Origin of the sequence: Shewanella glacialimarina (assembly GCF_020511155.1) — a bacterium.
Classification (GTDB): Bacteria; Pseudomonadota; Gammaproteobacteria; order Enterobacterales; family Shewanellaceae; genus Shewanella; species Shewanella glacialimarina.
The window spans coordinates 3,229,600-3,460,285 of record NZ_CP041216.1; the positions used below are offsets into that span (position 1 = coordinate 3,229,600).

Here is a 230,686-nt window from a genome sequence, read left to right on the forward strand (position 1 = left end):
TTTTGCTGGCTCTTATCTTTGCTGTTTTAGTTTATATTAATATTGAAGACCGCTACTTATCGGTGAATACTCAACAACTAGAAAAGTGGGCTCAACTTGAAACGGTTAATGAAAGTCAGAACGCTTTTGTATTAGCGCAGCAGATAGTAGGTACACAGCAAGCCCCTTCAATCCTTCCTTTGTCAGATGTGCAGCACTTATTGCTGCAACAATATCAACAAACCTGCCATAAAGAATTAATTGAAAATTGTCATAATTTTATAGCGGGTAACTTAGTAGATATTAAGTTTATGCTGACAAGTTATGTTGATTTAATTAATCAATATCAACAGATTATTACGTTGCCTTTGTGGCATGAAAGTCTAGATAACTCAGCAGATAGACCACAAATTAATTTCACTAACTTATCTAATATTCAGATGCTTGCTGAGCTAAATGCTTTATTGAGTTCACGCACTGGCAGCCCTAGTTTTATTAATGACTTTATTGATGCTGATTATCGATTTTGGAACAATATTTTTCATTCATCAAGCGACCTTGCAACCTTCTCTTTAGCGGGCAGTAAAATGCAAAAAAACCTAGCCTGGGGAGTGAAAATACTTGCAGCAGAAGCACCTCTTAATGGCACTTACCCTGCAGCGTGGAAACTTAGCAGTAAACTGTCAGAGGAAAGTATTCAAAGAGTATTTGCAGCAGAATATTTATTTGTAAAAGCTGTGATGATTGAAATGCTGAGTAATCCCTACCCTTTATCTGATATTAACTATTATCAACAATGGCTTATTAGCCTTTTTTTCAATTTAAATGAAAGCCTTAACATGAATGCCGAAAGGGTCATGAATCAATACCAACAAGTCATCAAAAACCAATTAAATGAAGCTATGGTGAGAGATTCAATGGCTGAATTAAAAGCAAAGGATGAGCAGAACGAGCAGAGTTTTGCGTATTGTGACTTTGACTCAACGATAGAAAAAATTTGGGCGATGAAATATAACCCAATAGGTAAAGTGATCAGCTGTTTAAACACGGATATGGTTAAATACTTTGGGCAATCGGAGAAAATCGCACCATTACAAAAACAATCAATACAACTTAGAAAAGAGAGCAAAAAACGTTAAAGTTGTATTATCCGAAAAAATAAGCACATGCCTGCAAACACATAAATGCAAAAACACCTGCTAAAACATCATCAATCATAATGCCAAAGCCACCATGTACTTTGGCATCTAACCACCTGATTGGCCAGGGTTTGAGGATGTCAAAGAACCGGAAAAAACCAAAACCGACTAATAACCATATCCATCCTGCTGGAGCTGCAATTAACGTGATAAGTAAACCTGCCACTTCATCCCACACAATAGCTCCATGATCATGCACTTGCATATCACTTGCTGCCTTATCGCAAATATAAAAACCCACCAGCACGATTAATAGCGTCAACGCTAAATATACTGGCAGACTTAAGTGACTCATTAATAGATATAAAGGTATGGCTGCAATAGTGCCGAAGGTGCCAGGGGCTTTAGCCGCTAAGCCGCTGCCAAAACCCAGTGCAAGGAAGTGAATAGGATTAGATAGACGTAAACGTTTCACCGCCGGGTCTTGAGAGAATAACTTCATTAAAAATGCTCGAAACCTTTAAACTCTGGCATGAAGGGCTGGCCGTCTAAAGTGAATTTGACTTTATCACCAGAACAAATCTGACCAACGTTAACAAACTTCACCCCCGAATGAATTAAGGCGGTATCTATTGCGCCACGCTGTGACTCGGGTACGGTGAATAATAGCTCATAATCTTCCCCCCCAGTTAGAGCATAGGCTAGAGCTTGTTCAGCTGTCACGCTGTTTTTTAGTGAGCTAGACAATGGAATTGCATTAGCATTAATAGTCGCACCTACATTAGATGCTTTAAGAATATGGGACAGATCTGAGACTAAACCGTCAGATAAATCAATCGCACTAGATGCAAGACCACGTAACGCTTGTCCTGCTAGCACCCTTGGGGTGGGATAATAATGTCGGTTCAGTAAATATTCTTTATACTCTGGCTTAACCGCTTGCACTCCCCGCAGCATATCGAGTCCAAGGGCTGAATCCCCTAAAGTTCCGGTCACATATATCCAGTCACCGACTTTTGCACCGCTGCGCTTTAACGATTTACCTTTAGGAATTTGCCCATTAATGGTCAGGTTTATACAGCGGGGTCCTCGAGTGGTATCGCCCCCCACTAAAGCGACACTATAGTAGTCTGCGATTTCAAATAATCCATTACTAAAATCAGCAAGCCATTGGGTGTCAACCTCAGGTAAAGATAGCGCTAATGTCATCCAGGCAGGTTCAGCTCCCATGGCAGCTAAATCAGACAAATTCACTGCCAGTGATTTATAGCCAAGAGCATGTGCTGGCATATCAGCAAAAAAATGCACGCCTTCAACTAAGGTATCGCATGAAATAGCAATCACCTTACCTTCGGCGGGCTGTACCAAAGCACAATCATCGCCAATGCCTAAGATGACATCACGACGCTTTTGTCCACGGTTTTTAAAAAATTGTTCAATAAGTTGGAATTCTTTCACGCTAGCACTGGTCGGAAAAACCCGCCCACCTTATTTTTAAGCATGTTAATACAAAAAAAACGGTATCCGAAGATACCGTTTCTAGGATTACTTATTTCTAACGATTTTATCTAACAAACCGTTGACGAACTTGTGACTATCATCAGCTCCAAAAGCTTTAGCAAGTTCGATACCTTCATTGATGGCAACCTTAAAAGGGACATCTTTTTTGAAGGTCAGCTCAAATGTTGCTAAACGTACTATGGCTTTTTCAACCGGTGATACTTCACTAAAATCACGGTCTAAGTGTGGTTTTAGTAATTCATCTATCTGAGCGACTTTAGCTGTAACGCCCGCTAAAAGCTCACGAAAATAAGCAACATCAACACCGTCTAAACTTTGTTCGGTTAAAAACTCATGTTCAACATCAGCAACATTGTTGTCTGTTAGCTGCCATGAATAAATAGCTTGAACGGCTAAACGGCGTGCCTTGCGGCGCTCTGAAGGCTTCATTAAATTTCCTACTATACCAACTGTTTTTCTAACTCTTGAAGCACGTTAACCATTTCAAGCAAGCTTAATGCAGCTTCGCCGCCTTTATTGCCCGCTTTTGTACCTGAGCGCTCAATAGCTTGCTCAATGGTATCAGTTGTTAACACACCAAAAGAAACGGGGATGTCGTACTCTAATGCTACTTGAGCAAGTCCCTTATTACATTCACCGGCAACCATATCAAAATGAGGTGTTCCACCGCGGATCACAGCACCAAGTGAGATAATGCCATCAAACTTTCCACTTGCAGCAACTCGACGAGCAGCTAGTGGTAATTCCACGGCGCCAGGTACGCGCACAACAGTAATGTTTTCATCTGGAACCTGGCCAAAACGTTTTAAAGTATCTAGTGCGCCACTAAGCAGACTTTCAACAACAAAGCTATTGAAACGCGATACTACGATCGCCACTTTTGCATTTTTCGCTTCGATATTACCTTGAACTATGTTCATTTTTATCTTACCTAATTTAGCTAAAGCACCCAGCCTGGGCGAAAGAGGCGGTATGATAACACAGCCGACCACTCTGAGCGCAATGCAATTATTGAAAATTTTAAATTGAATTTATTAACAATTTATTCCGAAATATATTCAGTTACTTCCAAGCCGAAACCCGACAAAGAATGATACTGCTTAGGCGAACTCAACAAGCGCATACTGGTGACACCAAGGCTTGATAAAATTTGTGACCCGACTCCAACGCGACGTGATGTACCTTGCCACGGAGCTGGAGCCATTGCTTGACCATTATCCTCAGCTTCAAATGACTTCACTTTAGCAAGCATGCTACTGGTGTGTTCTTGATTTCCAAGTAACACTAATACACCACCTTGCTCGGCGATTCGCGCCATCGCTTTTTCAAGCGGCCAGCTGCGTTTTTGATCGCGTTCTGAATGCAATAAATCATTGAAAGTATTTTGTAAATGGACACGTACGAGTGTGTTATCACCCACATTGCCTTTGATCAAAGCATAATGGAGTTGGTTATCGATAGTGTCTCTAAATGTCACCATGTCGAACTCGCCAAAACGAGTGGGTAATTTACATTTTGCTTCACGTACAACGGTGGTTTCTTTGTTATTACGATACTCAATTAAATCGGCAATTGTGCCAATTTTAATACCGTGCTTCTCACTAAATACTTCTAAATCAGGACAGCGAGCCATAGTGCCGTCTTCATTCAAAATTTCAACAATAACACCTGACGGCTCAAACCCGGCAAGACGCGCTAAGTCACAACCCGCTTCAGTATGACCTGCGCGGATCAATACGCCACCATCCTGTGCCATCAAAGGAAATATATGCCCTGGTTGAACTAAATCTGATGCTTTGGCGTTTTTGGCCACAGCAGCTTTTACAGTTACAGCTCTGTCGTGGGCAGATATCCCTGTGGTAACACCTTCAGCCGCCTCAATAGATACGGTAAAATTAGTTGAGAATTGAGCGTTATTGTTGGTCACCATTAAAGGCAAATTTAACTGCTGACAGCGTGCTTTTGTCATTGTTTGACAAATTAGGCCACGGCCGAAAGTGGCCATAAAATTGATGGCTTCAGGCGTGACACAATCGGCTGCCATGATAAGGTCGCCTTCATTTTCACGGTCTTCGTCATCCATTAAGATAACCATTTTACCGAGACGAATGTCTTCGATGATTTCTTCTATACTGTGTAAAGCCATGTAGGGACCTTTATTTGTTATTTAGGGTGATTATTTATGCTCAGCTCAATATATTCAAAGCAAAAACATGAGTCAAAATACTGTTCTATAAAGCGTAGAATAGGTTCTTATAAAGCTCAAAGCACTTTCTGATAAAATTCAACGGACTATTTCATATAGCCAGCATTGGCTAACATAGACAGAGTGACACCTGATTTAGGTTGCTGTTCATCCTGCGGCTGCATTAATCGTTCAAGATATCGGGCAATTAAGTCCACTTCAATATTTACGTTAGCGCCTGCTTTTAATTCGGTTAAGGTCGTTTCGCTTGCCGTGTGCGGCACAATAGTAAGTCTAAATTGATGACCTTTAACCTCATTTACGGTCAAGCTCACACCATCTATGGTAATTGAACCTTTGTGGGCAATATATTTAGCTAAATCAGCAGGAGCTGACAACCAAAACTCAATCGCTTGTCCGCGATACTGACGCCCATCAACTTTAGCGATACCGTCAACATGGCCGCTGACCATATGACCACCTAAACGTGTTGTTGCTGTCACTGCCTTTTCTAAGTTAACTTTCTGGCCAACCTGGTAATGTGCAAATCCTGTTAAAGTAACCGTTTCAGCAGAAACATCGGCAACATAACCATCAGCTAAACATTGCACTACGGTCAAACAGACGCCGTTTGTGGCAATGCTGTCGCCTAATTTTACATCGGATAAATCGAGTTTACCGCTAGCCACAGTTAACCGAATATCGTTACCTTTGCGCTCAATCTTGCGCAAGGTGCCTAGGGCTTCAATAATGCCTGTAAACATAGAGAGTCACTTTTCCTATTTCTGCCCAACAGAATTGAACATTAATGATGAGATATTTTAGCTTAAACCAAATACAAATCGTGTGTCTTGGCCGACATTTCGTTGATCTTTTAATACTATTTTGGGTATTTGATCCATTGATTGATAATCAGTTAAGGTCAGCATGTTGCGCCCTTCACTGCCCAACAGTTTTGGTGCTTGGTACAAAACAAGCTCATCGACCAGATTATGTTCAACAAAACTGCCTGAAAGTGTTGCCCCTGCTTCAATCATCACTGAGTTACAACTTTCACCCAAATATTTCAATAAGGTATCAAGACACACACGCCCTGCACTATTTGCTTTTACCTGCAGCAAACTAACATGGTTAGGAAAAAGTGCTTGTACAGCATTAGAGTAGCCACAGGTTGAAACTAATAGAATCGGTGTTTCAATACTGAATAGCATAAAATCTGCGGTTAATCGGGCTTGGGAATCTAACACGACTCTTAATGGCTGCTGTAGAGATGTGGGTGAAAGAGAACTTTTCAAGCTGCCAAGTTCTTCATAACGCACATTTAAGCTAGGATCATCTGCAATAATAGTTTCAACGCCCGTGATTAACGCGCAATGGCGGGCACGCATTCGTTGCACATCTTGTCTTGCTGCGGGACCGGTAATCCATTTAGAAACACCATTAGACAAGGCAGTTTTGCCATCTAAACTAGCGGCAACTTTCACCGTAACCCATGGCAAACCGGTTTTCATCCGCTTCATAAACCCTAGGTTTAACGTCAAAGCTTCAGCGGCTAATAAACCAACCTCAACTTGAATACCTGCATCTTGCAACATGGCAATACCGTTATCGGCTACTTGAGGGTTAGCGTCTTTCACTGCAATAACGACTCTAGCAACCTGGGCATTAATTAACCCTAAGGCGCAGGGCGGAGTACGTCCATAATGACTACAAGGCTCTAAAGTCACATAGGCTGTAGCGCCAACGGTAGAATATCCTTGTTTAGCGGCATCAGCCAATGCATTGACCTCTGCATGTCCTTGACCCGCAACTTGATGATAACCTTCACCAATAATAATTGAGTCTTGGACAAGTACGCAGCCAACAGATGGATTGGGGCGCGTAGTATAAAGACCTTTTCGCGCCAGCTGGATCGCACGACCCATCATTTGGGTATCAAATACACTAAAGCTAGTCATAAAAAGTTACTCAAGTCCTAGGGGAAGTTTATTTTTGCAATTTAGCAATCGCTTCGCCAAATTGTGACACATCTTCAAAAGCACGATAAACAGAGGCAAATCGAATATAAGCGACTTTATCTAGGCTCATTAATTGATCCATCATTAAATTACCTATCATCTCAGAATCAATTTCACGCTCACCTGTCGCGCGTAATGTGGACTTAATTTTAGTAATTGCTTGTTCGATTTCATCCATAGATACTGGACGTTTTTCAACCGCGCGCAACATACCACCACGAAGTTTTTCTTCATCAAAAGGTTGGCGGCTGCCATCACGTTTTATCACCCTAGGCATGACTAGCTCTGCACCTTCAAAGGTTGTAAAACGTTCATGGCATTCAGTGCATTCACGGCGACGGCGAACTTGGTGGCCATCTGCCACTAAACGTGAATCGATAACTTTAGTATCAGTCGCGCTACAAAAAGGACAATGCATTGAACCTCCGAAAATAAAATGGCCACTAAAATTAGTGGCCATTAAAGTTTATCCTATTTACTCATCAAGGTTAAGCTAACCTTTAGGGATAGCATTAGTGATGAAAGGATATTCCGTGCAGCAGGAATTATCCGTAAACAGGGAACTTAGCGCATAAGGCCAACACTTGACCTTTTACGCTATCAATCACAGTTTGGTTTTGTGCGTCATCTAAAATGTCACAAATCCAACCCGTTAATTGCTTCGCTTCAGCTTCTTTAAAGCCACGGCGAGTAATAGCTGGGGTACCAATACGAACACCTGAAGTTACAAATGGTGAACGTGGATCATCAGGTACTGAGTTTTTATTAACCGTGATATTGGCACTACCTAACGCTGCATCAGCTTCTTTACCGGTTAAGTCGCGACCGATTAAATCAACAAGCATTAAGTGGTTTTCAGTACCGCCAGAAACAATTTTGTATCCGCGCGCTAAAAATACTTCAACCATTGCTTTAGCATTTTTAACAACTTGTTGTTGGTAAACTTTAAACTCAGGCTCTAGTGCTTCTTTAAACGCAACCGCTTTACCAGCAATAACATGCATTAATGGGCCGCCTTGGCCACCAGGAAACACTGCAGAGTTTAATTTTTTGTATAAGTCTTCATCATTAGCTGCAGAAATAATGATACCGCCACGTGGGCCAGCTAATGTTTTATGCGTTGTAGAAGTAACAACATGTGCATGAGGTACTGGAGTTGGATAAACACCTGCAGCAATAAGGCCCGCAACGTGCGCCATATCCACAAAAAAGTATGCGCCAATTTTATCCGCTATTTCACGCATTCTGGCCCAGTCAACAATACCAGAATAAGCAGAGAAACCACCAATCATCATCTTAGGTTTATGTTCTACCGCTAAACGTTCCATTTCGTCATAATCAATTTTGCCCGACTCATCGATACCATAAGGAATGATGTTATATAATTTACCAGAAAAGTTAACTGGTGAACCGTGGGTTAAATGACCGCCGTGAGCTAAATTCATACCAAGTACAGTGTCGCCTGGCTTTAACAATGCCATAAATACTGCACTGTTTGCTTGTGAACCTGAATGCGGTTGTACGTTGGCGTAAGTTGCGCCAAATAACTCTTTAGCACGTTCAATGGCTAAGGTTTCAACAACATCAACATACTCACAACCACCGTAGTAACGCTTACCTGGATAGCCTTCAGCATACTTATTGGTTAACTGTGAACCTTGAGCTTCCATAACACGTGGACTGGTATAGTTTTCAGATGCTATTAACTCGATGTGCTCTTCTTGGCGACAAGTTTCATCTTCAATGGCTTTAAATAGTTCTGGATCGTAATCCGCTATATTCATCGCTTTCTTAAGCATGGTAACTCCAACGGTAGGTTTTATATTAGTAGGGTTGCGCGGTATTCTACTCTGCAAATGCAAACAATCCCAGCCTTTACAGCATGAATTTAGTTACTAAATAACAATAGAAAATCTCATGCAAAATTAAAAATAACCTTAATTTACAATCGGTAACTATTTTTACCTTGGTATTTTAAACATTTTTTTTAAGCTACATAATGCGTAAAACAGTCATCAAAAACACTGTTCTATTTTTACGACTTTAAATGCTTATATTTGGCAGTTAAATATAACTGCTAACTCAGATAGATATTTAAACTAAATTCTAGCAAATACTAGTTAGCGCGTTACAAGATATAAAAATCGACTGATAACAATCAAAATCAGATTTAAGTTCGATTAAGATTCCATTAGAATCATTCTATTCTGTGTTAATCAATGTTGGAACCTCATGGCTCAATTTGTATATAGCATGCTAAGAGTGGGCAAAATTGTCCCACCTAAAAAGCAGATTTTAAAAGACATCTCTTTAAGTTTTTTCCCTGGCGCAAAAATCGGCGTATTAGGTTTAAACGGTTCAGGTAAATCAACACTGCTGCGCATTATGGCTGGTCTTGATACTGAGATTGAGGGCGAAGCTCGCCCTATGCCTGGCCTTAAAATTGGTTACTTGCCACAGGAACCGAAATTAAACTTAAACCAAACCGTACGTGAAGCGGTTGAAGAAGCGGTAAGCGAAGCTAAAAACGCGCTGACTCGTTTAGATGAAGTTTATGCTTTATATGCTGAGCCTGATGCAGACTTTGATGCATTAGCAAAAGAGCAAGGCGAATTAGAAGCTATTATTCAAGCCCAGGACGCACATAATCTTGACAATGTATTAGAGCGCGCTGCCAATGCATTACGTCTGCCTGATTGGGATGAGAAAATTGAAGTATTATCGGGTGGTGAGCGTCGTCGAGTTGCTATTTGTCGTTTGTTACTTGAAAAACCTGAAATGCTGCTACTTGACGAACCAACCAACCATTTAGATGCTGAATCGGTTGCTTGGCTTGAACACTTTTTACAAGAATATACCGGCACCGTAGTGGCGATTACCCATGACCGTTACTTCCTGGATAATGCTGCTGGTTGGATTTTAGAGCTTGACCGCGGTGAAGGTATTCCATGGGAAGGTAACTATTCTTCTTGGTTGGAACAGAAAAATGATCGTCTTAAGCTAGAGTCAGCCACAGAAAGTGCGCGTCAAAAGACTATCGCCAAAGAGTTAGAATGGGTACGTCAAGGCGCTAAAGGCCGTCAATCCAAAGGCAAAGCACGTATGGCGCGCTTTGAAGAGTTAAACACTAACGATTACCAAAAACGTAATGAAACCAATGAACTATTCATTCCACCTGGACCACGCTTAGGCGATAAAGTCATTGAGATTACCAACTTAACTAAATCCTATGGCGATCGGGTATTAATTGATGATTTAACCTTCACTGTGCCTAAAGGCGCAATTGTCGGTATTATTGGTGCTAACGGCGCGGGTAAGTCAACATTGTTTAAAATGATATCTGGTACAGAACAACCTGATAGCGGCACTATCTCTGTGGGTGAATCGGTGCAAATAGCCTCAGTAGATCAGTTCCGTGATTCAATGAATGATAAAAATACCGTTTGGCAAGAGATCTCCGGCGGTCAGGATATTATGAAAGTCGGTAATATGGAGATACCAAGCCGAGCTTATGTTGGTCGTTTTAACTTCCGCGGTGGAGACCAGCAAAAAATTATCGGCACTTTATCAGGGGGTGAGCGCAACCGTGTGCACCTATCTAAATTGCTTCAAGCTGGTGGTAACGTATTACTACTCGATGAGCCTACCAATGACTTAGATGTAGAAACCTTGCGCGCATTAGAAGAAGCGTTATTAGAGTTTCCAGGTTGCGCCATGGTCATTTCACATGACCGTTGGTTCTTAGATCGCATAGCAACCCACATTCTAGATTACCGTGATGAAGGTAAAGTGAACTTCTATGAAGGTAACTATACTGAATATTCTACTTGGCTGAAAAGCACTTATGGTGCTGATATTGTTGAGCCGCATCGCTTAAAATACAAGCGCATGACAAAATAAAACAACGCTACTAACAACAGGGGCTTCGGCCCCTGTTTTATTATTGTTTAATAATTGTGAGATGAAACACAACGCATTACGTCAATTTTTTGTCATTTATACTCAATCCTCGCCATAATCTGTTTGTAAACCCCTAACAAGTTAAGTATTATCACTTATTAATGGATTATTTTGTGCGTTGCTGATTTTTGTTAACAATTTCATTTTGCAGCGATTGTATAAGCTAATAGTTATTCAACGGAGATATCAGTGAGATACGGTTCAATTAGCCTTGCGTTATTGTGCTTATTTGCGAGCAACTCTTTTGCTGCATTAGAAGTCATCAACCCAGAAGAAGAAAGACGTCTAACTCAAATTGAAGATCAATTCGATATTGATGCGCTATTAATTTCAGTTAATAACAAATTTACCCAACATAATAAGAAAGCCTTCGACATCGAAGAGTTAGTTGAAAAAATTGAAAGTGAAAAACTATCGTATGATATGTTAATCACTGATTTACCTAAAAAAATTCTTGCTAAAGATAATTTACCTCAAGTCTATAAGCAAATTGAATCTACGGTAAATAAAATCGATCAGCTTGAAACTCGCTCAATTCAAGAGTCTGCAGCTTTAGAAGCTGAAAACACTGAAATTTTGGCAGAATATAACGCGATTAATAGCAAGCGTACTGAACAAAGTAAGCAGTTGTTTAAGTTGAAAACCGATATTACTAACCGCTTGATTGGCGATTTATCAAAATCAAGCAGTAGCCTTCCGGTTAACATTAATGGTTCAACTGAGTGCTCTAAATATCAGTCAATTACTGAGTGTTTAAAAGAATCTAAAAGCTTTATTTTAACTAATACCCGTAATGAGTCACCGTTTTTGAACGATAAAAGCGTGTTATTGTCGTACGAAGTAGTCGATGCCAACATGAATATGAATGGTAACTTAAACTACAAAGTAGCAATGAAGTTTAAACCATCATATAACAACAAAATTGACCAGTTACTCAATGAACGATTAGGGTTGAGTTCAGCCATGATCACTCTGGTCAGTAATGTGCCTGCTGATTGGTTTATTAATGGTGTTAAAATTGGTACTGGTAAAGAATTATTCCATGAAATCCCTTTAGGTAAGCATGGTATTTTGGCGTCGTATCAATCAAAAGATAAATCAAGTGTTGAGAATATTGAAGGCAACGGCGTATTCAATTACACCTTTGACTCGTCAGGCTCGACCCTAAGAAAAAGTAACAACACTGAGTCTCCTGGTGTTGCTGCTGAATCGCCTAAAGGTGAGATCAAGCAAAAATCAAAAGCCAAGTACACTTTAATGGCTGACCAAACAAGCATTAAAGAAACCAAAGAACCAGAAGAAAAAAAATCACTGTCTGAACGAGGTTATGAGTATTTTATGGGTGTCACACCATCCAATAAAAAGCAAAATTTTGAATTTACCAACGAACCGGTAGAAAAGTAATTTACTCGATATTAGCTTAACGCTCAACAAAGCCATGCCACAGTGCATGGTTTTTTTATGGCGCTATTTTATCCACGCATCAAAATGTCACGTTCCTACTAACATGCTTAGAAACATAAAGTACTCATAGCTTTACATTACTTTACGCACTTATTTATTTAAATTACATACAATAGCTTTAACCTTCCAATTTTCCACCCTTATTGTCGGCTAGTATTAGCGTTGAGAGCTCTGTATCTATGAAAAAATTTATCGTTTTTATTATCTTGCTTACTCTACCTATTGCAGGATTTATTATAAGTACAAATAAGCAGCCTCAAAAAAACACTCGACCAGAGCGAGTTATTCCCGTGGTAACGGCAATGGTTGATAATCATCCTTTAGCACAATCGGTTACCTTGGTCGGTAAATTAAAAGCAAAGCAGTCGGTATTTCTTGCCCCACAGGTCAATGGAAAAATAGCCGACATTAAAGTTAAATCAAATCAGTATGTCGAAAAAGGCCAGATATTAATTACATTAGAAAACGCCAAAGCCAAAGCAAATATGACTGAAGCTCAAGCATATTATGTTGATGAACTCAGAGTTCAAGACGAATTTGGACGACTTATTCATGTTAATGCTATCACTCAAACTGAAATTGAAGCCCAAAAAGCCAAGGTTAATGTTGCTTCAGCTAGACTGGCTGCTACAAGTGCTGATTTAAGTTACCACGATTTAACGGCTCCCTTTTCAGGCAATATCGGCCTAATCAATTTCAGCCGCGGAAAAATGGTCAACGCGGCTGAAACCTTATTAACCCTCGATGATTTGAGCCATTTATACCTCGACTTAAATATTCCTGAGCATTATTTATCTTTACTCAGTACTGGTATGACTATCCATGCAACAAGTCGCGCATGGGCTGATAAAAGCTTTGGCGGTAACGTAACGGCTATCGATTCACGTGTTAATGAAGAAACCTTAAATTTGACTGTCAGAGCAGAATTTAGCAATACAGATGGCCAGCTAAAGCCTGGCATGATGATGTCAGCTAAAATAGTTTTTCCTAGTGTATCCTCACCTATTGTGCCTGTTCAAGCACTTGAATACTCAGGGACTAAGCGTTTTGTATACCTCATAGATAAAGATAATATTGCTCAAAAAACTGAAGTTGAACTTGGGGCTAGGATTGATAATAAAGTACTGATTAATAGTGGGTTAAATGTTGGCGACCATATAGTCGTTCAGGGCTTAGTAAATATGCGCGATGGTATCAAAGTGAATGACTTGAGTGGCGCGAAAATGACTTCCGATGACAGGTCGACTCAACTTCAGGAGCTAAAATAATGTGGTTAAGTGATACTGCGGTTAAGCGACCTGTTGTAGCAATTGTACTGAGCATTTTACTGTGTGTATTTGGCTTAGTGTCTTTCTCGAAACTGTCTGTACGAGAAATGCCTGATGTTGAAAATCCTGTAGTAACGGTAATGACCACTTATAGTGGCGCATCAGCCACCATTATGGAAGGCCAAATAACCAAAACCATTGAGGATGAACTGACGGGTATTAGTGGTATTGATGAATTGACCTCGACGACGCGCAATGGCATGTCACGTATATCAATTCAATTTAAACTTGGTTGGAATTTAACAGAAGGCGTCAGTGATGTTCGAGATGCTGTTGCTAAGGCACAAAGAAGGCTTCCTGATGAAGCTAATGACCCAATAGTATCTAAAGATAACGGCACGGGTGAGCCTTCTATCTATGTCAATTTAAGTTCATCTAAAATGGATAGAACACAATTAACAGATTATGCCCAACGGGTACTTGAAGACAGATTTAGTTTAATCACTGGTGTAAGTTCGGTCGATATTTCAGGTGGATTATACAAGGTAATGTATGTTCAACTGCAGCCACAACAGATGGCGGGTAGAAATGTTACCACCAGCGATATTGTCAATGCACTCAAAACTGAGAACGTAGAAACACCCGGCGGTGAAGTACGTAACGATACCACAGTCATGGCGGTCAGAACCAAGCGATTATACTACACAGCTGAGGATTTTGATTACTTAGTCGTGCGCACTGCCACTGACGGTCAACCTATATATTTAAAAGATGTTGCCCAAGTCTTTTTAGGGGCAGAAAATGAAAATTCAACCTTTAAGAGTAATGGGGTTGTTAATCTTAGCCTAGGCATAATACCGCAATCTGATGCAAACCCACTTGATGTTGCCCAACAGGTTTATAAGGAAGTAGCTAACGTACAGCAGTTTTTACCCGAAGACACCCAACTGGTTGTTGACTATGATGCTAACGTCTTTATCGACCGTTCAATTAACGAGGTTTATAACACGCTGTTTATCACTGGGGTGTTAGTGGTATTGGTACTGTATATTTTTATTGGCCAAGTTAGAGCAACCCTTATCCCTGCGGTCACTGTACCAGTATCACTTATTGCGGCATTTATGGCTGCTTATAGTCTAGGTTATTCAATTAACTTATTAACCTTAATGGCGTTAATACTTGCTATCGGTTTAGTCGTCGATGATGCCATTGTGGTGGTGGAAAATATCTTCCACCATATAGATAAAGGTGAACCGCCATTATTAGCTGCCTATAAAGGCACCCAAGAAGTGAGTTTTGCCGTGGTCTCTACCACATTAGTCTTGGTGATGGTTTTCTTACCGATTTCATTTATGGATGGCATGGTTGGGTTATTATTCACTGAATTCTCGGTAATGCTTGCTATGTCGGTTATATTTTCATCTTTGATTGCTTTAACCTTAACGCCGGTACTTGCCAGTAAATTATTAAAAGCCAATGTAAAGCCTAATGCTTTTAATCTGTGGATAGATAAACATTTTAACAACTTAGAACAGTCGTATCGTCAGGGAGTAACCTGGGCAATACAGTGGCGACTTGCTGCACCAATCGTCATTATGGCTTGTCTTGGTGGCAGCTACTTGCTTATGCAACAAGTACCATCACAATTAGCACCGCAAGAAGATCGCGGTGTATTGTACGCCTTTATTAAAGGTGCTGAGGGTACAAGCTATAACCGCATGATAGCTAACATGGACATAGTAGAACAAAGACTGATGCCATTATTAGGTCAAGGCACGTTTAAGTCATTCAGTGTTCAAGCACCGGCCTTTGGTGGTCGTGCAGGTGATCAAACCGGTTTTGTTATTATGCAATTAGAAGACTGGGCGGACAGAGATACCGATGTAAAACAAGCTTTAGCACTTATTTCATCAACCCTTAAAGATATTCCTGATGTGATGGTAAGGCCTATGATGCCAGGCTTTAGAGGTCAATCGAGCGAACCTGTACAGTTTGTATTGGGCGGTTCTGACTATCAAGAGTTATTCAAATGGGCCCAAATACTTCAACAAGAAGCTGATGCTAGCCCTATTCTTGAAGGCGCTGATTTAGATTATGCCGAAACCACACCAGAATTAGTGGTCACAATCGACAAACAAAGAGCGGCAGAACTTGGGATAAGCGTAGCGACAGTGTCTGACACACTAGAGATCATGTTAGGAGGGCGCAGTGAGACCACCTTTATCGACCGCGGTGAAGAATATGATGTTTACCTTAGAGGTAATGAAAATAGCTTTAACAGTGTCGCTGATTTAAGCAAAATTTATCTTCGCTCAAACAAAGGCGAATTAATTACTTTAGACAGCGTGACTGATATTGAAGAAGTCGCTTCACCTCAAAGGTTAAGCCATACTAATAAGCAAAAATCAATTACCCTCAAAGCTAACTTAGGTGAAGGCTACACCTTAGGAGAAGGATTAAGCTTTCTTGAACAGCGCGCGATTGAATTACTCCCTGCAGACATCTCGATTGCTTACACTGGAGAGTCTAAGGACTTTAAAGAAAACCAAAGTGGCGTTTTGATTGTATTTGGCTTAGCGTTATTAATTGCCTACCTAGTCTTAGCAGGACAATTTGAAAGTTTTATCAACCCTTTAGTTGTTATGCTGACTGTTCCTATGGGCATATTAGGTGGATTTATTGGGTTAGTGCTTACCAGCCAAGGTATTAATATTTACAGCCAAATTGGCATGATCATGTTAATTGGCATGGTCACTAAAAATGGTATTTTGATTGTCGAATTTGCTAACCAATTACGTGATCGCGGCCTTGAGTTAAATCAGGCCATTATTGATGCATCGGCTAGACGTTTACGGCCTATTCTAATGACAGCTTTTACAACCTTAATTGGTGCACTACCACTAATACTGTCGACGGGTGCAGGCAGTGAAAGCCGCATTGCGGTTGGTACTGTGATATTTTTTGGCATGGCATTCGCCACTCTAGTAACCCTGTTTGTTATACCCGCTATGTATCGGTTAATTTCAGCATCAACCAAATCACCTAGCTTTGTGGCCAAACAATTAGAAGAGGCGATTGAAAAACAACGTCAGGCTAAGCTTACATAGTGCTTAAGCTTACATAGTGCTTGGCTTAATATGGTAGCATGCACTATTAATGCTTTATTACACTCATGTCCCAAAAGGTTAATTAATGTATAAAATTGCTGTGTTTGTTGATGTTCAAAATGTGTATTACACCTGTAAGCAAGCTTTTGATCGCAGCTTCAATTACCGTGAATTATACAAACAATTAGCGGACAGGGGCGAGATTACCCATGCAATTGCTTATGCGATTGCGCCAAATGATGATGGTCAGGTCAAGTTTCAAGATGCGCTAAAATATATAGGCTTTACGGTTAAGACCAAACCCTACATACAACGCAGCGATGGCTCAGCCAAAGGTGATTGGGATGTAGGAATAACCATTGATATGCTTGAACTGTCAGCTGACGTTAATGAAGTTATTTTACTGTCAGGGGATGGTGATTTTGACCTACTGATTAAAGCGATTAATCGTAAATATGACTGTTTAACCCATGTGATCAGTGTGCCTCGGTTAACGGCAAAGTCACTCACAGATCAATGTCAGCAGCATACCCCAATAGATTTTACACTGCTGCGTTAACCGGCGTATTATTCAAAGGCCTCTATTTAGCGCTATGGCTGACTAAGGTTGGGTTAAGTAAATTATCGTGTACCAGGCTACGATGGTATACCTCATCAAAAATAGCGGTATTTAGCTTAACAATTATGTCCGCTATAGATACACCATCCATTTTAAAAGTATCAAAGTGACATTAGAAAAACCTTATTAACTTAGTTATGCCTTTGATATTGACCTAATGGAAATGCTTACTGAAATATCCCATAACTCTATGCTTAATATATTGACTGATAAATTGTCCAAAATCCTCTACACTGCCATCGTTTCATTTCGACTTACACGCTAATAATGCACCGTTTTATACAAACGATAAAACAGTTAGGAAAATTATGAACAAACCTGCTAATCACAACTCGCTCATTTGGAGTGATACCGCTCACTTTGCCGTACAAATTTATTATGAAGACACTGATTTTTCAGGCGTGGTTTATCATCCTAATTTTTTAAAGTACTTTGAACGTGCACGTGAACACGTTATTGGGGCAAATGTATTACAACAACTTTGGAATGAACAAGGTTTAGGTTTTGCTGTGTATAAAAGCGATATGATTTGTCATGATGGGGTGGAGTTTGCTGATATTATCGATGTTAGAACGCAATTTTGCTTTGAAAGTAAATATCGCACTATATGGAAGCAAGAGATATGGCGCCCTAATGCAAATAAAGCAGCAGTAACCGCTAATATTGAAATGGTTTGTATGAATAAAAACCGACAACTCGCACCGATGACAACTGATTTGATTGCATTGCTTAATAAGACTATGCCTTAATACGATTATGCCTGTTTAATCGGTAATAGTTTTATTACGTTATCAGGGTAACGAATAATATGAATGCTATATCACTGCAGTGAGTGGCAATAAAAGCTGCGTCAATTATTATAAATAAGCCTGAAATTGGGATAGCTTTGGGTAAGCAAAGGCAAACTCAGTGGCATCACAAGGTTTAGAAAAGTAATCTCCTTGAATACGGTCAACACCAAACTCTGTTAATGTTTGTAAAATACTGAGCGTTTCAACGCCTTCAACCGTCACTTCAAAGCCCAGTTCTTTAGCCAGCGCAATGGTCATTTTTACAATACTTTGCGCTTGTTTTTCATTTTGAAAACCGTCCAAAAACGCCTTATCTATTTTCACTTCATTAACCGGTAAATGGCGTAAATAAGCCAGCGAAGAATGACCGGTACCAAAATCATCAATAGCCACTTTCATGCCAATTGCCTGTAAAGCCTCGACCGTACTTATTACGTGCTCAACAGATTCCATTAAGGTACTTTCGGTTATCTCAATCATCAAACATTCAGCAGGAACTAAATGCCGCTGCAGTGTAGTGGTAATATGACTCACCAAGTGTTCATTGTGTAAATCAGCACTGGATAAATTAATCGCCACTTTGACATTAATCCCCTGCTCTCGCCATTTAGCTTGCTGGGATACCACTTGCTCTAATACCCAATCGCTGATCATTCCGATCATGCCGGTTTTCTCAGCTAAAGGAATAAACTCATTGGGTGAAACATCGCCCAATCCTTCATGATGCCAACGAATAAGAGCCTCAACTTCAATACACTTACCCGCTTTAATATCTAACTTTGGCTGATAGACCATAAAAAGTTGATTTTGTCGTAAATTTTTGGGCAAACTATTTATAATCAATAACTCACGGTACTGTTTCTTATCATCATCTTTATCGTAATAAGCGATATTATTACGATGCAATTTAGATTTTTTTAACGCTAAATCTAATCGGCGTAGCATAGTGCTAACATCACCATGATGTTCCGCTACAGCTAGCACTCCTAGCTGTATTGTGACACTAATAGGTTGTTGTTCTATTTCAAATGGCAGTTGCAACTGCTGCTTTATTTCAATTAAATATTCATCGCTTACACAATCGGGGAAAAATAACAAAAATTCGTTACCATTCATCCGAGCAACAAACTGAGCTTTTCCCGGTAAACCTGCAACACGATGAGCAAAGGCCTTCAACAAAGAGTCACCAAAAACAAAGCCAAACAAGTCATTTACAAAACGAAACTGTTTAATATCAATAAGCACAATCATGCCTTGTTTTATCGGCATACGGCTGAGCATTTTGCGCTTAAAACCCACTCGATTTGATAAACCGGTGAGTTTGTCACGTTCAACGTTGAAAGAAATGGATTTCTGTAAATTGATTAATACAGTGATAAGCGGAGTGAAAACTTTAGGAATACGGCCAAAATCAACGGGAGACATCATTTGTAGCTGGCGTTCTAAGGTGTATGTCAGATGGTGCAAATATCGTTTTAGACGCCAACAATAAATGCCACCGACAACCAAAATGATGCCAAGTAAGGTGGCTAAAATGAGCACACTAAATAGATATACTGTCTGAGTCATCAAATTGTTTCATTCACGTTATTCCAGCAAAAATAATAATTATCACCCGTAATCGTTAGTACTAATTATTCATAACTTTCTTTAATTGAATGATATAGATCAGTAAACACATCACTGCCTAAATCCTCTGGCGTTACTGGTAATCCTCGATCAGCGAAAACACTGAGACGCTGCTCTAACTCTTCTCCCGCACGCAACTCGCCGGTATAAAAAGCGGCTGAGCGAATAAAGTCTAAATAGGTGACGCGTTCAGGCAAATAATGTAAATCAGCCCATCGCTCAACCACTTCAGTCACTTCAGGGGCAAAATCCCAACTTTTCAATACCGCTCGACCTATCGGTCCTTGCATTTTACGTACTAAGCCGCGTAGCTGATCGATACTAGCAAATAACTCTGGATGTAACTCTGCTTCAGACAATATAGGTAATGCACCAATATTATGTACCAATCCCGCTAAAGTAAGGGTTTCGCGGTCTAATTTTTTACTTGGATTACGCTTATTATAAATATCTAACATTGCACAAGCCGCTGCTGTCACTTCAATAGATGTTTTCCATACTTCATCCATGACTTCCCAGACCATTTCATTGGTAGAGATAAATAGCTGTTCCATTGCCACAGAAGTCGTAATGGACTTAATTTGAATTAAGCCAATACGGTTTACCGCTGCGGTAATATTTTCGGCTTTGTTTCCTCTTGAATATAATGCGCTATTGGCTACTTTAATGATCCGAGCTGAAATAGCCGCATCTTGACCAATAATATCACCCACTTGTTTCAAACTAGAGTCAGCACGGGCAACCACTTCTTGCACTCTCATGGCCACTTCAGGCAATGTTGGAAGTACTAATGAGTCGTCTTTTAGTTTTTTTAATAAGCTGACTAATAGTTGATGTTCAGTAGACATATTGTCTCCATCAAAAAAGGAAAATCGTTAAGATTAGAATTGTATACCGAATACAGGCTAATGTGCGAGTTAAGCTAATCAAAATCATTACAATGTTATAACTTTAGCAACAAAATCATATTACCACCTCAGCACAAGTTTAATATACACCTATATCACTGTTGGTAAGCTTAAAAGGAGAGTTACTTCACATAATAGAGGGTCATGTTTGCTCCACGGTTATATCTTAAGTACGATCCCGCCCCCGTTATTGGTGCGCTTTAAAAGCTAGATTGAGAGTAATTATGTTTAAACCAGAGCTATTGTCTCCAGCCGGTACCCTTAAAAATATGCGTTATGCTTTTGCTTATGGCGCAGACGCTGTATACGCTGGCCAGCCTCGCTATAGTTTACGGGTTAGAAATAATGAATTCAAAATGGAAAACTTGGCTTCTGGTATTCAAGAAGCACATTCTCTTGGTAAAAAACTCTATGTCGTGAGCAATATTGCGCCCCACAATGCCAAACTTAAAACCTATCTAAAAGATATGGAACCTGTGGTTGCGATGAAGCCTGATGCGCTAATCATGTCTGATCCAGGACTTATCATGATGGTACGAGAAGCTTTTCCTGAACAAGTGGTTCACCTTTCAGTACAAGCTAATGCGATTAACTGGGCATCGGTTAAATTTTGGCAACAACAAGGCATTAAACGAGTCATTTTATCCCGAGAATTGTCACTTGATGAAATAGAAGAAATTCGTCAGCGTTGCCCTGATATTGAGCTTGAAGTGTTTGTTCACGGTGCATTATGTATGGCTTATTCTGGTCGCTGCCTATTATCTGGTTATATTAATAAGCGCGATCCGAATCAAGGTACTTGCACTAATAGTTGCCGCTGGAAGTATGATGCCCATGAAGCCAAGCAAGATGACAATGGTGACATCATAGCACTGCAATCAAGCCCTTCAATTTATAATCCAAGGGATGCACAAATTACAGTACCTACCTTAGGTGCAGGTGCACCTACCGATAAAATGTTCTTACTCGAAGAGCCTGGTCGTCCAGGAGAACTCATGCCTGCCTTTGAAGATGAACACGGCACCTATATTATGAATTCAAAAGACTTGCGTGCGATTCAGCATGTCGACCGATTGACTAAAATGGGCATTAACTCATTAAAAATTGAAGGTCGAACTAAGTCTTTCTATTATGTGGCTCGCACTGCACAGTTATACCGTCAGGCAATTGAAGATGCCGCTGCGGGTAAGGACTTTAACCGAACACTTATGCATAATTTAGAAGGCTTAGCTCATCGAGGCTATACTGAAGGCTTCCTTCGCCGCCATGTGCATGACGAATACCAAAATTATGAACATGGTTATTCTGTTAGTGACACTCAACAATTTGTGGGCGAGTTTACAGGTAAACGTAATGTCGATGGCCTGGCCGAAATTGATGTTAAAAATAAGTTCTCCGTTGGTGATAGTGTAGAAATTATGACACCACAGGGTAATATGAACCTAACCATTAACCATCTTGTTAACCGTAAGGGTGAACAAGTTGAAGCTGGGTTAGGTTCTGGGCACTTTGTATTCCTAAAACTACCACCAGAAGTCAGTACTGATAAAGCAATTTTAATGCGTAACTTGCCACAAGGTCAGGATACTCGTAATCCTCATCAACAAGGTTAAACTATTATAAGGTTAAACTATGGCTCTACTCATCGACGATAGCTGTATTAACTGCGACATGTGTGAACCTGAATGCCCAAATTCAGCTATTACTATGGGCGAAGAAGTCTATGAAATCGATCCTGAACTGTGCACCGAATGCGTAGGTCATTATGATAAACCGACTTGTATTTCTGTGTGTCCTATTGATTGTATCGCCATTGATCCAGACTATAAGGAGTCTCAAGATGAGCTCCTTATTAAATATGCCGAACTTACAGGGCCACAAGCAAATTAATCGCTACAAAAGCCTATTTAAGTCAATAGACTAGACTTCAACTAAACGCCTAAATACTCAATAGCTGAAGGTAGAGATTGGCTTAATTACTGAAACAAACAGAATTATCAGGCATTTTTTCGATCTCTTTTTGGCTACTTTGAATATTGCTATCAGCCGGTTGCAGTCTAAGTGCTTTTTCAATCATTTCCATTGCTCGCGGTTTACAGCCTGACAAAGACAAACTATAGGCATAGTTATTTAAATAGGCAGCCTGCTGCTCAGAGTGTTGTTCAGCCAGTTGCTCAGTATAAATGAGTCCCTGCTTATACCAAAAATCAGCCTTGACGTTATCAATGGCTAAATAATAGTTTCCGAGTAAAAAGTAGCTTAGCCAGTAATCTGGCCATTGTCGGGTGGCATTTTCTAAAGCTTCAATCGCGTAAGTGCTTTTACCAATACTAAATAGATCTTGAGCGGCACTGGCATAAACGAACGGATCAAAATGCAAACTTGAGGTATCAGTTGGGACGGCCGCCAGCAACCAATACTGACCTCGCTTCCAGGTTTGTTCAAATACTTTAAATTCGGCGATTCGGTCTTTATTGGTACCTGAATGCAAGACCACATGCTGCTTATCTAGGTCATAGCCTGTAACCACTGCGTAGTGCCACATGGGATACCATGCTGTGGATAAATTTTGTAATACAATAACTGGAATATTTTCACTCACCAAAGAAAGTAGTTGTGGCAGACTACCAGACTCAGCATAAGCAAGCAGCCCCTGTTGACGTGCTGCTGCAACCATTTCAATTTGCAAACTGCCCTCTAAATCTGGAATAAAAAGTGCTGGCGCAATTTGCTGTGGCGTTTTAGTCACCCCATAAAAATTAATCACTTCCGATAGCGTCGTAGGACCGCAAAAATAATCCTCTTGAGGATAAAAAGGCACGTCGGCTATATGATATTTAATGGGGATATTAGGGGGATTTGCTAACAATTGCGATGTTTGAGGTGTAACAGATGAACAGCCGCTCATAAATAAACAAAAGCCAATCAACAGAATGGCTTTTTTGAATATGCTATATCTCAAAATACAAGTAGCACTGATATTTGAAGAAACGATTTAGTTTATTGGCCGAATGAAGGAAAATACGTCGGTAACACCCACCAAATCGAGTACCACTAATACCACTAATACAGTGACGACCACCCCAACGATACCACCTGCTGCAGGCATATCATTCATTTGGGTATTCAATTGATTTAATTCCTGGTCCGTCATACTGGCGATACGGATTTCTGCATCTTCAATACTAACACCAAGAGCCACCAGCTTATCTTGAACTTCAACGTTGTTAAGCATTTCAATAACTTGTTGTTTATTATAAATACTTTGTTGCTGGACTATAACCTGTTCTGAGGAAATAACACCTGCATAAGTACCAGTAATACAAACTAAATAAGTTAATATTACTGAGGCAACGACTAGAATTTTTCTCATTATATTTCCTTTAGTTGAACGAATTTATATACCTAGTAAAGAGTAAAGTGAATACTAAGTAATAACAAGCTGTATCGAGCTTAGGCACAGAATTGTAGTGGTCAATCTAAAACGCACCAACACTTTAATATCAATATTTTATCTAACATTACAGCCTTACTGTGCAATATTTCACATTCAAGCACACTGATAATCGTCTACGACTTACATACCTTAAGTAAAACCTTGATGTTTCGCGTCAGATAATCAAAGTCCGTTAACCCTTCTTTAGCTGATTTTATACCGTGACTATTGCCTATCTAACACACCCTTAATGTAAGTTCTTATCAGAAATAGCTATTACAGGTTTCAGTAAAATACCTGTTCTTATTCAATAACAGAGAAAAGCTGTGCTTCAAACGAATTCAGATTCTGGGCCTGACTTAAATTAAGCAATTTTCACTATAGCAGCTTTGGCCTGCAACGTTTCTAAACTGAATAATAACTTGCCAATTGCTACGCCTATGGGTTTAGGTAAGGTATCGAGTTCTATAGACAAAAGCAGATTTTTAGCCTCTAAACCCAGCTCAGTATCCCCTTCAATCAATAGTTTACGTTGAAAAAAAAGGCTATCGGGATCTTCTTTACCTGAAGCAATTAACAGCAGTTCAGGCATATTTCCGCTGAAGGTCACATCTGTTTGGTTTAATTCTCTCACGACCACCTTAGGCTGGATTACTTGGCTTATGCTTATCGCAAAATCTAGACCAATATCAAGCACTTTTATACCAAGCCATTTACCTGCAATAAAATCCATCTCACCTTCTGAAAGTTGTTTTTCGAGGGCTAAATTGATCAATTTAGTTATCACCTCACGCTTGAAACGCTTGGGTATAATAGCTAAAGAATGACGCGTCATTACAGGTGCTGAAGTTAGTATTTTTGTAGATAGGGATTGCTGTAGTCCATTTAACATGAAGCTCTCCTACAGGGAATAGGTAATAATTCAAACCAGTTTACCCAGATTTTATGCTTAGAAACCTGTTCCAAATCAAACCTTGTTAACTCAATCGCTTTTACACTCAACGCCCTATCGACAATAACAACAAAACTGCGAGAAAGATCATGGAACTTTTATGTCCTGCGGGTAACCTTGCCGCCTTAAAAGCGGCATTTAATGCTGGCGCAGATGCCGTTTACCTTGGATTAAAAGATGACACCAATGCTCGATCATTTGCTGGACTTAATTTTTCAGCGGAGCAAATAAAACAAGCGAGTCAATTGGCTAAACAACAAAATAGAAAACTTTTCCTGACTCTAAACACCTTTGCAAAACCTGGGCATGAAGGACGTTGGAAACAAGCCATCGATCTCGCCGCGGATTTAAATCTGGATGCGGTAATTTGCGCCGATATTTCATTACTCGAATATGCCCATCACCATTACCCTGGTCTACCCTTGCATTTATCTGTGCAAGCCAGCGCGACCAATGTTGCCGCGCTTTCTTTTTACAAAAAGCAATTCAACATTGAACGTGCAGTTTTACCTCGAGTACTGTCCATGAAGCAAGTTAGAGAGTTAGCTAAGATCAGCCCGGTTGATTTAGAAGTATTTGCCTTTGGCAGCCTTTGTATTATGGCCGAAGGTCGCTGCCAGTTATCCAGCTATGTGACAGGCCAGTCGCCCAATACCGGCGGCTCTTGCTCACCAGCTAATCATGTTCGCTGGCAAGATTCTGGCAACGACAAGTTAACCCGCTTAAATGAGGTACTGATTGACAAAGCCAGTCAAGATGAACAATTAGGGTATCCGGTGGTGTGTAAAGGACGTTACCAAACAGATAACGAGATGACAGCTGAATATATGTTGGAATCGCCCACTAGCTTAAATACCATCGGCCTTATTCCTGAGCTTGCTCAAGCAGGTATTCGCTCACTTAAAATTGAAGGGCGTCAACGTAGCCCAGCTTATGTCACCCAAGTCACTCAAGTGTGGCGCCAGGCAATTGATGCCTACTTTCAATCACCAGAACTCTTTAACGAAAAACTTAAAAATCAACATCAATGGCATTCAGCACTCGATAAAGTGTCAGAAGGCCAAGTCACCACTTTGGGTGCATATGAACGCCAATGGCAATAGGGACTAATGACATGAAACTTTCTCTCGGGCCCCTGACATATTGCTGGAATAAAACCAGCATATTTGAGTATTACCAAGCGATTGCTGACACCAACATAGATACCGTTTATTTAGGCGAGGTCATTTGCAGTCGCCGTCGTGAAATGAAATATAAAGATTACCTTGAATTGGCTCATATGCTGGCAGCTAAAGGAAAAAAAGTGATTTTAACCACCATGACTTTGATTGAATCGCAATCTGAAATCATTGAGCTTAAACGTATTATTGATAATGGTGAGTTTGCTATTGAAGCCAATGACATGGCGGCTGTTAACCTTGCTTCAGAAGCGAATATACCTTTTATCTGCGGCCCATCGTTGAACCTCTATAATCGAGGTAGTCTTGATATTATGCAAAAATTAGGTATGACAAGATTTGTGATGCCTTATGAGCTTTCAAGAGAATGGCTTGAGCAAATACTCACCCAAAGCACTACCCAATTCGAAACAGAAGTATTAGGTTATGGTTACATGCCATTAGCACACTCTGCCCGTTGCTTCACTGCCAAGCATCATCAAAAACCTAAGCTCGATTGCCAGATTGTTTGTCTGCAATACCCCAAAGGGCTGTTGACCCAAACCCAAGAGTCACAACCTCTACTGAGATTAAACGGTATCCAAACTCAATCGGCAGCAAAGGTTAATCTCATTAATCAGATCCCTTCAATGTCTAAAATCGGTGTCGATTATTGGCGATTGTCACCAACTGGACTGGAGGACATAGGATTAATTAATCAAATAGCATCCAGCCAGCACAGTGAATTGACAGCGATAACACCATCACATTCAGCGATAGAGTGTAATGGATACTGGTTTGGTGAAGCGGGAATGCAAATAAATCAAAGTACTTAGGTCTGTGATTGCCAAAGCAAGAAAACTAGCAGCGAAACTCAACCAAAAAGGATATTTAAGTAAACAATCAGGCTAATGCGATACTCAGGCTACCAAAAAATATTCCTCCATTCAAAATCAGTGCAAATTCAGAGTGACCATAATGCCCCAGCTCACTCACACTGCTTTGAAGTAGCAAGAAACCTGCAAATCCATCGCGCGAGATCTCTAAGGTGCTGGCGGTCACCAAGCCTAACAGTAGCCCAAAACATCATAATAAATTAAAACGTATAGCCAACTGGGCAATTTTGTGTTGATTTGTCATAACACCATTTACTATTAAACGCATGCACATGCAGTTTAAATGACATTGAATTATAAAACTGAGTGCTAAACAGCAAAACTATTGTTTAATTATCGCGCTTTTAGATAAAAACTCTATAATTTAGTAGTATTTTTATTGGCATATTGGCGTTACAGATGTGTGAATATGTACCTACAGAGTCAATTTAAGACAACTCTGATACCTAAAACAGAATAAAAGTAAAAAACACCAGACCTCATTAACAAGTGTAACCTTCTGATTACATTTATTTTAAGTACATAAAAGCTTTTTTAAGATACAATATAAATAATCAAAAATAAGTGCTAACTATTCGTTTAATTGAATCATTTTACTTAAACTTGAATAGACGGTAACCTTGCGGCAAAAATAACTATCATAAATACTTTTAGCCATACTCTTATTGGCAGGACTTGGTAATTTATTCACTGCCTCAAGCAGGTAGATTTAAGGTATTAGACGTGAACCAACAGAAACCAATACATAATCTCAAGACAATATTAACTTTTATCATACCGTCTCTGATCGGTTTGTTACTTTTTATTGCCCCTATTAGCACAGACAACGGCTTAACCATACCTATTGCTATCGTTTCTAAAGCGTTACAGTCCGCAATGGGAAATACGATTCAACTGATTGTCACTGGTATTGTAATTTTTATGGCCTTTATTTCTGTTCTGGCCAGATTAATCAAACCTAAGTTTGTCAGACAAAGTCATTTTTTACATGCCTTGCTTAATGTGTCACTGTTTTGGTTACTAATGCGAGTACTAGGTGCCGTATTTATTGGCTTAACGTGCTTTGAAGTTGGCCCTGAAGCTATTATTTCAGGTAATACTGGTAGTCTAGTGTATAACGACTTACTGCCTGTGCTTTTTTCAGTATTTGTGTTTGCAGGTATGCTATTACCCCTACTTCTGAATTTTGGATTGCTTGAATTTTTTGGCACTATGCTAACAAAAGTTATGCGGCCAATATTTAACTTACCCGGACGCAGTGCCGTTGATTGTATCGCCTCTTGGTTAGGTGACGGTAGTGTAGGTATTTTAATGACGTCTAAGCAGTATGAAACACGCTTTTATACGCAACGAGAAGCAGCGGTTATTGGTACCACATTCTCTGCAGTATCAATTACATTTAGCTTAGTGGTAATTTCACAAGTTAAATTAGAGCACTTATTTGTACCATTTTACCTGACTGTCTGTTTAGCTGGCATAGTCGCTGCAATCATAGTACCTAAGTTGCCCCCACTTTCTTGGAAGAAAGATAACTATATCGATGACACTCCCCGCCACCCAGATGATGAGATGATCCCTAAAGGTCATGGGGTATTTTCTTGGGGTTACCATCAAGCATTAGAACGCGCATCGCAAGTCACTAGTGTTAAACAAGTGATATTAGATGGGATTAAAAATGTCGTTGATATGATTTTTGGCATAATACCTGTGGTTATGGCCATTGGCACAATGGCGTTAATACTGGCAGAGTACACTCCTATATTTGATTATTTAGGCATGCCTTTCATTCCATTATTGGAACTATTACAAATCCCCGATGCTGCCCTGGCCTCTAAAACGATTGTGGTCGGTTTTGCTGATATGTTTATTCCTTCAATTTTAGCCAGCTCAATTGAGTCGGACCTGACGCGTTTTGTGATTGCTGCTTTATCGGTGACCCAATTAATTTATATGAGCGAAGTCGGTGCCCTGCTTATTGGCAGTAAGATTCCAGTTAACTTTTTAGAACTGTTCGTTATCTTCATTTTACGTACAGTAGTGACCTTACCTGTTATCGCCTTAATGGGACATATCATTCTGTCTTAAGTGATTACTCAGACTCAACTAATAAAAAAGCCGTCATCAGACGGCCTTTTTATTTTATAATCAGCTAACTTTGAGGTTTATGTTTAGCATTAAGCCTAAACAGCCCGCTTAGCGGCTTCAATTGCTCGACGTTTATCTCTGGCAATAGGTGTTATTTCTGCATCTAATTGTTTTTCCCAGCCGAACATAAAATACAGTTCTGCCATTAAAAAAAATGGACCAATAAGTAACTGATTTAAATCATCCATAAAAGCAGGTTTAGCTTTTTCATATTGATGGCCAATAAATTGAATCACCCAACCAATCACAAATATGGATATGGCTAATACAAAAGGATGAGCGGTATGTACTGCCAGCTCAGAGGTGATTAACACAGGGACGATAAATAATGTTAACCCTACAGCAAGCCTAACATGCAGCTTGTAGTAATAACCAAGCACGACCAACATCACTACCATTGCGGCACTGAATTCGAAGTCACCGTATTGAAACCGTAATGTTCCAAACATCAAAAATGCTGACCAAATGATCATTGGCACCCCAAAAAAATGGGTTTTAATATTTCTCGGGTTCAAATGAACACTTTTATAGGTGGAAAGTTGTTCTACTGCTGATTTCATTTTGAGTCTCTATTTTGAGTTATTATCTTATTAATTTAACGTATGAAATCTAATTTGCAAAGCCATTAAAAAAGGCGCCAATGCGCCTTAATAATATAAAGGGTAAGATAAATCTAAAATGGATACCCAATCAACTCTCTAACACCACAGTTGCCACCGCATAATGTTGTTCATCAGCAATAGTAATAAAGCCATGACGCCCCTTTAATTGCTCAAGTCGTGCTTTTGCTCCCAGGGTAAAAGTGACGATAGGCGCACCATTGGCATCATTAGCAATGTGAATATGTTGAAATGACACCCCACGCCCAATGCCTGTTCCTAATGCTTTAGCGGCGGCTTCTTTTGCCGCAAAACGTTTTGCCAGAAATCGCTCTGGTATTTTTGATGCGGCATAAAGTGCAAATTCTGTATCAGTCAGTATACGCTTAGCTAATTTGTCGCCAAGACGTTCACGTTGATCTCGTATTCGCGCAATTTCAACAATATCCGTGCCTATACCGACAATCGCCATTACTCGCCTCTACGACCTTCAAGCATTAATTGCTTCATATCACGTACCGCTTTATCTAAGCCATCAATGGCCGCACGCGCAATAACAGCATGGCCAATATTTAACTCATATAACTCAGGAATTGCGGCAATAGGTTTAACATTATGATAGTGCAAACCATGACCTGCATTAACGACTAAGCCTTTACCATGCGCATAGGTTGCCATTTCTGCAATGCGTTTTAACTCTTGAGCTTGTTCTGCATCAGTATGTGCGTCTGCGTAACAGCCGGTATGAATTTCAATATAAGGTGCACCAGATGCGACGGCTGCATCTATTTGAGTTTTATCTGCATCAATAAATAATGACACTTTTATACCCTGTGCAGCTAAGCGGGTCACAGCAGAGGTGATTTTGTCTAACTGACCAGCAACATCTAAACCACCTTCAGTGGTTAACTCTTCGCGTTTTTCTGGTACTAAACAGGCATAAGCCGGTTTGATATCACAGGCGATAGCAATCATCTCTTCCGTGACCGCAAATTCAAAGTTCATCCGTGTTTTAAGGGTTTTTGCCAATAAGTAAACATCACGGTCTTGAATATGGCGACGGTCTTCACGTAAATGAATCGTTATACCATCGGCACCGGCATGCTCAGCGACTGCTGCAGCATGAACAGGATCAGGATAATGGGTGCCACGAGCCTGACGTAGGGTGGCGATATGATCGATATTAATACCTAAAAAAATGGCGCTCACGGTAGGTTCCTTATCATGATGATAATAAAATTATTGTCTGGCTATTGTACTGATAATGGTGAGTTAATTCGAGATTATTATCAGCATTGTTGTACTCGCTAGGGCTTAACGAATAATTGACGACTCAACAATGGTTTATTGCCTAATAGTGGCGTGAGTAAAAAACGCATCAAACCTTTGGCACTATTGAGGTGCTCTGCTGATAACTGCTCATTTTGCAGCGCAATTAACATAGCACCCGGCACTACACTTCGGCTGTGATTAAATGTACCGGCACTATGTTGTAGCACTGGAATAAAACCGCAATCAGTCTCTAATCGATAAGCACTAGTTGCTTCAATCGCATTACCGTCAACATCATATTGCAGCGAAGGTAATGCGCCGAGTTCAAGCAATAGTGCTTTTTCAAAAAAACGTAAATGGCTGGAACAAAATGACTCTGCTAAGGATATTAAACTGCGATGATAAGCTATAAATAAAGGTTCTGCTTGATGATCAACCGTTAACAGACGCACCAATAATTCGTTCAAATAAAAACCTGAATACAAGCTAGTACCACTGAGCGGAATAGCAGGTGCAGCGGCTTCAATGTGAGTCACCGTTTTTAAAGAAAGGTTTTTAGCTTCTGATTGGGCACTAAATTGAATAATAAGTGGCTGAAACGGTTGTAGTATTGATTTAATTGAACGTTTACCACTGCCAGTACGGGCAATGGCATCAACACGTCCGACACCGTCAATCAGTAAGTTAACAATCACACTGGACTCGCGATAAGCCCTGTGATGTAGCACATAGCCACGTTTCATCGTGGCCATGTTCGTGTGTTTAGAGTGACAAAAACAAAAGGGTTAATCGTCGCCATAACCTAAACTACGCAGTGCGCGTTCATCGTCAGCCCAGCCAGATTTAACTTTGACCCACACTTCAAGAAACACTTTATTATCAAACAAGGTTTCCATGTCTAAACGGGCTTGGGTGGCAATGGTGCGAATTCGCTCACCTTTATTACCAATCACCATGCGTTTTTGGCCTTCACGCTCAACTAAAATCAGCGCATTAATCTGATAAACACCGTTTTCCATCATCTTAAATTGCTCAATTTCAACGGTACAATCATAGGGCAATTCATCACCTAAAAAGCGCATAAGCTTTTCACGTACAATTTCAGATGCCATAAAACGCTGTGAACGATCCGTCACATAATCTTCAGGAAAATAAAATGGCGCTGTGGGTAATGAAACCTGAGCCAGCTCTAATATACGTTGAACATTGGTGCCTTTGTTGGCTGAGATTGGTAATATGTCATCAAAATCAAACTTCTTGCCTAACTCTTCTAAATAAGGAAATAACGATTCCTTATCTTTGATGTTATCCACTTTATTGATAGCCAAAACAATTCTACGGCCATCATTATGATGCTTAATTTTTTGCAGCACCATTTCATCATCTGCGGTCCATATCATCGCATCGACAACGAACACAACCATGCACACATCCGCTAACGAGCTGGCCGCAGCGCGGTTCATCAAACGGTTAATGGCACGCTTTTCTTCGATATGTAAGCCAGGCGTATCGATAAAGACAATTTGTTTTGGGCCATCACTGTGGATACCCATAATACGATGGCGCGTCGTTTGCGGCTTTTTAGAGGTAATGCTGACCTTTTGGCCGAGTAATTTATTCAGCAGAGTCGACTTGCCCACATTAGGGCGACCAACAATGGCAACCATGCCGCAGTAAGTCACATCATATTGAGCAGTGGCTTGTGGTGCAGCAAGGTTCATCCTTGACAATAATTCATTTAAGCTTGGCTCTGGTGCAGTCTCGGCTTGTTGACTTGGCAAGTCAGTTTTTTTGGTCATTTATTCAGTAGCTCCAACACCTGAGCAGCGGCTAGCTGTTCAGCTTTTCTTCTTGAACTTGCAACGCCAGTAACGACATTAGCTAAGTCCGTAATACGACATTCAACCGTAAAGGTTTGATCGTGGGCTTCACCTTCTACTTTGACAACTTGGTAGTCAGGTAAAGGCTTCTTAAAACCTTGAAGATGTTCTTGTAAAATAGTTTTGGGATCTTTTTGGTTAATACCTGGCTTAATATTGACTAGGCGCTGTTTATACCAGTTTAGTAATAAACTGCGACAAGCATCTATGTTTGCATCAAGATATACCGCACCAATAATAGCTTCGACGGCATCGGCTAAAATGGATTCTCGACGAAAACCGCCACTTTTAAGTTCGCCAGGGCCTAGAAACAAATAATCACCAAGCTTAAACTCTTGCGCGATAATGGTCAAAGTATCGCCTTTTACCAAGGTAGCTCGCATGCGGCTTAAATCGCCCTCTGTCGCTTTAGGGAACTGGTGATATAAGGCATCAGATATAATAATAGATAAAATCGAATCACCTAAGAACTCTAAGCGTTCATTATGTTTATTAGCTGCACTTCTATGGGTTAGCGCCTGAATAAGTAAGTTAATATCGTTAAATTCATAACCTATTGTGCGACACAATCTAGGCAGGTTTTTAATCGGCTCCATTACTTTATTCCGCCTGTGCGCTCAAAACGGACACCGCTGGGTACCCAGGTTGGTAACAATCCACTTGCGTCACGGTCAAATTCAAAACTAATCCAAATTGCCACGGCTTTCCCGACTAGGTTTTCTTCAGGGACAAAACCCCAAAAGCGACTGTCGGTACTATTATCACGGTTATCGCCCATAGCAAAATATTGCCCTTCAGGGACAATAAACTCACCTATTTGAGTGCCTGACTGCTGATAAAAATGTTGTCTGAAATCGGGACGAGAAGGATTAACTAAAATGTCGTGTTCAAGCCCATCCGTCGTTTCTTTGTAACGGATTAATGGAACACCTTCATGGGTAAACTCGCCACGATTAACTTCCATATGTGCTATGCTGACAGGATCAGGGCAAACGTTATCGCTGCTACATTTTGGCTGAATAGTTAATTGTTTATTACTGTAAGTGACTTTGTCACCAGGTAAGCCCACCACACGTTTAATATAGTCAATTTTTGGATTTTCTGGATATTTGAACACAAATACATCACCACGCTCAGGCTCACCAGTTTCAATCAGCTTAGTGCGCCATACAGGGTCACGTAATCCATAGCTGAACTTTTCAACTAAGATAAAATCACCCACCAGCAATGTTGGCATCATAGAGCCCGATGGGATTTGAAAGGGCTCGTAGATAAATGAGCGCAGGATCATCACAAACGCAATGACAGGAAAAATTGAATGCGCAGTTTCAACCACCACAGGTTCACGAATTATTTTATCAATAGCTTCTTCACTAAGCTGTTGCGAGCCAGACTGGGCTAAGGCGAGCTTTTCTTTGCGTTTGGGCGCAAAAAATAGCACATCAACAAGCCAAATCAGACCGCTGATAAGGGTGACTAGCACGAGAATGGTAGAAAAATAAGCTGCCATTACTGATAGAACTCCTAAAATAAGTCTTACACTTTGAACGTTATTATCAACACAAACAGTGTAAGCCATTTTAAACGACTCAATACTGATATGATTTTGCAGATAAACTGAATTTATTATAACGATAACGCCGCTAAATGCGGCGTCATCTTTGAAGCTTTTGGGTTAATTATGATTAATCATTTAACTTCAATACTGCTAAGAATGCCTCCTGTGGCACCTCAACATTACCCACTTGCTTCATTCGTTTTTTACCTTCTTTTTGCTTGTTTAGTAGCTTCTTCTTACGCGATACGTCACCACCGTAACACTTAGCGGTAACATCTTTACGTAAGGCTTTAATTGTTGAACGTGCAACAATCTGACTACCAATAGCAGCTTGAATAGCAATATCGAACATCTGCCTTGGAATAAGCTCTTTCATCTTTTCAACCAATGCTAGGCCACGATGACGAATGTTTGTACGGTGAATGATCATAGCCAATGCATCAACACGGTCACCATTGATTAAGATATCAAGACGGACCATGTCAGCAGGGTCAAAACGAATAAAGTTATATTCAAGTGACGCATAACCACGGCTAGTCGACTTTAAGCGGTCGAAGAAGTCCATAACTACTTCTGCCATTGGCAAATGATATGTCACTGCAACTTGATTACCATGATAAACCATATTGGTTTGCATACCGCGCTTATCAATACATAAGGTAATCACGTTACCTAAGTATTCTTTTGGCACTAAAATATTGGCTTCGACAATCGGTTCACGGATTTCTGTCACATTATTCAGTGCAGGTAGATCCGATGGGTTATCTACATAGATAACTTCACCGCTAGTCATTTCAACTTCATACACAACGGTTGGCGCAGTGGTTATCAAATCAAGATTATATTCACGCTCTAAACGCTCTTGAACGATCTCCATGTGCAACAAGCCAAGGTAACCGATACGGAAACCAAACCCAAGTGCACTGGAGGTTTCTGGTTCGAAAAACAGTGATGCATCGTTTAATGATAACTTATTTAACGCTTCACGAAAATTTTCGTATTCGTCTGTCGAAATAGGGAAAACACCGGCATAAACCTGTGGTTTTACTTTTTTAAATCCAGGTAAAGGTAGCTCAGCGCCATGCTTAGCATGTGTTAGCGTATCCCCTACAGGTGCGCCATGGATCTCTTTAATACCAGAGATAACATAACCTACTTCACCTGCACGTAATTCTGCGGTGTCTTTCTCTTTCGGCGTAAAAATACCCACGCGATCTGCGTTGTAATTTATGCCAGTAGACATCACTTTAAACTTATCACCTTTCTTTAATACGCCATGCTTAATACGTACTAATGAGACAACACCTAAATAAGCATCAAACCAGGAGTCGATAATAAGTGCCTGTAAAGGGCCATCGATGTTGCCTTGCGGTGGTGGAATTTTGGCAATAATCTCTTCAAGTACATCTTGAATACCCACACCGGTTTTTGCTGAGCAGCGCACAGCATCCATGGCATCGATACCAACGATATCTTCGATTTCTGCTGCCACTCTATCTGGCTCAGCTTGTGGTAAATCAATTTTATTCAATACCGGTACAACGTCTAGATTCATCTCTAAGGCGGTGTAACAATTTGCTAATGTTTGCGCTTCAACACCTTGGCCGGCATCGACTACTAATAGCGCGCCTTCACAAGCGGCAAGAGATCGAGAGACTTCGTATGAAAAGTCAACGTGGCCTGGAGTATCAATAAAGTTTAACTGATAAGTATTACCATCTTTGGCTGTATAGTCCAAGGTCACACTTTGGGCTTTAATGGTAATGCCACGCTCACGTTCAATGTCCATTGAATCAAGAACCTGAGCAGCCATTTCGCGGTCACTTAAGCCGCCACAAACCTGGATAAGACGATCAGATAAGGTGGATTTGCCATGGTCGATATGGGCAATAATTGAAAAGTTTCTAATGTGTTTCATTATGAGGCAATGACTACTACTAAAAAAGGTGAAAAATATGGTGTCAAATTGTACCTGATTAGGGTAGCAATACCAATCAGATTCATCATTGATATTTAAATGAGGGTAGAAATAGCGCTAATCGATATGATGCAAGAAGTAGAAATCATTAAACTTGACGGAATAAATCCACTTGTTGACCTAAATTACTGATAATCACAGGTTGAGCATCGGCTTCAATTCGATGGGCAAAATATTTACCTATTCGCCAACTTAATACACTGCCTATTAATGCCATCAACATGGCACTGGTATTAGAATCAAGCGCCAGACCTAGCCCTAATACATGACCCAAAGCGGCAAACATAAATAGCCCCAGCAATGGTAGAAGATACACCAGTGCTGCCGCCTTAATAATTACACTTTCAGGTAAGCCAAGTTTGAGCATATCGCCTTGCTGATAGGATTTATCACTGGCAATAGCAAAACGTTGAGTTTTGACAGAAAAGGCTTTAGCAACTGCAGAGGTGCCGCAATTTTCACTACTACTGCAATGATTACATGCACTTTTTAACTCAACCTCAACCATAACCCAACCAGATTGATATTCAACCACGCGCGCAAGCTCCTCCATTAAGGCACTAGACTCTTGCGGGCCGTTTTGAGGCAATTTCGGTTGAGACTTTGAAACATCTGGCATAATCATTGATATCTATTAATAAGGTTTGAGCGCTTATTTTAGCGCTAAACTTCTGGCAATGCGCTCTAAAGTTGCGCTGGGCACTTTTCCAATCGCAACCACTTCAGCGTTGCCCACCTTTTCAACCACCATAGATAAACCATTGCGGGTGACAAGTTCTTCTGGCATCGGCCCTTCTGTCTTACGTGCAACATAGACTGAGATATTGGCCAAACCATCAGAAAGTGCAATATATTCAACAGGCTCGTGAATACCAATTAGGCGATGGTTATCACTTACAACCATGTTAAATCCTTCAGGTAACCAGGTAAACTGCCAATCCTGGGCATCTTTGCGATCGGCTTGATTAATAACCTCTGGCCATTTATGTTTGCTGGCCTCGACTAGAATGCTTGGAGATTCAATAAATTCGACAAGCTCAATAACCATAGTCTGTTCAAGCAGCTGTTTATCACGATTTAATGTGTCATATCGCAAGGGCAAGTATGTTTCCATATCCACCCAAATCTGTGCATCATAACGATGCTCATCTTTGGCGATAAATCGGATCATTTGCCCAGCTCGGCCCGCTATACGACTTCGGCCTCCCAAAACAAACTGATAACCCTGTTCTAATTTAGTAATATTGCCTGAAAGTGATGCAGGCCAGACCCCCTGTATAAGATTAGCAGTAACACTATAGGGTGGTTGGTCATGCTCTAAAAAGGTCACTTTATTGCCCACTTTAACGGCATTTTTAGGGGGACCATTTAGGTACTCTACATACGAAATATGTTGTTCGCCTACCAGTCCTTGAACAAACACTAGAGGACGGACATGATCAGCTTGAACTTGTATAATAGAGGCTTTGAATTGTTTCTCGCTAAGTGCTTGGCTCATATGAGTGAGCCATTCTTTAGCAGACAACTCTTCACTATGACTAAGGGGAGAAATTATTAACAGTGCTAGCAGGATAATGCGCAAGCTAACTCCTAAAAGGTAAAGCAGCAATAGCCTATTACACCATTGCTGTAGGGAGAATAAAAGTTATTGGTTTACATCAGCAGTGTTAGCTTTTTGTGCTTCAACACTAGGATTTAAACGTTGTTGTAGCATGTGGTCTTGAATATAAGCGTTAACTCTTCGACGCTGCTCAAGCACTTGCTCATTAGTGTAACCTTGTTGATTAACCACTGGGCCTGTTTGCAAACTTACCGGTGACATGGTGCCCACTAAAGGACGAGTATTAAACACAGGTAAAGGCGATTCAGGATCTTGGTCATAGGACTGCACACCAACAATGGCCACAAGCGCCACACTGGCAGCTATTGCATACTGACCAAACTGTTTAAATAGTGAAACCACGTTTGAAGGTTTACTAGCAGTTACCACAGCTGCACCTTGTTCAGACATTTTCGCCTTGGGCGCCATTATCGTTGGCTCTAGTGCGATTGCTGCAGCAATGCTTGCTGTAATATCTAAGTCGATGGCCGCAGGTAGTTCACCGCGCATCGTATCACCAATCATGTGATAACGTTGCCATTCTTGATGAGAGTCTACATCAGATGCAAGTTGAGCTAATGTTTGATCATCAACTTCACCATCTACCGCTGCAGATACCCATTCTTGACTTGATTTAACCATTTGTCACCTATCTTAATAGAGGCTATTACTTTTCCAGTAGAGGCTGGAGCTGTTTATCGATTGCTTCACGGGCGCGAAATATCCGCGATCTTACCGTGCCGACAGGGCAATCCATGATATTGGCAATATCTTCGTAACTCATACCATCAAGTTCACGTAAAGATATGGCTATCTTTAATTCTTCAGGCAATGTCTCGAGGGTATCAAAGATCACTTTACTCATTTGATCTTTCATTAATAACCGCTCTGGCGAAGCAAATTCTTTTAAAGCATCACTGCCTTCATAGTATTCAGCTTCTTCAATATCAACATCACTTCCAGGTGCTTTACGACCTTGTGCTGTGAGATGATTTTTTGCCGTATTGACTGCTATTCGGTACAACCAAGTATAAAAAGCACTATCACCACGAAAATTAGCAAGTGCACGATAAGCTTTAATAAAAGCCTCTTGTGTTACATCCTGCACATCCGCTTGATTTCGAACATATCGTCCGATCAGGCTCATCACTTTGTTCTGGTATTTCATTACCAACAGGTTAAAAGCGTTTTTATCGCCTTGCTGTACACGCTCAACTAATTGTTGATCACTATATTGTCCACTCATCCGAGCCGACTACTCCTAAATCTGTATAACTGATATTCAGTCGCTCGAATCCTGTTCATATAAGTAGACAGAGCATTTTGATAAAAGTTCGATAAAACATAAAAAAAAATTCATTTTGCTGGCTTTATGCCAAATAAATACTAAATAAACGCGTCTAGCATGAACAAAATATCGGCTTAATGTACCCAAGTATGGTGTTTTGATTTACCATTACTGAACCATTTCTTGACCCATGATACCCGATGACACAAGCAGTTGAATACCAATCTGACATTTTGGTTATAGGTAGCGGTGCTGCAGGGCTTACTTTAGCACTCCATTTAGCAGAAAAATCGTCAGTTATTTTACTTTCTAAAGGTCCTTTAGCCGAAGGTTCCACCTTGTATGCACAAGGTGGAATAGCATCGGTTTTTGATGAAGATGACACAATTGAATCTCATGTCAGTGATACGCTAATTGCCGGTGCGGGATTATGTGATGAAGCGGTGGTGAAATTTACCGCTGAAAATGCTAAAGCTTCAATGCAATGGTTAATAGATTGCGGCGTTGCTTTTGATAAAGAAGAAACGTTAGGCAATCAAAAAGATGCACCCTATCATTTAACTCGTGAAGGTGGGCATAGCCATCGCCGTATCTTGCACGCTGCAGATGCCACAGGCAAAGCTGTGCAAACAACATTACAAGAGCGCGCATTAAACCACCCTAACATTAGAGTATTAGAACGCTACAATGCGATCGATTTAATTACTTCTCGCAAGCTCAATCGCCCAGGAAACAGAGTGTTAGGCGCTTATGTGTGGAACCGAGACAGAGAACACGTCGAAACGATTACAGCCAAGTTTGTTGCTCTTGCCACAGGTGGTAGCTCAAAAGTATATCAGTACACTTCTAACCCCGATATTGCCAGTGGCGATGGTATTGCCATGGCATGGCGTGCAGGTTGTCGCATTGCAAATATGGAGTTTAATCAATTCCACCCGACTTGCTTATACCATGCTGAAGCTAAAAACTTTTTACTGTCTGAAGCATTAAGAGGAGAAGGTGCTTACCTTCGTCGCCCTGATGGCAGTCGTTTTATGCCTGAATTTGATGAACGGGCAGAGTTGGCCCCTAGGGACATTGTTGCCCGCGCTATCGATTATGAAATGAAACGTTTGGGCTCAGATTGTGTCTATTTAGATATTAGCCATAAACCGGCCGATTTTATCATTAAACATTTTCCGACTATTTACCAACGCTGCTTAGAATTAGGTATCGATATTACCAAAACAGCGATTCCGGCTGTACCAGCAGCACATTATACCTGCGGTGGCGTAATGACTGATTTACATGGTCAAACAGATTTGAACGGCTTATATGCGGTAGGTGAAGTGGCATACACCGGACTTCATGGTGCTAACCGACTTGCCAGCAACTCATTACTTGAGTGCTTAGTGTTTGCCCGCGCAGCGTCGCAGGATATTGAAAGCCAATTGCAAAAAATTAAAATGCCAGAAAATGTGCCGGTATGGGATGAAAGTAAGGTCAGTAACTCAGATGAAGAAGTCGTTATTGCCCATAACTGGCATGAACTTAGACTTTTCATGTGGGATTATGTCGGCATTGTCAGAACCGATAAACGTTTAGAACGCGCAATGCGTCGTTGCATGATGTTACAGCAAGAAATTCAAGAATATTATTCAAACTTTAGGGTCAGTAATAACTTACTTGAATTACGTAACCTTGTACAAGTAGCGGAACTGATTATTCGCTGCGCAATGGAGCGCAAAGAAAGCCGCGGGCTTCACTATAATCTTGATTACCCTGAGTTGCTTGATAATCCTCAACCGACTATTTTGCAGCCAAATTAATAGATTAAATCGCTGTGGATGACTAAACCTGTATAGCAAGCCATTAAACGGCTTGCTATACAGGGCGACTTTGATTGACAAGGCGACACAAGGTTCTGTATTGAGAGTCATCTAGCATGTCTGCCCAAACACAGCATATTTGACGCGACTCGTCTTCAAACTCTAGATATAGCAAGCAAAATAACGGGCAAATAAACGCCGCTTTACCAAAAGTAAATGATTGACCATTTACTAAGCGCCCACCTAATGCCCCATCAATTATTATCTGACACTGCCATTTTCTTAATACCAATAACTGCCAAGCAAAAACCACAGGCACAAGCAGTATCAATATATAGAAAAAGCTTTTAAATAAAATTGAGTCCATTTGTGGCCAGGCAATGAAGCTTGTCATGACAACAGCAAAAATTATCCAGTAGCATAAGTACTGATTAAACGACGCACTCAACACAAACAAGCTTGTGTGAGTGCTATTTGAGGCTTGTTTACGGTGCTGGACGTCCACGAACTTTAACTACCATGGCTGCAAGCAAAGTATCTGGGCATTGCTCATGTCCCATAAACCAGGCAAATAATTCTGGATCCTCGCACTCTAGCAGACGAATAAAAGTTTGCTTATCTTCATCGGACATATCTTGATATTGTGCCTCAATAAACGGCTGAAGCAATACATCAAGCTCTAACATTCCGCGGCGACAAGCCCAGCGGACTCTGGCAATATTCATTAATTCCAACACAATACTCCTGCGAAAATTTAGGTCAACCTCGTTGAGGTTAGTCCACTAGTCCTAAGCGATTATCAAAATCTTGTACTTGCTGATCTAATCCTGAAAATAAATCGGTAAAATCAGTTTCAAGCAAGCTTTTCACTGCCGGATGTTGGATCATCCTTTCAGCAAACATGACATGATATTCTTCTTTAATGTCGGTGGTTTCGCCTAACAAAACCATTCCTTGCGAAAGTATATCATGACGATAAATAGACGGGGCGACAAAAATACCTCGTTTAAAATATCCAAATGCTTTCATCATAGCTGCATCATCAAACTCGCCTAAAATACTGACATTAAGGTTTTTTTCAGCAAACCAGCGATGCAACTGCTGTCCAAGTGATGTTCGGATCCCAGGAATCAGCAACTTTTCCTGCTCTAAACACGCAGGAAATTCAGCATCAATAGGATGAGCACAAAAAAAGCTTACCCCACATTCACCTAATTTTTTAGATAAAATATCAGTGTACTTCAATGCCCCGCCAGCACAATCTGACAGTATCATATCTAGCTGATGTTCACGTAATCTAGCGATAAGGCTTTCATGGGTAGACTCATAACACGCAAGATGTATCGAACCATCATGTGGAATAACAGTTAATAGCACCCTGCTCACCAGCGCTTTGGACAAAGCATCAGCAATTCCGACTTCAAATAATACAGAGGAGTCTTTTTGATAGTTAAGCAAATCAAGCATTTCATTACTTAAATTAAACATTTTATCGGCATAACGATAAACGACTTCACCGAGTTCTGTTGCCTCTAGGTTGCGCCCAACTCGCTTAAACAGTGCGCCCTTCAACCTTCCCTCTAGTAAACGCATTTGGCCAGTAATCGTTTGAGGCGCTAAACACAATGCTTCAGCAGCTTTAACAACCGAACCTTTTCGTTTAACCATCCAAAAATAGTAAAGATGATTATAATTAAGATGTTGCATAGAGTCAGCCTTTTAAAAAATACATCTTTTGCAATGAAGGTATAAACACCCCTCAACAGTAAAAACAGTTTAACTCACTTAATGTGGCAGCCACTGAGTCAGTTCCTGTGAAACAAAAATCGCCCACATTAGTGAGCGATTTTCTATATAGGAACACAGTAAAAGTGAAGTCGTTATTGACTACGACAATCCATCAGTGAATTAATCACAGTTTCAAGATCATCACTGTTGCTAACATTACCCATAGAAACTTGCTCAGTTAACGCATCAACAATGTCTGAACTATCAGGAATATGGCTGACACAATATTTCGCGTTTGCTTTTTGATAACGTTTGCCGGCACGGTATTTAAGTGCACGTGACTCATAACCCCCGTCAGCATTAACCTTCTTTGCAGGCACATTTTTACGGTACATTAAAGCACCATCAACCACACCTTCAAGATAACTGTTACAGCTTGGACTGTCAGAGTCGGCTAAACAGACATCAAATGAATTAGCAAAAGCTGGAGTGGTAAACACTCCCATAGTGACTGTAAAAGCAATAACGGATAGTAATTTCATTATTTTGCTCCTTTCTTAGGTAACACTTTGTCCAACCAGAAATAGCCGATTAATGCTGCAAGTAAAGATCCGGTTAAAATACCAAGTCTTGCAAAATCACCAAATGCTGCTGGAGAGTTTTCAAAGGCAAGTGAAGCAATAAAGACTGACATAGTAAAACCAACACCACACATTGCAGCAACAGGCGCTATTTGTCCCCAGCCTATCCCTGGTGGCAATTCAGCCCACTTTAGCTTCACGGCTAAATAACTAAACAATAGCACACCAATTGGCTTACCCAATACTAGACCTAAAATAATACCAATCGTTATTGGTTCAGCAAATGAGCCTAACGTCATATTAGCAAGCGATAATCCAGCATTGGCAAAAGCAAATACGGGCAGGATTAGGAATGTGCTCCAAGGATGTAAGCCATGTTCTAAATGCTCAGAGGGTGAAGTACCATCTTTAGCCCTTAATGGAATACAGAATGCAATAATTACCCCGGCAAGCGTCGCATGTACTCCCGATTTTAGGACCGCAACCCATAATATAAAACCAAGCAATCCATAAGGCGCTAATGAGGTGACCCCTTTACGATTAAGCACAATCATTAACACAATTGCGATAGCTGCAATGATCAAGCTCAGCATCGACAAGTCTGTACTGTAAAATAATGCAATAATAACGATAACACCAAGGTCATCAATAATCGCCAAAGCCAATAGAAAAACTTTAAGCGAAACAGGTACTCGGCTACCCAATAGGGCCATAATACCTAAAGCGAAAGCAATGTCAGTTGCTGCTGGAATAGCCCAGCCGACTTGAGTAGCAGGATCTGAATAGTTAAACATCAGATAAAATAATGCGGGGAATAGCATCCCTCCGATTGCACCAAAAGTGGGTAAAGACGCTTTAGCTACAGTCGATAACGCGCCTTCCAGTAATTCACGTTTAACTTCTAAGCCGATTAACAAAAAGAACAATGCCATCAAGCCATCATTAATCCATAATAATAATGGCTTATTAATATCTAGTGAACCGACACGAACCTGAACGCCTGTATTTAAGAAGCCTTCATAAAAACCCGACAGTGGTGAATTTGCTAAAATCATGGCCAAGGCAACGGAGATCATCAGAATAATCCCCCCTGCTGACTCTTGGCTCAAGAAGTTTTTAAGTGCTCTTTCCATATGTAACTCCTAAAAATCGATGCTTTGAGTCTATACTAAATGAATAACATAAATATAATCGAATGTTTCGAGCTAATACCTCGAAAAAACCGAGTTGGTTCAATAATACATCATAATTTTTTATACTAAGCCGCATTAATAGATCTTAAACACTACAATAACCTGTTTATTCTTATTAGCACCACTAGCTTAATGATTTACTTATACAATAAAGTTCAATCACTTTATCTTGCCTAAGTTACTGTGCATATTTCAACCGTTCCAATTAACTGCATTAAGCTATTTATGCTCAAACAACTCATAGGTATAATCAAATCTATAGCACATTAAAAAAATCAGGGACATCATGAGACAATATTTGGATCTTTGCCAACGTATCGTAGACGAAGGCACTTGGGTTAATAATGAAAGAACCAACAAACGCTGTTTAACTGTTATTAATGCCGACCTGAGTTATGATGTTGCCAATAATCAATTCCCGCTTGTTACCACTCGGAAAAGTTTTTGGAAGTCGGCCATAGCTGAAATTATCGGTTATATGCGCGGTTATCAAAATGCCGCTGACTTTCGTGCGTTGGGCACAAAAACCTGGGACGCTAATGCAAACTTAAATGAAGCATGGCTTAACAACCCTAATCGTAAAGGCGAAGATGACTTAGGGTTAATTTATGGTGCGTTAGGCAGAGCATTCCCTAAACCAAATGGCGGCCATGTTGATTTATTGCAAGGTATTGTCGATGATCTTTCAAAAGGTATAGATAATCGAGGCGAAATATTAACTTTCCTACACCCTGGCGCATTTGATCTAGGCTGCTTACGCCCTTGTATGTACGAACATCATTTTTCATTATTGGGTGACACCCTGTATTTAAACAGTACTCAACGTAGCTGTGATGTGCCGCTTGGCTTAAACTTCAATATGGTTCAGGTCTATGTATTATTAGCATTAATGGCGCAAATAACCGGTAAAAAACCCGGTAAGGCTTACCATAAAATTGTTAATGCTCATATTTATGAAGACCAATTAGCCCCTATGCGCGATATCCAACTGAAGCGTGAACCTTTAGCTGTGCCCAAATTGATTATTAACCCAGACATAAAAAGCCTCAAAGACATTGAGACTTGGGTAACCTTAGAGGATTTTAAGGTGGAAGGGTATGAGCATCACGATGCTATTCAATACCCATTTGCGGTGTAACTAAGTCGTAAATCAGTAGACGATATTTGATAAGTGAATAATATCCCCTTTTTACGATTAGCGCTTTCAACTGAGAAAGCATTAATTGTAAATGGGGTCATGTCTATTAAGTGGCGAATCGATTCAGTGTATTTTTATTTTGATGATTTTAATGTCTACTTACTTCAAAAAATAAGTCATTTCTGACATATAGCACTCTCAACTGTCCACATTTAAGTCGACTGGATAGCAGCTATACTTCACCAAATGAGGACTCCCCCCGATAGCACTTTGAAATATAAAGTTGCAATGAGTTAAATCAATTTCAAGTTAAGTTTCATTAACCATGGTTCAGTTTGATATTGATGCACACCCAATGGCTAGGGAAATCCTTTTCCATACCGCATCACGGCTCTGCATAATTTGAATTTTTCTGGGATGCACCGAAAAATAGCTCAAGGCAATTCTTTATCTAAAAATGGACAAGGTAACGTTACGACCAGTGGACATGGCTGATTTTCCAACTGCCATCGGCTAGCTTGACCAGTACTAAGGTTTCCATGGTGATTGAATCAACACTTTTACTTTTATACTCACCTTGTGCATGACTGATTGCTGTAGAAATCGCGATATCACCAGTTATGGCGACTTGATGCTCTTTGAGCGTAATAGTTAATCCTTTTAGGTATGCCATATCAGCATGTAAATGATGGCTGGCATATTCCACCAGTGAACGTTCAACTTTACCACCTTCATAAATTTGGACATTTTCCGTTAATGATTGCCTAACAATGGCTTCATTTCCTGTTTGTAAAGCATTGTGGAACTGTGTAACGACCTTGCCAGCTGCAGAATCTATGCCGATAAACTGAGCCTTTTCGACGACATGAGTTTCATCTCCATGAGCTAAACTTAAGCCACTGTACCCTGCTGACATCAGTAACATCGCGCTCGTTAGTAATATTGTTATCGATCTGTTTTTCATCATTATTCCTCTGTTGTATTGATATCTATTATCCAAGACTGATTGGACCTAGCACACTGGAGAGGACCGCTGTTGTTGCTAATATCAGCAAGCCAACAAGTGCCTCGAATCCTATCGATTTTTGTAGTTTTTGTTTTGCGAGAGATGGGCTCTCAATAGTTAATTTAGGCACCAAAACAAATTTATGCCATGCCGCAATAAGTAAAATGATAGCCACCAAACTTAGTTTGATGGTGACCGCTATACCATAATTGGAACTGAGTAATTCAGTGGGACTATTAAACAACATCCACACCATTCCCATCCCCGAAAGCAATACTAGAATGACAATCACTTTGCCTAAACGACCAAATGTATCCATGACATTTTTTATCACGCGGTTATCATAGACCTTGTCATCACTGTGGTCATCGGTGCTACAGAGTTTCCATAATGGATAAAATGCGCCTATCCAACTACCAACGATCAACACGTGTATCAATACTAAGCCTTGTGCAAGTAATCCCAGTTCGGTGCTGTGGCCAATAAAAGTAAAAGTAACAGCAATTAACAGACAACTGATAGTCGCTAATACCGCGGAAAACTGCCTGATATAACTCTTTTTATGCAACATCATCCAACTGGCTAATAGCATTACGCCAAAACCGATTAAGCGCCAAAGCACCGTTTGCCCTACCTGAGTTGGCCAGAGAAAAGCATGCATCTGCGCATCGAATATTCCCATCAAGCCACTTTCAGCAAAAGCCCCTACTTGAGCAAAATAATTGACACTCACGGTAATCAATCCCAAAGCGGCACCTAGGCCGATATATTTTGCAACGCTAATGCTCAGATTAAGTTGACCCTTAATGAGATATTGCATCAATGTGCCGCCAATCACGGCGGCAACACTAAGATAGATAACCCATTTAGATATCAACGCCGATATTTCAAATACGGTTAATATCATGCTTACTTATCCACTTATTGATGTGCTTTATGTTCTTCTGTTTCATTTTCCATCGGCATAGGTGACGTGCTGCGAGTGTTTAAGCCTGAACCGTGTAGCATAAAACTCATGTTACCTTTCATCTTATGACCATCGTCCCCCATGATCATCCAGTTAACAGTGTAATGAGTTGCGGTTAATACTGGCAGGGTGAATGAAAATGCCGCTTGGCTGCTCGTACTTGCTGGTAATGTTAGCGGTATGCTTTGCAGCTTCTCATCTTGAAGTGTTAATTTGACCAAACGCACCGGAGCAGTAAAGGCCAGTTCAAGTGTTGTTGGGGCTTGACTTAGCATGGCTCCGTTATTGGGCAGAGAACTGACCAGCCCGACATGAGCAAATGCTGAAGCACTAAAGAACAGACTTGTTACGACTAAAACGCGGTTAAATAATTTCATGATATTTCCTTTTTTATTGTTTATAACGATCGAAAAATGGCTTAAATAAATGATTAAATATCGGCTTAGCAAACATCTTAGCGCCAAGCCTTAGAACTAAGTATAAAAAATAAGTGTAAAAACTGAGCGTAAGAACTAGGCCTTAAAACCAAGCGCTAAAACCAATAACAAACTGGGTTTCTTGTGTATCTTCCCCTTCACTTCGGGCGTAATCGGCGGTATTACCCAGCTTCTGACGCCAATCGACACCAATATATGGCGCGAACTCTCGAACAATCTCGTATCTCAATCGCAGCCCAGCACTGACGTCAGATAAGCCTGAGCCTATTCCAAGTTCAGCATCGTCTTTACCAAATAAATTAACTTCTACTTCAGGTGTGAGTATCCACTTTTGAGTGATTAACAGTTCATATTCCGCACTCAAGCGCATAGCCGTACGGCCTTGTTCACCTATGAATAAGGCAGCGTCAATATCAAAGAAATATGGCGCTAATCCTTGAACCCCAATCACAGCCCAATTACGGTTCGGCGTCGGTTTGATATCGGTTTTAATACCGAATTGTACATCCCAGTATGGTGCGATGGGCTTACTGTAAAGAGCCTGAATTTCAAGGTCTTGCTTATCACTATTTGAATATTCACCTTCGGTTTTAAGCCACAGCTTATTCAAATCGTAACCTAACCAGGCTTGTGCACTAAACTGGGTGGGATCTTGCGGATCGACGCCTCTTTCAAATTGATCCAGCATGACTTTTGTTAATAGAGGGTCATCATTACCGCCGGCAAACACAGCTGAACTGGACAATGTGGCGCTCAGACTCAACAGTCCCAAGGCCATTAAATTCGTTTTATTCATTTGTATTCCCCTTATTTCACCACGACTTTTCTGAACATGCCTGGCATGTGAAATAACAAGTGGCAATGATATGCCCATTGCCCTTTTGCATCTGCTGTGACCAAGTAACTAATCTTAGAACCCGGCTGAACTAATACCGTGTGCTTACGGGGAATAAAATCAGCATCGCCTGTCTCTAATTCACTCCACATACCATGCAAATGCATAGGGTGAGTCATCATAGTGTCGTTAACTAAGGTGATCCGCAGTCTTTCTCCGTATTCAAACTCTAGTGGCGCGGCGTCCATAAACTTCACCCCATTCACAGACCACATATAGCGATTCATATTGCCGGTTAAATGCAGCTGAATTTCACGGTTGGGTTGGCGGGTGTCGTAAGTAGGATGTAAGCCTTTAATATCGCCATAAGTTAATACTTTGCGGTTGAATTGTTGTTGATGGTCGCGCAGCCCAATCCCGGGATCGTGTAAACCACTTTTTGGGGCATCGGCACGCATATCCACTTGTGGGCCGAACTCGGTGTCAATGTGTTTAATTTCATTGTTACTGCCAAAGCCTGCAAGCCCTAGTCCTGATACTGTCGCTTTCGCAGCGTCCATGGCCATTTTGCTGTGATCCATGCCTGGCATATCACCTGCGTCCATAGCCATCTTGCTGTGATCCATACCTGCCATATCACCGCCGCCCATAGCCATCTTGCTATGATCCATACCTGACATATCACCTGCGCCCATGTCCATTTTGCTATGATCCATACCATTCATGTCCATGCCACTCATGTCCATACCCATATCACTGTGGCCAAGGACTGGCCTTGGATCCATTGGGGGAATAGGAGCATGTAAACTGGCATCTGAGGTGAGGTTACCAACCGTAAAGCCGGTGCGGTCAATACTTTGAGCGAAGATGCAGTAAGCATTATCTAACTCTGGCTCAATGACTACATCATATGTTTCAGCAACACCGATTCGAAATTCATCCACAGAAACCGGTTGAATGTTCTGACCATCACTGGCAACAACAGTCATTTTGAGGCCCGGTATACGCACATCAAATATGGTCATAGCAGAGCTATTAATGAAGCGTAAGCGCACCTTCTCATCTTGTTTAAACAACCCTTACCAGCCCTTGCCATTCATTAAATAGGTATAAGTTGAGCCGGTCACATCAGATATGTCGCTGTCACTCATGCGCGCGTTATTCCACATCGAACGAGCGTTCCACGTATTGGCTAAGCCATTTTTATCTACGTCAGAGAAAAAATCCATTACCGTACGCTCACGGTAATTATAGTAATCTGCTTGTTTCTTTAATTTGGCATAAATGTTTTCTGGGGCTTCGTCAGACCAATCAGACAGCATGATCACATAGTCACGGTTATATATGACCGGATCGGGAGTCGCTGGATCTATCACAATAGCACCAAATAAACCGGTTTGTTCTTGATAACCTGAATGACTGTGATACCAATATGTACCGCTTTGCTGGACGGTAAATTGATACTCAAATGTTTCACCGGGTTTAATGCCATCAAAGCTAAAGCCAGGCACACCGTCCATTTCGGTGGGTAAAATAATCCCATGCCAGTGAATAGAACTATCATGGTCGAGATTGTTTTTCACTCTTAAGGTGACCGTCTCCCCCTCTTTCCAGCGTAATAACGGCGCGGGCAGTAATTGGTTGACCACAGTGGCGCGAGCAGATTTCCCGGTAAAATTAACCATTTTATAGTCAATTGATAAGTCAAACACTTTGCCTGAAAGCTGGCTCAATGATTGGCTTAGCGCATTGGCAAAGGCATTTTTAGGGAAAGGAATCGACATCAATGCCAACATAGCAGATGCACCAAACACAAACCGGCGTCGGCTGTTGTTGAGTTCATTGTTTGTCGTTTGAATCATGGGTTTTATCATATATTGAGATTTCATTGCACAGATTCCTCAAGCGAATTCACTTGGGCGTAAACCAGGCTACTGCCATCTTTTTTCAGCAGTAATACTTGGTATGGCATAAATTTATCTTGATACTCCATACCAGGGCTGCCCACAGGCATAGCCGGAACGGTTAGGCCGATAGCATCTTTAGGGGGGGAGGCTAAAAAGAGACTAATGAATTTTGCCGGGATATGCCCTTCAAACACATAACCTTGAGATGACACTGCGGTATGACAAGATTGCATCGAAGCAGGAATACCCTTTGACTGTTTAAACTCATAAAGGTTGTTAATATTGTGAGCATCAACACTAAATCCACGCTCACTAATATGAGTAAGCCATTTCTCACAACAGCCACAATTGGCATCTTTATAAACAGTGAGTAATGGTGCAGTAGAGTCAGGTTGTGCTGCATGGGCAGGTAACATCACTCCCACCACTTGCAGAATAAAAATCGTACCTATGACACGAAAAAAACTAATAGAATGGCGATATAAAGCAGACATAACATGCCTCCAAATCAAATTTCGTAACATTAAACAACGCGGTTTAATGTGAGTTTATTAACTAAAAAAGTTAAAAAATTGAAACTAGGTGATTGGCTAGGACAGTTAGCAAAAAACAGGCGTAACTGTGCCTATGTCAGGCGAATATTGGGGGGCGGTATAAAGAAGAGCGATACTGAGGCATAAGTGCTGAGGTAAACATTGTTGCAGCATTAAATAAACTGACTTCAGATTTAAGCGTTGGCATAACCATCGTTAAAGCAACAGATAAGCAGGAACCGACAGGACAATAGCAGGTTTGATCACAACAATCATCACTCATAGCGTCATTGCTCTGTGCTGTCGTCATACTCATTTGCATATTGGTATCATGGCATGCACTGCCGTTATCTTTATCAACAGTTATATTCGAGGTTGTCATAGGCATAAAGCATGGCAAAATCACAGATGCAAAAGTTTGACCGACAAACGTCAGTAAAACAAACATCATGATTAAACGGATTTTATGCATTGAGACTCCAAAATAACTGTTAATAGGATAGTGAAATATACCTTTCTAAACAAGGGTTACTTATTTAAGTGGGTATTCAATATCGCTTATAACTTTACAGCTTTGGCGTAATACGACACTTTTCTGATATTTCACGACTATCCTCTTTTTTTCTTATATGAGTCTTGTTAACTCTCATTGTTTAACTCCTGTAATACTTAATCTGAACTCGGGATAAGAGATGGAAGCAAAACACTTAATATCAAAGCATTAGGGGTAAAATATTTCAAGCTTGCCATTTGTTTTGCTAACAAGACGAATTAACGCGTCAATAGCTAGCCTATTGCAAGTTTATTAAACGCAGTTAGCGAGACAAAGGGCTGTTTGAAAACCTTTTATTATCCCGAGTTCAGGTTACTTACTCAACGATCAACATGCCTTTATACATTTGCATCTGACAATGAAATGGATATTCGCCCTTTTCCAGTGCTGGTAACGCTATCGTCGTGGGTTTATCCAGCGCTAAATCCTGGCTAATCTCTAAGTCGGGTAGTAAGACGGTGGCTGAACATCCGGATTTATCTTGGCGTAAAAAGGTTATTTCTGTAGGTGTATTAGCCGCTATCTTAATTCGTGCTGGCGTATACACCCCGTCTTTAACCAGTATAGATGTGCTAGCGTCAACCTTAGTTTCATTTGATGGTTTATATAACCAAAACCACCAAATAATAAAACCGATTAATGCGATACACAGTAAATTGATTAACATCTTGAGCCTCCTAGTGTTCTTTAGCTTTAAACAAACGTAAGCGGTTAGCGTTACTCACGACTGTCAGTGATGAAAAGGCCATCGCCGCGCCGGCAATCACTGGGTTTAGCAAAATACCAAACACTGGATAAAGCACACCTGCCGCGAGGGGAATACCCGCGACGTTATAAATAAATGCGCCAAACAAGTTTTGTTTAATGTTGCGCAGCGTTGCTTTACTAATGGCTATCGCATCGGCTAAACCATGAAGAGAGCCGCGCATTAAGGTAATATCAGCGCTTTCTATCGCAACATCTGTGCCTGTACCAATAGCAAAGCCGACATCCGCTAAGGCTAACGCTGGAGCGTCATTAATGCCATCACCGGTCATACCAACCACTTCATTTTGTTGCTGAAGTTCAGCGACTTTTTTGGCTTTATCTTCTGGCATAACTTCGGCGAAAAAGTCATCAATACCGACTTTTTTAGCCACAGCGGCTGCGGTCGCGCTATTATCTCCGGTTAACATAATCACTTTGATGCCACTGTCTTTGAGTCTCGCAATCGCTTCGATTGAATCAGACTTTATCGGATCTGATACTGCAATAATGGCCAACAACTGCCCTGCAAGTGCCAAATACATCGGTGTTTTAGCCTCTTCCGCTAATACCTGGGCTTTAGCTTCATGGAGACCAATATCAATGTGTTTGTCTTGCATTAATTTGAGATTACCAAACAATAATGTTTGTCCATCAACCTGCGCCTCTACACCTTTGCCAGAAATGGCAGTAAAGTGGTCAGTATTGATCGCATCAATACCTCTAGCACGCGCACTTTCAACAATGGCTTGGGCTAATGGGTGTTCTGAGTGACTTTCAATCCCAGCAGATAAAGCAAGGACCTGCTCTTCACTGTCGGCATTAACCAAAATAATATCGGTAACTTGCGGTTTACCTTCGGTAATGGTGCCGGTTTTATCTAAAATCATGGCGGTGATTTTAGACGCAGTTTGCAATGCTTCACCGTTACGAATTAGCACACCCGACTCAGCCGCCTTACCCACACCGACCATGACCGACATTGGTGTGGCCAGTCCTAGCGCACAAGGGCAAGCAATAATTAATACTGTTGTTGCAGACACGATGGCAAATACGCTCGATGGTTCAGGACCAAAGTTAAACCACACCATGGCACTGACAATAGCGATGATCATAATGGCTGGCACAAAGTAAGCGGCTATGACATCAGCTAAACGACCGATCGGCGGCTTAGAGTTTTGCGCCCGTTTGACCATACTAATAATGCGCGCCAGTGCGGTATCTTTACCAACACGAGTAGCTTTAAATATGATTGATCCAGACTTATTCAAAGTACCGGTTACAACGTTGTCATCAACAGCTTTTTCAACCGGCATTGGCTCACCGGTCAACATTGACTCATCAATGGTACTTTTACCTTCAATAACAACCCCATCGACTGGGATTTTTTCGCCAGGACGAACTCTTACGTGATCGTTAAGTAATACATGAGCAATATCGATGTCGACATCTTTTCCATCACGGATAACTCGAGCCGTTTTAGCTTGCAGGCCAATAAGACGCTTAATGGCTTCAGAGGTCTTACCGCGCGCTTTCACTTCTAGTGCTAAACCAAGATTAATTAACCCAATAATCATGGCAGTCGCTTCAAAGTAAACATGCCTTGCCATCTCAGGAAACCACTGCGGAAATGCCACAATTAACATCGAATATATCCAAGCCGTTCCTGTTCCTAAGGCGATGAGGGTATCCATATTGGCGTTATGGTTTAAAAAAGATTTCCAAGCACCAATATAAAAATGCCTACCGGAGATCAGCATAATGGCAAGAGTAACTACACCAACCAGTCCCCACACCACTTGCTCTGATAGGCTTGATACCGTCATTTCGCCAATAAAAAGTCCATAAACCATCAACGGAATACCGACTGATAAGGCGATAATGGTATGGCGTAATAGACTTTTATAATGCTGTAAATCAGCCTGCTCTTTTTCGTTCATGGCATCTTCTGCCGACTCAGCTTGGATTTGAGTGGCGTTATAACCGGCACTTTCTACCGCTTTTATAATCAACTCGGCAGCAGCTTTACCCTTAACCAGTACCGTTCTGTCGGCAAAGTTCATCTCGGCCGAATCAACGCCTTGCACGCTGTTAATCGCTTTTTCAATTTTGCCCACACAACTCGCGCAGCCTGCTCCGAGAATATTGAGCTGCATAGTTGAGTGTGTTGTGTTCTCCATTACTTAATCTCCCTTAACATCAATTTGATATTGTCATGTTGAGCAACGCTTGATTTAGAGCTGTCAGTTTGATTTGTACCTTCAATCAAGTTACAAACCATGTTTCCTGTCGGCAAGTTATCTGCCATGGTTGACCATTGCTCAACGGCTTGTGAAAGCCTTGCTCTTAGTTTGACCATTTCATTAAATTGCTGCTGTGTTTCATCCAGCTTTTGTTTCACTAATGCCCGCACAAGATGACAGGCACTTTCACCGTGGTCGGTCTTAAAAAAAATCACTTTAATTTCATCAACTGAAAAATCAAGCTTACGAGCGCTTAAGATAAATTGCATACGCGACTTATCCTCACCGTTATAAATTTTATAACCATTAACGGGCGATTTATTGGGATTAAGCAGTCCAATACGTGTGTAAAAGCGCACTGTGTCGGCGGTGATACTTAATTCATTAGCAAGTTGATTCACTTTCATATTGCCTCCCAAAGCTAGCATTAAACATTACACTAACTTGACTATAAACCTATGTGTTACACACAGGTCAAGCAAGGTTTGAATATTAAAATAATAGGGCGCATTTGAGCGCCCTATTATTAGAAGCTTACTGCTGCATCATTTTAGTATGTTGTTTCATGATGATAGCCATTAACTCTTGGTGATTAACTAACTTAACGGTTTCACCTTTAATAGTCGCGCTTTCTAATGTTATAAACGGTGATTTGATAAAGTTTTTTGCATTTTTAGAAGATAAAATATCTTTGGTATACACTTGAATATCTTCATCTTTAGATAGATTTAAGCTCCAATATAGCGAGTCTGATTTAATAGAATTAGTATCATCAGGCCCAGAGGAGAACACTTCATAAAACTGTAATTCAATTAAATGTTGACCAGAAGAAACCTCTAATTGGCTTTTATTTAATACCGGTTTTCCATCGATAGCAGTAAAAATCAAATAATCTGGTAATGAGATAGTGGCAGCCATTGATGCTGAGCTGGCTAAAGATAGTAATGAGATAGCAATAAATTTTTTCATAATAAACTCCGTTAGCTTTTTGATGCTGATAATGGCAGCATCAAAATCTTTATTAATTAATGTAGATAACTGATTAAAATAAAAAATTAAGCTGTAGGAGGTGGGTTTTGACTTGATAGATCAGAAGGAGTTGAAACCCATAAAGGTAAGTTAACTTTGGTACTAGTGAGTAATATAGCGGTAAGCTCTATTCCAGAAAATAATATAAAGGCATTCGCTATAGCATGACAATGGCTAATACATTGACTCATATCACCTAAACAACAATTGGCGTCATTATCACAATCAGTGTCCATGATTACTGATTGATTAGAGCTAATTTTTTGAAGAGAAGTAGTAGATTGTGAGGCTGACATGACCATTTCAGTAGGCATTGCTATTTCAGAAGATATCGTCAATTGTGAAGACTTAAGCATTTCATTAGACACAGCGAAGCTAGGCATCAATAACTGCCCTACTAGTGATAATATAATCGCTATATTTAACAAAACTCTTAGCATACATCTCATCCACTAAAGCCAACATAACGACACAGTAGCAAAGTTATGCTCAACAAATAGCTACTTACCTCACAGTTAATTAAAAGTATAGAGATCCCTTTAATTAAAACTCTGTGCATTGGCGCTATAAAGTGACATTTGATTAATATATTAATATCTGTTGGCTAATATCATTAACTAAAAATCAATTTCAAACCTACTACCAACAAAAGACCTGCAAAGGCCTTTTTTAGTATTGGCGTAGGTAAGGTGCTCGCAGCTTTGACGCCAAAAGGGGCAAAAATCATTGAGCTAATGATAATACCGAATAATGCCGGTAAATAAATGTAACCTAAGGTACCAGAGGGCAAATCAGGCGCATCAAAACCTGCAATGACATATCCCGTCGTTCCAGCGATAGCAATTAAAAAACCGGTTGCCGAGGAGAAACCTACCGCTTGTTTCATTTGTAAACCGCAAACGGTTAAAAAGGGGACTAATAATACCCCGCCACCAATTCCCATCATACCTGCGACTAATGCGATTAAAATAGACACAATAAACAACACCCATGAAGGAGGTAGCTTACCTTCGCCTTTTGACTTAAAGGGAAATGCCATTTGAATGGCCATCAATACCACAAAAATCGCAAAAGCTTGCTGTAGCTGATCCGATGGGATCATTTCTGACACAAAACCCGCTGACAATGCCCCTAGAACAATACCAGGGAATATTGGTTTAAATAACGCCCAAGGAATGTTACCTCGTTTATGGTGCGCGGTTGCTGAAGATAAAGAGGTTAAAATAATGGTGCTCAATGACGTTGCAATAGCGACATGAGTTAATAGAGAAGAGTTAATGCCTACCCAAGGCAGAATATACAATAATGCGGGCACGATAATCAGCCCACCGCCAATACCTAATAATCCAGCCAAAAAACCTACAATTGCCCCTAATCCAAGACATATTGAAAAAACCAGTAACAAATTTTCCAAGGTATTCCCTTAACATTGATAAATATAAACTAGTGTAAAATATCTTCTAATTGATGTTGTTGAGTAAATTCAAACAGCACTTGTTTCACTTGGGTGGCATTAGAAACAGATAAACAAATTGTCAGTACTTGGTTTAATTGGGAATGCGATACTCGTCGAAGAAGATAATTGATTCGCGCTAAACTCGCCTGGTTCATACTGAGCTTGGTGTATCCCATCGCCACTAATAAAAGCGCACCATAGGGTTCACCTGCAAGCTCACCACAAACACTGACATCTAAATCATGCTGTAGGCACTCATCCAATGCGCGCTTTAGCGCCCTTAAAATACTGGGATGATAGCTATCAAACAGTGAACTTACATTAGGATTATTACGATCTACAGCCAACAAGTATTGAGTTAAATCATTACTACCTACAGAGACAAAATCAACTCGCTTAGCCACATCATCTAACTGATACAGCAAAGCAGGAACCTCAAGCATCACACCAATTTTTGGTCGAGTCAGCATACTATTCAATTCAATATTCAACTCATTATAAGCCTGATCAAGATATTCTATAGTTTGATCTATTTCATCTAGGTTACTGACCATAGGCAATAGAATTTGTAACTGTTTACCTTTACCACCCGCTTGTAACATCGCTCTTAATTGCATTAAAAACAACTCAGGATGATCAAGCGACAGCCTAATTCCTCGCCAGCCTAAAAAGGGATTGTCTTCTTTAATGGGGAAATACGGCAAGGGTTTATCTCCACCAACATCAAGTGTACGCATGACAACAGGGCGATCACCCGCTGCATTTAATACCCTTTGATAGACTTTAATCTGCTCTGCTTCGCTAGGGAATCGTTGATGCAACATAAAGGGAATTTCGGTGCGGTATAAGCCTATGCCATCGGCTCCATCAGCAATATCAGACTCAATCCCACTCAATAGACCCGCATTCAAATATAAATGAATACGTTTGCCATCAAGTGTCTTTGCAGGCAAAGACAGCTCGGCAGAGAAGCGTTTTTGTTTTTCAGCATCGACTCTAATAAGTGCTTGATATTCGGCCACCACTGCGGGTGATGGCGACACCAGTAACTGGCCTCGGTTGGCGTTTAGGACCAATAGCTTATTATCTATATTGGTCTCTAATACCTGCTCAACACCAACCAATGCAGGCACACCTAGAGCTCTTGCAAGGATTGCTGCGTGGGCATTAACACCACCGAGTTTAGTCACAATACCGGCTAACTTATGGCGCGGAAATTCTGCCAACATAGTCGCATCGACTTCTTTAGCAACCAGAATTACCGGTGTTTCAGGTTCAAACTCTAACCTATCGGGCTCAATTAACTGACGCAGCACCTTTTGACCGAGCTCGCGAATATCACTAGCTCGTTCTTTAAGGTAGGGATCATCCATTGCCAAGAATTGATCAATATATCGAATAGATACTCGACTTACTGCAGATTCAGCTCGCCAACCTGCGGCAACTTCTCGAACATATTCCCCCCCCAGACTACTGTCATCGAGCAACAGTTTAAAAGCGGAAAAAATAGAGGCCACATCTTCTGCTTTATCACGTTCAAATCGCTGTGAAATAGCACTTAACATATCTTTGCTGCGACTAATGGCTAATTTAACCCGAGTGGTTTCATGCTCTATGCTTTCACATGCTAAATCAGCTTGTTCTAGGGAAATAACCCCCCCGAGTACCAATCCCTTAGCGATTGCAATGCCACTTGATGCTGTGGTGCCATTAAAGACCACTTGGTCTTGCACATTAGTAATAGCCGCTTTATTTTTTAAACTGCGGATCACCACGGCTAATTGCGCCGCTAATGTCATTAAAAAGGCTTCTTCACCCTCGCTAAACTGGCGAGGATTGGGTTGCTGAACCACAATGACACCTACCACCATTTTTTGATAAATGATCGGCACAGCAAGAAAAGCGCGATACTCTTCTTCTTCAACTTCAGGGAATAATTTAAAACGCGGGTGAATTCTTGCATCAGCTAAATTAACCGCTTCTTCGCGTTCAGCAGCTAATCCGACTAACCCTTCTGTTAATGGCATTCGAACATGGCCAACAGCAGATTGATGCAGTCCTTCTGTAGCAGAAAGCACCAGCTGCTGTTGCTCAAGAAGATAAATAGAACAACACTGAGTGGCCATAGCATGCTTAGTTTGCACAACCAATAGCGATAATGCCGCTGTTAATGTGTTAGCAGCGGCAACGGCCTGTGTAATATCCCTAAGTGTATTTAACACTTTATTTATCCTTTAATGATGGCCCTTAATTTCGGTTGCGGCCTCTTCGCCTATTGTGATGAATCTCTCTGGTTTGCAAAGCTAGCGTGATTATTGCAAATTCCTTCATCACTTTCCGGTATACGTCTCGCTTAAAAGACACCACTTGCCTAACAGGATACCAATAACTCACCCAGCGCCAATCATCAAATTCAGGATGGCCAGAAGAATTTAAGTTAATGGTATTGTCATGACCTTTTAATTGTAGCAAAAACCATTTCTGTTTTTGTCCGATACACACAGGTTTACTATCTTGTCGAATTAGCCGCTTTGGTAAACGATAACGTAACCAAGAGCGAGAAGTTGTCAAAATTTGAACATGTTCAGGTAATAAACCCACTTCTTCATATAATTCGCGATACATGGCTTGTTCGGCTGTTTCGCCTTCATCAAGCCCACCCTGTGGAAATTGCCAAGAATGCTGACCAAATCGTCGCGCCCACATAACTTGACCAGACTGATTACAGATAATGATGCCCACATTTGCGCGAAAGCCGTCGCTATCAATCACATGGACTCCAATTTCACAAAATTTTCATTGATGTGATTGTTTCACAAAGCTTGCTTATCAGCAAACCTCTATTTTCAGCATTCTGTGGGATAATTATATCTTTTAAGCATTCTTATCAACAGTCAACTACACCAAACATACCCGTTATCCACAAAATCTGTGGATATGTCTGTTTGAAACTTCCGTAAACTTAAGTATTTGATTAAAAAACTACTCATTACAAAGTACTATCAAACTTAGAGTTAAACACATAAATACTTTAAAAACAGTCATATAAAAAGCAATACTGAATTTTTAGCATTGAACAAATAAAGATAGAGCGCTTTTTGACCAGTAATAAAGTTATCCCGCAACATCAAGGTTGCACTAAAACTTATTCACAAATGACAACTGAAATTTTGAAATAAAATGCCTTTTATGGCCATAAAAGTCATTGACTCACACTTTTACTTCGGTTAAAGACGACAACTTTAGCATGTTATGCAACAAATCTGTGGATAACTATGTGGGAAAGACTAGGGATAAAAGCGTGTAACTTTTTTAAAGTCATTTTATTCCATAAATTAAAATGCGTTAAATGGCTTTATTTCATCAACTTAAAGAACTCTCTGGCGGATAAATAACATCACCCCAAATAAGCGACTATTATTTAACCAATCCGTTATTATTCCCCAAAAGCCTGCAATAACATCACTATATTCTCCAGACTGACTTCACCAAACTGTTGAAGGGTATTTTTCATTTGCTTAACACAAACGGTTGCACTAGAGGCTAATATTGATAACCTACTGCCATCACTCAACATCATCAGCTTAAATTTCATGCCAAAACCATCACCACAAAGCCTGACAGAACTGATGCAGCGCGCCCATGACATGGCGGGCGTATCTCTAGCCGACATTGCATTCGAAAATGGTATTACCGTGCCTCAAGACTTAAAAAGGGATAAAGGTTGGGTAGGACAATTAATAGAAATGGAACTTGGTGCCATGGCCGGTTCAAAACCTGAACCTGACTTTATCCACTTAGGGGTGGAACTGAAAACCATTCCAATTGATCATAAAGGTAAGCCACTGGAAACCACCTATGTCACTGTTGCACCACTGACTGATATGCATGGTCTCACTTGGGAGCAAAGCGTGGTGTTTCACAAGCTTCAATCTGTCCTTTGGGTTCCTATCGAAGGAGAACGTCATATTCCAGTAGGGCAAAGACGGGTTGGTACTCCGCTACTTTGGTCGCCATCAGCAATAGAAATGGCCTTACTAAAGCAAGATTGGGAAGAAATCATGGAAAAAATTGCTCTGGGAAAAGTAGACAAAATTACTGCTCGCCATGGTGAAGTGTTGCAATTACGACCTAAGGCAGCAAACAGTCAAACATTAACGGAAAGTATTGGCCCAGATGGGGCTATTCAATTATCCAATCCACGAGGATTTTATTTGAAAATCCCCTTCACCCAGCAAATCCTTAAGAATGCATTTCTGTAAAGCGTACCTATTAGTTTGAATAAACCTTATTAAATGGTTATTAAGATAAAAAGAACCTTTTCTGAACTTCTATTGATCTAAATCACAATTACCACTAACACAAATAGGGGTTTTTCGTTAAACTGCCGCTCTATTTAATGCTCATCTCGGATCTGATTTTTACTCTTGAAAGCCAAAAAGCAACTTAAAAAACTCATCTTCGCCATTTTAGCTTGGTGCTTTGCCATGGCTGCCTTCGTGTTCTTCCGATATGCACAAACGCCTGAATTACCGCAATGGGCTATTGGTAATGGTGATCTTGCGACTCTAGCGATCTTTATGGGCTGTGTTTTTGGATGCTTACATTGGATGTCAAATCTGATTGCCGACTTCAGTGCAATTAGTCGTTTACCTTATATTTTCTCGGTTATTTTTAAGGGATTATTTCTATTATTAGGTGCAACCACTATTGCCTATATCACCCAATACTTGAACATGTGGGCTATTGAAAATCATATGGTCACCTTAAGACAAATGCTCACCGCACATGTTCTTTATAGCCCTTCTTTTCAAGCATTAGTGATTTATTTGGTCGTTGTTAGGGTTGGGTTAGCCTTTATAGAACAAATGGCCTTACTGGTTGGTCCTAGGGTGTTATTGAATATTGGTCTTGGTAAATATCACAAACCCCGCTATGAACAACGCCTATTTCTATTTCTTGATATGGCTTCGTCGACCTCACATGCTGAATCATTGGGAGACTATCGATTCTCACGCTTGATCCAGGATAGTTTTAGTTTATTAGCTGATACTGTGATCAAAAATGATGCAGAAATCTACCGATACATGGGAGATGCTGTGCTTATTTACTGGCCACTTGAAGAAGGCATAAAGGAAGATCGTTGTTTAAATATCTACTTTGAATTTTGTAGTGAACTGCAATGGCAAAGAAAGTATTTTGAGGAACAATATGGTTTTGTGCCTAAATTCAAAGCTGCAGCCCATTGCGGTCAAGTCGTCGCTGCGGTTGTCGGCGTACACAAACAAGAGATTAGTTTCTTTAGTGATGTGTTAAACACACTGGCTAGACTGCAAGATCAATGTAACCCATTAGGACAAAGAATGCTGCTGTCAGGAGACGTTGCTCACCGCTTAGAGCAACAGGACAGCCTCTATCAACTTAAAGATTTAGGTTTAGTCCCACTCAAAGGCAAACAACACCCTATTGAAGTCTATGCAGTCAGTACCAAACAAAAATCTATATGACTTTAGCTGTGCACAAAGTTATAGTAAATGGCTGCATAACCTATAACAGCATAGCCAACGGATATTTACATCACCTATGCACATCACCGCATTCATTAACAAATTAAGATTTGTTCATCGCTTGAGGCATTAATTTTTGCTGCATTGCCAAACCTAGGGTTCTAAAGGTACTTATCCGACTGGTTGTTTGACGCCATACTAAACCAATTTCACGATATGGGGCTTCACCAGGTGGGTCAATCACTTTAAGTTCGGTGTCATTTAAGATCCCCGCATCAATTGCCATTTGAGGTAAAAAGGTAGTCCCCAGCTTACTGTCCACCATCTGCACTAGAGTATGAAGGCTAGTCGCAGCGAAAGGATTGATTTTTGCACTATTACCTAACTGACATGCGGTAATAGCATGACCCGTAATACAGTGTTCAGCTTGCAGTAAAAAAATACTTTCATCAGGCATCAATTGATAATCAATTGGCTGCACCACATCATATGAGAGCTCTCGATGCATCACCATTTTAAATGGATCGATACCCACTTTCATACTATGAAATCCACTCGTATCCACTGGTAATGCTAGAATCAATAAATCCAATTCTCCCTTGGCTAGCGCGTCTAATAAACGCTCTGTGGTATCTTCTTTCAATAATAATGACAGCTGTGGATAGTCTTTTTGACAGAGTTTAACAACTCTGCTCAACAGAAATGGCGCAATGGTCGGAATACAGCCTAAGCGTATTTCCCCTGTCATCGGGGCGCCTTGGTTTTTAACCAATTCAACCAGATCATCTACGTCGGTCAGAATATTGCGAGCTCGCTCAACGACTTCTTCACCAATAGCGGTGAACATAAAAGATTTGTGATCACGTTCAATCAATTGATAACCAAGCTGTTCTTCTAAGTTCTGAATACCACTAGAGAGTGTCGACTGACTGACAAAACACATTTTAGCTGCACGATTAAAATTTTGCTCTTGATGTAAGTTAGTCAGGTAATAAAGATTTTTTAAACTCGGAAGACTTTTCATATAATCGATTATATCAAAGGATAGTAATTTGAATAATGAATTAACAACGGCAGAAAAACAAGATGAACATGATAAACTTGGTCACAAAATTTAAAAAAATATAAAAAAAAACCCCTAAAATAAGGGGTATTTATATCAGTAACATTACACAAAAAAACTGGAATACGATTATGCTTTAGCTTGTAAAAATAACTTAAGTTGCTGTAAATCACTTTCAGCATGCTCAACTATTTCAGCTAACCACGTTTTGTGTTCATCTGCCCACTTAGCTTCTTCGCCATGCTGTAGCAGCTGAGCAAACTGTTGAATACGCTTTAAACCAACAGAACCTGCAGCACCTTTAAACTTATGCGCTTCAGAACATAAGGCCTCTTTATCACCGTCATCGTTAGCTTTAATCAAACAACCAAGATACTCAGGCATCAATTGTTCGAACAACACAACACTTTTCAATAATGTACCAGCACCGATTGCACTGATGTATTGCTCAAGCGTGTTCAAATCCAAAATTGCATCTAACGGCGTTACGGACATTTAGGGCACCTCTAATTAATTTAAAATTCTAAGTCTAAGCCTATAAAATTAGCTTTATAATACCCCGTCTTTGCCCCTATGCAAGCTTTGCTAGTTGTAAGCCTCTCAAACCTGTCAGCTACAACACTCTGATAACAATTAAATAAACAACCTTATCCCATGCTTAAAAAAACATCTTAACAATTCGCACCATAATCTAGGTTTTAGATGAAGAAAATAGAACAACACACCAGCAGCTAAACAAACATAATAAAGCCTGACAAAAGCATTCACGCCTTTATTCCTACGTTATACGGTCCATTTTATCTCATTAACTAGCGGCATTAACTCGACCTTCAAATAACATCGCGCTAAGCATCTAATTAAGCTATTTTAGACACAAAACAGCTCGAGGTATTAAAGTAAATCAAACGGTTGTTTTAGACTTGAATCAAAGAAAACCAACTCAACCACTGATAACATCGAGGTTATATTGCCTTTGGGTTAATGTTTTAAACATAAACAGTATATTTTAAATTACTAAAAGTGAATATTTAGTCACAACAGAGTCCAAGAACCATTTCAACTGTGTTTGAAATAAAATTCACTATTTTTATTTCAAAAACAATTCAAGGCGATTGTTACCAAAAAGTTACCAAATATAGAGTGGCATTCTAAAATTCTTTTTATTCATAAGGTTATACAGAAAACAACACAGTTTACGTTAACGTAAACCTGATGCAATATTACAGTTATTTAGTAATAAAATTTCACAACCATGCAATAATTGCGTTTGACCTTTGTACAAACTCAGTTTAATTTGAGAGGTTCGGGTGCATATCTATGGAATTTCTTCACATTTACCCCGAGTCGTATATAGTTAGAGGTTTTAGGGGGTTTTTGTATGAGCTTATATCATCCCAGTTTCGAACGGGACAATTGCGGGTTTGGATTGATTGCACAAATGGATGGCGATGCCAGCCATAGAATCGTGCGCACTGCAATTCATGGACTCGATCGCATGAAACACCGTGGTGGTATTGCAGCCGATGGACGCACAGGTGATGGCTGTGGTCTATTAATGCAAATGCCAACCGAATTTTTTGAAGCAATAGCAGCTGAAAATGACTGGCACTTAAGCCGTAAGTTTGCTGTGGGCATGTTTTTTCTAAGTCAAGATCAGCAAAAAGCTGACGAAGCTAAGTTTATTTTAGAAAAAGAATTGCAACGAGAAACATTAAGTGTTGCCGGCTGGCGTAAAGTGCCTGTTAATCCAGATGTACTGGGCGAAATTGGCCGCAACAGTTTGCCGCAAATTTACCAGGTGCTAATAAATGCACCTGTAGGTTGGCGTGAAAAAGACTTAGAACGCCGCTTGTACATGGCGCGTCGTCGTCTTGAACAACAAATTACCAATGACGATGATTTTTATGTTGCCAGTTTATCGGGTCAAGTCATTGTCTACAAAGGCTTGATGATGCCTGCTGATTTACCGTCATTTTATAGCGATCTTGCCGACATCAGATTAAAAAGCGCGATTTGTTTATTCCACCAGCGCTTTTCAACTAACACCTCACCTAAGTGGCCTTTAGCACAGCCGTTTCGTTATTTAGCCCACAATGGTGAAATTAATACCATTACCGGTAACCGCCAATGGGCCCGTGCACGTGCTTATAAGTTTAATTCACCTTTGCTGCCTGATTTACAACAAGCGGCTCCCTTTGTGAATGAAACCGGTTCTGATTCATCCTCTTTAGATAACATGCTAGAAATGTTGTTATCTGGCGGAATGGATTTATACCGCGCAATGCGTTTGCTTATTCCACCAGCGTGGCAGTCAAATCCAGAAATGGATGATGAATTAAAAGCATTTTATGACTTTAACTCTATGCACATGGAGCCATGGGATGGCCCTGCGGGTATCGTAATGACCAATGGTCGTTATGCGGCTTGTGCAGTTGACCGTAATGGCCTGCGCCCTTCTCGTTACGTCATCACTAAAGACCGTATTCTTACCTTAGCCTCTGAAGTGGGTATTTGGGATTATGCTGCTGATGAAGTGATTGAAAAAGGCCGTGTAGGCCCAGGTGAATTGCTGGTGCTTGATACTTTAAATGGCCGTTTGCATCAGTCATTTGAAATTGATAACGATTTAAAACGTCGCCACCCATACAAAGAATGGATGGCTAAAAACAGTCAAACTCTGATACCTGCTGAAAGCATCGACCCATCAAAACAAGGCTCAAGCCGTTTTGATGCCAAAACCTTATTGCAATATCAAAAGCAATTTGGTTTTACCCGTGAAGAACTTGAACAAGTGATATGGGTATTAGCCAGCAAAGGCGAAGAAGCTATCGGTTCAATGGGTGATGATACTCCCATGGCTGTGTTGTCGAAAAAGTCACGATCATTGTATGATTATTTCCGTCAAAAGTTTGCCCAGGTCACTAACCCACCGATTGATCCATTGCGTGAAAAACACGTTATGTCGCTCGCCACTTGTGTCGGACGTGAACAAAATTTATTCAGCGAAACCACAGGTAATGCTTACCGTGTGATGTTTAACTCGCCCATTTTATTGTTTAGCGATTTTAATCAACTATTGGGATTAGACAGTACTAACTATCGTGCCAATACCGTTGATTTAAACTACGATGCCCATGAAACGCTCAAACAAGCTATTCATCGTATTACCGATGAAGCTGAGCGTTTTGCACGCAGTGGCACCACCTTGTTGATTTTATCTGATCGCGCTGTCGATAAAAACGCCCAGGTGATCCCTGCAGCAATGGCTGTTGGCGCAGTACAGACCCGTTTAGTCGACAAAAGTTTACGTTGTGACACCAACATTATTGTTGAAACGGCGTCAACACGTGATCCGCATCATTTTGCAGTATTAATTGGTTTTGGTGCCACGGCAATTTATCCATACCTAGCCTATGAATCCATTGCGGCGATGGCTAAAAAACACGCCATTGAAGATGTGACATCCTTAATGCTTAACTTCCGTTATGGCATTGAAAAGGGCCTGCGTAAGATAATGTCAAAAATGGGCATCAGTACTGTGGGCTCTTATCGTTGTAGCCAACAATTTGAAGCCGTCGGTTTAGCCAGTGATGTCATCGAATTATGCTTTAAAGGCGTGATCAGTCGTATTGAAGGGGCAAGTTTTAGCCATATTGCTGATGATCAAAAAGTACTTCATACCGCGGCATACCGTGCGCATGTCCCCTTGCCACAAGGTGGTTTACTTAAGTACGTCGAGGGTGGCGAATACCACAGCTTCAACCCTGATGTGGTAAACAGCTTACAGGCATCTTTAAAAAATAAAGATTATCCAGCATACAAACAATTTGCCAGATTAGTAGATGAACGTCCAATTGCGACTCTTCGTGATTTGATTGGCGTGAAAGGCTCACTAGCCGCAATTGAGTTAGACAAAGTAGAAGATGCAAGTCATTTATTTAGCCGCTTTGATAGCGCGGCTATGAGTATCGGTGCGCTAAGCCCTGAAGCTCATGAAGCGCTTGCTGTGGCAATGAACCGTTTAGGCGGTCGCTCTAACTCTGGTGAAGGTGGTGAAGATGCGCGTCGCTTTAACACTGAACGTAACTCTGCCATTAAGCAAGTTGCCTCTGGTCGGTTTGGTGTCACCGCGCATTATCTGGTTAACGCAGATGTATTGCAAATCAAGGTTGCTCAAGGGGCAAAACCGGGTGAAGGCGGTCAATTACCGGGCCATAAAGTCAGTGTTGAAATTGCCGGATTACGCCATGCTCGTCCTGGTGTCACACTTATTTCCCCACCACCACACCATGATATCTACTCAATTGAAGATTTAGCCCAGCTGATTTTTGATTTAAAACAAATTAACCCTACCGCTTTGGTCTCAGTAAAGTTAGTTTCTGAGCCTGGTGTTGGCACAATTGCAACCGGTGTGGCTAAAGCCTATGCCGATATGATCACCATTTCAGGCTATGACGGCGGCACAGGCGCAAGCCCGATAACATCAGTGAAGTATGCCGGTTCTCCATGGGAATTAGGCCTAGCTGAGGTTCAACAGTCGTTAGTTGAAAATGGCCTACGCCATAAAATTCGCTTACAAGTTGATGGCGGCCTAAAAACCGGTACCGATGTCATTAAAGCTGCGCTTTTAGGTGCTGAAAGTTTCGGTTTTGGTACCGTGCCGATGATCGCATTAGGCTGTAAATACCTGCGTATTTGTCATCTTAATAACTGTGCCACAGGCATAGCAACTCAGGACAAGAACTTACGTGATAACCATTATCATGGGTTACCTGAACGTGTGATGACTTACTTTGAATTTGTTGCCGAAGAAGTACGAGAGTGGATGGCCGCATTGGGTGTCAGTCAATTTGAAGACTTAGTGGGTCGTAGCGAATGGTTATATGCCCTTGAAGGCCAGACAGCTAAACAGCAAGGTCTAGATTTATCACCCATTCTGTATAAACCTGTCGTGCCAAGCACTTCATCACTCACGTGGAAAGAAATTAATCCGCCGCTAGATATTGGTCAACTTAACCAGACTCTGCTAACTGATTGTAAAAAGGCCGTTGATGAAGGTGATAACTATGCCTATCAATATGCCATCAATAACACCGACCGCTCTGTGGGTGCCGCACTGTCGGGTTACATTGCCAAGTTACATGGTGTAGCGGGCACTAAAGAGCCAATATCATTGGCATTTAGTGGCAGCGCAGGTCAAAGCTTTGGGGTATGGAATAGCCCAGGGTTAAACTTGAAACTGTGTGGCGATGCCAATGATTACGTTGGTAAAGGTATGTCGGGTGGCAAGATTGTTATTCACCCGCCGATAGGTAGTCCGTTCCAAAGTGAACGAAGTGCCATTATTGGCAACACCTGTTTATATGGTGCAACTGGCGGTAAATTATTTGCCGCAGGCCAAGCGGGCGAGCGATTTGCAGTACGTAACTCTGGCGCCATTGCGGTTATAGAAGGCTTAGGTGATAACGGCTGTGAATATATGACCGGCGGTATTGTTGTCGTATTGGGTAAAACAGGGGTGAACTTCGGCGCTGGTATGACTGGTGGCTTTGCTTATGTATTTGATCAATTCGGCCGCTTCAACCGCCGTGTCAATACTGAGTTAGTCGATACCTTGAAAGTTGAATCAACCATTCATCGCCAGCACTTAAGAGGCTTAATCGAAACTCATGTTGCCGAAACAGGCAGTGAGCATGCCCATTTGATTTTAAGTGATTTTGACAATTGGATAGACTGCTTTGTCATGGTTAAACCTAAAAATGTTGCCGTTGCTGATCTATTAAAAATCGAGCAAAAAAGCCCTGAATTAGCTGTTAAGGCGGGATAATAAAAATGAGTAATGATTTTCAATTTATCGAAGTGGGTCGTATTGACCCTACCAAGCACGCGGCAGAAAAACGTGCGACTCAGTTTATTGAGATTTATCAGCCGTTCACCCAGCCAGAAGTCAGTGCTCAAGCCGATCGCTGCTTAGACTGTGGTAACCCATATTGTGAATGGAAATGCCCGCTGCATAACTACATCCCTAACTGGCTTGAGCTAGCCAAACAAGGTCGCATAATGGAAGCGGCGGATTTGGTGCACGAAACCAACACGCTACCTGAAGTTTGTGGCCGAGTGTGTCCACAGGACCGCTTATGTGAAGGAGCATGTACCTTAAATGATGACTTTGGTGCAGTCACCATAGGCAGCGTAGAAAAATACATTACCGATACCGCGATAGCCCAAGGCTGGCGTCCAGACTTATCCAATGTAACCCCGCGTAAAGAGCGCGTGGCTATTATTGGAGCCGGCCCTGCTGGTCTTGGTTGTGCTGACATTCTTGCCCGTAACGGTGTGCAAGCGGTAGTTTATGACAAATACCCTCAAATTGGTGGTTTACTAACCTATGGTATTCCATCATTTAAGTTAGATAAAACAGTTATGGCCACCCGTCGCTCTGTAATGGAAGGTATGGGTATTCAATTTAAATTGAATACCACTATTGGCAAAGATATCAGTTTTCAAAGCTTATTAGACCAATACGATGCGGTGTTCTTAGGCATGGGAACTTACACGGCAATGCCAGCTAAGTTACCTAATGAAGATGCACAGGGTGTATTGCAAGCTTTGCCTTATCTGATTGGCAACACTCACAAAGTGATGGGCACAAGTGACGACAGCACGCCTTATATTAGCCTAGAAGGCAAAAATGTGGTTGTACTAGGCGGTGGTGACACTGCCATGGATTGTGTTCGAACAGCGATTAGACAAGGCGCCAAAAGCGTCACCTGTGCTTATCGTCGTGATGAGGCCAACATGCCAGGGTCTGCACGTGAAGTTCAAAATGCCCGCGAAGAAGGCGTTAAATTCCTTTTTAATCGCCAACCGGTTGCTGTTACAGCTGATAATGGCGTGGTAGTGGGTATTGAATGCGTTGAAACCCAAATGGGTGACGCGGATGCCTCTGGACGTCGTCGTGCAGAAGTGATTACCGGCAGCGAGCAAGTACTAGAAGCTGATGCGGTTATTGTGGCGTTTGGTTTCCAAGCCAGCCCTGCGGCTTGGTTTGATGATTTTGGTATCGAAACCAATGAATGGGGATTAGTTAAAGCGAAAAAATCTGATGCCAATCCATTCCAAACCACTAACCCAAAAGTGTTCGCTGGTGGCGACATGGTCAGAGGGTCCGACTTAGTGGTTACCGCCATTGCTGAAGGGCGTGATGCTGCATTAGGCATTTTAAACTTTATTGACTAAACAAAAGAGTTTGCTTGTGAATTTGCACACCTTCTGGTGTGCTTTTTTTTGTCTATTGATAACTCACCTCCTTTTTGTGGAAATCATAAAATCGACAAACCCTGTTACAAACTCACCTACCAACCCGCTACTTATTGATAACAACCCTTCTTAAACATAGCGTATGATAAATTCCAATCCTTTGAATCTCATATAACAGTAAAGGAGCCATACCTAATGGCCTTACTAAAATCGACTTCACTTAAATCAACCATAAATAACGCCCTACTTCTCGCTTTAGGTTTATCTGTTTCAAGTGCCGTTTTAGCACAGGATACGCTTATTATTGCCGATGCCTATGTTGATGTAGCCAAAGGTAAAACTGTTAAAGATGTGGCGATTATTGTCACTGACAATCAAATCAGTAAAGTCACTAAACAAGCTGATATCACCAATCAGCAGGATTACACCGTCATTGATTTAAGCGGTAAAACCTTATTGCCAGGGGTAATGGACATGCATGTGCATTTATCTGGTGATGCTGATGATAACTTTCTCGAAGCTCAAAATGATTCCGTGCCTCGCCAAACAGTAAAAGCAGTTAAAAATGCCCAAAAAACCTTGATGGCAGGCTTTACCACTGTGCGAGACTTAGGTGCCTCGGGTTACTCAGTCATTGCTACACGTGACGGCATTAACGCCGGCGATATTATCGGACCGCGCATTTGGGCGGTAGGTCACGCCATTAGCGTGACCGGAGGCCATTGCGACGACAACTTTTCTGCCCCAGAAAAACAGTCAAAAGCACAGGGCGTAGCCGATGGCCCATGGGCCGTACGTGCAAAAGTGCGTGAAAATATCAAGTACGGCGCTAACGCAATAAAAATATGCGCCACTGGCGGCGTATTCTCAAAAGGGACTCAAGTTGGTATTCAACAATTAAGCGATGAAGAAATTAAAGCCGCTGTGGATGAAGCCCATATGCAAGGCATGGTCATTGCGGCACACGCCCATGGAACGAGTGGCATTAAAGCGTCAATCAAAGCGGGAATTGATAGTATTGAGCATTGCAGCTTTATGGATGCTGAAGCGATTAAGATGGCTATTGATGCTGGCACTTACTTGTCCTGCGATATTTACAATACCGAGTATACCTTAGCATTTGGTGAGGCTAATGGTGTACCAGAAGCGAATATCAATAAAGAAAAGCAGGTTTCACAAGCGCAGCGTGATAGTTTCAGAAAAGCCGTCAAAGCCGGCGCTAAAATGGTATTTGGCTCTGATGCAGCGATTTATCCCCATGGTGATAATGGCAAACAGTTTTCTCGTATGGTGACGTTTGGTATGACGCCCATCCAAGCATTGCAAGCCGCGACCATCAATAGTGCCGCGTTATTAAAACAACAGAACTTGGGTCAAATTAAAGCAGGCTTTTTAGCCGATATTATTGCGGTTGATGGTGATCCCCTTGAAAACATAAGCCTGATGGAAAACGTCAGCTTTGTGATGAAAGACGGTATTGTTTATAAAAAATAGTCCGGGCACAGCAGGCTTTATCAACAACCAGAAAAACTGCGGCTAAAGCCGCAGTTTATCTTGTTGTCGTTTTATATTGGATTGAGTTTTTCACAAAGCACACTTCTGCATGGTATATTATTGGCCTAATAAATTTGCATAAAACTGTTTAAGGTCACCCCATGAAAATCGGTATTATCGGCGCTATGGAGCCCGAAGTTGTTCATCTTGTTCAAGCTATTCATTCTCCTGTTCATACCACCATTGCCGGTATTGAGTTTATAAGCGGTAAAATTGCAGATAAAGACGTGGTTGTTACCCGCTCAGGTATTGGCAAAGTAGCCGCAAGTATTGCGACAACGTTACTGATTGAAAAATTTTCAGTCAGTCATGTGGTTAACACCGGCTCTGCGGGCGGATTTGTTGATGACTTAGCCATTGGTGATATTGTTATATCATCTGAAGTGCGTCACCACGATGTTGATGTCACTGCATTTGGTTATGAAATTGGCCAAATGGCTCAACAACCTGCGGCATTCATTCCAAATGCTGAATTAGTCAAAGCGGCACAACAAGCGGTATCATCTCTCGGTGAAGTTAAGGCTATTGAAGGGTTAATTTGTACTGGCGACAGCTTTATTTGCGATCCAGAGCGCACTAAAATCATGCGAGCTAACTTCCCAACAATGGCAGCATGTGAAATGGAAGGCGCAGCTATTGCACAGGTTTGTCACCAATTTAACACCCCGTTTGTGATCATTCGCTCACTGTCTGACAATGCTAATAATGACTCACCTGTCGATTTTGACTCGTACATCATTAAAGCAGGCCATCATTCGGCTATGATGGTCATGGCATTGCTGCAACAATTGTAATGTCACAGCAAGGTTAACCCCTTAACGGTATGAGTTTGCGAAGGATACCATTATGAACAATCTACTTTTGCAAAATGAGCTCATACAAGGCTGCTTAGTGCTTATAGCGGCCATTGCAGCGGCGCAACTTGCGCCACTGCCCAAACAATGGCAACCCTTATTATGGTTTAGGTTATTAGCGAGCCAATTAGCGGCAAAGGTGAATCACCCAAAACGCTCGGCATCGCAGCAAATGACGGCGGGAATATTAGCGACTTTATTGCTGGTCATTCCCATCACAACGATCGCAGCCTTTTTTCTTGAACTTGCCGCCTATGGGTGGTTTTTTGATTTTCTGATATTGTATGTTTGCATCAGCGATTACCAATTTACTCATCAAGCAAAGCGCATTCAAACAGCGCTTGAAAAAAATAACAATGCCTCCGCCAAAGTCATACTAGCGCCATGGGTCAGTCAAAGTACCCAACGGCTATCCAGCATGGGGTTATGTAAAACCACTATTGAAAAAACACTGAGTGCGCCTATTTATGGCAGTATCGCCAGTGTGATATTTTTTGCTTTAGGTGGCTCAACTATGGTTATCGCTGCACATTTACTTAAACAATTAGAGCTGTGCTGGCCACCCTACCAACCTAAGTTTGTTAACTTTTCTAGTTTTGTCGGCCAATTTAATCGGCTATTGTTTTTTATCCCTAGATTATTATGGCAATTTTCATTATCAATACAGTTTGGTCAGCTCGGAGTTAAAAGCATTGCAGTTACCGACAAGGTCACTCAAGGGCTAAATAATGATTTCAGTGTCATACATCTAGGCGCTAATTTGCTGAAAGTTGAGCTTGGCGGACCACAACAATTTATAATACTGCCATCGGCTTCTAAAACACTCAGTTATACAAAAGGGGTTGCTGTTGAAAACGCTTTTGAAAAAGTGAATTTAACCAAAGTCTTAGCAGGTTCTTTACCCCAATATCAGCATATTCACATTACGATAAAAGCGGCTCAAAATGGTAAGTTTTTCTTTTTAGCATTAGCTATTTTATTGCCTTTATTGTGGGCATTACTGCAAAATATGTAAATCTTTAGCCAAAAGCGGTATTATCCGCGGCTGCTTGTTTTATATATCCTCGTTTATAGGAAAGTGACCTTGTTCGATAATTTACATGTTTCATTAACGACTCCGGCCTTATTGTTTCCGGCAATTTCGTTACTTTTGCTGGCATATACCAATCGTTTTTTTGCACTAGCGGCGCTTATCCGTCAGCTAAGCGAACGAGGTAAACCCGTCAATGACGACCAAATCAAAAACCTCAAACAACGTATTAATCTGATCCGTAAAATGCAAGAAGCGGGTGTCAGCAGTTTTGCTTTGTGCGTTTTATGCATGATTTTTTTGTATACCGGATTTAATCAAATCGGCTCAGTTATTTTCGGATTAAGTCTACTCTTGTTACTTTACTCGTTGATTTTATCAGTGATTGAAATTCGTATTTCGGTTGATGCACTTAACATTCACTTAAAAGAGTTAAGTCAATGATCCAGTGGATTTACTTTTTTGACCTCTGCGGTACCGCAGTATTTGCCCTATCAGGGGCATTAGCCGCGGGTAAACATCGTATGGATCCTTTTGGCGTAACGGTATTAGCCTCTGTTACAGCTATTGGCGGCGGCAGTATACGTGACGCATTATTGGGTTCTACACCAGTTTTTTGGATTACCGACCCCAATTACATCATAGTGATTTTAGCCACTGTGGTTGCTTGTTTGATTTTGGTCCGCAAACCCCATAAGTTACCCAACATTACGCTACCTGTTGCTGACGCCCTAGGTTTAGCGCTTTTTACGGTTATTGGTGCTCAAAAAGCCCTATTACTCGGTCACTCTGGCATGATTGCAGTAGTAATGGGATTAATAACTGGCGTTGGCGGAGGCATTATTCGTGATGTATTATGTCGACAAGTTCCTATGGTGTTACGAACTGAAATCTATGCTACAGCCTCTATTATTGGCGGTATCTGTTATACCTTGAGCTTACTGTCAGGAATAGATAGTATGACATCGATGTTTTTAGCCATGGCTAGCACGCTTATTATTAGATTGAGTGCAATCCGCTGGCATCTTTCCTTACCGGCATTCGATTTAAAAACAAAGAGACCTTGATGTGCGTTTAATTAGCCTACTATTTTGCTTGTTATTGAGTGTTCAAACTCATGCGAATATTGGTGATATGCCAGCTGAGCAACAGCTTGCAATTCAATATATTGAAGCCTATACCGACCACGATTTTAGAACGTTAAAACAGTTTTATACCCGTGAGAGCGTATTTTTTGATAAAACCGCTGGGGTAGAATATAAAGGCGAGCGCCAGATTATTGCTTTTCTAACCCGCGCCCATGAAGGTGTGCTTGAATACCGACTTAATATCGAGCATATGTTTAACAATGGTGCCATTGTGGTCATCATCGGCAGCTATAGCTTGCGTGGTCCAGGGGATCAGTATGGCAAACCAGATAAAATTATTGATATAGCGGTTCCGGGGGTTACTACCCTAAAGTTTGATATGAAAACCCAACGCTTAATAGAACATATGGATCTGATGGATTACCAAACAATGGCCGATCAGCTGGAATCTCAATAAACGATTCACCTTAACCTTAAATTCAGACAATAAAAAAGGCTCCAAAGAGCCTTTTTGTTGTCTACACTGTGGTATTTAATACAGTGGCGTTTAATTAAGCACTACTTTAGCAAACTTGCGTTTACCGACCTGAACTACGGCTTCAAAACCTGCGTTAAACACTTGACGACTATCTTCTACTTTCTCACCATCAAATTTCACCGCACCTTGTTTTATCATCCGCATACCATCAGAGGTTGACCCAACTAGACCTGCATCTTTAAGTAAGTTAGCAATCGCTAACCCCTCACCAGCAGCAAGTGTTACTGTTTCAATATCTTCAGGAATCGCGCCTTTTTGGAAGCGATTAATAAACTCTTGGTGGGCAGCTTCTGCTGCTGCTTCATCATGAAAACGTGCAATGATTTCTTTGGCTAAGGTAATTTTAATATCACGCGGATTAGTGCCATTTTCCATATCGAGCTTGAAGCCTGCGATCTCTTCTAGCGGGCGGAAAGACAGTAACTCAAAATAACGCCACATCAAGTCATCTGAAATAGACATAATTTTGCCAAACATTTCGTTTGCAGGCTCACTGACGCCGATATAGTTGTGGGCTGATTTAGACATTTTCTTTACACCGTCTAAACCTTCAAGCAGAGGCATCATAATCACAGTTTGTGGTTTTTGACCTTCTGCTTTTTGTAATTCACGTCCCATAAGTAGGTTAAACTTTTGGTCAGTGCCACCTAGCTCAACATCGGCTTGCAATGCTACTGAATCGTAACCTTGCAATAGTGGGTACATAAATTCGTGGATCGCAATAGACTGTCCTGACGCATAACGTTTTTTAAAGTCATCACGTTCCATCATACGCGCTACCGTTTGCTGTGAAGCTAAACGGATCATTCCAGCAGCGCCTAATGGTTCTAACCAACTAGAATTGAACTCAATACGTGTTTTAGCCGGATCCAAAATCTTATAAACTTGCTCTTTATAGGTTTCAGCATTAGCAAGCACTTGCTCACGTGTTAGCGGCGGACGAGTGCTATTTTTACCACTAGGGTCACCAACCATGCCGGTAAAGTCACCAATTAAGAAAATGACTTCATGACCAAGCTCTTGGAAGGTACGCATTTTATTTAAAATGACAGTATGCCCTAGATGGATATCTGGCGCGGTAGGATCTGCGCCTAACTTAATCCTAAGTGGTCGTCCTTCTTTAAGTTTTTCAATGAGATCAGCCTCAAGTAAAATTTCATCCGTACCACGTTTGATCTCTGCCAACACTTGATCTAATTCAGCCATCTCTACTGCAACTCCTAGAGCGTAATCATTAACAAATAAAAATAAAGAGGACTATGTTACTTGTTAGCCACAGCAAATGAAAGAGTGTACACTTAGCCAATAACAACAAGAGTGAGAAATTGGTAACTGAGTCAATGGCAAAGCTGATTACATTATTTAAGTTGCTGCCTAAAGCACACCAAATAGCCTTAGCTACATTAGCTATATTTACTTCTATGATTTTGGTATTTCCATCAGAGGATGCACAAGCTTCTAAGCAGACATCATCAGATGAATTATCATTGCTAACAACCGACTCAAGTTCATCGGTGCCATTAGCTTTTAGAAGCCCTAGCGCCCCAAAAGTAGCAGATAAAAATACCCTACCATTATCGGCCCCCACAGCAGATGATGAGATTTTTGCTGCACATTTAAATACCTTGTCACCAGACTCAGAAACAGACCAGGTCATTGACAATATAGCTAATGAGTTAGAAACTCAAAAGCAGGCAATTCAACAAGCCAGTGAAGTTGCTGATCCTAATGCTCTGTATGCTGAATATTATGAAGTGGCAAAAGGCGATACATTAGGTGGCTTATTTAACCGTGCAGGCCTGACGGCTAAAGATGTTTACGACATCACCAGTTTACCTATTGCGAAAAAGAATTTACTTAAAATTATTCCAGGCGAAGAAATTGCTATTAGCAAAAATGCCCAGGGTGAATTAGCCGAGCTAAGTTATCGCATGGATAAAATTTCAACTTTGGTAATCTCTAAAGCCAACGATAAATACCAAGAAATCGTTAATAAAAAACAATTAGAAACCCGCCAATCATTTATTACTGCCAGTATTAGAAGTAACTTTTGGAATGCTGCAGCTGATGCTGGGCTATCCGCTAATCACATCATGCAGCTGGCTAATATTTTGGGTTGGGACATAGACTTTGCGTTAGATATTCGTAAAAACGATCACTTTTCGCTAATTTTTGAACAAGAATATGCCGATGGCCAGTTTATTCGTACCGGTAATATTCTTGCGGTAGAGTTTGTTAACCAGGGTGAGCGCTATACCGCTATTCGCTATAAAGATGGCCAATATTACTCGGAAAACGGCAACAGTATGCGTAAACCATTTTTACGCTCACCCGTTGATTTTAAATACGTTAGCTCTAACTTTAATCCAAGACGTCTGCATCCTGTAACAGGTCAAATAAAGGCTCATCGTGGTGTAGATTATGTTGCGGCTATTGGCACCCCGATTAAAGCTGCAGGGCGCGGTAAAGTGGTTGAGGCGGGTTATAATCAATTTAATGGTAACTATGTTTTCATTAAACACAATGATACCTATACCACTAAGTATCTGCATTTAAATGCTCGTAAAGTTAAACGTGGTGATATGGTAAAACAAAGCCAAGTTATTGGTACTCTAGGACGCACAGGCCGCGTGACTGGCGCACATTTACACTATGAGTTTATAGTCAACGGTGTACATAGAAACCCAAGAACAATTAATCTGCCTAAGTCTGAACCCATTGAACGTAGCGAAAGAGGCAAGTTTGCAAATGTTAGCAAGCTATTAATGGCTCAACTAAAATCACACCAAGCGCAAATGGTTGCCAGTAACTAACGTACTCAATAATAAGCATTCAATTGATTAACCAATATAAGCCTTTACGATTTGTCTTATATTGGTTCACCATCACTTTTACCCTAATTAAGGAAGTCTTCCATGTCTGAGCCAGAATATTATATTGGTCTTATGTCCGGCACGAGCATGGATGGTGTTGATGCGGTATTAGTTGATTTTAGTCACGGTTATCCGAAACTGATTAGTGCTCATACTGAAGAAATTCCGGGACATTTACTCAGAGGTCTACAACGTCTTTGCCAACCCTCAACCGATGAAATTAACCGTTTAGGTCGAATAGATCGCAGTATGGGTTTGTTATTCGCAAAAGCCGTTAATCAGCTACTGACCCATGCCAGTGTCAGCCCAAGCCAGGTTATTGCTATCGGTTCCCATGGCCAAACAGTCAGGCACATGCCTAATTTAGAAATGGGCTTTACCCTACAAATTGGTGATCCCAATACTATCGCAGTAGAGACGGGTATTGATGTTATTGCTGACTTTCGCCGCAAAGATATCGCATTAGGCGGTCAAGGCGCACCACTGGTTCCGGCTTTTCATCAACAAATTTTTGCCCAACCTGATACCCGACGAGTCATTTTAAATATTGGCGGTATTGCCAATATCACCTACCTTCCAGGTGATTCTAATAAAGTTATCGGTTTTGACACAGGTCCTGGTAATAATCTGATTGATGCTTTTATCCAGCAAGTCCAAGAACTCCCTTTTGATAAAGATGGCGATTGGGCCGATTCAGGAAACTCAAACCCTGACCTATTAAAACAGCTTTTGTCTCATTCTTATTTTTCGTTAGATTACCCAAAAAGTACTGGACGAGAACTTTTCAACCAAGCTTGGCTTGAACAGCAGTTATCTGAATTTAGTCATTTAGATCAAGAAGACATTCAATCTACATTACTTGATTTAACTTGCCACAGCATAGCAAATGACGTTAACAAGCTCAGCCCAACTGGTGAACTATATGTTTGCGGCGGCGGCGCACTTAACAAAGCACTAATGCGTCGACTCGCCTTATTAGTACCTGGCTATAAGGTGGCTACGACAACAGACATAGGTATTGACCCTAAATGGGTTGAAGGATTTGCCTTTGCCTGGCTTGCGATGCGCCATCACCGTCAATTACCGGCCAATCTACCAGCTGTTACTGGTGCAAGAAGAGAAGCTGTATTAGGCGGACGATACTCGTCAAAATAATTACAGTAGTACTGATTGTATAACTCAATAACCTATACTCAATTCCGGTTATTCGAAATGATATCTAGTTAACGCCATTTTAATAGATCTGGTTTTGGGCAGTTTTAATCTATCTCCTCTATCATTTTTGTATTCAAGATCCAATTCATAAAAGTCCACTTAACTGCGGACTTTTCTTTTTCAAATAATCCTGTCGGTGGTATCATGCGCCAATATTTAGTTTTAAATCGGCGTACTCATAACAGTATTGCTGATTGCAGCCATATGAGAATCGCATGAGTATTAAACAAAAAAGTGTTGCCGAATTACTACAACTAACGCCTGAAGGCCGTTATGACTATATGATTGAGCAGGTTAAAAATCACAAAATGATTTGGTCTTTGCAAGACAGCGATGGTTGCGTCATGCTAACGACTGAAGATGAAGATTGTATTCCTATGTGGCCATCAGAAGAAACGGCTGCACTGTGGGCTGTTGATGACTGGAAAGACTGCGAGCCATTAGCAATTCCCCTTGATGAATTTCAAGAGCGCTGGGTTAGCGGTATGGAAGATGATGATTTATTTATTGCTGTATTTCCTGTGCAAGAAGATTTAGGTGTCGTTGTGCCACCTTTTGAAGTAGATCAGCGCTTAACCTCTAAAGACACCACAAAGCACTAACCTTATGAATAATCCAATGGATGCTAAAGTGATGGTTGATACAGCGGGTGAAATCTCACCAAAGGCAGATACTAAAGAGATCGAGCCTGGCATAGTCAAGCCTAAATTACCCAAGCGCTTAGCAGTATTAATGTTGGTTTACACTGTGGCATCTATCAGCGGTTTAATGGCCGCGGGTTCTGTTTCAGAGTTAAGTGCCATGCTATGCCTGTTAACGTTACTTATGGTTGTTGCGGTATTTGGCCGTCAAAAAGCAGCCCTATATATGTTAAGAGGTTATAGCGTTTTACAATTAGCGTTTTACAGTTTTTTACCTGTGATCATGTATGACCCTGATAATTTAGTAGCCGGGCCAACAACAATGGACTTTGGGTTATTCCAAGCTGTAGTATCTGATTGGGTCATTTTTAGTGCATTGATTATTATAGGTGTAATACAGGTTTGGATTAGCTTTAATGCTAAGGTTAAGGCGTGGTTTAAACCACGACAAAATATGAACATCATGAGTTAGTTCCAATAAGCAAACCCTAATCACAAAAAAAGCCGTCTGATGACGGCTTTTTGTTTTCTTGCTAAGTATCAATCAATAAGTTTGGCTTATACCGAGAAGCTTGCGCCACAACCACAGGTTGTTGTGGCATTTGGATTCTTAACAAAGAAGCGTGAACCTTCTAAACCTGATGTGTAATCCACTTCACCACCCATAAGATACTGTAAGCTCATTGGATCAACCACTAGCTGTACGCCTTGCTTTTCAATAGTGAAGTCACCTTCGTTTACTTTTTCATCAAAAGTAAATCCATACTGAAAACCTGAACAACCACCGCCGGTAACATAAACTCGCAGTTTTAATTCAGGGTTCTGTTCTTCTTCTAACAGCCCTTTTACCTTGCTCGCCGCCGCATCGGTAAATTGTATCGGCATTGCTGCATCAGTTTGTTCAGTCATTATTACCTCTTACTTCAATTTTCTGCTGCGAATTATCTAATACCTGACTGTTTTGTTCAAGTATTACCCGCGCTTCTTTTTTACAGCCTGTGACTTAAGTACCTGTTGAAACGATATCTTCAATATTATACACCTGCTCAACCACACCGCCTTTAATACCTCGGGCGGGTTTAACCTTCACTTTTATCCTAACACGCTGTAGGGTAAAGCTGTCCGGCAAAGTAACATCGACTTCCATTATATGGAAATATTTAAAATCGATATTATATTTTTTATCTGTCAATTTAGTTAAATTCAACTCAGATACTTGATTATTTTGCACACCTATAAAATCAGCATCAATTGACACGGTTAAGTTAGCTTGGCGTTTTTGTTGTTGAGTTAGGATAACTCTAAGCTGCTGTTGCTCTGGTAATATACCGCGGTTAAGCTCTACTCCGTGAATTAATACACCTTCAACCTCTGCGTCAGGAATCATTAAACTACGATAAAACGACAGCTCTTTTTCAAGATTTTTTTGATGAATTAATTGATCGCTAAACATTTGCTGCAAGTTTTTATTGGCTTCTTGTTCTATAGTTAGCGCAAGGTTGCGACTTGCGAGTGCTTTGGCTTGTAGATCAAGTTCGAGTATAAGCTTACGTTTACCACTTTCACTATTAGGTGCGGCTTCTGGTGCAAATGACAGCCAAATTTGATGACATAATGCGCCAGTGATAAATGCAATGAGCACTAATGTAATTAAATAAGTGCCTGAAGCGCGTTTTTGACGCTCAATTACTTTTAACTTATCCAGTAAACGATGATAATTTAGCATTAGGTAACAAGCCCTTAATAAAATACAATGTCCAAGTTAACACAGGGAAGCAAGAGCATCACAGTGCAACTTAAACTCAACAAAGCTGCCATTATTCACGCCAAGAGGGCAACACGCAAATATCTAAACAATGAATTTCGCGATAAATTATCACAGGCGAAGATCAGTGTTCAGTTATGTGCGTTAGCATTACTGTTTGCGATTATTGCATCCAGTGTGATTATTCTATTCCGTTTATTGCTGGTTTGGGCAGATATTTACAACCATACCGATGCAACCAACTTAAATAATATCCTATTAGATTGGCGTTCTTATCTACCTTTAATAGGTGCGCTACTGATTTGGTTATTATCGCTATTGGGATCTAAGCGCTATCGCCGTATGGGCATAGCTTATGTGTTACATAGATTCAAAATGCATTACGGTAAAGTGCCTCTTCAATCTGCTGCGGGACAATTTTTTCAAGCATTAATTGCACTAGTCACTAATTTTTCAGTCGGTCGTGAAGGCCCTGCGATTCATTTAGGTGCTGTGAGTGCTAGTGTAATGGCCGAGAAATTTAAATTACCTGACAACAGTGTCCGTATTATGTGTGCAAGTGGTATTGCAGCAGGAATAGCTGCAACCTTCAATGCCCCATTAGCCGCAGTACTTTTCGTATTTGAAGTGATTGTCAGAGAATATAAAATACATTACTTCTTCCCTATTATGTTGTCAGCCATTTGCGGTGCAGTATCAAGCCAAATTGTATTTGGTAATGTGCACGAATATGACCTCATTAACGTTATTCGTATTCCACTAGACCATTACCCTATTTTATTACTGGGCGGTTTGGGCCTGGGTTGCACCGCCGCGCTGTTCAACCACACTTTATTAAAAGTTACTGCCACGGGCCAACATTGGCCATTAATATATCGGTTACTCATTGCGGGAACGGTTACCACCATCATTGGCATATTATTGCCCCAAGCACTAGGTTCAGGCGATTTAGCCATACACGAAGCCATTAGCGAATCCCCTAACTTATGGTTTTTAATCGCCTTGTTGTTAGGCAAAATGTTGGCGACAATTGCGGCCATTGGATTAGGTGTACCTGGAGGATTAATTGGCCCCTTGTATGGTATAGGGGCTTTAGTTGGCGCTATTTTAGCCTTAATCAGCAGTGCTTTATTTCCATCTATTGCGCCCTATGTAGGTCTTTATACCGTAATAGGCATGACAGCAATGATGGGAGTGTGTTTAAGTGCGCCACTTGCGGCCTTGGTCGCGTTACTTGAATTAACCAATGACGCCTCCATTATTTTACCGGCAATGTTTGTCACAATCCCCGCTTTTTTAGTTGCTTATCAAGGATTCAATACTAGCTCTATTTTTATTAAACAACTTGAAATAATGGGATTAGATTATAAAGTCGCGCCGATGAATCAGGGGCTGCAGAAAAAAGGTGTACGGGTACTGATGAATAGGCGTTTCGTTGTAGTCAATGACGATAACGAATTATTACTTGAAGTATTGAAACGCGCCGAAGGTCGACCTGTGTTAGTCCGCAATGCAGAAGGCCAAATTGAAATGTTGCGCTTAGAAATTCAGTCATTTGAGGACGAAACCACCCTATCCCGCCACCCAATGGTTGGCTTACCTGACTCAGCTACACTTAATGAAGCTTATGAAGCATTAGCGGCTAAACGCACTGGAGAAGTGTATATTTACCGTAACAGCCCTAATAATGTCATTGGCGTGATCAGCTGGGCAAACTTACTCCAAGAAATACGCTCTGGACAAGAATAGGCAAAATATATGAAGATAATAAGCAAAAGAGTATTGGCATTTGTGTGCTTATTGGCCCTATTTATAATAATTTATGTCGCCATAATATCAGCACAAAATACCACATCAAAAAACGATGAGCGCGACTCAGCTAAGCATATAGCAACCGTGGCGACAAAAATTGAAGCTAGCAATAATGATCAAACTTCCTCATTAGACATTCAGGTTGCACCTTTAACTGAGTTTGCTGATAACTTACCCGATCAATTGCAAAATAGTTTTGCTTTAATCTCAGATAATCGCCCTACAAAAAAACCTAAAAAAGTGCTGGTGTATTCTCTAGACAATATCAAAAACTTATTTGATTCAATTAACTATAACTCGAAAAGTTGGCAGCAAGGTAATCGCGAAGTTCCTCGTTTGACCTTTGAAACCGTCACTGAAAAATGGCAGCAAAACGCCCATAACATTCCGGTTGATGAAAAGAAAATGATTTTCTTTCGCTTAATGGCGCCACTCATTTTACTCAGTAATGAAAAAATGTTGCTAGAACGGCGATATATTGAAATTAGCGCTAACGACGACGACACAGTATTGAAGTTAGCTCAAAAATATAAAGTAATTGACTCGACCGTATTAGATAGCAAGACAACTCTAACCGATGAACAAAAAGCGACTCTACTTAATAGAGTTGATATTGTGCCTCCTTCGTTAGTATTAGCACAGGCTGCAGAAGAAAGCGGCTGGGCAACATCACGTTTTACCGTTGAAGGTAACGCTTTTTTTGGTCAATGGGACTTTAGCGGTAATGGTATGATGCCTAAGCAGCAACGCACAGAATTAGGTAATTACGGTATCGCGCGTTTTGATTCGCCACTTGAGTCCGTTATAGGTTATTTAATCAATATCAACACCCATGATGCCTATCAAGAACTGCGTAATTTACGCGCTAAATTTAGGCGAAACAATCAGCCCATTACCGGTCTTGAACTTGCTGGTACATTAGATAAGTATTCTGAACGTGGTCAGGCTTATATTGACGGTCTGCGCAACATGATTAGCTACAACCAATTAGAACAAGTTGATGAGGCTTATTTATCTGACGATGATCCCATTCATTTGATGACAGGTAATCCGTAAGCTAGTTTATCTGTACAAAATAGTCTGCTACAATTTCGTCTCAGCCCCCCTACATAACTTGGGTAGATTAACTGCTTCTAAAAGTCAGTGATTTACCCCCTAAACATTGGAAATCAGGCTGATGACTCAGTTCGAAGGTTCGCATATCCTTTCCGTAAACCAGTTAAATCTGGATTCAATTGCCACTATTTTTGATGTTGCTAACAAAATGACTCCCTATGCTTTGCGTGAAAAACGCACTAAAGTATTAGAAGGTGCGATTTTGGGTAACTTATTTTTTGAACCCAGCACTCGAACCCGTGTCAGCTTTGGCTGTGCATTTAATCTATTAGGTGGACATGTACGTGAAACAACAGGAATGGCGTCTTCCTCGCTATCTAAAGGTGAATCGTTATATGACACCGCTCGCGTGTTATCGACATATTCTGATGTGATCGCCATGCGCCACCCAGATGCCTACTCAGTAAAAGAGTTTGCTGAAGGCAGTCGAGTACCGGTAATTAACGGTGGTGACGGTCCAAATGAGCATCCGACACAGGCATTACTGGATTTATTTACCATTAAAAAAGAACTCAGTCATTCAGGCATGGGCATTGATGGTATGCATATTGCGATGGTCGGCGATTTAAAATACGGCAGAACAGTGCATTCGCTGTCACGTTTACTTTGCATGTATAAAAACATTCAGTTCACATTAATCTCACCAACTGAATTAGCAATGCCTGACTATGTGATCACTGACATTGAAAATGCTGGCCATAAGATCAAAATAACCGAACAACTTGAAGGTAATTTACATCAGGCGGATATTCTTTATTTAACCCGAATTCAAGAAGAGCGCTTCCCTTCACAGGAAGAAGCCAACAAGTATCGGGGTAAATTCCGTTTAAATCACAATATTTACACCCAACATTGCAAGTCAAACACAGTGATCATGCATCCTTTGCCACGGGACTCTCGTGAACAGGCAAATGAACTGGACAATGATTTAAATAGTCACCCAAGTTTGGCGATTTTTCGTCAAGCCGACAATGGTTTATTGATCCGCATGGCACTGTTTGCATTAACTTTAGGTGTTGAAAATCAACTCGAAAAATATGAGTGCCCAGTTAACTGGTATTCACGTAAAGCTGATCGTTAATCAGCAGCAATAAATTAAGGATTAAAGATGACCCGTTCCGAAACACTATTTGAACAGGCTAAAAAAACCATTCCAGGCGGCGTAAACTCGCCAGTTCGCGCATTTAACGGCGTTGGTGGTTCACCATTATTTATCGAAAAAGCCGACGGTGCTTATATCTATGATGCCGATGGTAAAAAATATATCGATTATGTCGGGTCATGGGGACCGATGATTTTAGGCCATAATCATCCTAAAATTCGCCAAGCGGTACTAGATGCTGTTGAAAATGGTTTATCTTTTGGTGCACCGACAGAGCTTGAAGTCAAAATGGCTGAAAAAGTCATTTCAATGGTGCCATCAATAGAACAAGTTCGTATGGTCAGTTCTGGTACTGAAGCCACCATGAGTGCAATCCGTTTAGCACGTGGTTTTACTAACCGTGACAATATTTTAAAATTTGAAGGCTGTTACCACGGTCATGCTGATTGCTTATTAGTGAAGGCGGGGTCTGGCGCATTAACTCTAGGGCAACCAAGCTCTCCTGGTATTCCAGAAGATTTTGCTAAGCACACCTTAACCGCAACCTATAACGACCTTGATTCTGTGCGCGCTATATTTGAGCAGAACCCAGAAAGTATCGCTTGTATCATCCTTGAGCCCGTTGCTGGCAACATGAACTGTATTCCACCGATTGAAGGTTTCTTGCAAGGCTTGCGTGCTATTTGTGATGAATTTGGTGCCTTGCTGATCATTGATGAAGTTATGACAGGTTTTCGAGTCTCTATGAGCGGTGCACAGGGGTACTACGGCGTAACGCCAGACTTAACCACACTTGGTAAAGTAATTGGTGGTGGCATGCCTGTAGGCGCATTTGGTGGCCGTAAAGATATCATGCAGTTCATTGCTCCAACCGGCCCTGTCTATCAAGCTGGTACCTTGTCTGGTAACCCTATTGCAATGTCAGCAGGTTTAGCCCAAATGGATGCATTATGTGAGCCTGGTTTATACCAAGCGCTTGCAGATAAAACTAAACGCGTGGCTGAGGGCTTCAAAGCTGCAGCAGACAAGCATGGTATACCATTAAATATTACTTATGTAGGCGGCATGTTTGGTTTCTTCTTCACTGAAGATAAAACGCCAATGACTTCGTTTGCTCAAGTGACTAAATGCAACATGGAGCACTTCCGTCATTTTTATCATGCTATGTTAGATGAAGGTATTTATTTGGCGCCGAGTGCTTATGAAGCAGGCTTCATGTCAATGGCCCATGGTGATGCTGAAATTGAATATACTCTAGCCGCTGTTGACCGTATTTTTGCGGCAATGAAATAAATCAGTCTCATCGTTTAAGTCTATTTTAGCTTAGACAGACTGCTGATAACAAAAATAGGATAAATAACTAAGTTGTTTATCCTATTTTTTATTTGTATTAACAAATTCCTACTTATCTTCACTGTAATCATTTTTTATCCACTACTTTGGTCGATTATTGACAAAATAACTGTGATCTCAGTTGCGAAACTCCCTGTTGTGTGATTTGATCGCACCGCCCTACCGGAAGCTTAATTTAACCTTAAAACAGGCCTAAATTAAGTTAGCAAAAATTCACGGTAATGATGTTAATTACCTACAACATAGAGTTGGAATTGCAGTCATGCTACATACCTTTCTTATCTCACTTGCAATACTTGCGCTGTTAAGTATTGTGCTTGAAGAAGTTACTCACATTAATAAAGCCAAAACTACCTTATTTTTAGGCTGTATTTCCTGGATAACCTTATTTATTGCCGCTCAGTCTCCTGAACAAACGGCCATTATCTCAGAAGAGTTAAATGAAAACTTATTAGAAATTGCCACATTATGGCTATTTTTAATGTCCACAATGACCTTTGTTGCCTATCTGAATGCCAAAGGTATGATCCAAATGATAGTGCAAAAAATCTTTCCACAGCAGGTTTCTGTGCGAGTGCTGATGGTGCAAGTAGGATTTTTTTCATTAATCCTTTCGACATTTTGTGACAACGTCACCGCAACCTTAGTATCACTAGGCTTATTAACAACCTTTAACTTAGACAGCCAAATGCGTCGTCGTATGGCTGTGCTAATTATATTTGCGGTTAACTCAGGTGGTGTAGCGCTCATTACCGGTGATGTGACCACTTTGATGATTTTCCTTGCAGGAAAAGTGCATATTTCTGAACTGCTAGTACTGTTTATCCCAGCTTCTGTTAGCGTACTGCTATTAGCGGTATTGTTTTCATTAAAGGCCGAAGGCTCTGTTAACACTACCCCCGTAACACAAATTTACCAGACCACTGATATCATCATTGGGTTAATATTTTTAACCACAATCGTGTTAACTATGGTGTTAAACGTGCTGTTTGGTATTCCGCCAGTACTGACCTTCTTAGCAGGCTTATCAGTGATGTTTTTAGTCGGTCGCAGCAGTAAATCTAAAGATGAAGAGGTACAGATTTTAGAATACATCCGTCAGGTCGAATTCGATACTCTGTTGTTCTTCCTTGGTATTTTATTATTGGTCGGCATGCTTAAAGAAATCGGCACATTACATTTATTGACCGAAGTCTATACAATGTATGACCCAAGTATTTCTAACTTTTTTGCTGGCGTAGGTTCAGCTGTGCTAGATAACGTGCCACTAACGGCTGCTTTACTAAAAGCGGATCCAGTATTAACAACCTCACAGTGGCTAGGACTAACTTACTCTGTGGGCGTGGGTGGATCGTTATTAGTGATAGGTTCAGCGGCGGGTATCATTGCGATGAGTAAGGTACAAGAACTGACTTTTGTGAGCTACTTGAAATACGTTCCCGCGTTATTACTGTGTTATTGCGTCGGATATTCACTGACGTTATTTTTAGCTAATCATCTACATGGCTAATCACAACATAAATAACTCCGCTATGCTTCAGTAAAATCAGCTGAGTTAAGATCAAAAAAGGCGCTAGTTGCGCCTTTTTTCTTACCACATTCATACCTATATCGCCGGCACTTTAAACTCTTGGCCATTAATGTCTAAAATAATATCTCTTGGGCGAATTTCTATAATAGTTAATTTACCCTGGATCATATCGCCCTGTTGTAACTCTTTACCATCAACATTTAGCCAGCGATTATTGGGGTCGCTTGAATACACATGAGCAACAATATTAAACTCAGGCACGCTAAGCTGAATACTGGCAGGCAGATCACCGTATTTCGGAATACCTTGTGGCTTTGGGTGAGGAATTGGGTCTAATTTGGCTTCAGTAACATCTTTGTTTGCTGATTGCTCATACTCAACATCTTTCAATGCCGCCGCAAAAGCACTTGCTAGATTACTATCACGGTTGGCATCGCGATTACTCTCCGGTTGACGCACAGATTTAAAATCCACTTCATTGGCAGCCATATTAACTTGTAACTTCAACGCTTCTAATTCTTTTAATCCACGTTGATTCGCGTTAGCACCTAGAATAATTGGCTCAATCTCTTCAACATCATTGTTTTGAATCACATTAGAATGCTGATATGCCTGCTGTAATTGTTGATCGTATTGCTGACTAAGTTGTTGTAATTGAGTTAACGACAACTGCTTATCATCCATATTAGTCCCTTGCTGGGAGCTATCATTAAATGAGTTAGTTGATGCTTGATACATCAAGCTAGGTTGCGAGTCGTTCATTGCTATGGCTGCCAATAGAGGCTTAGCCATAGGTAATGCGACCTTACCCGCTAAACTAAACTCCTCACTAACATTGGCCTCAGGCATCACTTCCAAAGCTTGTGAAGCAACAACTTGCGGAGCGGATTTTTGTTGCGCAGTAGCAGGCACGATAGCGGCTTGTTGAGTGTTATCGCTAACTATTTGAGGCCGCTTATGAGATGCATCCAACAAAGTATCTAAAGCCCACGCCCCCATAATGGCCGCCGACACTGCAACGCTAAGTAGCGTTAGCTTCATAATCATTGGTCGCTTGGGTTTAACCGGTGGTAAAACCGGACGCGGCGTCATTATAGCGTCATGCACACCCGTTGATTGTTGTTTTTGCTTGCTTACCGCATCCAATAGTATCGACATTATCGGCGCTCCGCCGCGGTCAATCTTGGTCCAGTTTGGCTTAAATATAAGTTGATTTGGACTAATGTTTGGCTACCTGCTATGCCATCGGACTTTAAACCATGCAAACGTTGAAACGACATTAAGTGCTGCTCAAGCTGACTATCAAACTGATTGATTAAACGTGCAGGGCGCTGTTCAATCATCGCCAAGCTATTTTCTAACCACTGCACTTGCGCTAGTGGTGAGCTTTGACCTATTTCTCTTGGCATGGCTTGCTCCGACTGCCATAGTATTTCAAACGTGCCACTAAAATGGCGATCAAACCAATCCTTACCTACCCAAAACTGTTGCTCGCCCAATTGCAGTAAAATTTGCTCATATTGGCGCTCAACAATAACGCCATAAAAAGGCGTGATTTTTGAATCTTGCAAATAAACGACCACAGGATAATTAAGACGCATAATGCTATTCCAATTACCTTGCTGTTGATAACATGTTAGTCCTTGCTGCAGCGCAGCCTGGCATGGCGATAGCTCACTGATAGGCTGCATATCCCATAAACCAAATAATGCCGCAAAGGCAACATCAATATTTTGGCTTTGCATCATAGCTTGCTGCATCACCCGTTGCTCTGCATTCAATGCACTGGTATTGGCTGGCACAGCTGGAGGAGATACTTGTGTTGTCTCTGAAGTCGGTAATTCAGCCAATGCCTGCTGAGCTTGGTTTTGAAGATCTGGTGTTTTAGCCGTTGAGATTGTAGCCACTGAGGCAACACTTATATCTTGGCTACTTTGATTAAATAGATAAAAAGCCCCCGCAAAAGTGACTAATGCTGCGGCAGCAATCACGCCATACCAAAACTTATTATTGCTTTCTTCTATATCGCCTAAAACTTCCTTAGCGGCTTGATCAATCATTTTATGATCAATCGGCACTTTTGATTGGCCGTAACCCGCCATTAATGCCCTTTCACACAACAGGTTAGTTAAGCGTGGAATACCACCACTATAGTGATGTAATCTTCGGATAGATTTAGCGGTAAACAAAGGCTCATGTCGTCCAGCCACTTGCAAACGATGCTGAATATATAGAGCTAACTCAGCCCCATCTAAGGGCAAAAGATGATAGCGCGCAGTGATCCGCTGTGCCAGTTGGCGTAAGTCTTGGCGTTTCAGTAATTGCTGTAATTCAGGCTGACCAATTAAAATCACTTGTAATAATTTTTTAGTATCGGTTTCAAGGTTAGTCAGTAATCTGAGCTGCTCTAATACCTCAGAACGTAAATGCTGTGCTTCATCAATAATCAATACTGTATTGCGGCCATTTTTATGATTATTCAATAAATACTGACTTAATAGATCAGTCAGTTTTTTTATACTCGGATTATCTGCATAGGTAATTCCCAGCTCATCACACAAAGTCGCTAATAACTCTTGCTCAGTCAAAGAGGGATTAAGAATAAAAGCCGTATCGGTATTTTCAGGTATTTGTTGCAATAAACACCTTGATACCGTGGTTTTTCCGGTGCCGACCTCACCTGTTAGCAACACAAAACCACCGGTTTCGCCTAAGCCATAAGTTAAGTGAACCAAAGCCTCTCGATGACGATCACTTAAGAACATGTAATGCGGATTAGGAGCAATGGAAAATGGATTATCATTTAATCCATAAAAAGCTTTATACATACTACTTAGCACCCTTAACAAAAACTGACGGCTCAAGTTAATGCTTGCGAGGGAGCTTGTCAAAAGTTAGCCGCAAAAATCTAACTCTGGTAAGCTTTAAAGCATCAATTAGTTAAAAGTGATGTCAAATGAAGATCTTTTTAGTCGGTGGTGCTGTGCGCGACAAATTACTTGGCCTTGCCATCAAAGATAAGGACTTTGTGGTGGTTGGCAGTAATGTTGACGAAATGCGGACCCAAGGTTATCAACAAGTGGGTAAAGACTTCCCCGTTTTTCTGCACCCTAAAACCCAACAAGAATATGCCCTTGCCAGAACAGAACGCAAAACGGGTAACGGTTATCAAGGTTTTAGCTGCGATGCTTCTAACGATGTCACATTAGAACAGGATTTACTTCGTCGAGATTTAACCATTAATGCCATTGCAGAAGATACATCAGGCCAATTGTTTGACCCTTATGGCGGAGTCAATGATATTGAGAATAGAGTACTGCGTCATGTGTCGGATGCCTTTGTTGAAGACCCGTTAAGAGTATTGCGAGTAGCACGTTTTGCAGCGCGCTTTCATCAACTAGGCTTTACTATCGCCCCAGAAACTCAGATCTTAATGCAGCATATATCAGCTTCAGGCGAACTAGCACATTTAACACCTGAGCGCGTATGGCAAGAAATAGATAAAGTACTTAGTGGCGATAACCCAGAAATTTTTTTCAACACATTACGCGACTGCGGCGCCCTAAAAGTCATTTTACCTGAAATTGACATTTTGTTTGGCATCCCACAACCTGAAAAGTGGCACCCTGAAATTGATACTGGTATTCACACTTTAATGGTACTGGAGCAAGCCAGCTTACTAACAACCGACAAAGCAGTTCGATTTGCGGCATTAACCCATGATGTAGGTAAAGCGGTTAGCCCAAAAGAAACTTTGCCCAAACACCATGGTCATGGTCAAAAAGGTGTGCCTATTATCAAACGACTATGTCAACGCTTGCGTGTGCCAAATGAGCATTGTGATTTAGCCATGCTAGTCAGCGACCAGCATCAAAATATTCACAATGCAGCAGAATTGCGCGTCGAAACCATTATCAAAATATTCGATAAAGCTGACTTCTGGCGTAAACCACATAGATTAAAGCAGCTTTTGCTTTGCTGTCACGCAGATATGCGCGGCAGAACCGGCTTTGAAAATGCAGATTACCCTCAACAACACTATCTAAACGCATGTTTTAAAGTAGCCAGTAATATTGATGTACAACACATTATATCCGCAGGATTTACAGGTGCAGGAATTAAACAACAGTTACAACTTAAGCGGATTGAGCAGGTCAGCGAGTTTAAGCAAGCTCAAACCTGAAAAATCGATATAAAATGCTTATAAAAAACAATAACAAAAATAGGATAAAGCTGTTTTTATTGCAACGTTTTTAGGATATTTCACTATTGACATCGATATTGTGCACGAAAAGACCTAATAAATGCCTAAATACTTGCATTTTTCATTTATTTAGCTACTTTAGAGGAACATTTTTCTTTTTGCCTATAGCATAAAAAAAAATGTGTGACATAATTACGCCGCTGCAAAGGCATAGGCTTTTGCGCCCAAACTACAACCTATATTTTAAAGGATTTACCCATGAACAAGAAAGTACTGATGATTGCTGGTGTTGCTATGACTGCTTTACTAGGTGGCTGTGCTAACACTACTGCTTTAGAAGAAAGCGTTGCAAACTTAGGTAACAAAGTTGATCAACTATCTGCAGAAGTTGGTTCTTTAAAGTCTGAGCAAAGCAAACTATCTGCTGATGTTAAAGGCGCTAAAGCTGCTTCAATGGACGCTCAAGCAGAAGCTAAACGTGCTAATGACCGTCTAGACAACATGGCTTCTTCTTACAAAAAGTAAGAATTGCTATACAGAATTAGCTTATATCCATAGGTTGATTATTAGGGCTTGAATGTAGTTCAACTGGTATCCAGTTTGAACCAACTTCAAGCCTTAATTGTTTCTGCTATTAAAGTTTTTATACGAGTATATTAGATAGTAAGTGACTTAGAATTCAGAAGACTTAGATTTTAGGTGAAATTGTCAGCTCACACTAAACAAGGATCTATCAGCGATAGTAGCTTTACCTATAGCCACAACTCTCTCCTTATTTGCTCTTACGTCATTTGTAACACAATACCCATTAACGCCGAACGCTCATTTAATAACGAACTAGCAGAACAATGTTCACTTTTTTATCAATAGCAAAATATTTAAGAAAAGTCCCGTTACGGCCAGCCCGAAAACATGATTAGTATCCTAGATCTTTTTTAGCACTATCATATCAAACTCACATTTTAAGCCACTGATTGGTGATGACTTAATTTGGTGACGAATTTCATCATTAGCGCGCCAAGCAAACAACGAGCTATCTAATAAATTAACCGCTTGATCACCTGTAACATCAATTTCAAAAGAGACTTGTTGCTGCGACTCAATGAGTAAACGTTTAGGGATATTAAGTTGTGATGGCTTCTCGACTAAATCTGGATAAACATGCTGTTTAATTTGCCATAAATGCTGGTTACTGGGCTGTACTAACACTATACGCCCCGCATCTTTTAAGACTCGAAGGCATTCTTGCCCTTTGATAGGTGCATCAAATAAGGTCACCACGTCCATACTTTGATTGGCAAATGGCAGCACCTTAGTAGAGCAGAAAATCAAGCTTGCTGGCGTGTTACCTTTGGACGCTGCAAATAAGGCATTCTCGGCGTCTGACACGCCCCAAACCGCCATAGGTTGGGTTATCCCATGTGTCATTAAATATTGATGTATTTGCGTTAAATAAAACCCATCACCGCATTGGTAATCAAGCCAATTGAGCTCATTTTCAGCAGTTGCTGTTAATGCCAACATTTTTTGTTGCAACGCATCTACTAAAGGCTGAAAAACCCCACTTTGTAATAAAAATTGGCGCGCGCGCATTTGTTGGCGTGAAATAGAAGATTGCGGCGTTTTCGCCTTCACTTTTACTAAAGGGTAATAGCCTTGCTCAAGGCGGTCAAAATGATGTTTAGCTTCGCAATAAAAGCCTTTAGAAGCTTCATGTTGATGCAATGGTTGAGAACAGGTCGGGCAAACTAAAGGTAGGGTCATCATATTTTAAATAAACTTTTAATGGGGAAGATAAAAACTAGCAATAAAAAACGGGTAAATTTACCCGTTTAGTTCATTATTCACTAACATAATCGGCTATAGGTACAATAGACCAAGCAGTATGCTACCTAATATTAGTCGGTAAATCACAAAAGGGGTCATACCGATTTGACTAATATACTTTAAAAAGTAGTGAATACAGACATAAGCTGCAGCAAATGATACCACCAGGCCTAAAGTTAGTGCTTGATAGTCAATTGGTAGCGGGCTTTGGGCAAGATCTTTAATGACTAAAATAGCTGCGCCGCAGCTAACCGGTATCGACATTAAAAATGAAAAACGCGCCGCGGCTTCACGGGTGAGCCCTAGCATTAGCGCCGCTGTCATCGTCGCACCCGAACGAGATGTACCAGGTATTAATGCCATCGCTTGCGCAATACCAATTAATAGCGCTTTTTTCCAACCCATTTGAAATTCATTCAATTGTGCCTTTGACATGCGATCAGCAACCCATAACAACAGCCCAAAAAAGATGGTCGTTATCGCAATAACGAGCGTATTGCGTAAGTGTGTTTCAATAAAATCTTTTGCTAAAAAACCCACTATGACCGCAGGTATTGTGGCTAACACAATCCACCAGGATAATTTACTTTCCTGGGTTTGAGTCTTTGTCACCAAACTCTTGGTCCACGCCTGTGTAAGCGACACAATTTCAAGGCGAAAGTAAATAATTACAGCAAAGAGTGAACCGGTGTTAACAGCCACATCAAAAGAGAGACCTTGATCTTCCCATCCAAATAATTGAGCAGGAAGAATTAAATGCCCCGAACTTGATATAGGTAAAAACTCAGTTAACCCTTGAATTAAAGCTAAAAATATAACTTGTAGCGATTCCATACTTGTCCTTGTTTAGATTGCATTTTGGTATTTTTACTAAATTTACATACACTTAAATTACGGCAGTATTAATTAACCATCACGTGCACAGAGACTCAGGCTCAAGCAATTGTATGCCGTAATTGGGCTGGAAAAGCAAAATTAACAGGCCATAACTGTTGTTGCTGTTTGTCATACTGCTGCCAAAGCGTTTCATACGAAAGACCCACAGTAGGATGTAAAACATGAGGTGCTAACTCCGCCAACGGCCAAAGTACAAAAGCATTAAATAAAATTTCACCACGAGGTAACTCAACGGGCTGAACAGTCACTTTGTCGTCATAAAGTAACAAATCAATGTCTAAACTACGCGGGCTAAACTTTTTCTCACTTCGAATACGACCATTGGTTTGCTCAATCATCTTAAACACAGCCACAACCTCTGCAATAGACATATCAGTGTCAGTACTGGCGACCATATTTAAAAAGTTAGTCCCTTTAAAACCCACAGACTCACTTTCATACACTCGTGATAAAGATAGTTGGCCAAAATGCTGTTGTAAATCTAACAGGCCAGCTTTAAGGTGTTGTTCAGGTTCAATATTTGTTCCTAAACTGATATAAATCTTTGCCATTAAGTTTATTCGTCCACGCTATTTTAAGAAGTGACTCGTCATGAGCTAAAATTAAATGCTGCCACGCTCAATGACAACACCAACAGAATCGGCATGTTGCACTGCGCCAGGCTTCATAACCACAACCTTGACCCAAGGTACGTTAAATTCACTCAGTAAACACTGGGCAATCATCTCCGCAACGGTTTCAATTAACTCAATAGGTTTTTCAATGATCAGCGCAGTTAAACGATTTGAAACGGTTTCATAACACAAGGCGTGTTGATAATTGTCACTGGCCGCAGCTAAACGATTGTCCCAAGCCATATCTAAGTCAATCAATAGAGTTTGATGGATCTTTTTTTCCCATTCATAAATCCCTATCACAGTATCAATTTTTAACTGCCGAATAAGCACTTTATCCATCTGAAGCTCCACAAAATAGCCTTAAGAGACCTTGTTCAAAATTAATTCCAGATAAACAGTGATATTCTCACCATCTGGTCTTTTGCCAGCACGCTTAAAGCAGTAGGATAAGCAAATACAAAAACAAAGGTAACGAATTTAATTCATACCAAGGAACCGTTTTTGATTTTTGCAAAATGATTTGCAACAGCGCATTAAAAAATTATGCGCGATAATACCCTAAGACGAGTAAGGAAACCAATTTGAACACCATAGCTTTGACCATTTTGATGATAATAATCGCTTATTTAGCGGGTTCTATCTCGAGTGCGATACTGGTTTGTAAAATGAGAGGTTTACCTGATCCAAGAGAGCAAGGTTCTGGCAACCCTGGCGCTACAAATGTGTTACGCATTGGTGGGGCAAGTTCTGCAATATTAGTGTTATTTTTCGATATGCTTAAAGGCGCTATCCCATCGTATTTAAGTTACCTAATGGGATTAGATGCTGCCTCTCTAGGCTTTATTGCAGTAGCAGCATGCTTAGGTCATATCTACCCTATCTTCTTTCAATTTAAAGGCGGTAAAGGTGTCGCTACTGCCTTTGGTGCAATGGCTCCCATTGGTCATGATCTTGCTCTGTGTTTAGTCGCGACATGGATAGTATTGGTTATTATTACCCGTTATTCATCTGTATCAGCCATGGCAGCTGCTTTACTGGCACCGGTCTACACTTGGCTATTAGACGAGCGTTTTGTGCTTCCTGTGGCAATGTTATCAACACTGATATTAATTCGACATAAAGATAATATTGAGCGTTTACGAATTGGTGAAGAAAGTAAGCTCACCCGTAAAAGAAGCAATAAAAAAGCTTAACGGTTTAAAACACGCTAAGCTTTTCTGATAATATAAACAATACAAGATTACCCGTAGATTACACAGCCGGTAAGGTATCAAGCGGCCAACGAGGTACACCTTTAACCGCTAAATCTTCAATTTGGCCCGCTTTTAAGCGCTGCATACCGGCGTAGGCAATCATGGCACCATTATCAGTACAAAACTCGCCACGAGGGTAATATACCTTTCCGCCCATATCCTGCATCATTTTAGCTAATGACTCTCTTAGGCGTGTATTAGCGCTTACACCGCCAGCAATCACTAATCGTTTATAACCAGTGAGTTTCAATGCACGTTTACATTTAATAGCCAGCGTATCAACCACAGCCTCTTCAAACGCTCTAGCGATATTAGCATGTGTTTGTTCATCACTTGGCTCAGCAGCAATGGTATTAGCCGCAAAAGTTTTTAGGCCAGAAAAACTGAAATCAAGCCCGGGACGATCGGTCATTGGACGCGGAAAACGATACCCCACATCAAGCCCTTTAGCGGCTAATTTAGCCAAACGCGGCCCACCTGGGTAATCCAAGCCTAATAACTTTGCTGTTTTATCAAATGCTTCACCAGCTGCATCATCAACAGACTCACCCAACACTTGGTATTGGCCAATTCCTTCAACCTGCACCAGCATTGAATGCCCCCCCGACACTAGCAAAGCCACAAACGGAAACTCGGGAGCATCATCCTCTAGCATAGGGGCAAGTAAATGCCCTTCCATATGATGAACACCAACCGCGGGTTTGTCCCAGGCATAAGCCAGCGAACGCCCAACACAAGCACCCACTAACAAAGCACCAATTAGGCCTGGTCCTTTAGTAAAAGCAACCCCATCAATATCATTAACAGACGAGTTAGCCTCAGCTAAAGCTTGCTTAATTAACGGAACGATTTTACGCACATGGTCACGAGAAGCTAATTCGGGTACTACGCCACCATAGTCTGCATGAAGCTTTACTTGGCTATACAATACGTGAGAAAGTAACCCTTGCTGATCATCATAAATCGCGATGCCAGTCTCATCACATGATGTTTCAATACCAATAATGCGCATAATGTCTCGTTTTCAATAAATAAGGCGGCCAATTCTAGCGCTTGAAGCGATTTTTCTCCAGATAAAATCTGTATCGTCTTTAGTGGTATACGCGCCGATCATTTTTGATCGCCGATCTAATCACAAAAACAACTAGTTATTGTCATTAGGCCCGATGATGTGCAGACAATCAGAACAAGGGGTTTACAAAGACCCTTGCCTCGGTGTAAAATTCCGCACCATTTTAATTAGCCTTTGGCTATTTAAAAGTTTAAGTTAAAAAACTAAAACATTTAATATCCAACTCAACTACACCTAAGGGGTGATGGCGTATGCCAATTATTAAAGTACGTGAAAACGAACCATTCGACGTAGCTCTACGTCGTTTCAAGCGCTCTTGTGAAAAAGCTGGTATCTTAGCGGATGTGCGTGCTCGTGAATTCTACGAGAAGCCAACTACTGCTCGTAAGCGTGCAAAAGCTGCTGCAGTTAAACGTCTAGCTAAAAAGCTTTCTCGCGAAAACGCACGTCGCGTACGTTTATATTAATCTCATTATGAGCCTAATCGATCAGCTAAAAGAGCAGATGAAAGATGCTATGCGTGCCAAAGAAAAGGTGCGCTTAGGTACTATTCGTATGGCACTCGCTGCCATCAAACAAGTTGAAGTGGATACCCGCGAAACCTTGAATGATGAACAGGTGATAGCTATCTTAACCAAAATGGTCAAGCAACGCCGTGATTCAATGTCTCAATATGAAGCAGCGAATCGCCCAGAGCTTGCACAAGTAGAAGCGGATGAAATTCAAGTAATTGAAACTTTCTTACCAACACCATTAACTGAAACGGAAATTGCGGCGATTATCGACGCAACAATCGTAAAAGTAGGTGCTACTAACATGGCGGATATGGGCAAAGTAATGGGAGCATTAAAATCTGAAGTTCAGGGCCGTGCTGATATGAGTGCCATAGGTGCTTTAATCCGTACAAAATTGAAGTAATCAGGCGTTAATGTTGAATAAGCCGTGCACCTGCACGGCTTGTTTGTTTACATCAATTGATAAAGTGACTTCGAGAATATATAGCAATCAATGGCGATCCCCCGTGATTTTATCAATGAACTTATTGCTCGAACAGATATTGTCGATCTGATCGACCGAAAAGTACCATTGAAAAAAGCTGGTAAAAACCATTCAGCTTGTTGTCCTTTTCATAGTGAGAAATCACCGTCTTTTACTGTCAGCAGAGATAAACAGTTTTACCATTGTTTTGGTTGCGGTGCCCATGGCAATGCGATTGATTTTATAATGGAATATGACCGCTTAGAATTTGTTGATGCTATTGAAGAACTAGCGGGTCAACTCGGATTAGATGTTCCACAAGAAAATGGCAATGCAAAACGCCAGGATCATGGACTCAGTCGAGATTTATATCAGTTAATGGAAGAAGCAAGCTTGTTCTACCAAAGCCAACTGAGACAGCATCAAGACAAACAAAAAGTATTAGACTACCTTGATTTTAGAGGGCTTTCTGAAGATGTTATTAAACACTTCGGCATTGGCTTTGCCCCTGACGGCTGGGACGGATTATTAAGCCGCTACCGTCAAAATCAAACATCACTGGATAAACTACTTACTGCTGGCATGTTAATAGAAAATGACAGCGGTAAACGATATGACCGTTTTCGCGACAGATTAATGTTCCCCATTCGCGATAGACGTGGCCGAGTTATCGGCTTTGGTGGAAGAGTTTTAGGTGAAGGTACCCCTAAATACTTGAATTCTCCAGAAACGCCCATATTTCATAAGGGTAATGAACTTTACGGTTTATACGAATTAAAGCAACGTCACCGCGATCCACAACAAATATTAATTGTTGAAGGTTACATGGACGTAGTGGCGCTAGCACAATTTGAAGTTGATTATGCCGTCGCCTCACTTGGCACCTCAACTACAGCTGAACAATTTCAGCTTTTGGTCCGTAGTGCTAAAGAGGTCATTTGCTGCTATGACGGTGATAGAGCTGGTCGCGAAGCGGCATGGCGAGCATTAGAAACAGCGCTGCCATTATTGAAACCGGGCGATTTGGTAAAATTTATGTTTTTACCGCAGGGTGAAGACCCTGACACCATGGTGCGAAAAATAGGTAAAAATGCGTTTGAAGCCTTAATGCAACAAGCCATGCAGTTACCTGACTTTCTATTTGAAACATTAAGTCATGCACACGGCACAGATAAAGGCGCATTGGCTAAACAAGCCCTAGCCTTAATTGAAAAAGTACAAGACAGCGTATTACAAAATTTATTGCTGGAAAGTTTGTCCCATAAACTGGGGATGAACAGCAGCGATGACTTAAAGAAAAAATTAGGTTTTGCGGTTAAAAAACCGCAGCCGCTTAATGCAAAAGGGTTACAAGGCCGAGGCACACCACTGAGGTTAGCTATAGCACTGTTAATACAAAAACCCAGTTTAGGTTTTGGGCTTGCCCCGCAGCCTGCATTAAACAAAATTCAAATGGCTGGCATTGAATTGCTTAACCATTTGCTTGAAATAACTCGAACTCAGCAATTTAATAGCGCACAACTACTTGAAATACATAGAGAGCATCAACATAAGAGCACTCTAATTAAGTTAGCCCAATGGGATCATCAAGTGGCGGATGAAAATGTGCTGACCGAGTTTAAACAAACCCTGATATGGTTGACTAACCAATATATAGAACAACGCTATCAGGAACTTAGTCTAAAACAAACTTTAACAAAAGCTGAGAAAGTACAGCTAAGTAAGCTGATTTCAATAATGAAAGGTGTTGAGAAGTAACCCTGAAGTATACAAACTTTAGCGGTTAAAACAACGCCATGGACTAGCTAAGATGAGTCCACACAGCTATAATTGACGATTTGCGCGACACTAAGCTAGGCTAAGTGTCCCGTCGTTATTTCAGTTCCCCAAACTTGGATGATATCTATGGATCACACTCCGCAGTCGCAACTTAAACTGTTGCTCGCTAAAGGTAAAGAGCAAGGTTATTTAACCTATGCAGAAGTGAACGACCACTTACCTGCAGACATGGTCGATTCCGATCAGATTGAAGATATTATCCAGATGATAAATGACATGGGTATTCGAGTGTTTGAAGAAGCACCGGACGCCGATGACATGATGATGTCGGAAGACAACACAGACGAAGATGCAGCGGAAGAAGCTGCGGCCGCTTTAGCCACAGTTGAAAGTGAATTAGGACGTACAACCGACCCTGTGCGCATGTACATGCGCGAAATGGGGACTGTTGAGCTTTTAACTCGCGAAGGCGAAATTGTAATTGCTAAGCGTATTGAAGAAGGTATTAATACCGTTCAATGCTCTGTGAGTGAATACCCACAAGCCATTGCAATGATCTTAGAGCAATTCGACCAGTATGAAGCTGACGAAATTCGCTTGTCTGATATTATCTCTGGATTTGTAAACCCTGACGATGACGACGTCGCCCCTACCGCCACTAACATTGGTTCTGAAGTCCCTGATAGTGATGATAGTGATGATGACGATGATGACGATAGCGACGACGATGAAGATGAAGAAGAAGGTCCAAAAGGTCCGGATCCTGAAGAAGCTAAAGAAAAATTCACACAATTACGCGAAGCCTATGAGAAAAGCCTAGCCATTATTGCTGAAAAAGGACGTGACCACCCTGAAGCAATTGGTTCACTCTTCGTCATTGGTGAGTTATTTAAAGAATTCCGCCTAGTACCTAAGCAGTTTGATCGCTTAGTAAAAAGCATGCGCACCATGATGGATCGCGTACGTATTCAAGAGCGTCTAATTCTTAAACTTGTTGTTGAACAAGCTAAGATGCCGAAAAAGAACTTTGTTAAAGCCTTTACAGGTAAAGAAACCAATCTTGATTGGTTTATCAAAGAAGTCGGTAGCAGCAAGCCATACGCCGAAGGTTTACGTATGGTAGAAGATGACGTTAATCGTTGTGTTCATAAACTTGACGTCATTGAAAAAGAAACAGACTTAACTATTGCTGGTATTAAAGACATCAACCGTCGTATGTCAATCGGTGAAGCGAAAGCCCGCCGAGCGAAAAAAGAAATGGTTGAAGCTAACTTACGTCTAGTTATCTCTATTGCGAAAAAGTATACCAACCGTGGTTTACAATTCTTGGACTTAATCCAAGAAGGTAATATCGGCTTGATGAAAGCAGTTGATAAGTTTGAATATCGCCGTGGTTATAAGTTCTCAACTTATGCAACCTGGTGGATCCGTCAGGCAATCACTCGTTCAATCGCTGACCAAGCGCGTACTATTCGTATTCCAGTACACATGATTGAAACGATCAACAAGTTGAACCGTATTTCACGTCAAATGCTTCAAGAAATGGGCCGCGAGCCGTCACCTGAAGAATTAGCTGAACGTATGATGATGCCTGAAGATAAGATCCGTAAGGTACTGAAAATCGCTAAAGAGCCAATCTCAATGGAAACACCAATCGGTGACGATGAAGATTCGCATTTAGGTGATTTTATCGAGGATACTACCCTCGAGCTACCATTAGACTCTGCGACTAGCGAAAGTCTGAAAAATGCGACCCACGAAGTGTTAGCAGGCTTAACAGCCCGTGAAGCGAAAGTACTGCGTATGCGTTTTGGTATCGACATGAATACCGACCACACATTAGAAGAAGTGGGTAAGCAGTTTGATGTAACGCGTGAGCGAATTCGTCAAATTGAAGCAAAAGCGTTACGTAAATTACGCCACCCTTCTCGCTCAGAAATCTTAAAATCATTCCTAGACGATTAATCGTTAACAATGAATGAATAAAAAACCTGCTTCGGCAGGTTTTTTTATCTGTAAAATCAGACATATTGATTAACAGATAACCAATTAGAACAAGATATTATAATTCAATGCAGATCACGGGTGACAAGCAAGAATAAACTTCGTATAATTCCCCCCGCTTTCGGTAGTGACGACTATCTTAAGTCGGCCCCTTAGCTCAGTTGGTTAGAGCATACGACTCATAATCGTCAGGTCCCCAGTTCAAGTCTGGGAGGGGCCACCAATTCTGATAAGGCCCATGAAGAAATTCATGGGTCTTTTTCGTTTAAGGACCGGTCCATTTCCGGTAATACTTCTAGCTGATTAATCTCAGAAAAGTATCAGCAAGAATTAACCCACAAAATTGCCATATGAATTATTGACAGAACATTACTACTCATACCCATCTATGAAGTAATCAAAAATATCAAGTTCACTTACATTTACAAAAAACTAAATGAAATCATATAAAACCATCTCGTTAGTCATTACACTTGCCAGCAAACGCGAGCTCGAATAAGACGAACAAACCCAGACTGATATTCATACTCATATCGTGAACTCTACTGCTATAGCGCATATCAGAGGCAATTTGATAGTGATTAGGAGATGACGTCGAGTGAATCAAATCGCACCAACCCCAAAAAAAAGAAATCAGACTTCAAATTACAAAATTGAATACATCTGTTGTCGTTGTCGTCGAAAATAGCTTAGATTGAAAAGCGAAGACAGAAAGTGACAGGAGTATCGACGAAGACAAGATATTAGCGGCGAGAATTTACGCGAGAAGCCAGTGGGTGTAAATCATGGGAGTTTAAGCGTGGGCCTGACTAATGTGACAGACCCAGCGATCTAGGATTTAGGTGTTAGAAGTATCGATTGATTCTTTTTCAGCAAAAAGACGATTATGATGTTGCATGTATATTTGGAATCGTTCTGAGGCTTTAAAGTCTAAATGGGATACTTCTAGCTCTATCCCTTTTTCGATACCAAGTCCTTTTAACTGAGAAATATTTACAGAATTTGATATATTTAAATAATAGCGATTATTTTTACATTTAAATGTGATTAGATGATTATCAAATAATTTATCTACATGAGCACATAGCAGTATACCGTTAGCGCCATCAAGCCTTTCGCCAGTATTTTCGCAATCTTTCCAAGCTTTAATATGCGATGCAATTAGCATTTCTTTAATGCTCACTAAAGTGACTGCACACTTCTCACCTTGCCATGTTTTGATAACATCACTTTTGAATTTTCCTTGCCCAACTCTAGCCTTTGTTAAAATTTCTTTTTCTGAGTCAGACAGGTCACTATTTTCGATAACTTTTAAGTCACCAACAAGGTCACCTTGCGCTATTGAGAATGATGTAGGGCCTTTCGCACTCTTAGATCCACTAGACAAATAGTGTTCGATAACAGAAATCACCTCGTGCGAAAGCGGAGATTGCAGAGTCGCACCAGTAAAGCAGAAATGTTTTTTAAAATTTGTTTTCTGGTCTTTTCGCTCACTGTTCGGAAGACGATTACTCCAATCATCCTCATCAATATTTAAAAATGAAGATAATTTACTAGCATCAGACAATCGAACTCGATGTTCTCTTCCTATAAAATTCTCATCATAGTATTTCTCTATTACCTTATATTTTCCACATAGTTTAAAGCAGTGCTTTCCCTTAATTTTTAAACCCTGCACAATATATACTTCATCACCAATTTCTAATTTTTTTAATTTTGTTTCTTTTTCAAAACCATATCCATTAGTGTAATCAAAATCTGTTTTATTATCAGGTCCATGGTATGCGTAATAACTGTTCACTCGAAATCCTTCTTAAATCGTCCGTAATACATCATATATCAAACACATATTAACGTCATGATATCAATCTCATGAAGTTAATCATGCTAAAAATAACAACTGGAAATATCTATTAATTAAGTGATGGCGCAGGTAAATTAGAGCTTTAACTTACTTTATCTATCATTGCAGACGGTGAAGCAAAGGAAGTAATCGGGGCAAAATCAGAAAAATAGTTATTCCTATGTTATCGAGCACTTAATGATAATTTTCTCGACATTAATCTGACTCTTGCATCCGTTACCAAGCATTAAAGGCTACTCAAAGTTGCTTTAATACCTGTCTAATCCAATGTCTGAATGTGATCACCTCATTAGATGAAACAATAACCAGGTCAACAGAGCCCGCCCTAAGTCCCACTATAGTGTTCAGTAATAATCGATTAAATTTGACCATTCCGCCTGAGAACCAGCTTGTTGCTTTCCTATTGTGAGGGTCTATCGAGCGAAAAGGTTATTGCAAAATTTAAAAAGCAAAAAACCACCTTATTGGATCTTAATTAGCGATTAAGAGTATGATTTAACGATAAATAAATACTATTATTTAATTGTTAATTGTTGGAACTAGATCCTATACTGGTTGAATGATGAAAATACATACGAATTATCAACGACCAATAAAGTCTGCCTTGTGGGTAGTGCTTTGCTTTGCCTTTATTCTGGCCATTAATTGGTTATTGGCCCCTATTGCAATATTGGAAAGTATTGCCAATTACATACCACTGCACACTTTTTTGGAATTATTATCTATCATAGTGTCTGCAATGATTTTTGGTATTTTTTGGGCAAATATAACTAACAATAAAAACAGTCGAAATCATCTTATCCTAGCCTGCTCCTTCCTCGGTGTAGCGGTTCTGGATTTATTACATGTACTCTCTTTTCCTGGAATGCCAGACCTCATTACCCCAAGCAGTCCAGAGAAAACGATAAACTTTTGGTTAATGGCCCGCTACCTATCGGCCTTGAGCTTAATTGTAGTTTCCGTGTCTTCTTGGCGTACCCTTGCCACACGACTAATGCACTGGATAATATTGATTATTATTTTGCTGTTGGTCAGCATACTCATCACCATTGGCCTATTTTACCCTTCATTACTCCCAAGTACCTTTGTTGAAGGCCAAGGATTAACTTCATTTAAAATTATCAGCGAATATTTTTCAGCAGCTATTTATTTACTTGTTTCAATTAAACTTTTTCATTCAATACACAAGGAACAGTCCTATGATGTAGTGAATTTATTAATAGCCGTCTGCTTAATGTCAATGAGCCAAATTTACTTTACGCTATATTCCGAAATGAATGACAGCAATGCTTTGTTAGGGCATATCTATAAAGTTCTTGCCTATGGCATGGTTTATAAAAGCTTCTTCATCAGTAACATAGTAAAGCCCTACGAAGAGCTGTCTGAGTCGCGTAATTTACTCAGTACCATAATTGAAGCCATTCCTATGAGTATCTGTTGGAAAGACTCTCAATCACGTTATTTAGGCTGTAATACGCAATTTGCGATAAATGCCGGAGTGAAAAGCCCTGATGAAATAATAGATAAATTTGACAGTGAACTTGCCTGGGGAGAACAAGCAGCCAAATACCAATTAAATGATCAACAGGTCATAAGCTCTGGCGTGCCAAAATTGAGCTACGAAGAAAGTTATATCAGTCCTACCGGTGAGTTTTTTTGGATAAACAAGTCTAAAGCACCCATTCACGATAAAAATAATGCTGTTATCGGCATGGTAGGTGTCTATGAAGATATTACAGCTAGGCGCAACTCACAGGAAAAGCTTCAACTAGCAGCCAGCGTCTTTACATACGCCAAAGAGTCAATCTCCATCACAGATACCGATGGACTTATTCTTGACGTCAATAAGGCTTTTACACGGATGACGGGCTATAGCCGTGAAGAAGCAATAGGTCAAAACCCTCGCATTCTCCACTCTGGTCGACAATCTGCCAGTTTTTATGCTGATATGTGGAAAGCAATATTAAATGAAGGTTACTGGTCAGGTGAACTTTGGAACAAACGTAAAAATGGTGACATCTATATTGAAAGTAAAACAATTAGCGCCGTACGTGATAAAGACGATAATACGACCCATTATCTTGCTTTAGGTAACGACATTACCCCAATGAAACAATATCAAGACCAATTGGAACATATTGCCCACTATGATTTACTAACTGACTTACCCAACCGGGTATTACTGGCAGATCGCTTAGGTCAAGCTATGTTGCATTGTAAGCGTGATGGGAAGTCACTTGCGGTAGTATTTCTTGATTTAGATGGTTTTAAAGCCGTCAATGATGCCTATGGGCATGATGTGGGTGATGAGTTACTCATTGCACTATCTTTGCGGATGAAAGATGCATTACGCGAAAGTGATAGCTTAGCCCGCATTGGTGGGGATGAATTTGTTGCTGTATTAACAGATTTAGCGATAGTTGAAGATTGCAAGCCAGTATTAGATCGACTGTTATTAGCGGCCTCTGAGCCTGCCACCATTGGTGATGTTATTTTCAATGTCTCAGCCAGTATCGGCGTCACCCTGTACCCACAAGATAATACTGATGCTGATTTACTAATGCGTCATGCTGATCATGCCATGTACGCGGCTAAAGAGTCAGGGCGTAATCGTTACCATTTCTTTGATACAGCCCAAGACGATGCGATTAAATTGCAAAAAATAAACCTTGATGCTATTCGTTATGCTTTAGATAATCATCAATTTATACTTTATTATCAGCCTAAAGTGAATATGAAAACTGGTACTGTGATTGGCGTTGAGGCACTTATTCGCTGGCGTCATCCTGAACGAGGATTATTAAGCCCAAATGAGTTCTTACCCGCCATAGAAAATAATCCTATGAGTATCGAAATGGGCGAATGGGTTATAGATAGTGCGTTAACACAAATAGGCCAATGGCAAAAAATGAATCTTAATCTCACTGTTAGTACCAGCGTAAACATTGCTGCGGTTCAATTACAGCAAAAAGACTTCACCCAGAGACTCGCTGCGCTGTTAGCTGGCCATCCAGATGTTGAGCCCCGTTATTTAGAGCTAGAAGTGCTGGAAACGAGCGCCCTAGATGATGTTAATCATGTATCCTCAACCATGCAAGCATGTATAGCACTAGGGGTAAACTTTGCCCTAGATGATTTTGGAACAGGCTATTCATCCCTCACTTATCTTAGACGATTACCCGCTAAGTTAATTAAAATAGACCAAAGCTTTATACGGGACATGTTACATGATGCGGATGATTTGGCTATTGTGGAAGGGGTGATAACCTTAGCTAAATCGTTCAAACGTGAAGTCATTGCAGAAGGAGTTGAGTCGATAGAACATGGCACTGCCCTGTTAAAGCTAGGTTGTGATTTAGCCCAAGGTTATGGTATTGCAAGGCCTATGCCTGCTGAAGATATTCCCGCATGGATAAATGAATGGAAACCTGATAATGCTTGGAAGATTTAATCTTAAACTCAATACCTGTTTAATTACCATCAATAGAATATAAAAAGCCCATTTGAAATGGGCTTTTGTGTGTTAAAAGGGTTATCACTTAGCTTTATTCATTCATTCTATATGCAGGGTCTTTTTCTAAATGTGCTTGAGCAAGGGTAATAGCTTGAACCGCGCGGGAATTAAACTCACGTTGATAAAGGGTATAAACCACAAATAAATTAGCAAAAATAAACGCTAACGGGTGCAGGAACCAACACAAAGCCGCCATAGCGAAATAGTAAGACCGTAGGCCGTAGTTGTACGAATGGGCCGCTTGATCTTGTACCACTGCCATTTGCCTTGCATAACCGAGCATATTGATATCAGTCCCCGTTTTATCCAATGGTGCTGCGCCAATCATTACATTAACAAAACCATACTGGCGCATCGACCAGGTAAACTGGAAAAATGCCAACACGAAAATACCCGCAAGTAAGGCCAGCTTAACTTGCACCAATGCATGATTAGGCGAAACAGAAAAAGGAATAGAACCAATTACCATTTCAAGCTTTTCAACTTGCGAAAATAGCGTTAATACACCGGCAAGAATAAGCAATGTCGTCGAAGCGAAAAAGGCTATGTTGCGCTCAAGGTTAGCTAATAACGATGCTTCCCCCACCCGAATCTCCTTTGCAATGACTTGCGTCATCCAATGAATACGCTGTTGATGCATCACTCTGGCGATACAATTGGCGGTTTTAGCTTTATGTTTTGAAAATCGAGTATAACCAATCCAGCTAATCAAAAAAGTGAATAACGCTACATAATCCAGTGGCGAACCAATCATATACTTTCCCTATGCAACTCAGAATCAAACATTTTTTATTTGAGCGTTTATTATGCACCAGTTTTATTTCTGCTTGAATAATTATTTAGTACCAAGATGCAGTAGAAGACCCCTTGAATCAGTAATAAAACGGGAGTTGAGTTCAATTAAAGCAAAAGGGTTAAAAAGGGCTAATACATTGAGTATTCATTCGCTCGCCACTGACTGGGTGGATGAATGAAAGCGAAGTGGCATGTAGCATTAACCTATTCGCCATAGATTGTGATTGACCAATAGGGTAGAGATCGCAGCCAATAATTGGATGCCCTATTTGCTGGCTGTGTATGCGCAGTTGATGGGTTCGACCCGTTATTGGTGTAAAAGTCACTTTTGTCACTTGCTGACCACCAGTTATGTGTTCAGAGTCAATAACTTGATAGTGACTATGAGCCGCTTTTCCACTTATATGGCAAATTTTCATTAATGGAAAATCATCTTTGGCGATCGGCAGCTTAATATCCCCTTGATGACTTGGCATCTCACCCAATAATATCGCTGTATAGGTTTTATCGACTAAACCGTTTTGAAATTGCTGAGTTAACAGTCCATTAATCTGTTTATTTAATGCCACCAGCATGATACCTGAGGTACCAAAATCCAAACGATGCACCAAAGTACAACCTGGATAGTCTTTCACTAAACGATAGTGAACCGAGTCGATATTAAGCGGATTTTTACCAGACAAACTTAATAAACCTGAAGGTTTATTAATTAATAATAGGTGTTCATCTTGAAACAGTATTTCAATGTTTTCAAGACAAGGTGGGGCAATAAATTCAGTCATAACAAGCAAAGCATGAGGCAAAAAAGGAGCATAAACAAATGCTGACCATAAGGCTAATTTAATTATCATGATAGCAATTAAATTAGGATTGTCTCCACAGCCCAAAGAGGCACTTTAGGCGTCAGTTAACTCATTTTGAAACAGAAATGGCTAGGCGGCTAGGTTTTAGCTCTCTGTACTCATATTTTGCTAACTATAGTGACAAGATAAGCGTCAATAGAAGCAGACAAGCATAGTGGGTTAAGTGTGTAGCAAAGTCGAGTTTAACCAACTGCTCTTGTTACGTTTGAGTTTTTTGATGGACATTATGGCTCGAACTACAACAAATAAGCAGATGAAATAAAAACTATTTGAATAAAAATAGCGACATAGAATAGTACAGTCCGAGCATAGTTCATTATGGTTTTTGGCAAAATAACATTTAAGTATTTGTGCGATGCACTGCTTGCTGGGCTTGGCAAGTGCCGAGCCCAGATTAAATGACATGCTTTATGCTATAGGAATAGGCTTTTTTACGGCTTAAAAATATACATTTTATATACTACTTTGGAAATAGCAGCGTTAATTGTAGGCGAAACCCTAAGTCATGCGGGCCGTTATCTGGCGACGCCGTCCAGTAACGAAAACCACCACCTACCTGTAATAGCTGATCGCCCACTTTAAATAACTGGTTAGCTGTCAAGTTCACCAGCGTGGTGGGCTCTTCAGCTTCCCAGTCATAGGTGTGCTCAATATTGAATCCATAGGTCGTTTTGCTCTGCGTAATAAAACTAACAAAGGGATTCACATAGGTTGCATTTATATCACTACGACTATCTTCTCCAGCAAAGGAGGTTACATGGTTAGCCAACACCCCATAAGTCCAAGCTCCATCCTGCTTAAGTACCACACCAGTTGGCCCAGCGCCCCACTTTTCGCCGCCTAATGCTGCGTCAGACGCGGTATCTAACAGCAGTACCGGTCCAACACCCCAGATTAAACCACTGGCAGATGGCTGTTTGGGTGAGAAGAAAACGCTTTGCAATACATCGCCCAGACCGGATTCCCCCGCCCCTGCAACAGGAATATCGCTCTGTTTAATGACCGGCAAAATAGTACGAGAGATAAGATTCCAGTCATCACTTATTGATACCGGGATCACAGGTTGAATGTTGATGCGCAACACTGAGCCCTGTTCATTGGCGCCAATATTTTCATCAAAATTGGCTTGGATCGGTACACTGATTAATGCCGCCACTGGATTGGCGAGTTTTTTAGCTAAATCATCAGCCTCATCGGCAAAAGCCGTTAAGCATAGAGTTTGCGTAACACTAAACGTAGCAAATGCAAAAATAGCTTTATTTTTCATTTTCATGACTTTACTTCTTCAGTTGTTGGCTGTAGGCCTAACGATCCGGTTCAGTGGCGGGGCATTAACCCCGTCCGCTGCAACTGGTTGCTAATCGCAATATACTTATTTTACCCTTTCTACATCTGATAACTTCCATGAACCGTCAAAGAGACCTTCGGTCGGATGATAAGCACGGAGCCAGACAAAGAACCCTTTTTTAGGTAGTGTTTCAATCCAGTTGCTTTCAAAACCTTTTGGCGCCTTGGGGGCAAAGTACAAGTCAACTGAACCGTCTGCATTGACCTTCAGTTTGTCATAAGATGAAACCGCTGGTTGTGTGCTCTTGTTTTGCACCAGCGAGCGAGTTTCAGAATCGTACAACGTAATCGACCAAAAATCTTTGGCTGGTACATTCGCAGGAATAGTCAGCTTGTAGCTATTCGCACCATCCAACCAGTTGTGTTTACTATCAACAAAGGTCTGGATGTATTGCGAGCCAGGGCCTGGTCCACGCAAAGCCATCGCTGGCGTCATGTAGATTGCGCCATAGAACCAATGCAAACGCTCATCAATCTGTTCGTAGTTTTCACCACGCTGATCAGGTTTGAGCAGCACCGCCCATTTCCATGAACGACCTTCCCAAACTTGAGCCCCTTCAATACGAGGTGCAAACAGGGTGGCACGTGCCATAGCATCGCCAAGTTGAGCACCTTCCAGCAAGATTTTCTTCTGTCTCGCATCGGGGTTGAAAGGTTTACCCTTTTCAATACCGAGAAATTTCAGTGATGCCATGAAGAAACGATCGCGCTCTTCAACAGGGTTGTCATTGATGAAGTTCGACAGACGTTGCCAATACTCAAGGCCGACATGCGGGAGCGTATCGATTTTTGCATCGGTTAGCGAGACGAAACTATTGGGCTTTGGACTTGCGCGTTCAGCATAAGGATAAACTTTTGTTTTTTTCATCGACGCTACAGCAGCACCAACATCACCATTATCCACCAGACCACGAATCATGAAATTGTGACTGTTTTGAGTTGCCTGGATAACGATGTAACCTTCACTCGGAATTTCACCGGTATAAGCTGGCGGCACAAAAAAATATTTCGCCCCCTTGCCTTTGTCCGGTCCAGCCAAACCAATATCGGTCAATGACCGTTGCCAGTAGTCATCAACCATCCCTACGAAGCGTGCGTTGGGTACATCAATAACAACAGGACCATCCTTCAGCGTGAAGTTGGACTGCGCGTAAATGGTGGTGGTATTAGCGGTAAGAAACAGGCTGTTGGAGTTGGCATAATCATCGGCGATGATCATATCGCCGTAATTGAGACCTTCCGCTTTAGAACCCTCATACATAGACTGGAAGGAGACAGCAGGGAATGACCACATATAAGCCTGTGTTGCTCGCTGCATGTCCATTTCGTCATAGAGGTTCTGAACTGATTTAGTGTTTGCAGGATAACCTTGATGAAAATCCTGTCCATAAACACTTGAAGCCATAATGGCTGCAAATAGCCCAGAAAATATCGTGGTGGCCAGCTTACTTTTTGTCTTTGTAGTTTTCATCGTCGTACCCTTTAGTATGCGTTGGGCTTGTAAATTTGCTTATTGCTTTTTAATACATAACTCAAAAATAAAACAGGCCGCCTATCCTAGGCGGCCTGCATCAAATTGTTTGTTTCTTACACAAATCGTTGTGTTTTAACAGGGTGTCAGCATCAACGGTTGGGTGGTAGTAACGGCTAACAAAGTAGTAAGGCTCACCCGCATTAACGTACATCCAGTAATGGCCCACGGGTAAGTTTTTAGGCTCTTTAGGTGAGAACGTGATGGTGATGTTGCCATTGCCATCAGGCTTAGTGTTATAAGCGTTGAAGATGTCGTTGTGATCGGCAATCGTGTTGCGCGTCAAACCGCTATATCGGGTGACTGACCAGAATTCGCTCACTTCAGGTGTGTAGTTCATGGTGATGGTGAAGTCTTTATCGCCATTAAGTGGCGTGTTCTCACAATCAACAAAGCTAGCGCCGTACACAGCTATTTTGATTGGTAATCCAAGGTGCCCGATAATACCCGAAGCACGAACCTTTGGATCATTTGAACCATCAGGGTCGTCAATTGCCTCAAACATGCCTGCGCTACTTTTCACGGACGCAGAATAATCAGAGATATATTTGAACATTTTGGCATGTGTTTCAGCGTTATAGGTCAATTGGTCATCCATCACGCCCTTGTTCTGTGGGTATACATCATGCGTCGCCAAAGTCCACTTGATTGCATTGTCGTAGTCAACTTTACCAACAGGGCCGGTAAGTTTTATTTGGTCTTGAATGGCGTGATTAGTTGGCAAATCGGCGGTATCAAACAATTGGGTGCGAATAAATAGGTGTGGGTAATGACCGCGATTTCTGATGACAGTGACATCAGCTGGGAATTCTGTTGTGTCTTTGTAATAAGCGAACACAAATTTACCGGATGGACGCAACTTGTAGAATGTGGCGTAGTGTTCCTGATCATGAATTTCCATCGAGAAGTAACGCCCTTCAACAACTGGCATGTCTAAGTACACAGGGCCCTTAGTTGTATCGATAACTGCTTTGGTGTAAAGGTGGTCTAAGCTGGGCGTAACCACGGGATCTGCGCCTTCAGTAGGCAATTGGCGAGTGTGCTACAAGGTGTTCGTGCCACCCGCTTGCTTAGCGGTTGCTTTCAAGTATTCTGCATGGTGGTAAGCTTTGTAGGCGTGAAGTTGGCCAACAGATGGTTCAAATGCAGCTGGTTCGACAGCAAAAACATTGAATGCGAGCAGTGCTGACAATATCGTAGCTGTGAGTTTTCCCTTTATCTTTAAGATAATCATAGTCTTGTATTTCCGTAATTGTAGTTAAAATATTACTGTGTTCTTTCTCAACGGGTATAAGGTGTTCATTTAACCAACCAATTGTTATAAGTAGATGTTTTTTTATAAATTTATTTATAAATTTATTAGCTGACTTTGTTAAATAATTCAATTAAAACCTCTGTTTTTATTAACAATCCCTTTCGCGATGAATTTTTGTAAGTATGACGACCTTTAAAAATAGTTGCAGAGGAAAATCCAGCCATGAATGACTCCTAATAGTCTATTAACTCGAGTTTTATTTTAACTTTTCAATGTCATGCATTAGACAATACATTTATCACTGACTATTTACTTTTTCTTGACCGGGAACATTTTCATCTTCCCCACACAATGAGTTGCATTAGAGCGAGTCTTGAGTATTGGTGTGTTAAAATCATCAGCAGGTAATAGATTGTATTGAATTAATTATTGAGTGCTTTTAAGTATAAGAATAATTTAGATTTTACTTAGAAAAAAAGCCCCAAAGCTAACAAGCTTTGGGCTTAAATGAGTGAAATATTCAGGCTAATGTCATTTATAGGAAAATCAGATATTTGCGCTCAATCTTCTATCCATTATGACAACATAAAACTTATAACCGACAATAGGTGTCATCGTTTACGTTTTCAATCGACCAAGTTCGGTGTGCTGTTGTTGTACTAACTCAGCAAGCGAATGACTGCTTTGCTGCGCTTGATCAGCAAGCTGTGATAATTCTGCTGCGGAATCAGATATGCCAGTAATATTGCGGCTCACTTCTTCTGTTACCATGCTTTGCTCTTCTGCTGCAGCAGCGATATGGGTCACCTGTGATGACACCTCATTAATTTGCACCACAATAGCATTAAGCGATGATAATGCCATTTCAGTTTGCTCTACAGCCAACTGAGCCCCTTTAGCGCCTTTATCAATAATATTGGATGCATTTCTTACTTCTGATTGCAGCGAATCAATCAGTTTAGTGATTTGATCAGTGGAGTTTTGTGTTTTTGACGCTAATGCACGAACCTCATCAGCCACCACTGCAAAACCACGTCCTTGCTCGCCCGCTCTTGCCGCCTCAATTGCCGCATTTAACGCTAACAAGTTAGTTTGCCCAGCAATGGAACTAATCACCTCTAGAATGCCACTAATATTGCCGCTACTTTGAGAAACCAATTCAACCGCTTTTTGCGCTTGAGCAGATTCAACAGACATGTCATTCACATAACTCATGGCTTGAGTTAGACGCTGTTCGCCTTCTTTAACATTCTTAGTCATAGATTCGGTTTCATGCGCAGTTTGCTCTGATGCTTTAGCCACTTCTAAGGCTGCTGCACTCATTTGATTAACGGCGGTGACAACACTATCAATTTCAGCATATTGGCGATTCACACTTTCACGGGTCAACTGAGCAATTTTGGCTGACTTTTGACTTTCAGATTGTGAACGATCGGCCAAACCTTTAAGGCCGATAATCAAGTCCCTCAATTTGGTAATAAATAAGTTAAAACCTTTTGCTAATGCAATCAGTTCGGCATGGGAATCTACATGAATGGATTGGGTTAAATCCCCTTCTGCACTGCCTAAATTCTCTACCCTTTGCTGGATCATATTCAGTGGTGAAATAATGCTGCGGATAACTATACTAATCACACCGATTGCGACTACAGACACAATTACGCCTAAAACTAACAATAAACTGCCTAATGAAGTCGCCATGTCATCCATCGCAGTATCCATTTTAGTGATAGCAGCAAAGGCTTGTTCTTTTGGCACTTCAATAACCAATGACCAGGTCGCATTAGCGAGTGGAATTAAAATAGGAAATGCCACTGCTATCATGTCATCATCACTATAAACTTTATTATTTTTATGCAGCTCCATTAATTCAGACGCTTTTTGAGGAGAGACTGATTCAGCAAAAGGCCGAGCCATTTTGTTATAATGACTTGCTGCAACCACAAGCCCTCGCTCACTTAATAAGGTTACTTTTGCCGCCCCTTGATAAAGACTTTGAGATAATTTATCAATAAGCTTTTGAAATATAGGTAAATTAACATCAACTCCGACCATGCCTTTAAATTGATTATTCACTACAACAGGAACGGTCAGTGAAGTCATTAGGGCATTATTGCCTGGAGATATCTCATATAAATAAGGCTCCATTAAACAGGGACTTTTACTGTCTTTAACACACAGATACCATTCAGCTTCCCTGATCCCAAATTCATTTAATGTCGCGACATACTTTTCGGCAGCATCATCCACCTGTTGGTGCTCAACAGTGCCATCATCATTGCGAGTGTAATAAAGTTCTAAGCCACCATTGCCAGGAACGCTATGACTAAAGCCATTTAAATATTCACTATCGCGTCCATCATAACCATTGGATTCAAATTGAGCATACATTGATGATATTTGAGCATTTTTACGTAAATTAGCTATCAGCAAGTCTGCTAACTTTGAACGGGCAAGGGGATCCTGAACAGACGTATATTCAACCATTCCTGAAAAAGAATAAGGGATACGGTAAGCCTCATTAATAAACCCCGCAATTTGTTGACCATACTCAGCAGCCCTAGCGGACAGTTTTTGGCTAATTTCTTGTTGTAACGTGGTGTTCATTTCTTGCGCTAGAATTTTATTTTTGTCGCTTAATCCCCACCATAAGCTAAGTGATAATGTCAGCACGATAAGTAAAAACAACCCTGATGTGATCCAAAGTAATTTCGTTTTGACAGGCAATGCCTTCATATTGTTACTCCACTTTCTTATTATGTCTTTATAGGTACGCTAAACATTGCGCATACGACTTTAAGTCTAGTCAAGATTCTAATAATAGGATGAAAAAACAATAAAAAGAGCGATAAAAACTGACAAAAAAGCCCTATTTCTCAATAGGGCTTACTTTGTACTTAACGTATTGGGACGTTAATTGTATTTAGCCATTAAAAACAACATTAAAGACTTCATCCATAATCGCTAAACCGGCATCAACTTGTGCATCAGGCGCCGTTAAAGGCACTAATACTCGCAGGACATTTCCGTAGGTGCCGCAAGATAGTAAAATTAATCCGCGGTTACGGGCCTCCACTAATACTTTTGGACAATATTGTGGCGCAGGCTGACCATTTTCCATTAACTCAATGGCAATCATTGCACCTAAGCCACGCACTTCAGCAATTTGGCTATACTTACTTTGCATAGTGGTTATTGAGGCTTTAATGCGTGTGCCTAAAGTGTTGGCTCGCTCAAGTAGCTTTTCTTGCTCAAAGACTTCAATCACCGCCAAAGCTGCTGCACAAGCCAGTGGACTGCCACCATAAGTACCGCCTAAGCCACCGGCAGTAATAGCGTCCATCACTTCAGCGCGGCCAGTGATACCTGATAGCGGAAAGCCACCCGCTATCGATTTAGCAAAAGTGGTAATGTCAGCGGCTACGCCCATTTGCTCCATGGCAAAAAAGGTTCCGGTACGGCCAGCACCAGTTTGCACTTCATCAGCAATAAGCATTATGCCGTGGGTATCGCACAATTCACGTAAACGTTTCATAAAGCTTGGCGTGGCGGCATAAAAGCCACCCTCACCTTGTACGGGCTCTAAAATAATGGCGGCAATGTCACTCGGCTCAGCATCATTTTTAAAAATACGCTCAATTGAAGCCATTGCGGCATCTTCAGACACACCATGTAACTCACACGGAAACTCAGCCCTAAAAACGTTAGCAGACATCAGTCCCATGCCTTTGCTGTAAGGGGCTACTTTACCGGTCAATGCCAATGCCGCGATAGTACGGCCATGATAACCTGAGGTAAAAGCAATAACACCAGCACGCTTTGTATAAGCGCGGGCAACTTTAACCGCGTTCTCTACCGCTTCAGAGCCGCTAGTAAACAACGCTGTTTTTTTAGCAAAGTCACCTGGCACTAACTGATTTAATTTTTCACACACTTCGACGTAGCTTTCATACGCTAGCACCATAAAACAAGTATGGGAAAAATCATCTAATTGCGCTTGTACCGCAGCTTTTACTTTTGGGTGTAAGTGGCCAGTGTTAAGCACCGCAATACCACCAGCAAAATCGATATATTCACGACCTTCGACATCCCATACGGTAGCATTTTCAGCCCGCTCTATGAAAAGCGGATGAATTTGACTTACGCCTTGCGCAACAGCTGCTTGGCGACGAGCCATTAATTGTTCATTTGTTTTATTCATTGCCTATACCCTTAAACAGACATACAGATATATTTCATTTCGAGGTATTCCTCGATGCCAAATTTTGACCCTTCACGGCCTAAACCTGAAGATTTTATTCCGCCAAATGGCGCAACTTCTGTCGAAATAAGCCCAGTGTTAACACCAACCATGCCGTACTCTAGTGCTTCAGCCACTTTATAAACTAATGAAATATCACGGCCATAAAAATAGGCTGCTAAACCAAACTCTGTATCGTTGGCTTGGTTAATTACATCATCTACACTATCAAACTTGAAGATTGGCGCTAAAGGACCAAAGGTTTCTTCGCGGGCAACTAACATGGTTTTATTGACATCACGCACTATGGTCGGCTCAAAAAAGAAACCGCCTAATGCGTGGGGGTTGCCACCGGTAACCACACTGGCACCTTTTGCTAACGCATCATCTAAATGACTTTGCACTTTTGCTACAGCATTGGCATTTATCAGTGGTCCAATGGTGACACCTTGTTCAGTGCCATGTCCTACTTTCAACTTGGCGACAGCATCGGCAAATTTTTGGATGAAAGTGTCATATACTCCTGCTTGCACATAGATACGGTTAGCACACACACAGGTTTGACCTGCATTGCGATATTTAGCAATCATTGCACCTTCGACTGCGGCATCTATGTCTGCATCATCAAACACAATAAATGGCGCATTACCGCCTAATTCTAATGATAATTTTTTAAGCGTAGGCGCACACTGCGCCATCAGCTTGATACCAACCCCAGTTGAACCTGTAAAAGATAATTTTCGCACAATAGGGCTATCACACAGGGTATTACCAATTTCAATAGCATTGCCTGTAACCACACTAAATACCCCTGCTGGAATACCCGCTCGGCGGCTTAATTCAGCCAATGCTAATGCAGTAAAGGGAGTTTGCTCCGCAGGTTTAACCACCATAGTACAACCAGCAGCTAATGCCGGTGCTGCCTTTCGGGTAATCATAGCAGCGGGGAAATTCCAAGGCGTAATTGCCGCAGTAACACCCACAGGTTGTTTGATAACTGTCAGTCTTTTATCAGCTTGATGGCCAGGAATAGTATCGCCATAAATACGCTTAGCTTCTTCAGCAAACCATTCAATAAATGACGCTGCATAAGTGACTTCGCCTTTTGCTTCAGCTAACGGCTTGCCCTGCTCGGTTGTCATCAGCAACGCAAGATCATCAGCGTTTTCGATTAATAACTCAAACCAACGACGCAATTTGCTACTACGCTCTTTAGCCGTTAGTGCACGCCAAGCAGGTAATGCTTTATTCGCCGCATCGATGGCAGCCAATGTTTCGGCTGCGCCCATTACAGGTACATGGCCGATAATGTCATGATTGGCCGGGTTTGCTATCGCAATGGTGTCACCAGAGTTTGCACTGGCCCATTGGCCATCGATATAGCATTGCTGTTGTAATAAACTTGGGTCATTCAATACCATGATGATTTCCTTAATCTAAATACCAAAACTTATACGCCAAACTTATCGCGCATAGTGTAATACCAAGCACCAATAGCACTGAAAGGCACTCTTAAGGCGTGTCCACCAGGAAACGGATAATGAGGTAATGCCGCAAATGCATCAAAGCGAGTAGCTTGGCCATTTAGCATTTCTGCGATCAGTTTTCCGGCAAGGTGTGTGTATGTCACACCATGGCCGCTACAACCTTGAGAGTAATAAATATTGTGGCCAATACGGCCAACTTGTGGCAAACGCGACAAGGTCATTAAGAAATTACCTGTCCAAGCATAATCAATTTTAATCCCTTTAAGTTGTGGGAATGTTTTCAGCAACTTAGGTTCTATAAGCGCTTTGATATTGGCGGGGTCACGTGCACCATACACCACACCGCCACCAAAAATTAACCGCTTATCACCGCTTAAACGGTAGTAGTCGAGTAGATAGTTACAATCTTCGACACAATAATCTTGCGGTAAAATACTGGCAGCCATCTCATCAGATAAAGGCTCTGTAGTCACTACTTGAGTACCACATGGCATAGACTTAGCGTGTAATTCAGGCAGTAACTTACCTAAATAGGCATTACCAGCAACAACTACGAACTTACATTTAACTTGACCTTGCGCTGTATGCACCACCGGTGATGCACCATCGTCAATATTAATAACAGCAGAGTCTTCAAAAATTAATCCACCTAAAGATTCAACCGCACGGGCTTCACCTAATGCTAAATTCAAAGGATGAATATGGCCGCCACTTTTATCTAATAAACCGCCAACATATAGGTCGGTATCAACCACCTTACGGATAGCATCGTGATCTAATATTTCAAGTTGTTGATTATGTCCATGGGCTTCCCACAAGTCTTTTTGTGAACGTAAATGGCCCATTTGTTTTTTATTCATGGCTGCAAAAACACCACCATTTTTTAAATCACAGTCAATGTTATATTTGGCAATGCGTTCACGAATGATACGCCCGCCTTCAAATGCCATTTCACCAAAAAGTTTGCCTTGCTCTTTGCCTACTACTTTTTCAATACTGTCTATGTCACGGCTAAAAGAGTTAACAATTTGACCGCCATTTCGGCCAGATGCACCCCAGCCAATTCTGGCGGCCTCAAGGATAACTACCCTCATGCCACTTTCTAAAAGATGAAGCCCCGCTGATAAGCCGGTATAACCTGCGCCAACAATACAAACATCTGTTTCTATAACAGATTCTAGACGAGGGCGTTCAACTTTATCGTTGGCCGATGCGGCGTAATATGAACTAGTATGAGGTGTAGCAGACATAGCACTTCCTTTATATGTACATAGTAAAATATAACTGTCTCATCCTACACCTAGGACATTATAAAAACTAGCCAAAAATGTATAATTATTTACAGTTTGTTGAAAATATTAAACACTCTAGAACCATAATCCGACACTATTATTAGCATGACTAATGGGCACGAATACAGCTTGTTTTGATAAGTTTGGGTTATCTAAATTTTGGTATCTAAGTGATGGTGACCTAATTAAACCGACAAGTGACCCACAAGAAAGCCCATTAAAGATGAAATACTCGAGCGCTAATCTAAAAAAGTTTATTCTAGGCTCGTACTTGAGTAATGACTGGCTACAGATAAAAAAAAAGCGCGTTGATGAATCAAAATATCATCATTACGCGCTTCTATTATTTCAAGGTAATACCCTATGACTCCATCGCTTTTTGCGCTTTCTTTTCTGCCCGTCGAGTAAAATACCAGGACAGAAATGCAACAAGAGACACTGCAAAAATAATAATGGTCGCTAACGCATTAATCTTAGGCGACACTCCTAAACGCACTGATGAAAACACTACCATAGGCAAGGTTGTTGAACCCGGCCCGGAAGCAAAGCTGGCAATTACTAAGTCATCTAATGACAAGCTAAACGATAATAACCAACCAGCAATTAAGGCTGGCGATATCATAGGAACCGTAATCAAGAAGAAGGTTTTAAGCGGCGTGGCCCCTAAATCCATCGCAGCTTCTTCAATTGATCTGTCTAACTCGCGCAATCTTGACGACACCACAACGGCTACGTAAGCGGCACAAAATGTTGAGTGAGCTATCCAAACTGTTAGCATTCCGCGTTCAGTTGGCCAACCAAAAGTATCAGCCATTTGCACAAACAATAACAGTAAAGATAAACCGGTGATCACTTCAGGCATAACCAATGGCGCGGTGATCATGTTAGATAAGGTTAACTTAGCCCATGAGCGACGAAAACGTGTCATGACAAATGCTGCCATAGTGCCAATAATGACCGCCATAGTTGCACTGTAAAATGCGATACGTAAACTCACCCATACGGCACTTAAAATCTGTTCATCTTGAAACAGTTCACCGTACCATTTTGGTGAAAACCCACTCCAGACTGTGACCAATTTTGATTCATTAAAAGAGTAAATAACCAAAATAAGCATCGGGGCATACAGAAAAAGTAAGCCGAACCACAGCATGATTTTAGAGAAACTTAATTTTTTCATGCATCGTTCTCCATATCACGTGATTGATAGCGATGGAACAAGGTAATTGGCACAATTAGCAGTGCTAGCATGACAATAGCCAATGATGACGCCACAGGCCAATCACGGTTATTAAAGAACTCTTGCCACAATACTTTACCAATCATCAATGAATCAGGGCCACCTAGTAGCTCAGGAATAACAAACTCACCAACCGCTGGAATAAACACAAGCATTGAGCCTGCTACCACTCCCCCCATTGATAAAGGCAGCGTAATTTTCCAAAAGGTATTGAGACTACTAGAACCCAAATCAGATGCGGCTTCAATTAAGCTCATATCCAGTTTCACAAGGGTCGCGTACAAGGGCAAAATCATAAATGGCAGGTAGCCATAAATAATACCAATATAGACGGCAAAGTTAGTATTGAGCATTTGAATAGGCTCAGAAATGACCCCAAGCCAGATTAAGAAGTTATTCACTAAGCCAGTGTTACTTAAAATACCCATCCAGGCATAAATACGGATCAAAAATGATGTCCATGATGGCAGCATTACTAACAGTAATAACACAGGTTGAAATCGTGTTGGCGCTCTAGCAATGGCATAAGCCATAGGGAAGCCTAATAACAAACAACCTAAGGTGGCAATGAGTGCCATTTTAAGTGAGGTTAAATAGGCAACGTAGTACATTGAATCCTGTAACAATAGTAAATAGTTACCAAAATTCAAAAAGATGGATAATGTCTCATCAATAAAGCTAAAGGTTGCCTCGTAGGGAGGAATAGCAATCGCAGCAGTTGAAAAACTCAGCTTCAACACAATCGCGAAAGGCAGCGCAAAGAACATCAATAACCATAGGTAAGGAATACCCATGGTCAAATGTCGGCCTTTTAGGCGTTTAAATGGATTCATCATGATTGCAATACAACCCCGCTGGTGTCTTCCCAACTGATAAAGACTTCTTCTTCCCATGTTGGGTGATCCGATCGGCGTTCACGGTTAATCATTGAGCACTGAACAATTTGCTTGTTCCTTAGCTTAATATAAAACACTGAAACGCCACCTAAATAGGCAATATCATGTACTACGCCTCTGGCCCAGTTATACTCACCTTCAGGTTGTTCACGGGTAATGATGGTTTTTTCAGGGCGCACAGCAAGCATCACAGTCTTATTATCTAAACTGGTAGAAATACCGTGTCCAATATAAAAAGGTTGTTTTAAAGTGTGTGATTTAATAATGGCGTGATCGGTTTCATCGGCAATAATATCGCCTTTAAATAAATTTACTGTGCCAATAAACTCAGCAACCATACGGCTATTAGGCGCCTCATAAATGTCTGTTGGGCTGCCAGTTTGTGCAATCCAGCCTTCATTCATTATCGAAATCCGCCCGGCCATGGTCATGGCCTCTTCTTGATCGTGAGTTACCATGACACAGGTCACGCCGACGGCTTCAAGAATATCGACCACTTCTAACTGCATTTGAGTACGCAGCTTTTTATCTAATGCGCCCATAGGCTCATCAAGTAGTAATAGTTTAGGTCTTTTAGCTAATGAACGAGCCAAGGCGACACGTTGACGCTGACCACCCGATAATTGGTGTGGTTTACGCTTAGCATATGTTTCCATGTGCACCAACTTGAGCATTTCCTCAACGCGTTGAGCAATATCAGCTTTAGGCATTTTGTCTTGTTTTAAGCCAAAGGCAATATTTTGTTCTACCGTCATATGTGGAAATAATGCATAGGATTGGAACATCATATTGATAGGGCGTTCATAGGGAGGCATGTCGGTAATATCGACACCGTCCAGAAAAATGCGACCTTCAGTCGGCTTTTCAAAACCGGCCAATATACGTAATAGGGTAGATTTCCCTGAGCCTGAGCCACCTAATAATGCGAAAATTTCACCTTGATTAATGGTCAGTGACACATTGTCGACTGCGCGGACATCATCAAATAGTTTACTAATTCGATCAATTTTAAGGAGTACTTTATCTTGCGTCTTTGTGGTTGGTTTATTAGTGACGCCCGAGTTGTTTTCCATGATACTGCTCCGCCTAGTTGGAGTATGTGTTCTGTAACTTTGATTATTATTTGGGGTTACAAAGAACATTAAAATCTGATTGATGAAAGGGCTAAGTATTTAGGGCAAGTTACCTTGCCCTAATATGTGGATCTGACTACTGGCCAGATTTCACTTTAGTCCAAGCACGTGTCACAACTCGTTGAATTTTCATTGGGCGAATATCACCAATGTACAGCTTATCGATTACGCTTTGTGGTGGATAAATTGCTGGATCATTTTTGATTGCATCATCAACTAGCGCCTGTGCAGGAGCATTAGGGTTAGCATAAGCAACATAGTTACTGATAGGTGCTATGACCTCAGGACGCAATAAATAGTTAATTAACTTATGGGCGTTATCAACGTTTGTGGCATCTTGTGGAATAGCTAACATATCAAACCAAAGGTTGGCACCTTCTTTTGGAATTGAATAACCAATTTTGTTACCGTTACCCGCTTCATCAGCTCGAGCTGCAGCCTGGAATACATCGCCAGAGAAACCATATGCTACACAAATATCGCCATTGGCGAGATCTGAAATATAACGCGATGAATGGAAGTAGGTGATATACGGACGAACTTTGGCAAGTACTTCTGCGGCTTTTTCATAATCAGCGGCATTTTTACTGTTTGGATCTAAACCGAGATAAATAAGCGCTTGCGGAAGCATGTCGTCAGCAGAATCTAGCATTGAAAAACCACATGATGCGATTTTTTCTGCGTATTTAGGATTAAAAATAAGCTCTAATGAATCAAATGGCGCATCTTCACCTAAGACAGCTTTAACTTTATCGATGTTATAGCCAATACCATTAGTGCCCCATAAATAAGGTACGGCATGCTCATTAGCAGGATCGGCTTTTTCAAGCTGCTTCATTAAGTCCGGTTTTAAGTTGGCATAGTTAGTCAACTTAGTACGATCTAGCTTTTGAAAGGCACCCGCTTTGATTTGCTTAGCCAAAAAGTGATTTGATGGAACCACTATGTCATAACCACTGCGACCAGACAGCAATTTAGCTTCTAAAACTTCGTTACTGTCGAACACGTCATAAATAACACGAATGCCTGTTTCTTTTTCAAAGTTTGCTAAGGTATCTTCTGCGATATAGTCAGACCAATTGTACATCTTTACAACTTCTTCAGCATGCAGCGAAGTGCTAGCAAATACCGACGCTGAAATAAGCGCAATGGTAGACAGTTTGTTAAGTAGCTTCATATGTTCTCCCTTACTTGGATAATGGTCAGGACGGTGCTGACAGTTATTCGCTTTTAAAGCGTTATTATCATTCCCTTATAAAAAGGAAATTATCCAATGCTACATCATATTTCTGCATCGGTAACATCACAGCAAAATGCAAATGCTATAATTTTTTTGGATTCTATCAAAAACCTTTTTAATTACTAGATAGTAACAATCTAATTGCTTAAAAAACCACTAATCATTCATAAACATTCAACGTCACAGTCATTGTTATCAATATGCTTTACTGGCTAAACATTTAGTATAGGTGTCATTTAGGGCCATTAAAGCCTTATCAACCAACTCATCGATCTCTGCCTTGGTAATAACCAGTGGCGGAGAAATAATCATAGTATCGCCCACTGACCGCATCACCAAACCATGCTCGATACAGAAATCTCGACACCAAGTTCCCACACCCATATTGGCTGAAAAACGCTGGCGTTTCGCTTTATCTTGCACTAGCTCAATCGCAGCAACCAGACCTAAGCCTCTTACCTCACCCACTAATGGATGCTCAGCTAATTGTTGCAAGCGTTGTTGAAAATACGGTGCCGTTTCAGTAGCCACTTTTTCAACTAATTTTTCTCGTTTGATAATATTGATATTTTCTAATGCAGCAGCCGCAGCAACCGGATGACCTGAGTAGGTAAAACCGTGGGTAAATTCACCACATTGTTGTTTAATCACATCCGCGACACGGTCTGCAATTATTACGCCACCCATAGGCACGTAGCCAGATGTCATGCCTTTTGCTATCGAAATAAAATCAGGTTGTAAGTCAAAGTATTCAGCGGCAAACCAATGCCCAGTTCGACCAAAACCACTAATCACTTCATCCAAAATAAGTAACACGTCATATTTAGCTAAAATACGTTTAATTTCAGGCCAGTATGTGGATGGAGGAATGATAACACCGCCAGCCCCCTGAAAAGGTTCGGCAATAAATGCCGCAACATTATCTTCACCCAACTCTAATATTTTAGTTTCTAGTGTTTGTGCAGCTTGTAGACCAAATGCTTCGGGCGTTAAGTCCCCCCCTTCGGCATACCAATAGGGTTGTGCGATATGCACTACTTTGGGGATAGGTAAATCCCCTTGTTCGTGCATGCCAGACATGCCACCTAAACTTGCACCCGCTACGGTAGAACCATGGTAAGCATTGTGTCGGCTGATAATTGTTTTTTTATTGGGTTGACCTTTTAAGTCCCAATAGCGTCGCACCATACGTAAGTTTGTGTCGTTTGATTCAGATCCCGAACCGGTAAAGAACACACTATTCATGTGTTTAGGGGCTAGTTCGGCAATGGTTTTTGCTAACTCAATAGCAGGTGGATGAGTACATTGAAAAAAGCTGTTGTAGAAAGGAAGTTTTTGCATCTGCTGACAGGCGGCATCGACAATTGATTGTCGGCCATAACCCACATTTACACACCAAAGCCCTGCCATTGCGTCTAATAATTTATGACCTTGGACATCCCATATATAAACACCATCGGCTCGCTCAATAACACGAGTGCCTTTCTCGCCAAGGGCTTTAGAGTCTGTAAATGGATGAATAAAATGTGCTTTATCTGCTTGCTGTAAAGAGGCTAAATTTGTCATACATGTTCCTTTAAGCTGGCAAAAATGACAACTTACCAGTCCTGACTGCTGTTATGTAATCATCTGAAAATATTATTAACTCTTCGACTGACGTAATGAGCCACTCTTTCTAGTTAAGAGTACCTAGCAACTGATCAAACTAAGTTGCGAACAGGCTAACTTCGCAACTTAATTAGATACTCACTTAACCGTTAAAACTAAACGGTCAGTAGCAGGAACTCACGCTCCCAAGAACTGACTACGCGACGGAAGTTTTCAAGTTCAGCTTGCTTAACCGCCACAAAACCTGTGGTGAAAGACTGACCTAAATACTCAATACACGCTTCACTTTCTTGCATTGCAATCAAGGCTTCTTCTAGGGTCAGCGGTAAACAGTATTCGTTACTGGTGCGACTTTCATTCGAACGACCTGTCACAGGGTTTGAAGGACGTAAGCCTTTTTCCATACCAATGAAACCAGCTAATAAACTCGCTGCAATGGTTAAGTAACAGTTTGCATCAGCACCTGGAATACGGTTTTCAATACGACGATTCTCTGGCGATGATTCAGGGATACGTAGACCACATGTGCGGTTCTCTACGCCCCATTCTAAGTTTACTGGTGCTGAGGTGCCCGGTAGAAAACGACGGAAAGAGTTAACACTTGGCGCCATTAATGGCAATAACTCAGGAATATAGGTTTGTAAGCCGGCAATATAATTTAAAAACAACTGGCTTTGAGTACCATCTTCTTTAGTAAAGATGTTTTTGCCGGTTTTTTTATCAATCACACTTTGGTGGATGTGCATCGCACTGCCTGGCTCATCAGTAACCGGCATAGCCATAAACGTAGCACACACATTATGCTTTAATGCCGCTTCTTTAAGTGTACGTTTAAATATAAACACTTGGTCCGCTAACGACAATGGATTGCCGTGACTGAAGTTAATCTCCATCTGCGCAGGACCATCTTCATGAATTAGGGTATCAATATCTAAACCTTGAAGCTCACACCAATCGTACATATCTTCAAAAAGTGGGTCGAACTCATTTGCTGCGTCGATTGAAAATGATTGACGACCAGCTTCAGGGCGACCAGAGCGTCCAATAGGAGGCTTAAGCGGTAAATCATGATCATCACTACGTTGAGTTAAATAAAACTCCATTTCTGGTGCAATAACGGGTTCCCAACCTTTATCTTCATAAAGTTTAAGCACTTTTTTAAGCACATTACGTGGTGATAGTTCAATTGGGTTACCCATACGATCATAACAATCGTGAATAACTTGCGCGGTAGCTTCTACAGTCCAAGGCAACATGAATACTGCATTCTCATCCGGCACACACACAAAATCGATATCGGCTTTATCAAGTAGTGAATAGAAAATACCGTCATCGATAAAATCACCCGTCACCGTTTGCAGCAATACACTTTCAGGTAAACGCATGCCTTTTTCATCAATAAACTTGTCAACTGGAGCAATTTTGCCTCGAGCTATACCGGTCATGTCACTGATAACACATTCAACTTCGGTAATTTTTCTATCTTTTAGGAACGTAATTAACTTATCCATTGGTTATTTCTCTCGGTTAGCTGCATGCAAACGGCACGCATTGCCGAATGCATCAAAAATTGATGAATAAAACTGGTTATCTTGCACTTTCCATTCTGGGTGCCATTGCACTCCTAACGCAAAAGCCTTAGCACCTTTTACAGAAAATGCTTCAACTAACCCGTCTGGCGAATACGCCTCTGGTGTTAATTCTGGGCCTAATCTGTCGACGCCTTGAGTATGCACTGAATTCACTTCAGCACGTTCACTGCCCCAAGCTTGATGAAGTAAACCACCAGGCACTATATCGATAGCATGTGACAAGCCATACTGCACATCTACCGGAGCCGTTTTATCTTCTCTGTGTTCAATAAATTGGCCGACCTCATGCAGTTTTTGGTGCAAACTGCCGCCATAGACCACATTCATCTCTTGAAAGCCACGACAAATACCGAACACAGGCACACCAGCATCTATGGCCGCTTTAATTAGGGGTAAGGTAGTCGCATCGCGCTTAGGATCATGATGAGTGCCTTCTGCGCTAGCTGGACCTTGAAAATGATGTGGCTCCACATTAGATGGTGAACCGGTAAATAAAATGCCATCCAGGCGAGAAAGTAATTCTGCGGCGGGTACGGCTAAACCCAAAGAGGGGATAACCAAAGGAAATCCTTTCGCACCGTTAACGACGCTGAGCAAGTATTTTTCACCCACAATATTAAATGGGTGTAATCCTATTTGTTGATTACATGCCACTACCCCAATCATTGGGACTTTTGACAAAGACATATCACACCTACACTGTTGGACTGCAAATATGCAGCATTTCTTTCAAACACTTGGAAAGCATTGAACATTAAATACTCAAAATTGTGATATTTCCACAATATATAATTTATTTAATAAACTAATAATTCGTGTTCGTTTTTTCACACACTACACCTAATTTAAACACTAGGCAATAGCAATAATACAACAGCACAAACTTTTATAGTTTCACACTAACCTAGTCAAGCAAGCGCACTAAAAATAGGAATAAACAGTTGTAAACTAGTATAAAAATATCTTGATATAATGAATTTTAATATGGATACAGATGATTTTTGAAAACAAAGTTTCATATGTAGAACAATATAGTGCTTAATATTATTTACATTACAGGAGTAGATTACAGCGTAATTATCGCAAAAAAACAGACTAAAAAGGTTTGCAAAGTAATGCGCACTACTTTGCAATTAATCAGAAAATACTAAAAATCACCTGGCGTGGTTGCACTGACCAAACGGCATGGCTCTTCGAAGGGATTTGCAAACTTATGTGGCAATTCACTCTTAAAGTAATAGCTATCGCCTTTGTGCAGCACAAAGGTCTCATCGGCAACAGTAAGCTCAATTTTTCCCTCTAGAATATAAGCGCCCTCTTCGCCACGATGCTGCAGCATGTCATCGCCAGTGCTTGTTTTTGGCGGATAAGTTTCATACATCAGTGACATTGCACGATTTGGGAAGTCTCGACCAATAAGCTTATAAACTAAATCACCGGTACCAATATCGAGTAACTCTTCAGAGCGATAAACGACTTTTTGTTCACCGACAGTGCCTTCCTCAATAGAAAAGAACTCAACCAATGACATAGGGATCCCAGCGAGGACCTTCTTTAAGGAGCTGATAGAAGGACTAACACTGTTTTTTTCAATCATTGAAATAGTACTATTGGTCACGCCTGCACGCTTAGCTAACTCGCGCTGGGAAAGACCGCGCATTTTTCGAACAGCTTTTAAGCTTGCCCCTATATCCAATTTCTTACTCCTGAAAATAATAGCCGTTTCGAATGACACTAGATGACATCGAATATGTCACTGCAATTTATCATTGTATTTACTAACGTGAAAGGAATTGTATTCTAGCTTAATTCAGTGTTAAATAAAATGCACAATCTGTCGATTAAAAATTACCTATCGATAAAGATTATTCCTGTTTTAATAATTTACACTTAATTGGAGACGCTATGTCACAGCCCTCACCTATCCATAGCGATAAATATCCTGACTCTTTTTACTTTCACAGCGTTAAAGAATTATTTGACTACCCACAACTAACAGAATCTATCACTGTTGATGTCTGTATTGTTGGCGGTGGGTTTACGGGTATAAATACCGCGATAGAACTGGCTCAAAAAGGCTTTAGCGTGGCGGTTTTAGAAGCGAAACGCATCGGTTGGGGAGCGTCAGGGCGCAACGGCGGAGAGCTAATTCGTGGTATTGGCCATGATGCCAACCAATTTAACAATGTCATCGGCACTGAGGGCGTAAACGCCATCACGCAAATGGGCTTTGAAGCGGTTGAAATTGTTAAACAACGCGTACAACAGCACAACATCCAATGCGACTTAACAATGGGTTATTGTGACTTAGCAGTAAAACCTCGGCACATGCATGAGTTAGAGCAAGAGTTTACCGACTTAAAACAAGCGGGCTATCAACATGATATTCAATTACTTGATAAAGCACACATCAGTGACGTTATCCAATCTGATTTCTATCAAGGTGCGTTAGTCGACATGGGCAGTGGTCACTTACACCCGCTGAACTTAGTGCTGGGTGAAGCAAGAGTTGCCCGTGAGTTAGGGGTACAGATTTTTGAGTACAGCCCAGCGGAGCATATTTACAAAGGTGATAAACCAGTGGTTAAAACCGCACATGGTGAAGTTAATTGTCAGTTTTTAGTCTTGGCCGGTAATGCGTATATTGGCCATAAACTTAACGATTATGTCGGCGGAAAGGTACTTCCGGCAGGCAGTTACTTACTGGCGACCGAGCCATTAACTGCAGCGCAATGCCAAGCGATTATTCCACAGAATATGGCTTTTGCAGATATGCGCGTAGCCTTAGATTACTTTCATTTATCCGCTGACAATCGGTTATTGTTTGGTGGTTTATGCACTTACTCAGGTAAAGACCCCAGCAATATTGAAGCAGCACTGCGGCCCAATTTAGAACATGTATTCCCGCAACTTAAAGGGGTTAAGATTGATTACCAGTGGGGAGGGATGATTGGTATAGGTGCTAACAGAATGCCGCAAATAGGGCGATTACCCGATGCTAAAAATATTTTCTATGCACAAGCTTATTCAGGACATGGCGTCAACGCCACTCATATGGCAGCAAAACTCATTGCCGAAGCTATCACTGAGCAAGCCGAACGGTTTGATATTTTTGATCAGATAAAACACATGACATTCCCAGGCGGGCCACATTTTCGCTCGCCTATGTTAGCGGCAGGTATGTTATATCATCGTTTTAAAGATATTTTCTAATCTCACTTAGCGGCTGTTGGTAACCTACAGCCGCTAATGTAAACCGTCATTACGTCAACATATAACCGACCATACCCAGCCCAAAACCAAGTACCGCTCCGCAAGGTGGAAACCAATGTTGCTCTAACTTTACTTGGGGAGCAATATCTTGAAATACTGAATAAAGAATACCACCTGAGGCAAATATCATTATTACTCCAATAACCTCAGGTTGGTCCGCTAACCAAACATAACCAATGATGCCAGCAATAGGCCCAAACAGAGCAATTAGCGCAAAAATGCCTATTAATAACCCAGGCTTAATACGATTATGTTGGTTTAACTCTCGATAAGCATTAAACCCTTCTGGTAAATTTTGTAATCCAATTAATGCTGCTAATAAAAAGGCCGTTTTACTGCCGGTAGCCAATGCAGCGCCTAAAGCAATAGATTCAGGAATAAAATCCGCCAGCATGGCGCTTAATTGACTGGCTGGGGTATTGATTTTAATCAATAAAATATCTAACAACATAAACGCCAATGCGCCTAGCCCAAAAAACAGAACTGCCAATGGGAGTGATAGTACCTCAACACTTTCAGGCACTAACACCAAACCAACTGCAGATAACAGCGCCCCGCCACCAAAAGCCATCACGCCATGGCGAAACTCCTGTTGCAGCCAATCAGACTTGATGTGCTCCATCTGAGCGATAACCGCACCAAGTGGCATAGCCAAACCTGCTAGTAAAGTAACACCCACCACGATCAATACATCAGACATAGCCTTCACTTCTTTATGACATTGTTTTTACAAGCTTTATATAAAATACTTATATATTATGCTACGGGGAAATGGTCACTTGAACCCCATTCAGCCCACGAGCCGTCATACAATATCGACTGTTGATGACCTGCCACCTTAGATGCAAGTATCAAAATACAAGCCGTAATACCTGAACCGCAGCTAAAAATACGCTGCTGGGCGTGATTTTCATCAAGCTGATTAAAAATCATTTGCAGCTCTGTCGAAGGCTTTAATTTTATTCCATCAAGCACCTGCGCAAAAGGCAGATTGACCGAATAAGGTATATGGCCACTTCGTACACCCGCCCTAGGCTCTGGCGCAGTACCATTGAAACGAGACGCTGCCCTGGCATCAAACACCAGTGAGCCACTTTGATCCACGGAGTACTCACTAACAATAGCCAGCAAGCTAGCAGAGTCACACACCAACTCAGTGTGTTGCTGAGCTTTTACATTACCGACTAAGCTGGCGGTTAAGAACTGATTGGCTGTAGGCAGGTTTTCAGCCATCCATTGTGGTAAGCCACCATCAAGCACAAATACCTTATCAAACCCCATAACCTTAAAAGTCCACCAGGCACGCGGTGATGAATAAATGCCTTGGTTATCATAAATCACTACGGTACTGTCCTGATTAATGCCTAACTTACGTGCTGCATGGGTGAATTGCTCAGCGGTTGGCATAGCGTGGGACATCTGTGAGTCGTGATTAAAGAAGTCTTGCTCTAGACCCATATTAATCGCATTGGGTATGCACATTAACCTGTCATAGATTAACGGCTCTTTACCTAATACCACCGCCATACTAGCATCAAGCAAAATAACGTTTTTATCATCTAAATGCTCAACCAGCCAAGCTGTTGAAACAGTTGAATTACTCATTATTTTCTCCTTTAGAAAAAGATTTTACATATTTATGCGTTAACCAGGTGAAGTAGCTAAATACCATTATACCTACGCCATCAGCCGCTAAATCGGCTATGTCTAAATGTCCGATGCGGAATAAAGCCTTGGCTTATTTCCTCCACCAGTACAAATAATGCGACTAAGCAGCTGCCAAGATAAAGCGGTAAGGACCCCAACCGAATGGTTTTAAATTGTAAGGTTAAATTAGCTAGATAGGTTAATCCCCCAAATAGAAACAATGACCAACTTTATCACCATAGGGAATGTGTTTGACGATGTCGAAGAAAATACTGCTGCCACCAGTGTTCGCTAAATATATGACCCAAATGATGAATCCTAAAAAAATAGCCATGGTTATAGTAGCTAAAAAATAAAAGCGTTGTTTAAGCATTAACGTCACTTCCTGTGTGTTGTTCAATGCCATCCTAATATACTTTCGCAATATTCTTACGATACTTTTTGATGAATTTCACTTAATAAAAAAGCCCTATGACTCATTATCATAGGGCTTTGTCGCAACTAAGTTTGCTAAGGACTTATCACGTTGTGATTATAAAACAATCCAAGTTGCTTTGATTTCAGTATATTTATCAAATGCGTGTAATGACTTATCACGGCCATTACCTGACTGTTTATAACCGCCAAATGGCGCGGTCATATCACCACCATCGTAATGGTTAATCCACACCATACCGCTGCGTAATGCTTTGGCGGTTTTATGTGCTTTAGACAAGTTAGATGTCCATACACCCGCGGCTAAACCGTAAATAGTGTCATTGGCAATTTCAATCGCTTGTTCCATGCCGTCAAATTCAATCACTGACAATACAGGCCCAAAAATTTCTTCACTGGCAATAGTCATTTTATTATTTACACCAGAGAAAATAGTCGGCTGCACATACACTCCGCCCGTTTCTGCCATCACTTGCTTACCCCCTTGCACTAAGGTGGCACCTTCATCTTCACCCGCTTTAATGTAATCCAGCACATTGTTCATTTGCTGTTCATCAACCATAGCCCCGGTAACGGTTTCAGGATCTAACGGATGACCAGGCTGCCAAGATTTTAACTCTTCGGCAATCAATTTTATCAGCTCATCTTTAATACCTGACTCAACCAATAAACGCGATCCCGCGGTACATACTTCACCTTGGTTAAAGGCAATGGCCGATGCTGCAGCTTGTGCTGCGGCTTTTAAATCCGGCGCATCATTAAATACTATGTTAGGACTTTTGCCACCCGCTTCTAACCAAACGCGTTTCATGTTTGATTGCCCTGCGTAAATCATCAGTTGTTTAGCAATTTTAGTTGAACCTGTGAACACCAAAGTATCAACGTCCATATGTAAAGCTAATGCTGTACCAACAGTGTGTCCTAAGCCTGGCAACACGTTTAACACGCCTTTAGGAATACCTGCATCTAACGCTAGTTGTGCCATTCTTATTGCTGTTAACGGAGATTTTTCTGAGGGCTTTAATATGACGCTGTTACCTGTTGCTAACGCAGGGCCTAGTTTCCAGCACGCCATAATCATTGGGAAGTTCCAAGGCACAATAGCAGCAACAACACCCACAGGCTCGCGGGTAATCATGCCTATTTCATTATGGGCTGTGGGGGCAATTTCATCATAAATTTTATCAATGGCTTCACCACACCATCGAATAGCACGGGCAGCTCCCGCAACATCAACAGATTTAGCAAACTGAATTGGCTTACCCATATCTAGCGTTTCTAACAGCGCTAACTCATCTGCATTTTGCTCTAATAAGTCGGCAAAACGGATCATAATGGCTTTACGTTTTACTGGCGCTAATTGTGACCATGTACCGGCTTCAAAAACAGCTTTGCCATTGGCAACCGCTTTATTTGCGTCAATGTAATCACAACTAGCCACTTTAACTAATAATCGACCATCAATTGGGCTAATACAATCAAATGTTTCACCTGAGTGTGCAGATTGGTATTCACCATTAATCATGGCATTACCATTAATAGTGATACTTTTTGCGAGTTGTTCCCATTCGCTACGATTTGTTGGAGAGCTCATTGTTACCTCGTCATTCTATATATGCATGTTTAGCTAAATGACATAAAAAATAGCCAAACAACCTAACTTTAATTACACGCTGTAATCGATGCTTCAAATTATGCTTAACCGCTAAAGATTTCAATATATTTTACAAAAATGTCCAATTTACTTTAATTTTTTACTAAAAATGCTTCCGTGTTCGTTATATTTGATATAACGTAGCAAATATTGACCACCCTGTAGATTTATTGATCACATAAAAAGGCCTCCTAATGAGTCATATGGAGTGCTCAAGCACAAGGATTTAGTAATGCAACAAACGTCGCCTCAATCAATGAATGCTCAAACATCAACACCAGAAATGGCCAACTACTGGATGCCTTTTACTGCCAATAAGCAGTTTAAAGCCAATCCAAGAATATTGACTCATGCTGAAGGAATGTATTACACCGACGATCATGGTCAAGCCATATTAGATGGCACTGCGGGGTTATGGTGTTGCAACGCAGGTCACGGGCGCAAAAAAATATCCGAAGCGGTCAGCAAACAAATAACTCAAATGGATTACGCCCCCTCATTTCAGGTGGGCCACCCTCTGGCATTTGAATTAGCCAATAAGCTCACCGAATTAACGCCTGCTGGGTTAGATAAAGTCTTTTTCACTAACTCAGGGTCTGAATCTGTAGACACCGCCTTAAAAATGGCCTTGTGCTATCACCGCGCAAATGGCCAGCCTACACGTACTCGTTTTATCGGCCGAGAACTCGGTTATCACGGTGTCGGTTTTGGCGGTATTTCTGTTGGTGGTATTGGTAACAACCGTAAAACCTTCCATGGCCAACTGTTACAAGGTGTTGATCACCTACCCCATACGTTGGACATCCACAATAATGCCTTTTCTCGAGGTCTGCCTAAACAGGGTATCGAAAAAGCGGAAATTTTAGAGCAGCTTGTCACTTTACACGGTGCAGAAAATATCGCCGCGGTTATTGTTGAGCCAATGTCTGGATCGGCTGGAGTTATCTTACCCCCTGATGGCTATTTAAAACGTCTACGAGAAATTACTCAAAAGCACGGAATTCTATTAATTTTTGATGAAGTGATCACCGGATTTGGACGACTAGGGGCAGCTTTTGCCAGTGAATTTTGGCAGGTCACGCCCGACATCATTACTACTGCTAAAGCGATTAATAACGGCGCTATTCCAATGGGTGCTGTCATTGTCAGTAACACCCTTCATGACACTTGCATGCAAGGTCCTGACAATATGATCGAATTTTTCCATGGTTATACCTATTCAGGCCATCCCGTTGCTGCGGCATCCGCTTTAGCTACATTAGAAATTTACCAACAAGAAAATCTTTTTCAGCGCGCTAAAGACTTAAGCCAATATTTTGAAGATGCGGTACACAGCTTAAAAGGCCTACCTAATATTATCGACATACGCAATATTGGGCTAGTTGCTGGGATCCAGTTTTCCCCCAGTGAAAAAGGCATAGGGAAGCGCGGTTATGAAATTTTTGATCGCTGTTTTAGGCAAGGCACGTTAATCAGGGCGACGGGCGATATCTTAGCCTTATCACCTCCATTAATTGTCGAAAAATCTCAAATTGATGACATGATTAACAGCCTCACCGATGCTATTCACGCAGTAGGCTAGCCCACTTTAAAATCAATAAGCGATGCTAAAAAAATCACTAATTTAAATTCAATATTCACTTTAATCTATTAATGCAAAAGGTTTTTATGCTCACTCTATCTCATTATGTCAATGGCAAGCACACAGCAGCAAGCGAACGCAAACAAGCTATTTATGAACCTGCCAATGGTGAATTACGTGGTCATGTTTCATTAGCGTGTGAGCAAGAAGTCAGCGATGCCATTCAAATAGCAAAACAGGCGTATCAAACTTGGTCACAGGTTACCCCGCTCAATCGCGCTCGTGTATTGTTCAAGTTCAAAGCGTTAATGGAGCAAAACATTGACGAGCTGGCCGAGTTAATTACCCGAGAACATGGCAAAGTGCTAGATGATGCTAAAGGTGAGTTAGTTCGCGGACTAGAAGTCGTCGAATTTGCCTGTGGTATTCCGCATTTACTAAAAGGCGAACACACCCAACAAGTGGGTGGCGGCGTTGACGCTTGGACAGTTAACCAGTCTTTAGGTGTGGTTGCCGGTATTGCGCCTTTTAACTTTCCCGTGATGGTACCAATGTGGATGTTCCCTATTGCCATTGCTTGCGGTAATACTTTCATCATGAAACCATCAGAGAAAGATCCAAGTTCCGTGCTGCGTATGGCTGAATTACTTACCGAAGCAGGCTTACCTGATGGAGTGTTTAACGTAGTAAATGGCGATAAAGAAGCCGTTGATACCCTACTGACTCATCCAGATGTTCAAGCCGTAAGTTTTGTAGGCTCTACCCCAATCGCCGAATACATTTACAGCACTGCATCAGCCCATGGTAAACGCGTACAAGCCCTTGGCGGCGCTAAAAACCATATGCTATTAATGCCAGATGCCGATTTAGACCAGGCGGTTAAAGCCCTTATGGGGGCAGCTTATGGCAGTGCGGGGGAACGCTGTATGGCAATTTCAGTCGTGTTAGCGGTTGGCAATAGCGGCGATAAATTAGTTGAAGCCCTACTCCCTCAAATTGAAAAGCTAAAAATTGGTAACGGTTTAACGCCTGAAATGGATATGGGGCCATTAATTTCAGCTCAGCACCTACAAAAAGTACGCGACTATGTTGAACAAGGCGTTGCTGAAGGGGCAACACTGATTGCCGATGGCAGAAGTTTATCGGTAAAAGATCAGCAACAGGGTTACTTTTTAGGTGCGTGCTTGTTCGATAACGTCACCCCAGAGATGACCATTTACCAACAAGAAATTTTTGGTCCGGTATTAGCGATTGTTCGCGTAAAAGATTATGCGCAGGCGCTTAACCTAATTAACAAACACGAATTTGGCAATGGTACCGCTATATTCACTCAAAATGGTGAAGTGGCAAGACACTTTTGCCACCATGTTGAAGTCGGCATGGTCGGAGTTAACGTGCCTATCCCTGTGCCAATGGCATTTCATAGTTTTGGTGGCTGGAAACGTTCACTGTTTGGCCCTCTGCATATGCATGGACCAGATGGCGTTCGTTTTTACACTAAACGTAAAGCCATTACCGCAAGATGGCCAAAAGCCGCTGTGGTTAGTGAAGGTTCGGCCTTTATTATGCCAACGATGAACTAAGAATTGGTGAGTTTAAATGACTAAATTGATTAACGATATACAAAGCTTTTCGACCTCTTCGGCAGGAATAGATAAATATCATCTTGCTGATGAAAAAAGACTGCAAGGCAACCCATTACAGAGCGTGCAAAACCATTACGCCAGTCCTTGTTCGCAATTCAATGTTGGCATATGGCAAAGCGAAGCTGGGTGTTGGAATGTGCAATATACCGAACATGAATACTGTGACATTCTTGAAGGCACTAGTGTAATTACTGATGCTAATGGCGCCAAATTGACGGTTACTGTCGGCGATAAGTTTGTTATCCCTGCAGGATTTATAGGGACTTGGGAAGTAATTGGCCAGTGTAAAAAGGTGTATGTCATCTTTGAAGCGCAATAAGCACCTACTCAGGGTTAGCATAGCTAACCCTGTAAAATATATCTTGCAAAAAATGTTAAAATGATTCACAAATAATACCAGACTACGGTCATAAAAATACCAGACTAAGATGATGATTTACCTGTAACACCTGCCACGGAGTATAAAACCAAAACATATGTTTTTGGTAAAGTTGGCACCACCAGTTTTGCCCTACAAAACTGAGTATATAACTATAAATGGAGAAGATATCGTGTCTAAAACATTCACAAAAACCAGACTAGCGCTATTAGCCGGCCTTACCCTTTCTGCTTCCGTGCTTTCAGGTTCTGTAATGGCTGAATTTTCAGGTGAAGTGTCACTTACAAATGACTATCGCTTTCGCGGCGTATCTCAAACTGCTGGCGACCCAGCCCTGCAAGCAGGCGTAGATTGGAGTGCTGAAAACGGCTTTTTTGTAGGCGCATGGGCAAGCAACGTCGACTTTGATGAAGAAGGTTATAATGGCCCTGATATCGAGTTAGATATCTATGCCGGTTACTACGGTGAAATTAATGACAATACTAGCTGGGACGTCACGCTTTACCGTTACAACTATCCAGGTGATAGTGAACTCGACTATTTAGAAGCCACTGTAGGTGTAGATTTTAGCGGTTTCAGAGCAGCTTATTGGTATACCAATGATTACGGTGGCAGTGATTTAGACTTACATTACATGGAGCTAAACTACGGCTGGGAATTCACTGAAAACTGGAGCTTAGATGTTCATTACGGTTATAACTTTGGTGATGCTTTAGATGATGGCGAAGGCTTTGATAGCTACTCTGATTACTCTGTCGGCGTATCGACTGAAGTGGCAGGGTTTGGCCTGTCACTGGCTTATTTAATGACAGATCTAGACGGCGATTATGCTGTTGATGATGGTATATTCAAAACTAAAGACACTGTCCTTGCTTCAGTCAGTTACGCTTTTTAAAATCAGCTAAGATTCTAAATTAGAAAAACTAAGTTAAATTGATTGAATTACCCCCTTAAAAAGCTTACTCCATGAGTAAGCTTTTTGTTTGTTGTTATTGGTTACTATTAAGCAACTTTTTCACCACAAGTGTACCCGCCATCATGTCATGAAAGCTTCGGTTCTTTTTTGAAACGAAAATAGGGATCAGCAATATCAAATTAATAGAGACTAACAATGAAAACAGCAAACACCTGACGAAGTACTTTCCAACAGTTGGTTTTAGCCCAGTTTTCTCATCTATGACTTCAATTTTGAATAATTTTTTGCCTACATTTATATCCAAAACCCAATATAAAAAGAACAATAATGGAATGAGCAGAAACATCACATAGCCTATTGGCAATGTGATGCCAGCCAACATTAACCCTTTAGCAATAAGCATAATCACTATTAATATAATGACAATATCGATTGTAAATGCGCCAATTCTGGCCGTACTGACGGTTTCTCTTTCCATGAGCTATTCCTTTAAAAATGTATCCATTAGTAACCTTGATAAGCACTCACCATAAGCCATTAACTACGACTGGTATAATCACCCCATGCTAACCACTTATAGGTAGTTAACGCATCTAATGCCATTGGCCCACGAGCATGTAATTTTTGGGTACTGACCGCCACTTCGGCGCCTAAACCAAATTGAGAACCATCGGTAAAACGAGTACTAGCGTTAACATACACAGCGGCTGAATCAACTTGATTCATAAAGTAACTGGCAGCATGAATATCGTCGGTTAAAATCGCTTCAGAATGCCCGCTTGAATATTGACGAATATGACTAATGGCCCCATCAATATTATCAACCACTTTAATGCCCAAGGTTAATGATAACCACTCAGTTGAAAACGACTCATCATCAGCGGCGGCGCTGACATCAAAACCTAACCCCTCTAAATACCCTTGAGCTTGATCGCAAGCGTAAAACCTCACCCCAAGACTGTGTAAATGGGCAGCCACTTTAGGCACAAACTCACTGGCAACCGCTTGATCAACTAATAAGGTATCAAGGGCGTTACACACGGTTGGCCGTTGCACTTTCGCGTTAGCGATAACATCTATAGCACGACTTAAATCAGCACTTTTATCTACCAATAAATGACAAATACCAATACCGCCAAGAATAACTGGAATACTAGACTGCTCAGCGCATAAACGCTGTAAAGTATGACCACCGCGAGGAATGATCATATCGACATATTTATCTAGGCGCAGTAGGCCGCTAACAATAGCGCGCTCTGGTGAATCAATTAGCTGAACCGCGCCTTCAGGCAAGTTCAAGCTAGTTAATGCACCGCGGATAACTTCACTCAATACTTTATTTGATTCAATGGTTTCTTTACCACCACGTAAAATAACCGCATTACCGGTTTTTAAAGCAAGCACAGCAATATCGACAGTAACATTAGGACGAGCTTCATAAATGACTCCCACCACACCTAAAGGTACACTGCGCTGAGTCAGTCGCAATCCATTATCAAGCAACTGACTTGCAGCTTCTTTTCCTATTGGGTCGGCTAAGGCAATCACATTATCAATATCGCCAATAATGCCCGCTAAGCGACCTTCATCAAGCATTAAGCGATCAATCATGGCATCGGTTAAGCCATTACCTTTAGCGGCGATAACATCTTTAGCATTGGCGGCTAAAATAACCTCTGCATGCTCTGCTAAGCTCTGGCTAATGGTTTGTAAAAGGTGATTTTTTTGTTTAGCCGATAAAGTGGCCAGGATAAAACTGGCCGCTTTAGCTTGCTGGCCTAAGTTAACCAGATACTCATTAACTTGATCTTGTTTTACTGACACTTGATTAACTGACATGTACTGTTTCCTTGTTTTCTAATACCACCATATCATTGCGATGAACCGCGGCATCACCATAGTCATAACCTAAAATAGCTTCAATCTCATTTGAATGCTTACCGCAAATTTTACGTAAATCGGCGGCGCAATATCGACTGATCCCTTTACCCAGTACTTTTGCCTGAGCATTGACAATTAACACGGTTGCGCCACGCTCAAAATTACCTTCAATACGAGCAATGCCTTTAGACAATAAGCTGCGGCCACTTTCAATAACGGCAGTAGCAGCGCCCTGATCAATATACAGTTTTCCCTGGCTAGCCGGGCCGGCCAAAATCCACTGTTTACGGCTTTCAAGTGGCGTATCTATGGCACTAAAATGTGTCCCTACAGACTCTCGCATAGCCACTTTATTAATCACATCTGGATGATGGCCAGAAGCGATAACCACCTCAATTCCCGCACGTCTGGCAATATCAGCAGCTTCAAGTTTAGTTGCCATACCGCCTGTGCCTAAACCGGAAACCGAACCGCCCGCTAACAAACGTAAACTGTCGTCAATATTGACCACCTGTTTGATTAACTGGGCATCAGGGTTAGTTCGCGGGTCGGCATCAAAAAGGCCTTTTTGATCGGTCAGCAAAATCAATAAATCAGCATCACAAAGTAATGCGGCGCGCGCCGATAAATTGTCATTGTCGCCCACCTTAATTTCATTGGTTGCTACGGCATCATTTTCATTAATGATCGGAATAATATTGTTATCGAGTAACGCATTTAAGGTATCGCGGGCATTCAAATAGCGTTCGCGGTCTTGCAGATCGGCCCGTGTCAGCAGCAATTGCCCCACGTGTAAACCGTACAAACTAAACAGTTGTGACCAGGCGAGAATTAACTGGCTTTGCCCTACCGCGGCAAGCAGCTGTTTATGCGCCATGGTATCAGGCAAAATGGGGTATTGCAGATGTTCACGCCCCGCAGCAATAGCGCCTGAAGTACATAACACCACTTCAACACCCGATTTCATTAAATAAGCCATTTGTCTGGCCAACTCAACCATATGTGCTTTATCTAATTTTTTGCTGCCAGAAGTCAGTACACTGGTGCCTAACTTCACTACCACGCGGCGATAACCCATTTAAGCTTCTCTCAAATTTGATTGATAAATAGTACGAGCTATTTTTATACCCAATTCGCTACAAAATTCCTAGATAAAGCTGCATTTGAATCGGCTTAAATGAATTTAATTCGAGATAAGCAATAAAAAAGGGCTATGCATTGCATAACCCTTAATTAATATGACTCGACTTACACGACCTAGCCGTAAATAAACTTCACCAGAAATAAAATGGCTATAAATATCACACCGGCATTTAAGTCTTTAAATCGACCTGTTAATAGCTTTATCACTAAATAAGAGATAAACCCAAAACCAATAGCATTCGCAATAGAGAACGTCAGCGGCATTAATAAACAGGTTACCACTACCGGAGCTGCTTCAGTTAAGTCATCCCAATCAACATTAACAAGACCAGACATCATCAAAATAGCGACGTAAAATAACGCACCCGATGTAGCGTAGGCTGGCACCATACCCGCTAATGGCGAAATAAATAATGCCGCTAAGAATAAAATGCCGACTACCACAGCGGTTAAGCCTGTACGACCACCTGCACTCACACCCGCAGTACTTTCAATATAACTGGTGGTAGTAGATGTACCTAACATGGCACCGGTAATGGTGGCAACACTGTCTGCCGTTAAGGCGCGTTTAACTCGTGGTAAACGGCCTTTATCATCTAAGAAACCACCCCGTTGAGCCACAGCAACCAAAGTGCCTGAGGTATCGAATAAATCGACAAACAAGAAGGCAAAAATCACTGAAATCATGCTAATTTCTAATACGCTGGAAATATCCATTTTCATGAATGTCGGCATAATAGAAGGAGGTACAGACACTAAGCCATTGTATTGCACATCACCAAATAGCAAACCTAATACGGTGACGGTCATAATGCTGAGAATGACCGCCGCTTTCCAGCCGCGATGCACCATTGCAATGATCAGAAAGAACCCAAGTGATGCCATCACAGCCGGAAACGACGTGATATCGCCCATAGTCACTAAGGTAGCAGGGCTTGCCACCACAATGCCGGCACTTTTTAAGCCGATTAAGGCTAAAAATAACCCGATACCTGCGGCAATACCAAACCGTAACGACATTGGAATACTGTTAACAATCCACTCACGAATTTTGACTAGAGACAACACCAAGAAACAGACACCCGACATAAACACAGCGCCTAGTGCAGTTTCCCAGCTGTATCCCATCTCACCGACCACGGTGTAAGTAAAGAAGGCATTTAGCCCCATCCCCGGTGCTAGCGCGATAGGATAATTGGCTAACAACCCCATGATTAAACAACCAATTGCAGCAGCTAAACAGGTTGCGACGAATACAGCACCATGATCCATTCCTGCATCTGCAAGCATCATTGGGTTAACAAAAATGATGTAAGCCATAGTTAAAAAGGTCGTTAAACCCGCAACCACTTCTTGCTTTAACGAGGTATTGTTTTGTTTTAGTTTAAATAGTTTTTCTAGCATAGAACTCGTTACCTTGGGTGTAGGGTTAATTAATGTTTTTATTATTTTGAGCTGATCCGATAAATGACCCCGAATGCTCAAAGGAGGGAGATTATATCCTGTAGCATGTTATAAAATCATACTTTAGACGCAAAAACACCTGATAAAGCCTGAAAACAGACTTTTTGTAGCAGGTTAATCACTTTTAAAACTGAATGAGGGTAATACCAATCATGCGTTAGAAGCTTCACTTTCAATGAAAATTATAAGGTGATTTTGCTAATAGGTTTAACACGCAACAATTTACGTTACATGGTAGCTTCAGATTAACGGTAACACTCGACACGTGTTAGCACTACGCTCTGTGATGTAAGAAATGCATTAAAAATTAAAACTCATTTTTGGTAGATATTTTGATTAAGAAACTATGAGTTAAACTATAGTCTTGTTATACAATTTTTAACTGCTTACTCCATTCTGACCACGAAATAGACCGTCCAGGAAATGCTACTTTAGCAAAGGGCCAGTCATTAGAGAGCCATTTAACAACAACATTATACAGTTCTTGATCTAACCCTAAACTATCATCCCGCACCCATAAATATACATCGCAATCATGATGTTGGGATTGACTGGGATCTATATAAACAGAACCAAGACATTTGGTTTCATTATGATTAAAAACTGAATATGCAAATGCCTCCCTAGATTCAAACTCTTTTTTGTGGATTTTAAGACTTTCAATATTGGCTTCTATCAACATGTCGATTTTTGGCCAATCTGAGCCTAAGCCAAAAATGCCTTGAAGTCTCTTCTGGCTAGACATCACAGCCTCAAAATCTAAGTCTGCAATTGAATCCTCTAGCACTCTGAAATAAAAGTGTTCTGTATTTAAAAATAGTGGAACAACAAATGATTTATGTATAAAACTTAATGACATACTCAAAACTGTCCGTAGTAATATAACGCTAAACTAACGGAGAAAAGCACTGCGAGACAATCGCGAATCAGCGCAGTGTTTTTGTCTCAATGACTGAAGGGCATGCGTTAAACCTTGCTACGCCCTTGCACTATTCTTAATACTTCCTAATGACAGACACCTTGCCGTCTTCTATTTCTAAAACTTCCATAGTCTCATAGCTTTGATCAATAACTTCTTTAGTTTGAGGATGAACACCACTGCTATGGGTTAAATAAGTGATGACAACAGCATTATAAGCGGGGACAACCTCATAAAGTTCAGCTGAATAGTTTGTATGGGAGCCGAGATAGAATGACATGCCATTACGCATACTTTCTTTGCCGTCCGGTAAACGTGAATCGTCGGGATCGTAAGGTAGGTGTTGGTGCCCCACATCATCTTTTAAGAACGCCAAATAATGTTCTATATCCTGTTTAGTAGCATTTGGTGCTTGGGTGGCTTTCCATGCTGTAAAGTACGATTTTCCAAATTCTGTTAAATCAATTTCTGCAGCACTCAGTGATAGCGAAATCGACAGGGATAACAAAAATAAATACAATTTTTTCAAAATAAACTCCTATGTTAATTGCGGTATAACATTAAGCAATTTTTACTCTATGACCGAAGGGAACGAGTTTAGCGATTTACTAGATGGTATTGTTAAATATACAAATCATTGTTTTTTAAAATCTGCCTTATCTGTATTTGGTCTTCAAGCACTGTTTGGTAAATCCATTTATAAAAGTATTTACCATTAGTAGCAATCACTTCCTCAGCTTTCTCTTTACCTAATATTTGTGCCAGAGCATCCAACTCCATAAGACATACCGCTAAATGGAGGTATGTAGAAGATTCACTTCTAGCACCGTCGGGGAACCCAACTGGCACTGAAGGATATAATTTATTAAGTTCTGCTATTGTTTGTGAAACTTGAATTTTTCGAATATCTTCAAACCAATGTATTTGTTCATGTAAAAGCTGCGATAAGCCAGCAGGATCGTTGTTTGGCATAGTTGCAGTAAGAATTAAAACGGGGTGACTTGACGGGCTTCTTGCCGATTCATCTATGATGATATTATCGGTAAACCACCACTTTTCTAGATCATGTGTTTCAATAAGCCGTAGAACTTGTTTCTGCTTAGCTTTCTCATTATCTGAATCATTGACAAGGGAAATGTTAACTTCTTCGGCTGAAACATTGAAAATGAAAAGTAAAGGTATTGCTAACTTTAAGATTTTCATAAAACCTCCTTGTTTACTATAACAACATTGTTACCCATAATTTTGCACTCTCTATGACATTATAGGGGGAGTTGATGGGCACATATCATTGTGTGGCTTTTCTTCCTTAAATGACGAGCTCGATAGTCGTATTCGAGATAGCCAACGCCGTCCTTTATTTTCATACTTTAATCTACTTTATAGCTTTAATTCAATGTTTTACTTTGTTTTTTACTTGTTTGGTTACTGAATCACGCAACTTCAACCTAACCAATTGCCTGCCGCAGGCCTATGTGCAGATGATCCAGCGAGACGCCGCAAGCACATCCATGTGGGCTTAACCAAAACAAATAACATACATGTTAAACAGCCAGTTCGGCATCCATGCCTCTCGCTCAGAAATGTTTCACTTAGTGAAACTTCGCCCTGTTATGGATACTCGCTGGCTCATCTGCACCCGAAATTTTCACATCTTCGATTTAACTTCATTCGTAACAATACAGTAAAAAAAGCTGGGATTTACAGTTTGAATTGAGGTCATCGAGACTCTTTATTCCGAGAACCCGTGAGCTTGCCATGGATGCCACGCTAGCTTCCGATGGGCCAGGGATGGCACATCGGAAGCATTAGGGCTTTTTGATAATGGCCGAAGCTGGTTACAAATGAGGTTTAAAGCTGGAGCGATCCCCATCGAAAATTATGCGCTTTTCAGCATTTTTCGTCTGGGGCGGCAGGGCCTAATTCTTTAATTAAAAGTAAAGAGGGTATTGCTGTTGATACCCTTTTGGCCGGTGCAGGATGGAATCCTGCGATGTTAATCCAAACCCGTTTAGAAATACTAAAAGAAAATTGCGGTCTAAATCTGGTGTGGGCGAAGCGTCACGACTTTGATTTTTTCAAATGGCAAAAACACTTAGCGGCAAAAGTGAGTTAGTGTTTTTGAAAAAATCTTATGTCACTCACTCATTAAAACTTGCCGATAAAGCAAATACTCGAAAGATTCATTATGGTGATTTGCGAGCCGACCATCTGTTGTGGTTGAATTAGCCGGACACTTCAATAAAGGAATATAATAATGCCATTATTGAGGTGAATATGACTAAACGAATAAATAAACAATATCCAGATGATTTTAAACAAGAAGCTGTCGCTTTGGTTCTTGAACAAAATTACACGATAGTCCAAGCAGCAGCGTCTTTAGGTATTACAGATAAAATTCTTTATAACTGGGTGGCTAAACAAAAAAAGCTAACTCAAGGCGATGCATTATCTGTAGATGAACGCACTGAGCTCATGTTATTGCGTAAAGAGAATAAACGCTTATTGATGGAGCGCGAAATACTAAAAAAGGCCAGCGCCTTCTTTGCGAAAGAAATGAAGTAAGGTATTCATTTATCAATAATCTTGAGTCGAAATTTCCTATTTCGATGGCGTGTAAAGTGATGCAAGTCAGTTCGTCAGCGTATTACGTTTGGCTTAAAAGGCCTGGTGAGCTTATCACTGCTGACACTCTAGAATTATTTCGTCGAGCTAAAGCATTATTCAAGGCCAGTAGAAACAGCCTAGGTAGCAGAGAGTTAGCTAAAGCATTACGCAAAGAAGGGGTTAGCATTACACGTTATCGCACTATTAAGTTAATGGCGCGATTGAAACTGGTGGTAACGCAACGTCTGGCTTATAAAGTCACCACAAAGCGTAAACACAGTGATAGCGTGGCTGATAATTTGCTTAATATGAATTTTAATCCTGTTGGGCCAAACCAAGTATGGGCAGGTGATGTGAGCTATCTTAAAACAGGTGAAGGTTGGCTATATCTTGCCGTTGTAATGGATTTGTATTCTCGCAGAATCGTCGGCTGGCATATCTCTAAGCGTATGACGAGAAGCTTAGTGGAGAAAGCATTTTTGAAGGCTTACAACTTGCGAAAACCACCTAAAGGCTTAGTATTTCATAGCGATAGAGGTTCGCAGTATACGAGTAAAGGGTATCGACGTTTATTAAAACAATTGAACTGTCGAGCGAGTATGGGTGATGTCGGTGCGTGTTGGGACAATGCAGTTGTGGAGCGTTTCTTTGGTAGTTTAAAGCATGATTGGCTATTAAAAATACCACAGCCAACTCGTCACCATATGTGTGATGATGTAGCTAAATATATGAAATATTACAATCTAGAGCGACTGCACTCGGCAAATGCTGATCAGTCACCGATAGATTTTGAAATTTCTTTTAGAAAAGTGTCCGGTTGGAGTTGACCAGAACAATCCGACCCATGGGTAGGTCATCTGAGCTACAAGGACTTTTTATTTCGAAAGCATGCTGCGTGTCGGAGAGTGAATAACATAAAAAGTGTCTATAAATCTCAGGCCCTATCAGGAATAGGTAAATCTGCCCTGTTATAAATTCGTCGGCAACAAATTTGAATGACTTCAGCTGGACTAAATGCTGAGCGCCATGAATTGCAACGAGTGAAATCTGCCAGTGCACTTATCTTCTTTGTTGGCCATTAGAGCAATCAGCTCATTCAAGAACCGCATAAGCCAACTCATTTCAAGCCCACTCATTAAAGTGAGTCTTTTGAACAACTTATAGACTGCTAGAGCAAGTTAAGATCGGCTTACTCACTTAGAAAAGAAGCTAATTCATCAACATGAGATTGAGTTTCATTGATGAGTAGGCCAATTTGAACCGCGGCGTCATTCGACGTTTTTGCAAGATTACGAACTTCGTCCGCAACCACGGCAAATCCTCGTCCAGCTTCACCAGCTCTTGCTGCTTCGATGGCAGCATTGAGTGCTAATAGGTTAGTTTGATCGGCGACCGCATTAATGGTCGTTACCGTATTTTGAATTTTACTCAACACTGTAGACATAGCATGATGCGTTTCGGTCACTAACTTATTACGAGAAGAAACATTACTGCCAAAAACAATATACTTAGAAATATTTCCATTCAAATCCGTAATGGAAGAAATAATACAATCTAAAATAACTTCAGTGCCCTGATAAATCAGTTTCATCATGACTGCTGTCGGTTCGCCTCGTAGGATCATCTGCGTACGAGAATGATCTAAATGGTCTTTTAAATTTCCCACTACATTTTGCATTTGTATATCGTCGTATAAATTTAACTGCTTTTTAGTATAGTCATTAGCCGAAATAAACTGACCACTTTGGTTAAACTCTAGCACTGCCGAATGACTACTTATTGCATCTCTTTGATTAATCTGTTCTAACAAAATACGCTTGATTTCACGCACATCAGAGCTTACACCAACAAAACCTGTGTGCTCCCCCTTGTCATTAAAAATCGGATTTACCGCCAATACAATCCAATATGGCACCCCATTTTTATCAAAATTCAATATCTCTTCATAGAAGGCTTGTTTTGCTTTGAGCTTTTGAGATATGCGCTTAATCGTTTCTTTGTCGGTTTGTTCACCTTGCAAAAGAATACCGGGTTTTTTCCCCTTAACCTCTGCAAGAGTCAAGCCTGAAAGCTTTTCAAAACCAGGATTTACATATTCGACTAAACCATATTTATCAGTGATCAATACACTAGTGCTAGTATTGCTTACCACTTTTGATAACATTTCGAATTGCTTGATATGCTGGTTTTGCTTTTGATGGGATAATACATAGGCTGTGAGCTTTTGATTACCAGAATCAATTTTGTGGCGCTCCACATGGACATAGACCTTATCTTGTTCAGATAAACAAAGTAGTTGATCTTTATTGTTAAGCCCGTTTTGTAACGTTTTACTTAAATTGATATCTGCTTGATTTAAATAAATAGAATCAGCATTTACGGGTTCCAAATTAGCTGTGACTAACTTTTCATTGTTATCAAATACAACATAGGCCTTGCCACTGAAAGCTAATAACGCTTGCCACACACTTTCATTTAATAACGGCGTTGATACAGCATCAAACGTATAAAGTGAGCAAGACGCTAAGTTTTTATAAGTAAGTTGGATAACTTGCTGATTAAATAGTAGGTTTTCATCACAGCGAATAGTTTTGCTAATACTGTCATAACGACGAAGCAACAAGGTAAAGGTTTGATTATGACAAGCTTGTTTTAAGCGCTGGCTTAATTGGTTAAAAGCATCATTAAAGGCAATAATATTTTGCTGAGCATCGACCACAACAGCTGCTGACTGATGCGTGGTAACTAACTGCAATGCTAGCACTTTCCTACTAATTGTTGAACTGAACCACATAATAGATCTCTAATAAAAAATTAACAAAATTAATACGTTAATTGAGCACTAATAGATCACTATTTAAGGCCGAAGTAATTGAAGTAATTAGCAGATGACTGGTTTACCCTTAAAATCATTAGATAAAATATATAACGGGACATAAATATTGCTCCGCTTTAATAATTGCTCTGCTTTAAGAATTGCTCCGCTTTAACAAAAGAAATTAAACCAGCCCTTTTTATGATGCTTTAGCAAAACACTCTTAAAGGCACTTATAGTGCCCCCATTAATCTGAAGTAGCATTTTAAGCAGGCTTGTGATTGAAGCCGCGGCTGAAATGACATAAACGACAGACAAAAAAAAGCCTACTCATAAGAGTAGGCAGACATGGGTTCAAGTATCCCGTTGGGGAACGGAAAACTAGTATCACTTGGGGATGTGATAAGGGAACAAATCAAGTTGATTTATTACCCGAGTCTAAACGTCAATAAGACGAAAAAGGGTTGTGAATAGTCAAACGGAAATAAGTTGAACTATTTTAAAACTTCATGGCGAAAAAACCGCCACGCAAAGCCTCTGGATTAATCCAAGTGTTTTGCCAAAATATCTTGCCATTGCCTAAATAAGACATAATAAATTCTCCAAATTAAAGTTGTATAAACCTAGTAGTGGTTCTGATCCGTGGAACTAACCTTTCTCAATCCATTGAGACAACTTTCTTTCACTCGATTCCTTGGAGATAACATCCATCCTGGATTTACTAGCATTGACGGTGTCTTGCTTGCCGACGAAGATAATTATACAAAACTGTAATTTAATTACAAGCTTTATTTGATATAAATCACAAAAAACCTTTATTCGGTAATAACATTACCAAATAAAGGTTTTAACAAACACAGAACAAACTATTAACAACACATTAAGTCATTATTAAATAACAACAAAAATACTATAAACCTACCCAATGGTAAACTGTAATAAAGCAACCAAAGGTTGTGCTGTTGGCTTGCCGTATAAGGGATCACCTTCAGTCGCGCTGCCGGCAATATCAATATGGGTATAGCTTAACGGTTGGCTGCTTTTTAAATGGTGGCTATCGAGTCCTGAGGCTTTCAATAAAAATGCTGCTGGGTATTGATGTCCACGCGCAGTCACTGATGACGGGCCATTGTTGGACGATATCACATCTGCCGCACCATTTTTATCTGCAACCTTATCAAAATCTTCAGGGCGTAAGTATGACACCTCAAATGGTTCAGCCCATTGCTGACCAATGTGTTGCAATGTTGCTGCTACGCCTTGCTGTTTAGCCACCGCATTTTCAACTAAGGCAGTATAACTACCATAGGCGCGCACCACATGACCGGTTAAGGTCGCTACCGAATATAATGATGGCGCAACCGATTGCGTAGCTTGAATGCGTAAATGCGACAGCAAATCAGCTAATACCAGCCGCCCTTCGGCGTCCGTATTACCAATACGGACTCGAACACCTGCATGGCTAGTAATAATCTCATCAGTAACAAACGCTTCACTGCCGATACTATTACGCACTAAACCCAGCTCGGCGATAACCTTAACGCCCTTAGGCTTTAATATTGATAGGGTTTTCATTAACCCCGCAACGGCTGCTGCGCCGCCTTTATCACGGCTCATACCCGCCATGCCACCAGCAATTTTAATGTCAGCTCCGCCAGTGTCATATACCACACCTTTACCCGCAAATAATAAGGTCCGAGTAATTTCACCTTCACCGGTGTAAGCCACTTTCACCACCCGTGGATGATGGCGCGCAACATCAAATGAGCTGCGCCCCACTGCGCTTAACAAGGGGTAATCTTTTATTAAGGTCGCTTTATTATCAACCACGGTAACATCCAGGCCGCTGTCTTTAAAAGACGCCACACAGTAATCAGCAAAGTTAATCGCACTCATGCGCTCAGGTTCAGTACCGCATAAATCACGCGCTAATACCCTTCCCGCTTCTAACGCATTTAACAGTTCACTTTTAGGTGAGCAAGCCATTAAGCCAATAGCGGTTAACGCTGGCGTAAGTGAGTTTGCTTCACGGGTTTCGAGTGGTTGCCACAATGCTTGACCGCAAGCCAGTGCAGCCACTTCAGTGGCAAAACTAAAACGAGGGTCTTGAGACGATGTTACTATTAATAAAGGTTTAGTTGCGCCTGCATCTTTGGCAATATTGATCCCCTCTTTTGCGGCTTTGGCAAAAATGCGCACATCGGCATAGTCATCATCACCCGTTACTGGGGCAATAATCAGTCTGCCACCAGCTAAGCCAGGGGCAAACAGTAATGTGGCTTGCTTGCCTACGCGGTGGTCAATCTGCTTAGCATGTTCAGCCAATAAGCTAATCTCTTGCTGAGCAAGCTGAGTTAAATCAGCAGTGACGACGATGACGGCATCAAAACCTTCGCCTTCAAAAATGGCTTGATCGTTATTTACATCTACTACTGGCACTTGAAACATGATTTTTCCTTATGCTTTATTGTCGATTATTCTTGGTGTGTGAACGGTCTGATTGATTTTTAGTGATAGCGTTAACGGTTATTCTAGAGTGAATTTTTATTTACACAATAACCTGCCTACTGCAAAGAAAAACCACGCAGTCACAATGGCAATTGAACAGCCTATGTTAGAATAATGGCATATTTTATCCTGATTGAGGACGTTTCGTGACTGCATTAAATCAATTATATCCACAACCTCTTTGGCAATGGTTCGAACAAATTTGTGCTATTCCCCACCCTTCTAAGCATGAACAAGCGCTATCAAGCCACATTCAACAATGGGCAAAAGGCAAAGGCCTTAGCGTGGTTGAAGATAAAGTGGGTAATCTCATTATTCGTAAACCTGCTACTCCCGGTATGGAAGATCGCAAAATTGTTGTCTTACAAGCTCATATCGATATGGTGCCACAAAAAAATGCCGACAAAGTGCATGACTTTGAAAAAGATCCTATCGAAGCCTATGTTGATGGTGAATGGGTTAAAGCAAAAGGTACAACATTAGGTTCAGATAATGGCATTGGCATGGCTTCGGCTTTAGCCGTGTTAGGTAGTGATGACATTAAACATGGTCCACTTGAAGTCTTATTGACCATTGATGAAGAAGCCGGCATGACTGGCGCGTTTGGTTTAGAAGCCGGTTATTTAGACGCTGAGATTTTGATCAACACCGACTCTGAACAAGAAGGTGAGATTTACATGGGTTGTGCTGGCGGTGTTGACGCCCAGATATCTGTGCCACTTTCATGGCAAGCACCTGAGCTGAGCAATCAATCGTTTAAGCTGACCTTGTCAGGCATTAAAGGCGGTCACTCTGGGGTAAATATTCATCTTGGTCGTGGTAATGCCAATAAACTACTGGCTCGTTTTTTGTTTAAATACAGTGATGAATTAGCCCTAGAACTCGTTGATTTTACCGGTGGTTCATTACGTAATGCGATTCCGCGTGAAGCGAATATCAGCTTTATGTTACCTGCTGAAAATGTTGATGGGTTAAAAACGGCTATTAGCGCATTTCAGGCTGTGGTACGTGAAGAGTTAGCGATTGCCGACCCAAGCATGTTGTTAACCTTAGAAGCCATTGATGCACCAAGTAAAGTCATGGGCGAAGATGCGCAAAACAGCTTAATTGACTTACTACATGCCTGCCCGAATGGGGTAATACGTATGAGTGATGAAGTAGCTGGTGTAACTGAAACCTCATTAAATGTGGGTGTCATTAGCACTGAACAAGAAAGCATTGAAATTTTATGTTTAATTCGCTCGCTTATCGACTCAGGCCGTGATGAAGTGCAAGGCATGTTAAATGCACTGACCAATCTTGCCGGAGCCAGTATTGAGTTTAGCGGCGCTTACCCTGGTTGGAAGCCGGATAACAGCTCACCGGTTATGGCCATTGTGCGTGACACCTACAATGACATTTACCAAAAAGACCCAACCATTATGGTTATCCATGCAGGTCTTGAGTGTGGTTTATTTAAAGAGCCCTACCCAACTATGGACATGGTATCTATTGGCCCCACCATTCGTTATCCGCACAGTCCGGATGAAATGGTTAACATTGAAACCGTAGGCCAATACTGGCAGTTATTATTAGCCGTATTAGAACGTATTCCAGCTAAAGCTTAATGTAAGGCTAGGCTTAATGCGATGTAAGGCAAGGCTTTAAGGCTTTAAGGCTTTAAGCCATTCAGCATGGAAACTTAAAACTGTAAATCGAGTTGGGCAACCGACTCAGTTTGCAGTTTTTTTTCACCTGTTTCCGCCAACCCAACACTCACCCCAATTAATCTAATACCCCGTTCATTACTTCTGGTCAGTGCTTGTTGTAACAATTCATAAAACAGCTTTACCGATATTTCATCGCTGCGTTGCTCGATGGTGGTTTGTTTAAAATCGTTGAATTTGATCTTCACCACTTGCTTATTGATTAATCGATCTTTTGCGCTGCGGCTCACCCGACTATCAAGCTCTTGAATAAGTTGCGGTAATACTTGGTGGCATTGAGCTAAGGTAAAAATATCCTGGGCTAATGTTGTTTCAACGCCCACAGATTTACGCACTCGGTTATTGCTGATAGGCCTTGGATCGATGCCATTTGATCGTTCAATTAACACTGCGCCAAACTTACCAAAACTTTCCAGTAACTTTGCCTTAGGATACAGCTGCACATCGGCACAGGTTTCTAACCCTAATACCGACAATTTTTGCGCTGTGACTTTGCCAACGCCCGGAATTTTCTTTAACGGTAGGGTGCGTACAAATTCAGGAATTTCATCGGGGGTAATCACATATTGACCATTAGGTTTATTTAAATCTGAGGCAATTTTGGCTAAAAACTTAATCGGCGCGACGCCCGCTGATGCTGTTAATCCGGTTTCTAACTCGATATCTCGGCGAATAGCCTGGGCAATTAAGGTCGCGCTGCCGTGGTATTGCTGACAGTCACTGACATCGAGGAAGGCCTCATCTAATGACAGTGGCTCAATCACATCACTGTAGCGGTTAAATATCTGCCTTATTTGTTGTGAAACATCTTTATAAACCTGCATCCGCCCTGGCACCAAGACTAAATGAGGGCACAGCTTTAACGCTTGATAGCTCGACATAGCTGAGCGCACACCAAACTTACGTGCAGCATAGTTACAGGTACTGATGACGCCACGGCGATCACTACGTCCACCCACAGCAATAGCTTTATCGCGCAATTCAGGAAAATCACGCATCTCAACGGCGGCAAAATAGCAGTCCATGTCAACATGAATAATTTTGCGCATTACTTACGCCATCGGTATTGGGAAGATAACTCATGATACTGTATATAAAAACAGTATTCAATATATCTACTAACTTAGAAACATCACATATTCCACTTATATTAAGGCCAATGAAGGAGAATATAAGGTACTTAATGGCAATCTAGCACCCACTAACGCAAACTTTTTCCTCAAACTTAGCTCACTGTTCTATCCAATACTTAAATAATTAACAAATCAAAATCTAGTATATGCCACGCGCCAAACAGCCTGCATTATATACGCACTAAAAAATTTCACTTAATTTGAGAGTTTAGCGTCATGTATAAATAATGGTGGCCGACTGCAAAGACTACTTGGGGCAAACCTGTCGATTACTAGAAATTCGCCGAGTGTTTATCCAAAAAATAGTCATGTCTGGGGCACAAAATTAGTCACAGAGGCACTTAAACAGATAAAACTGGGCTTACCTATGGGCTTATTTTATCCTCTAATACAACTCAGTTTCGCAGTTATCCATGGTGACAATAAATTAATTGCTAATGCTTTAGCTTATTCTGCTATTCGTTACCATAATTACCCTGAGCTTTCATTGTCTGATACTGCAGAGCCTTTACTGTCAGATACCCTTGAGCCTGCCTTGTAAAAATATTAAGGCTTCATCAATGTGGGTTGATATAAATAAGCACATCCGTAAGGTAACGTTGGGCTTTCAACCCCTAGCGGTAGTTTACATATATTTGAGCAGCTCTGCGGCGACAGCACTATTCATCAACTAACCTTTAGTCATGGTTTTGTGACTAATGAGCAAAACCTAATAAATAAAATAGTTGAAATTTCACAAATGGCTATTCGTTTATATCTAGCTGAACCGGCACTGACGACCTTACATGCTGTTACTGCTTGTCAAGCTCTTGAAGACCTGAATTACGTTTTGATACGGATATAAAATCATCAACAACTTATAGCAAACTTTGGTCGTTTTATTGGATTTGGTTAACAGGGTTATATCTGAAAAAGGGCTTTCCTGCGAGTTTGCCTAGCGTTAAGGGCAACAATATTTCTTTTGATAGCTGAGAAGTCATGGCTGAAAATGCGCGGAATAGCACTGAAGTTTATCTCATTAAAATGGTTTATAGCTGTAAGTGGTTATATGAAAACATCGAACATAATGAGCTTTATCGTATTGCTGTCATCATCATGCTTAAAGAACAAAATGCCCACCCAACAATAATCAGATGAACACGAGATAAGAGTCTATAAGCCATGTAGGGATCCTTTAATAATTACCTTGTTCTCGTTAAAGGAATTAGAGCTGATGACTATTAAGAATATGGCACAAGAATATACTTCGGTAGCAAAGTGGATCCCCAGACTTACAACACTATTTTTCAGCTAGCTAATGTTTTATCTATTACAAACATTGGTTTATCGAACATGAATCATCATTTTTTTTAGTGAGACCGCACGTTAAAGAAAACAACCCTTGATAAGTAAAATTAGAATCAACTAGATATAAACAACAACTAGTAAAAGGAAGCAACAATGACTAACCCTATAATTGCAGCTATAGCACCCAAAAAAGTGAGTCTTAATAAGGGGGAAGAATATTATTTCTGTGCCTGTGGGCGTTCCAATAACCAGCCTTTTTGCGACGGCTCTCATGCCGGAACTGACTTTACACCCAAACCCTTTACCGCCCAAGAAAGCGGAGATGCCTATTTATGCCAATGTAAACATACCACCAATAGCCCTTTTTGTGATGGCAGTCATAAACAATTTGATAAAGAGCAGGTTGGCAAAGAAGGACCGGGGGTTCAAATTCAAGTGACTAATGTAAGTAATATTCCTAACGTTATCGCAACCAAGGAAGAGCCCACTGTAGAATTTATTCATCAATTGGCACGAGAAGGTTTATCGAAGATGGGACATCATGGTCCCATGACATCCATGGGGGTGCCACGTTATCAACTACCACACTGGGATGATCTACAGATCATGGTTGCACAGATGGCAAACAAACCGCTTATGGAAAATGTGGCTGTAAATACTGAACTAGTCATAGGTCCTATGGCCAAAAGGCCGCTTAAGCTCAATATCCCACTGTTTGTATCTGATATGAGTTTTGGGGCTCTATCTGAAGAAGCAAAAATTGCTTTAGCAACAGGAGCCGAACTTGCGGGAACAGGTATTTGCTCAGGAGAAGGTGGGATGTTACCTGAAGAGCAGGCCGCGAACTCAAAATATTTTTACGAGCTGGCAAGTGCGGGGTTTGGGTATGACGAGTCAAAACTCAAAAATGTTCAGGCGTTCCATTTTAAAGGCGGGCAAGGCGCAAAAACAGGAACAGGTGGCCATTTACCCGGTAACAAAAATATAGGTAGAATTTCTGAAGTTCGCGGCATTGGGGAAGGTACTCCAGCCATTTCTCCACCAACGTTTAAAGATTTACATACGGCTGCAGACTTTAAAATTTTTGCAGATCGTGTCCGTGAAGTTACTGGTGGCATTCCCATTGGATTTAAACTCAGTGCTAATCATATCGAAGAAGATATTCAATTCGCATTAGATGCAAGTGCAGATTACATTATTTTGGATGGTCGAGGTGGTGGTACAGGCGCAGCTCCTGAAATGTTTAGAGACCACATTAGCGTACCAACTATTCCTGCACTTGCTCGTGCTCGAAAGTATCTCGATGAGCAGGGAGTTAGTGGCAAAGTCACGCTAATTATTACTGGAGGTTTACGGGTTCCAATAGACTTTGTTAAAGCGTTAGCCTTAGGCGCTGATGGTGTTGCTATATCAAACAGTGCTATGCAGGCTATAGGCTGTGTAGCCGCTAGAATATGTAATACCAATAACTGTCCAGCGGGTATTGCTACCCAGAAAAAAGACTTACGCCAACGCTTAAATATTGAAAAATCGGCCGTGCAGCTCAAAAACTTTTTTGAAGCATCGACTGAATTAATGTCAGTAATGGCCAGAGCATGTGGCCACGATTCATTTGAAAAATTCAATCCAAATGACTTAGCTACTTGGCATAGAGAAATGGCACTACTAGCTGGAGTGAAATACTCTGGGATAGGAGTTAGATAAAAGTTGGTGGGTTCAGCTCCTTTTGCCATTCCACCTCTAGATCTATCTTTATTTTGGCGCGTCAGCTCCTAGTGATAAAGTCGTCCTTTTTGAGGCGACTTTTTTACTTCTATTATAAAGGTCACAGCAAGCTGAAATTGAGCATGAAATAAGTTGTATCTTACTACTAAATACCTATGATGATAAATCAATTGGTTATAGGTTATTTACACGGAAAGTTAACACATGCATGTACCAGAGAAATGGCAGATGAACAGCTTAACTGATATGCATCAGTTTATAGCACAACATGGTTTTGCGGTTGTTATGTCATCTAATTTAGAAGCCTCGCATATTCCGCTGGTATTGAAAGCAGCTGAGGGTGAATATGGGGTACTTTACGGCCATTTAGCACACAGCAATCCACATTGGAAAGATATTATAGACAGTTCAGTACTGTGTATTTTCAATGGCCCTCATGCCTATATTTCACCTACCTGGTATCACGCCTCCCCTGCTGTACCCACCTGGAATTACAGTGTCGTACATGCTAAAGGCACGGTTGAGTTCACCGACGATAAAACCACAATGGCGATATTAGAAACAACAATACAGAAATATGAACCGAGTTTATTAACACCCACCCCTGAAAGCCCTGAAGGTTTTATCCCAAAGCAATTTCAAGATAAGTTAGCCAAAGGGATTGTCGGGTTTAAAATTGTGATTACTGAACTACAAGGTAAACAAAAGCTTGGCCAGCATAGAAGCTCACTTGATCAACTCGGAGTGATTGCAGGCTTGTCAAAGTCTACCGGCATAAATGAGCAACAGTTGTTGAAGTACATGGTCGATAATAATATTGCGCTAGGTTAGAAGTAAGCATTTTCCCTAGCGACTTTTAGCTAAACAGCATGATGTAGATGCTCAACCTAACGACTTGGCTCAAAGGCATCGTATCTGGGTAACTGGGCGTCTAAATCTTCCCAGTTTGCTTTGGATGAAACAAAGTTGTGCGAAATAGGTCTTTCAATGATGTCCGTATCAAGTATACCGAGTCTAATTCTATAACGCTGTGGGTCTTGCTCGTTTGAACTGTAAACGGGTGAGCCGCAATGACTGCAAAAGTGCCGGTTTCGACCAGGCTTAAATGTAAATGTGCTTAAACTATTTCTACCCGATAAGATGTCAAAATCAGCCGCATTAATAAAGCCATTTGTAGCGAAGGCAGTACCACTGTTTTTTCGACATAAAGAGCAGTGACAATGAATAATGTCACTTATTTTGCCCTTTATCGTTATGTTAACCTCGCCGCACAAACACTTTCCTTGATACATAATCAGTATTCACCCTGCTCTATAAAAATTTCCAGTCAAACTAAAATCAGTCTGCCCCCAAAATAGCATGCTTAATGGTTATATTTAACCTGATTTAACGCTTGTGAAGACTCATTACTAATGCAGTTTTTTATTATGGTTATCTTCACTGTCATATGACACTTGGCGAATATCAATGGTCACCTTAATGCTTAACAGCTTTTTTTGGATAAGTTTACTGAGAGCATCATTTTCAGGTGATGCCATAAAACGGTTGAGGTTATAAGGCGTATCGAAGACACATATAACCTGTAAGCTTTTAGGAAAGTCTCTGTAATTAACAATATGGGTTAACCATTCAAAACCGCTGTATTCATTTAGGGCGATTTCACACACCTGGGTTAACACTTGTCGAATTTGATTGTCTATTTTTTTATCGGTTTTACGCATATATCACAGTGACCCAAAATTCAAATAACAGCTGGAAGGTGGAATAATTTAGCCAGTGTAGCAAAGTTCGCTGATACCATTTAACATAAAAAAGCCCACCCCCTTTCGGGACTGGGCTTTAAAATCAAAAAACGCCTCAATTAACAATGTACATTAACGCGTTCTTAGTCGATTAATTACATCTTTGTTTGCAGGTAATTCTGCAAACCAACACGCTCAATTAAACGTAATTGTTTTTCTAACCAGTACATGTGATCAGATTCGGTATCATCCAATAAGACTTCTAAAATCTCACGGGTTTGATAATCACCTTTCTCTTCACATAGCTTAATCACTTTACGTAAATCATCCGCCACTTTGTATTCATACTGTAGGTCGTTAGTTAGCATTTCTTGCACATCTTTACCGATGTTTAATGCTTCGCGGCTAGCGACGTCTGGCGTGCCTTCTAAAAACAAAATGCGCTGCACTAGTTTAGCTGCATGGGCTTTCTCGTCATCTGATTCATGTAATATACGGGTATATAATTCGTCAAATCCCCAATCTTCATACATATGAGCATGTACAAAATATTGATCCATTGCTGATAACTCACCGGTTAACAAGCTGTTTAATGCGTCAATAACTTCTGGATTGCCTTTCATAATATTGTCCTATTAATCTTTAATTTGAGATTGAAGATAGTTTTGAATACCGACTTGTACTATCTGTTCTTGCTGAGATTCAATCCAATCTAAATGTTCTTCTTCATCTTCAAGCAGATCTTCAAGCAAATCACGGGTAACGTAATCTTGTTCTGTTTCACACAATTTGATCACATCACGTAATGCAGCAATTTGCTCAGTTACCGCTTCTTTATCACAGCCCAACATTTCTTCGGCATCTTCACCAATACGCAGTTTGTCTAGTTGCTGTAAATTCGGTAATCCCTCAAGAAATAACACCCGCTCAATAAGCTTGTCTGCGTGTTTCATGTCTTGAATTGATTTCTTGTATTCTTTTTCGTTTAGCTTCTCTAAACCCCAGTGCTTAAACATACGCGCATGTAAAAAGTATTGGTTAATGGCGGTCAGTTCGAAAGTTAATACGCGGTTTAACTGACTAATGACTTTTGGATGACCTTTCATAATGATGTCCTTGATAGCTTAACTTGATCTGGATCAATTTAAGCTAGGATAGTACACCTCAAGCCGCATTGCAAATTATCCTTTAAATTCATACACATAGTATTGATAACCATTATCATTATAACTAAGGTTTGTAAACTAGATACAAATATCAGGCATAAAAAAAGCCTTCAAAATGAAGGCTCTTTACAATATAAACAACTCGTATGTTAACCAGTGATACGCTTATGCAACTCTTGAATCGAGTTTACATTGGTACGATCATCTGCGGCATGTGCTAAGCAAGTCGCAAATGCTGCATTCAATGTTGTAGTGTAATTCACTTTGTAGCGCAGTGCACCGCGACGAATTTGACGTGAATCTTCAATCGCCTGGCGACCTTCAGTCGTGTTGATAATGTAGGTGTATTCATCATTCTTAATACGGTCAAGAATGTGTGGACGACCTTCATGTACCTTGTTGACTAAACGAGGGTTAATTCCCGCTTCACCCAATACCACTGCGGTACCGTGTGTTGCGTCAATCTCATAACCTAGTTCAATTAACTTAGCCGCTAATGCTGCTACACGCTTTTTATCACTGTTACGTACTGATAATAAAGCACGTCCAGATTTAGGTACTTCAGATGTCGCACCTAATTGCGCTTTAGCATATGCTTCTGCGAAGGTTTCACCCACACCCATCACTTCACCTGTAGAACGCATTTCAGGCCCTAATAAAGGGTCTACGCCTGGGAATTTATTGAAGGGTAATACTACCTCTTTTACAGAGAAATAAGGTGGGATAACTTCTTTAGTGAAATTTTGCGATTTCAAGCTTTGGCCAGCCATCACTCGTGCAGCTATCTTAGCTAATGGCACGCCGGTTGCTTTTGACACAAAAGGAACGGTACGGGCTGCACGCGGGTTAACTTCAATCATATAGATTTCGTTATCTTTCACGGCAAACTGTACGTTCATCAAGCCAATAACACCTAATTCAAATGCAAGCTTTGATACTTGCTCACGCATTTGCGCTTGAATTTCAGCACTTAAGCTATATGGCGGTAATGAACAGCCTGAGTCACCAGAGTGAACACCAGCTTGTTCAATATGCTCCATAATGGCGCCAACAACGACGGTTTCGCCGTCACATACCGCATCAATATCCACTTCAATCGCATCATCTAAGAAGTGATCAAGTAGTACCGGTGATGCGTTAGAGACTTTAACTGCTTCATTGAAGTAGCGCAGCAAATCTTGCTTGTCGTAAACGATTTCCATCGCACGACCACCCAATACATAAGATGGACGAACAACTAACGGATAACCGATAATTTCCGCTTCAATCACAGCACTTTCAACAGTCGTGACTGTCGCGTTTTGTGGCTGCTTCATGTTTAAGCGTTGAATAGCTTGTTGGAAACGCTCGCGGTCTTCAGCACGGTCAATCGCATCTGGGCTAGTACCAATAATAGGCACCCCAGCGGCTTCTAATTCACGGGCTAATTTAAGCGGAGTTTGACCACCGTATTGTACGATGACGCCTTTTGGCTTCTCGATACGGACGATTTCTAACACGTCTTCTAACGTAACAGGTTCAAAGTATAAGCGGTCAGATGTATCGTAATCGGTTGATACCGTTTCAGGGTTACAGTTAACCATGATGGTTTCATAACCGTCTTCACGTAAGGCTAATGCTGCGTGTACACAGCAGTAGTCAAACTCAATACCTTGACCAATACGGTTTGGACCGCCACCCAAAATCATGATTTTGTCACGATTTGATGGGTTGGCTTCACACTCTTCTTCATACGTTGAGTACATGTAAGCTGTGTCGGTTGAAAATTCTGCTGCACAGGTATCTACACGTTTATATACCGGGTGAATATTATGGCGTTGACGTAGTTTACGGATCTCACTTTCGTTAACACCTAATACATCGGCTAAACGTGCATCAGAGAAACCTTTACGCTTTAACTGACGTAAGTAGTTTTGCTCTAAACCTGACATACCAAGCACAGCCACTTTGGCTTCTTGGGCAATCAAATCTTCGATTTGAACCAGGAACCAGTGGTCAACGTTAGTCAAAGTGAAGATATCATCGCGGCTTAAACCAGCACGGAATGCATCGGCTATATACCAAATACGGTCACAACCTGGCTCTTTTAATTCATGACGAATACGTTGCATCGCATCTGGTGATTGTAAATCAACCACAGAATCAAAACCGTTACGACCCACTTCAAGGCCGCGTAACGCTTTTTGCAATGACTCTTGGAAAGTACGGCCAATCGCCATAACTTCACCAACAGACTTCATTTGAGTGGTTAAACGATCATTTGCACCGGCGAACTTTTCAAAGTTAAAGCGCGGTATTTTGGTGACAACATAGTCGATAGCAGGTTCAAACGATGCCGGTGTTTTACCACCGGTAATATCATTGCTGAGCTCATCTAATGTGTAACCTACAGCCAATTTAGCGGCAATTTTAGCAATCGGGAAACCCGTTGCTTTAGACGCTAATGCAGATGAGCGCGATACGCGCGGGTTCATCTCAATAATGACCATACGGCCAGTATTAGGACAGATACCAAATTGTACGTTTGAACCACCGGTTTCAACACCAATTTCACGCAATACCGCTAACGAAGCGTTACGCATTAATTGGTATTCTTTATCGGTAAGGGTTTGTGCCGGAGCTACGGTAATTGAGTCACCGGTGTGAACACCCATCGCATCGAAGTTTTCGATAGTACAGACGATAATACAGTTATCGTTGCGGTCACGAACCACTTCCATTTCATATTCTTTCCAACCAATTAATGATTCATCAATCAATAATTCGTTAGTTGGCGACAGGTCCAAGCCTTGAGAACAAATCTCTTCAAACTCTTCTTTGTTGTAGGCTATACCACCGCCGCTGCCACCCATGGTGAAAGATGGACGAATAATACAGGGGAAGCCCACCATATCTAATACGCCATACGCTTCATCCATATTATGAGCAATACCGGCACGCGGGCAGTCTAAACCAATGGACTTCATCGCTTTGTCAAAACGGCTACGATCTTCAGCTTTATCAATTGCGTCAGCTGTCGCGCCTATCATTTCAACATTAAATTCTTTCAGTACGCCTTTAGCTTCAAGCTGAAGTGCGCAGTTCAGAGCCGTTTGTCCACCCATAGTCGGTAGAATGGCATCTGGACGCTCTTTAGCAATAATGTTGCGTACTACTTCCCAATGAATTGGCTCGATATAAGTCGCATCGGCCATATCAGGGTCGGTCATAATGGTTGCTGGGTTAGAGTTAACTAGAATGACGCGGTAGCCTTCTTCACGAAGGGCTTTACAGGCTTGAGCACCTGAATAATCGAATTCACACGCCTGACCAATTACAATTGGTCCGGCACCTAGGATAAGAATACTTTTTATATCGGTACGTTTTGGCATTGCTTTTCTCTTCTCCTAGATAACTATTTAGCGTGCTGACGATATTGCTCAATAAGCTCGATAAAATGATCGAACAGAGGCGCAGCATCGGTTGGCCCAGGGCTGGCTTCAGGGTGACCCTGGAAGCTAAACGCAGGCTTGTCGGTTAAATGGATACCTTGTAAAGAGCCGTCAAATAATGACTTGTGGGTCACTTTGATATTGGCTGGCAATGTGGTTTCATCCGCGGCAAAACCATGGTTTTGACTGGTAATCATCACAGTACCTTTTTCAACATTGCTCACAGGGTGGTTTGCACCGTGGTGACCAAATTTCATCTTTAAGGTTTTAGCGCCTGAGGCTAATGCTAATAATTGATGGCCTAAACAAATTCCAAAAACAGGGATTTCTGTTGTTAAGATTTGTTGAATAGCGTTAATGGCATAGTCACATGGTTCTGGATCGCCTGGACCGTTTGATAGAAACACTCCATCAGGGTTCATGGCTAAGACATCGGCAGCGGAGGTTTGCGCTGGCACCACGGTGACATCACAACCACGGTCAACTAGCATGCGTAAAATGTTACGTTTTACACCGTAATCATAGGCAACAACTTTGTATTTCAATTCTTTCTCTGGTGTATCAGAAGGTAAACCCCCTTCTAATTTCCAGCTACCATTTCGCCATTGATAGGCTTTATCAGTAGTAACTTCTTTGGCTAAATCCATGCCTTTTAAGCCAGGAAATGCTTTTGCTTGTGCAAGCGCTTTTGCTTCGTCCAGGTCACCCACCATAATACAACCGGCTTGGGCGCCTTTTTCACGCAGGATACGGGTTAATTTTCGGGTATCGATATCCGCAATGCCAACAACATTATTAGCTTTTAGGTAATCACCTAAAGATTGTTGGTTACGGAAGTTACTAGCAATTAACGGTAAATCGCGAATGATAAGACCACAAGCATGAACCGAGTCCGATTCAGTGTCTTCGTCATTAGTACCGGTGTTACCGATATGCGGATACGTTAAAGTTACTATTTGGCGTGAATATGATGGATCCGTTAATATTTCTTGGTATCCGGTCATTGAAGTGTTAAAAACCACTTCACCAACTGAAATACCTGATGCACCAATTGCAGTGCCAGAAAATACGGTTCCATCTTCGAGTACGAGTAAGGCAGACTGTGTCAACGCGACCTCCAGAAAAGAGCCAAGCCATTGAAATTATTTTATTTTATTTTGCACTAAGATACCAATTTCCGCTGTTTTACGAAATTTTGACAAATTTCAGCGATTTTACAGGAATACTGTAATTTCGTCTACACATGGAAAAAGGTTTTTCAAAAAAAACCACCATATCTAATGGTGGTTTTTAATTTAATCATTTAGTCCAAGGACCTGCTGCATATCATACAGACCCGGATTTTGATCATATAGCCAGTAAGCTGCACGCATTGCGCCATTGGCGAATGTCATTCGGCTTGATGCTTTATGAGTTATTTCTAAACGCTCACCAATATCGGCAAACATTGCGGTATGTTCACCGACTAAATCACCTGCACGAATCGTTGAGAAACCAATGGTGTCACGCGAACGCTCACCAGTAATACCTTCGCGGCCATAAACGGCGCACTTCTCAAGATCGCGTCCAAGAGTATTGGCGATCACTTCACCCATTTTAAGTGCTGTGCCAGATGGCGCATCTTTCTTAAAACGGTGATGACCTTCAATGATCTCAATATCGGTATAATCACCCATCACTTCTGCAGCTAGTTCTAACAACTTCCACATCAAGTTAACGCCGACTGACATATTAGGCGCAAATACCACAGGGGTTTGCTCTGCATATGCACCAATAAGCTCTTTTTGAGCATGGTTAAATCCAGTTGTCCCTAATACAATGGCTTTGCGATTTCGCGCACACCAGTCAAGGTGGATAATAGAGGCTTCAGGTGAAGTAAAATCAATTAATACATCAAAATTATCAGCCACACTGTCTAATGAGTCAGTGATAGCAACATCCATTGAACCTACACCAGCCAGTTCACCCGCATCAACACCAATTAAGGTTGAGCCTGAACGTTCTATTGCCGCGCCAAGATGGATAACTTCTTGATGTTTAGCTGACTCAATTAATGTGCGACCCATACGGCCACTGGCACCCACAACGGCGACTCTTACTTTTGCAGTCATATGTTCTCCCAGTGAAAGCTTACTCAGCATCTCACATTTGATATTGAGGCTTAATACAAAAAATTGGCTATATACAAAAACGCCTAAGTCATCTTAGGCGTTTTTATGATTATTAGAGAATGTCTAACAATTCAACTTCAAACACTAATGCAGTGTATGGAGGAATAGATGCACCTGCACCACGCTCGCCGTAAGCTAAGTGATGTGGGACAAATAATTTGAGCTTAGTGCCTACAGGCATAAGCTGTAATGCTTCAGTCCAACCAGCGATAACGCCAGATACAGGGAATTCAGCAGGTTGACCACGAGTCACTGAACTGTCGAATACTTCACCATTGATGAAAGTACCGTGGTAGTGAGTGCGAACTGTTGAGTCAAACGTTGGCTTTTCGCCTTCGCCTTGCACTAGTACTTCATATTGAAGACCAGATTCTGTTACCGTTACGCCATCACGTTTAGCATTATCAGCTAAAAATGCATCAGCTTCTGCAGTTGCATTTTCTGCAGCAGCTTCTTGTGCAGCTTGTAAACGACGGCTAATTTCAGTAAAAGCAGTTTGCAAGTCTTCCATAGACACTTGGCTTTCTTTTCCTGAAAACGCATCAGCTAAACCAGCTTGAACAGCAGGGATATCAATTCCTTCAAAAGGATTTGCAGCAAGTTGCTCACCCATTTGACGACCTACACCATAACTTGCATGCTGCTCCATTGTGCTGAACACATCTGACATAATTTCTTTCTCTCATTGATCAAATAAAAATTTGCACGGAGTCTATCACATTTAATTCGCCCATGCTGTGAAAAAGCCTCACAATCGGGCTATTTTGAGCCATTGATTTTACACTCAGCCAAAGACTGTTTTCTAGCTTGAGTATAAAGTGGCATCGCTTGAGTTTGTGCTGCTTGTAAGTCTTCAATTCGACTGCTGTGTGAAGGATGCGTTGACAATAGCTCAGGCCCTTGCGCGCCTCCGGCTTTGGCCATGTTTTGCCACAAGGTGATACTTTGTGCTGGGTTAAAGCCCGCTTTAGCCATTAGCTCAAGGCCAACGATATCAGCCTCTGATTCTTGGCTACGGCCAAAGGGTAATATAATGCCTACTTTAGCGCCTAAGCCAAGCCCTGCCATATATAAATCTTTATTGGCAATACCCGATGCACCGATTGCTGCATCAGCAGCCTGCATTCCTAAACCGGTAAGCTGAGCACGGGACACTTGCTCATTACTATGTTGCGCTAATACATGTGCCACTTCGTGCCCCATCACTGTTGCTAGCTGATCTTGATTAGCTGCAACATTTAATAAACCGGTGTACACACCAATATGGCCACCCGGCAATGCAAAAGCATTCACTTGATCAGAGTCAAACAATACCACTTCCCATTGTTGGCTTTGATCCGGTAGTACTGCGGTAATGCGTTTAGCGATGCAATTCACGTAAGCGGTTTTGTTTTTATCTTTACTTATTTTTTGGTCTTGCTTCATGGTTTCAAAAGACTGTGCCCCCATTTGCTGCATTTGAGCATCTGAAAACAGCAAGGTTTGGCTTCTGCCTGTGGGTGATTTTGTACTAACACATCCAACCAATAAAGTTGAAATCGCCGCTGCAAGTATGAGTTGCTTCATATTTTCATCCTTTAAATTAAACTAATAATAGCTAGGGTCTGTTTTCGCTCTGGTGATGTTAAACCAGCATTGCATAAACGACCATGACGTTAAATAATTGTCCTTGCAGCCCATTGTGACTTGCAAATAGCCGCGTGACATGTCGTTGAGTTTTGGGCCTCAAAAAATATCGCTTATTGTGCTGATTTTCTTTTAGAAAAATCGCCAGCCCCTCGTTTACTTGCGGTGCGCCGATTCGCTTTTTTATCTCGAGGAGCACGCTTGCTGGTCGAATTTGTGACTAGGTCTGTCACCGGAAAGTCTACCAACGTAGCCAATGGTAGAACTTGACCCGTTAATTGCCGAATAGCCTCTAAACTGACTAATTCCAAGTGACTCACCAAAGACAAGGCCACACCACTTAGGCCAGCCCTTGCGGTGCGGCCAATACGATGAACGTACACCTCAGCTTGGTTTGGTAAATCAAAATTAATTACTACGGGCAAAGCATCGATATGAATACCACGCGCCATTACATCTGTAGCCACTAACACACTCAGTTGCTGGGTTTTAAAATCGTTCAATGTTTGGCTGCGTAACGCTTGATCTTTATCACCGTGCAGTGCTGCTGCGTTAATACCCGCTTTAAGTAATTTTCGACACAAAGCATCGGCATCATCTTTAGCATTAACAAATACCAAAACCTGCGACCAATGGTGCAACTTAATCTGTTCGATCAGTATTTTTGCTTTACTGCCTTTATTGACGTGATAAATCGTTTGGCTAATATCTTCTACCGCGCTATTTAAGGCATTAGCCTCTAAGCGTATTGTTGATGATGACAACACAGTCTTCACCAACTCATCTAACGTTGCAGGCATAGTTGCCGAAAACATTAGTGTTTGCCTTTTAGGCATAAGTGCCAGTAGCGCATTAATATCGGCAATAAAGCCCATATCTAATAATCTGTCAGCTTCATCAAACACGACACATTGTAGCTGTTCAAATTGAATAACACCTTGCTGTGCTAGCGCTAATAATCGCCCCGGTGTAGCAACAATTAATTCTGCAGGGGATGTTAGTCGCTCAACTTGTTGGGTTATATCTTCACCACCACATAAGACATCCACTCGTAAGCCGACGGCTTGCGCTAATGGGGTTAAATTTTGACAAACTTGCGCCGCCAACTCTCTAGTCGGTGCAATAATTACGGCTAATATATTGGGTGTTTGCTGACTTAACTCTGATGTGCCACTTTGTGATGCCGCAATACGATGCAATACGGGTAAACCAAAAGCATAGGTTTTACCACTGCCCGTTTGCGCCAATGCCAGTACATCTTTACCGCTCAAAATAGCGGGAATAGCCTGTTTTTGTATTGCACTAGGTTCACTCACCAAGGAAGGTAACGATTTAACGAGTTTAGGATTGAGCGTAAATAATGAAAAACCCATGCGGTATCGCCTAATTTTCTGTGGCTAAAGTTAACATTCGTCATAATGATAACGCGCTAACAATAAACTCAATACGCATATTGAGTATCAATAAAAAAGGCTGTTTACCCAAAGTAAACAGCCTTTAACTTAGAACCCTATTTATCTAACCTACCTTAATAGGGATCCATAATAACGATTAGCTGTTCAAGTCTTGGAAGAACTTTTTCACACCATCAAAAAAACCTTCAGCTTTAGGGCTATGTTTTTTTGACTCGCCTGTTAAGGTTGCCTCAAACTCACGCAATAACTCTTTTTGCTTATCGTTTAAGTTAACCGGTGTTTCCATCACCACTTTACACAGTAAATCACCTACTGCATGGCTACGTACCGACTTCACCCCTTTACCGCGTAAACGGAACATGCGGCCAGTTTGGGTTTCCGTAGGAATTTTAAGGCTGACTTTACCGTCAAGTGTTGGCACTTCAATCTCACCGCCTAAGGCAGCTTTGCTGAATGAAATAGGCACTTCACAGTAGAGGTTATTTGCATCTCGAGTGAAAATATTGTGTTCACGTACACTGACCTGAACATATAAATCACCCGGAGGAGCACCAAACTCGCCCGCTTCACCCTCACCGGTTAAGCGAATTCTGTCACCCGTATCAACACCTGCAGGGATCTTAACCGACAATGTTTTGCTCTTTTCAACACGGCCTTCACCATGACACTTGCTACAAGGGTCTTTGATAATTTTGCCGCGACCTTGACACGTTGGACAGGCCTGTTGAACGGCAAAGAAGCCTTGGCGCATTTGCACCTGCCCTTGACCATGACAAGTGCCACATGTGGTGGCTTGAGTGCCTTTTTTCGCACCGCTACCATCACATAAGTCACAAGCAGCTAATGTTGGAATGCGCAGTTCCTTGGTTAGGCCGCGTACGGCTTCTTCAAGGGATAATTCTAAGTTGTAACGTAAGTCACTGCCGCGCGCCGCTTGACGCTGACCGCCACCACGACGACCTCCGCCAAAGATATCGCCAAATACATCACCAAAGATATCGCCAAAGTCACCTTGTCCACCATGACCGCCGCCGCGATTAGGGTCAACACCTGCATGACCAAATTGATCATAAGCGGCTTTTTTGTCGCTATCAGTTAAAATTTCGTAGGCTTCTTTAACTTCTTTAAAGCTTGCTTCTGCCGCTTTATCACCTGGATTGCGATCAGGGTGAAATTTCATCGCTAAACGCTTGTAGGCTTTTTTAATTTCACGTTCACTGACATCACGACTGACACCAAGAACCTCGTAAAAATCACGCTTTGACATAGTGTTTTGCTTCTCGAAGGTTTGCTTAAAATTGATTAAGTATGATTGTGCAAACGGGCGTTAGAGGTAAGCCTCAACGCCCGCTTTATATTAACTAGTTGCTTTTGCTATCAAAAGTGACTAATTATTTTTTGTCGTCTTTCACTTCTTCAAACTCAGCGTCAACAACATCATCAGCAGGGTCTTGTTTACCAGCGTCAGTTGCTTGGTCTGCTCCGCCTTGCGCTTGCGCCTTGGCTTGTGCAATTTCCATTAACTTAGCTGAAGCTTCGATAAGCGCTTGAGTTGATTTATCAATGGCTTCTTTATCGTTGCTTTTCACTGCTGCATCAACATCAACGATTGCTGCTTCGATTTTCTCTTTATCTTCCGCTGGTAAATCATCACCCGCTTCAGTCACTTGTTTCTTAGTTGAATGCACTAAACCATCAGCTTGGTTACGTGCTTGTACTAATTCTTCAAACTTAGCATCTTCATCAGCGTGAGCTTCTGCATCACGTACCATTTGCTCAACTTCTTCATCGGTTAGACCAGAGTTAGCTTTAATGGTGATGTTTTGTGCTTTACCGGTTTTCTTATCAGTTGCAGACACTTTTAAGATACCGTCAGCATCAATATCAAATGCTACTTCAATTTGTGGTTGACCACGTGGTGCAGCACCAATGCCGTCTAGGTTAAATTGACCTAAAGATTTGTTGTAGCTAGCTTGCTTACGCTCACCTTGAAGTACGTGAATCGTCACTGCACTTTGGTTGTCATCAGCGGTTGAGAACGTTTGACTTGCTTTAGTCGGGATAGTGGTGTTCTTCTCGATAAGCTTAGTCATTACGCTACCCATGGTTTCAATACCAAATGATAACGGGGTTACGTCAAGTAGTAGTACGTCTTTCACTTCACCAGAAAGAACACCTGCTTGAATTGCAGCGCCTACAGCAACAGCTTCATCTGGGTTAACGTCTTTACGTGGCTCTTTGCCGAAGAAGTTTGTAACCGCTTCTTGCACTTTAGGCATACGAGTTTGACCACCCACTAAGATAACTTCGTTGATGTCTGATATTGATAAATCGGCATCAGCTAAAGCAACTTTTAATGGCTCTAAAGTACGTTGAATTAAGTCTTCAACTAATGCCTCTAACTTAGCACGAGTGATTTTAACCACTAAATGCTTAGGACCTGTTGCATCCGCTGTGATGTAAGGTAAGTTAACTTCAGTGGTGTTAGTGCTAGATAATTCGATTTTCGCTTTTTCAGCAGCTTCTTTAAGACGTTGCATTGCTAATGGATCTTTACGAAGATCTAAGCCCTGGTCTTTCTTAAACTCATCCGCTAGGTAATTAATTAAACGGTTGTCAAAGTCTTCACCACCTAAGTGAGTGTCGCCATTGGTAGCAAGTACTTCGAAAGTTTGATCGCCATCGTTGCTGTCGATTTCAATGATAGAGATATCAAAAGTACCACCACCTAAATCGTATACTGCAACAACGTTGTCGCCTTGCTTCTTATCAATACCGTAAGCTAATGCAGCCGCTGTTGGTTCGTTGATAATACGTTTAACATCAAGACCCGCTATACGGCCAGCATCTTTAGTTGCTTGACGTTGTGAATCATTAAAGTAAGCAGGTACGGTAATAACCGCTTCTGTTACTTCTTCACCTAAAAAGTCTTCTGCTGTCTTTTTCATCTTTTTCAAGATTTCTGCAGAAACCTGTGGTGGAGCCATTTTTTTACCACGTTGCTCAACCCATGCATCGCCATTATCTGCAGCGATAATTTTGAAAGGCATGATATCAACGTCACGTTGAACTTCGTCATCTTTGAAACGACGACCGATTAAACGCTTAATAGCAAAGAATGTATTAGCAGGGTTAGTCACTGCTTGGCGTTTTGCAGGCGAACCTACAATTGTTTCATCATCGGTATAAGCAACGATAGAAGGTGTTGTACGATCGCCTTCTGCGTTTTCAAGTACGCGTGCTTTGCCGCCATCAAGGACTGCCACACATGAATTTGTTGTGCCTAAGTCGATACCAATAATTTTGCCCATGAGGTCCTCCGAAAATTGACGTTATTCGTCAGTAAATTTGTTGTCTGGTATGGATATGGGGGTAAGCCAAACGGTTTTCAAGTATCTGTTAACTTAATAACCTTGACTTATATATCGCCCAAATCTTTCTTAACACTTTATATAGGGGCGCAAATTTCATTTACAAGGGGAAGTGAAAAAATTTATGCCGCTTTGCTAATATTAATGACAACAATATCTGCTAATACTCAATAAAACACACCATGCTCGAATAGGTATATCTACTGTAATGAACTAAAAAACATCCAATAATCAAAGGTGAAATCTAGAAAATAAAAAATACTTACTATTGTGCTTTAAGGTAATGTTTTAGCATGAAAAATTTAGGGTTTAGCGCTAACTGCTCATCTTTTTAGCGGCACAGGATTATTGCTCGCATTTCCGTCATTACTTGGAACATCCTGTCGTTATATTTTAGATGAACCTTGTAGTTGAAAAAACGACCAGCTATAACTATATATCAGTACGGTTAACTTAGCGTTAGCGACTAATATCGCCTGATGGGTTGTGTACTGATGTAAATGGACTTTAATACAAGGAGCGATGGCAATGGGACTGCCTAGATGGAATTTATCGAATAAAGCGGAGCGTCGTTTTCGCATAATAGTACTGACTTCAGTTGCACTACTATTGCTCTATGAAAAAATTAATGGCTCAAGCTCAACTCAATATGCTGCCATGTATTTGTGTGTTTTTTCTTTAGTGGGGACTTTTTTGACAAATGCGATTCAGCAACGTTACTTCACTTATGTTACCGAATACGCCCAAGCACTTCGTATTGTCGCACTACTGATGATGCTCTGCTTTTTAGGTATTTGGCTATATATCACTTACCAGGAGCTTAGTCAGGCAAGTATTTCATGATTACCTCTTGAGGTAGTTGACCATTAAAAATCAATAAAAAAGTCGATGTGAACATCGACTTAATGCAATACCCACACAGTACAACTCATAACACAGGGGTTTTATTTTGTTGTAACTGTTTTTGAATACTTTTCCAGCCACTCGCTACTGACTCGAGGTTTTCACGACGTTCAGGGAACCGATTAGCAAGATTACCCATTATAGTAATTTGCAATTCACATAACTCGTTCCAACGCTTAGCATTTGATATCGACATGACATTATCCTTAATAAAATAACAATCCATTTAACTAGTTTGAATTCAACTTACATCTGCCACTAATAAGTTGAATTATAGAGTGTAGACTAAAAATACATCAACCGTAACCAAACTGTAACATGAGTTTTTTTCAACCATACGACTCACCCATGGAATAATTTTGCTACGACTCACGTTTTGATAAAAAAAGATTGCACCGAAACAAATCGGGCGTATCTTTAATATATAAATAACAAAGATTAATGGACGCACGATATGGTAGAAACGTTATTAAAGATTTTATTTATTGGCGTGTTTTTTTTCATTGCCTACAAGCTGATTTTTTCAGGCAAGAAAGGGTTAACACTATTTGAAATGCACTTTAAGCAAGGTCGATTAAATCGACATAAAGGTAAAATTCCAGAGAAATTTGAGCGAGAATGTCGCTCCTTTGCCAAAGAGCATAAGCTGACCTGCACAATAAGAGCAGAAAGAGATAATCAAGTAAGGCTGCATGTCTCTGCCAACATAGGTGATGATCTCACCCAGCAAATTCGCAATGTCTTTCCCTTTGAATACTATGACCGCAAACAAGTCGATAACAGTAAGTTAAAAGGCTAAGCAGATGACACAACCTAAAATAGTGAATAAGCAGACATTGTTGTCTAAATGATTAAAACTCACTATTTTAGGAAAGTGATACTGAGTCTAGAAAAGTGACACTAAGTGTCAGTGTTGTAACAGAATCGATAGCTTGAATAATCCCAATTACTGCTTTTGAATCACTAATGTGACTGTGCCCACTGTCATACCAAATTTAATGATATCGCTTTTGTTAATAATGGTATTTTTATCCACTAAGAACATCCAATCATCAAATTCAACTTGATATTCAGTACCATCCACCATGAGCTTCATATCATAGCGCCATCTAAGTGCGCTGCCATTAGCCTCGCCTGTAGCCACACCTAAAATGTCATCTGCACGGCCTTCGAACTGACCATTACCTAAATCGGTTAAATACCAAATCCGTGTTTGCTTTTCACCGTCATCATAAATAAACCATTCTTTAAGTTCGCCTTGCTTGCCTTGTGGACTATCTTGCCAGCTGCCTTCCATTGTCACGGTGAACTTTCGTGTCACTTTACCGGAAAAATCTTGCACTATGCCCGAAGCGGTTAATTCACCGTCAAAAAAATCAACCAAATTTAACTCAGGTGTTGTACCTGCATAATCTTCAATTGAAGCGGACGAACAAGAAAACAAGCTAAAACAAACAGTAATAACGGCTAAGGCTTTAACAGATGATTGAGCTTTACCCCAAAACGTATTCAAAAATGAAGGGTTAATCATTGAGTTGCTCCAATTAATTGTTGACGTAAATCAGGCTTAGTTGTGGTTTCAGACAACCAAATACCAATAAAAGCGGCGCTAAACTCAGCATCCTCTAGCTGATAGAAAGGCTTATCATTAAACAGAAACTCGGCTTGTTTATCATTGTGGATAATAAAGCTAAGTGTGTCGTTCTTTTTAACATCAGGCCAGGAAAGGGTTAAATGCTTTTTTATACGGTTAATCTCCGATTCTGTTAACCCATTAGCTTGCCACTGCTCAGTAGTTGCCTCAATGAGTTCTGCTGCACTTATATCGCGGTGATATTGAATGGCTAATTTAATTGGAAATTGCTGGGGCTGATAAGTGCCATCAACTGAGTATAATTTGGCTAAGTAAACATCAAACCACAAAACATCTAAATCAGCCTCGCCAACTTGGACAAGAGGCGGCAAGATAAACTGTTTGCCAGCAGATTGTGATTTAAGCGATTCAGTGGTTTTAATTAAATCTGATGCCGCCGTGTGACTTAAACTAGCCTGATTAATGTTAGCGTCGCCTAGTGCCTTAACAGCCAAACCTGTAACTTTATTGACATCTTCAGCATAAACCATATTCGCTGCGCTCAGTATCAATACAAAATTTGCAAGCTTACTTATACTTGACATATTTACCTACCCTGTAAGCGTACATAGCACAGTTATCGTGACAACCGCACCGCTATATAAAGTGATACGGGAAATAGTACTGACCAGATCACCGCGAGAATAATAGCTGAATGAGTCATCCCCAAAGGCAAAATTACGGCATCAAACTTTGCCCCGGCAAGGTAACTTAAACAGCCAGAGACACCACCAATAATAACTTGAACAGGCAGGTTGAATTTATGTGCAAAACCTAAGCTTGCATTTAATGTCAGTGAAAAATATCCCCAAAGCAGTAATAACCACCATGGTATTGATGCAAAAACAAATACACCAAAATAAGTTAACCCAACATCGACAGCAACACCAAGGGCTGTAACAGTAAGCAGAATTACTACATCGGCTCTTTTGTTATCAGCTAATAGAAAATGTAATCCAATCAGCATCAATGATACTAAGATAAACTGGTTTTGATATAAGACCCCCAACCACCATATCGCTTGAAAGCTAACCGCGTTCAGCAGTAATTTTTTAAAAGCCGTTGTTTTATTAGCTACAACGGGTTCAGCTAAACTAAGCCTTGAAGAGGATGAAACAGATTTTTTCATGACACCCTCATTTATATAATACGTAATCTGAACAAGTTAGCTAACAAGCAAAATATTAGCTTTTTCGATAGCCAGGTCTTACCGCGGTTAAATGCACTGTACTGGTGGCGCGCTCTAAGAAACCACCTTCACAGTAGCTTAAGTAAAACTTCCACATTCTAATAAAATCATCACCGTATCCAAGTTTGGTAATGGTACTTTTGGCCATATCAAAATTATCATGCCAATGTTTTAGAGTGCGCGCATAATCAAGACCTATATCATCTAATGACCAAATAACCATGTCGGTTTTATTGGCGATATGACGGGACATTTCACTGATCGAGGGTAAACAGCCACCAGGGAAAATATAACGCTGAATAAAATCAACACTTTTGCGATAGCTATTGTAGCGTTGATCGGCAATGGTAATGGCTTGAATTAATAAACGCCCTTCAGGTTTAAGCATATGCTGTAGCTTTTCAAAAAAGCCCGGTAAATACTCATGCCCCACTGCCTCAATCATTTCAATTGACACCACGCGATCATATACCCCGGTGAGTTCACGGTAGTCTTGTTTTAACAAGGTGACCTTGTCTGATAAGCCTTCACTTTTAACCCGAGATAAAGCGTAATCGTATTGCGCATCTGAAATAGTTGTTGTAGTCACTAACACGCCATAATGCTTAGCAGCGTAAATTGCCAGGGCGCCCCATCCAGTGCCTACCTCTAATAAGGTTTGCCCTGGTTTTAAGTCTAAACGCTGACATATGGTATCTAGCTTGTGCAATTGCGCCTCAGCTAGACTGGCATCACTTGCTGGATAAATCGCACTAGAATACATCATTTCTGGGTCTAAAAACTGCTGATACATATCATTACCCAAATCATAATGGGCTAAGATATTGCGTTTTGAACCGGCTTGAGAATTTCGATTAAATATATGCTTAACGCGGTTTAGCCCATTACTTAACCAAGAAAAGTAACGTTCAATATTATCAAGCAAAGCTAAATTTCTGGCAAAAATTTGCACCACTTTAGTTAAATCAGGGCTGGACCAATGACCTTGAATATAAGCTTCACCTGCACCAATTGAACCACCAAATACTACCTGACGATAAAAACCTGGGTGTAACACTTGCATGGTGGCGTGAATGTCGCTTTCTGGATGACCAAATACATGCGATTGTGACGCATCAACAATCGTTAATTGCCCTTCAGCTAGATGAGCCAGTGCTCGTAATAAAATCTTTTTAGCAAAACTGTCTGATAACGTAGCTTGAGCAATACTTGTAACGGTTGCGGCATTATCCATGCTGGCACTCCATTCTAATTAAAAAATTAGCTTCAAATTTATAATATTAAGGGCTAATACGTACTGAGTACACATTTGGTTTACTTGAACTGCTGATTGTTTTCATGTGGGCACTTGTTTGGTTTGCTTGCCCACAAAAGGAATACGTTTGATAAATAGTTTTAAAGCTTGCCAATAAATACCCAAGACAATTTTGGCTGTCATGGCTGGGTACCCCAACATGAAGCGCTTAATATTTGGCGCAGTAAATGACATTCTTTTTAAGGCTATTGTGGCATCAAATAGCTTTTCATTAGCACTATTACGATTCTCAATGGTCACTTTAAGGCGTTTCTGCGGCGGTAAAATACGCCATAAATAGTGCATATCTAAGGTCATAAAAGGTGATACATGGAAAACTTTATCTGTATGATTGGTGTTCACTAAATCAATTAGATAGCAATGGCGCTCATTCCACGGGGTATTGCTGACTTCAGCCAGCATATAAAGTGGAGTCTTATCTTGATAACAAAAGAAAAAATTAACTGGACTGAAGTAAAAGCCAAAATGACGAATTTGGCCACAAAACACCACTCTGTTACAGCTTTGTTGAGCACCTAGCTTTTGTATTGTGACCAATGCACGCTGCTTTAATGCCTCAATTGCACTGAGCTTTTCAATGTTTAAACCTGAGGTAAAGTCCTCCCCAAATTGTTGACCAAGGCTTTTAAGATAATCATCGGCTTTAAAGGTGAGTAGTGCATTTTTTTCAGCAAATAATTTACTGGTATCAACCAATGCCGGTAACTCGTCTAAATCTAATGCCATCATAGCTATGTTATAACCAAAGCTATGGCGTTTAGGCACATGGCGTCTATGGCTGATGTTGCCATAGTAAATGCCACTACTTAACGCCGTATCTTCAATTATCATTGCGGTCATAAACTGATCTCAAATTGGTTACACACATCAACTGCGCTTCTCACGCCGTCCTCATGGAAACCGTTATACCAATAGGCACCCGCAAAGTAAGTATGTCGTTTACCTGATATAAGCTCACGCTTTGATTGCGCTTGCATACTGGCTTCATTAAAAACCGGGTGAGCATAATTAAATTTACGCAATATTTTACTTTCATCAATCAAGCCAGTTTGATTCAAGGTCACGCAAAAAGTCGGTGCTCCCTTGGGCAAGCATTGTAAAATATTCATATTATAGGTAACACTGGCGGGTCTGTCGCCCATCGCAACCTTATCATCACCGTCTAAACGATAGTTCCAACTTGCCCAAGCCGCCTTACGTTTTGGCAGTAAATTAATATCAGTATGCAGCACCACTTCATTATTTTGGTATTCCATTGCAGACAATACTTCATGCTCATCTTTGCTTGCATCACCTAACATAGCTAATGCCTGGTCGCTGTGGCAAGCCAATATAACTTCATCAAATTGCAGCCATTCGCCATTCAATACTTGAATTTTTACACCGTCATCACTACGGCAAATTGCCGTTACTGGGCTATTTAACAGAATATTATTCTTAAAAGGTTCAATAAGCTTAGGAATATAGCTACGCGAACCACCTTTCAATACCGACCATTGCGGACGGTCACTGATATTAAGCAAGCCATGATGCTGGAAGAAACGAATAAAAAATCGTAACGCAAAGGCGCGCATATCATTAATACTGGCAGACCAAATGGCTGCACCCATTGGTAGAATATAATGTTCACAGAAAAATGGGCTAAAATTATGTTTATCGAGATATTCACCTAAACTCATTACAGGATAGGTATCTGACTCATAAATGGCTTTGCAATCGTTATTAAAACGTACTATTTCTGCTAGAAAACGATAAAAATCAGCTTTGAAAATGTTACGTCTTTGGGCAAACATACTCCATAGGGTATGACCATTGTATTCAAGCCCAGTGAAAGCATTGTGTACACTAAAGCTCATCTGTGTCGGTAATGACTCAACCCCAAGCTTTGCCATTAACTTTTCAAATCTTGGGTAGGTGCGATCATTAAAAACAATAAAGCCAGTATCAATAGCGTAGCTTTTGTTGTCGACCTCGACATCAACCGTCGCTGTGTGTCCGCCAATGTAATCATTGGCTTCAAAAACAGTTACCCTGTGCTTACTACTAAGTAAATGTGCACAGGTTAAACCCGATATGCCGGTTCCTATCACCGCAATGTTTTTCATTCTTATTCCTATTGTACAAACTTGACGCTTTACAGTTAATTTGGGTATATATTCAATAATGCTTTTTTATTTGACGGCTTTATCTGCAAGTAACTTGATAAGTATTTTCTCTGGAAGCCAAGATAAACACTTGAGTATAAGGGTAAAACGCTTAGGAAAATGGATTTCGAACTTGCGCTGTGCCATCCCCTTAAAAATCCGTTCTGCTGCTTGATCGCTACTGATTTGCATCGGCATAGCAAAATCATTTTTGGCGGTAAGCGGTGTGTCAACAAAACCAGGACAAATTACACTTACTCCAATATCAACACTGGGGTTAGCGGCCAAATCTAACCTTAAACTGCGGCCTAAGTAACTTATTGCGGCTTTAGAAGCACCGTATGCCTCTGCCCTTGGGAAAGGTAAATAAGTTGCACTGGAGCTCATTAATCCTAATTGGCCGCCTTTTGTGAGCTGAGGTAAAAATGCGCGGATGCAATGTCCAACCGCAATCAGATTGGTAGTTATGACTCGACTAAAAAGCATGGCATCAAACTCAATAACATCGTCAATATACTCACAGGTTCCAGCATTTAAGATAACTTGGGTAAGCTGAAGCTGCTTATCTGCTAGGTACTGTTTCAGCGCAATACCAGCCTGATTCACTTGCTCAGGTTGTGTAATATCAAATGTTAAAAAATGACCCACATTTAAACCCGCTAATACGGTTTCATTTCTACCACATGCGATGACATGGAAACCTTTAGCTGCGTAAAACTTAGCACTTGCTAAACCAATGCCCGATGTTGCTCCAGTTATCAGAACCGCTGATGATGAGGATTGATGATGGCTCATATTGTTACCCCATTCTATTGTTTAATATGCGAATAACACCGCCAAGCATTGGCACATGCTGATAGAGCATCTGACCAGCATCAAAGTAATCTCTATGATAAAAAATAGTGTCGTTAAATTTTAATAGACTCATACCATCCACTTTAATGGTTTGCCCTTTATTCAGTTTAGGGTGAGCATAGCTCATAGTCCAAAACAAAGATGCTTGCTGCTGGCAATCACTGACTATTATATGGGTTATGTCAAAATGTATATGGCTTACATTTTCGTATAAATTGGCAAAGTACTTGGTGAGTTGCTTTAATCCATTAACTTGATGCAAAGGGTCTTGAAATTGTATTTCGGCTGCATAAATTTCAGATAAGCGTTGCAAATTATTTTTATTCAACACCTGATAAAGCTCAATAAAGTGCTTAATAATCGCAGGTGACTGAGTAGCCGACACTGGCAATTCAGTCACTGTGGACGCTTCTGACATATAACACTCCGTTTGTATAACTAACATACTTACCATAAAGCCTACTGAATAAAAGCACAATGACTTTAGTGACAATCAGTTAGCGGGGATTTACTGTAAAATAAGTTGCAGTAAAAAGATGATTTAAACAGTGAATGTTACGTTTGGGAGTGGATAATAGATCAGTAAAAAAGCACTTAAGTCTCCTTAAGCGCTTTTATAGTCAAACTCAGTATATATAGAATTAGCGAAGTAACTGCTCATATCCATTAAGAGCGACCGGTTGCCAATGTTTATCCACTTGTTGTTTGATAAAACTATCTTTGGCTTTTTGCGCCTCATCTTTATTAAATCCGATAGCGGCATGGGCTTTTTCTTTGGTGCTAATATCAGGGTAATCCACTTTATTAATGCCAAATTTTTGTAACACTACTGCTAATAACGTGCGGGATAAAGTGACTTGTTCAATCGCCTTATCAAGCAATGCATTCCCCTCTTCAGGGTTGTGAGCATACAAACCATGGGATGCCATGGCAAAGTCCCAGCGCCACTGGCCATGACGAATATTCATTATAGGATCATTCATTAGATCCCACGTAGCTCCCGCATCCCACGCAGCTTTTGCCTCAAAATGGGCTTTCACTAGCAAGCCTTCAACTTCACGTGCCTTGGCATTAATCAGGAGTTTATTTTTTAGCAGAGTTTGTGTGATGGCTTTCTGGCTACTGTGACAAGTTTTACAGGTACGATCAAAATTATTCAGGGCATTACCTACTTTATGGTCGGTAAAATCATTGCCTTTATCATCGATTGTCGGTGGCATATGGCAGGTTATACATGTCACCCCTGCTTCAGCATGTTTACTGCGGCTCCAATGTTCAAACTCAGGATGGCGTGCTTTGAGCATAGGCGTTTTTGAAATGGGGTGGATCCATTCATAGAAGCGACGTGTGTCATAATATTTTTCAATGTCATCGGCGGTGCTACCGAAAATCCACGGAATATTAACCTTATTACTACGCTCAGGCTGAAAGTAGTAAGTGACATGACATTGGCCACACACCTGAGCACCTTTCATACTGGTATTTTGCTTATCAAAAGGCAGTTTAATTTTAGCCATCGCATCCTGCGCGTGTGGCCTTGGCAATGCCAACTTAGCGCTTCCATCCTCATGACAGTCACTGCAATAAACGACTGACTTTATCTCAGTACCTAAATCAGTAAAATTAGCGCCAGAAAAACCTTCAATACCCATCTCTTCCATTAATCTAGGGGCGTCGGGTGTTTTACAAGTCCAGCAACTGGCTGAAAGCCCTTTCTGGCCTTCTTCTACAGATACACCTGTGCGCAAAATATGAGCAACATCCGATACCGCAAACTGGTGCCCTCGGGGACTATTATATTCTTTAGCAAAAGATGACCCCGCCCAAAGAATAATATTGGCTGGATAGGCTGCCAACATGTCTTGCTTTTCCGTTTGCTCAGATGTGGCTAACCAAGTTTGATATTGACTAGGAAATCGAGTTTTATTCTGCTCGTCAACACTGATATCGGCCAAGGCTGTTAAGCTAAAGAAAACCGTTATTAAAGTAGTTATCGCGATCTTGGTACCTTTTTTATTAACAATCTTAACTGACATAATTCACTCTTTCATTTGTTAGGTTAACCTGGACGTCCATCTAATCTAGGCTTGGTAAGAATCGGGGCATAATGCCAAACAAACATACCAAAACTAATAAACCAGCATGCTCCCGCCAACCACAACCAGGTTGAAGTATACTGGGGGATCCACAATGGCATCACCGCACGAAAAATTGCTGCCAGAGGTAAACCAATAAAAGCTATCACCATATTAGGGCCTTGATAAATATTGCGACTAGTGTGCCCCAATGACACCCGCGATATCATCGACAAACATAATGATGCAATACCGCCAACAGCAAATAGATGTAATAAAATGCGATACGCAAACTCATTATTTATTTGCCACGCCATAGCCAACAAGGTGATAGGTAATGCCCAATATGAAACATGTAAAGACCACAGCATTGGTTCTTTAAATGTTTTATGCCCTTTCCAACGAGATACTCTTACTAACTGTAATATGCCTGCACTGAGTAAAAAGCCCTGTTCAATTTCACGGGGGAATAAATGGAGAACAGATTGAACGAACAACAATCCCATCACTAATAATAACGTTATCTCAAGTGCTTGAATGGGATTGGGCTTTGGATGTTGTAATTTCATTGCGGTAAAAAAAGGAATAACTCGACCACCAACAATAGTTATCACCATCGCAAGCCACCAAATCATTGCCTGCCAAAGTTGAGTTGATAGAGAAAAGTTACGCTCGTATAAAGCATAGTAACTGACTAAATTAACCACTAAAGCAACAACTAACATAATAGGGAAGCCAATATTGCGCCACTGCCTTGCGGTATAAATACAGCGCCATAAGGTTGCCGCGCTAATGCCCAAAAATAAGCTGTCAAACAGTGCAGGTAACCAAAGTGGGATATTGAATGGCAATAACAGAAGTAATCTTGCCCCCAACCAACAACCAAATGTGAGTGCGAGCAGCCGCCCCTTCATAGTAGGTTGGTTGGTCCAGGCTTGCGCTGCCGTTAATAAAAAGCCACACACAATAGCCATAGCAAAGCCAAATAGCATCTCATGTGGATGCCACCATAAAGACAACACATTGGCCCAAAACTCACCATTAAAAAGACTGTTCTGCGGTGTAAACCACCCCATTAACCAGATTGGAATATATAAGGCAGCGACCACAGCACCACCTAAAAAAAACGGCCTAAAACCTAAGCGCCAAATTGCAGGAGTGTTGTCAATGTCTGCTGGATCATCAATATTTAACATTTATTGCCGCCTTAACTATGTCCAAAAATTAAACATGCATATTATATAAATCTTTATGTGAAGTTTATGCTTATTAAATAATTTGTTCAATAACAATAGAGACTCATCACCATAAAGCCTTTAAAAGTGTGATCTGGTTGGTGATCTGAATAGATAAGCCTGTTATGTAGATAAGTGATTTAACCACTCATTCAATACGGTAAAATTAGCGATGAATAACAAATGAATAATTAGATAGATTGCTATGACGACTGTGTACCCGATAACGCAGTTAATGTTAATATGAACTTTATTTAGCTTGCGCGCTCAATCAATTCTAGTGCATAGCCGTCCAGAAATGCTCACTGAACCAGTGTGAGTACACCACGCTTCAACAACAGTTTAATTAACGTTGTGAAAATATACTTAAAAATAAAGACCACTCACATAGAAGTTTTGGGTGACAAACATTGAACCAGGGATATTCAAAATGACAAAAACACTCGCATTTGATGTCTATGGGACTTTGATCGACACTCATGGTGTAGTGGCTTTATTGATCAAAATGTTCAAACAAAAAACATTAGAGCGCGAAACTGAGTCGGTAATTAAACAAGCTTATGCATTTAGCCAAACATGGCGAGATAAGCAACTTGAGTATTCTTTTAGACGCGGTTTAATGCAGCAATATAAAGAGTTCTCGATTTGCACTCGAGATGCACTGGAATACACTTGCCAGTTTCATACGATCCCGCTCACTAACAGTCAAAAATGCCAACTGTTAGAAAGCTATCTGACTTTGCCAGCTTTTGATGACGTCGCGCCAGCTTTACAAACCCTAAAAGAAAAAGGCATTAGCCTGTTTGCGTTCTCTAATGGTGAATACTCTGCGGTCGAGTCGCTATTGAAAAACGCAAATATTTTAGCGTATTTTGAAGGTATTGTGAGCTGTGAAGCAATTATGACCTTTAAGCCTAATCCTGCGGTGTATGAATATTTCATTCAAACCACAAACTCAATGCAGAATGAAGTTTGGCTTATATCCAGTAATTCTTTTGATATTCTTGGCGCGGTGGCATCTGGCTTTAAAACCGCTTGGGTGAAACGTTCACCACAAATGATATTTGATCCCTGGGGAGTATCGCCCACCCAAACGATTACTGATTTAGCCCAGTTAGATACGATAATTTAGCTTCAGTAAAATGTTTTCTTTAGTATCAGACGAATCATCACACATACGCTGCCATCACAAGAAAACTTGCATCGCTAATCTCCTAATAATCTTTGGGATATTTAAGCTTAAGTATGACTTTAATGGGATTGAACTGAGCCGTTAGAGGTGACAAGCTTATTTTTAGATAAAAAAATCGGCATAGCCTAGACTATGCCGACGTTTAATTTAAGGTAAGCGTGATGCCATACATTTGTATTTATCTGCGCTTCAACTATCCTCGCTTTAGTGCAGCTAACACTTCAATTGCCCGTTTTCTGGCAGAGCTATGTTCAACAATTGGCATAGGATAAACCTTATCTTGCTTTGCGCGATCAGAGAACAAATCTGCCATCAAATTGGCCTGCTGTGCTTTAAGGTGTGGCTCGTGTATGTGTTTCAAACTCCAACCAGCAATTTCGGGCACAAACTGTTTTATAAAGCTAGCATCGGGGTCAAATTTACTGCTTTGGGTCATAGGATTAAACACCCTAAAATAGGGTTGTGCATCACAACCTGTACCAGCAGACCATTGCCAACCACCATTGTTAGCGGCCAAATCACCGTCTATTAATTGCTGTCTGAAATACTGCTCACCCCAGCGCCAATCAATTAATAAATGCTTAGTTAGAAAGCTGGCAACGACCATGCGTAATCGATTATGCATCCAACCAGTTTGATTTAACTGACGCATTGCTGCATCAACAATGGGATAACCTGTTTGTCCTTTGCACCAAGCATCAAACTCGGTCTTATCGTTACGCCATTGTATGTGTTTACCTAAATCGTTGAAGTTTTGGCCGCGAGATAATTTAGGAAATGCCACCAGCAAATGGCGATAAAACTCACGCCAAATAAGTTCGTTAAGCCAGGTTTTTGCAGGGCTTGCATCATTTATCAGTGCATCAGGATAATGAAACAAAATCGCCGTAATACATTGCCGAGCGCTAATCACGCCAATGGCTAAATAAGGCGATAAACGACTGGTTCCCTCTATGGCAGGAAAGTCGCGCTGTTGTTGGTAATCGCTAATATCTTGCGCAATAAACTGCTGCAACAACTCTCTTGCACTATCTTCTCCTGCGGCCCACTGCTGACTACTAACAGGATTGGGATAATGCGATTGAATATTGAACTTGATGGCATCTGATGTGCCAATAGGCGCATTAAAAGTTGCTGCTGGCAGAGGTTTAATTAACTTACCCGCGGCTATTTTTTTCCACGCTTTTGAAAATGGGGTAAAAACCTTATACATGGTGCCAGACAGAGTCGTTACGGTTCCGGCTTTAAGCAAACAATCCTGCTCAATTAATGCTAAAGGAATACCCGCTGCGATTAATTTTATATCGCGCTGACGTTCATTATATTCAGGTTCATTAGCAGCAAATATTTTACCAATTTGATGCTCGGCACAATATTGTTGTAACCATGGCAATATATCGTCAAAACAGCTCAAATGAACAACATCTAAAGCAATACCAATACTGGCTAAACTTTGCCTAAGCAAGTTAACATGTCGTTCAATAAAGTCTATTTGAATGGCGGCGACATCATGTTCAGCCCACTGGGCAGGTGTGACAAAGTACACAGCCTTAACGTGTGAATTTTGCTGTAGGGCAAACTCACACGCTTGACTCAGTGCAGGATGATCATGAATACGTAAATCTTGTCTAAACCACACAAGACTGTTTACTGCTAATGGCATTGGCTACCTTACTTGTTTGTCATCTCGTTAAAAGTGAATGTCTTAATAGGCATAACGTAGCTTTAACGTTTCAGGATGCGGATTTAGATAGATTTGCTCCGCAATATAAGGCACTTCAAACTCTTTCAAATAGTGATTAATTAACGTAATAGGTACCAGTAAAGGCAATAAACCCTCACGATATTTCATTATAGATTCAGTTAACTCTTCTTTTTGGCGCGCATTTAAATGCTTTTTAAAATAACCCTGAATATGTTGTAACGTACTAGTGTGATTTTTACGGGTAGCCTTGACCTTTAAAGCGGTCATGAAACCAGTAAAATAGGTATTAGCTGTTTGTTCTAAATCTTTAATATCGGCTAAGACAGGGCCTAACTCACGGTACCATTTAGGGCTGTGAGCCATAAGCAGGTATTTGTAACGGGAATGAAACTGAATTAACTTATGCTTTGTTAATCCCGAGGCTAACATTTTACGCCAATCATCATAGGCATACACGCGGGTAAAGAAGTTTTCGCGAATGATCATGTCATTTAAACGGCCTTCTTCTTCAACAGGCAGCAATGGGTATTTATCCATTAATGCTTTAGCAAACACCCCTATACCACTTTTAGTACTGTTATTGGTGCCAATTTTATACTCTAAAACACGCTCCATTCCGCAAGTCGGTGACTTAGCACATAGAACATATCCACCTAAGTAACCTAACTCAGCCACTTTATTTTGACTAAATTCAGTTAATTTAGCAGTGACATCAAGGCTACCATCTGCACTTTGAATGTATAGAAGATCGCCATCAAGTACTTGGCGAATACTTTTTCTTGGCGCACCCATACCAATCGCCATTTCAGGGCAAATGCTGGTGTATTCAAAAAAGGGTTCAATTTCTTTGGCGCAGTAATAAGAATTTTTATGGCCACCGTCGAATCGAACTTCATTACCGAGCAAACAACTGCTGATACCAATTTGAATTTTTTCTGGCATAAATATCTCTAATTTATTCATAAGAACGCACTCCTGTGGCGGTTAAAATAAAAGTAGTGCTCTTTACATTGGCTGCTAATACGAGTCTTTGTTAAAAGTAGTTCATTTTAGCATACTTAGCATTTGACATATTTAGCGCTTAGTATGCTTTGCTCCGAAAAGCTCTAGCAACCACACTAATCCAATACCGAATAAAGCACACGCTAACGCTAAGCCCAGTTGGTGGGTTTCACCTGTAATAGCTTGGAAATCAAATGGAGTTAGATTTTGCTCAAGTAACGGTACTTGTTTTCCGCTAGAATTTTCTCGCCAAGTAACAACTTCTTTCCAGGGCCAAATTTTACCTAATGTACCTAACATCAGCCCGATAAGAAACATCAAAGTCGCATCATGAAACTTGCGCAGTAAAGCAGAAAGCACATGACTGAAGCTTAACAGACCTAGCACACATCCCATGGCAAAACAGGCTAAATAAGCAATATCAAACCCTTTTACTGCGGCTAATACCGCAGGATATATGCCGATAAGAAGCAAAATAAAACTACCTGAGATGCCCGGTAAAATCATTGCACAAATAGCGATAGCGCCAGCAAAGAAGAAGTTGATATAGCTCGCCTCTATCGCAACAGGATTTAATACCGTAATCCCCCAAGCAAACAACACACCCAGCGCAAATAACGCTATCCGCTGTAGATTAAACTGACTAACTTGTTTAAGCATATGAAAAACAGAAAACAATATCAGCCCAAAAAAGAATGACCAAACCGGAATAGGATGAGCCACAATTAACCATGAAATTAATTTTGCAAAGGCAAAAATACTGGTCAAAATACCACCAAAAACACACACCAAAAATGGGCCGTTGATATGTAAAAAAGCTGCTTTAAGCCCCTGTTGGCGCACAATTCCAAATAATGTAGGGTTAATTTTCCTAATACCATCAAGCAAAGGGTCTAAAATACCTGTGATAAAGGCTATGGTTCCGCCTGAAATACCAGGTACGACATCAGCAGCGCCCATTGCCATGCCTTTTAAATACGTTATAAATAACTTCAAAATTAATCCTAATCCATGATCTAAACTGCATAATATTGCTAGCGATTATACCCACTTGCCGTTAGGCAAACTACTAGCAGAGTATGAACATTAATGCTAATCTCATCCGACCAGACAATAATAACCCGAAATGGATTATGAATAACAACAAACCTAATAAAGTCATGGCATTATATCAAAAGGTGACAAGCTACCCTTTTGGTCACGCTCTATTTTCTAAAATGGTGTCTCGTATGGCACCGTATTTCGGCACCATCCATCCATACATTACATCCTTAAAAGAGCATAGATGTGAATGTTTGATCAAAAAGCGTAAAAGTGTCCAAAACCATATTGGTACGGTTCACGTTATCGCGATTTGTAACGGTATGGAAATGGCGATGGGGACTATGGCTGAAGCCTCTATCCCTAAACACTTACGCTGGATCCCTAAAGGTATGTCGGTAGAGTATACCGCCAAAGCTGGCACTGACATTTTATGTGTGGCAGAAGTTCAACCAGAGCAATGGCAAGTTGGCGATATGTTAGTCGATGTAAAAGCTTACGACACTAATGGTGTGGTGGTTGTTCAAGGCCATATTAAATTATGGATTTCAGAAAAGCCGCAGAAGGTATAAGCTAAGTTCACAAATGGACTAAATCTTTAGAATGATAAAACCATTACACTTTAATAATGGTTTTATCATCAATTATGGATGATACATGCTTATAAACCGTAAAATCGACCAAGCTTTAGCACCTTCAAATGATAATGGTATTTCCCGACACCAAACTCTTCTAACACATGGGCGGATCGCCAATTTAGATGCCATAAGGGGTTTTGCCTTACTAGGTATTTTGTTCCTCAACATCTACTATATGGCGAACAATTTTTATGGTTATGCTCCACACCAACCAGAGATAGCATCCGATTTAACGATAGAGATTGTCAGTAATTTTCTATTAGAAGGCCGCTTTATCAGCTTGTTTTCGATGTTGTTTGGCGCAGGTCTGTGGTTGCAATATCAAAAAACCACCAGCCTTGATAGTAAAAGTGATGGTGACAAAAGTGAGCACGGTAAAAATCGCATAAAACGCCGACTTTACTTATTAATCGGACTCGGGGCTATTCACGGGGTATTTTTATTTTCCGGTGATATTTTACTAAGCTATGGTTTATGTGGCTTAGTGGTCTGTCGATACTTCACCCTTGAGCCAAAACAATTACTCGCTAAATCGGCACTGTTTTTGTTGGTCGCAATGACCGTCATCGCTCTTATTTCAATTACCCTTGAGGATGAACAATTCTACCGCGGTTCAGACTATTTTATTGAACAACTCGCCATATGGACTGGCAGCTATACAGACCAAGTCGTCATGCAAGCCTATATGATTGGTTATATGTTACTGATTATTCCCATTTCGATTCTCTGGTATGGCGCAAGTTTAATGCTAATAGGGATGACCTTAATGAAGCAAGGTTATTTTGAGCGCGGATTCAGTCATAAGCAACTTGGGTTATTTGCCTGTATAGGCATCGCTTTTGCTAGCATTGACAGTCTATTAAGCCTGTCCGACTCTGCTGTGCTAAAAGAGGTTTCTGGTATATTTATGATGCTTGGCGCCATTCCAACAGCACTAATTTACTGGCATATCATTGTAAAAATTTGTCAAAACAATCCGTTAAAATTAACCCTATTACAAAATATTGGCCGACTGTCGTTAAGTTTTTATATTCTACAATCTCTTTTAGGCGTATTGCTATTACGACATTGGATGCCACAATGGCAAATGGAGTTTGATCGTATCGACTACATGCTTCTAGCAATAGTATTAGGTCTATTACAACTATTTTTAGCCGCTGTGTATTTACGTTTTTTCTCCCAGGGGCCGCTAGAGTATTTAATGACGAAGTTAACTCAGCGCAGTCAATAATGTCGCTTCAACACATCGCATAATGCCCCCAGATAAGCAAAATACTTAGGAGTAATTTTGAAGCATTTAATCCATTATTATCAGTATATTCGCATGATATTGATTAGCGTAATTCTAATTGGTCTTTCAGGATGTATTAGCTGGGTCACCCCAGCGGTAACACCTCAGTTAACTGAGTTACAAGCGGGTGAATACACTTTAGACCCCAATCATGCTGCGCTACTGTTTAAAATTCAGCACTTAGGCCTGTCTACCTATGTGGGACGTTTTAATCAATTTGATGCCCGACTGAGTTTTGATCCTAACAACATGCCAGCGGCACAATTAGAAGCCACAGTGCAAATTGATTCATTAGATATTAATAATCAAAAACTTGAAAAAACCCTGCAAAATAGCAGCTGGTTTGATAGTGAGCAGTTTCCGCAGGCTTATTTTAAAAGCCAAAAAGTCACCCCTATTGATGTAATAAATACCGATCCTAACATCAACAATCAGTTTGAGTTCCATGGCCTGTTAACCCTACACGGTGTGACTAAACCGGTTACATTTAACGCTACTTTTCATGGTGGCGCCGATAACTGGATGACGGGAAAATACACCCTAGGTTTTAGTGCGATAGGCACAATTAAGCGCTCTGACTTTGGCATGAGCAGTTACATCCCCATTGTGGGCGATGAAATTCAATTAGAAATTTATGCGGAGTTTTTAAAATGATGATATTTGCCGTTATCATGCTAGGAATATGGATAGCGTTATTGGCTGTGGGATATAGTTTTTATGCCCTATCCCCATGGGTTATTGGCGCGTTTATTGGCTTAAATCTATTGAGTTTTATTATCACCTGGTACGACAAACGTATTGCCACACATAATCAACAGCAATCCTCTTCATTAAATCAACGCAGTCGAATAAGTGAAAAAACCTTATACATTTACGCCCTACTCGGTGGCTGGCCTGCGGCAATAATAGCCCAACAGCACTTTCGGCATAAAACTCAAAAGAATGCTTTCAAATATCGATTTTGGTTGTCGATTATTGCCAATATCCTGCTTACTATCGGCATCAGTTACTTGTACCTGCTATACATGATTTAAGTCATTAAGTTTATTTAACTTGGCGCAAAAAGCCTTCATTGTGACCTCAATATAAACTAGGGTACACTACAACAATACTTTCCATTATTGATAATAAAGAGAATTTTTCATGCGCATGATCATTGCCGTAGCCGTAATCGCTTTAGTTATTTTTTACTTTTTCAACCAAATGACTAACCAAAAAGCTGCTAAAGAAAACATTGCTAAAGGCAGTACCTTTTTAGCTGAAAATGCCAAGCGTGAGGGCGTAGTACAAACTTTATCAGGCTTACAGTATGAAGTGATCACTAAAAGTGACAACACCGAACACCCAACCGCTAAAAGCAATGTAACCGTGCATTACCATGGCACCTTGATTGACGGTACTGTTTTCGACAGCTCAGTTGAGCGCGGACAAACAATTGCCTTTCCACTGAATCAGGTCATTAAAGGTTGGACCGAAGGCGTTCAGCTAATGACTATTGGTGATAAATTCCGCTTCTATATTCCAAGTCAATTGGCTTATGGCAATCGTACTAGCGGCAAAATTGTTGGCGGGTCAGTGTTGATTTTTGATGTTGAGTTATTTGAAATTAATTGATTTAGTTCACTTTATTACTTTACCTAAACGCCTCATTTTTTGAGGCGTTTTTGTTCTGGTAAACTCAACCAAAATAATTAAGCTGTTTCACCTCACTATGGCACTGCACTTGAGCATTAACATTGTAAATACAGCTATAGTGGTTATCTAAAATAATATTTCACCCAATAGGTGAAAGAAATCGCTCCTTTATCCTGTCTTTAGTATTTATCTGCACCTTAGGTTCACAAAACTCGCTTTTTCCGCTTAGGTTTAAAGCACTTATTTATTGTCATGAGCAACACAAACTTATCGAGGTCCTCAATGTTACTGAATAAAATACCCCTACTGATTAAAGCCAGCTTAATTATTTCTCTTCCATTAATTACCTCACCAGCAACAGCCTCAGAAAAAACCATTGCTGAACTGGTAGATGCTATAAATGGTACGCCTGATACGGTAAGTCGTGATGCGGGTAAAAAAGTGAAGTTGCGTAACCATGCAAAGGGATTTTGTACCTCAGGTGTGTTTAAGCCCAACCCAGCAATCAATGACACTTTAACTATTCCATTTTTAAATCAAGCTGAAATAGACATCATTGCACGTTTTTCCTTAGGAGGAACCAACGCCCATACAACAGATAAAACCGCGGGTCGCTTTATGTCACTTAAAATTGATGGCGATAAAGAAAGCTTAAACTTTGTCACCTCTAATGCTGAAGTGTTTTTCGCCAGTAATCTAGATGATTTTTTTACCTTCCAAACCAAAGTCAAACAGGGACCAGAAGGTAAGCAATGGCTTATTGATAATAAACCTCACGCTAAAGCTTTTTTTGGTTATGTAAAGCAACTCACCCCAACCGCAAGCTATGCTAATAATCGCTATTTTGGGGTTAATAGTTTTCTATTTACATCAAAAGATGGCCAATCAATTCCAGGTCGTTGGATTTTCGAACCAGTTGAAGGGGTAATTGGCGCATCAACAACACAGCTGGCTAAGCTAAGTGATGATTTTTTACAGGACGAGTTAACAAATCGCGTTGAAAATAAACCGGCAAAATGGGACTTATTTATTCAACTTGCAGAAGCAGAAGATAAAATTAATGACCCAACCATTGTATGGCCACAATCACGTCAACGACTGCTGGTCGGCCAAGTGATTATCAATGGCAGTAATGACAGTGCTAACGCTACCCAGGATTGTGCTAAAGGGATTTTTAACCCGCTATTACTGCCAAAAGGTATTGCGCCTTCGAACGATCCTATTCTAAACGCCCGCACACCGGCTTATATTGAGTCTTTTATCAGACGTAATTAATCCGTTAACTCAATAGCGCTTGCGTATACCTACATACAAGCTATACGCAATCGCTATTAAGGTTATTCTATGATGCTTACAAAGCTAATGAACTCAAAAGACATGTTTAAGCTAACCTTTCCCCAAGATAAAAAGGATCATCTATTGATTTTGCAGGCAGGGTAAACCACTTTGCCCCTGCTGTTGTCATATAAAAATGGTCTTCATGACGCACGCCAAACTCACCTGGCACACATAGCATAGGCTCGTTACTAAAACACATACCTTCAGCTAATGGTGTGCGATCGCTTTTAACTAAATATGGCCATTCATGAATATCTAAACCAATCCCATGACCAGTGCGATGCGGTAGACCTGGAACGGCATAATCCGGTCCAAAACCTGCTTGCTCTAATATTTGTCTCGCTGCAGTATCCACATCACCACAGGGTAAATCAATTTTAGCGATATTAAACGCCGCTAACTGCGCTTGTTGTTCCAATTGCCATAATTCACGTTGGCGCGTGCTTGGCTCACCATACACATAAGTGCGGGTGATATCTGAGTTATAACCTTCTAATTGGCAACCGGTATCAATCAGCACAGTATCATTTTTGTCTAGCGCTTTAGGCGACTTAACCCCGTGCGGGTAAGCGGTATCTTCACCAAATAACACAATACAAAAATATGACCCGCGCTTGGCTCCCACTTTACGATGCGCGCTATCAATAAAGGCGCTCACTTCGTCTGTGGTAATACCTTCATATAAAATACTCGCGGCGGCTTTGTGCACTTCAATCGTCATGTTCATGGCTTGTTGAATAAGCGCTAACTCGGCCGGAGACTTAATCATACGACAACCCGCAGTAACTGATTTAGCATCAACTAAAGTTAACTGTGGTGCGGCTTTCGCAATACCATTACTGATAAAATAGGAAGTCGACTCATCAATAGCGAGTTTGGCATGACTGGCCTCTATTCCCATTGCTACTAGAGTGTCAACGAGCAACACATATGGACTTTCATCTTCGTGCCAAGTATTCACAGTCCCCTCAACCAGCATATAGCCTTTGATGGTATCAAGTTCAAACGCAGGAGCAATATACTGCACCTCACCTTTAGCGGGTAAAATAGCGCCCACCATTCGCTCACTGGCAAACCAGCGCATACCGGTAAAGTAATAAAGGTTGGTACCAGCATTAAGATAAACCGCATCGATGCCTTGTTGCTGCATCAATTGCTGCGCTTTGATGATACGCGCTTCAAATTCAGCTAAGGCTATTGGCTCAACATCCTGAGTCATATTTTTTAAGCCTTCAAGGGCTTGCTGTGGACTAACGCCACCGATACCGATTGTCATGTAAAACTCCAAATTAGTGGGTTATGCTTTATTAATACAGCAAAAGAATAGCCGATAATGCGCGTTGAAATTGTATACAATATAAAGTTACAATTGATTAGGTCAAGTTAAAGTACAGTCTGCTTGCAACTTATCATCCGAGCTTGAGATAATCAGGCCACGTTCCTCACTCGCCCAACCCTACTTTTGGAGTCGCCTTTTATGTCTCAATCATCTGTTATTGCAGAGCGTGTTAGCGCCATTCGCCAGCAGCTTATTATCGAAAATATTGATGCTTTTATTATTCCTCGCGCAGATGAATATTTAGGTGAATACGTTCCAGCCAGAAATGAGCGACTACATTGGGCGACAGGCTTTACCGGATCTGCCGGCATGGCCATAGTGCTAAAAGACACCGCAGCCATTTTTACTGATGGCCGTTATACAGTGCAAGTGCCTCAGCAAGTGGATGGCGCACTGTTTCAGTATTTAAGTTTAACTGACGATCCACAAATTGACTGGTTAATCGACACGCTTGGTGCAGGCAGCAAAGTCGGCATCGATAGCCGTTTGCATACCTTAGCCTGGTACCAAAATGCTAAGTCTGAATTTAATAAAGCCGATATTGAATTAATCGATGTGCAGCAAAATCCGATTGATGTGCATTGGCATAATCGCCCTCAGCTGCCAACGTCACCTTTTACCTTGTTCAGCCATGAAGGTGCAGGTCGCAATAGCTTAGACAAACGCCAACAGATAGGCGCGTTAGTGAAAAAACAAGGTGCGGATGTCGCATTAATCGCCGCACTAGATTCATTTTGTTGGTTGCTGAATATTCGAGGTAACGATGTGCCACGCTTGCCGGTTATTTTAGGCTGCGCCCTATTAGCGACCAATGGTGACATGACCTTGTTCACTGACTTAGCTAAAGTGCCTACTGGTTTTACAGAGCATGTGGGCACAGGTGTCACCGTAAAAGATGAAGCTGAATTAGCCACAGCATTAGCTACGTTAACTGGGGTTAAATTATTAGCTGATCCTAACTCAGCTAACGCATTTTCACAGCTTCAAGCTCAAGCGGCTGGCGCAAAATTAATTGCCGGACTTGATCCTGTAGCTCTGCCTAAAGCACAAAAAAATTCCGCAGAACTTGCTGGTATAAAAGCCTGCCATATTCGTGATGGGGTGGCCGTGTCACGCTTTTTAGCCTGGTTAGACAGTCAAGTTGAACAAGGTATTATGCATGATGAAGCGGCTCTTGCTGAGCAATTAGAAAGCTATCGATTACAAGACCCACAATATCGCGAGCCTAGTTTCGATACCATTTCAGCAACGGGTGCTAACGCCGCTATGTGTCACTATAACCACAATAATGGCACGCCAAGCACCATGGAGATGAATAGCATTTACTTAGTGGATTCTGGCGCACAATACTTAGACGGCACCACAGATGTCACCCGTACAATAGCCATTGGTAATGTGACCGATGAACAGCGAAAAATGGTCACTTTAGTATTAAAAGGTCATATCGCCTTAGACACGGCACGTTTTCCTAAAGGGACTTCAGGTGTACAACTCGATGCATTTGCACGCCAGTATTTATGGCAACATGGCTTTGATTATGACCACGGTACAGGCCATGGTGTGGGTCACTTCTTAAGTGTTCATGAGGGCCCACAACGCATTGGCAAAAACGTCAACAGCGTCGCGTTATTACCGGGAATGGTGTTATCCAATGAACCGGGCTATTACCGTACAAACGGCTTTGGTATTCGTATAGAAAACTTAGTGGTGGTGCAACACTGTGAAGCACTAAAAGGCAGTGAGCGTGAAATGTATGAATTTGATGCCATCACGCTTATTCCTATGGATACACGTTTGATTGATAAATCACTACTCTCAACAAGTGAAATTAATTGGTTTAACCAATATCACGCCAAAGTACGCAAAACACTGACACCTCTTATGCAAGGTGATGATTTAATTTGGTTAAATAAAGTTACCGTGGCTATTTAAGCGCTTATTGTTATTATCGATAAACGGCGATCATCAACAGATCGCCGTTTTTATTGGATAAAGTGTAAGAACTATACAAACTCTGTCGAAAAGTTTGTTATAATCCGCGCCCGTCAAAACACGTACGTTTGATACGCCAACATGCCTAACATTATTGATAATATCAGGCATTAATAGTGCGTAATTCATCCAAACACCGTACGTTGTAATAAACAAATATTGTAAAACCCCGCCGAATAAACTGTCGGCTTGATGCTTAATTAGGAACTGAAACCATGAAATTTGAATCTTTTAGCTTCGCACCTGAAATTTTACGCGCGATCGCTGAATGCGGTTATCAGACAATGACACCTGTTCAGCGCCAAGCCATTCCCGCTATTCGCCGTGGTTCAGACGTCTTAGCCAGTGCCCAAACGGGGACAGGTAAAACAGCTGCATTCGCCTTACCTATTTTGCAAAAAATGATGGAAAAGCCTAGAGCTGCGATAGCCTCTAATACTCGCGTGCTGATATTAACCCCAACACGCGAATTAGCAGCACAGGTTGCTGACAATGTTGCCGCTTACGGTAAACACATGAACATCAATGTATTAACCATTTATGGTGGCGTAAAGATGGAAAGCCAAGCTGCAAAACTGAAGCGCGGCACCGATGTTATCGTCGCCACGCCAGGTCGATTACTCGAGCACATTTTGTCGTGTAACTTAAGCTTGTCTCACGTGGATTTTTTAGTGTTAGATGAAGCTGACCGTATGCTTGATATGGGCTTTAGTGCTGATATTGAAAAAATCTTGCAAGCGGTAAATAAGAATCGCCAGAATTTACTGTTTTCTGCAACCTTCTCTAACGCAGTAAAAAAACTAGCAAATGACATGCTAAACAAGCCTGTCATTATTTCTGCTAACGATCAAAATAGTACTGCGGATACCATTAGCCAAGTGGTTTATCCGGTTGAACAGCGCCGTAAACGCGAATTATTGTCTGAATTAATTGGCACGAAAAACTGGCATAAAGTATTAGTATTTAGTGCGACGCGCGCAGATACCGAGCAATTAGTGAAAGAGTTAAACCTTGATGGTATTCCGACCGCTGTGGTTCATGGTGAGAAATCTCAAGGTACACGTCGTCGTGCTTTACGTGAGTTTATGGAAGGTAAAATACGTGTATTAGTGTCGACAGAAGTCGCCGCGCGTGGTTTAGACATTCCTGACTTACAGTACGTGGTCAATTACGACCTACCTTTCTTACCTGAAGATTATGTGCATCGTATTGGTCGTACTGGTCGTGCGGGTAAATCTGGGGTAGCTATCTCGTTTGTTAGCCGCGAAGAAGAGCGTACCCTAAATGATATTGAAAAGTTAATTGGTCAAAAAATTCGCCGTATTACAGTACCTGGCTATGAAGTCAGCAATCGTGAACTGCTACTTAAACAAATTCAAAAGCGCCGCAGTTTTGGTAAAAGTAAACAACGTGATGATGGTGCAAGCGCGCAAATGATTGCCGAAAAAAGCATGCAAGGCCGCCGTGTATCCGTTGGTCAATCTAAAGATGCTGTAAAGTATAAAAAGATTAAGTAACCATTCAACCATTGGGTGAACCATCACCTAATATCACAAAGCGTAGGTAATTTACCTGCGCTTTGTGACCGCAATAAATGAATTAATAAAGGTATTCATAATTAACAAGTTAAGTTATTAGCCCATAAATGTCACACGTCTAATCAGTCCACCTTCAACTTCATACGCCGCAATCACTTTCACACTTCTATCAATGCAATTGACATCTTCACTAGCCGACTCAGCCAACTCGTGATCAACTAAATACTGTCCTTGGACAATGCGTTTTATAGAGGTGGCACAAAGGTATTTTAAACTGGCAAATTTAGCACCATATTGTTCAATTAACTTTGCTTTACCTTGGTATTGTCGTCCTCCCGACAAGGTAAATATTTCAATATCATCATGATAGGTTGCAGCAAATGCGACAATATCTCTGGCATTATACGCTTGCAGTTGCTGGTCAATGAGCGTAATTGTGATCAATTCTTGTTCGGTAAAATTCTGACCTGTAAATGATTGTTGCATTGCGACCTCTGATACAAAATTTTTAACACGGCTAAATTATTCACCCGCCTGAACCATAGCCAAAATCTTTACCGCCTTTTCAAAGTGATCAAGTTGATGGATTTGGATCCACCAAGTCGCCGCTTCCATCAATAATTCAGGATTATCATTTTTATTAGCAAAAAAAGCATAAAAAGATAACCCGACATTTGTGCCTTTTTGGTCAATTTTGTTAAGACAAACAGCCACAATGGTTTCTTTCAAGCTATCGCGCATTAAATACTCCTTCATATTATTTTTACATCTGCTGAAATGAATTAGCTGATACTCAGGTCTAATGGGTTAACCAAATCTATTTTACCTATTTAGGAGCCCTTGTGTTCAATAAACTCGTACTTGTTGCAACATTAGCCGTTGCCAGTTTAACCGCTATAGCCAAACCAATCGCGTTAGATGAAAACAATATTAGCCCACTACTTAATGGACATGAAATACCCGATGTCACCTTAACAACAGTTGATGGCAAGGCGGTTAATTTAAAAGAACTTGTTAGTCAAAAAAAGACTATGTTCTTTTTCTATCGCGGTGGATGGTGCCCATTTTGTAATGTGCAAATGGGGCAGCTACAAGCTATTGAGCCTAAGTTAATTGAAATGGGTATTCAGCTAGTAGGAATATCACCCGACTCGCCTGAAAAACTACAAGCTTCAATGACAAAAAACAAACTTAACTACTTATTACTGTCAGATGAAAAAATGGCTGCAGCGCAAGCGTTTGGTCTAGCGTTTTACACCAGCGATAAAGTCACCAGCCTGTACCAAGCAAAACTGGGCGTATCAAACACACTTTATAATATGCCTACAGGTGAGGCTCGATTAGTACTGCCAGTCCCAGCTATTTACTTGAGTGATAAAACAGGTTTAATTCAATTTATGTATGCAAACCCTAATTATAAAGTCCGTGCAGCGCCTGAACTCATTTTAATGGCAGCCAGTTTAGTTGAATAACCTCATTATTTAGCACCCACTTCCACGATCCACTTTGGGTATAACAGCAATGCTGCTTATACCTTTTTTTTGATTGTTTTTTTATTCGCATTTAATTATCTTTTGCTACACTTAAGTCATTAAATATACACGAAATGTGATTATGGCTCGCAAATCTATATTAACTCGGCTGAATAAAGTTTTTATCTCAATAACAATACTGGTCATTCTCATTGCCAGTATTTTTGCTTACACCAGTCAAAAAATGCATATCACCAGTGACGCTATTTTGCATGCTGACTTGCCGTTAGAATTGGCTGTTGAGTCAATGAATACTTCGCTACAGGCAATGCAGACCAATGCCGCACTGTATTTGTTAGGATATGAAGATCAAAAAATACAGTATCAGCAAAACTTTAACGCACTACAAAACATTCAACAGCAAATCACTGAAAAAAATTTACTTACCTCCACAGAACAAATCGCTACATTTAATCGCATTCATCACCTCAGCAATACGTTGAACCAGCAATATCTAACGCTGATATTTAATGCCTATCGACCCGCGGATGAAAATACAGCAAAGAGTATCGCGGCTAATTTATTGATTAATACTGCGACCCCACTTGAGAAGATTATCCGCATGCGGGCCAATGATGAAATCAAAGGTTCTCAAGAAAACTCTGATGAAGATGAGTTACGCTATGATGATATTCCCGCTATTCAATATTATTTGCAAATGGTCGATGAAGCGGGTGATATGCAAAGCGCTTTTGCAAGATATTTATTAAATGATCAATATGCTAAACAAGAGTTTGATGATAATGCAGCTAATTTTTTACAATGGCTAAAATTATTGGAGCCATTAGAACAAGATGAAGATGAAATAAAAGACATTATTTACATCAAGCAGTTATTCCAACAACTAGTCAATGACGGTCATCGTTTATTCCAACTCTATAACCCTCAAATTTTAGCTTCTGCCACTGATGCTTTTCATAATATGAAAAGTAACCAAATCGTAGAAATTGAGCAGCAAATGGCTGTATTAATAAAAACGACTTCAAACCAGGTTATTCGCCAGTTAGAAGACTTAAAAGATACTAATATGAATAGTATTATTTTATTGGCTATTTTCGCTGCCATAACCATCATACTGCTAATTTCATTAAGCTTTTATGCAAAAAAAACTATCTACTTACCTATTGCCAATTTAGCTCAATCGGTTAATGCATTACGTGTTGGCGAGCGAAATATTCAATTTAAACATAATGATGATGAACTAGGAGATGTGTTTGCCAATGTGGCCAAATTCCAACATGATTTACGCCAACTTGATGTACTACAACAAAATAAAACTGTCTATAAGCGACAGTTAGAACTTGAAAGAGACAAACTTCAGCAAGCTATTGAACACTTGACGCAAGCGCAAAAAAAACTAATTAATAGTGAAAAAATGGCCTCGCTTGGTGCACTTGTTGCTGGGATAGCCCATGAGATAAATACTCCAATAGGTATAGCAGTAACCATCAGTTCTACCTTTGATTCACGTGTAAGGGAATTTGTTAATCAAGCAAAAACAGGGCTACTTAATCTGTCTGATTTAGAGGTCTTTGAGCAGGAAAGCCTAGAAGGCCTAAGTATTATGCAACGAGCATTGGATAGGGCCGCAGAATTAATTCATAGCTTTAAGCAGGTAGCCATAGATCAATCCAGTGAAAAACGGCGTGAATTTTTACTCGATGAAATGCTAGATGAAGTGTTTAATACTTTAAAGCATCAAATAAAACGTTCGCCGTACAATATTACTATTGATTGCCCGCCAGATATCCTGTTGAACAGTTTTCCTGGACCTTTTGGGCAAGTTATCACTAACTTATTTAATAATGCTATTTTGCATGGATTTAATGGTGCTGATACCGGTGAGATTAACGTTAAAGTGACCCATGAAGAAAACAGCAAGGTAAAGATTAAATTTAGTGATAATGGTGTCGGTATTCCAATCGCTAACATTGATAAAATATTTGATCCATTCTTCACCACAAAATTAGGCCAGGGAGGGTCAGGACTTGGAATGAATATTGTTTATAACATCGTTAATACTATTTTAGGCGGTGATATTAGTGTGCACAGTCGAAATGGAACGACGTTTACGATTACGATACCTATTGTTGCGCCGAAGGAATTACCACATAAGGAAAGTGAATGATGTCTGATTTTTTTTTGAAAATCATCAATGATAAATCTTTGAAAACCAGTGATTCGCCTTCTACTGGCGCGGCAAAAACCAACGCCTCTGTCACAAATGCTGAACCTTGGATTATTGGTATTATTGATGACGAACCATCAATGCATGAAGTGACTAAATTAGCGTTATCTCGGGTAGAAATACTCGGTCGCCCGCTCTTTTTTATCAGTGCATTTAATGCCGATGAAGGGTATGAAATCATCAAAAACAATCCTAACATGGCGCTAGTATTACTCGATGTAGTCATGGAAACCGACGACGCGGGTTTAATATTAGTCAAACGCATCCGACACGAGCTTAAAAATAAGTTCTTGCAAATCATTCTTCGCACTGGGCAGCCTGGGTTTGCCCCTGAAGAAAAAGTCATCATTGATTATGAAATTAACGCCTACAAAACCAAAAGCGAGCTCACTAGAGCAAAACTATTTACTGCATTAGCGGCAGGTATTCGCAGTTATCGACAAATCACAGCTCTTGAAAAAAGCCGACAAGGATTGCGTTCGATCATCGATGCCTCTTCCAGTTTAATGCAAGAGCGATCGGTTTTCGACTTCTCTCGTGGCGTATTAAACCAGATAAGCGCACTTTTCGACATCGAAGCTGAAAGTATTTTTTGTGTATCTCAACGACCGCAAAATGGCCCCTCAGCCATAATCAGTAGTCAAAGTGACGATTACATTGTGGTGGCTGCAAGTCATAAATATCAATCTTTGTTTGGTAAAGGGCTAACTAAGCTTGATAAAACAGACCGTGCGATTCAATCTGTTTATCAGGTCCTTGAACAAAAATCCCATTTATTTAACGACGAATTCAGTTGCCTCTATTTATCGACGCCTTCACTTTGGGAAGGTGTGATTGTGGCAGAAAAAGCTCAAAAACTAAAAGATATCGACCAAGAATTATTGCAAGTTTTTTGCATGAATGTCGCTGTAGGGTTAGAAAATGCCAAATTTTTTAACTATTTAAATAAAGCCGCATATATAGATGAAGTGACTGGATTATATAGTCGTGCTGGATTTATTGATCACGCAAAAGCTTTTCATCAGCAACATGGGAACAATATTTGTCTATATTTACTGGATGTAGACTACTTCCATAATATTATAGAAAGTTTAGGCTATGAGTTTGGCAACAAAATTTTAAAACGTATTTCTAGCCACTTAATATCTTCTTACGGTGAGGACGTGCTAATTGCTCGGTTGCATTCTGACGTGTTTGCATTGTTATTACCCAATGGCCTAATTAAACCACAAAACGTAGCACTAAGAAGCTCTTTTCCGTTTAACATTGATGAGCATTCTATCAGGCTAGGTATGACGGTTGGCGCAGCACAGCTCAGCAAAGAGTTGATGATTGAGGGACAGTACCAAACGATTAATAATAATGGCAAACGTACATTTGATGCGGCGTTATTATTACGTCATGCCGAAATAGCGCTTAAAGTAGCCAAAGAGAACCGTCGCGGTTCCGGCCAGCTATTTGATCAACATTATGAATTAGATTCACATAAAAGAATGAATCTGCTTAACGATCTTCGCCAGGCTATTACTCAGCAGGAACTGTTTTTAGTGTTGCAACCTAAAGTACATACCACCAACGAAAATATTATTGGTTATGAGGCATTGTTACGCTGGAATCATCCACACAAAGGTCCCATTCCACCGAATGCATTTATTCCCGCGGTGGAAAAGTCAGGCTTATATTATGATGTAGACTTATACGTTGCTAAAGCAGCCTGCCAGTTACTTAATGATTACCCACAAATAACTCACCCTATTTCGATTAACCTATCAGCAAACTCGCTGAAGCATGAAACCTTTGTTGATGAATTGTATGCGATTTTTGAAGCAGCCAATGTAAGCTTAAGTAGAGTCGAATTAGAAATAACTGAAAATGCTTTAATCCATTCCGATTCCGCGATTAAAGAGTTAGATAAACTCGCAGAGTATGGGTTTACTATCTGTTTAGATGATTTTGGAGCTGGATATTCGTCATTAGGTTATTTACTCCGCCTGCCACTGCATACGATTAAAATTGACCGCGCTTTTGTGTCGCATTTAGTCGGTAACATTAATGCACAAATAGTATTAGAAGGCATTATTCATATGGGGATTAAACTGGGTAAGGATATGGTCGTTGAAGGTATTGAAACAGAACAACAGCTGGCATTGGTAAAAAAAATGGGCGCAGACGTAATTCAAGGCTTCTATTTTTTCAAACCTTTAACCATTGAACAAATTCTCAATTTATCAGACCAATATCAGATATAAAAATGTCAGAATAGCTTAAGTCCAAGTACACTATGCATTAACGACAAGATCACTCTGTATTAACGATATAGCATTTACACTGGAACATTGAAACAGCATGACTGAAACTTATAACTCAGCAATACTTAATTTGGCTGTCACTGGCATACATGATTTAACAGAATCGAATAAACAACACAAAGGTGTACGCACTCCTGCACAAGAAAGCCACTTTTTATGCAGTTGGATGGTCGATGCTCTCAAAACAAAACGCTTTTCAAAACTGGTTGCCGAAGATTTAACTCAATGGATCCGTCTTGGTAGAAGCCAAGGTGCAGGCGCACAGCTAAAGCAGCTACTGGAGCGCATAGTTATACAATATCAAGATGCCAAAACCGCTAAACTGGGTGAAGCATTAGGCGCATTGCTAGCCGATTTTAGCCAAAAAAACTGGTTAGTCGTGACCGATACACCATTATCAAGTAAATTAAAATTAGACGGTGACGGTCAATCAAGTGTGGTGGTTTGTGCTGACCAGATGAGAAATCATCTTAAAGACACTGAGTTGTTAAAACCAATTGCATTGTACGTTAGGGGTGATGAAAATGTGCTTGCAGAAATAGCACTACTCCATGGCTTATTAATAAGCCAGGCAAATAAAAAAACCACTTTAATTAAACATCACAAAACCTACTTGATCATTCCACAAAACCAGCATCTTAATTTGTGTTTACTTGCCAAACTAAAGTAGTCCGGAATTGTCATAAAAAAGGTTGAATAATTGCTTCAAGCTGATATATCTATTCGTAGGTTATTTTCAAAAAGGGATAATTCTTGAAGCCTTTATTTTGTACCTTATCATTAGTGTTCTGTTTATTATTGCCCAATATTGCTATGGCCAACACAGTGTTGAAATACAATGTGAGTGGCTCTAGCAGCTGGGTGCCCTACTACCTTCCTGAACAACCAGAACAACCAGGCATTCTTGGAGAACTGGTACCGAAGGTGTTAATGCTGGCAGAAATCAGCAGTGAGAAACATAATTATCCACCCAAACGCACCAATCAAGCACTAGAGAGTGGTTTATTAGACTTTGATTTTGTCAGCCCGAGTTGGTTCCCAAATGAAGATATGGGAGACCAATTTGTCACTTCAGAGCCTATGATTCAAATTAAAGAAAACATCATAACCCTAGAAGATAATGCTACTGCGTGGAAAAATGTAGACAGCATCAAAGGCCAGCCTATTGGAACCGTTAGGGGCTATCTATATCACGATGACGCATTATTTACCCGAGTCGACTTCACCTCAGAACAAGAGCTGATAAAAGCTCTACATAAAAACCGAATTCAAGCTGCTATTTCAGGTGACTTGCCAGCTTTATATTGGAGTAAAAAATTTAATCTTCCCATCGCATTAGCAGCCGTTCATTCAGATGGTGTATTAGTTATGCGGCTTCGAAAAGAACATAAAGATTTACTACCAAAGATCAATGCTGCAATCGCCATTTTAAAAGCCAATGGCACTATTGATGCTATTATCGACAAGTACATAAATCAATCAGGGTTAAGTGAATAAACACATGCCATTATAGCCTAAAAAGGATTCAGGCTATAACCTTGCTGAGCTAATATTGCATGTGCGGTTAAAGCCGATAATGCCATGTCAACTCCCGGTAATAAGTCATTCTGACTGATACCATAATAAGCAGCGGTTTGACCGCATACATAAAATTTTACTTGGTACTTACTCAGTTCAGCAATTAATGGCTTATTCGCGTTAGGGGTATTTTTATGGGTTTGCTGATACAGCGTATTATGAGTCATATCCATAGCTGCTTTGCCATGTACAACCAAAGCTAACTCAATATCTTCAAGCTTAACACCTGCAGCCACATGCATATTGATAAATCGAGCCAAAGTATCAATCTGTCTATTAACCTCGCCAGCGTTAGCAGCCGAACCGAGATCAAAGGCGACTTTAAATTTCATATTTTGTGGGATAGCTAATTGACTATCAACCTCTGCAACCTTACCAAACTCTTTAATTACAGTGCCGGGTTTAAAGGCGGCTAATCCTGATTCAGCATAACTGACTTGGCTAAATGCCATAAGCATTAGCAACACAAGGCTACTGAATATTTTCACTGGGTTAGATATATGATACATAAGATCCCTTGCATGCGTAAAAGTTGATCACCAGTTGTTATCGCAGATATACTTACTGATGATTTATTGGTTTGAAGAGTGATCATGAAGATAAGACAAATTACCCTCAAAGATTGGCCTGCTATTATGATTATTCAAGCCAATTGTTACCATGACATTAATCCTGAACCATTGGAAGTCATGCAAAGTAAATGGCATGCATCCCCACAGAATAGCTTGGTATTAGAGTATAATAACCTAATTGTAGCTTATATACTTTGCCACCCTTGGCCAAAGGGCGACGCCCCAAAATTAAATACCACATTAACAGCAACATATGACACTCAATCCTTATACATACATGACATGGCAGTATCACCCTCTGCGCAGGGATTAGGTATAGCGAAACAGCTTGTTAATCACACCATACACGCGTCTGCTGAACAAGGGTTTTATGGTATTGGTTTAGTTGCCATTCAAGGGGCTAGTGAGTTTTGGCAGCGCTTTGGTTTTAAACCTTTTAATGATATTAGCCCTACACTATTAACTTCACTAGCCAGCTATAACGACGACGCCTGTTACCTCTTTTTTAATGCGAAACCAGAATAGCTTAATAAACAGCCCAAAGATAACGACTGTCTTGGAATATTTATGACCAGTTCTGAAAAATCATATTGGTGATACGCTAATGAACGTGGGACAATTAAAGACCTTGCAAAAAGTGATCACTTTACGCTTATTTGTTTCTATTTGAGGTGTGTTAACTCAAAGAACCACTTAAGCCAGATTAACTTTGAACAGATTTATGCATTCTCGGTGCAATATATTTTATTTTTAGAAGCGACATATGATCGCTTGAGGATTATGAATGGCACGCCAAGTGATTTATACCTTTAAAGGCAAAACCAAAACAATTGCGTTTAGCTACGATAAGCACCACGACCTTTATGAAGCCGCGGCAGAAGCAGAAGGAATCGATTTAACCCGTTTTCTGGCAATGGAGCAGCAGGTGGCTTTAACCTCTAAAAAAGGTGCGAAAGCAGAAAAAGAATTTCGTCAAACTGAATTTGCACGTTTTGGTTTTACTAGCATTAAATTTGTTCGTGAAGAAGAAGTATAAGAAGGCTAATTGATATGTTAAATGCAGAACACGCCAATTTTCCCCGTGCAAGTTTTGTACGACGTTTAGGGGCAATGATTTATGACGCCTTGCTTGCTGTCGCGGTATATATGATTGCTGGCGCTATAGGCTTTGGGGTTTTCTACGGTTTATATACCACAGGAATAATTTCATTAGGTGGCTATGAGCATATATCAGATACGCTGAACAACACCCCTATTTATCAAGGTGTTTACCAGCTATGGTTGGCTTTATGTGTGGGTGGTTTTTATGCACTATTTTGGAGTAAAGGTGGTCAAACTCTTGGCATGAGAGCCTGGCGTTTGAAAGTTCAACATCCGAATGGTCAAAACCTGAGTTTTATTACTGCTTGCGCCCGTGTTATCTGGTCAATACTAGGACTCGGCAACTTATTTATTTTATTAAATAGCGACAAATTAGCTTTACAAGATAAGATGACTCGCTCTGAAATAGTCATATTATCTGTTGAAGCTAATCAGATGCGCAACTGGCATGGTGCTTAACGCTATCCTGATATAGTGCTAATTATATCTGTATTATTAAATACGCGCTTCGGCGCGTTTTTAATTTTACACCTACTGTAATTGTCATTGTACTAGGCTTAATACTGATACCTGACCATAAGGACATATCAAATGAAAACAATAGGCTTAATTGGCGGCATGAGCTGGGAAAGCACTCAAAGCTATTATCAAGTGATTAATCAGTCGATTAAGCAGAGGTTAGGCGGATTACATTCAGCAAAAGTGATTCTTTTTAGTGTTGATTTTGCTGAAATTGCCGCACTACAAGCTCATGGTGACTGGCAAAGTGCTGGAGAAATGCTCGCTGACGCAGCACATAAACTATCGCTCATTGGTGCTGATGCTATTGTGGTGTGTACCAATACCATGCACAAAGTAGCCCCACAAATCGAGGCTAGCATTAATATCCCATTGCTGCATATTAGTGATGCTACCGGTCAAAAATTAGTGAACGATAAGATAACTAAAGTGGGCTTATTGGGCACTCAATTTACTATGGAGCAAACTTTCTATAAAACACGTCTGTCGCAAAACTTCCCGATTGAAATTATCACCCCAGATCAGCAAGACCGAGAAACAATTCATCGTATTATTTATCAAGAATTGTGTTTAGGGAAAGTATTACCTAGTTCTAGAAAAGAATACTTGGATATAATCGATAAATTGGCACAGCAAGGGGCACAAGCAATTATTCTAGGTTGCACAGAAATAGGCTTGCTGGTTAAACAAACTGATACATCGATACCGCTTTACGATACCGCCCTGATCCATGCAGAAGCTGCGGTTGAGTTTATGCTGAACAAATAAAGGAATATTGATGAATTGAATCACTATATTATTCGATTATATTCACCTAATCAAAAAACTAAAAAGGCCACATTGAGTGGCCTTTTTAGTTTGTTATCATGAGCTGAGATTAATTTACTTTCTAATATAGTAAAAGGCTAAACTGGTAAATAAAATACTTGGAGTAACAGCGCCGACCACAGCAGGAAGATCATACACCATACTCATAGGACCAAATATCTGATTGCTGATGTAAAAACTAAAACCGGCCACCACACCGAGCAATACCCTAGCCCCCATAGTAACTGTACGCAAAGGACCAAATACAAATGACAAGGCAACCAGCATCATCACAGCAACGGTTATAGGCTGCATAACCTTGCGCCACAGGGCCAACTCATATCGGCTCGAGTCTTGTTGATTAATTTCCAAATACTCTAAATATCCCAGCAGCCCTTGAATAGACAATGCTTCAGGTTTAACCGATACCACGCCAAGTTTGTCTGGGGTTAAGGTTGAACGCCATTGCTCTGTTGGCGTTTCAACCAACTCAATGCGGTCCTCAGATAAATGAGTGGTTGTCACTTCAGTCAGCTGCCATTCATCTTGTTTAAAATCAGCATGTTTAGCCTGAGTTAATTGTACTAATTTTGACTGTTCATCAAACTTATATAAGGTAATATTATTAAGCTTATTAATATCTTGTACTTCACCGATATTGACAAATAAATCACCGTCTTTAGCCCAAATACCTCGATTAGATTTTATTAAACTACCACCGGATATTTTCGTCGCTTGCAGCTCTTTAGCAGATTGCTCTGCCACTGGCGCGCCCCACTCGCCTAAAGCCATTACCATTATCATCAAAGGAATAGCCGTTTTCATTGCTGACAAAGTGATTTGTAAACGCGACATGCCTGATGCTTGCATAACAACAAGTTCAGAATTAGACGCTAGCATTCCCATACCGATTAGTGCTCCAAGCAATACCGCCATAGGGAAAAACATTTCAATATCGCGCGGCACTAAATAAAGTACATAAACACCGGCATCCATCATGCTATAACTACCACGGCCAACAAGCCTGAGCTGATCAACCCATTTAATAATCCCTGACAGACCAGTTAAGACTAACAAACACAGTGCTGAGGTACTTAAAATTATCCGTGAAATATATAAATCAATTATGTTCATGCGCTCACCTGCTTATTACGTTTAAACAGGCTTAAAAATCTGACACTGGCCGGCCTTTCTTTGCTGAGTAACAATATACCCATTACAAGAGCGCAACCATGTATCCACCACATGCCTAAATACAACGGAATAACTTCATCTTGTAGCGCTTTACGTCCCGCAACCATTAACCCAAAATAACCTAAATATAATAAAATAGCTGGGAACATTTTAGCGAACTTACCTTGGCGAACGTTCACTCTTGCCAAAGGAACCGCTATTAATGTTAATAATGGAATTGATAATGGAATCGCTAAGCGCCATTGAAACTCAGCAACGGCTTCTGGGCCAAGGGTATCGAGTAACTCATTAATAGGCATAGCAGAAAGCTTACGGCTGCGTTCATCCACCTCTTGCTCTTTTATTTCCATTTTATAGCCGCCAAACTCAATGATTTGATAATTCATTGCGTTAGGGCTGCCCTGATAGCGTAAACCACTTTCAAGCTTTAACTGCTGGCTACCAAACTCATCTTCAATCACTTTACCTTGTTGAGCCACGACAATATTGGTCAGCCCCTGCTCATCGCCAACTTCCGGTAACTGAGCAACGAAAACTTTACCTAACTGATTATCTTTACTAATAGTCTCAACAAAAAGTACCGCACGGCCATTAGGGCTTGTTTGAAAACGCCCTTGAGTTAATGCTGCTAGCCCTGCCTCAGATTGTGCTTGTTCAAGCACTTGATTTTGCCTTTCTTCCGCCCAAGGGGAAACATAAATAGCCAAATAAGCGGTAAATATCATATTAAACACAGCTAAAATCATCGTGACTCTTGTGACATACCATTCACTCACGCCAACGCCATGTAATACCACCATTTCATTTTCGGCATACATTCGCCCATGGGCGAGTAATATTCCCAAAAAGAAACTTAAAGGCAGAATAAGTACGGTTAGCTGAGGCAGATTTAACCCCAATAATGTCAACACTAGAGATGCTGGAAATTCGCCATCAGACGCATCTCCTAAAACACGCACAAATTGTTGGCTAATAAAAATAGTTAACAGCACTGTAAGTACGGCTAATTGTGCTTTTAAAACTTCACCAATCAAGTATCTAAATACAATCACAAATAGGATCCAAGAGCTAAACGTATCTTTTTACTGGAATCAGAGGTACTTTCATGTAAACTGTTTACTTTTAGCAGTTTTGATAGTTTTCTGACCAGCTCGTAAGGTGCAACACAGCTAGAATTCAGACAAATTAAGTCGCATTTTTATAACGCTTATTTTGTCTATATACCAGTAGCTTATCACCTTTAATTTGATCTGTGGCCTTTAAGCCTTAATATGAACATTATCTTATAAATATAAAAATTTGTCTTTAAGAATCTAGGAGTGCTCATGGAGTTTAGCGTAAAGAGCGGTAGCCCCGAAAAACAACGTTCAGCATGTATTGTTGTGGGTGTATACGAACCTCGCCGTCTATCTGGCATAGCAGAGCAGTTAGATAAAATTAGTGAAGGTTACATCAGTAATCTTCTTCGTCGTGGCGACCTAGAAGGTAAGCCAGGACAAATGTTATTACTTCATCATGTCCCGAATGTGTTGAGCGAACGTGTATTATTAGTTGGTTGTGGCAAAGAGCGCGAGTTAGATGAGCGCCAATACAAACAAATTATCACTAAAACCATTAATACCTTAAACGAAACAGGCTCAATGGAAGCAGTATGCTTTTTAACTGAGCTACACGTTAAAGGCCGTGATACTTACTGGAAAGTACGCCAAGCAGTAGAAACCACGCAAGCCAGCTTATATAGCTTTGATGCGCTTAAAACCCGTAAAGGTGAGACTCGCCGACCATTGCGTAAGATGGTCTTTAATGTGCCTACACGCAAAGAACTTACCATAGGCGAACGCGCTGTAGAACATGGTATGGCTGTGTCTGCAGGTATGCATTTGTGTCGTGACGTGGCAAATATGCCGCCAAACATCTGTAATCCAGCTTATCTAGCATCGCAAGCCCGTCAAATGGCTGAAACCTATGAAACGCTGAAAGTATCAACTATCGGTGAAGAACAAATGGCTAAGTTAGGTATGAATTCATACTTAGCTGTGGGTCGTGCAAGCGCCAACGAATCTATAATGACCATTATGGAATATCAAGGCGCAGTAGATAGCACCCAAAAACCAATTGTAATAGTCGGCAAAGGCTTAACCTTTGACTCAGGCGGTATTTCATTAAAACCTGGCGAAGCCATGGACGAAATGAAGTACGACATGGGTGGCGCGGCAGGTGTTATCGGTGCAATGAAAGCATTGTGTGAAATGAAGTTGCCCATCAATGTCATTGGTGTACTAGCTGGCTGTGAAAACATGGTTTCAGGTAGTGCATATCGTCCAGGCGATATTCTCACCACTATGTCAGGCCAAACCGTTGAAGTGTTAAACACCGATGCTGAAGGTCGCTTAGTATTATGTGATGTATTAACTTACGTTGAGCGTTTTGACCCTGAATTAGTGATCGATACTGCCACCCTCACCGGTGCCTGTGTAGTTGCATTAGGCAAACATGCTTCAGGCTTGTTCAGCTCACATAACCCACTTGCGCATGAAATTTTAAATGCCGGTGAACAAAGTGGTGACCGCGCATGGCGCATGCCATTATGGGATGAATACCAGGACTTACTCGACAGTCCTTTTGCTGACATGACTAACTTAGGTGGTCGTCCTGCAGGAGCGATATCTGCTGCATGCTTCTTGTCTCGCTTTGCCAAAAAGTACAACTGGGCCCATTTAGATGTGGCAGGCACTGCCTGGAACAGCGGCGCAAATAAAGGATCAACCGGTCGTCCGGTACCTATTTTGACTCAGTTCTTAATTAATCGCTCAGGTATTGATATCAACGAGTAAGTTGAATAAATACGTTCGGTAAATATTGAAAAGGTGAAGAAGCAATTCTTCACCTTTTTTGTTATTCGCCCCATCATATTTGCCCCATTAACCTCAATAACATTTTAGTGTAAACTCACCACTATCTTAACCTCTGCAAACAGCATCGAATTATGACTCAAGCATTGTTTTATTTAATGCCAGAAAATAGCCTGCAAACAAGTGCTTTAGATGCGCTTTATTTGGCTGCTTGTAGGTTAGCCGAACAACACTATAGACAACAAAAACAAGTCTATATTCATTGCCAGGACAAACAACAAGCCTATATGATCGATGAATTATTATGGCAATTTGAGCCGAGCAGTTTTGTGCCCCATAACTTAAAAGGTGAAGGCCCTGTGACGGGTTCGCCGGTTGAGATTGGTTTTGATACCCTTGGTCCTAATAAAAGTCGCCAGGTTCTGATTAATCTTGCAGACCAAGCCCCCCAATTTGCGGTAAACTTACCGCATATTATCGATTTTGTGGCTAATGATGATTCACTTAAAGGCATAGCACGAAAACGCTACCGTGAATATCAAACGCTTGGGTGCCAAGTCACCACCCAAGCATTAGCCGAATAAACACTAAATTTAGATTGAGATAAAACGCCCCATGGAAAAAACATACGATCCTAAGTCTATCGAACAAACGCTTTACCAAAATTGGGAAGAGCAAGGTTACTTCAAGCCACACGGTGATGAATCACAAGGCAATTATTGCATTATGATCCCGCCACCTAATGTGACTGGAAGCCTACACATGGGTCATGCATTCCAAGACACCATTATGGATACTCTGACTCGTTACCAACGCATGAAGGGCAAAAACACCCTATGGCAAGTGGGTACCGACCACGCCGGTATTGCCACCCAAATGCTGGTTGAGCGTAAACTTGAAGCTGAAGAAGGTAAAACCCGTCACGACTTAGGCCGTGATGCATTTATCGATAAAGTATGGGACTGGAAAGAACAGTCTGGCGGCACGATTACCAAGCAACTCCGCCGTATGGGCGCATCGGTTGATTGGGACAGAGAACGTTTCACCATGGACGAAGGCCTGTCTAAAGCCGTCCAAGAAGTGTTTGTTCGCCTGTATGACGATGAACTGATTTACCGCGGTAAACGTTTAGTAAACTGGGATCCAAAGCTTCATACCGCGATTTCAGACTTAGAAGTCGAAAACAAAGAAAAGCAAGGCCACATGTGGCACTTCCGCTATCCATTGGCTGAAGGTGCATTAACCAGCGATGGTAAAGATTATCTAGAAGTGGCAACAACACGTCCTGAGACCATGCTAGGTGACAGCGCAGTGGCTGTGCACCCAGATGATGAACGTTATCAATCATTGATCGGTAAGTTTATTCACCTGCCTATCGTTAATCGTTTAATTCCGATTGTTGCCGACGACTATGTTGACATGGCATTTGGTACTGGTTGCGTAAAAATCACCCCAGCCCATGACTTTAATGACTATGAAGTAGGTAAGCGTCACGCCCTGCCTATGTACAACATCTTCACCTTAGATGCTGCAGTACGCGCCTTTGTTGAAGTAATTAACACCGATGGCACCCCAAACAAAGACATCGAAATCGCCCTACCAGAGCGTTATGTTGGCCTCGACAGATTTAAAGCCCGTGATGCTATCGTCGCAGAGTTTGAGACTTTAGGTTTGCTTGGCAAAATCGACCCACACGCCTTAAAAGTGCCTCATGGCGATCGCTCAGGCGTGGTGATTGAACCATTATTGACCGACCAATGGTATGTGGCAGTTCAATCTATGGCAAAAACAGCCATTGAAGCGGTAGAAACTGGCGAGATTAAGTTTGTGCCGCAGCAATACGAGAACATGTATTTCTCGTGGATGCGCGACATTAACGATTGGTGTATTTCGCGCCAACTGTGGTGGGGACACCGTATCCCAGCTTGGTATGATGAAAACGGTAAAGTGTACGTTGGCCGTAACGAAGCCGAAGTTCGCGCGAAGCACAAACTTGCCGACTCTGCCGTACTGCGCCAAGACGATGACGTACTCGACACCTGGTTTAGCTCAGCATTATGGACATTCTCAACCTTAGGTTGGCCTGACAATTTAGAAGATTTAAAAACCTTCCACCCGACCGATGTGTTGGTTACTGGTTTTGACATCATTTTCTTCTGGGTTGCCCGGATGATCATGATGACCATGCATTTCATTAAAGATGAAAACGGCAAACCACAAGTACCTTTTAAAACCGTTTACGTTACCGGTCTTATCCGTGATGAAGTCGGCAATAAAATGTCTAAATCTAAAGGTAACGTCCTTGACCCATTAGACATGATTGACGGTATAGAGCTTGAAACCTTAGTTGAAAAGCGAACTGGCAACATGATGCAGCCACAACTGGCTGCAAAAATTGAAAAGAGTACTCGCAAAGAATTTGCCGATGGCATTGAAGCCCACGGAACAGATGCTCTGCGCTTTACTTTAGCAGCCATGGCCTCAACGGGACGTGACATCAATTGGGACATGAAGCGTCTTGATGGTTACCGCAGTTTCTGTAACAAGTTATGGAACGCATCACGTTACGTGTTAATGAACACTGAAGTGCAAACTGATCCTGAAAGCAACGAAGCGGGCGAGCCGTTAGATTGCGGTCAATTATTAGTTGATGGCCAACCAGGCCCTATGGAGTTGTCATTAGCCGATCGTTGGATCATTGGTTTATTTAACCAAACGGTCAAAACCGTTGAAGACCACATGGCAGCTTACCGTTTCGACTTAGCCGCTAATACTTTATACGAGTTCACCTGGAACCAATTCTGTGACTGGTATTTAGAATTAACTAAGCCTGTGATGCAAAATGGCACTGAAGCGCAAATGCGCGGCACTCGCCACACTTTGGTTAATGTGCTTGAAAAAATGCAGCGCCTAATGCATCCCTTTATGCCATACATTACCGAAACAATTTGGCAACGCGTCAAACCGTTAGCGGGCGTAACCGGTGACACTATTATGCTAGCGCCGTTCCCAACGTATCAAGCAGATCAAGTTGATGCAACGGCAATGGCTGACCTTGAATGGGTTAAGCAAGTGATTGTTGCTGTACGTAATATTCGTGCAGAATTAAATATCGCCCCTTCTAAGCCGCTTAATGCATTACTGCGTGGCGTAAGCTATGAAGATCGTATTCGTCTTGAAGCTAACCAAACATTCTTTGCAAGTTTGGCTAAACTAGAAACTATGACGATTCTTATCGAGGGTGAAATAGCACCAATGTCGAGCACTCAGTTAGTCGGCAATATGGAGTTGTTAATCCCGATGGCGGGCTTAATTGATGTCGGCGCAGAAATGGCCCGTATCGATAAACAACTTGAAAAGCTAGGTCAGGAAATTAGCCGTATTGAAGGCAAGTTATCCAATGAAGGCTTTGTGGCTAAAGCCCCTCCTGCGGTTATCGATAAAGAGCGTGAAAAGCTAACAGGCTTAAGTCGTGATATCGACAAGCTAAATGAACAGAAAATTGAGCTCGCTAAAATAGAAGCTTAATCAAGTAATAACATTGCTACAAAAACCAGCGATGCGTCGCTGGTTTTTTATTTAACGATTATTTAGTACTAAACTAAAACTTTAATATCTCATTTTGCGTTTTTGCTGTATAAGCTTGCGCCAATATCATCATTCTATTTAATGGGTCATCACCATGTCTGATAAGTACTTTTTCAAAGGGCGTAGAACGCCAAAGCCAGCCTATGGCGAAAGTGGCTATAACACTAAACGCGCGACTAAACCGGGTACAGAGATTTCACCTTTACTGTTATCAGTGCAAACTGAAGCACGTAAAGTGGAAGTTGCTGCCATTGTTGCCGAACAACAGCTGTTTGCTAACATCACGGTTGATGCCGACAAAGCTGAAAACATTATTGAGTTAACTGGCTTACTTAATAAACCTAAAGCGGTTAGCTTTGAAGCTAAGCCAAATAGAAATGACGTTTGTTCATGTGGCAGTGGTAAAAAATATAAGAAGTGTTGTGGCGCTTAATCAATAGCACAATTGCATACTTATTAGCGACAAACTGAAGCGGATCAAATGATCCGCTTTTTTATTGCCTTTGGAATTTATCCAGAACTTAGGTAGAGTGTCTGTCGTTAACAATCTAACGGTGTAGAACATAAAATAAAAGGGTGACTTATGAGCACTAATTCACACTCAGGCAATGACCTAAGTGAAGTAAAACAATTGGGAATGTGGGCTTCTATCACTAGCCTTGGCTATATTTTCTGGCTTGTGGGCGGCATGGAACTTGTCGAACGCATTGCCTATTATGGCGTCAAAGCCAGTGCAGGCTTATATGCAAAATCGCCGGTTTCTGAAGGTGGTTTAGGGATAGACCTTCACGACTACGGGATCATTCTTGCGGTTTGGGCAATGCTACAAACGTTTATACCTGTGATCACTGGCGGGATTTCAGATCGCGTCGGCTATAAAGAAACTATTTTTGCCTCTACGATTATCAAAATCATGGGCTACCTCACCATGGCTTTGTTCCCTGATTTTTGGGGTTTCATGTTCGGTGCCATGCTTTTGGCTGCTGGTACTGGGGTATTTAAACCCGGTATTCAAGGCACATTAGTGTTGTCAACCAAACGAGAAAACACCTCTATGGCCTGGGGCATATTTTACCAAGTGGTTAATATTGGTGGCTTCCTTGGACCATTAGTTGCTGTGCACATGCGTCAATTATCTTGGGACAACGTGTTCTATGCCTGTGCGGCAATTATCTCATTAAACTTTTTATTCTTATTAGCCTATAAAGAACCAGGCAAAGAGGAGCGAATCGAACGAGCACGCAAAGTAAAGTCGGGGGAAATCTATCAAGAAGCACTGTGGAAAGATGCGCTGCGCGAGCTTAAAAAACCAGTGGTAATATACTATATGCTCGTGTTTGCCGGTTTCTGGTTTTTATATAATTCATTATTTGATGTATTACCTATCCATATTGCCGAATGGGTTGATACCAGCATTATTGTCACCTCACTGTTTGGCCCAGAAGGCACTAGCAACGGTATTTTACAGTTCTGGTTAGGCTTAAATAATGAAGGCACCAAGGTGATGCCCGAAGGTATGCTGAACTTAAATGCCGGCATGATCATGACTACCTGCTTTTTAGTCGCCGCTTTTACCGCTAAGTACCGTATCACCACAGCAATGCTAGTGGGCTGTATTCTCAGTATCCTGGCAATCATGTTGGTGGGTGTATTTAACGCTGCATGGATGATTGTACTGGCAATTGTGATGTTTTCTTTTGGCGAAATGATGATTAGCCCAAAGAAAAATGAGTTTATGGGTAACATTGCCCCAGAAGGTAAAAAAGCCATGTACTTAGGCTTTGTGATGCTACCGCAAGGGATTGGTTGGACATTAGAAGGCTATTTTGCCCCTAAGCTTTATCAAATCTACGCGTCAAAGGAAATTATCTCACGTAATGAGTTAGTGACTAGAGGCATGAGTCAAACAGATGTAGATGCAATTCCGCAAGGTGAAGCATTCATGCGCTTAGTTGATTTTACCGGCATAGAAGCCCAACCGCTTACCCACATGTTATATGAGGCGAATAACATAGGTATGGCTTGGTATATTATCGGTGCAATTGGCATTATCTCTGCCGTAGGTATTTTTATTTATGGTAAGTGGTTGCTAAAAATGCAGCATAATCAAGCATAAAAATGTTAAATAGGCTCTTTGGGTGGAATCATAAGCCCATCAAAAGAATAACCTCATAACACGATAAATAATAAAGGGAGATGCTAAATGCATCTCCCTTTAAGTTTTTTGAAGTATTCAGTCGCTATTTAGATAGCATGGCAATGATAAAGTCTGATCTCATTACCGACTTATTCACTTCTAAGATTATTTAATAAACCATATTCACTTTATGTTGTGAATTAATGTGCACCTCCCATATGGACCTTATCGATACCATAAGTTTTGCCTTCTGCATGACACGTTGCACACGACTCCACAGGTAAGTTAGCTGTTGTGGCAGGACGACCTTCCACATATGCTCCATTACTTTCAAAGTGAGCTAAAGCAGAACTTTTGATGTGACAAGAGCGGCAAGATTCAGCAACCGGAGAAACAAATTGCGTTCCTGCTGAATTCACAGCAATTGCACGTTTACCTGACGTTAAACCACCATCAGCGGCAAATATGCTGACATCTTCTTTGTGACATGCTGAACATTGTGTAGCAACTGCAGGGTAACCTTCAGTTTCCATATCCGCATTCAAATGAATTGCTGGGAAACCACGATTATCATCCCATAGACCACTATGGAAGCGATGTGAAACAGTCATTAAGTCACGGTTGCTATAAGTTAGTCCCTCAACTAAAGCAAAAACTGGGACACCATCAGCATCAACTGCATCCGTTTTGTACTCAACAGTGCCATGGTATGAACCACCCCAAGTATTGTTGTGACAACCCATACATTGGTCAAAACGCTCGTTACCATAATGTTTTGCAATACCTAACGATGTATGACAAGAACTGCATTTTGCTTCGTCAGCACTCACCATAGAAGGAACGCTTTGACGAGCAATATTGGCACCTGAACCGTCTGCATTAGCTAAGTTCCAATATGCGGTGTCCATTGTCACGGCAACATACTCAACAGCGAATTGTTCTTCACCTGCTGTATTTTTACACTTAATTAGCTTCGCCTTCTCATCTGCACAAACTGAAAAACGAGGTGTAATGGCAATACTCTTACCTACCACGTTAAAGTTAGCCACTTTAGTGACGACAAGCTTGCCACCAGCAGAAACAACACCGTTTAGATTTAGAGATGTACCCACGAAATAAGTGCCATCAGCATCAACGGTACCTGTTTTGATTTCGTCATAATTGGCATAAGGACCAAAATCGAAGCCATCGGCAATAGGTTGACCATCGATACTTACATCAAGAGTAATACTCATTTGATCTTGCATAGCACCGCTAACATCAATAGCATCTTCTGCATAAGTGATATTGCTAACGGCAAACACAATAGAGTCAGTCGCCATTGCACGCACGCCAACATTATGTGCTTCACTTGGGCTTAAGCTACCTGCGCCATGACAACCAGAACATACTGCATCACTTGCTGGCACAATACCCCTATGGTTTACACCAGTGGTTAAGTCTACGTTCACGTGACACGATAAACATGCTTCAGCATAAATATTTTCATTCCACTGCTGACCATTATCATGGCAAGCGGTACATTCATTGAGCTCAGATGGAAAACCGATTTCACCAAACATCTCTTTGGCTTCACCAGTCAGAGAGTCTGCAATATGATGACCTGCATGGATAGTGTGGATCATAGCATTGAAGTTTGCATTGAAGCCTTTTTCAGGATCGTCCTGCCCACCCGCATACGCTGGATTATGACAAGCTACGCAATTTTCAACTTTTTGGTAATTATGATGAGCACCAATATTGGCTATACGCATATCGGTATCAGCATAGCCATCCATTGGGCTGTGACACTTAATACAGGCAGCATTTGATACAGCATCTTTGGATGAAACAGCTAGTTCACCTGTTGCAGGAATGAAGTCTAGTGGTGTCGATAATATTTTATCTGATACTGCAGCCCCATCTGACATGGTCACATCGTAAGCACGAATAAACACACGAACCAAATCGCCTGCATCGCCACTTGCTAGTACCACAGGCGCATTGCCATCATGCGCCCAAGAACCAATATAAGTACCAGGATTAGCTGGGTCTTCAACTAATGTACAAGCATCGACTACTGCGCCTCCTCGTGCTGCGGCTGTACCCGTTAAGGTACAATACATGCTACTACCAAAATCATTGGCAAGTGCATGGTTGGTCCATAGCATTGGCGCACCTGTATCAGTAGTATTAGCTGATTGACTCATCACATATAAGGCGACTTTATCAAGCCCCGAATATGGAACGTCCGCTCCACCCACTCCTTTACCTGATACAGTAAATTTAACGTTAAATGGATCAGCACCTACTACTACAATATCTGTAGGAGCCAGTGTTAAGTTAAAGTCATAGGCATTGTCAACTGTTGTAACGACCGAACCCGCTGGTGTGCCCGGAGTACCCGGTTCTCCTGCTGCACCATCACTGCCGTCAGAGCCACATCCTGTTACACCCAATGCTGCAATAAACGCCGCAGCAAGTAATGTTCGATTATAATTTTTCATCTTAAATCCCCCGATTTAATGAAATATGCTTTTTTGCATACTTAAACTATAAAAAAAAACCTTACTTTATGCGTGGTATATATACTGGGGATGTGAACAAAGGTTAAAATTTCGTTAAATGAAATTTACAATTTCGTATTTGGGGATTTCAATAATAATAATTCACTATTACTGAATATGTAATTCACTGATAAAAATTGTTAATAATAACTTCACACATATAATCCAAAAAAGGTGCCTTTTAATATTTCAAATTATAAAACAGCTATATACGTCTTATTAAAGTTAAACAGTCACTCTCAGTTAAATACAAACAACAGCGTTTTAACTATCAAACAGTCACAAACAAGTTTTTAATGAGAGTGATTATTATTTGCTTAGATTCTTCTGAATAGCGACGATATGGGTTATCGCGCTCAAAAAAACTATAAATAGGTAAGCTCATTACTTTTCTCAGTTTAGTAAACTCGCTCATTGGCAATGGTTTTGCACTGATTTGAGGTATATTGTTGGCAATCAACCCTTCCGGCTTAGTTGCCAACGAAACACTCCCCATGGTCATCAAATGCCAATACCAGTCATCAAGATCGCAGACATGATCAATACTGGCAAGATAATGACCTTTTTCTTGGCAATATAATTCCAGTGGATCAATTCGATGGTTAAAACCATGGCACTTCAGATACATATAATCAAACTCAGCAATGTCTTCCAGTGTTAATGGGTCAGGACAAAGCCAAATAGGGTGCTCACTTTTAGCCACAACATGTAAGCTATCTATTTTAACAATAGGGGTAAGGTTGAGCGAATGCTGCCCTTGGTCATCAAAACCAATGCCGAAATCTATCTCACCATTATGAATTTTCTCTTCTGTATCACTTTGCCATACATGTAAGCGCAAGGGACCAAAATGATTAAAGAATTTAGATGAGCTTAATGACATTGCTAAACTACTGATAATATTATTGGAAACTGCCACGTTCAGTAATGGTTTAGCTGGGTTACGATTAGTTTGTTGGGCCACAGTTTCAATTTGCTCTATGGTATCGCTGAGCTGACAAATCGGCTGATAAAGCTGTTCTGCTAAGGGGGTGGGCTTTAAACCTTGCTGACGACGGTAGAACAGCTCATCATCAAAAGTCTTACGTAATAATGTCAAACAACGGCTTACTTTAGGTGCGGAAACACCTAACTCCTTTGCCGCCAGATTAGCATAACCTGTCTCATAAATGGTTTTAAACACCAGCAGACAAAAAATGTCTAATTCACTCACCTTTTTAATAGCTTGAATGGTCACAAAATTACTCAATTAAAAGTTCATTCAAGTAAACTAGCATGTAACAAAAATGAAAAAATTGATCAAACTCGCGAAATGAACAAGCTGATTAAATCGGAAAGGAAAGTTAGTTCACTAAACTAACCTCATCCGCTGATAACGCCCGAAACTCGCCGGGTTGAAGTGTATTATCTAACTCAATATGCCCAATAGACTCTCGATGAAGTGCGACAACGGGATTATTAAATCGACCAAACATACGCTTAATTTGATGATACTTACCTTCATTTAGTTCAACAATGGCTTGGTAGCGAGAGACTATAATTAACGTTGCCGCTTGCGTAGTGATACCTTCATACTCAAACCACATGCCGCCAGCAAAAGCCTCAATATAAGTGTCATCAATTGGGTTAGCCAGGGTGACTAAATATCGCTTAGTGACCTTATTATCGGGCGACATCAATGCTTGTGACCATTTAGCATCATTGGTGATCAATAATAGACCAGTTGAATTTAAATCTAACCGCCCAGCAATATGCAGCAAGTCTTTATCGACACCCTCGAGTAAATCTAACGCAGTTTGATGCTGTTCATCCACCGTTGCACTGACCACACCTTGGGGTTTGTATAGCATCCAATAAGCTCGCTGCCTTTGCTGTAATATTTCACCTTGGCACTCAATCAAACTGAACTCATCGATTTGCGTGTCAGGAGTAATCACTATATCGCCATTAAGCAAAAGTTGCTGGTTAGCAATCAAACTTCGCACTGATTTTTTAGGGATTTGTAGCTGTTTAGCGATAAAGGTATCGATTCTGCCGCGCTTTGAGGCCATAACCTAGACTATTTCAAAGTTGAGTTAACCCGCATAATACCTTACTCTGTCAGTGGGGAAAACAAACAAGGAGTAACATGATTGCGCAACCTGCTAGTACAGAATTACACTCAGGAATGAGTATTAGCGAGCTTAAGCACGCTATTTCATCATTAGACAAATTTTTAGCAGACAATATCTTACATTGTTCAATTAATGAAACGCTCACTAGCCGCGCGAATTTTTTTGATAATTTGCTTAGCTTACTCTGGCGCGAGCATCAATTAGACCCTAACACTATTTCTTTAAATGCAGTTGGAGGCTATGGCCGCCAGACATTACACCCCTTTTCTGATATCGACATTTGCATCATTCACGATAAGCCACTTAATCAACAAGATTCAGCCAAAATAAGCGCATTTCTTACCCAATTATGGGATTTAAATTTAGATTTAGGCCACGGTGTACGTACCTTACAAGACACCTATCAAGCCTGTAGAGACGATGTCACTATTGCCACCAGCTTATTAGAAATTCGCCATATCATCGGCAATAAGCAACACGAAACCCAGATACTCACCGCATTATATGGTGATGAGTTATGGCGTAGCGACACCTTTTTTGAAGCCAAATTAACCGAACAACAACAGCGCCACGCCAAAGCACAGGGCACGGCTTACAGTATTGAACCCAATTTAAAAACCAGTCCTGGTGGCATGCGTGATTTACAAACCTTGACCTGGGTAGCGCGTAAGCATTTTGGTGTTGGCGATATGCTGACATTAAGACGACGCGGATTTTTTACCAATGATGAATATGCTGAATTACTAGAGTGTCAAAACTTTTTATTCAGAATACGCTTTGCATTACATCAAGCAGCTGGGCGTTCTGAAAACCGTTTATTACTTCAATATCAGGCAGAAGTCGCCAAACTGATGGGATTTGGAGAAGGCAGTCCTTTAGGCGAAGGTGGCAATATTGCCATTGAAAAAATGATGCGCCAAATTTTTAGAGCCATGAAACGCATTCGTGAATTAAATCAATTATTGATGGCTTATTTTGCCCGTGAAATATCACCTAATACACAGTCACACGTGATTCCAATTAACGACAAATTTGAAATTGTTGATCAGCACATTCACGTACGTGATGAAGATGTGTTTATTGATCGCACTCAAATCATGGCATTGTTTTTATTGATAGCGACCCATAACGACCAAATCGTTGGGATCAGCCCTGAAACCTTAAGACTACTTCGTCAAGTTCGCCGTCGTTTAATGGGCGACTTACAAGACTTTCAAGTGTGCCGTGAAACCTTCAAAAAAATATTTAATCACCCTGAAGGTATGGGCCTGGCCATCACCTTAATGCATCAGCACGGTATTTTAGCGTCATACCTCCCCCAATGGCGTGAAGTCGTAGGGCAAATGCAGTTTGATTTGTTCCATGCTTATACGGTTGATGAGCATACCCATAAACTGATTAAAAACATCTATCGATATGGCGTTGATCGTCAAAATGGCACTATCGATAATGATCGCAAACTTGCGGCTGATATTTATCAAAAAATGCCCAATAAATCATCTCTGCTGTTTGCAGCATTATTCCATGATTTAGCCAAAGGACGTGGCGGTGATCACAGCATATTAGGTGCGGTAGATGCCAGCTTATTTGCCAAGTTTCATGGTTTAAAGCTGTCCCACGAGCGCTTAATATGCTGGCTAGTTAAACACCATTTGTTAATGTCTATAACCTCACAACGTATGGATATTCACGACCCAGATGTGATTAATCGTTTTGCCAAAGAAGTCGGCAGCCAAACACGCTTAGATGCATTGTATTGCTTAACCATTGCCGATATTCAAGCCACTAATGACGACCTGTGGAATAACTGGAAAGCTGCGCTGTTAAAAGAACTGTATTTTGCTACCCGAAAAGCACTGCATAATGGCTTTGAAAATGTGCAACAACTTCGCGCCATTGTGCGCGACCATAAACAAGATGCAACCCAAATACTGCAAGCTGACGGGGTTGATGTAGACACCATTAAAGCGTTATGGAAACGTTTACCGCTATCATTTTTCAGTCATGCCGAATCCGATGATATTGCGCGCTACAGCAAAGCGTTAATCAAACATCAGTTACAGCCAGAATACGACAGCCAGTTTGAAACCTTAATATTAATCGATAATGTGACGGTCAAAGGTTGCAGCGACGTGTTTGTCTACAGCAAAGATAGACCGGGATTATTTGTTAAGCTATTTAATGCCTTAGCAACATTAAAAATCTCAGTTAAACAGGCGCAAATATCTAAAACCAAAGACGGTTATGTGGTCGAGTCCTTTAAAGTGTTAGATTTTGATGATATGCCAATTTTTAGTGAATCACGTCGAGCACAAGTACTTAAAAAGCTTTATAACGTACTTGACCATGACGCTAAGCTGCCTAAAATACGTCAACCACGCACCCACAAAAGTTTTGAAAACCAACTCAGTATTGAGTTTTTATACTCGCGCCAATCGACTCGCACAGTACTGAATGTATCAGCGTTAGATACCAGCGAGTTTATGGAACAAATCTCTAGTGCATTTAGAAAACAAGAACTGACCATTCACAGTGCAAATATCAGCACCGTGGGAGAGCGGGCGGATAACGTGTTCCTATTGTCCAACGCGCAGGGTCAACAACTTGATAAAGCAGAGTGTCAGCAACTAACAGAGCTGCTTAATCAAACAGTCGGAGATTAACCGTTATTTACGCCTAAAATTAGCGGTAGTCATTTTTCCGATAACCATATTCCCGATAACCATATTGCCGTTAATAATAGCGGTTATCGGTAATTTCATTTTGCATTAATACCAACCCCGTAAAGTTATGCGATAATCATCCCGTCCAAATTTAATAGAGCTAACACAATATATGACTCAGCCAGCAACCTTTAGCCATGAATTTACCCTTGATAAACGCTATTTTGCCGAAACCTATGATGCATCGGTCGATCCCTCAATTAAGGCAAAGGACTTTATTAAAACAGCTATTTTCGCGCTGATTGGACTAGGGATTTTGTTGTCCACCAATTTGGGCGATAACGAACTTGCCAATAAAAACATCTATTACTTAGGATATTTTTTCATAGGTCTAAGTGTGGTTGAAGCGTTAAGTATCAAGTTCAAACGCACCTGGTGGTTATGGCGTCAAATGATGAGCAAGGCCGCCAATAACAATGCCACGTTAACCTTAAATGAAGAAGGCATACACACACAGTCTGCCTATGTTAACCAAACAATCTTATGGACCGAGGTTTATCGTATAGCCGAAACAGACAGCGGATTTTTAATCACCTTAGCCAAGGCCAAAAGCTACTTAAGCAAGCAAGGCTTACCAGACCATGCATTGGCGTTTTTACGCAGTAAAATATAACCACAAAATATTTATCCCAGGAATGTTTGAACTATAGTCATACCGGTCAACTTGGATTATGATTTATCCATAACGATAAAGTGCTATCTCAATAGGACATAATATGAAGTACCCTGCAATAACCTTGATTTTTTCTGGTTTGATGTTTGTCACCAATGCAGCAATCGCCTTACCACAGCCTTTGGCAAAAGATATTGCTTCTTTAAAAGCCGCTTGTGCTGAAATAGCCCAAGAAGACTTGTTACCTGATAACGAAATCGCGCCATTTCTTCTA

206 protein-coding genes, 1 tRNA gene and 1 pseudogene (2 of these 208 running past the window's edge) are annotated in these 230,686 nt (G+C 41.0%); 81 read left to right on the plus strand and 127 right to left on the minus strand.

Annotated elements, in window-relative coordinates:
* A protein-coding gene (locus tag FJ709_RS14135) for a hypothetical protein (protein ID WP_226410665.1) crosses the window boundary here: on the plus strand, positions 1–1,118 show its 3' portion. Its footprint begins 52 nt before the window's first position; the window shows 1,118 of its 1,170 coding nt (coding positions 53–1,170); the start codon falls outside the window, past its left edge; its stop codon occupies positions 1,116–1,118.
* 7 nt (positions 1,119–1,125) lie between these two features.
* Here the strand turns inward: FJ709_RS14135 and FJ709_RS14140 are convergent, their stop codons facing one another.
* The 9 genes from FJ709_RS14140 to glyA all read right to left on the minus strand — a co-directional run bounded on the left by FJ709_RS14140 (position 1,126) and on the right by glyA (position 8,641).
* Positions 1,126–1,620, minus strand: coding sequence for a phosphatidylglycerophosphatase A family protein (locus tag FJ709_RS14140; RefSeq protein WP_226410666.1), 495 nt, complete (start codon positions 1,618–1,620; stop codon positions 1,126–1,128).
* Positions 1,620–2,576: a thiamine-phosphate kinase gene (thiL, locus tag FJ709_RS14145; protein WP_226410667.1), complete on the minus strand. Its 957-nt coding sequence runs from the start codon at positions 2,574–2,576 to the stop codon at positions 1,620–1,622. Before thiL ends, FJ709_RS14140 begins: the two co-directional genes overlap by 1 nt.
* An 87-nt stretch (positions 2,577–2,663) precedes the next feature.
* A complete protein-coding gene (gene nusB / locus FJ709_RS14150; protein ID WP_226410668.1) occupies positions 2,664–3,068 on the minus strand; it encodes a transcription antitermination factor NusB in 405 nt (134 codons plus the stop codon).
* An 11-nt stretch (positions 3,069–3,079) separates the two neighbouring features.
* On the minus strand, positions 3,080–3,559 hold the full coding sequence (gene ribH, locus FJ709_RS14155; RefSeq protein ID WP_226410669.1) for a 6,7-dimethyl-8-ribityllumazine synthase: 480 nt from the start codon (positions 3,557–3,559) through the stop codon (positions 3,080–3,082).
* Between the two features lie 122 nt (positions 3,560–3,681).
* Positions 3,682–4,785: a bifunctional 3,4-dihydroxy-2-butanone-4-phosphate synthase/GTP cyclohydrolase II gene (gene ribBA, locus FJ709_RS14160; RefSeq protein ID WP_226410670.1), complete on the minus strand. Its 1,104-nt coding sequence runs from the start codon at positions 4,783–4,785 to the stop codon at positions 3,682–3,684.
* A 146-nt stretch (positions 4,786–4,931) separates the two neighbouring features.
* Positions 4,932–5,588, minus strand: coding sequence for a riboflavin synthase (locus FJ709_RS14165; protein WP_226410671.1), 657 nt, complete (start codon positions 5,586–5,588; stop codon positions 4,932–4,934).
* Between the two features lie 57 nt (positions 5,589–5,645).
* Complete coding sequence (gene ribD / locus FJ709_RS14170) at positions 5,646–6,782, minus strand: bifunctional diaminohydroxyphosphoribosylaminopyrimidine deaminase/5-amino-6-(5-phosphoribosylamino)uracil reductase RibD (protein ID WP_226410672.1); 1,137 nt, start codon at positions 6,780–6,782, stop codon at positions 5,646–5,648.
* Between the two features lie 28 nt (positions 6,783–6,810).
* A complete protein-coding gene (nrdR, locus tag FJ709_RS14175; RefSeq protein WP_188840605.1) occupies positions 6,811–7,260 on the minus strand; it encodes a transcriptional regulator NrdR in 450 nt (149 codons plus the stop codon).
* A gap of 127 nt (positions 7,261–7,387) precedes the next feature.
* Positions 7,388–8,641, minus strand: coding sequence for a serine hydroxymethyltransferase (glyA, locus tag FJ709_RS14180; RefSeq protein ID WP_226410673.1), 1,254 nt, complete (start codon positions 8,639–8,641; stop codon positions 7,388–7,390).
* Positions 8,642–9,074: 433 nt separating this feature from the next.
* Here glyA and ettA point away from each other — a divergent pair, with 433 nt between their 5' ends.
* The 6 genes from ettA to FJ709_RS14210 all read left to right on the plus strand — a co-directional run bounded on the left by ettA (position 9,075) and on the right by FJ709_RS14210 (position 18,009).
* The gene (gene ettA, locus FJ709_RS14185) at positions 9,075–10,742 is read left to right on the plus strand and encodes an energy-dependent translational throttle protein EttA (protein WP_226410674.1); all 1,668 of its coding nucleotides are present in this window, start codon (positions 9,075–9,077) and stop codon (positions 10,740–10,742) included.
* Positions 10,743–10,991: 249 nt separating this feature from the next.
* The gene (locus FJ709_RS14190; RefSeq protein ID WP_226410675.1) at positions 10,992–12,206 is read left to right on the plus strand and encodes a hypothetical protein; all 1,215 of its coding nucleotides are present in this window, start codon (positions 10,992–10,994) and stop codon (positions 12,204–12,206) included.
* A gap of 239 nt (positions 12,207–12,445) precedes the next feature.
* Positions 12,446–13,534, plus strand: a complete 1,089-nt coding sequence (locus FJ709_RS14195) for an efflux RND transporter periplasmic adaptor subunit (protein ID WP_226410676.1) — start codon at positions 12,446–12,448, stop codon at positions 13,532–13,534.
* Positions 13,534–16,641, plus strand: a complete 3,108-nt coding sequence (locus FJ709_RS14200) for a multidrug efflux RND transporter permease subunit (RefSeq protein ID WP_226410677.1) — start codon at positions 13,534–13,536, stop codon at positions 16,639–16,641. Before FJ709_RS14195 ends, FJ709_RS14200 begins: the two co-directional genes overlap by 1 nt.
* A gap of 85 nt (positions 16,642–16,726) precedes the next feature.
* Positions 16,727–17,200, plus strand: coding sequence for a LabA-like NYN domain-containing protein (locus FJ709_RS14205; protein ID WP_226410678.1), 474 nt, complete (start codon positions 16,727–16,729; stop codon positions 17,198–17,200).
* Positions 17,201–17,568: 368 nt separating this feature from the next.
* Positions 17,569–18,009, plus strand: a complete 441-nt coding sequence (locus tag FJ709_RS14210; protein ID WP_226410679.1) for a thioesterase family protein — start codon at positions 17,569–17,571, stop codon at positions 18,007–18,009.
* Positions 18,010–18,117: 108 nt separating this feature from the next.
* Here the strand turns inward: FJ709_RS14210 and FJ709_RS14215 are convergent, their stop codons facing one another.
* The gene (locus FJ709_RS14215) at positions 18,118–19,620 is read right to left on the minus strand and encodes a putative bifunctional diguanylate cyclase/phosphodiesterase (protein WP_226410680.1); all 1,503 of its coding nucleotides are present in this window, start codon (positions 19,618–19,620) and stop codon (positions 18,118–18,120) included.
* Positions 19,621–19,685: 65 nt separating this feature from the next.
* The gene (locus FJ709_RS14220; RefSeq protein WP_226410681.1) at positions 19,686–20,528 is read right to left on the minus strand and encodes an HDOD domain-containing protein; all 843 of its coding nucleotides are present in this window, start codon (positions 20,526–20,528) and stop codon (positions 19,686–19,688) included.
* Between the two features lie 284 nt (positions 20,529–20,812).
* Between FJ709_RS14220 and trhP the strand changes: the two genes are divergently transcribed.
* Entirely contained in the window at positions 20,813–22,201 is a 1,389-nt protein-coding gene (gene trhP / locus FJ709_RS14225) for a prephenate-dependent tRNA uridine(34) hydroxylase TrhP (protein ID WP_226410682.1), read from the plus strand.
* Between the two features lie 19 nt (positions 22,202–22,220).
* Positions 22,221–22,478: a YfhL family 4Fe-4S dicluster ferredoxin gene (locus tag FJ709_RS14230; protein ID WP_226410683.1), complete on the plus strand. Its 258-nt coding sequence runs from the start codon at positions 22,221–22,223 to the stop codon at positions 22,476–22,478.
* An 82-nt stretch (positions 22,479–22,560) separates the two neighbouring features.
* Here the strand turns inward: FJ709_RS14230 and FJ709_RS14235 are convergent, their stop codons facing one another.
* The 3 genes from FJ709_RS14235 to ubiT form a co-directional block, all read right to left on the minus strand.
* Positions 22,561–23,496, minus strand: a complete 936-nt coding sequence (locus FJ709_RS14235; protein WP_226410684.1) for a PA2778 family cysteine peptidase — start codon at positions 23,494–23,496, stop codon at positions 22,561–22,563.
* 87 nt (positions 23,497–23,583) lie between these two features.
* Positions 23,584–23,961, minus strand: coding sequence for a PA2779 family protein (locus FJ709_RS14240; protein ID WP_226410685.1), 378 nt, complete (start codon positions 23,959–23,961; stop codon positions 23,584–23,586).
* 427 nt (positions 23,962–24,388) lie between these two features.
* On the minus strand, positions 24,389–24,916 hold the full coding sequence (gene ubiT, locus FJ709_RS14245) for a ubiquinone anaerobic biosynthesis accessory factor UbiT (RefSeq protein WP_226410686.1): 528 nt from the start codon (positions 24,914–24,916) through the stop codon (positions 24,389–24,391).
* A 149-nt stretch (positions 24,917–25,065) separates the two neighbouring features.
* Between ubiT and ubiU the strand changes: the two genes are divergently transcribed.
* The 3 genes from ubiU to FJ709_RS14260 all read left to right on the plus strand — a co-directional run bounded on the left by ubiU (position 25,066) and on the right by FJ709_RS14260 (position 29,114).
* On the plus strand, positions 25,066–26,079 hold the full coding sequence (gene ubiU, locus FJ709_RS14250) for a ubiquinone anaerobic biosynthesis protein UbiU (protein WP_226410687.1): 1,014 nt from the start codon (positions 25,066–25,068) through the stop codon (positions 26,077–26,079).
* A gap of 11 nt (positions 26,080–26,090) precedes the next feature.
* Positions 26,091–26,969 (plus strand): U32 family peptidase, encoded by an 879-nt coding sequence (locus tag FJ709_RS14255; protein ID WP_226410688.1) that lies wholly within the window; start codon positions 26,091–26,093, stop codon positions 26,967–26,969.
* A gap of 783 nt (positions 26,970–27,752) precedes the next feature.
* Positions 27,753–29,114, plus strand: a complete 1,362-nt coding sequence (locus tag FJ709_RS14260; protein ID WP_226410689.1) for a YjiH family protein — start codon at positions 27,753–27,755, stop codon at positions 29,112–29,114.
* 95 nt (positions 29,115–29,209) lie between these two features.
* On the opposite strand, the gene FJ709_RS14265 is transcribed toward FJ709_RS14260, so the two are convergent.
* From FJ709_RS14265 to rpoE, 12 genes are all read right to left on the minus strand, one after another.
* Entirely contained in the window at positions 29,210–29,734 is a 525-nt protein-coding gene (locus tag FJ709_RS14265; protein ID WP_226410690.1) for an Mpo1 family 2-hydroxy fatty acid dioxygenase, read from the minus strand.
* 130 nt (positions 29,735–29,864) lie between these two features.
* Positions 29,865–30,245, minus strand: a complete 381-nt coding sequence (gene acpS, locus FJ709_RS14270) for a holo-ACP synthase (RefSeq protein WP_226410691.1) — start codon at positions 30,243–30,245, stop codon at positions 29,865–29,867.
* Positions 30,245–30,982 (minus strand): pyridoxine 5'-phosphate synthase, encoded by a 738-nt coding sequence (gene pdxJ / locus FJ709_RS14275; RefSeq protein WP_226410692.1) that lies wholly within the window; start codon positions 30,980–30,982, stop codon positions 30,245–30,247. The genes acpS and pdxJ overlap by 1 nt, the downstream gene beginning before the upstream one ends.
* A 98-nt stretch (positions 30,983–31,080) precedes the next feature.
* On the minus strand, positions 31,081–31,788 hold the full coding sequence (gene recO / locus FJ709_RS14280) for a DNA repair protein RecO (protein ID WP_226416002.1): 708 nt from the start codon (positions 31,786–31,788) through the stop codon (positions 31,081–31,083).
* Positions 31,789–31,830: 42 nt separating this feature from the next.
* Positions 31,831–32,844, minus strand: a complete 1,014-nt coding sequence (gene era, locus FJ709_RS14285; RefSeq protein ID WP_226410693.1) for a GTPase Era — start codon at positions 32,842–32,844, stop codon at positions 31,831–31,833.
* A complete protein-coding gene (gene rnc / locus FJ709_RS14290; RefSeq protein ID WP_226410694.1) occupies positions 32,841–33,521 on the minus strand; it encodes a ribonuclease III in 681 nt (226 codons plus the stop codon). The genes era and rnc overlap by 4 nt, the downstream gene beginning before the upstream one ends.
* Positions 33,521–34,435 carry a signal peptidase I gene (gene lepB, locus FJ709_RS14295; protein ID WP_226410695.1) on the minus strand — a complete coding sequence of 305 codons (915 nt, stop codon included), beginning with the start codon at positions 34,433–34,435 and terminating at the stop codon, positions 33,521–33,523. The genes rnc and lepB overlap by 1 nt, the downstream gene beginning before the upstream one ends.
* A 175-nt stretch (positions 34,436–34,610) precedes the next feature.
* Entirely contained in the window at positions 34,611–36,401 is a 1,791-nt protein-coding gene (lepA, locus tag FJ709_RS14300) for a translation elongation factor 4 (RefSeq protein WP_226410696.1), read from the minus strand.
* A gap of 148 nt (positions 36,402–36,549) precedes the next feature.
* On the minus strand, positions 36,550–37,014 hold the full coding sequence (locus tag FJ709_RS14305) for a SoxR reducing system RseC family protein (protein WP_226416003.1): 465 nt from the start codon (positions 37,012–37,014) through the stop codon (positions 36,550–36,552).
* A gap of 99 nt (positions 37,015–37,113) precedes the next feature.
* A complete protein-coding gene (locus FJ709_RS14310) occupies positions 37,114–38,043 on the minus strand; it encodes a MucB/RseB C-terminal domain-containing protein (RefSeq protein WP_226410697.1) in 930 nt (309 codons plus the stop codon).
* Positions 38,044–38,106: 63 nt separating this feature from the next.
* The gene (locus FJ709_RS14315) at positions 38,107–38,703 is read right to left on the minus strand and encodes a sigma-E factor negative regulatory protein (RefSeq protein ID WP_226410698.1); all 597 of its coding nucleotides are present in this window, start codon (positions 38,701–38,703) and stop codon (positions 38,107–38,109) included.
* Between the two features lie 25 nt (positions 38,704–38,728).
* Positions 38,729–39,307, minus strand: coding sequence for an RNA polymerase sigma factor RpoE (gene rpoE, locus FJ709_RS14320; RefSeq protein WP_226410699.1), 579 nt, complete (start codon positions 39,305–39,307; stop codon positions 38,729–38,731).
* 242 nt (positions 39,308–39,549) lie between these two features.
* On the opposite strand from rpoE, the gene nadB reads away from it, so the two are divergent.
* Entirely contained in the window at positions 39,550–41,157 is a 1,608-nt protein-coding gene (gene nadB, locus FJ709_RS14325; RefSeq protein WP_226410700.1) for an L-aspartate oxidase, read from the plus strand.
* Between the two features lie 55 nt (positions 41,158–41,212).
* Here nadB and FJ709_RS14330 read toward each other — a convergent pair whose 3' ends face one another.
* The 5 genes from FJ709_RS14330 to nhaA form a co-directional block, all read right to left on the minus strand.
* Positions 41,213–41,662, minus strand: coding sequence for a protein YgfX (locus tag FJ709_RS14330; protein WP_319002885.1), 450 nt, complete (start codon positions 41,660–41,662; stop codon positions 41,213–41,215).
* Positions 41,643–41,891, minus strand: a complete 249-nt coding sequence (locus FJ709_RS14335) for an FAD assembly factor SdhE (RefSeq protein WP_226416004.1) — start codon at positions 41,889–41,891, stop codon at positions 41,643–41,645. Before FJ709_RS14335 ends, FJ709_RS14330 begins: the two co-directional genes overlap by 20 nt.
* Before the next feature lie 40 nt (positions 41,892–41,931).
* Positions 41,932–42,864 (minus strand): transcriptional activator NhaR, encoded by a 933-nt coding sequence (gene nhaR, locus FJ709_RS14340; RefSeq protein WP_226410702.1) that lies wholly within the window; start codon positions 42,862–42,864, stop codon positions 41,932–41,934.
* A 173-nt stretch (positions 42,865–43,037) separates the two neighbouring features.
* The gene (locus FJ709_RS14345) at positions 43,038–43,427 is read right to left on the minus strand and encodes a hypothetical protein (protein WP_226410703.1); all 390 of its coding nucleotides are present in this window, start codon (positions 43,425–43,427) and stop codon (positions 43,038–43,040) included.
* Positions 43,427–44,599 (minus strand): Na+/H+ antiporter NhaA, encoded by a 1,173-nt coding sequence (nhaA, locus tag FJ709_RS14350; RefSeq protein ID WP_226410704.1) that lies wholly within the window; start codon positions 44,597–44,599, stop codon positions 43,427–43,429. Before nhaA ends, FJ709_RS14345 begins: the two co-directional genes overlap by 1 nt.
* 346 nt (positions 44,600–44,945) lie before the next feature.
* On the opposite strand from nhaA, the gene FJ709_RS14355 reads away from it, so the two are divergent.
* Positions 44,946–45,797, plus strand: a complete 852-nt coding sequence (locus FJ709_RS14355; protein ID WP_226410705.1) for a thymidylate synthase — start codon at positions 44,946–44,948, stop codon at positions 45,795–45,797.
* Positions 45,798–46,269: 472 nt separating this feature from the next.
* Here FJ709_RS14355 and FJ709_RS14360 read toward each other — a convergent pair whose 3' ends face one another.
* The 16 genes and pseudogenes from FJ709_RS14360 to FJ709_RS14435 form a co-directional block, all read right to left on the minus strand.
* Positions 46,270–46,764, minus strand: a complete 495-nt coding sequence (locus FJ709_RS14360; protein WP_226410706.1) for a YybH family protein — start codon at positions 46,762–46,764, stop codon at positions 46,270–46,272.
* Positions 46,765–46,789: 25 nt separating this feature from the next.
* On the minus strand, positions 46,790–47,710 hold the full coding sequence (locus FJ709_RS14365) for a copper resistance D family protein (protein ID WP_226410707.1): 921 nt from the start codon (positions 47,708–47,710) through the stop codon (positions 46,790–46,792).
* 14 nt (positions 47,711–47,724) lie between these two features.
* On the minus strand, positions 47,725–48,147 hold the full coding sequence (locus tag FJ709_RS14370) for a copper resistance CopC family protein (protein ID WP_226410708.1): 423 nt from the start codon (positions 48,145–48,147) through the stop codon (positions 47,725–47,727).
* Between the two features lie 142 nt (positions 48,148–48,289).
* Entirely contained in the window at positions 48,290–49,003 is a 714-nt protein-coding gene (locus FJ709_RS14375; RefSeq protein ID WP_226410709.1) for a copper resistance protein B, read from the minus strand.
* 11 nt (positions 49,004–49,014) lie between these two features.
* Positions 49,015–50,931: pseudogene (locus tag FJ709_RS14380) on the minus strand (copper resistance system multicopper oxidase).
* Positions 50,928–51,443, minus strand: coding sequence for a DUF411 domain-containing protein (locus tag FJ709_RS14385; protein WP_226410710.1), 516 nt, complete (start codon positions 51,441–51,443; stop codon positions 50,928–50,930). The pseudogene FJ709_RS14380 and the gene FJ709_RS14385 overlap by 4 nt, the downstream one beginning before the upstream one ends.
* 136 nt (positions 51,444–51,579) lie before the next feature.
* Positions 51,580–51,954, minus strand: a complete 375-nt coding sequence (locus FJ709_RS14390; RefSeq protein ID WP_226410711.1) for a hypothetical protein — start codon at positions 51,952–51,954, stop codon at positions 51,580–51,582.
* A gap of 397 nt (positions 51,955–52,351) precedes the next feature.
* Complete coding sequence (locus FJ709_RS14395) at positions 52,352–52,702, minus strand: cupredoxin domain-containing protein (protein ID WP_226410712.1); 351 nt, start codon at positions 52,700–52,702, stop codon at positions 52,352–52,354.
* Between the two features lie 10 nt (positions 52,703–52,712).
* Entirely contained in the window at positions 52,713–54,959 is a 2,247-nt protein-coding gene (locus tag FJ709_RS14400; protein ID WP_226410713.1) for a heavy metal translocating P-type ATPase, read from the minus strand.
* A complete protein-coding gene (locus tag FJ709_RS14405; protein ID WP_226410714.1) occupies positions 54,959–55,429 on the minus strand; it encodes a MerR family transcriptional regulator in 471 nt (156 codons plus the stop codon). Before FJ709_RS14405 ends, FJ709_RS14400 begins: the two co-directional genes overlap by 1 nt.
* Before the next feature lie 127 nt (positions 55,430–55,556).
* On the minus strand, positions 55,557–55,991 hold the full coding sequence (locus FJ709_RS14410) for a DUF2057 family protein (protein ID WP_226410715.1): 435 nt from the start codon (positions 55,989–55,991) through the stop codon (positions 55,557–55,559).
* An 86-nt stretch (positions 55,992–56,077) separates the two neighbouring features.
* Positions 56,078–56,434: a hypothetical protein gene (locus FJ709_RS14415; RefSeq protein WP_226410716.1), complete on the minus strand. Its 357-nt coding sequence runs from the start codon at positions 56,432–56,434 to the stop codon at positions 56,078–56,080.
* 230 nt (positions 56,435–56,664) lie between these two features.
* Positions 56,665–57,465, minus strand: a complete 801-nt coding sequence (locus tag FJ709_RS14420) for a sulfite exporter TauE/SafE family protein (protein ID WP_226410717.1) — start codon at positions 57,463–57,465, stop codon at positions 56,665–56,667.
* 29 nt (positions 57,466–57,494) lie between these two features.
* Entirely contained in the window at positions 57,495–59,729 is a 2,235-nt protein-coding gene (ptsP, locus tag FJ709_RS14425) for a phosphoenolpyruvate--protein phosphotransferase (protein WP_226410718.1), read from the minus strand.
* Between the two features lie 25 nt (positions 59,730–59,754).
* The gene (rppH, locus tag FJ709_RS14430; RefSeq protein ID WP_226410719.1) at positions 59,755–60,279 is read right to left on the minus strand and encodes an RNA pyrophosphohydrolase; all 525 of its coding nucleotides are present in this window, start codon (positions 60,277–60,279) and stop codon (positions 59,755–59,757) included.
* A gap of 664 nt (positions 60,280–60,943) precedes the next feature.
* On the minus strand, positions 60,944–61,102 hold the full coding sequence (locus FJ709_RS14435; protein WP_226410720.1) for a hypothetical protein: 159 nt from the start codon (positions 61,100–61,102) through the stop codon (positions 60,944–60,946).
* On the opposite strand from FJ709_RS14435, the gene mutH reads away from it, so the two are divergent.
* Together mutH and FJ709_RS14445 are read left to right on the plus strand one after the other, a co-directional pair.
* Positions 61,101–61,769, plus strand: a complete 669-nt coding sequence (mutH, locus tag FJ709_RS14440; protein ID WP_226410721.1) for a DNA mismatch repair endonuclease MutH — start codon at positions 61,101–61,103, stop codon at positions 61,767–61,769. The two genes, FJ709_RS14435 and mutH, sit on opposite strands and share 2 nt — an antisense overlap.
* A gap of 225 nt (positions 61,770–61,994) precedes the next feature.
* Positions 61,995–63,014: an adenylate/guanylate cyclase domain-containing protein gene (locus tag FJ709_RS14445; RefSeq protein WP_226410722.1), complete on the plus strand. Its 1,020-nt coding sequence runs from the start codon at positions 61,995–61,997 to the stop codon at positions 63,012–63,014.
* Positions 63,015–63,117: 103 nt separating this feature from the next.
* On the opposite strand, the gene oxyR is transcribed toward FJ709_RS14445, so the two are convergent.
* Both oxyR and FJ709_RS14455 read right to left on the minus strand, forming a co-directional pair.
* On the minus strand, positions 63,118–64,038 hold the full coding sequence (gene oxyR, locus FJ709_RS14450; RefSeq protein ID WP_226410723.1) for a hydrogen peroxide-inducible genes transcriptional activator OxyR: 921 nt from the start codon (positions 64,036–64,038) through the stop codon (positions 63,118–63,120).
* Between the two features lie 168 nt (positions 64,039–64,206).
* Entirely contained in the window at positions 64,207–64,572 is a 366-nt protein-coding gene (locus FJ709_RS14455) for an Hpt domain-containing protein (protein ID WP_226410724.1), read from the minus strand.
* An 883-nt stretch (positions 64,573–65,455) separates the two neighbouring features.
* On the opposite strand from FJ709_RS14455, the gene gltB reads away from it, so the two are divergent.
* From gltB to FJ709_RS14495, 8 genes are all read left to right on the plus strand, one after another.
* Positions 65,456–69,904 (plus strand): glutamate synthase large subunit, encoded by a 4,449-nt coding sequence (gltB, locus tag FJ709_RS14460; protein WP_226410725.1) that lies wholly within the window; start codon positions 65,456–65,458, stop codon positions 69,902–69,904.
* A gap of 5 nt (positions 69,905–69,909) precedes the next feature.
* Complete coding sequence (locus FJ709_RS14465; RefSeq protein WP_226410726.1) at positions 69,910–71,316, plus strand: FAD-dependent oxidoreductase; 1,407 nt, start codon at positions 69,910–69,912, stop codon at positions 71,314–71,316.
* Between the two features lie 216 nt (positions 71,317–71,532).
* Positions 71,533–72,831, plus strand: a complete 1,299-nt coding sequence (locus FJ709_RS14470) for a Xaa-Pro dipeptidase (protein WP_226410727.1) — start codon at positions 71,533–71,535, stop codon at positions 72,829–72,831.
* Positions 72,832–72,992: 161 nt separating this feature from the next.
* Entirely contained in the window at positions 72,993–73,685 is a 693-nt protein-coding gene (locus FJ709_RS14475) for a 5'-methylthioadenosine/adenosylhomocysteine nucleosidase (RefSeq protein ID WP_226410728.1), read from the plus strand.
* Between the two features lie 52 nt (positions 73,686–73,737).
* Entirely contained in the window at positions 73,738–74,760 is a 1,023-nt protein-coding gene (locus FJ709_RS14480) for a cobalamin biosynthesis protein (RefSeq protein ID WP_226410729.1), read from the plus strand.
* 69 nt (positions 74,761–74,829) lie between these two features.
* A complete protein-coding gene (locus tag FJ709_RS14485) occupies positions 74,830–75,219 on the plus strand; it encodes a DUF2721 domain-containing protein (protein WP_226410730.1) in 390 nt (129 codons plus the stop codon).
* Positions 75,216–75,842: a trimeric intracellular cation channel family protein gene (locus tag FJ709_RS14490; protein WP_226410731.1), complete on the plus strand. Its 627-nt coding sequence runs from the start codon at positions 75,216–75,218 to the stop codon at positions 75,840–75,842. Before FJ709_RS14485 ends, FJ709_RS14490 begins: the two co-directional genes overlap by 4 nt.
* Positions 75,843–75,909: 67 nt before the next feature.
* Positions 75,910–76,320 carry a nuclear transport factor 2 family protein gene (locus FJ709_RS14495; RefSeq protein ID WP_226416005.1) on the plus strand — a complete coding sequence of 137 codons (411 nt, stop codon included), beginning with the start codon at positions 75,910–75,912 and terminating at the stop codon, positions 76,318–76,320.
* 90 nt (positions 76,321–76,410) lie between these two features.
* On the opposite strand, the gene tyrS is transcribed toward FJ709_RS14495, so the two are convergent.
* On the minus strand, positions 76,411–77,607 hold the full coding sequence (gene tyrS, locus FJ709_RS14500; RefSeq protein WP_226410732.1) for a tyrosine--tRNA ligase: 1,197 nt from the start codon (positions 77,605–77,607) through the stop codon (positions 76,411–76,413).
* A gap of 134 nt (positions 77,608–77,741) precedes the next feature.
* Here tyrS and FJ709_RS14505 point away from each other — a divergent pair, with 134 nt between their 5' ends.
* From FJ709_RS14505 to FJ709_RS14520, 4 genes are all read left to right on the plus strand, one after another.
* The gene (locus FJ709_RS14505; protein ID WP_226410733.1) at positions 77,742–79,214 is read left to right on the plus strand and encodes a peptidoglycan DD-metalloendopeptidase family protein; all 1,473 of its coding nucleotides are present in this window, start codon (positions 77,742–77,744) and stop codon (positions 79,212–79,214) included.
* Positions 79,215–79,316: 102 nt separating this feature from the next.
* Positions 79,317–80,429 (plus strand): anhydro-N-acetylmuramic acid kinase, encoded by a 1,113-nt coding sequence (locus FJ709_RS14510; protein ID WP_226410734.1) that lies wholly within the window; start codon positions 79,317–79,319, stop codon positions 80,427–80,429.
* 275 nt (positions 80,430–80,704) lie between these two features.
* On the plus strand, positions 80,705–81,091 hold the full coding sequence (locus FJ709_RS14515; protein ID WP_226410735.1) for a DUF2750 domain-containing protein: 387 nt from the start codon (positions 80,705–80,707) through the stop codon (positions 81,089–81,091).
* Between the two features lie 31 nt (positions 81,092–81,122).
* The gene (locus tag FJ709_RS14520; protein WP_404830061.1) at positions 81,123–81,602 is read left to right on the plus strand and encodes a hypothetical protein; all 480 of its coding nucleotides are present in this window, start codon (positions 81,123–81,125) and stop codon (positions 81,600–81,602) included.
* A gap of 86 nt (positions 81,603–81,688) precedes the next feature.
* Here the strand turns inward: FJ709_RS14520 and erpA are convergent, their stop codons facing one another.
* A complete protein-coding gene (erpA, locus tag FJ709_RS14525; RefSeq protein WP_226410737.1) occupies positions 81,689–82,039 on the minus strand; it encodes an iron-sulfur cluster insertion protein ErpA in 351 nt (116 codons plus the stop codon).
* A gap of 94 nt (positions 82,040–82,133) precedes the next feature.
* Positions 82,134–82,856 carry a DUF6776 family protein gene (locus tag FJ709_RS14530; protein ID WP_226410738.1) on the minus strand — a complete coding sequence of 241 codons (723 nt, stop codon included), beginning with the start codon at positions 82,854–82,856 and terminating at the stop codon, positions 82,134–82,136.
* A gap of 63 nt (positions 82,857–82,919) precedes the next feature.
* On the opposite strand from FJ709_RS14530, the gene FJ709_RS14535 reads away from it, so the two are divergent.
* The 5 genes from FJ709_RS14535 to nhaD all read left to right on the plus strand — a co-directional run bounded on the left by FJ709_RS14535 (position 82,920) and on the right by nhaD (position 89,788).
* Positions 82,920–84,644, plus strand: a complete 1,725-nt coding sequence (locus FJ709_RS14535) for a chloride channel protein (RefSeq protein ID WP_226410739.1) — start codon at positions 82,920–82,922, stop codon at positions 84,642–84,644.
* A 9-nt stretch (positions 84,645–84,653) separates the two neighbouring features.
* On the plus strand, positions 84,654–85,763 hold the full coding sequence (locus FJ709_RS14540; RefSeq protein WP_226410740.1) for a glucosaminidase domain-containing protein: 1,110 nt from the start codon (positions 84,654–84,656) through the stop codon (positions 85,761–85,763).
* A 121-nt stretch (positions 85,764–85,884) separates the two neighbouring features.
* Positions 85,885–86,904 carry an aspartate carbamoyltransferase gene (locus FJ709_RS14545; RefSeq protein WP_226410741.1) on the plus strand — a complete coding sequence of 340 codons (1,020 nt, stop codon included), beginning with the start codon at positions 85,885–85,887 and terminating at the stop codon, positions 86,902–86,904.
* Between the two features lie 27 nt (positions 86,905–86,931).
* Entirely contained in the window at positions 86,932–88,218 is a 1,287-nt protein-coding gene (gene hemL, locus FJ709_RS14550) for a glutamate-1-semialdehyde 2,1-aminomutase (RefSeq protein WP_226410742.1), read from the plus strand.
* A 322-nt stretch (positions 88,219–88,540) separates the two neighbouring features.
* Entirely contained in the window at positions 88,541–89,788 is a 1,248-nt protein-coding gene (nhaD, locus tag FJ709_RS14555; protein ID WP_226410743.1) for a sodium:proton antiporter NhaD, read from the plus strand.
* A gap of 96 nt (positions 89,789–89,884) precedes the next feature.
* On the opposite strand, the gene FJ709_RS14560 is transcribed toward nhaD, so the two are convergent.
* Both FJ709_RS14560 and FJ709_RS14565 read right to left on the minus strand, forming a co-directional pair.
* Positions 89,885–90,967 carry a general secretion pathway protein GspB gene (locus FJ709_RS14560; protein WP_226410744.1) on the minus strand — a complete coding sequence of 361 codons (1,083 nt, stop codon included), beginning with the start codon at positions 90,965–90,967 and terminating at the stop codon, positions 89,885–89,887.
* Positions 90,967–92,637: an ExeA family protein gene (locus FJ709_RS14565; RefSeq protein ID WP_226410745.1), complete on the minus strand. Its 1,671-nt coding sequence runs from the start codon at positions 92,635–92,637 to the stop codon at positions 90,967–90,969. Before FJ709_RS14565 ends, FJ709_RS14560 begins: the two co-directional genes overlap by 1 nt.
* A gap of 128 nt (positions 92,638–92,765) precedes the next feature.
* Here FJ709_RS14565 and FJ709_RS14570 point away from each other — a divergent pair, with 128 nt between their 5' ends.
* Together FJ709_RS14570 and FJ709_RS14575 are read left to right on the plus strand one after the other, a co-directional pair.
* The gene (locus FJ709_RS14570) at positions 92,766–93,992 is read left to right on the plus strand and encodes a multifunctional CCA addition/repair protein (RefSeq protein ID WP_226410746.1); all 1,227 of its coding nucleotides are present in this window, start codon (positions 92,766–92,768) and stop codon (positions 93,990–93,992) included.
* 279 nt (positions 93,993–94,271) lie between these two features.
* On the plus strand, positions 94,272–94,538 hold the full coding sequence (locus tag FJ709_RS14575; protein ID WP_124017059.1) for an Lpp/OprI family alanine-zipper lipoprotein: 267 nt from the start codon (positions 94,272–94,274) through the stop codon (positions 94,536–94,538).
* A 399-nt stretch (positions 94,539–94,937) separates the two neighbouring features.
* Here FJ709_RS14575 and FJ709_RS14580 read toward each other — a convergent pair whose 3' ends face one another.
* From FJ709_RS14580 to folB, 4 genes are all read right to left on the minus strand, one after another.
* Positions 94,938–95,780, minus strand: a complete 843-nt coding sequence (locus FJ709_RS14580; RefSeq protein ID WP_226410747.1) for a putative RNA methyltransferase — start codon at positions 95,778–95,780, stop codon at positions 94,938–94,940.
* 93 nt (positions 95,781–95,873) lie between these two features.
* Entirely contained in the window at positions 95,874–96,674 is an 801-nt protein-coding gene (locus FJ709_RS14585; protein WP_226410748.1) for an undecaprenyl-diphosphate phosphatase, read from the minus strand.
* Between the two features lie 101 nt (positions 96,675–96,775).
* On the minus strand, positions 96,776–97,288 hold the full coding sequence (gene folK, locus FJ709_RS14590) for a 2-amino-4-hydroxy-6-hydroxymethyldihydropteridine diphosphokinase (protein WP_226410749.1): 513 nt from the start codon (positions 97,286–97,288) through the stop codon (positions 96,776–96,778).
* A 51-nt stretch (positions 97,289–97,339) separates the two neighbouring features.
* Entirely contained in the window at positions 97,340–97,693 is a 354-nt protein-coding gene (folB, locus tag FJ709_RS14595; RefSeq protein ID WP_226410750.1) for a dihydroneopterin aldolase, read from the minus strand.
* Between the two features lie 242 nt (positions 97,694–97,935).
* Between folB and plsY the strand changes: the two genes are divergently transcribed.
* On the plus strand, positions 97,936–98,547 hold the full coding sequence (gene plsY, locus FJ709_RS14600; protein ID WP_226410751.1) for a glycerol-3-phosphate 1-O-acyltransferase PlsY: 612 nt from the start codon (positions 97,936–97,938) through the stop codon (positions 98,545–98,547).
* Positions 98,548–98,605: 58 nt separating this feature from the next.
* Here the strand turns inward: plsY and tsaD are convergent, their stop codons facing one another.
* The gene (tsaD, locus tag FJ709_RS14605; protein WP_226410752.1) at positions 98,606–99,619 is read right to left on the minus strand and encodes a tRNA (adenosine(37)-N6)-threonylcarbamoyltransferase complex transferase subunit TsaD; all 1,014 of its coding nucleotides are present in this window, start codon (positions 99,617–99,619) and stop codon (positions 98,606–98,608) included.
* Between the two features lie 311 nt (positions 99,620–99,930).
* Here tsaD and rpsU point away from each other — a divergent pair, with 311 nt between their 5' ends.
* From rpsU to FJ709_RS14630, 5 genes are all read left to right on the plus strand, one after another.
* The gene (gene rpsU, locus FJ709_RS14610; RefSeq protein ID WP_006080725.1) at positions 99,931–100,146 is read left to right on the plus strand and encodes a 30S ribosomal protein S21; all 216 of its coding nucleotides are present in this window, start codon (positions 99,931–99,933) and stop codon (positions 100,144–100,146) included.
* Positions 100,147–100,153: 7 nt separating this feature from the next.
* Entirely contained in the window at positions 100,154–100,597 is a 444-nt protein-coding gene (locus FJ709_RS14615) for a GatB/YqeY domain-containing protein (protein ID WP_226410753.1), read from the plus strand.
* Between the two features lie 90 nt (positions 100,598–100,687).
* Positions 100,688–102,415 (plus strand): DNA primase, encoded by a 1,728-nt coding sequence (dnaG, locus tag FJ709_RS14620; protein ID WP_226410754.1) that lies wholly within the window; start codon positions 100,688–100,690, stop codon positions 102,413–102,415.
* A 147-nt stretch (positions 102,416–102,562) separates the two neighbouring features.
* Positions 102,563–104,401: an RNA polymerase sigma factor RpoD gene (gene rpoD / locus FJ709_RS14625; RefSeq protein WP_226410755.1), complete on the plus strand. Its 1,839-nt coding sequence runs from the start codon at positions 102,563–102,565 to the stop codon at positions 104,399–104,401.
* 185 nt (positions 104,402–104,586) lie between these two features.
* Positions 104,587–104,663, plus strand: a tRNA-Ile gene (locus FJ709_RS14630).
* A gap of 615 nt (positions 104,664–105,278) precedes the next feature.
* On the opposite strand, the gene FJ709_RS14635 is transcribed toward FJ709_RS14630, so the two are convergent.
* Positions 105,279–106,241 carry an HNH endonuclease gene (locus tag FJ709_RS14635; protein ID WP_226410756.1) on the minus strand — a complete coding sequence of 321 codons (963 nt, stop codon included), beginning with the start codon at positions 106,239–106,241 and terminating at the stop codon, positions 105,279–105,281.
* Positions 106,242–106,866: 625 nt separating this feature from the next.
* Between FJ709_RS14635 and FJ709_RS14640 the strand changes: the two genes are divergently transcribed.
* A complete protein-coding gene (locus FJ709_RS14640) occupies positions 106,867–109,755 on the plus strand; it encodes a bifunctional diguanylate cyclase/phosphodiesterase (RefSeq protein WP_226410757.1) in 2,889 nt (962 codons plus the stop codon).
* A 94-nt stretch (positions 109,756–109,849) separates the two neighbouring features.
* On the opposite strand, the gene FJ709_RS14645 is transcribed toward FJ709_RS14640, so the two are convergent.
* From FJ709_RS14645 to FJ709_RS14730, 18 genes are all read right to left on the minus strand, one after another.
* Entirely contained in the window at positions 109,850–110,572 is a 723-nt protein-coding gene (locus tag FJ709_RS14645; RefSeq protein WP_226410758.1) for a DUF599 domain-containing protein, read from the minus strand.
* A 160-nt stretch (positions 110,573–110,732) separates the two neighbouring features.
* Entirely contained in the window at positions 110,733–111,395 is a 663-nt protein-coding gene (locus FJ709_RS14650; protein WP_226410759.1) for an RluA family pseudouridine synthase, read from the minus strand.
* Positions 111,396–111,936: 541 nt separating this feature from the next.
* A complete protein-coding gene (locus tag FJ709_RS14655; RefSeq protein WP_226410760.1) occupies positions 111,937–112,749 on the minus strand; it encodes a transporter in 813 nt (270 codons plus the stop codon).
* Positions 112,750–112,848: 99 nt separating this feature from the next.
* A complete protein-coding gene (locus FJ709_RS14660; protein WP_226410761.1) occupies positions 112,849–114,294 on the minus strand; it encodes a DUF1254 domain-containing protein in 1,446 nt (481 codons plus the stop codon).
* 100 nt (positions 114,295–114,394) lie between these two features.
* A complete protein-coding gene (locus FJ709_RS14665; RefSeq protein WP_226410762.1) occupies positions 114,395–115,384 on the minus strand; it encodes a DUF1254 domain-containing protein in 990 nt (329 codons plus the stop codon).
* A 12-nt stretch (positions 115,385–115,396) separates the two neighbouring features.
* Positions 115,397–115,588 carry a hypothetical protein gene (locus tag FJ709_RS14670; protein WP_226410763.1) on the minus strand — a complete coding sequence of 64 codons (192 nt, stop codon included), beginning with the start codon at positions 115,586–115,588 and terminating at the stop codon, positions 115,397–115,399.
* Positions 115,589–116,227: 639 nt separating this feature from the next.
* A complete protein-coding gene (locus FJ709_RS14675) occupies positions 116,228–118,345 on the minus strand; it encodes a methyl-accepting chemotaxis protein (RefSeq protein ID WP_226410764.1) in 2,118 nt (705 codons plus the stop codon).
* 187 nt (positions 118,346–118,532) lie between these two features.
* Positions 118,533–119,810 (minus strand): 4-aminobutyrate--2-oxoglutarate transaminase, encoded by a 1,278-nt coding sequence (gene gabT / locus FJ709_RS14680; RefSeq protein ID WP_226410765.1) that lies wholly within the window; start codon positions 119,808–119,810, stop codon positions 118,533–118,535.
* An 11-nt stretch (positions 119,811–119,821) separates the two neighbouring features.
* Positions 119,822–121,270, minus strand: coding sequence for an NADP-dependent succinate-semialdehyde dehydrogenase (gabD, locus tag FJ709_RS14685; RefSeq protein WP_226410766.1), 1,449 nt, complete (start codon positions 121,268–121,270; stop codon positions 119,822–119,824).
* Between the two features lie 29 nt (positions 121,271–121,299).
* A complete protein-coding gene (locus tag FJ709_RS14690; protein ID WP_226410767.1) occupies positions 121,300–122,586 on the minus strand; it encodes an NAD(P)/FAD-dependent oxidoreductase in 1,287 nt (428 codons plus the stop codon).
* A gap of 403 nt (positions 122,587–122,989) precedes the next feature.
* Positions 122,990–123,808 carry an ABC transporter permease subunit gene (locus FJ709_RS14695; RefSeq protein WP_226410768.1) on the minus strand — a complete coding sequence of 273 codons (819 nt, stop codon included), beginning with the start codon at positions 123,806–123,808 and terminating at the stop codon, positions 122,990–122,992.
* Positions 123,805–124,701, minus strand: coding sequence for an ABC transporter permease subunit (locus FJ709_RS14700; protein WP_404830062.1), 897 nt, complete (start codon positions 124,699–124,701; stop codon positions 123,805–123,807). Before FJ709_RS14700 ends, FJ709_RS14695 begins: the two co-directional genes overlap by 4 nt.
* Entirely contained in the window at positions 124,701–125,837 is a 1,137-nt protein-coding gene (gene potA / locus FJ709_RS14705) for a polyamine ABC transporter ATP-binding protein (RefSeq protein WP_226410770.1), read from the minus strand. Before potA ends, FJ709_RS14700 begins: the two co-directional genes overlap by 1 nt.
* Before the next feature lie 136 nt (positions 125,838–125,973).
* Positions 125,974–127,074: a polyamine ABC transporter substrate-binding protein gene (locus tag FJ709_RS14710; RefSeq protein WP_226410771.1), complete on the minus strand. Its 1,101-nt coding sequence runs from the start codon at positions 127,072–127,074 to the stop codon at positions 125,974–125,976.
* A gap of 258 nt (positions 127,075–127,332) precedes the next feature.
* Positions 127,333–128,703 carry an aspartate aminotransferase family protein gene (locus tag FJ709_RS14715; RefSeq protein WP_226410772.1) on the minus strand — a complete coding sequence of 457 codons (1,371 nt, stop codon included), beginning with the start codon at positions 128,701–128,703 and terminating at the stop codon, positions 127,333–127,335.
* A 197-nt stretch (positions 128,704–128,900) separates the two neighbouring features.
* Positions 128,901–130,256 carry a glutamine synthetase family protein gene (locus FJ709_RS14720; protein ID WP_226410773.1) on the minus strand — a complete coding sequence of 452 codons (1,356 nt, stop codon included), beginning with the start codon at positions 130,254–130,256 and terminating at the stop codon, positions 128,901–128,903.
* A gap of 3 nt (positions 130,257–130,259) precedes the next feature.
* Positions 130,260–131,024: a gamma-glutamyl-gamma-aminobutyrate hydrolase family protein gene (locus FJ709_RS14725; protein ID WP_226410774.1), complete on the minus strand. Its 765-nt coding sequence runs from the start codon at positions 131,022–131,024 to the stop codon at positions 130,260–130,262.
* 460 nt (positions 131,025–131,484) lie between these two features.
* Positions 131,485–132,033, minus strand: coding sequence for a cupin domain-containing protein (locus FJ709_RS14730; RefSeq protein WP_226410775.1), 549 nt, complete (start codon positions 132,031–132,033; stop codon positions 131,485–131,487).
* A gap of 209 nt (positions 132,034–132,242) precedes the next feature.
* On the opposite strand from FJ709_RS14730, the gene FJ709_RS14735 reads away from it, so the two are divergent.
* The gene (locus FJ709_RS14735; RefSeq protein ID WP_226410776.1) at positions 132,243–133,550 is read left to right on the plus strand and encodes an NAD(P)/FAD-dependent oxidoreductase; all 1,308 of its coding nucleotides are present in this window, start codon (positions 132,243–132,245) and stop codon (positions 133,548–133,550) included.
* A 49-nt stretch (positions 133,551–133,599) separates the two neighbouring features.
* Here FJ709_RS14735 and FJ709_RS14740 read toward each other — a convergent pair whose 3' ends face one another.
* The 4 genes from FJ709_RS14740 to FJ709_RS14755 form a co-directional block, all read right to left on the minus strand.
* The gene (locus FJ709_RS14740; RefSeq protein ID WP_226410777.1) at positions 133,600–134,310 is read right to left on the minus strand and encodes a ZIP family metal transporter; all 711 of its coding nucleotides are present in this window, start codon (positions 134,308–134,310) and stop codon (positions 133,600–133,602) included.
* 56 nt (positions 134,311–134,366) lie between these two features.
* Positions 134,367–135,215 carry a sulfurtransferase gene (locus tag FJ709_RS14745; RefSeq protein ID WP_226410778.1) on the minus strand — a complete coding sequence of 283 codons (849 nt, stop codon included), beginning with the start codon at positions 135,213–135,215 and terminating at the stop codon, positions 134,367–134,369.
* Between the two features lie 241 nt (positions 135,216–135,456).
* Complete coding sequence (locus tag FJ709_RS14750) at positions 135,457–135,657, minus strand: hypothetical protein (RefSeq protein WP_226410779.1); 201 nt, start codon at positions 135,655–135,657, stop codon at positions 135,457–135,459.
* Positions 135,658–135,789: 132 nt separating this feature from the next.
* Positions 135,790–137,286: an aldehyde dehydrogenase gene (locus tag FJ709_RS14755; RefSeq protein WP_226410780.1), complete on the minus strand. Its 1,497-nt coding sequence runs from the start codon at positions 137,284–137,286 to the stop codon at positions 135,790–135,792.
* Between the two features lie 292 nt (positions 137,287–137,578).
* On the opposite strand from FJ709_RS14755, the gene FJ709_RS14760 reads away from it, so the two are divergent.
* The 4 genes from FJ709_RS14760 (at position 137,579) to FJ709_RS14775 (ending at position 141,848) form a co-directional block, all read left to right on the plus strand.
* Positions 137,579–138,928 (plus strand): aspartate aminotransferase family protein, encoded by a 1,350-nt coding sequence (locus tag FJ709_RS14760; RefSeq protein WP_226410781.1) that lies wholly within the window; start codon positions 137,579–137,581, stop codon positions 138,926–138,928.
* An 86-nt stretch (positions 138,929–139,014) separates the two neighbouring features.
* Positions 139,015–140,511, plus strand: a complete 1,497-nt coding sequence (locus tag FJ709_RS14765) for a CoA-acylating methylmalonate-semialdehyde dehydrogenase (protein ID WP_226410782.1) — start codon at positions 139,015–139,017, stop codon at positions 140,509–140,511.
* 16 nt (positions 140,512–140,527) lie between these two features.
* Positions 140,528–140,893: a cupin domain-containing protein gene (locus FJ709_RS14770; RefSeq protein WP_226410783.1), complete on the plus strand. Its 366-nt coding sequence runs from the start codon at positions 140,528–140,530 to the stop codon at positions 140,891–140,893.
* Positions 140,894–141,125: 232 nt separating this feature from the next.
* Positions 141,126–141,848 (plus strand): TorF family putative porin, encoded by a 723-nt coding sequence (locus tag FJ709_RS14775; protein ID WP_226410784.1) that lies wholly within the window; start codon positions 141,126–141,128, stop codon positions 141,846–141,848.
* Between the two features lie 94 nt (positions 141,849–141,942).
* Here the strand turns inward: FJ709_RS14775 and FJ709_RS14780 are convergent, their stop codons facing one another.
* The 7 genes from FJ709_RS14780 to FJ709_RS14810 form a co-directional block, all read right to left on the minus strand.
* The gene (locus FJ709_RS14780; RefSeq protein ID WP_226410785.1) at positions 141,943–142,347 is read right to left on the minus strand and encodes an RDD family protein; all 405 of its coding nucleotides are present in this window, start codon (positions 142,345–142,347) and stop codon (positions 141,943–141,945) included.
* A gap of 59 nt (positions 142,348–142,406) precedes the next feature.
* Positions 142,407–143,708: a glutamate-5-semialdehyde dehydrogenase gene (locus FJ709_RS14785; RefSeq protein WP_226410786.1), complete on the minus strand. Its 1,302-nt coding sequence runs from the start codon at positions 143,706–143,708 to the stop codon at positions 142,407–142,409.
* Complete coding sequence (gene proB / locus FJ709_RS14790; RefSeq protein ID WP_226410787.1) at positions 143,698–144,828, minus strand: glutamate 5-kinase; 1,131 nt, start codon at positions 144,826–144,828, stop codon at positions 143,698–143,700. Before proB ends, FJ709_RS14785 begins: the two co-directional genes overlap by 11 nt.
* 179 nt (positions 144,829–145,007) lie before the next feature.
* Positions 145,008–146,297, minus strand: coding sequence for an NCS2 family permease (locus FJ709_RS14795; protein WP_226410788.1), 1,290 nt, complete (start codon positions 146,295–146,297; stop codon positions 145,008–145,010).
* A gap of 427 nt (positions 146,298–146,724) precedes the next feature.
* Positions 146,725–147,216, minus strand: a complete 492-nt coding sequence (locus tag FJ709_RS14800) for a hypothetical protein (protein WP_226410789.1) — start codon at positions 147,214–147,216, stop codon at positions 146,725–146,727.
* A gap of 136 nt (positions 147,217–147,352) precedes the next feature.
* Positions 147,353–147,805 (minus strand): nuclear transport factor 2-like protein, encoded by a 453-nt coding sequence (locus tag FJ709_RS14805; RefSeq protein WP_226410790.1) that lies wholly within the window; start codon positions 147,803–147,805, stop codon positions 147,353–147,355.
* A 92-nt stretch (positions 147,806–147,897) separates the two neighbouring features.
* Positions 147,898–148,479 carry a hypothetical protein gene (locus tag FJ709_RS14810; protein ID WP_226410791.1) on the minus strand — a complete coding sequence of 194 codons (582 nt, stop codon included), beginning with the start codon at positions 148,477–148,479 and terminating at the stop codon, positions 147,898–147,900.
* A 790-nt stretch (positions 148,480–149,269) separates the two neighbouring features.
* On the opposite strand from FJ709_RS14810, the gene FJ709_RS19610 reads away from it, so the two are divergent.
* Positions 149,270–149,392, plus strand: coding sequence for a hypothetical protein (locus tag FJ709_RS19610; protein ID WP_264177946.1), 123 nt, complete (start codon positions 149,270–149,272; stop codon positions 149,390–149,392).
* A 161-nt stretch (positions 149,393–149,553) separates the two neighbouring features.
* Positions 149,554–150,710 (plus strand): IS3 family transposase gene (locus FJ709_RS14815; RefSeq protein ID WP_226410792.1). Its coding sequence is split into 2 segments (ribosomal slippage): positions 149,554–149,800 and positions 149,800–150,710, totalling 1,158 coding nucleotides; the frame shifts between segments, so codons are not numbered across the junction.
* A gap of 362 nt (positions 150,711–151,072) precedes the next feature.
* Here FJ709_RS14815 and FJ709_RS19700 read toward each other — a convergent pair.
* Positions 151,073–152,677: a methyl-accepting chemotaxis protein gene (locus FJ709_RS19700; RefSeq protein ID WP_226410793.1), complete on the minus strand. Its 1,605-nt coding sequence runs from the start codon at positions 152,675–152,677 to the stop codon at positions 151,073–151,075.
* Between the two features lie 939 nt (positions 152,678–153,616).
* The gene (locus FJ709_RS14825; RefSeq protein ID WP_226410794.1) at positions 153,617–155,146 is read right to left on the minus strand and encodes a M17 family metallopeptidase; all 1,530 of its coding nucleotides are present in this window, start codon (positions 155,144–155,146) and stop codon (positions 153,617–153,619) included.
* A 206-nt stretch (positions 155,147–155,352) separates the two neighbouring features.
* On the opposite strand from FJ709_RS14825, the gene FJ709_RS14830 reads away from it, so the two are divergent.
* Positions 155,353–156,813: an aminoacyl-histidine dipeptidase gene (locus FJ709_RS14830; protein ID WP_226410795.1), complete on the plus strand. Its 1,461-nt coding sequence runs from the start codon at positions 155,353–155,355 to the stop codon at positions 156,811–156,813.
* A gap of 74 nt (positions 156,814–156,887) precedes the next feature.
* Here the strand turns inward: FJ709_RS14830 and dinB are convergent, their stop codons facing one another.
* Positions 156,888–157,961: a DNA polymerase IV gene (gene dinB, locus FJ709_RS14835; RefSeq protein WP_226410796.1), complete on the minus strand. Its 1,074-nt coding sequence runs from the start codon at positions 157,959–157,961 to the stop codon at positions 156,888–156,890.
* Between the two features lie 451 nt (positions 157,962–158,412).
* Between dinB and FJ709_RS14840 the strand changes: the two genes are divergently transcribed.
* The 3 genes from FJ709_RS14840 to FJ709_RS14850 all read left to right on the plus strand — a co-directional run bounded on the left by FJ709_RS14840 (position 158,413) and on the right by FJ709_RS14850 (position 161,888).
* Positions 158,413–158,586 carry a hypothetical protein gene (locus FJ709_RS14840; protein WP_226410797.1) on the plus strand — a complete coding sequence of 58 codons (174 nt, stop codon included), beginning with the start codon at positions 158,413–158,415 and terminating at the stop codon, positions 158,584–158,586.
* Positions 158,587–159,485: 899 nt separating this feature from the next.
* Complete coding sequence (locus FJ709_RS14845; RefSeq protein ID WP_226410798.1) at positions 159,486–161,036, plus strand: glutamate synthase-related protein; 1,551 nt, start codon at positions 159,486–159,488, stop codon at positions 161,034–161,036.
* A gap of 225 nt (positions 161,037–161,261) precedes the next feature.
* Positions 161,262–161,888, plus strand: coding sequence for an FMN-binding negative transcriptional regulator (locus tag FJ709_RS14850; protein ID WP_226410799.1), 627 nt, complete (start codon positions 161,262–161,264; stop codon positions 161,886–161,888).
* A 56-nt stretch (positions 161,889–161,944) separates the two neighbouring features.
* Here the strand turns inward: FJ709_RS14850 and FJ709_RS14855 are convergent, their stop codons facing one another.
* The 12 genes from FJ709_RS14855 to dnaK all read right to left on the minus strand — a co-directional run bounded on the left by FJ709_RS14855 (position 161,945) and on the right by dnaK (position 175,919).
* Positions 161,945–162,349, minus strand: a complete 405-nt coding sequence (locus tag FJ709_RS14855; protein ID WP_226410800.1) for a GFA family protein — start codon at positions 162,347–162,349, stop codon at positions 161,945–161,947.
* Positions 162,350–162,466: 117 nt separating this feature from the next.
* Positions 162,467–162,778, minus strand: a complete 312-nt coding sequence (locus FJ709_RS14860) for a Fis family transcriptional regulator (RefSeq protein ID WP_226410801.1) — start codon at positions 162,776–162,778, stop codon at positions 162,467–162,469.
* Between the two features lie 176 nt (positions 162,779–162,954).
* Positions 162,955–163,422, minus strand: coding sequence for a bacterioferritin (gene bfr / locus FJ709_RS14865; RefSeq protein WP_226410802.1), 468 nt, complete (start codon positions 163,420–163,422; stop codon positions 162,955–162,957).
* Positions 163,423–163,434: 12 nt separating this feature from the next.
* Positions 163,435–163,905 carry a bacterioferritin gene (bfr, locus tag FJ709_RS14870; RefSeq protein ID WP_226410803.1) on the minus strand — a complete coding sequence of 157 codons (471 nt, stop codon included), beginning with the start codon at positions 163,903–163,905 and terminating at the stop codon, positions 163,435–163,437.
* 209 nt (positions 163,906–164,114) lie between these two features.
* A complete protein-coding gene (carB, locus tag FJ709_RS14875; RefSeq protein WP_226410804.1) occupies positions 164,115–167,336 on the minus strand; it encodes a carbamoyl-phosphate synthase large subunit in 3,222 nt (1,073 codons plus the stop codon).
* A 23-nt stretch (positions 167,337–167,359) separates the two neighbouring features.
* Positions 167,360–168,517 (minus strand): glutamine-hydrolyzing carbamoyl-phosphate synthase small subunit, encoded by a 1,158-nt coding sequence (gene carA / locus FJ709_RS14880; RefSeq protein WP_226416006.1) that lies wholly within the window; start codon positions 168,515–168,517, stop codon positions 167,360–167,362.
* Positions 168,518–168,691: 174 nt separating this feature from the next.
* Positions 168,692–169,507, minus strand: coding sequence for a 4-hydroxy-tetrahydrodipicolinate reductase (dapB, locus tag FJ709_RS14885; RefSeq protein WP_226410805.1), 816 nt, complete (start codon positions 169,505–169,507; stop codon positions 168,692–168,694).
* 112 nt (positions 169,508–169,619) lie between these two features.
* Positions 169,620–170,237: an FKBP-type peptidyl-prolyl cis-trans isomerase gene (locus FJ709_RS14890; RefSeq protein ID WP_226410806.1), complete on the minus strand. Its 618-nt coding sequence runs from the start codon at positions 170,235–170,237 to the stop codon at positions 169,620–169,622.
* An 89-nt stretch (positions 170,238–170,326) separates the two neighbouring features.
* Positions 170,327–171,133 (minus strand): M48 family metallopeptidase, encoded by an 807-nt coding sequence (locus tag FJ709_RS14895; RefSeq protein WP_226410807.1) that lies wholly within the window; start codon positions 171,131–171,133, stop codon positions 170,327–170,329.
* 173 nt (positions 171,134–171,306) lie between these two features.
* Positions 171,307–172,566, minus strand: a complete 1,260-nt coding sequence (locus FJ709_RS14900) for a DEAD/DEAH box helicase (RefSeq protein ID WP_226410808.1) — start codon at positions 172,564–172,566, stop codon at positions 171,307–171,309.
* A gap of 178 nt (positions 172,567–172,744) precedes the next feature.
* Complete coding sequence (dnaJ, locus tag FJ709_RS14905; RefSeq protein WP_226410809.1) at positions 172,745–173,875, minus strand: molecular chaperone DnaJ; 1,131 nt, start codon at positions 173,873–173,875, stop codon at positions 172,745–172,747.
* Between the two features lie 124 nt (positions 173,876–173,999).
* The gene (gene dnaK / locus FJ709_RS14910) at positions 174,000–175,919 is read right to left on the minus strand and encodes a molecular chaperone DnaK (protein ID WP_226410810.1); all 1,920 of its coding nucleotides are present in this window, start codon (positions 175,917–175,919) and stop codon (positions 174,000–174,002) included.
* Positions 175,920–176,507: 588 nt separating this feature from the next.
* On the opposite strand from dnaK, the gene FJ709_RS14915 reads away from it, so the two are divergent.
* A complete protein-coding gene (locus tag FJ709_RS14915) occupies positions 176,508–176,822 on the plus strand; it encodes a hypothetical protein (protein ID WP_226410811.1) in 315 nt (104 codons plus the stop codon).
* Positions 176,823–176,907: 85 nt separating this feature from the next.
* On the opposite strand, the gene FJ709_RS14920 is transcribed toward FJ709_RS14915, so the two are convergent.
* Positions 176,908–177,078, minus strand: coding sequence for a hypothetical protein (locus tag FJ709_RS14920; RefSeq protein WP_226410812.1), 171 nt, complete (start codon positions 177,076–177,078; stop codon positions 176,908–176,910).
* Positions 177,079–177,336: 258 nt separating this feature from the next.
* On the opposite strand from FJ709_RS14920, the gene FJ709_RS14925 reads away from it, so the two are divergent.
* A complete protein-coding gene (locus tag FJ709_RS14925; protein WP_226410813.1) occupies positions 177,337–177,681 on the plus strand; it encodes a DUF3634 family protein in 345 nt (114 codons plus the stop codon).
* A 147-nt stretch (positions 177,682–177,828) separates the two neighbouring features.
* On the opposite strand, the gene FJ709_RS14930 is transcribed toward FJ709_RS14925, so the two are convergent.
* The 10 genes from FJ709_RS14930 to FJ709_RS14975 form a co-directional block, all read right to left on the minus strand.
* A complete protein-coding gene (locus FJ709_RS14930) occupies positions 177,829–178,413 on the minus strand; it encodes a DUF3833 domain-containing protein (protein ID WP_226410814.1) in 585 nt (194 codons plus the stop codon).
* Positions 178,410–179,060 carry a chalcone isomerase family protein gene (locus tag FJ709_RS14935; RefSeq protein ID WP_226410815.1) on the minus strand — a complete coding sequence of 217 codons (651 nt, stop codon included), beginning with the start codon at positions 179,058–179,060 and terminating at the stop codon, positions 178,410–178,412. The genes FJ709_RS14930 and FJ709_RS14935 overlap by 4 nt, the downstream gene beginning before the upstream one ends.
* A gap of 32 nt (positions 179,061–179,092) precedes the next feature.
* On the minus strand, positions 179,093–179,644 hold the full coding sequence (locus tag FJ709_RS14940) for a DUF2878 domain-containing protein (RefSeq protein WP_226410816.1): 552 nt from the start codon (positions 179,642–179,644) through the stop codon (positions 179,093–179,095).
* A 55-nt stretch (positions 179,645–179,699) separates the two neighbouring features.
* Complete coding sequence (locus FJ709_RS14945; RefSeq protein ID WP_226410817.1) at positions 179,700–180,938, minus strand: SAM-dependent methyltransferase; 1,239 nt, start codon at positions 180,936–180,938, stop codon at positions 179,700–179,702.
* Positions 180,939–181,040: 102 nt separating this feature from the next.
* On the minus strand, positions 181,041–181,859 hold the full coding sequence (locus tag FJ709_RS14950; RefSeq protein ID WP_226410818.1) for a DUF1365 domain-containing protein: 819 nt from the start codon (positions 181,857–181,859) through the stop codon (positions 181,041–181,043).
* Positions 181,856–183,124 (minus strand): NAD(P)/FAD-dependent oxidoreductase, encoded by a 1,269-nt coding sequence (locus FJ709_RS14955; protein WP_226410819.1) that lies wholly within the window; start codon positions 183,122–183,124, stop codon positions 181,856–181,858. The genes FJ709_RS14950 and FJ709_RS14955 overlap by 4 nt, the downstream gene beginning before the upstream one ends.
* Before the next feature lie 66 nt (positions 183,125–183,190).
* Positions 183,191–183,958: an SDR family NAD(P)-dependent oxidoreductase gene (locus FJ709_RS14960; RefSeq protein WP_226410820.1), complete on the minus strand. Its 768-nt coding sequence runs from the start codon at positions 183,956–183,958 to the stop codon at positions 183,191–183,193.
* A 4-nt stretch (positions 183,959–183,962) separates the two neighbouring features.
* A complete protein-coding gene (locus FJ709_RS14965; protein ID WP_226410821.1) occupies positions 183,963–184,436 on the minus strand; it encodes a nuclear transport factor 2 family protein in 474 nt (157 codons plus the stop codon).
* A 223-nt stretch (positions 184,437–184,659) separates the two neighbouring features.
* Positions 184,660–186,054, minus strand: coding sequence for an ammonia-forming cytochrome c nitrite reductase subunit c552 (locus tag FJ709_RS14970; RefSeq protein WP_226410822.1), 1,395 nt, complete (start codon positions 186,052–186,054; stop codon positions 184,660–184,662).
* Between the two features lie 23 nt (positions 186,055–186,077).
* Complete coding sequence (locus FJ709_RS14975; protein WP_226410823.1) at positions 186,078–187,289, minus strand: NnrS family protein; 1,212 nt, start codon at positions 187,287–187,289, stop codon at positions 186,078–186,080.
* A gap of 469 nt (positions 187,290–187,758) precedes the next feature.
* On the opposite strand from FJ709_RS14975, the gene FJ709_RS14980 reads away from it, so the two are divergent.
* Positions 187,759–188,460 carry a haloacid dehalogenase type II gene (locus FJ709_RS14980; RefSeq protein WP_226410824.1) on the plus strand — a complete coding sequence of 234 codons (702 nt, stop codon included), beginning with the start codon at positions 187,759–187,761 and terminating at the stop codon, positions 188,458–188,460.
* A gap of 253 nt (positions 188,461–188,713) precedes the next feature.
* On the opposite strand, the gene phrB is transcribed toward FJ709_RS14980, so the two are convergent.
* From phrB to FJ709_RS14995, 3 genes are all read right to left on the minus strand, one after another.
* Positions 188,714–190,183 (minus strand): deoxyribodipyrimidine photo-lyase, encoded by a 1,470-nt coding sequence (gene phrB / locus FJ709_RS14985; protein WP_226410825.1) that lies wholly within the window; start codon positions 190,181–190,183, stop codon positions 188,714–188,716.
* Between the two features lie 42 nt (positions 190,184–190,225).
* Positions 190,226–191,188: a YbgA family protein gene (locus FJ709_RS14990; protein WP_226410826.1), complete on the minus strand. Its 963-nt coding sequence runs from the start codon at positions 191,186–191,188 to the stop codon at positions 190,226–190,228.
* 111 nt (positions 191,189–191,299) lie between these two features.
* Positions 191,300–192,223 (minus strand): DUF368 domain-containing protein, encoded by a 924-nt coding sequence (locus FJ709_RS14995; RefSeq protein WP_226410827.1) that lies wholly within the window; start codon positions 192,221–192,223, stop codon positions 191,300–191,302.
* Positions 192,224–192,360: 137 nt separating this feature from the next.
* Here FJ709_RS14995 and FJ709_RS15000 point away from each other — a divergent pair, with 137 nt between their 5' ends.
* The 6 genes from FJ709_RS15000 to FJ709_RS15025 all read left to right on the plus strand — a co-directional run bounded on the left by FJ709_RS15000 (position 192,361) and on the right by FJ709_RS15025 (position 197,107).
* Complete coding sequence (locus tag FJ709_RS15000; RefSeq protein WP_226410828.1) at positions 192,361–192,840, plus strand: hotdog fold domain-containing protein; 480 nt, start codon at positions 192,361–192,363, stop codon at positions 192,838–192,840.
* A gap of 85 nt (positions 192,841–192,925) precedes the next feature.
* Positions 192,926–194,137 carry a DUF418 domain-containing protein gene (locus tag FJ709_RS15005; protein ID WP_226410829.1) on the plus strand — a complete coding sequence of 404 codons (1,212 nt, stop codon included), beginning with the start codon at positions 192,926–192,928 and terminating at the stop codon, positions 194,135–194,137.
* Positions 194,138–194,194: 57 nt separating this feature from the next.
* Entirely contained in the window at positions 194,195–194,851 is a 657-nt protein-coding gene (locus FJ709_RS15010; protein WP_226410830.1) for a YceI family protein, read from the plus strand.
* Positions 194,848–195,231, plus strand: a complete 384-nt coding sequence (locus tag FJ709_RS15015; RefSeq protein WP_226410831.1) for a DUF1294 domain-containing protein — start codon at positions 194,848–194,850, stop codon at positions 195,229–195,231. The genes FJ709_RS15010 and FJ709_RS15015 overlap by 4 nt, the downstream gene beginning before the upstream one ends.
* Before the next feature lie 109 nt (positions 195,232–195,340).
* A complete protein-coding gene (locus tag FJ709_RS15020; protein ID WP_226410832.1) occupies positions 195,341–195,811 on the plus strand; it encodes an FKBP-type peptidyl-prolyl cis-trans isomerase in 471 nt (156 codons plus the stop codon).
* Between the two features lie 303 nt (positions 195,812–196,114).
* Positions 196,115–197,107: a catalase family peroxidase gene (locus FJ709_RS15025; RefSeq protein WP_226410833.1), complete on the plus strand. Its 993-nt coding sequence runs from the start codon at positions 196,115–196,117 to the stop codon at positions 197,105–197,107.
* Positions 197,108–197,213: 106 nt separating this feature from the next.
* Here FJ709_RS15025 and FJ709_RS15030 read toward each other — a convergent pair whose 3' ends face one another.
* A complete protein-coding gene (locus tag FJ709_RS15030; protein ID WP_226410834.1) occupies positions 197,214–198,446 on the minus strand; it encodes a M24 family metallopeptidase in 1,233 nt (410 codons plus the stop codon).
* Between the two features lie 201 nt (positions 198,447–198,647).
* Between FJ709_RS15030 and FJ709_RS15035 the strand changes: the two genes are divergently transcribed.
* Positions 198,648–200,441, plus strand: coding sequence for an aminopeptidase P family protein (locus tag FJ709_RS15035; RefSeq protein WP_226410835.1), 1,794 nt, complete (start codon positions 198,648–198,650; stop codon positions 200,439–200,441).
* Between the two features lie 275 nt (positions 200,442–200,716).
* Positions 200,717–202,018 (plus strand): DEAD/DEAH box helicase, encoded by a 1,302-nt coding sequence (locus FJ709_RS15040; protein WP_226410836.1) that lies wholly within the window; start codon positions 200,717–200,719, stop codon positions 202,016–202,018.
* Between the two features lie 117 nt (positions 202,019–202,135).
* On the opposite strand, the gene FJ709_RS15045 is transcribed toward FJ709_RS15040, so the two are convergent.
* Both FJ709_RS15045 and FJ709_RS15050 read right to left on the minus strand, forming a co-directional pair.
* Complete coding sequence (locus FJ709_RS15045; RefSeq protein ID WP_226410837.1) at positions 202,136–202,525, minus strand: nuclear transport factor 2 family protein; 390 nt, start codon at positions 202,523–202,525, stop codon at positions 202,136–202,138.
* Between the two features lie 36 nt (positions 202,526–202,561).
* On the minus strand, positions 202,562–202,780 hold the full coding sequence (locus tag FJ709_RS15050) for a DUF6500 family protein (RefSeq protein ID WP_226410838.1): 219 nt from the start codon (positions 202,778–202,780) through the stop codon (positions 202,562–202,564).
* A 101-nt stretch (positions 202,781–202,881) separates the two neighbouring features.
* Between FJ709_RS15050 and FJ709_RS15055 the strand changes: the two genes are divergently transcribed.
* From FJ709_RS15055 to FJ709_RS15075, 5 genes are all read left to right on the plus strand, one after another.
* The gene (locus FJ709_RS15055; protein ID WP_226410839.1) at positions 202,882–203,511 is read left to right on the plus strand and encodes a peroxiredoxin-like family protein; all 630 of its coding nucleotides are present in this window, start codon (positions 202,882–202,884) and stop codon (positions 203,509–203,511) included.
* Between the two features lie 142 nt (positions 203,512–203,653).
* Positions 203,654–205,699 (plus strand): sensor histidine kinase, encoded by a 2,046-nt coding sequence (locus FJ709_RS15060; protein WP_226410840.1) that lies wholly within the window; start codon positions 203,654–203,656, stop codon positions 205,697–205,699.
* Complete coding sequence (locus FJ709_RS15065) at positions 205,696–208,008, plus strand: bifunctional diguanylate cyclase/phosphodiesterase (RefSeq protein ID WP_226410841.1); 2,313 nt, start codon at positions 205,696–205,698, stop codon at positions 208,006–208,008. Before FJ709_RS15060 ends, FJ709_RS15065 begins: the two co-directional genes overlap by 4 nt.
* 97 nt (positions 208,009–208,105) lie before the next feature.
* Positions 208,106–208,738, plus strand: coding sequence for a DUF2913 family protein (locus tag FJ709_RS15070; protein ID WP_226410842.1), 633 nt, complete (start codon positions 208,106–208,108; stop codon positions 208,736–208,738).
* A gap of 143 nt (positions 208,739–208,881) precedes the next feature.
* Positions 208,882–209,565: a substrate-binding periplasmic protein gene (locus FJ709_RS15075; RefSeq protein WP_226416007.1), complete on the plus strand. Its 684-nt coding sequence runs from the start codon at positions 208,882–208,884 to the stop codon at positions 209,563–209,565.
* Positions 209,566–209,582: 17 nt separating this feature from the next.
* Here FJ709_RS15075 and FJ709_RS15080 read toward each other — a convergent pair whose 3' ends face one another.
* On the minus strand, positions 209,583–210,155 hold the full coding sequence (locus FJ709_RS15080; RefSeq protein WP_226410843.1) for a DsrE family protein: 573 nt from the start codon (positions 210,153–210,155) through the stop codon (positions 209,583–209,585).
* An 84-nt stretch (positions 210,156–210,239) separates the two neighbouring features.
* Here FJ709_RS15080 and FJ709_RS15085 point away from each other — a divergent pair, with 84 nt between their 5' ends.
* The 4 genes from FJ709_RS15085 to FJ709_RS15100 all read left to right on the plus strand — a co-directional run bounded on the left by FJ709_RS15085 (position 210,240) and on the right by FJ709_RS15100 (position 212,606).
* Entirely contained in the window at positions 210,240–210,743 is a 504-nt protein-coding gene (locus FJ709_RS15085; RefSeq protein ID WP_226410844.1) for a GNAT family N-acetyltransferase, read from the plus strand.
* A gap of 259 nt (positions 210,744–211,002) precedes the next feature.
* On the plus strand, positions 211,003–211,254 hold the full coding sequence (locus tag FJ709_RS15090; RefSeq protein WP_226410845.1) for a DUF2960 domain-containing protein: 252 nt from the start codon (positions 211,003–211,005) through the stop codon (positions 211,252–211,254).
* Between the two features lie 14 nt (positions 211,255–211,268).
* The gene (locus tag FJ709_RS15095) at positions 211,269–211,778 is read left to right on the plus strand and encodes an RDD family protein (RefSeq protein WP_226410846.1); all 510 of its coding nucleotides are present in this window, start codon (positions 211,269–211,271) and stop codon (positions 211,776–211,778) included.
* 132 nt (positions 211,779–211,910) lie between these two features.
* The gene (locus tag FJ709_RS15100) at positions 211,911–212,606 is read left to right on the plus strand and encodes an aspartate/glutamate racemase family protein (protein ID WP_226410847.1); all 696 of its coding nucleotides are present in this window, start codon (positions 211,911–211,913) and stop codon (positions 212,604–212,606) included.
* Positions 212,607–212,720: 114 nt separating this feature from the next.
* On the opposite strand, the gene lptG is transcribed toward FJ709_RS15100, so the two are convergent.
* Both lptG and lptF read right to left on the minus strand, forming a co-directional pair.
* The gene (gene lptG / locus FJ709_RS15105; protein WP_226410848.1) at positions 212,721–213,779 is read right to left on the minus strand and encodes an LPS export ABC transporter permease LptG; all 1,059 of its coding nucleotides are present in this window, start codon (positions 213,777–213,779) and stop codon (positions 212,721–212,723) included.
* Positions 213,776–214,891, minus strand: coding sequence for an LPS export ABC transporter permease LptF (lptF, locus tag FJ709_RS15110; protein ID WP_226410849.1), 1,116 nt, complete (start codon positions 214,889–214,891; stop codon positions 213,776–213,778). The genes lptG and lptF overlap by 4 nt, the downstream gene beginning before the upstream one ends.
* Positions 214,892–215,164: 273 nt before the next feature.
* Between lptF and pepA the strand changes: the two genes are divergently transcribed.
* The 5 genes from pepA to FJ709_RS15135 all read left to right on the plus strand — a co-directional run bounded on the left by pepA (position 215,165) and on the right by FJ709_RS15135 (position 222,395).
* Positions 215,165–216,673, plus strand: a complete 1,509-nt coding sequence (gene pepA, locus FJ709_RS15115; RefSeq protein WP_226410850.1) for a leucyl aminopeptidase — start codon at positions 215,165–215,167, stop codon at positions 216,671–216,673.
* Positions 216,674–216,825: 152 nt separating this feature from the next.
* On the plus strand, positions 216,826–217,275 hold the full coding sequence (locus FJ709_RS15120; RefSeq protein ID WP_226410851.1) for a DNA polymerase III subunit chi: 450 nt from the start codon (positions 216,826–216,828) through the stop codon (positions 217,273–217,275).
* A 31-nt stretch (positions 217,276–217,306) separates the two neighbouring features.
* Positions 217,307–220,219, plus strand: a complete 2,913-nt coding sequence (locus FJ709_RS15125; RefSeq protein ID WP_226410852.1) for a valine--tRNA ligase — start codon at positions 217,307–217,309, stop codon at positions 220,217–220,219.
* 154 nt (positions 220,220–220,373) lie between these two features.
* Positions 220,374–220,712 (plus strand): PBPRA1643 family SWIM/SEC-C metal-binding motif protein, encoded by a 339-nt coding sequence (locus FJ709_RS15130; RefSeq protein ID WP_226410853.1) that lies wholly within the window; start codon positions 220,374–220,376, stop codon positions 220,710–220,712.
* A 150-nt stretch (positions 220,713–220,862) separates the two neighbouring features.
* Positions 220,863–222,395, plus strand: a complete 1,533-nt coding sequence (locus FJ709_RS15135; RefSeq protein ID WP_226410854.1) for an MFS transporter — start codon at positions 220,863–220,865, stop codon at positions 222,393–222,395.
* A 221-nt stretch (positions 222,396–222,616) separates the two neighbouring features.
* On the opposite strand, the gene FJ709_RS15140 is transcribed toward FJ709_RS15135, so the two are convergent.
* The 3 genes from FJ709_RS15140 to FJ709_RS15150 form a co-directional block, all read right to left on the minus strand.
* Positions 222,617–224,902, minus strand: coding sequence for an OmcA/MtrC family decaheme c-type cytochrome (locus tag FJ709_RS15140; protein WP_226410855.1), 2,286 nt, complete (start codon positions 224,900–224,902; stop codon positions 222,617–222,619).
* Positions 224,903–225,233: 331 nt separating this feature from the next.
* Positions 225,234–226,211, minus strand: coding sequence for a LysR family transcriptional regulator (locus tag FJ709_RS15145; RefSeq protein WP_226410856.1), 978 nt, complete (start codon positions 226,209–226,211; stop codon positions 225,234–225,236).
* A gap of 94 nt (positions 226,212–226,305) precedes the next feature.
* The gene (locus tag FJ709_RS15150; RefSeq protein ID WP_226410857.1) at positions 226,306–227,013 is read right to left on the minus strand and encodes a 16S rRNA pseudouridine(516) synthase; all 708 of its coding nucleotides are present in this window, start codon (positions 227,011–227,013) and stop codon (positions 226,306–226,308) included.
* A 77-nt stretch (positions 227,014–227,090) separates the two neighbouring features.
* Here FJ709_RS15150 and glnD point away from each other — a divergent pair, with 77 nt between their 5' ends.
* From glnD to FJ709_RS15165, 3 genes are all read left to right on the plus strand, one after another.
* Positions 227,091–229,739 carry a [protein-PII] uridylyltransferase gene (glnD, locus tag FJ709_RS15155; protein ID WP_226410858.1) on the plus strand — a complete coding sequence of 883 codons (2,649 nt, stop codon included), beginning with the start codon at positions 227,091–227,093 and terminating at the stop codon, positions 229,737–229,739.
* Between the two features lie 172 nt (positions 229,740–229,911).
* Complete coding sequence (locus tag FJ709_RS15160; protein ID WP_226410859.1) at positions 229,912–230,412, plus strand: YcxB family protein; 501 nt, start codon at positions 229,912–229,914, stop codon at positions 230,410–230,412.
* A gap of 103 nt (positions 230,413–230,515) precedes the next feature.
* Positions 230,516–230,686: the 5' portion of a hypothetical protein gene (locus FJ709_RS15165; RefSeq protein ID WP_226410860.1), read on the plus strand. Its footprint extends 153 nt past the window's final position; 171 of the gene's 324 nt are visible here — the first part of the coding sequence; the start codon lies at positions 230,516–230,518; its stop codon lies off the right edge, out of view.

Bases quoted from the DNA above. Each gene is read 5' to 3' on its own strand.
- FJ709_RS15100 (WP_226410847.1), top strand. From the start codon at position 211,911: ATGAAAACAATAGGCTTAATTGGCGGCATGAGCTGGGAAAGCACTCAA.
- bfr (WP_226410802.1), bottom strand. From the start codon at position 163,422: ATGAAAGGCAATCCAGAAGTTATTGACGCATTAAACAGCTTGTTAACC.
- FJ709_RS14410 (WP_226410715.1), bottom strand. From the start codon at position 55,991: ATGAAAAAATTTATTGCTATCTCATTACTATCTTTAGCCAGCTCAGCA.
- FJ709_RS14965 (WP_226410821.1), bottom strand. From the start codon at position 184,436: ATGTCAGAAGCGTCCACAGTGACTGAATTGCCAGTGTCGGCTACTCAG.
- FJ709_RS14940 (WP_226410816.1), bottom strand. From the start codon at position 179,644: ATGAAAAAATCTGTTTCATCCTCTTCAAGGCTTAGTTTAGCTGAACCC.
- FJ709_RS14930 (WP_226410814.1), bottom strand. From the start codon at position 178,413: ATGATTAACCCTTCATTTTTGAATACGTTTTGGGGTAAAGCTCAATCA.
- FJ709_RS14580 (WP_226410747.1), bottom strand. From the start codon at position 95,780: ATGATGACCCTACCTTTAGTTTGCCCGACCTGTTCTCAACCATTGCAT.
- lepB (WP_226410695.1), bottom strand. From the start codon at position 34,435: ATGGCAGCTTATTTTTCTACCATTCTCGTGCTAGTCACCCTTATCAGC.
- FJ709_RS14765 (WP_226410782.1), top strand. From the start codon at position 139,015: ATGCTCACTCTATCTCATTATGTCAATGGCAAGCACACAGCAGCAAGC.
- FJ709_RS14475 (WP_226410728.1), top strand. From the start codon at position 72,993: ATGAAAATCGGTATTATCGGCGCTATGGAGCCCGAAGTTGTTCATCTT.
- FJ709_RS14735 (WP_226410776.1), top strand. From the start codon at position 132,243: ATGTCACAGCCCTCACCTATCCATAGCGATAAATATCCTGACTCTTTT.
- pepA (WP_226410850.1), top strand. From the start codon at position 215,165: ATGGAGTTTAGCGTAAAGAGCGGTAGCCCCGAAAAACAACGTTCAGCA.
- FJ709_RS14575 (WP_124017059.1), top strand. From the start codon at position 94,272: ATGAACAAGAAAGTACTGATGATTGCTGGTGTTGCTATGACTGCTTTA.
- FJ709_RS14850 (WP_226410799.1), top strand. From the start codon at position 161,262: ATGCATGTACCAGAGAAATGGCAGATGAACAGCTTAACTGATATGCAT.
- FJ709_RS14650 (WP_226410759.1), bottom strand. From the start codon at position 111,395: ATGACTGAATTTATTGCCCCACCTTGTCTTGAAAACATTGAAATACTG.
- dnaK (WP_226410810.1), bottom strand. From the start codon at position 175,919: ATGGGCAAAATTATTGGTATCGACTTAGGCACAACAAATTCATGTGTG.
- FJ709_RS14355 (WP_226410705.1), top strand. From the start codon at position 44,946: ATGAGACAATATTTGGATCTTTGCCAACGTATCGTAGACGAAGGCACT.
- FJ709_RS14370 (WP_226410708.1), bottom strand. From the start codon at position 48,147: ATGAAATTATTTAACCGCGTTTTAGTCGTAACAAGTCTGTTCTTTAGT.
- FJ709_RS14675 (WP_226410764.1), bottom strand. From the start codon at position 118,345: ATGAAGGCATTGCCTGTCAAAACGAAATTACTTTGGATCACATCAGGG.
- FJ709_RS14660 (WP_226410761.1), bottom strand. From the start codon at position 114,294: ATGAAAACTACAAAGACAAAAAGTAAGCTGGCCACCACGATATTTTCT.
- FJ709_RS14265 (WP_226410690.1), bottom strand. From the start codon at position 29,734: ATGAAATCAGCAGTAGAACAACTTTCCACCTATAAAAGTGTTCATTTG.
- ribH (WP_226410669.1), bottom strand. From the start codon at position 3,559: ATGAACATAGTTCAAGGTAATATCGAAGCGAAAAATGCAAAAGTGGCG.
- proB (WP_226410787.1), bottom strand. From the start codon at position 144,828: ATGGGTTATCGCCGCGTGGTAGTGAAGTTAGGCACCAGTGTACTGACT.
- FJ709_RS14655 (WP_226410760.1), bottom strand. From the start codon at position 112,749: ATGAAAATGAAAAATAAAGCTATTTTTGCATTTGCTACGTTTAGTGTT.
- dinB (WP_226410796.1), bottom strand. From the start codon at position 157,961: ATGCGCAAAATTATTCATGTTGACATGGACTGCTATTTTGCCGCCGTT.
- FJ709_RS14495 (WP_226416005.1), top strand. From the start codon at position 75,910: ATGCCAGCTGAGCAACAGCTTGCAATTCAATATATTGAAGCCTATACC.
- dapB (WP_226410805.1), bottom strand. From the start codon at position 169,507: ATGACTGCAAAAGTAAGAGTCGCCGTTGTGGGTGCCAGTGGCCGTATG.
- FJ709_RS15020 (WP_226410832.1), top strand. From the start codon at position 195,341: ATGCGCATGATCATTGCCGTAGCCGTAATCGCTTTAGTTATTTTTTAC.
- FJ709_RS14800 (WP_226410789.1), bottom strand. From the start codon at position 147,216: ATGTCATTAAGTTTTATACATAAATCATTTGTTGTTCCACTATTTTTA.
- FJ709_RS15085 (WP_226410844.1), top strand. From the start codon at position 210,240: ATGAAGATAAGACAAATTACCCTCAAAGATTGGCCTGCTATTATGATT.
- gltB (WP_226410725.1), top strand. From the start codon at position 65,456: ATGAGCTTATATCATCCCAGTTTCGAACGGGACAATTGCGGGTTTGGA.
- FJ709_RS14725 (WP_226410774.1), bottom strand. From the start codon at position 131,024: ATGTCTTTGTCAAAAGTCCCAATGATTGGGGTAGTGGCATGTAATCAA.
- FJ709_RS14545 (WP_226410741.1), top strand. From the start codon at position 85,885: ATGACTCAGTTCGAAGGTTCGCATATCCTTTCCGTAAACCAGTTAAAT.
- FJ709_RS14415 (WP_226410716.1), bottom strand. From the start codon at position 56,434: ATGCCTAGCTTCGCTGTGTCTAATGAAATGCTTAAGTCTTCACAATTG.
- hemL (WP_226410742.1), top strand. From the start codon at position 86,932: ATGACCCGTTCCGAAACACTATTTGAACAGGCTAAAAAAACCATTCCA.
- FJ709_RS14445 (WP_226410722.1), top strand. From the start codon at position 61,995: ATGGCTGCCTTCGTGTTCTTCCGATATGCACAAACGCCTGAATTACCG.
- FJ709_RS14390 (WP_226410711.1), bottom strand. From the start codon at position 51,954: ATGCATAAAATCCGTTTAATCATGATGTTTGTTTTACTGACGTTTGTC.
- FJ709_RS15150 (WP_226410857.1), bottom strand. From the start codon at position 227,013: ATGGCCTCAAAGCGCGGCAGAATCGATACCTTTATCGCTAAACAGCTA.
- FJ709_RS14925 (WP_226410813.1), top strand. From the start codon at position 177,337: ATGGTAGAAACGTTATTAAAGATTTTATTTATTGGCGTGTTTTTTTTC.
- FJ709_RS14215 (WP_226410680.1), bottom strand. From the start codon at position 19,620: ATGACTCAGACAGTATATCTATTTAGTGTGCTCATTTTAGCCACCTTA.
- FJ709_RS14975 (WP_226410823.1), bottom strand. From the start codon at position 187,289: ATGTTAAATATTGATGATCCAGCAGACATTGACAACACTCCTGCAATT.
- FJ709_RS14900 (WP_226410808.1), bottom strand. From the start codon at position 172,566: ATGGGTTTTTCATTATTTACGCTCAATCCTAAACTCGTTAAATCGTTA.
- FJ709_RS15120 (WP_226410851.1), top strand. From the start codon at position 216,826: ATGACTCAAGCATTGTTTTATTTAATGCCAGAAAATAGCCTGCAAACA.
- FJ709_RS14740 (WP_226410777.1), bottom strand. From the start codon at position 134,310: ATGTCTGATGTATTGATCGTGGTGGGTGTTACTTTACTAGCAGGTTTG.
- ettA (WP_226410674.1), top strand. From the start codon at position 9,075: ATGGCTCAATTTGTATATAGCATGCTAAGAGTGGGCAAAATTGTCCCA.
- ubiT (WP_226410686.1), bottom strand. From the start codon at position 24,916: ATGTTAAATGGACTACAGCAATCCCTATCTACAAAAATACTAACTTCA.
- FJ709_RS14480 (WP_226410729.1), top strand. From the start codon at position 73,738: ATGAACAATCTACTTTTGCAAAATGAGCTCATACAAGGCTGCTTAGTG.
- FJ709_RS14395 (WP_226410712.1), bottom strand. From the start codon at position 52,702: ATGTTAATCAATTTACTGTGTATCGCATTAATCGGTTTTATTATTTGG.
- FJ709_RS14670 (WP_226410763.1), bottom strand. From the start codon at position 115,588: ATGATTATCTTAAAGATAAAGGGAAAACTCACAGCTACGATATTGTCA.
- FJ709_RS14795 (WP_226410788.1), bottom strand. From the start codon at position 146,297: ATGCTAGAAAAACTATTTAAACTAAAACAAAACAATACCTCGTTAAAG.
- FJ709_RS14565 (WP_226410745.1), bottom strand. From the start codon at position 92,637: ATGTATAAAGCTTTTTATGGATTAAATGATAATCCATTTTCCATTGCT.
- FJ709_RS14465 (WP_226410726.1), top strand. From the start codon at position 69,910: ATGAGTAATGATTTTCAATTTATCGAAGTGGGTCGTATTGACCCTACC.
- FJ709_RS15080 (WP_226410843.1), bottom strand. From the start codon at position 210,155: ATGTATCATATATCTAACCCAGTGAAAATATTCAGTAGCCTTGTGTTG.
- ribBA (WP_226410670.1), bottom strand. From the start codon at position 4,785: ATGGCTTTACACAGTATAGAAGAAATCATCGAAGACATTCGTCTCGGT.
- FJ709_RS14640 (WP_226410757.1), top strand. From the start codon at position 106,867: ATGAAAATACATACGAATTATCAACGACCAATAAAGTCTGCCTTGTGG.
- FJ709_RS14770 (WP_226410783.1), top strand. From the start codon at position 140,528: ATGACTAAATTGATTAACGATATACAAAGCTTTTCGACCTCTTCGGCA.
- FJ709_RS14745 (WP_226410778.1), bottom strand. From the start codon at position 135,215: ATGAGTAATTCAACTGTTTCAACAGCTTGGCTGGTTGAGCATTTAGAT.
- FJ709_RS15125 (WP_226410852.1), top strand. From the start codon at position 217,307: ATGGAAAAAACATACGATCCTAAGTCTATCGAACAAACGCTTTACCAA.
- FJ709_RS15090 (WP_226410845.1), top strand. From the start codon at position 211,003: ATGGCACGCCAAGTGATTTATACCTTTAAAGGCAAAACCAAAACAATT.
- FJ709_RS14230 (WP_226410683.1), top strand. From the start codon at position 22,221: ATGGCTCTACTCATCGACGATAGCTGTATTAACTGCGACATGTGTGAA.
- lepA (WP_226410696.1), bottom strand. From the start codon at position 36,401: ATGAAACACATTAGAAACTTTTCAATTATTGCCCATATCGACCATGGC.
- FJ709_RS14710 (WP_226410771.1), bottom strand. From the start codon at position 127,074: ATGAAGCTACTTAACAAACTGTCTACCATTGCGCTTATTTCAGCGTCG.
- FJ709_RS15035 (WP_226410835.1), top strand. From the start codon at position 198,648: ATGTCTCAATCATCTGTTATTGCAGAGCGTGTTAGCGCCATTCGCCAG.
- FJ709_RS14385 (WP_226410710.1), bottom strand. From the start codon at position 51,443: ATGTCTGCTTTATATCGCCATTCTATTAGTTTTTTTCGTGTCATAGGT.
- FJ709_RS14585 (WP_226410748.1), bottom strand. From the start codon at position 96,674: ATGGAATCGCTACAAGTTATATTTTTAGCTTTAATTCAAGGGTTAACT.
- FJ709_RS15045 (WP_226410837.1), bottom strand. From the start codon at position 202,525: ATGCAACAATCATTTACAGGTCAGAATTTTACCGAACAAGAATTGATC.
- FJ709_RS14455 (WP_226410724.1), bottom strand. From the start codon at position 64,572: ATGTCCGTAACGCCGTTAGATGCAATTTTGGATTTGAACACGCTTGAG.
- era (WP_226410693.1), bottom strand. From the start codon at position 32,844: ATGACCAAAAAAACTGACTTGCCAAGTCAACAAGCCGAGACTGCACCA.
- FJ709_RS15070 (WP_226410842.1), top strand. From the start codon at position 208,106: ATGACTGAAACTTATAACTCAGCAATACTTAATTTGGCTGTCACTGGC.
- rpoD (WP_226410755.1), top strand. From the start codon at position 102,563: ATGGATCACACTCCGCAGTCGCAACTTAAACTGTTGCTCGCTAAAGGT.
- FJ709_RS14210 (WP_226410679.1), top strand. From the start codon at position 17,569: ATGAACAAACCTGCTAATCACAACTCGCTCATTTGGAGTGATACCGCT.
- FJ709_RS14845 (WP_226410798.1), top strand. From the start codon at position 159,486: ATGACTAACCCTATAATTGCAGCTATAGCACCCAAAAAAGTGAGTCTT.
- FJ709_RS15050 (WP_226410838.1), bottom strand. From the start codon at position 202,780: ATGCGCGATAGCTTGAAAGAAACCATTGTGGCTGTTTGTCTTAACAAA.
- nhaA (WP_226410704.1), bottom strand. From the start codon at position 44,599: ATGGAAAGAGCACTTAAAAACTTCTTGAGCCAAGAGTCAGCAGGGGGG.
- FJ709_RS14165 (WP_226410671.1), bottom strand. From the start codon at position 5,588: ATGTTTACAGGCATTATTGAAGCCCTAGGCACCTTGCGCAAGATTGAG.
- tsaD (WP_226410752.1), bottom strand. From the start codon at position 99,619: ATGCGCATTATTGGTATTGAAACATCATGTGATGAGACTGGCATCGCG.
- glyA (WP_226410673.1), bottom strand. From the start codon at position 8,641: ATGCTTAAGAAAGCGATGAATATAGCGGATTACGATCCAGAACTATTT.
- FJ709_RS14205 (WP_226410678.1), top strand. From the start codon at position 16,727: ATGTATAAAATTGCTGTGTTTGTTGATGTTCAAAATGTGTATTACACC.
- FJ709_RS15060 (WP_226410840.1), top strand. From the start codon at position 203,654: ATGGCTCGCAAATCTATATTAACTCGGCTGAATAAAGTTTTTATCTCA.
- rpoE (WP_226410699.1), bottom strand. From the start codon at position 39,307: ATGAGTGGACAATATAGTGATCAACAATTAGTTGAGCGTGTACAGCAA.
- FJ709_RS14405 (WP_226410714.1), bottom strand. From the start codon at position 55,429: ATGAAAGTGAATCAACTTGCTAATGAATTAAGTATCACCGCCGACACA.
- oxyR (WP_226410723.1), bottom strand. From the start codon at position 64,038: ATGAAAAGTCTTCCGAGTTTAAAAAATCTTTATTACCTGACTAACTTA.
- FJ709_RS15075 (WP_226416007.1), top strand. From the start codon at position 208,882: ATGGCCAACACAGTGTTGAAATACAATGTGAGTGGCTCTAGCAGCTGG.
- FJ709_RS14435 (WP_226410720.1), bottom strand. From the start codon at position 61,102: ATGAAATTTAAGCTGATGATGTTGAGTGATGGCAGTAGGTTATCAATA.
- folK (WP_226410749.1), bottom strand. From the start codon at position 97,288: ATGGCAAAGATTTATATCAGTTTAGGAACAAATATTGAACCTGAACAA.
- FJ709_RS14860 (WP_226410801.1), bottom strand. From the start codon at position 162,778: ATGCGTAAAACCGATAAAAAAATAGACAATCAAATTCGACAAGTGTTA.
- nrdR (WP_188840605.1), bottom strand. From the start codon at position 7,260: ATGCATTGTCCTTTTTGTAGCGCGACTGATACTAAAGTTATCGATTCA.
- nhaR (WP_226410702.1), bottom strand. From the start codon at position 42,864: ATGCAACATCTTAATTATAATCATCTTTACTATTTTTGGATGGTTAAA.
- FJ709_RS14960 (WP_226410820.1), bottom strand. From the start codon at position 183,958: ATGAGCCATCATCAATCCTCATCATCAGCGGTTCTGATAACTGGAGCA.
- FJ709_RS14560 (WP_226410744.1), bottom strand. From the start codon at position 90,967: ATGTCGATACTATTGGATGCGGTAAGCAAGCAAAAACAACAATCAACG.
- FJ709_RS15065 (WP_226410841.1), top strand. From the start codon at position 205,696: ATGATGTCTGATTTTTTTTTGAAAATCATCAATGATAAATCTTTGAAA.
- ubiU (WP_226410687.1), top strand. From the start codon at position 25,066: ATGGAACTTTTATGTCCTGCGGGTAACCTTGCCGCCTTAAAAGCGGCA.
- FJ709_RS14530 (WP_226410738.1), bottom strand. From the start codon at position 82,856: ATGCTAAATTATCATCGTTTACTGGATAAGTTAAAAGTAATTGAGCGT.
- gabD (WP_226410766.1), bottom strand. From the start codon at position 121,270: ATGGTATTGAATGACCCAAGTTTATTACAACAGCAATGCTATATCGAT.
- FJ709_RS14570 (WP_226410746.1), top strand. From the start codon at position 92,766: ATGAAGATCTTTTTAGTCGGTGGTGCTGTGCGCGACAAATTACTTGGC.
- phrB (WP_226410825.1), bottom strand. From the start codon at position 190,183: ATGCCATTAGCAGTAAACAGTCTTGTGTGGTTTAGACAAGATTTACGT.
- FJ709_RS15005 (WP_226410829.1), top strand. From the start codon at position 192,926: ATGCTTATAAACCGTAAAATCGACCAAGCTTTAGCACCTTCAAATGAT.
- FJ709_RS14935 (WP_226410815.1), bottom strand. From the start codon at position 179,060: ATGTCAAGTATAAGTAAGCTTGCAAATTTTGTATTGATACTGAGCGCA.
- potA (WP_226410770.1), bottom strand. From the start codon at position 125,837: ATGGAAAACAACTCGGGCGTCACTAATAAACCAACCACAAAGACGCAA.
- FJ709_RS15160 (WP_226410859.1), top strand. From the start codon at position 229,912: ATGACTCAGCCAGCAACCTTTAGCCATGAATTTACCCTTGATAAACGC.
- FJ709_RS15015 (WP_226410831.1), top strand. From the start codon at position 194,848: ATGATGATATTTGCCGTTATCATGCTAGGAATATGGATAGCGTTATTG.
- FJ709_RS15130 (WP_226410853.1), top strand. From the start codon at position 220,374: ATGTCTGATAAGTACTTTTTCAAAGGGCGTAGAACGCCAAAGCCAGCC.
- FJ709_RS14140 (WP_226410666.1), bottom strand. From the start codon at position 1,620: ATGAAGTTATTCTCTCAAGACCCGGCGGTGAAACGTTTACGTCTATCT.
- dnaG (WP_226410754.1), top strand. From the start codon at position 100,688: ATGGCGATCCCCCGTGATTTTATCAATGAACTTATTGCTCGAACAGAT.
- FJ709_RS15040 (WP_226410836.1), top strand. From the start codon at position 200,717: ATGAAATTTGAATCTTTTAGCTTCGCACCTGAAATTTTACGCGCGATC.
- FJ709_RS14840 (WP_226410797.1), top strand. From the start codon at position 158,413: ATGGGCTTATTTTATCCTCTAATACAACTCAGTTTCGCAGTTATCCAT.
- nadB (WP_226410700.1), top strand. From the start codon at position 39,550: ATGACACAAGCAGTTGAATACCAATCTGACATTTTGGTTATAGGTAGC.
- FJ709_RS14520 (WP_404830061.1), top strand. From the start codon at position 81,123: ATGGTTGATACAGCGGGTGAAATCTCACCAAAGGCAGATACTAAAGAG.
- FJ709_RS14195 (WP_226410676.1), top strand. From the start codon at position 12,446: ATGAAAAAATTTATCGTTTTTATTATCTTGCTTACTCTACCTATTGCA.
- FJ709_RS14515 (WP_226410735.1), top strand. From the start codon at position 80,705: ATGAGTATTAAACAAAAAAGTGTTGCCGAATTACTACAACTAACGCCT.
- carB (WP_226410804.1), bottom strand. From the start codon at position 167,336: ATGCCAAAACGTACCGATATAAAAAGTATTCTTATCCTAGGTGCCGGA.
- FJ709_RS14615 (WP_226410753.1), top strand. From the start codon at position 100,154: ATGAGCCTAATCGATCAGCTAAAAGAGCAGATGAAAGATGCTATGCGT.
- FJ709_RS14890 (WP_226410806.1), bottom strand. From the start codon at position 170,237: ATGTCAGATGTGTTCAGCACAATGGAGCAGCATGCAAGTTATGGTGTA.
- FJ709_RS14365 (WP_226410707.1), bottom strand. From the start codon at position 47,710: ATGATATTAACCGTATTTGAAATATCGGCGTTGATATCTAAATGGGTT.
- FJ709_RS14695 (WP_226410768.1), bottom strand. From the start codon at position 123,808: ATGAAAAAATTAAGTTTCTCTAAAATCATGCTGTGGTTCGGCTTACTT.
- FJ709_RS14780 (WP_226410785.1), bottom strand. From the start codon at position 142,347: ATGGAAAGAGAAACCGTCAGTACGGCCAGAATTGGCGCATTTACAATC.
- ribD (WP_226410672.1), bottom strand. From the start codon at position 6,782: ATGACTAGCTTTAGTGTATTTGATACCCAAATGATGGGTCGTGCGATC.
- FJ709_RS14990 (WP_226410826.1), bottom strand. From the start codon at position 191,188: ATGAATAAATTAGAGATATTTATGCCAGAAAAAATTCAAATTGGTATC.
- FJ709_RS14825 (WP_226410794.1), bottom strand. From the start codon at position 155,146: ATGTTTCAAGTGCCAGTAGTAGATGTAAATAACGATCAAGCCATTTTT.
- FJ709_RS15025 (WP_226410833.1), top strand. From the start codon at position 196,115: ATGTTACTGAATAAAATACCCCTACTGATTAAAGCCAGCTTAATTATT.
- FJ709_RS14980 (WP_226410824.1), top strand. From the start codon at position 187,759: ATGACAAAAACACTCGCATTTGATGTCTATGGGACTTTGATCGACACT.
- FJ709_RS14510 (WP_226410734.1), top strand. From the start codon at position 79,317: ATGTCTGAGCCAGAATATTATATTGGTCTTATGTCCGGCACGAGCATG.
- FJ709_RS14950 (WP_226410818.1), bottom strand. From the start codon at position 181,859: ATGACCGCAATGATAATTGAAGATACGGCGTTAAGTAGTGGCATTTAC.
- FJ709_RS14915 (WP_226410811.1), top strand. From the start codon at position 176,508: ATGGGACTGCCTAGATGGAATTTATCGAATAAAGCGGAGCGTCGTTTT.
- FJ709_RS15095 (WP_226410846.1), top strand. From the start codon at position 211,269: ATGTTAAATGCAGAACACGCCAATTTTCCCCGTGCAAGTTTTGTACGA.
- FJ709_RS14400 (WP_226410713.1), bottom strand. From the start codon at position 54,959: ATGGAGAACACAACACACTCAACTATGCAGCTCAATATTCTCGGAGCA.
- FJ709_RS14955 (WP_226410819.1), bottom strand. From the start codon at position 183,124: ATGAAAAACATTGCGGTGATAGGAACCGGCATATCGGGTTTAACCTGT.
- rnc (WP_226410694.1), bottom strand. From the start codon at position 33,521: ATGGAGCCGATTAAAAACCTGCCTAGATTGTGTCGCACAATAGGTTAT.
- FJ709_RS14945 (WP_226410817.1), bottom strand. From the start codon at position 180,938: ATGGATAATGCCGCAACCGTTACAAGTATTGCTCAAGCTACGTTATCA.
- FJ709_RS14755 (WP_226410780.1), bottom strand. From the start codon at position 137,286: ATGAGCTCTCCAACAAATCGTAGCGAATGGGAACAACTCGCAAAAAGT.
- FJ709_RS15000 (WP_226410828.1), top strand. From the start codon at position 192,361: ATGAATAACAACAAACCTAATAAAGTCATGGCATTATATCAAAAGGTG.
- recO (WP_226416002.1), bottom strand. From the start codon at position 31,788: ATGAAACGTGGCTATGTGCTACATCACAGGGCTTATCGCGAGTCCAGT.
- FJ709_RS14855 (WP_226410800.1), bottom strand. From the start codon at position 162,349: ATGTATCAAGGAAAGTGTTTGTGCGGCGAGGTTAACATAACGATAAAG.
- tyrS (WP_226410732.1), bottom strand. From the start codon at position 77,607: ATGGCTGAATTAGATCAAGTGTTGGCAGAGATCAAACGTGGTACGGAT.
- FJ709_RS14360 (WP_226410706.1), bottom strand. From the start codon at position 46,764: ATGATGAAAAACAGATCGATAACAATATTACTAACGAGCGCGATGTTA.
- trhP (WP_226410682.1), top strand. From the start codon at position 20,813: ATGTTTAAACCAGAGCTATTGTCTCCAGCCGGTACCCTTAAAAATATG.
- FJ709_RS14240 (WP_226410685.1), bottom strand. From the start codon at position 23,961: ATGAGAAAAATTCTAGTCGTTGCCTCAGTAATATTAACTTATTTAGTT.
- lptG (WP_226410848.1), bottom strand. From the start codon at position 213,779: ATGAACATAATTGATTTATATATTTCACGGATAATTTTAAGTACCTCA.
- FJ709_RS14970 (WP_226410822.1), bottom strand. From the start codon at position 186,054: ATGTCAGTTAAGATTGTTAATAAAAAAGGTACCAAGATCGCGATAACT.
- FJ709_RS14715 (WP_226410772.1), bottom strand. From the start codon at position 128,703: ATGACAAATTTAGCCTCTTTACAGCAAGCAGATAAAGCACATTTTATT.
- FJ709_RS14220 (WP_226410681.1), bottom strand. From the start codon at position 20,528: ATGTCTACTGAACATCAACTATTAGTCAGCTTATTAAAAAAACTAAAA.
- FJ709_RS14895 (WP_226410807.1), bottom strand. From the start codon at position 171,133: ATGAAGCAACTCATACTTGCAGCGGCGATTTCAACTTTATTGGTTGGA.
- erpA (WP_226410737.1), bottom strand. From the start codon at position 82,039: ATGACTGAACAAACTGATGCAGCAATGCCGATACAATTTACCGATGCG.
- FJ709_RS14235 (WP_226410684.1), bottom strand. From the start codon at position 23,496: ATGAGCGGCTGTTCATCTGTTACACCTCAAACATCGCAATTGTTAGCA.
- FJ709_RS14255 (WP_226410688.1), top strand. From the start codon at position 26,091: ATGAAACTTTCTCTCGGGCCCCTGACATATTGCTGGAATAAAACCAGC.
- FJ709_RS19610 (WP_264177946.1), top strand. From the start codon at position 149,270: ATGTTAATCCAAACCCGTTTAGAAATACTAAAAGAAAATTGCGGTCTA.
- dnaJ (WP_226410809.1), bottom strand. From the start codon at position 173,875: ATGTCAAAGCGTGATTTTTACGAGGTTCTTGGTGTCAGTCGTGATGTC.
- FJ709_RS14920 (WP_226410812.1), bottom strand. From the start codon at position 177,078: ATGTCGATATCAAATGCTAAGCGTTGGAACGAGTTATGTGAATTGCAA.
- FJ709_RS15135 (WP_226410854.1), top strand. From the start codon at position 220,863: ATGAGCACTAATTCACACTCAGGCAATGACCTAAGTGAAGTAAAACAA.
- FJ709_RS15030 (WP_226410834.1), bottom strand. From the start codon at position 198,446: ATGACAATCGGTATCGGTGGCGTTAGTCCACAGCAAGCCCTTGAAGGC.
- FJ709_RS14645 (WP_226410758.1), bottom strand. From the start codon at position 110,572: ATGATTGGTTCGCCACTGGATTATGTAGCGTTATTCACTTTTTTGATT.
- nhaD (WP_226410743.1), top strand. From the start codon at position 88,541: ATGCTACATACCTTTCTTATCTCACTTGCAATACTTGCGCTGTTAAGT.
- gabT (WP_226410765.1), bottom strand. From the start codon at position 119,810: ATGAATAAAACAAATGAACAATTAATGGCTCGTCGCCAAGCAGCTGTT.
- rpsU (WP_006080725.1), top strand. From the start codon at position 99,931: ATGCCAATTATTAAAGTACGTGAAAACGAACCATTCGACGTAGCTCTA.
- FJ709_RS14375 (WP_226410709.1), bottom strand. From the start codon at position 49,003: ATGAATAAAACGAATTTAATGGCCTTGGGACTGTTGAGTCTGAGCGCC.
- FJ709_RS14345 (WP_226410703.1), bottom strand. From the start codon at position 43,427: ATGAAATTACTATCCGTTATTGCTTTTACAGTCACTATGGGAGTGTTT.
- FJ709_RS14490 (WP_226410731.1), top strand. From the start codon at position 75,216: ATGATCCAGTGGATTTACTTTTTTGACCTCTGCGGTACCGCAGTATTT.
- glnD (WP_226410858.1), top strand. From the start codon at position 227,091: ATGATTGCGCAACCTGCTAGTACAGAATTACACTCAGGAATGAGTATT.
- acpS (WP_226410691.1), bottom strand. From the start codon at position 30,245: ATGGCGATTGTCGGTATAGGCACGGATATTGTTGAAATTGCGCGAATA.
- FJ709_RS14305 (WP_226416003.1), bottom strand. From the start codon at position 37,014: ATGGAGGAGCTTGCGCGCGTGGTTGAATATCAATCTGGTTGGGTTATG.
- mutH (WP_226410721.1), top strand. From the start codon at position 61,101: ATGCCAAAACCATCACCACAAAGCCTGACAGAACTGATGCAGCGCGCC.
- FJ709_RS14785 (WP_226410786.1), bottom strand. From the start codon at position 143,708: ATGTCAGTTAATCAAGTGTCAGTAAAACAAGATCAAGTTAATGAGTAT.
- FJ709_RS14315 (WP_226410698.1), bottom strand. From the start codon at position 38,703: ATGGTTAAATCAAGTCAAGAATGGGTATCTGCAGCGGTAGATGGTGAA.
- FJ709_RS14690 (WP_226410767.1), bottom strand. From the start codon at position 122,586: ATGTCTGCTACACCTCATACTAGTTCATATTACGCCGCATCGGCCAAC.
- nusB (WP_226410668.1), bottom strand. From the start codon at position 3,068: ATGAAGCCTTCAGAGCGCCGCAAGGCACGCCGTTTAGCCGTTCAAGCT.
- FJ709_RS14700 (WP_404830062.1), bottom strand. From the start codon at position 124,701: ATGAATCCATTTAAACGCCTAAAAGGCCGACATTTGACCATGGGTATT.
- folB (WP_226410750.1), bottom strand. From the start codon at position 97,693: ATGGATAAAGTGCTTATTCGGCAGTTAAAAATTGATACTGTGATAGGG.
- FJ709_RS14760 (WP_226410781.1), top strand. From the start codon at position 137,579: ATGCAACAAACGTCGCCTCAATCAATGAATGCTCAAACATCAACACCA.
- FJ709_RS14505 (WP_226410733.1), top strand. From the start codon at position 77,742: ATGGCAAAGCTGATTACATTATTTAAGTTGCTGCCTAAAGCACACCAA.
- FJ709_RS14200 (WP_226410677.1), top strand. From the start codon at position 13,534: ATGTGGTTAAGTGATACTGCGGTTAAGCGACCTGTTGTAGCAATTGTA.
- FJ709_RS14810 (WP_226410791.1), bottom strand. From the start codon at position 148,479: ATGAAAATCTTAAAGTTAGCAATACCTTTACTTTTCATTTTCAATGTT.
- FJ709_RS15140 (WP_226410855.1), bottom strand. From the start codon at position 224,902: ATGAAAAATTATAATCGAACATTACTTGCTGCGGCGTTTATTGCAGCA.
- FJ709_RS14540 (WP_226410740.1), top strand. From the start codon at position 84,654: ATGAAGATAATAAGCAAAAGAGTATTGGCATTTGTGTGCTTATTGGCC.
- FJ709_RS14720 (WP_226410773.1), bottom strand. From the start codon at position 130,256: ATGGATAAGTTAATTACGTTCCTAAAAGATAGAAAAATTACCGAAGTT.
- FJ709_RS14470 (WP_226410727.1), top strand. From the start codon at position 71,533: ATGGCCTTACTAAAATCGACTTCACTTAAATCAACCATAAATAACGCC.
- FJ709_RS19700 (WP_226410793.1), bottom strand. From the start codon at position 152,677: ATGTGGTTCAGTTCAACAATTAGTAGGAAAGTGCTAGCATTGCAGTTA.
- bfr (WP_226410803.1), bottom strand. From the start codon at position 163,905: ATGAAAGGTCATCCAAAAGTCATTAGTCAGTTAAACCGCGTATTAACT.